General features: G+C 40.2%; 184 protein-coding genes and 2 pseudogenes (2 of these 186 running past the window's edge). 148 read left to right on the plus strand and 38 right to left on the minus strand.

Features of this window, described 5'->3' with window-relative positions; genetic code table 11:
• From ACFSMW_RS16945 to speB, 34 genes are all read left to right on the plus strand, one after another.
• On the plus strand, positions 1 to 1,242 hold the final stretch of the coding sequence (locus tag ACFSMW_RS16945) for a sigma 54-interacting transcriptional regulator (RefSeq protein ID WP_390357478.1). 1,533 nt of this gene lie to the left of the window's left edge; 1,242 of the gene's 2,775 nt are visible here — the last part of the coding sequence; its start codon lies beyond the left edge, outside the window; it ends in the stop codon at positions 1,240 to 1,242.
• A 156-nt stretch (positions 1,243 to 1,398) separates the two neighbouring features.
• Complete coding sequence (locus tag ACFSMW_RS16950) at positions 1,399 to 1,818, plus strand: PTS sugar transporter subunit IIA (protein ID WP_390357479.1); 420 nt, start codon at positions 1,399 to 1,401, stop codon at positions 1,816 to 1,818.
• 16 nt (positions 1,819 to 1,834) lie between these two features.
• Positions 1,835 to 2,308 (plus strand): PTS sugar transporter subunit IIB, encoded by a 474-nt coding sequence (locus tag ACFSMW_RS16955; protein WP_390357480.1) that lies wholly within the window; start codon positions 1,835 to 1,837, stop codon positions 2,306 to 2,308.
• A gap of 19 nt (positions 2,309 to 2,327) precedes the next feature.
• Positions 2,328 to 3,113, plus strand: coding sequence for a PTS mannose/fructose/sorbose/N-acetylgalactosamine transporter subunit IIC (locus tag ACFSMW_RS16960; RefSeq protein ID WP_390357481.1), 786 nt, complete (start codon positions 2,328 to 2,330; stop codon positions 3,111 to 3,113).
• On the plus strand, positions 3,097 to 3,933 hold the full coding sequence (locus tag ACFSMW_RS16965) for a PTS system mannose/fructose/sorbose family transporter subunit IID (RefSeq protein ID WP_390357482.1): 837 nt from the start codon (positions 3,097 to 3,099) through the stop codon (positions 3,931 to 3,933). The genes ACFSMW_RS16960 and ACFSMW_RS16965 overlap by 17 nt, the downstream gene beginning before the upstream one ends.
• 22 nt (positions 3,934 to 3,955) lie before the next feature.
• Positions 3,956 to 5,029: an SIS domain-containing protein gene (locus tag ACFSMW_RS16970; RefSeq protein WP_390357483.1), complete on the plus strand. Its 1,074-nt coding sequence runs from the start codon at positions 3,956 to 3,958 to the stop codon at positions 5,027 to 5,029.
• A 22-nt stretch (positions 5,030 to 5,051) separates the two neighbouring features.
• Positions 5,052 to 5,612 (plus strand): HAD family hydrolase, encoded by a 561-nt coding sequence (locus ACFSMW_RS16975; protein WP_390357484.1) that lies wholly within the window; start codon positions 5,052 to 5,054, stop codon positions 5,610 to 5,612.
• 841 nt (positions 5,613 to 6,453) lie between these two features.
• Positions 6,454 to 8,118 carry an amidohydrolase gene (locus tag ACFSMW_RS16980; protein ID WP_390357485.1) on the plus strand — a complete coding sequence of 555 codons (1,665 nt, stop codon included), beginning with the start codon at positions 6,454 to 6,456 and terminating at the stop codon, positions 8,116 to 8,118.
• A 32-nt stretch (positions 8,119 to 8,150) separates the two neighbouring features.
• A complete protein-coding gene (locus tag ACFSMW_RS16985) occupies positions 8,151 to 8,384 on the plus strand; it encodes a DUF3311 domain-containing protein (RefSeq protein ID WP_390357486.1) in 234 nt (77 codons plus the stop codon).
• A complete protein-coding gene (locus ACFSMW_RS16990) occupies positions 8,384 to 9,811 on the plus strand; it encodes a sodium:solute symporter family protein (protein ID WP_390357487.1) in 1,428 nt (475 codons plus the stop codon). Before ACFSMW_RS16985 ends, ACFSMW_RS16990 begins: the two co-directional genes overlap by 1 nt.
• Positions 9,812 to 10,406: 595 nt before the next feature.
• Complete coding sequence (locus tag ACFSMW_RS16995; RefSeq protein ID WP_390357488.1) at positions 10,407 to 12,599, plus strand: Xaa-Pro dipeptidyl-peptidase; 2,193 nt, start codon at positions 10,407 to 10,409, stop codon at positions 12,597 to 12,599.
• A gap of 187 nt (positions 12,600 to 12,786) precedes the next feature.
• The gene (locus ACFSMW_RS17000; RefSeq protein ID WP_390357489.1) at positions 12,787 to 15,060 is read left to right on the plus strand and encodes an FIMAH domain-containing protein; all 2,274 of its coding nucleotides are present in this window, start codon (positions 12,787 to 12,789) and stop codon (positions 15,058 to 15,060) included.
• Between the two features lie 96 nt (positions 15,061 to 15,156).
• Positions 15,157 to 17,820: a gamma-glutamyltransferase gene (gene ggt / locus ACFSMW_RS17005; protein WP_390357490.1), complete on the plus strand. Its 2,664-nt coding sequence runs from the start codon at positions 15,157 to 15,159 to the stop codon at positions 17,818 to 17,820.
• A gap of 6 nt (positions 17,821 to 17,826) precedes the next feature.
• Complete coding sequence (locus ACFSMW_RS17010) at positions 17,827 to 18,108, plus strand: TasA family protein (RefSeq protein ID WP_390357491.1); 282 nt, start codon at positions 17,827 to 17,829, stop codon at positions 18,106 to 18,108.
• A gap of 92 nt (positions 18,109 to 18,200) precedes the next feature.
• Complete coding sequence (locus tag ACFSMW_RS17015) at positions 18,201 to 18,959, plus strand: peptidylprolyl isomerase (RefSeq protein WP_390357492.1); 759 nt, start codon at positions 18,201 to 18,203, stop codon at positions 18,957 to 18,959.
• Positions 18,934 to 19,098, plus strand: coding sequence for a hypothetical protein (locus ACFSMW_RS17020; protein ID WP_390357493.1), 165 nt, complete (start codon positions 18,934 to 18,936; stop codon positions 19,096 to 19,098). Before ACFSMW_RS17015 ends, ACFSMW_RS17020 begins: the two co-directional genes overlap by 26 nt.
• Before the next feature lie 752 nt (positions 19,099 to 19,850).
• The gene (locus tag ACFSMW_RS17025; RefSeq protein ID WP_390357494.1) at positions 19,851 to 20,435 is read left to right on the plus strand and encodes a TasA family protein; all 585 of its coding nucleotides are present in this window, start codon (positions 19,851 to 19,853) and stop codon (positions 20,433 to 20,435) included.
• Between the two features lie 121 nt (positions 20,436 to 20,556).
• A complete protein-coding gene (locus tag ACFSMW_RS17030; protein ID WP_390357495.1) occupies positions 20,557 to 22,137 on the plus strand; it encodes a M14 family metallopeptidase in 1,581 nt (526 codons plus the stop codon).
• A gap of 86 nt (positions 22,138 to 22,223) precedes the next feature.
• Positions 22,224 to 22,817, plus strand: coding sequence for a TasA family protein (locus tag ACFSMW_RS17035; RefSeq protein WP_390357496.1), 594 nt, complete (start codon positions 22,224 to 22,226; stop codon positions 22,815 to 22,817).
• 28 nt (positions 22,818 to 22,845) lie between these two features.
• Entirely contained in the window at positions 22,846 to 24,441 is a 1,596-nt protein-coding gene (locus ACFSMW_RS17040; protein ID WP_390357497.1) for a M4 family metallopeptidase, read from the plus strand.
• Between the two features lie 233 nt (positions 24,442 to 24,674).
• The gene (gene tapA, locus ACFSMW_RS17045; RefSeq protein WP_390357498.1) at positions 24,675 to 25,517 is read left to right on the plus strand and encodes an amyloid fiber anchoring/assembly protein TapA; all 843 of its coding nucleotides are present in this window, start codon (positions 24,675 to 24,677) and stop codon (positions 25,515 to 25,517) included.
• On the plus strand, positions 25,480 to 26,055 hold the full coding sequence (sipW, locus tag ACFSMW_RS17050; RefSeq protein WP_390357499.1) for a signal peptidase I SipW: 576 nt from the start codon (positions 25,480 to 25,482) through the stop codon (positions 26,053 to 26,055). Before tapA ends, sipW begins: the two co-directional genes overlap by 38 nt.
• 348 nt (positions 26,056 to 26,403) lie before the next feature.
• A complete protein-coding gene (locus ACFSMW_RS17055) occupies positions 26,404 to 27,684 on the plus strand; it encodes an ABC transporter substrate-binding protein (protein ID WP_390357500.1) in 1,281 nt (426 codons plus the stop codon).
• A 134-nt stretch (positions 27,685 to 27,818) separates the two neighbouring features.
• Entirely contained in the window at positions 27,819 to 28,742 is a 924-nt protein-coding gene (locus ACFSMW_RS17060; protein WP_390357501.1) for a carbohydrate ABC transporter permease, read from the plus strand.
• Positions 28,739 to 29,563: a carbohydrate ABC transporter permease gene (locus ACFSMW_RS17065; protein ID WP_390357502.1), complete on the plus strand. Its 825-nt coding sequence runs from the start codon at positions 28,739 to 28,741 to the stop codon at positions 29,561 to 29,563. The genes ACFSMW_RS17060 and ACFSMW_RS17065 overlap by 4 nt, the downstream gene beginning before the upstream one ends.
• Before the next feature lie 32 nt (positions 29,564 to 29,595).
• Entirely contained in the window at positions 29,596 to 30,636 is a 1,041-nt protein-coding gene (locus ACFSMW_RS17070; protein ID WP_390357503.1) for a LacI family DNA-binding transcriptional regulator, read from the plus strand.
• 72 nt (positions 30,637 to 30,708) lie between these two features.
• Positions 30,709 to 31,605 (plus strand): ROK family protein, encoded by an 897-nt coding sequence (locus tag ACFSMW_RS17075; protein ID WP_390357504.1) that lies wholly within the window; start codon positions 30,709 to 30,711, stop codon positions 31,603 to 31,605.
• A 19-nt stretch (positions 31,606 to 31,624) separates the two neighbouring features.
• Positions 31,625 to 33,070 (plus strand): glycoside hydrolase family 1 protein, encoded by a 1,446-nt coding sequence (locus ACFSMW_RS17080; protein ID WP_390357505.1) that lies wholly within the window; start codon positions 31,625 to 31,627, stop codon positions 33,068 to 33,070.
• Between the two features lie 459 nt (positions 33,071 to 33,529).
• Positions 33,530 to 33,874 (plus strand): TIGR04076 family protein, encoded by a 345-nt coding sequence (locus ACFSMW_RS17085; protein WP_390357506.1) that lies wholly within the window; start codon positions 33,530 to 33,532, stop codon positions 33,872 to 33,874.
• The gene (locus tag ACFSMW_RS17090; RefSeq protein WP_390357507.1) at positions 33,874 to 34,923 is read left to right on the plus strand and encodes an aldo/keto reductase; all 1,050 of its coding nucleotides are present in this window, start codon (positions 33,874 to 33,876) and stop codon (positions 34,921 to 34,923) included. The genes ACFSMW_RS17085 and ACFSMW_RS17090 overlap by 1 nt, the downstream gene beginning before the upstream one ends.
• Before the next feature lie 87 nt (positions 34,924 to 35,010).
• Complete coding sequence (locus tag ACFSMW_RS17095) at positions 35,011 to 36,438, plus strand: Na+/H+ antiporter NhaC family protein (protein WP_390357508.1); 1,428 nt, start codon at positions 35,011 to 35,013, stop codon at positions 36,436 to 36,438.
• A 181-nt stretch (positions 36,439 to 36,619) separates the two neighbouring features.
• Positions 36,620 to 37,990, plus strand: a complete 1,371-nt coding sequence (locus tag ACFSMW_RS17100) for a sigma-54 interaction domain-containing protein (RefSeq protein WP_390357509.1) — start codon at positions 36,620 to 36,622, stop codon at positions 37,988 to 37,990.
• Positions 37,991 to 38,782: 792 nt separating this feature from the next.
• Positions 38,783 to 40,213, plus strand: a complete 1,431-nt coding sequence (locus tag ACFSMW_RS17105) for an MFS transporter (protein WP_390357510.1) — start codon at positions 38,783 to 38,785, stop codon at positions 40,211 to 40,213.
• Between the two features lie 96 nt (positions 40,214 to 40,309).
• Positions 40,310 to 41,299 (plus strand): agmatinase, encoded by a 990-nt coding sequence (gene speB / locus ACFSMW_RS17110; RefSeq protein WP_390357511.1) that lies wholly within the window; start codon positions 40,310 to 40,312, stop codon positions 41,297 to 41,299.
• Positions 41,300 to 41,612: 313 nt separating this feature from the next.
• On the opposite strand, the gene ACFSMW_RS17115 is transcribed toward speB, so the two are convergent.
• From ACFSMW_RS17115 to ACFSMW_RS17145, 7 genes are read right to left on the minus strand one after another with little or no spacing between them, the layout of a single operon-like run.
• Complete coding sequence (locus ACFSMW_RS17115) at positions 41,613 to 42,452, minus strand: PP2C family serine/threonine-protein phosphatase (protein WP_390357512.1); 840 nt, start codon at positions 42,450 to 42,452, stop codon at positions 41,613 to 41,615.
• A gap of 33 nt (positions 42,453 to 42,485) precedes the next feature.
• Positions 42,486 to 43,295: a MurR/RpiR family transcriptional regulator gene (locus tag ACFSMW_RS17120; protein ID WP_390357513.1), complete on the minus strand. Its 810-nt coding sequence runs from the start codon at positions 43,293 to 43,295 to the stop codon at positions 42,486 to 42,488.
• Positions 43,296 to 43,310: 15 nt separating this feature from the next.
• Complete coding sequence (locus ACFSMW_RS17125; RefSeq protein WP_390357514.1) at positions 43,311 to 44,846, minus strand: DUF4127 family protein; 1,536 nt, start codon at positions 44,844 to 44,846, stop codon at positions 43,311 to 43,313.
• Between the two features lie 23 nt (positions 44,847 to 44,869).
• On the minus strand, positions 44,870 to 45,646 hold the full coding sequence (locus tag ACFSMW_RS17130) for a Cof-type HAD-IIB family hydrolase (RefSeq protein ID WP_390357515.1): 777 nt from the start codon (positions 45,644 to 45,646) through the stop codon (positions 44,870 to 44,872).
• Between the two features lie 38 nt (positions 45,647 to 45,684).
• A complete protein-coding gene (locus tag ACFSMW_RS17135; RefSeq protein WP_390357516.1) occupies positions 45,685 to 46,998 on the minus strand; it encodes a PTS sugar transporter subunit IIC in 1,314 nt (437 codons plus the stop codon).
• 30 nt (positions 46,999 to 47,028) lie between these two features.
• On the minus strand, positions 47,029 to 47,346 hold the full coding sequence (locus ACFSMW_RS17140; RefSeq protein WP_390357517.1) for a PTS sugar transporter subunit IIB: 318 nt from the start codon (positions 47,344 to 47,346) through the stop codon (positions 47,029 to 47,031).
• Between the two features lie 18 nt (positions 47,347 to 47,364).
• Positions 47,365 to 47,676 (minus strand): PTS sugar transporter subunit IIA, encoded by a 312-nt coding sequence (locus ACFSMW_RS17145; RefSeq protein ID WP_390357518.1) that lies wholly within the window; start codon positions 47,674 to 47,676, stop codon positions 47,365 to 47,367.
• Between the two features lie 557 nt (positions 47,677 to 48,233).
• Here ACFSMW_RS17145 and ACFSMW_RS17150 point away from each other — a divergent pair.
• The 21 genes and pseudogenes from ACFSMW_RS17150 to ACFSMW_RS17250 all read left to right on the plus strand — a co-directional run bounded on the left by ACFSMW_RS17150 (position 48,234) and on the right by ACFSMW_RS17250 (position 76,607).
• Positions 48,234 to 49,409 (plus strand): ROK family transcriptional regulator, encoded by a 1,176-nt coding sequence (locus tag ACFSMW_RS17150; RefSeq protein WP_390357519.1) that lies wholly within the window; start codon positions 48,234 to 48,236, stop codon positions 49,407 to 49,409.
• 324 nt (positions 49,410 to 49,733) lie between these two features.
• On the plus strand, positions 49,734 to 51,413 hold the full coding sequence (locus ACFSMW_RS17155) for an alpha-L-fucosidase (protein ID WP_390357520.1): 1,680 nt from the start codon (positions 49,734 to 49,736) through the stop codon (positions 51,411 to 51,413).
• A gap of 247 nt (positions 51,414 to 51,660) precedes the next feature.
• Positions 51,661 to 53,229 (plus strand): ABC transporter substrate-binding protein, encoded by a 1,569-nt coding sequence (locus tag ACFSMW_RS17160; RefSeq protein ID WP_390357521.1) that lies wholly within the window; start codon positions 51,661 to 51,663, stop codon positions 53,227 to 53,229.
• A 140-nt stretch (positions 53,230 to 53,369) separates the two neighbouring features.
• On the plus strand, positions 53,370 to 54,290 hold the full coding sequence (locus tag ACFSMW_RS17165; protein ID WP_390357522.1) for an ABC transporter permease subunit: 921 nt from the start codon (positions 53,370 to 53,372) through the stop codon (positions 54,288 to 54,290).
• Between the two features lie 135 nt (positions 54,291 to 54,425).
• On the plus strand, positions 54,426 to 55,319 hold the full coding sequence (locus ACFSMW_RS17170) for an ABC transporter permease (protein ID WP_390357523.1): 894 nt from the start codon (positions 54,426 to 54,428) through the stop codon (positions 55,317 to 55,319).
• A 14-nt stretch (positions 55,320 to 55,333) separates the two neighbouring features.
• Complete coding sequence (locus tag ACFSMW_RS17175) at positions 55,334 to 56,347, plus strand: ABC transporter ATP-binding protein (protein WP_390357524.1); 1,014 nt, start codon at positions 55,334 to 55,336, stop codon at positions 56,345 to 56,347.
• Positions 56,337 to 57,305, plus strand: a complete 969-nt coding sequence (locus tag ACFSMW_RS17180) for an ABC transporter ATP-binding protein (RefSeq protein WP_390357525.1) — start codon at positions 56,337 to 56,339, stop codon at positions 57,303 to 57,305. Before ACFSMW_RS17175 ends, ACFSMW_RS17180 begins: the two co-directional genes overlap by 11 nt.
• 115 nt (positions 57,306 to 57,420) lie before the next feature.
• Positions 57,421 to 58,869 carry a sulfatase family protein gene (locus tag ACFSMW_RS17185; protein WP_390357526.1) on the plus strand — a complete coding sequence of 483 codons (1,449 nt, stop codon included), beginning with the start codon at positions 57,421 to 57,423 and terminating at the stop codon, positions 58,867 to 58,869.
• Positions 58,870 to 58,917: 48 nt separating this feature from the next.
• Entirely contained in the window at positions 58,918 to 60,387 is a 1,470-nt protein-coding gene (locus ACFSMW_RS17190; RefSeq protein WP_390357527.1) for a M81 family metallopeptidase, read from the plus strand.
• Positions 60,388 to 60,799: 412 nt separating this feature from the next.
• The gene (locus ACFSMW_RS17195; RefSeq protein WP_390357528.1) at positions 60,800 to 61,444 is read left to right on the plus strand and encodes a class II aldolase/adducin family protein; all 645 of its coding nucleotides are present in this window, start codon (positions 60,800 to 60,802) and stop codon (positions 61,442 to 61,444) included.
• Between the two features lie 40 nt (positions 61,445 to 61,484).
• Entirely contained in the window at positions 61,485 to 62,969 is a 1,485-nt protein-coding gene (locus ACFSMW_RS17200) for a rhamnulokinase (RefSeq protein WP_390357529.1), read from the plus strand.
• Position 62,970: 1 nt separating this feature from the next.
• Positions 62,971 to 63,408: pseudogene (locus tag ACFSMW_RS17205) on the plus strand (RbsD/FucU family protein).
• Positions 63,409 to 63,504: 96 nt separating this feature from the next.
• A complete protein-coding gene (locus ACFSMW_RS17210; protein WP_390357530.1) occupies positions 63,505 to 64,755 on the plus strand; it encodes an ABC transporter substrate-binding protein in 1,251 nt (416 codons plus the stop codon).
• A gap of 169 nt (positions 64,756 to 64,924) precedes the next feature.
• Positions 64,925 to 65,860 (plus strand): carbohydrate ABC transporter permease, encoded by a 936-nt coding sequence (locus ACFSMW_RS17215; RefSeq protein ID WP_390357531.1) that lies wholly within the window; start codon positions 64,925 to 64,927, stop codon positions 65,858 to 65,860.
• Positions 65,861 to 65,863: 3 nt separating this feature from the next.
• Positions 65,864 to 66,682, plus strand: a complete 819-nt coding sequence (locus ACFSMW_RS17220) for a carbohydrate ABC transporter permease (protein ID WP_390357532.1) — start codon at positions 65,864 to 65,866, stop codon at positions 66,680 to 66,682.
• 67 nt (positions 66,683 to 66,749) lie between these two features.
• Positions 66,750 to 68,066: a M20 family metallopeptidase gene (locus tag ACFSMW_RS17225; protein ID WP_390357533.1), complete on the plus strand. Its 1,317-nt coding sequence runs from the start codon at positions 66,750 to 66,752 to the stop codon at positions 68,064 to 68,066.
• A 35-nt stretch (positions 68,067 to 68,101) separates the two neighbouring features.
• A complete protein-coding gene (locus ACFSMW_RS17230) occupies positions 68,102 to 69,979 on the plus strand; it encodes an aldehyde ferredoxin oxidoreductase family protein (RefSeq protein WP_390357534.1) in 1,878 nt (625 codons plus the stop codon).
• Positions 69,980 to 70,102: 123 nt separating this feature from the next.
• The gene (locus tag ACFSMW_RS17235; protein ID WP_390357535.1) at positions 70,103 to 71,866 is read left to right on the plus strand and encodes an L-fucose isomerase; all 1,764 of its coding nucleotides are present in this window, start codon (positions 70,103 to 70,105) and stop codon (positions 71,864 to 71,866) included.
• Positions 71,867 to 71,943: 77 nt separating this feature from the next.
• Positions 71,944 to 73,629: a ribulokinase gene (locus ACFSMW_RS17240; RefSeq protein ID WP_390357536.1), complete on the plus strand. Its 1,686-nt coding sequence runs from the start codon at positions 71,944 to 71,946 to the stop codon at positions 73,627 to 73,629.
• Positions 73,630 to 73,707: 78 nt separating this feature from the next.
• Positions 73,708 to 75,774: a bifunctional aldolase/short-chain dehydrogenase gene (locus ACFSMW_RS17245; RefSeq protein ID WP_390357537.1), complete on the plus strand. Its 2,067-nt coding sequence runs from the start codon at positions 73,708 to 73,710 to the stop codon at positions 75,772 to 75,774.
• 71 nt (positions 75,775 to 75,845) lie between these two features.
• Positions 75,846 to 76,607 (plus strand): DeoR/GlpR family DNA-binding transcription regulator, encoded by a 762-nt coding sequence (locus ACFSMW_RS17250; protein WP_390357538.1) that lies wholly within the window; start codon positions 75,846 to 75,848, stop codon positions 76,605 to 76,607.
• 393 nt (positions 76,608 to 77,000) lie between these two features.
• On the opposite strand, the gene ACFSMW_RS17255 is transcribed toward ACFSMW_RS17250, so the two are convergent.
• Genes ACFSMW_RS17255 through ACFSMW_RS17265 form a run of 3 tightly spaced genes read right to left on the minus strand, consistent with a single transcriptional unit; the run spans position 77,001 to position 79,560 of the window.
• Complete coding sequence (locus tag ACFSMW_RS17255; protein WP_390357539.1) at positions 77,001 to 77,486, minus strand: hypothetical protein; 486 nt, start codon at positions 77,484 to 77,486, stop codon at positions 77,001 to 77,003.
• A complete protein-coding gene (locus ACFSMW_RS17260; RefSeq protein ID WP_390357540.1) occupies positions 77,483 to 78,274 on the minus strand; it encodes a DUF3100 domain-containing protein in 792 nt (263 codons plus the stop codon). Before ACFSMW_RS17260 ends, ACFSMW_RS17255 begins: the two co-directional genes overlap by 4 nt.
• Before the next feature lie 26 nt (positions 78,275 to 78,300).
• Positions 78,301 to 79,560: a M20/M25/M40 family metallo-hydrolase gene (locus ACFSMW_RS17265; protein ID WP_390357541.1), complete on the minus strand. Its 1,260-nt coding sequence runs from the start codon at positions 79,558 to 79,560 to the stop codon at positions 78,301 to 78,303.
• A 352-nt stretch (positions 79,561 to 79,912) separates the two neighbouring features.
• Here ACFSMW_RS17265 and ACFSMW_RS17270 point away from each other — a divergent pair, with 352 nt between their 5' ends.
• Both ACFSMW_RS17270 and solA read left to right on the plus strand, forming a co-directional pair.
• Positions 79,913 to 81,235, plus strand: a complete 1,323-nt coding sequence (locus ACFSMW_RS17270) for an MFS transporter (RefSeq protein ID WP_390357542.1) — start codon at positions 79,913 to 79,915, stop codon at positions 81,233 to 81,235.
• A gap of 27 nt (positions 81,236 to 81,262) precedes the next feature.
• Complete coding sequence (solA, locus tag ACFSMW_RS17275) at positions 81,263 to 82,405, plus strand: N-methyl-L-tryptophan oxidase (RefSeq protein WP_390357543.1); 1,143 nt, start codon at positions 81,263 to 81,265, stop codon at positions 82,403 to 82,405.
• 71 nt (positions 82,406 to 82,476) lie between these two features.
• On the opposite strand, the gene ACFSMW_RS17280 is transcribed toward solA, so the two are convergent.
• A complete protein-coding gene (locus ACFSMW_RS17280; RefSeq protein WP_390357544.1) occupies positions 82,477 to 83,118 on the minus strand; it encodes a TetR/AcrR family transcriptional regulator in 642 nt (213 codons plus the stop codon).
• A gap of 551 nt (positions 83,119 to 83,669) precedes the next feature.
• On the opposite strand from ACFSMW_RS17280, the gene ACFSMW_RS17285 reads away from it, so the two are divergent.
• The 5 genes and pseudogenes from ACFSMW_RS17285 to ACFSMW_RS17305 form a co-directional block, all read left to right on the plus strand.
• On the plus strand, positions 83,670 to 85,580 hold the full coding sequence (locus ACFSMW_RS17285; protein ID WP_390357545.1) for a glucose PTS transporter subunit IIA: 1,911 nt from the start codon (positions 83,670 to 83,672) through the stop codon (positions 85,578 to 85,580).
• Between the two features lie 69 nt (positions 85,581 to 85,649).
• Complete coding sequence (locus ACFSMW_RS17290; protein WP_390357546.1) at positions 85,650 to 86,471, plus strand: protein phosphatase 2C domain-containing protein; 822 nt, start codon at positions 85,650 to 85,652, stop codon at positions 86,469 to 86,471.
• Between the two features lie 81 nt (positions 86,472 to 86,552).
• Positions 86,553 to 87,416, plus strand: a complete 864-nt coding sequence (locus ACFSMW_RS17295) for a MurR/RpiR family transcriptional regulator (protein WP_390357547.1) — start codon at positions 86,553 to 86,555, stop codon at positions 87,414 to 87,416.
• A gap of 106 nt (positions 87,417 to 87,522) precedes the next feature.
• Positions 87,523 to 89,376: a BglG family transcription antiterminator gene (locus ACFSMW_RS17300; RefSeq protein ID WP_390357548.1), complete on the plus strand. Its 1,854-nt coding sequence runs from the start codon at positions 87,523 to 87,525 to the stop codon at positions 89,374 to 89,376.
• Positions 89,377 to 89,467: 91 nt separating this feature from the next.
• Positions 89,468 to 89,728, plus strand: a pseudogene (locus ACFSMW_RS17305) (hypothetical protein); the annotation flags it as partial.
• A gap of 57 nt (positions 89,729 to 89,785) precedes the next feature.
• Here the strand turns inward: ACFSMW_RS17305 and ACFSMW_RS17310 are convergent.
• Positions 89,786 to 89,839 (minus strand): hypothetical protein, encoded by a 54-nt coding sequence (locus tag ACFSMW_RS17310; protein ID WP_390357676.1) that lies wholly within the window; start codon positions 89,837 to 89,839, stop codon positions 89,786 to 89,788.
• 47 nt (positions 89,840 to 89,886) lie between these two features.
• Between ACFSMW_RS17310 and ACFSMW_RS17315 the strand changes: the two genes are divergently transcribed.
• The 4 genes from ACFSMW_RS17315 to ACFSMW_RS17330 all read left to right on the plus strand — a co-directional run bounded on the left by ACFSMW_RS17315 (position 89,887) and on the right by ACFSMW_RS17330 (position 93,230).
• Positions 89,887 to 90,135 (plus strand): PTS lactose/cellobiose transporter subunit IIA, encoded by a 249-nt coding sequence (locus ACFSMW_RS17315; protein ID WP_390357549.1) that lies wholly within the window; start codon positions 89,887 to 89,889, stop codon positions 90,133 to 90,135.
• A gap of 12 nt (positions 90,136 to 90,147) precedes the next feature.
• A complete protein-coding gene (locus ACFSMW_RS17320) occupies positions 90,148 to 90,453 on the plus strand; it encodes a PTS sugar transporter subunit IIB (RefSeq protein ID WP_390357550.1) in 306 nt (101 codons plus the stop codon).
• A gap of 37 nt (positions 90,454 to 90,490) precedes the next feature.
• Positions 90,491 to 91,825, plus strand: a complete 1,335-nt coding sequence (celB, locus tag ACFSMW_RS17325; protein ID WP_390357551.1) for a PTS cellobiose transporter subunit IIC — start codon at positions 90,491 to 90,493, stop codon at positions 91,823 to 91,825.
• Between the two features lie 88 nt (positions 91,826 to 91,913).
• Complete coding sequence (locus tag ACFSMW_RS17330; RefSeq protein WP_390357552.1) at positions 91,914 to 93,230, plus strand: 6-phospho-beta-glucosidase; 1,317 nt, start codon at positions 91,914 to 91,916, stop codon at positions 93,228 to 93,230.
• Positions 93,231 to 93,570: 340 nt separating this feature from the next.
• Here the strand turns inward: ACFSMW_RS17330 and ACFSMW_RS17335 are convergent, their stop codons facing one another.
• A complete protein-coding gene (locus tag ACFSMW_RS17335; protein WP_390357553.1) occupies positions 93,571 to 95,082 on the minus strand; it encodes an AbgT family transporter in 1,512 nt (503 codons plus the stop codon).
• Between the two features lie 361 nt (positions 95,083 to 95,443).
• On the opposite strand from ACFSMW_RS17335, the gene ACFSMW_RS17340 reads away from it, so the two are divergent.
• The gene (locus ACFSMW_RS17340) at positions 95,444 to 96,745 is read left to right on the plus strand and encodes an acetamidase/formamidase family protein (protein WP_390357554.1); all 1,302 of its coding nucleotides are present in this window, start codon (positions 95,444 to 95,446) and stop codon (positions 96,743 to 96,745) included.
• A gap of 176 nt (positions 96,746 to 96,921) precedes the next feature.
• On the opposite strand, the gene ACFSMW_RS17345 is transcribed toward ACFSMW_RS17340, so the two are convergent.
• The 5 genes from ACFSMW_RS17345 to ACFSMW_RS17365 form a co-directional block, all read right to left on the minus strand.
• Complete coding sequence (locus ACFSMW_RS17345; RefSeq protein ID WP_390357555.1) at positions 96,922 to 98,232, minus strand: MFS transporter; 1,311 nt, start codon at positions 98,230 to 98,232, stop codon at positions 96,922 to 96,924.
• 100 nt (positions 98,233 to 98,332) lie between these two features.
• Complete coding sequence (gene sucD / locus ACFSMW_RS17350) at positions 98,333 to 99,226, minus strand: succinate--CoA ligase subunit alpha (RefSeq protein ID WP_390357556.1); 894 nt, start codon at positions 99,224 to 99,226, stop codon at positions 98,333 to 98,335.
• The gene (locus tag ACFSMW_RS17355; protein WP_390357557.1) at positions 99,223 to 100,350 is read right to left on the minus strand and encodes an ATP-grasp domain-containing protein; all 1,128 of its coding nucleotides are present in this window, start codon (positions 100,348 to 100,350) and stop codon (positions 99,223 to 99,225) included. Before ACFSMW_RS17355 ends, sucD begins: the two co-directional genes overlap by 4 nt.
• A 12-nt stretch (positions 100,351 to 100,362) precedes the next feature.
• Positions 100,363 to 101,796 (minus strand): acylating sulfoacetaldehyde dehydrogenase, encoded by a 1,434-nt coding sequence (gene sauS / locus ACFSMW_RS17360; RefSeq protein WP_390357558.1) that lies wholly within the window; start codon positions 101,794 to 101,796, stop codon positions 100,363 to 100,365.
• 308 nt (positions 101,797 to 102,104) lie between these two features.
• Positions 102,105 to 103,019 (minus strand): selenium metabolism-associated LysR family transcriptional regulator, encoded by a 915-nt coding sequence (locus tag ACFSMW_RS17365; protein WP_390357559.1) that lies wholly within the window; start codon positions 103,017 to 103,019, stop codon positions 102,105 to 102,107.
• Positions 103,020 to 103,459: 440 nt separating this feature from the next.
• On the opposite strand from ACFSMW_RS17365, the gene nhaC (ACFSMW_RS17370) reads away from it, so the two are divergent.
• The 10 genes from nhaC (ACFSMW_RS17370) to ACFSMW_RS17415 all read left to right on the plus strand — a co-directional run bounded on the left by nhaC (ACFSMW_RS17370) (position 103,460) and on the right by ACFSMW_RS17415 (position 116,016).
• On the plus strand, positions 103,460 to 104,875 hold the full coding sequence (nhaC, locus tag ACFSMW_RS17370) for a Na+/H+ antiporter NhaC (RefSeq protein ID WP_390357560.1): 1,416 nt from the start codon (positions 103,460 to 103,462) through the stop codon (positions 104,873 to 104,875).
• 1 nt (position 104,876) lies between these two features.
• Positions 104,877 to 105,743: an MBL fold metallo-hydrolase gene (locus ACFSMW_RS17375; protein WP_390357561.1), complete on the plus strand. Its 867-nt coding sequence runs from the start codon at positions 104,877 to 104,879 to the stop codon at positions 105,741 to 105,743.
• 300 nt (positions 105,744 to 106,043) lie between these two features.
• Positions 106,044 to 106,799, plus strand: a complete 756-nt coding sequence (locus ACFSMW_RS17380) for an IclR family transcriptional regulator (protein ID WP_390357562.1) — start codon at positions 106,044 to 106,046, stop codon at positions 106,797 to 106,799.
• 453 nt (positions 106,800 to 107,252) lie between these two features.
• Positions 107,253 to 108,902: a mannitol dehydrogenase family protein gene (locus tag ACFSMW_RS17385; RefSeq protein WP_390357563.1), complete on the plus strand. Its 1,650-nt coding sequence runs from the start codon at positions 107,253 to 107,255 to the stop codon at positions 108,900 to 108,902.
• Positions 108,903 to 108,927: 25 nt separating this feature from the next.
• On the plus strand, positions 108,928 to 110,001 hold the full coding sequence (uxuA, locus tag ACFSMW_RS17390; protein ID WP_390357564.1) for a mannonate dehydratase: 1,074 nt from the start codon (positions 108,928 to 108,930) through the stop codon (positions 109,999 to 110,001).
• A 65-nt stretch (positions 110,002 to 110,066) separates the two neighbouring features.
• Positions 110,067 to 111,482: a glucuronate isomerase gene (uxaC, locus tag ACFSMW_RS17395; protein WP_390357565.1), complete on the plus strand. Its 1,416-nt coding sequence runs from the start codon at positions 110,067 to 110,069 to the stop codon at positions 111,480 to 111,482.
• 118 nt (positions 111,483 to 111,600) lie between these two features.
• Positions 111,601 to 113,145: an MFS transporter gene (locus ACFSMW_RS17400; RefSeq protein WP_390357566.1), complete on the plus strand. Its 1,545-nt coding sequence runs from the start codon at positions 111,601 to 111,603 to the stop codon at positions 113,143 to 113,145.
• A gap of 91 nt (positions 113,146 to 113,236) precedes the next feature.
• Positions 113,237 to 113,905 carry a bifunctional 4-hydroxy-2-oxoglutarate aldolase/2-dehydro-3-deoxy-phosphogluconate aldolase gene (locus ACFSMW_RS17405; RefSeq protein ID WP_390357567.1) on the plus strand — a complete coding sequence of 223 codons (669 nt, stop codon included), beginning with the start codon at positions 113,237 to 113,239 and terminating at the stop codon, positions 113,903 to 113,905.
• Positions 113,898 to 114,899 carry a PfkB family carbohydrate kinase gene (locus ACFSMW_RS17410; RefSeq protein ID WP_390357568.1) on the plus strand — a complete coding sequence of 334 codons (1,002 nt, stop codon included), beginning with the start codon at positions 113,898 to 113,900 and terminating at the stop codon, positions 114,897 to 114,899. Before ACFSMW_RS17405 ends, ACFSMW_RS17410 begins: the two co-directional genes overlap by 8 nt.
• A 640-nt stretch (positions 114,900 to 115,539) precedes the next feature.
• Positions 115,540 to 116,016, plus strand: coding sequence for a GNAT family N-acetyltransferase (locus tag ACFSMW_RS17415; protein WP_390357569.1), 477 nt, complete (start codon positions 115,540 to 115,542; stop codon positions 116,014 to 116,016).
• A 194-nt stretch (positions 116,017 to 116,210) separates the two neighbouring features.
• On the opposite strand, the gene ACFSMW_RS17420 is transcribed toward ACFSMW_RS17415, so the two are convergent.
• The 6 genes from ACFSMW_RS17420 to ACFSMW_RS17445 all read right to left on the minus strand — a co-directional run bounded on the left by ACFSMW_RS17420 (position 116,211) and on the right by ACFSMW_RS17445 (position 122,227).
• A complete protein-coding gene (locus tag ACFSMW_RS17420; protein WP_390357570.1) occupies positions 116,211 to 116,660 on the minus strand; it encodes a PTS sugar transporter subunit IIA in 450 nt (149 codons plus the stop codon).
• 20 nt (positions 116,661 to 116,680) lie between these two features.
• Positions 116,681 to 117,331 carry an HAD family hydrolase gene (locus ACFSMW_RS17425; RefSeq protein WP_390357571.1) on the minus strand — a complete coding sequence of 217 codons (651 nt, stop codon included), beginning with the start codon at positions 117,329 to 117,331 and terminating at the stop codon, positions 116,681 to 116,683.
• A gap of 67 nt (positions 117,332 to 117,398) precedes the next feature.
• Positions 117,399 to 118,808 carry a PTS mannitol transporter subunit IIBC gene (locus ACFSMW_RS17430; RefSeq protein ID WP_390357572.1) on the minus strand — a complete coding sequence of 470 codons (1,410 nt, stop codon included), beginning with the start codon at positions 118,806 to 118,808 and terminating at the stop codon, positions 117,399 to 117,401.
• Positions 118,809 to 118,841: 33 nt separating this feature from the next.
• Positions 118,842 to 119,843 carry a Gfo/Idh/MocA family protein gene (locus ACFSMW_RS17435; protein ID WP_390357573.1) on the minus strand — a complete coding sequence of 334 codons (1,002 nt, stop codon included), beginning with the start codon at positions 119,841 to 119,843 and terminating at the stop codon, positions 118,842 to 118,844.
• A 347-nt stretch (positions 119,844 to 120,190) separates the two neighbouring features.
• Positions 120,191 to 121,006: a MurR/RpiR family transcriptional regulator gene (locus ACFSMW_RS17440; RefSeq protein ID WP_390357574.1), complete on the minus strand. Its 816-nt coding sequence runs from the start codon at positions 121,004 to 121,006 to the stop codon at positions 120,191 to 120,193.
• 366 nt (positions 121,007 to 121,372) lie between these two features.
• The gene (locus ACFSMW_RS17445; RefSeq protein WP_390357575.1) at positions 121,373 to 122,227 is read right to left on the minus strand and encodes an AraC family transcriptional regulator; all 855 of its coding nucleotides are present in this window, start codon (positions 122,225 to 122,227) and stop codon (positions 121,373 to 121,375) included.
• A 182-nt stretch (positions 122,228 to 122,409) separates the two neighbouring features.
• Between ACFSMW_RS17445 and ACFSMW_RS17450 the strand changes: the two genes are divergently transcribed.
• From ACFSMW_RS17450 to ygjK, 3 genes are read left to right on the plus strand one after another with little or no spacing between them, the layout of a single operon-like run.
• Positions 122,410 to 123,900, plus strand: a complete 1,491-nt coding sequence (locus ACFSMW_RS17450; RefSeq protein WP_390357576.1) for an amino acid permease — start codon at positions 122,410 to 122,412, stop codon at positions 123,898 to 123,900.
• Positions 123,872 to 126,928 (plus strand): beta-galactosidase subunit alpha, encoded by a 3,057-nt coding sequence (gene ebgA / locus ACFSMW_RS17455; RefSeq protein ID WP_390357577.1) that lies wholly within the window; start codon positions 123,872 to 123,874, stop codon positions 126,926 to 126,928. Before ACFSMW_RS17450 ends, ebgA begins: the two co-directional genes overlap by 29 nt.
• An 18-nt stretch (positions 126,929 to 126,946) precedes the next feature.
• Positions 126,947 to 129,334 (plus strand): alpha-glucosidase, encoded by a 2,388-nt coding sequence (ygjK, locus tag ACFSMW_RS17460; protein ID WP_390357578.1) that lies wholly within the window; start codon positions 126,947 to 126,949, stop codon positions 129,332 to 129,334.
• Positions 129,335 to 129,751: 417 nt separating this feature from the next.
• Here the strand turns inward: ygjK and ACFSMW_RS17465 are convergent, their stop codons facing one another.
• The gene (locus tag ACFSMW_RS17465) at positions 129,752 to 130,201 is read right to left on the minus strand and encodes an Lrp/AsnC family transcriptional regulator (RefSeq protein ID WP_390357579.1); all 450 of its coding nucleotides are present in this window, start codon (positions 130,199 to 130,201) and stop codon (positions 129,752 to 129,754) included.
• 310 nt (positions 130,202 to 130,511) lie between these two features.
• On the opposite strand from ACFSMW_RS17465, the gene nikB reads away from it, so the two are divergent.
• The 12 genes from nikB to nhaC (ACFSMW_RS17525) all read left to right on the plus strand — a co-directional run bounded on the left by nikB (position 130,512) and on the right by nhaC (ACFSMW_RS17525) (position 145,073).
• A complete protein-coding gene (nikB, locus tag ACFSMW_RS17470) occupies positions 130,512 to 131,453 on the plus strand; it encodes a nickel ABC transporter permease (protein ID WP_390357580.1) in 942 nt (313 codons plus the stop codon).
• A 12-nt stretch (positions 131,454 to 131,465) separates the two neighbouring features.
• On the plus strand, positions 131,466 to 132,362 hold the full coding sequence (locus ACFSMW_RS17475; protein WP_390357581.1) for an ABC transporter permease: 897 nt from the start codon (positions 131,466 to 131,468) through the stop codon (positions 132,360 to 132,362).
• A gap of 21 nt (positions 132,363 to 132,383) precedes the next feature.
• Positions 132,384 to 133,913: a glutathione ABC transporter substrate-binding protein gene (locus tag ACFSMW_RS17480; RefSeq protein WP_390357582.1), complete on the plus strand. Its 1,530-nt coding sequence runs from the start codon at positions 132,384 to 132,386 to the stop codon at positions 133,911 to 133,913.
• 8 nt (positions 133,914 to 133,921) lie between these two features.
• A complete protein-coding gene (locus ACFSMW_RS17485) occupies positions 133,922 to 134,917 on the plus strand; it encodes an ABC transporter ATP-binding protein (protein ID WP_390357583.1) in 996 nt (331 codons plus the stop codon).
• Positions 134,892 to 135,863: an ABC transporter ATP-binding protein gene (locus ACFSMW_RS17490; protein ID WP_390357584.1), complete on the plus strand. Its 972-nt coding sequence runs from the start codon at positions 134,892 to 134,894 to the stop codon at positions 135,861 to 135,863. Before ACFSMW_RS17485 ends, ACFSMW_RS17490 begins: the two co-directional genes overlap by 26 nt.
• 210 nt (positions 135,864 to 136,073) lie before the next feature.
• The gene (locus tag ACFSMW_RS17495; RefSeq protein ID WP_390357585.1) at positions 136,074 to 137,687 is read left to right on the plus strand and encodes a gamma-glutamyltransferase family protein; all 1,614 of its coding nucleotides are present in this window, start codon (positions 136,074 to 136,076) and stop codon (positions 137,685 to 137,687) included.
• A gap of 314 nt (positions 137,688 to 138,001) precedes the next feature.
• Positions 138,002 to 138,571 carry a chromate transporter gene (locus ACFSMW_RS17500; RefSeq protein WP_390357586.1) on the plus strand — a complete coding sequence of 190 codons (570 nt, stop codon included), beginning with the start codon at positions 138,002 to 138,004 and terminating at the stop codon, positions 138,569 to 138,571.
• Entirely contained in the window at positions 138,571 to 139,104 is a 534-nt protein-coding gene (locus tag ACFSMW_RS17505; protein WP_390357587.1) for a chromate transporter, read from the plus strand. The genes ACFSMW_RS17500 and ACFSMW_RS17505 overlap by 1 nt, the downstream gene beginning before the upstream one ends.
• Before the next feature lie 490 nt (positions 139,105 to 139,594).
• Entirely contained in the window at positions 139,595 to 140,857 is a 1,263-nt protein-coding gene (locus ACFSMW_RS17510; RefSeq protein WP_390357588.1) for an SGNH/GDSL hydrolase family protein, read from the plus strand.
• Between the two features lie 107 nt (positions 140,858 to 140,964).
• Positions 140,965 to 142,161 carry a CdaR family transcriptional regulator gene (locus tag ACFSMW_RS17515; protein ID WP_390357589.1) on the plus strand — a complete coding sequence of 399 codons (1,197 nt, stop codon included), beginning with the start codon at positions 140,965 to 140,967 and terminating at the stop codon, positions 142,159 to 142,161.
• Between the two features lie 159 nt (positions 142,162 to 142,320).
• Positions 142,321 to 143,568, plus strand: coding sequence for an NAD(P)/FAD-dependent oxidoreductase (locus tag ACFSMW_RS17520; RefSeq protein WP_390357590.1), 1,248 nt, complete (start codon positions 142,321 to 142,323; stop codon positions 143,566 to 143,568).
• 92 nt (positions 143,569 to 143,660) lie between these two features.
• Positions 143,661 to 145,073 (plus strand): Na+/H+ antiporter NhaC, encoded by a 1,413-nt coding sequence (nhaC, locus tag ACFSMW_RS17525; RefSeq protein WP_390357591.1) that lies wholly within the window; start codon positions 143,661 to 143,663, stop codon positions 145,071 to 145,073.
• Positions 145,074 to 145,223: 150 nt separating this feature from the next.
• On the opposite strand, the gene ACFSMW_RS17530 is transcribed toward nhaC (ACFSMW_RS17525), so the two are convergent.
• Positions 145,224 to 146,042, minus strand: a complete 819-nt coding sequence (locus ACFSMW_RS17530) for a C40 family peptidase (RefSeq protein WP_390357592.1) — start codon at positions 146,040 to 146,042, stop codon at positions 145,224 to 145,226.
• Between the two features lie 314 nt (positions 146,043 to 146,356).
• Between ACFSMW_RS17530 and ACFSMW_RS17535 the strand changes: the two genes are divergently transcribed.
• The 5 genes from ACFSMW_RS17535 to ACFSMW_RS17555 all read left to right on the plus strand — a co-directional run bounded on the left by ACFSMW_RS17535 (position 146,357) and on the right by ACFSMW_RS17555 (position 152,336).
• Positions 146,357 to 146,956: a class I SAM-dependent methyltransferase gene (locus tag ACFSMW_RS17535; protein ID WP_390357593.1), complete on the plus strand. Its 600-nt coding sequence runs from the start codon at positions 146,357 to 146,359 to the stop codon at positions 146,954 to 146,956.
• Between the two features lie 281 nt (positions 146,957 to 147,237).
• Positions 147,238 to 149,250 (plus strand): BglG family transcription antiterminator, encoded by a 2,013-nt coding sequence (locus ACFSMW_RS17540; RefSeq protein WP_390357594.1) that lies wholly within the window; start codon positions 147,238 to 147,240, stop codon positions 149,248 to 149,250.
• Positions 149,251 to 149,252: 2 nt separating this feature from the next.
• Complete coding sequence (locus ACFSMW_RS17545; RefSeq protein WP_390357595.1) at positions 149,253 to 149,693, plus strand: PTS sugar transporter subunit IIA; 441 nt, start codon at positions 149,253 to 149,255, stop codon at positions 149,691 to 149,693.
• Between the two features lie 31 nt (positions 149,694 to 149,724).
• On the plus strand, positions 149,725 to 151,161 hold the full coding sequence (locus ACFSMW_RS17550) for a fructose-specific PTS transporter subunit EIIC (protein WP_390357596.1): 1,437 nt from the start codon (positions 149,725 to 149,727) through the stop codon (positions 151,159 to 151,161).
• Positions 151,158 to 152,336, plus strand: coding sequence for a MalY/PatB family protein (locus tag ACFSMW_RS17555; RefSeq protein WP_390357597.1), 1,179 nt, complete (start codon positions 151,158 to 151,160; stop codon positions 152,334 to 152,336). The genes ACFSMW_RS17550 and ACFSMW_RS17555 overlap by 4 nt, the downstream gene beginning before the upstream one ends.
• Positions 152,337 to 152,551: 215 nt before the next feature.
• Here ACFSMW_RS17555 and ACFSMW_RS17560 read toward each other — a convergent pair whose 3' ends face one another.
• Positions 152,552 to 153,160, minus strand: a complete 609-nt coding sequence (locus tag ACFSMW_RS17560) for a hypothetical protein (protein ID WP_390357598.1) — start codon at positions 153,158 to 153,160, stop codon at positions 152,552 to 152,554.
• A 268-nt stretch (positions 153,161 to 153,428) separates the two neighbouring features.
• Between ACFSMW_RS17560 and ACFSMW_RS17565 the strand changes: the two genes are divergently transcribed.
• From ACFSMW_RS17565 to ACFSMW_RS17580, 4 genes are all read left to right on the plus strand, one after another.
• Positions 153,429 to 154,976: a PucR family transcriptional regulator gene (locus ACFSMW_RS17565; protein ID WP_390357599.1), complete on the plus strand. Its 1,548-nt coding sequence runs from the start codon at positions 153,429 to 153,431 to the stop codon at positions 154,974 to 154,976.
• A gap of 265 nt (positions 154,977 to 155,241) precedes the next feature.
• On the plus strand, positions 155,242 to 156,375 hold the full coding sequence (locus tag ACFSMW_RS17570; RefSeq protein ID WP_390357600.1) for a M24 family metallopeptidase: 1,134 nt from the start codon (positions 155,242 to 155,244) through the stop codon (positions 156,373 to 156,375).
• Between the two features lie 41 nt (positions 156,376 to 156,416).
• Positions 156,417 to 157,838: a sodium:solute symporter family protein gene (locus ACFSMW_RS17575; RefSeq protein WP_390357601.1), complete on the plus strand. Its 1,422-nt coding sequence runs from the start codon at positions 156,417 to 156,419 to the stop codon at positions 157,836 to 157,838.
• Between the two features lie 187 nt (positions 157,839 to 158,025).
• On the plus strand, positions 158,026 to 159,198 hold the full coding sequence (locus ACFSMW_RS17580) for a metal-dependent hydrolase family protein (protein ID WP_390357602.1): 1,173 nt from the start codon (positions 158,026 to 158,028) through the stop codon (positions 159,196 to 159,198).
• Between the two features lie 104 nt (positions 159,199 to 159,302).
• On the opposite strand, the gene ACFSMW_RS17585 is transcribed toward ACFSMW_RS17580, so the two are convergent.
• Entirely contained in the window at positions 159,303 to 159,497 is a 195-nt protein-coding gene (locus tag ACFSMW_RS17585) for a CsbD family protein (protein WP_390357603.1), read from the minus strand.
• 371 nt (positions 159,498 to 159,868) lie between these two features.
• Between ACFSMW_RS17585 and ACFSMW_RS17590 the strand changes: the two genes are divergently transcribed.
• Positions 159,869 to 161,056 (plus strand): hypothetical protein, encoded by a 1,188-nt coding sequence (locus ACFSMW_RS17590; protein ID WP_390357604.1) that lies wholly within the window; start codon positions 159,869 to 159,871, stop codon positions 161,054 to 161,056.
• A 164-nt stretch (positions 161,057 to 161,220) separates the two neighbouring features.
• Here ACFSMW_RS17590 and ACFSMW_RS17595 read toward each other — a convergent pair whose 3' ends face one another.
• From ACFSMW_RS17595 to ACFSMW_RS17610, 4 genes are all read right to left on the minus strand, one after another.
• Positions 161,221 to 162,525, minus strand: a complete 1,305-nt coding sequence (locus tag ACFSMW_RS17595; RefSeq protein WP_390357605.1) for an MFS transporter — start codon at positions 162,523 to 162,525, stop codon at positions 161,221 to 161,223.
• 33 nt (positions 162,526 to 162,558) lie between these two features.
• Positions 162,559 to 164,118 (minus strand): AMP-binding protein, encoded by a 1,560-nt coding sequence (locus ACFSMW_RS17600; RefSeq protein ID WP_390357606.1) that lies wholly within the window; start codon positions 164,116 to 164,118, stop codon positions 162,559 to 162,561.
• A gap of 376 nt (positions 164,119 to 164,494) precedes the next feature.
• Entirely contained in the window at positions 164,495 to 165,028 is a 534-nt protein-coding gene (locus ACFSMW_RS17605) for a ribonuclease H-like YkuK family protein (RefSeq protein WP_390357607.1), read from the minus strand.
• 309 nt (positions 165,029 to 165,337) lie between these two features.
• Positions 165,338 to 165,691 (minus strand): SpoIIAA family protein, encoded by a 354-nt coding sequence (locus ACFSMW_RS17610; RefSeq protein ID WP_390357608.1) that lies wholly within the window; start codon positions 165,689 to 165,691, stop codon positions 165,338 to 165,340.
• Positions 165,692 to 165,947: 256 nt separating this feature from the next.
• On the opposite strand from ACFSMW_RS17610, the gene ACFSMW_RS17615 reads away from it, so the two are divergent.
• The 11 genes from ACFSMW_RS17615 to ACFSMW_RS17665 all read left to right on the plus strand — a co-directional run bounded on the left by ACFSMW_RS17615 (position 165,948) and on the right by ACFSMW_RS17665 (position 179,004).
• Entirely contained in the window at positions 165,948 to 167,099 is a 1,152-nt protein-coding gene (locus tag ACFSMW_RS17615) for a M20 family metallopeptidase (protein ID WP_390357609.1), read from the plus strand.
• Between the two features lie 121 nt (positions 167,100 to 167,220).
• Positions 167,221 to 168,642: a YfcC family protein gene (locus ACFSMW_RS17620; protein ID WP_390357610.1), complete on the plus strand. Its 1,422-nt coding sequence runs from the start codon at positions 167,221 to 167,223 to the stop codon at positions 168,640 to 168,642.
• Positions 168,643 to 168,957: 315 nt separating this feature from the next.
• Complete coding sequence (locus ACFSMW_RS17625; RefSeq protein ID WP_390357611.1) at positions 168,958 to 169,962, plus strand: LacI family DNA-binding transcriptional regulator; 1,005 nt, start codon at positions 168,958 to 168,960, stop codon at positions 169,960 to 169,962.
• A gap of 191 nt (positions 169,963 to 170,153) precedes the next feature.
• A complete protein-coding gene (gene allB / locus ACFSMW_RS17630) occupies positions 170,154 to 171,527 on the plus strand; it encodes an allantoinase AllB (protein WP_390357612.1) in 1,374 nt (457 codons plus the stop codon).
• A 109-nt stretch (positions 171,528 to 171,636) separates the two neighbouring features.
• Entirely contained in the window at positions 171,637 to 173,118 is a 1,482-nt protein-coding gene (locus ACFSMW_RS17635; protein ID WP_390357613.1) for an NCS1 family nucleobase:cation symporter-1, read from the plus strand.
• Positions 173,119 to 173,161: 43 nt separating this feature from the next.
• Positions 173,162 to 174,070, plus strand: coding sequence for an NAD-dependent epimerase/dehydratase family protein (locus ACFSMW_RS17640; RefSeq protein ID WP_390357614.1), 909 nt, complete (start codon positions 173,162 to 173,164; stop codon positions 174,068 to 174,070).
• Between the two features lie 48 nt (positions 174,071 to 174,118).
• Positions 174,119 to 175,735, plus strand: a complete 1,617-nt coding sequence (locus ACFSMW_RS17645; RefSeq protein ID WP_390357615.1) for a sodium:solute symporter family protein — start codon at positions 174,119 to 174,121, stop codon at positions 175,733 to 175,735.
• Between the two features lie 99 nt (positions 175,736 to 175,834).
• The gene (locus tag ACFSMW_RS17650) at positions 175,835 to 176,086 is read left to right on the plus strand and encodes a hypothetical protein (protein ID WP_390357616.1); all 252 of its coding nucleotides are present in this window, start codon (positions 175,835 to 175,837) and stop codon (positions 176,084 to 176,086) included.
• A 40-nt stretch (positions 176,087 to 176,126) separates the two neighbouring features.
• The gene (locus ACFSMW_RS17655; protein ID WP_390357617.1) at positions 176,127 to 177,080 is read left to right on the plus strand and encodes a sugar kinase; all 954 of its coding nucleotides are present in this window, start codon (positions 176,127 to 176,129) and stop codon (positions 177,078 to 177,080) included.
• An 11-nt stretch (positions 177,081 to 177,091) separates the two neighbouring features.
• Positions 177,092 to 177,724: a bifunctional 4-hydroxy-2-oxoglutarate aldolase/2-dehydro-3-deoxy-phosphogluconate aldolase gene (locus ACFSMW_RS17660; RefSeq protein WP_390357618.1), complete on the plus strand. Its 633-nt coding sequence runs from the start codon at positions 177,092 to 177,094 to the stop codon at positions 177,722 to 177,724.
• A gap of 125 nt (positions 177,725 to 177,849) precedes the next feature.
• Positions 177,850 to 179,004 (plus strand): sialidase family protein, encoded by a 1,155-nt coding sequence (locus ACFSMW_RS17665; RefSeq protein ID WP_390357619.1) that lies wholly within the window; start codon positions 177,850 to 177,852, stop codon positions 179,002 to 179,004.
• 108 nt (positions 179,005 to 179,112) lie between these two features.
• On the opposite strand, the gene ACFSMW_RS17670 is transcribed toward ACFSMW_RS17665, so the two are convergent.
• Positions 179,113 to 179,502, minus strand: a complete 390-nt coding sequence (locus ACFSMW_RS17670; RefSeq protein WP_390357620.1) for a hypothetical protein — start codon at positions 179,500 to 179,502, stop codon at positions 179,113 to 179,115.
• 250 nt (positions 179,503 to 179,752) lie between these two features.
• On the opposite strand from ACFSMW_RS17670, the gene ACFSMW_RS17675 reads away from it, so the two are divergent.
• Positions 179,753 to 180,673, plus strand: a complete 921-nt coding sequence (locus tag ACFSMW_RS17675) for a S66 peptidase family protein (protein ID WP_390357621.1) — start codon at positions 179,753 to 179,755, stop codon at positions 180,671 to 180,673.
• A gap of 41 nt (positions 180,674 to 180,714) precedes the next feature.
• Here ACFSMW_RS17675 and ACFSMW_RS17680 read toward each other — a convergent pair whose 3' ends face one another.
• Positions 180,715 to 182,046, minus strand: coding sequence for a replication-associated recombination protein A (locus ACFSMW_RS17680; protein WP_390357622.1), 1,332 nt, complete (start codon positions 182,044 to 182,046; stop codon positions 180,715 to 180,717).
• A 622-nt stretch (positions 182,047 to 182,668) separates the two neighbouring features.
• Positions 182,669 to 183,538, minus strand: a complete 870-nt coding sequence (locus ACFSMW_RS17685; RefSeq protein WP_390357623.1) for a LysR family transcriptional regulator — start codon at positions 183,536 to 183,538, stop codon at positions 182,669 to 182,671.
• A 148-nt stretch (positions 183,539 to 183,686) separates the two neighbouring features.
• On the opposite strand from ACFSMW_RS17685, the gene ACFSMW_RS17690 reads away from it, so the two are divergent.
• The 12 genes from ACFSMW_RS17690 to ACFSMW_RS17745 all read left to right on the plus strand — a co-directional run bounded on the left by ACFSMW_RS17690 (position 183,687) and on the right by ACFSMW_RS17745 (position 196,795).
• Positions 183,687 to 184,724, plus strand: a complete 1,038-nt coding sequence (locus ACFSMW_RS17690; RefSeq protein ID WP_390357624.1) for a DctP family TRAP transporter solute-binding subunit — start codon at positions 183,687 to 183,689, stop codon at positions 184,722 to 184,724.
• 118 nt (positions 184,725 to 184,842) lie between these two features.
• Positions 184,843 to 185,367, plus strand: coding sequence for a TRAP transporter small permease (locus tag ACFSMW_RS17695; protein WP_390357625.1), 525 nt, complete (start codon positions 184,843 to 184,845; stop codon positions 185,365 to 185,367).
• Positions 185,358 to 186,647 (plus strand): TRAP transporter large permease, encoded by a 1,290-nt coding sequence (locus tag ACFSMW_RS17700; RefSeq protein ID WP_390357626.1) that lies wholly within the window; start codon positions 185,358 to 185,360, stop codon positions 186,645 to 186,647. The genes ACFSMW_RS17695 and ACFSMW_RS17700 overlap by 10 nt, the downstream gene beginning before the upstream one ends.
• Before the next feature lie 35 nt (positions 186,648 to 186,682).
• A complete protein-coding gene (locus tag ACFSMW_RS17705) occupies positions 186,683 to 187,744 on the plus strand; it encodes an isocitrate/isopropylmalate dehydrogenase family protein (RefSeq protein WP_390357627.1) in 1,062 nt (353 codons plus the stop codon).
• Complete coding sequence (locus tag ACFSMW_RS17710; protein WP_390357628.1) at positions 187,738 to 188,871, plus strand: 2-methylaconitate cis-trans isomerase PrpF family protein; 1,134 nt, start codon at positions 187,738 to 187,740, stop codon at positions 188,869 to 188,871. The genes ACFSMW_RS17705 and ACFSMW_RS17710 overlap by 7 nt, the downstream gene beginning before the upstream one ends.
• Before the next feature lie 119 nt (positions 188,872 to 188,990).
• Positions 188,991 to 190,496 (plus strand): FAD-dependent tricarballylate dehydrogenase TcuA, encoded by a 1,506-nt coding sequence (gene tcuA / locus ACFSMW_RS17715; RefSeq protein WP_390357629.1) that lies wholly within the window; start codon positions 188,991 to 188,993, stop codon positions 190,494 to 190,496.
• Positions 190,497 to 190,883: 387 nt separating this feature from the next.
• Complete coding sequence (locus ACFSMW_RS17720) at positions 190,884 to 191,615, plus strand: IclR family transcriptional regulator (protein ID WP_390357630.1); 732 nt, start codon at positions 190,884 to 190,886, stop codon at positions 191,613 to 191,615.
• An 18-nt stretch (positions 191,616 to 191,633) separates the two neighbouring features.
• Positions 191,634 to 192,998, plus strand: a complete 1,365-nt coding sequence (locus ACFSMW_RS17725) for a dihydroorotase (protein ID WP_390357631.1) — start codon at positions 191,634 to 191,636, stop codon at positions 192,996 to 192,998.
• A gap of 130 nt (positions 192,999 to 193,128) precedes the next feature.
• Positions 193,129 to 193,326: a DUF3311 domain-containing protein gene (locus ACFSMW_RS17730; RefSeq protein WP_390357632.1), complete on the plus strand. Its 198-nt coding sequence runs from the start codon at positions 193,129 to 193,131 to the stop codon at positions 193,324 to 193,326.
• Entirely contained in the window at positions 193,323 to 194,801 is a 1,479-nt protein-coding gene (locus ACFSMW_RS17735; protein WP_390357633.1) for a sodium:solute symporter family protein, read from the plus strand. The genes ACFSMW_RS17730 and ACFSMW_RS17735 overlap by 4 nt, the downstream gene beginning before the upstream one ends.
• A 29-nt stretch (positions 194,802 to 194,830) precedes the next feature.
• Positions 194,831 to 195,508 (plus strand): AroM family protein, encoded by a 678-nt coding sequence (locus ACFSMW_RS17740; protein ID WP_390357634.1) that lies wholly within the window; start codon positions 194,831 to 194,833, stop codon positions 195,506 to 195,508.
• A gap of 48 nt (positions 195,509 to 195,556) precedes the next feature.
• Complete coding sequence (locus tag ACFSMW_RS17745; RefSeq protein WP_390357635.1) at positions 195,557 to 196,795, plus strand: Zn-dependent hydrolase; 1,239 nt, start codon at positions 195,557 to 195,559, stop codon at positions 196,793 to 196,795.
• 350 nt (positions 196,796 to 197,145) lie between these two features.
• Here the strand turns inward: ACFSMW_RS17745 and sstT are convergent, their stop codons facing one another.
• Both sstT and ACFSMW_RS17755 read right to left on the minus strand, forming a co-directional pair.
• A complete protein-coding gene (sstT, locus tag ACFSMW_RS17750) occupies positions 197,146 to 198,384 on the minus strand; it encodes a serine/threonine transporter SstT (RefSeq protein WP_390357636.1) in 1,239 nt (412 codons plus the stop codon).
• A gap of 309 nt (positions 198,385 to 198,693) precedes the next feature.
• Positions 198,694 to 199,779 carry a GntR family transcriptional regulator gene (locus ACFSMW_RS17755; protein WP_390357637.1) on the minus strand — a complete coding sequence of 362 codons (1,086 nt, stop codon included), beginning with the start codon at positions 199,777 to 199,779 and terminating at the stop codon, positions 198,694 to 198,696.
• Positions 199,780 to 200,082: 303 nt separating this feature from the next.
• On the opposite strand from ACFSMW_RS17755, the gene ACFSMW_RS17760 reads away from it, so the two are divergent.
• From ACFSMW_RS17760 to ACFSMW_RS17800, 9 genes are all read left to right on the plus strand, one after another.
• On the plus strand, positions 200,083 to 201,669 hold the full coding sequence (locus ACFSMW_RS17760) for a xylulokinase (RefSeq protein WP_390357677.1): 1,587 nt from the start codon (positions 200,083 to 200,085) through the stop codon (positions 201,667 to 201,669).
• Positions 201,670 to 201,694: 25 nt separating this feature from the next.
• Positions 201,695 to 202,390 carry an L-ribulose-5-phosphate 4-epimerase gene (locus ACFSMW_RS17765; RefSeq protein WP_390357638.1) on the plus strand — a complete coding sequence of 232 codons (696 nt, stop codon included), beginning with the start codon at positions 201,695 to 201,697 and terminating at the stop codon, positions 202,388 to 202,390.
• Positions 202,391 to 202,423: 33 nt separating this feature from the next.
• Complete coding sequence (gene araA / locus ACFSMW_RS17770) at positions 202,424 to 203,848, plus strand: L-arabinose isomerase (RefSeq protein ID WP_390357639.1); 1,425 nt, start codon at positions 202,424 to 202,426, stop codon at positions 203,846 to 203,848.
• Positions 203,849 to 204,207: 359 nt separating this feature from the next.
• Entirely contained in the window at positions 204,208 to 204,927 is a 720-nt protein-coding gene (locus ACFSMW_RS17775; protein WP_390357640.1) for a GntR family transcriptional regulator, read from the plus strand.
• Positions 204,928 to 205,129: 202 nt separating this feature from the next.
• Positions 205,130 to 206,233: an amidohydrolase/deacetylase family metallohydrolase gene (locus tag ACFSMW_RS17780; protein ID WP_390357641.1), complete on the plus strand. Its 1,104-nt coding sequence runs from the start codon at positions 205,130 to 205,132 to the stop codon at positions 206,231 to 206,233.
• On the plus strand, positions 206,211 to 207,320 hold the full coding sequence (locus ACFSMW_RS17785) for a DgaE family pyridoxal phosphate-dependent ammonia lyase (RefSeq protein ID WP_390357642.1): 1,110 nt from the start codon (positions 206,211 to 206,213) through the stop codon (positions 207,318 to 207,320). Before ACFSMW_RS17780 ends, ACFSMW_RS17785 begins: the two co-directional genes overlap by 23 nt.
• A complete protein-coding gene (gene dagF / locus ACFSMW_RS17790) occupies positions 207,317 to 208,069 on the plus strand; it encodes a 2-dehydro-3-deoxy-phosphogluconate aldolase (RefSeq protein ID WP_390357643.1) in 753 nt (250 codons plus the stop codon). Before ACFSMW_RS17785 ends, dagF begins: the two co-directional genes overlap by 4 nt.
• The gene (locus ACFSMW_RS17795) at positions 208,062 to 209,075 is read left to right on the plus strand and encodes a sugar kinase (protein WP_390357644.1); all 1,014 of its coding nucleotides are present in this window, start codon (positions 208,062 to 208,064) and stop codon (positions 209,073 to 209,075) included. The genes dagF and ACFSMW_RS17795 overlap by 8 nt, the downstream gene beginning before the upstream one ends.
• A gap of 196 nt (positions 209,076 to 209,271) precedes the next feature.
• Complete coding sequence (locus ACFSMW_RS17800) at positions 209,272 to 210,597, plus strand: GntT/GntP/DsdX family permease (protein WP_390357645.1); 1,326 nt, start codon at positions 209,272 to 209,274, stop codon at positions 210,595 to 210,597.
• A 170-nt stretch (positions 210,598 to 210,767) separates the two neighbouring features.
• Here the strand turns inward: ACFSMW_RS17800 and ACFSMW_RS17805 are convergent, their stop codons facing one another.
• Positions 210,768 to 211,937 carry an ROK family transcriptional regulator gene (locus tag ACFSMW_RS17805; protein WP_390357646.1) on the minus strand — a complete coding sequence of 390 codons (1,170 nt, stop codon included), beginning with the start codon at positions 211,935 to 211,937 and terminating at the stop codon, positions 210,768 to 210,770.
• Between the two features lie 242 nt (positions 211,938 to 212,179).
• On the opposite strand from ACFSMW_RS17805, the gene xylA reads away from it, so the two are divergent.
• The 13 genes from xylA to ACFSMW_RS17870 form a co-directional block, all read left to right on the plus strand.
• Positions 212,180 to 213,505, plus strand: a complete 1,326-nt coding sequence (gene xylA / locus ACFSMW_RS17810) for a xylose isomerase (protein ID WP_390357647.1) — start codon at positions 212,180 to 212,182, stop codon at positions 213,503 to 213,505.
• 24 nt (positions 213,506 to 213,529) lie between these two features.
• Positions 213,530 to 215,035 (plus strand): xylulokinase, encoded by a 1,506-nt coding sequence (gene xylB, locus ACFSMW_RS17815; protein ID WP_390357648.1) that lies wholly within the window; start codon positions 213,530 to 213,532, stop codon positions 215,033 to 215,035.
• Between the two features lie 393 nt (positions 215,036 to 215,428).
• A complete protein-coding gene (locus ACFSMW_RS17820; protein ID WP_390357649.1) occupies positions 215,429 to 216,811 on the plus strand; it encodes an MFS transporter in 1,383 nt (460 codons plus the stop codon).
• Between the two features lie 61 nt (positions 216,812 to 216,872).
• On the plus strand, positions 216,873 to 218,315 hold the full coding sequence (locus ACFSMW_RS17825) for a M81 family metallopeptidase (RefSeq protein WP_390357650.1): 1,443 nt from the start codon (positions 216,873 to 216,875) through the stop codon (positions 218,313 to 218,315).
• Between the two features lie 72 nt (positions 218,316 to 218,387).
• A complete protein-coding gene (locus ACFSMW_RS17830) occupies positions 218,388 to 219,740 on the plus strand; it encodes a hypothetical protein (RefSeq protein WP_390357651.1) in 1,353 nt (450 codons plus the stop codon).
• Positions 219,741 to 220,001: 261 nt separating this feature from the next.
• Positions 220,002 to 220,598: a class I SAM-dependent methyltransferase gene (locus ACFSMW_RS17835; RefSeq protein WP_390357652.1), complete on the plus strand. Its 597-nt coding sequence runs from the start codon at positions 220,002 to 220,004 to the stop codon at positions 220,596 to 220,598.
• Positions 220,599 to 220,773: 175 nt separating this feature from the next.
• On the plus strand, positions 220,774 to 221,994 hold the full coding sequence (locus ACFSMW_RS17840) for an amidohydrolase family protein (protein WP_390357678.1): 1,221 nt from the start codon (positions 220,774 to 220,776) through the stop codon (positions 221,992 to 221,994).
• 123 nt (positions 221,995 to 222,117) lie between these two features.
• A complete protein-coding gene (locus ACFSMW_RS17845; RefSeq protein WP_390357653.1) occupies positions 222,118 to 223,101 on the plus strand; it encodes a formamidase in 984 nt (327 codons plus the stop codon).
• 230 nt (positions 223,102 to 223,331) lie between these two features.
• Positions 223,332 to 224,525, plus strand: coding sequence for an ROK family protein (locus ACFSMW_RS17850; RefSeq protein WP_390357654.1), 1,194 nt, complete (start codon positions 223,332 to 223,334; stop codon positions 224,523 to 224,525).
• A gap of 216 nt (positions 224,526 to 224,741) precedes the next feature.
• Positions 224,742 to 229,847 carry a GH92 family glycosyl hydrolase gene (locus ACFSMW_RS17855; protein ID WP_390357655.1) on the plus strand — a complete coding sequence of 1,702 codons (5,106 nt, stop codon included), beginning with the start codon at positions 224,742 to 224,744 and terminating at the stop codon, positions 229,845 to 229,847.
• Between the two features lie 2 nt (positions 229,848 to 229,849).
• Positions 229,850 to 229,996, plus strand: a complete 147-nt coding sequence (locus ACFSMW_RS17860; protein WP_390357656.1) for a hypothetical protein — start codon at positions 229,850 to 229,852, stop codon at positions 229,994 to 229,996.
• 157 nt (positions 229,997 to 230,153) lie between these two features.
• Entirely contained in the window at positions 230,154 to 230,402 is a 249-nt protein-coding gene (locus ACFSMW_RS17865; protein WP_390357657.1) for a hypothetical protein, read from the plus strand.
• Positions 230,399 to 230,686, plus strand: the 5' portion of a protein-coding gene (locus ACFSMW_RS17870) for a sodium:solute symporter family protein (RefSeq protein ID WP_390357658.1). Its footprint extends 1,200 nt past the window's final position; 288 of the gene's 1,488 nt are visible here — the first part of the coding sequence; it begins with the start codon at positions 230,399 to 230,401; the stop codon falls past the right edge of the window. The genes ACFSMW_RS17865 and ACFSMW_RS17870 overlap by 4 nt, the downstream gene beginning before the upstream one ends.

Consider the following 230,686-nt stretch of genomic DNA (forward strand, 5'->3'; position numbering starts at 1 on the left):
GTTGTCGAAAATTACCAGGCAGAAAATCAATTAGTGAAACAACTTGCTGAACTTTTAAATAATAAGCTGGATGTTAGCATGAGTACGATGGATGAATTACTATTGACATTTTACTTAGGAAGCCAATCTATTGCATGGAACAATGACAACTTCCCAAGAGCAATAATCGTTGCCCATGGGTACGCAACTGCGAGCAGTATTGCGAATGTAGCCAATCGTATGCTTCACAAAAATATTTTCGAGGCTTTCGATATGCCACTTGATACATCTATAGAGGATATTGCAAAAAACGTAAATCAGTATATTGAATACACAGATATAAAAAATGGGTTAGTTATTTTAGTGGATATGGGATCATTGAAGGAAATTTATTCTAAATTCACCAAGTACATGAAAGGACCAGTGGCTATAATTAATAATGTTTCAACGCAGATGGCTATATTCGTTGGGAATATGTTGGAAAGAGGAATGTATCTAGAACAAATTGTTGAGAAAATCAAGGGATCCAATCATACAGAATACAACATAATATATCCGGAAGACCATAAAGAAAAAGCCATCTTGACTTGTTGTTTTACAGGTATGGGAACTGCGATACAGCTTCAAAAATTATTGGAAAATAGTATTCCAAGCGAAATGGAGATAAAAGTCATTCCCTACGATTATCAGCAGCTAGAAGAATTCAGTTTTTCAGATACTTTATTTAAACTTTTTGATGTCCTGGCAATAGTAGGGACTGCAAATCCAGGTGTAAAAGAGATCGAATATATTTCTATTGAAGATTTGATTTCTGGTCATGGTGAAGAAAAAATACGCAAAGTCTTTCAAAAAGAATTAAGCAACCAGGAGATTGAAACTATAAACGATAATATCTTACGTAATTTCTCGCTTGATCGCGTAATTGAATCCGTTACCATACTTGATAAAGAAAAAATTCTTAAGCATGTTGAAGAATTCTTAAATAGATTAGAGTACCTCATGAATAAAAGACTTACGAATGATAAAAAGGTTGCTCTATACGTTCACACAAGTTGTCTTGTGGAGCGGTTAATCCGACAAGAACCGATAGAAAATTATCATCATATAGATGAATTTAAGAAGTGTCAAAAAAATATAATTGAAACTATAAAAGAAGCATTTAGTGTCATTGAAGCGGTTTATAGTGTCAAAATAAACCTTGCCGAAATTGGATATATATTTGATTATTTAATAGCAGAACCTCATGTAGAAGAACATTTCTAGACAAAAGAACACAATTCAGTTTAAGCGTGCCACTTATTTGGCACGCTTTTTGCATATGTAGTATTGAAAAAGAATTTAAAATGAGGGAGGCAAGCGGATTGAAGTTTCAGCAAGACGAAAAAACTTTTTATTTTCTAACAGAAGGAGAGTAACAATTTGAGGTATCTATTACTCGCATCCCATGGGAATCTTGCGGAAGGTATGTTGGATTCCTTGGAAATGATCACAGGTCATCATGATAATATTTTTGTCATCAGTGCTTATAAAAATGACGAAAGTGATTTTAAGTCACAATTGAAATCAGTTCTTGCCCAAATCAGTATAAGTGATGAGTTGATTATTATCACAGATATTTTTGGAGGCAGTGTTAATAATGAAAGCTTAAAAATAATGAACGATAAGAGAGTTCATTTAATTGCGGGGCTAAACTTGGCATTGGTTATTGAACTTGTTACAAGAATGAATAGCAATATATTCACTGATGAACTAATCGAATCATCATTAAAAAATGCTAAGGATACAATGATATATTGTAATCTGATTAGCCAAAAAAAGACAAAAGACGAGGATTTTTAAGAGAGGAAGAATAATTATGATAAAACTACTTCGCGTTGATCACCGTTTACTTCACGGACAAGTTGCTGTTTCCTGGTCAAAAAACCTGGATATCGATAGTCTATTGATAGCAAATGACGATGTACCAGTTAATGAATTAAGGAAAAGTATGATAAAAATGGCTAAGCCACAGGGGATCAAATTAGTCATTAAGAGTATTGAGGATTCTGTCAAAGCTATTAATAGTGGCGTAACTGATAAGTATAAGTTGTTTATTGTAGTGGAAAGCGTAGAAGACGCCTATCAATTAGCAATGGGGACAGAAGGTATTCATCAAATTAATTTAGGTAATTTAAAGAAAACGGAAGAAACAAAACAATTATCAAAGTTGGTTAATATAACTGATGAAGATGAAAGTATGTTAAAAGAATTAGTTGGCAAAGGGATAGAGGTCGAAGCAAGGGCGGTTCCGGGTGATAAGAAATTGAAAATCCAGGATGTGTTGAAATAATTAAAGGGGAGTTAGTCATATGACAGCATTGTTGTTATTTATTGCAGCATTAGCAATGGGTATTTTCGATTTATTAGTAGGAAGGAATATGTTCAATCGTCCAATTTTGACTGGCTGGGTTGTAGGGTTGATTTTAGGAGACATGACTCAAGGGATAATAATTGGTGCCACTCTCGAGTTGGCATTTATTGGATTGTTTGCAGTTGGAGCAGCTGTTCCTCCGGAAATACTGACAGGAGGTATGCTTGGAACAGCTTTCGCTATAGCGTCTGGGACGGGAACTTCAACAGCATTGTTGTTAGCGTTCCCAATAGCCTCCCTGGCACTTATTCTCAAGAACCTTTATATGATTTTGGTTGCCCCTGCTTTATTACATAAGGCAGACAGCTACGCTGAAAGAGGGTCATTACGTGGTGTCGAATTAATGCATTTAACTATTGGAACAGGTTTGTCACTTCTATTGGCCCTGATTGTAGGAGGTTCCTTTGCTATCGGTAGTAATACGGTGAAAAATCTATTAAATATGATTCCAGAATTTGTACAGAATGGCTTGCAAGTTGCAACACTAATTTTACCAGCTCTTGGATTTGCATTACTGGGAAGAATGTTGATCAATAAAAAGGTTGTTCCATACTTTTTTATTGGCTTTGCATTGGTAGCCTATTTGAAATTGCCAGTTATTGCAATTGCTGTGTTAGGTGCGATGGTGGCTCTAATCATGACTAATATCAGTGGTCCACGTCCAAATTTAGCTGGAACAGAGAATCAGGCAATAGAGGGGGAAGATGATGATGAAGACTTCTAAGGACAAAAAAGAGAAGCAGAGTCTATTGAATAAGATTTTTCTGCGGTCATTAACACTCGAATACTCTTTTAATTATGAACGTCAGCAAGCGTTAGGGTTTGCTTTTACGATGATCCCAGCCCTCAAAAAATTGTATAAACATGAAGAAGAAATGGCCAAAGCACTAAAGCGTCATCTGGAATTTTTTAACACCACCCCTTATATTTCGAACTTTATCTTCGGAATAACGGTGGCAATGGAAGAGGAAAATGCGCGTTCGAAGGACTTTGATACAAGTACAATCAATAGCGTTAAGGCAAGTTTGATGGGGTCACTTTCCGGAATTGGCGACTCCTTGTATTGGGGAACGATTAGATTGATTGCAACTGGTATAGGGACATCACTTGCCTTGAAAGGTAATTTTTTAGGGGTAATTCTCTTTTTCCTTATTTTCAACGTGCCGACGGTTATTCTTTCTTATACGTATCTACAAATAGGGTACCGTGTAGGAACTAGTTTTTTAAGTAAATTATCCTCCTCCGGCTTGATGGAAAAACTGACGTATGGAGCTTCTATCCTTGGTCTTCTGGTGATAGGCGGGATGAGCGCCACAATGATTAAAACTTATGTACCGTTAAAAATAGGAGTCGGGGATTCTGCAACGAAGGTTCAAAGCATTCTTGATCAGATTATGCCTGGCCTTATTCCATTAGGGATTTTTTGGGTAATCTATTGGCTGTTAGGAAAAGGATATAAAACAACTACGTTATTACTGGGAATTTTTGTCATAGGAATTCTGTTCACATGGGTTGGAGTCTTTGGCGTTGAACCAACAAAATAAAAAATAGAGGAGAGAAATTTTAATGAACACGATGATGGATTACATTAATGAACAGGAACTAGTATTGAAATCTATTCTTTCCAACCGGGAAATAAACTTAGGCAACTGGCAAAAAGTAATTAAGAATAAAAAGATAAAAAGAATTTTATTTTTAGCTACTGGTTCTTCATTTAATTCTGTTCTTTCAGCAAAATTATATATAGAAGAGATTGCAAATGTTCATATTGATATTGAGGAACCCTACAATTTCAACGAATATGGTAAGGTTCCAAATGACGTGGATATGATTGTTGCGGTGTCACAAAGAGGTACAAGCACATCTACAATAAATGCTGTTAAGAAGGCGAAGTACAGCGATAAACCTGTTATCGTATTGACTTCCATTATGGACAGCCCCATTACAAAACTGGTAGACAATTCATTAGACATGGGGTGCGGCATTGAAACAGTAGGATATTCCACAAAAGGTGTTTCGGCTACAATCTTGTCTTTAATGATTATGGGAATCGACTTGGCAGTTGAATCAGGTCATGTTTCAAGAGATATTGCAAACAGAGAGATGGAAAAATTAGAGGAGATTGTAAATAAAATACCAGACATTATTCTTAAAACCAAAGCTTTTTATCAGAACCACAAGATGCAATTTGATGGGGCGAGTCGCATATCTCCGTTAGGTTACGGGCCGAATGTCGGTACTGTACGTGAAGCAGAAACAAAATTTACAGAAACAGTTCGAGTTCCTACGCAAGGATTGGAAATTGAAGCATACATGCACGGTCCAATATTTGAGCTTCATAAAAATTATATGGTGATTTTTACAGAAATAGAGAATTCGGGACCATATGATCGTTCTAGAAAACTAAATGATTTTGTAAGCCAACATTGCCATAATGTATATACAATTACCAATGGGTCCTCCAATAACGAGGATATTTTAGGACTCCATATAGATGTAGATGAGTTAATGTCACCACTGGCATTAGTGGTTCCATACCAAGTATTGTCATATCTTATCTGTGAAGGCAATGGCGTTGATTTGTCCATACCAGTTTATTCAGATTTCAAAGAAGTAATGGGCAGTAAAGTTACTTGGTAATATATATGTTAGGGGGCTAGCCATGATCTCATGCATTATTTGGGACCTGGGGGAGACTATCACCACACCACCGCCGGGAGGTACGGATTATAAACCATTAGATCAATATAACAATATAGAATTAAGACCTAACGTGGTCAAAACGCTGAAAAAGATAGAGAGTTTAGGGTTAAAAAATGTGATTTTGAGTAATACTGCAAGCAGTGATAGTGCAACAGTAATAAGGATGTTAGATCGATTAGGAGTTCTTGAAATGTTTGAGTATGTATACGCTACTCAGTCAGAATTGGATCCTGACATTCCGCAAAAACCTGATGAAATTGTATTCAATAAAGTATTGCAAAAAATAGGTGTTAAGCCAAAGGACTGTATCATGGTAGGTAATACTTGGGATACAGATATAGTAGGGGCGAATCGTGCAGGTATGCACGCTGTTTGGTTACAAAATCCACTAGTGTCTGTCAGAAAAAACTGTGAGGTAACAGTAAACACGCCCCCGTGGATTTTGCCCGTTTGGGATGTCGATTCAGTACCAAAAGCTATAGAGCTTATTATTGAATCGAAAAATCATTTTGCAGACTAAATTGAAGTGAGCTGGCCAGAATGTACTGGCCAGCTCACTTTCTGCATTTTTTCGACTGTAGGGAGGTGAAAACTAATACAAGTGAAGCGGTTTCAAGACATTCAGATGGAAACGTCACAAGGCCATTTAAGATAAGGAGTTTCATTTCCTTAACGAACTTACCCAAAATCTGTCATGAACGTTTTATAAAAAATAACTATATATTATATAGTACAAAACAATAATTTGAACTATTTAAAAATATTGACAGATCAATCAGCCAATGTTTAAATTATAATACCTTTTTGCGAGGGTCTTCACCAATGGAACGATTTGTAAAAATACATCCCGCTGGACTCTCGTAATTAGAAATTGGAGGTGGAAATTTGATTTGTAAGAAGAAAATCTTATACCTTAATAAGTTGCAATGATTATCCTACATGTTTGGTCTGACCATAGAGGATTGCCATTTAATGTATTATGTCCTTAAGACTGCTAAGGTGGCCGATGTAGGATTGGGAACTGTTCCGTGGAATGGTATTAAGTTTTCACATATTTGATCAGCAGAAAATGACAAAAAATAGGATGAAATTGCTTTATAATATTTGAATTTTTGGACGCCATAATGATTCAGAAATATTATCAATAACATAATATGGTACCTTTCACAAACTAGACCACTGCTTCATTTTACATTGGTTCGGACATCATGATGAAGGGATTGGTGTTACTTGACCTCCCCTTCCACTTTACTCACTTCATTTTTTCAAACATCACTTAAATTTACCTACTTTTCTATCAAGCAAAGCATTCTTTCCATATTTTTTTGAAAAAAACCAATATTAATACAGGAGGTTTTATTTTGGTACATGCTGATTTGTTAATTACAAATGCTAATGTTCTAACCTTGGATGAGAAAGGGCAACGTGCGGGTTCTGTTGCCGTAGAGAATGGACGAATTGTTGGAATATGGCCGGGGACAAGGCCGGAAAAGGATAATATTACAATTTCCTCTTCCACACAAGTCATTGATCTGAAAGGGGCCACACTAATCCCAGGATTTATTGATACACACAATCACTTACCCATGTATGCGCAAACAAAAGGTCAGGTAAATTGCAGTTCTCCCCTCAATCAAACGATTTCAGACATTAAGAAGAATATCAGCAAAAAATTAGAACAAACACCAGAAACAGAATGGATTCTAGGTTATGGATATGACGATACCCTTCTGGAAGAAAAAAGACATCCTACTCGTGAAGATTTGGATGCCATTGCGCCAAACCATCCAGTTTGTATAAAGCATATTAGTGCACACCTGGCAGTCGCTAACTCGAAAGCACTGCAGTTGGCAGGAGTCGACGATTACCAGCCAGATCCCGCAATTGGCTATTTCGGACGGGATGATTCGGGGAGAATTAATGGGGTCCTATACGAATTTGATGCAATAGAATCGGTCTATTCTAAAATTCCTGATAAGTCAGTGGACGAACAAACGGCACTATTAAAGGCAGCTATAAAGGATTATCTCGCTCAAGGGATTACGATGAACACGGACGCTGGTGTCGGCCTTGATAAAGGAATAAATGATTTGGAGTTCCATCTTAAAGCGATTGAAAAGCATGCAAATCCGCTGCGGATGCAACTCATGGTTATGCATGATCTCATGCGACCGAACGGACCGTTTGCAGAATACACTGCAAGTGAACTAAATGAGGAAATTCAAAACCGCACAAATGGAATGGCAAGCCTTGATAGTGCAAAAATGTTTCAGGATGGATCTATTCAAGGATTGACGGGTGCTTTAAGGAAACCATATGAATGCGATGCTACGTTACACGGGGATTTATGTCATGATCAAGAGGCATTTAATGAAGAAATATATGACTTGCATAAAAGAGGGTTTCGAATTGCTATACATGGAAATGGGGACCGTGCAATTGGTTCCATATTAGATGCATTTGAATATGCCTTAAAACGATCACCACGCAAAGATCATCGCCATCGCATTGAGCATGTACAAACCGCAACTTTAGAGGATTTAGATCGGATGGAGAGACTTGGTGTAGCGGGATCATTTTTTATCAATCATGTTTATTTCTGGGGTGAACGGCATGAAAAGGTCTTTTTAGGACATGAACGTGCAAAAAGAATCAGCCCATTGGCAGATGCTATCGAGCGCAATTTATTGTTTACTTTACATTCGGATTGTCCTGTTACCCCTATTTCCCCTTTGTTTTCTGTGTGGGCGGCGGTTAACCGTTTGACGAGAGAAGGAAACGTGTTAGGGGCTGATCAGCGAATTGATGTCGAAACCGCGTTACGTTCTATGACTATATATGGGGCAAAATTGAATTTTGATAAACAGCATACAGGAAGCATAGAAATAGGTAAAAAAGCTGATTTTGCTGTTCTTCAGAAGGACCCTACCAAGATAAACCAAATTGAAATTAAGGATATTCCTGTTTTGATGACTATTATAGACGGAAATGTTGTGTATGAAAAAGGGGTTTTGGTATCTCATTAAACATAATTATCGATTGGGAAGGTTGGGATATAATGTTATCACGACAGTTCGCAAGTTTGTTGATAGGACTTGTCATACCCTTCGCCGGTGTTTTAGGAGGCATCTTTTTCACTAGCAAAATGGATACGACTATATTAGGTTTCCCAATCCTTTATTTTTGGGTGTTTCTTTGGTTTCCACTAACAACAGTGTGTCTTTGTATTTCATGGCACTTTTTTGACCGCAAAGTTTATGAGGACGGTATTGAAGAAGGAGGGGGGGAATAATGACAACCGTTGTGTTTGTAGGAGTTATTCTTTTAACCCTCATCATTGCTGTCCTTTCCCGCAGTGGAAAAGATGCAACGAATGTTGAAGACTACCTGGTAGGTGGCAGATCATTTAGTGGGATAATCCTTTTTTTCCTGGCTGTTGGTGAGGTTTATAGTATTGGTACAATGATAGGATTTCCAGGTGGTATTTATGCTATGGGTCCAAGTTATGGTATTTGGTTCTTAGCTTATATTCTGCTTGCCTATCCTGTAGGATATTATATTGCACCATTAATATGGCGAGCTGGTAAAAAGTATGGTGCTATGACCTTACCAGATATTTTTAAGGGACACTACTCCCATAGAGGGTTAGAACTGACCGTCACCCTTGCCTTTTTGATTTTCCTTATTCCATGGGCACAGCTGCAATTTCAGGGTCTCATTGTAGCACTTAGTGCCTTAGGATTTAATCTTTCCCCTCTAATTGCTGTGTTAATTTCCGGGGCTCTGGCTTATACTTATATTTCCTTTTCAGGTGTAAAAGCTCCAGCGCTTATTTCTATTATTAAAGATATTTTAATGTTTGGCGCTATCGTTGTGGTTGGTATTATCGTCATTGTAAAAGTTGGAAGTGTTTCGGATCTATTTGCGCTTGTGAAAGAAAAGGGCGCTCCTGTAACCATTGGAAGTACGAATGAAATTGTTTATACAGTCACTACTTCTTTTGTGCAAGCGATTGCTTTTAACTTTGCACTTATCGTTGCCGCGGTCATGACTGCTAAATCAGAAGTAACAGTGAAGAAAACCCAGCGGTTTATGCCTTTGTATATGCTCATGTATCCTTTCTTAGTGGTGACTGCTTATTATGCTTTAGTAGCAATTCCAGATTTAGACCAGCCCAATAATGCGTTTATCGCTTCTGCGCTCGCCCTTTTGCCGCCATGGGTAGTTGGCTTGGTTGCTGCTGGTGCAGCGTTATCTGGTATCCTGGTGCTAGCTGTTATTGGCTTAAGTCTCGGTGGGGTGGTTACCAGAAATTTAGTACACAAAATACCGGAAAAATCTCAGCGGAAATGGGTACAAATCTTTGTGTTATTTTATCTGGTCATTTCAATGTTCATAACGGTCTATGTTCCGCAGTTAATGCTAAACATTATTGAAATGGCATATTATGGATTTGCCCAATTTGTGCCGGGATTATTAGCAGTCTTTTTCTTCCGGAAAATTACACCAGCCGGAATTATTTCAGGAATCATTGCTGGTACAGCAACTGCTGTTGTGATGCATTTTAATGATATCAACTTATTCAGTATTAATATCGGTTTAGTTTCTCTTGCCGTCAATTTTATTGTGATGTATGCGGTAAGTATGTTATTTAAGAACGCTAACCAGTCGGTTATTCCGACCGCAATAAGACGTGAGAAGAAGGAAAAGGTGGTGTAAACTACAAGCTGTCTTGCGCCTGCTACAAAAGTTTTGAAATAGATTTTTAATCTGTTTACTTTAAGGGAGCTTCTTATTAGGAGGGCTCCTTTTTTTGTTCCTGCTCTATACAGCAATTACTATGCGTGGCTTTGCCTTGATCACAAAGTGTGAGACTCGACTATGATTTTTTGTCTGCACTTAATGATATCTGGGTAAGCGGCCATTGCTTGAAATGTTTCGACAAATATTTAATACTGTTTACCTCTTATCTAATTCCTCAAAGCTTTGACCAGATGAAATGCCCCATTTCGACGCAAATCGGCATAATCAGCGGAAAGCTGGAAAGAAAAACATCCAAAATAGGCCATAAAACGGCTTAAATAACCACTAACTTTCCCAATACACGAGTTTATTCATATGTAGTACCATTAAATTGTAGGAAATTATTAAAAATTGCGAAGATAAAGGAGATGATTGAATAAGGGTTTTCCATCATTTGCGTTTTTTTGATTGAATAGTGACGGTAAGGCGAAATTGTATTCTCTATGCCGCATTTCCAACTGCGGGGATACTCCTAAACTACCAAAAAACATTACTGGGAGGTTGATCTCTATTGAACTTATTTAAAAAGGGAATGGTGGTTTTCACTGCAGTGCCACTTTTGATGTCCTCTTCGATGGCCTTTGCGCAGGACAACGGGCAGGAACAATCGAATAACATATCGGACCAGTATCGTACAAGCATCGATGCATATCGCATCAACATGAATGAAAACAAGGAAAGCCAAGAAAGTGACAGTATAGCAGATCTACAAAAAGTAATCAAACAGTTGGCTGAAGCTGGTGAAATTGATGAGGATGGTGCCGCAAATGCACTGCTGCTCCATTTAAACGCGGTTAACCGGTACGCAAAGCTAGGCCAGGTAAAAAAAGTTGTCAAGCATATGAAGGGTTTTGAAGTGTTGTTGAAAGAGCAGTTAAAGAAAAAAGTCATTTCCCAAAAGGCTTACAACAATCTTTATGAAAACAGCACAGTAATTATTGATAAATATGCCGTAACACAGCCTGTTTTCTCGTACGAGAATGCCATTCGTGAAAAGGTTTATGTCGAAACGAATATGGACAGCGATATGGATGGAAAGCCGGATAAGGTGGCAGTGGATATCATTCGTCCACGTGAAACCGGTAACCAGATAAAAGTGCCGGTCATCATGGATGCAAGTCCATATTACGAAAGTCTTGGCAGAGGGAATGAAAGTGAACTGAAGGAATGGGATAAGGATGGAAAGCCGATTAAATTTCCTCTCTACTATGACAACTATTTTGTGCCAAGAGGGTATGCAGTGGTGTTGGCCGACATGATAGGTACGAGTCAATCAGATGGGTGTCCGACAACTGGCGGAATCGAAGATATTAATAGTATCAAAGCGGTTGTAGATTGGCTTAACGGACGTGCCAAGGCAAAAACATCCGATGGAAAAGAAGTAATCGCCGATTGGACGAATGGAAAAGTCGGCATGATCGGAAAGTCATACGATGGCACACTTGCAAATGGTGTAGCGGCAACGGGTGTCGAGGGCTTGGAAACAATTGTGCCGATTTCCGCAATCAGCAGCTGGTATGACTATTATCGGTACAGCGGCATCCCTTATTACCGGGGAGGGCCGGCTGGTCTGGCAAATACTGTTGTCAGTTCCAAAAGCAGAAACATCTGCAAACCGGTTCGCGATCGTTTGACTGCAGAATCAGACGATAACACCGGCAATTACAATCATTTTTGGGATAAACGCAATTATTACAAAGACGCAAGCAAGGTGAAGGCAAGTGTATTCGCCATACATGGGCTAAATGACTACAACGTAAAAACGAACCATTTTTCACAGTGGTGGGATGAACTGGAAGAAAATGATGTGCCAAAAAAGCTGTGGCTTTCCAGAACAGGACATGTCGATCCATTTGATTTTCGCAGAGAGGAATGGGTGGACACGCTTCATTTATGGTTTGACTACTGGCTGCAGGATATCGATAACAGCGTGATGGATCAGCCAAGCGTTGATGTTCAAAGAAACGACCTGAATTGGGAGACGCATGACAGCTGGCCAGATAAGAAGACAGAATATGTCGACATGCATTTCAATCCATCCTCTGATGGTGACTCAGCAGGTCCGGGGGTTTTAACTGCGGATCCCGTCGAAGGAAAGCATACACAAAGTTTTACAGACGACCCCAAACAAAGTGAAAAGCAAATGGTAGAAAATGAGATGGATAAAAAAGACCATCGGCTGGTATTTCTGACCCCAAAACTGGAGAAGTCAGTCAGAATCAGCGGGACACCGAAAATTAATTTAAAAGCCAATGTCGATAAGCCTGACACAAACTTTACCGCCTTGCTTGTTGACTATGGAACTGGCGCTCATGTTGCTGAGGATGTCAAAACGCTTGATATGAAAGATTGCTGGGGCGATAGCAGTGCAAATGACAGCGCTTGTTATAGGCGCACAGAAATGGTCACTAGTACAGATCCATATGAAATAGTCACGCGCAGCTGGATGAGTGCAAAAAATTGGAAATCCATGACCGAGAGCAACCCTTTGACGCCAAATAAAAATTATTGGTTCCGCTGGGATGTTCTGTCGGAAGACTATGTGTTTGAAAAAGGACATCGGATCGGCGTCGTTATTGCAGCAAGTGACAGCAGCTGGACAATACCGGCACAAACCCAGGCAACCATTGAAACCATCCTTGGAGATAGCAATATGGTACTGCCTGTTGTAGGGGGTAAAAATTCACTCGATTTTAAAGACTAGCGTCCATGATCGAACAAGAAAAATATTTTAATCGTGTAACACGGTTAACTGTTGCGCACTCCTAGAAAAACACTTTATCCGTTGGGAAAGGGGGTGAGCATCGTTTAAACGGAAAAGAAACGTGATGATAAGAAGGTGCATTTGCCGGGGTTAAAACAATCTGTTTTTAAAAAGGAGGAAGGTTAATTTGAAAGTACGGAACAAAATCGCCTCATTTTCAACTGGTATCCTGCTTGTAATGTCCTCATCCATCGTTTATGCCGAGGAGCCGGGGAAAGATAAACTGCCCGCACCGGTAGATCCCCAATCATGGGTTGTTCCGGAGGATATGACATGGAATGACTATAAACAGGTCCCTGGGATCGACTGGGCTACTGCGGATATTAAACCGAAGACGGAACTGAAAGGGGCATTGATTTTAGTCGATTTTCCTGATCGGGATTTTATATTGAGCGAACCAAAGGGATCTGATCCGGCGGGTAATCCGCAAATCGACCCCATTCCCCGAGAAGACCTGGCAGATTTTTGGCAGAACTATCTGAATGTACCCAGTGAGATGAACAACCATCAAACAATCGATGGTTTTTGGAAAGAGAATTCTTACGGGAATTGGGGTGTAACCCTTGATGCTTATGGTCCTTACCGCCTGGATAAAAACGAATTTCAATACGGACTTAGTGATGGCATGAACGCAGGCTTCCTGCCCAAAGAATATGAAGGCGGAAACCTGTTTAGCGACTCCGTTTCCATTGCAAAGGATGACTTAAACGCATCTGGCACAGATTATGACTTTGCATTTGTCGTCCATGCCGGCTACGATGAATCAACTGTATGGCAGGAGCTCGGCGAAATGAAATTTGCGGATCAGAACGCTGTGACTGATGCATTTGGCCCGCCGGATTTACCTGGTTTTGAGGACATGCCGAATTGGGCCAAGACACGCTACGTGCCATGGACATCTTGGCTTGCAGCAAAGAGTATCTGGTCTGCGGCATCCAGTGCAAAAATCAATGATAAAACGATTCGTGTTTCTATTCAGGGAGAAAGCGATGGCATGTCCACCTTTGCCCATGAATTTGGCCATCTGCGCGGACTTGGGGATAACTATAATAATGCTGCCCTCGACCCTCGCAGTTATTCAGGGTACTGGGAAACGATGAGTCGCGGCGCATTCAATGGTCCCGGCGGAACCCATACCCGCTGGATGATTCCGGCCACGCTTGGTTCTTCTCTGGCGGCACCGCATACGCTGCGTAATAAGATGAAACAAGGATTTCTGGCTGATGATGAGGTGCTGAAATTAAACCGTGATGAACTGAAGGAGACTGGACCAGTATTTGCGGATGTGACGGCACGTCAGGTACCGATTGGCAGTGAATTCGGGCGAACCGGGATCCATGGTATTAACATCAGCATGGATGATTTAACACCGAAGGATTATCTTGGCGACGACTGGCGAAATGATATGCTGGGTGGTCAAGGCTACAATAACTACACCCTGGAGGTGATAGATCGAATAGGTGCGGACTCCTTTGCAACCGATTCCGGTGTATTGATTTCCAAAACAAAAAATGCGGAGAGTGCCCCGAATGTGTGGGTGGTTGATTCGCATCCGGAAGATATTAATTTGGCAGATTTCACAAAACCGGACGGTACAACGGCAATGGTTACTAAAGGTGATCCGAGACAGCTGGCCGATGCATTGTTCCATGCAGGTAACGGAGAGCGTCTTGTCAGTGGAGATTTGAAGGATATCAATGAAGCAGATATTGTCAGTGAATACGAAGACCCATACAATCGCCTCCATTTTTATATTTTGGGAAAACATAAAGATAAAGATGGCGTGCTGAAATACCGGACTGCAGTACGACATACGGATGGTGCGGGTGCGTACAAGCGGGGAATATCTGCCGAAACAGGTGCTGTAGAACCAGCAATCCCCGGAAAAGTGGCGGTCTATCATTTTAAAGTAACAAATACTGGAGAAGCAGCGGATCTTGTCCGGATCAAAGCAAAAACAGATGACGATTGGGAGCTTCAGCTCGACCATAATGTAATTGAAGCAGAAGCAGGAAAAACTGTCGATGTGCCAGTATACGTCGATGTCCCGGCAGGTAAGAAGGCCCCGGCGACGCTTAGTTTTACAGCTTCTTCGGAGACTGATGCTGATCAAACTGCCACGGAAGAAAACATGTTGCTGAACAATATCAGTGCGGCTGATATGGCTGCCCTTGTTGAAAGCTTTGATCATGACAAAGCATTTAAGAATGGCGCAGCACATGCATTAAAAATGCATCTGGATTCTGTAGCTCATTATGAAAAACAAAAGCAAACAGATAAAGTTATCAAACATATGGAAGGGTTTAAAAAGCTATTGGAAAATCAAAAAGACAACATGACAAAAAAGGCGTATGACAACTTAAAAGCTGAAGCGGACGCGTTGATTAAGATTTGGAAATAATTTTTTGAGATTAATAGTTCAAGGTAATCCATCTGTGCTGGAGCACATCTGGCACAGGTGGAGCGGATAACAGAAAGTGCCAAAGGGAGGGGTATCATGAAAAAACATAGTGTCAAGCTTTTGTCCATTGTGCTCGGGTTGTTTCTGCTATTTGGAATCAGCGGTCCATTTGCCCAAGCTCTAGGCAGCGATGATAATACAGGATATGAACCGGAAAATCCCGGTGTGAAGCCAGAGCAGATGGCTACAGGTGATCAAGGTATGGTAGTGTCTGCGCATCCGCTGGCATCGAAAGTCGGTGCAGATGTATTGGACCGAGGCGGAAATGCTGTTGACGCCGCAGTGGCAATGCAATTTGCGTTGAATGTTGCAGAACCAATGATGTCAGGCATCGGCGGTGGCGGGTTCATGATGGTGTACGATGCGGAGGAAAAAGATGTATCTATCATCGACAGCAGAGAACGCGCGCCAAGTGGGGCCACACCAGATATGTTCATGGATAAGACAAATACTGTACAAGAACCAGGAAAATTTTTGTTAAGTGCAATCGAGAGCAACCATGACGGTCAGGGGCAATTTCATGTTGCAGATGTAAAGGTGGACGACCTTGACCAACCTGGTAATCACACTTTTTCCTACGATTTTAAAGGAGAAAATGGAGAACCCTGGGATGCGAAAAAATTCGATCTGTTTGAACGCGGGACAACCTTACGAATTGATGAGCATGGCGGGCAAATCAAATTTGGCCCGACTGTGAATGGAAATAAAACATCTTTTGCCCGCTCGACTGCAGAAATGGAAAAACTGAAAAACAGCGAGCTGTATATGAGGTTTCGCACTGATGACCCGGGTAACGACCGCCGGTTGAGGATATGGCTTCGCGCAGACGGCTATCGTTCCGGTAGTACATTTGCCAAAAACGGGTATGGCGTTGAGATTGATTCCCATACGCACGAAGTGAAATTGATCCAATCGAAAGACTCCCAAAGTTCATATTTGAAAACGCTTCAATATGATACATCTACTGATTGGCAATCATTAAAATTCCGTGTCGAGGACGATAACCTTAAGGTGAAGCTATGGAAGGATGGAACCGAAGAGCCTGACGCTTGGAATATCGAAACAGAAACAGGAAGTGTCATTCCTTTTTCCGAACGTGTACAAATGGGGCAGGCAGTTGGTGTTCCGGGCACACTTAAAGGATTGGAAACTGCACTTGGCAAGTGGGGCACACTTTCGTTGAACGACCTTATTCAGCCGGCAGTCAAAATGGCTGATCAAGGTGTGAAGGTTAATTGGGTATTGGCGGACGCCATTGAAAGTAATTCAGAGAAACTCTCGCGCAGTGCCGCCAAAGACGTCTTTCTGCCTGAGGGCAAACCTTTAAAAGAGGGTGACCTTCTTGTCCAAAAAGACCTGGCCGATACATTCAGATTGATTGGAGAGAAAGGTAGCGATGCCTACTATGACGGTGAAATCGGATCAGCCCTTGCGCAAGTTGTTCAAGAATTTGGCGGAAGCATGACAGCGGCCGATTTGAAAAAATTTGATGTGACCGAAGATGAACCTTTATGGGGCAGTTACCAAGGTTACGATATTGCATCTATGCCGCCACCCAGTTCTGGGGGGCTTACTGTACTGCAGTTGTTGCAGATGTTTGAAGAGCTTGATCTTACACAATACAACGTCCGTTCATCGGAAAAATATCATTACATGGCCGAAGCGATGCATCTTGCTTATGCGGATCGGGCGGCATATATGGGGGATCCGGAATATGTCGATGTACCGATGAAAGGTTTGCTGGACCCCAACTATATTAAACAACGTGCGGCGTCCATCGATCCAGATAAGGCCAATCCGGATGCCGGCCCAGGTAACCCTTGGGATTATCAAGATGGCAAGCCTGCAAAAGTAGTCGAACAGGATGATCATAAGGTCGATGGGGAAACCACCCATTTTTCCGTTGCGGACAAATGGGGAAATATGGTCTCTTACACCACGACAAATGAGCAATTGTTCGGGACAGGCATCATGGTTCCGGGTTATGGCATCATACTGAACAATGAACTGACCGATTTTGACGCTATTCCGGGCGGATCCAATGAGGTTCAGCCGAATAAGCGTCCGTTGAGCAGTATGTCACCATCGATGGTCTTTAAAGACGATAAGCCGTATATGACCGTTGGCTCGCCGGGGGGAACGACTATTATTTCTTCTGTCGCCCAAACCATTTTAAATACCATCGGCTATGGGATGGAACTAAAAGATGGGATTGAAGAACCCCGTATCTACAGCAATCAATATCCGGAAATTCGCTGGGAACACGGTGTCCCGGACGATGTGCGGCGACAAATGAAACTGATGGGTCATGAATGGGAGGCCGAACCAAAGGAAATCGGCAATGTAAACAGCATCATGATCGATCAGGAGCTTGGTTTATATCATGGTGCGGCGGATTCTACAAGGGAAGGAATGGCTATCGGGATCGAGGAGCTGAGTGTCACTTACATGAAAACGTTTGTTGAACGCCTGCAAAGCGAAGGAGAAATTTCCGATGATGCAGCCAATAAGCTGAATATGCACTTAACAGCCATCGAACATTTCGTGCATCAAGAATCGACAACAAAAGCGATTAAGCATATGGAAAGCTTCAAACTGCTTCTGGCACACCACCAAAAAGATAATCAATCGATTTCCAAGAGAGCGTACAACCTTTTAAGGGAAGACGCTGACCAGATGATAGAAAAATGGCAGGAGTAGAACGTTGTGTGGTCTGCAATTTTTTTAAAAGGATCCATACTCTCAGAACGATCAAAAAAGAACCCTCCAGGGGAAGACAAATTAAAGGATATGAGTCCCAAGTCCGTGACGGATAAGGTATTCGATGACGTTTTAGAGAATGGCGGTCTTGAGGTGGACGAGTCGCAAGATATGGTTGTCGAATTTGAATTTGTTGACAGCGGCGAAGACCAGAACCAATTCCAAGGAGACAGCCTGAAACTCGAATGGACCTTTTATGCAAAACAAATGTCAGGCAAAGAACTTTAAGGGAAATATCGAAAGAAGCGGGTTTCTGTTTCTTCAAAAGCACATCAAAACGTGTTTGGGGGATGGAATAATGAATAGGAGAGGTGAACAGCATGAAGAAATGGCTATCAGTTTTGATATCGGTTTTATTCATAGCAGTGCTTGCCGCTTGTTCCACCAGCAGCACCAGCGGTAGCGGCAAAGTAATTGTGAAAACTGGTGCAGGGGATATTACGGAAGAAGATTTATACAAGGAATTAAAAAAATCTGATCAAGGAAAACAAATGCTCCAACAATTGGCTTATATGAAAATATTAAAGAAGAAGTATAAGGTCACAGATAAAGAGCTAAATCAAAGACTGGAGGAACTAAAGAAGCAAGCTGGCGGTGAGCAGGAATTTGCCATGTTTATGCAGCAGCAGGGCATAAATGATGAAAACGAAATGAAGGATCAGCTCGAACAATCCCTATATCTTTTGAAGGCAACGACGGATGGGGTGAAAGTTTCCGAGGATCAAATAAAAGATTACTATAAAAAAAATAAAGAGGCATTCACTAAGGTTAAAACGAGCCACATTCTTGTGAAAAAAGAGTCGACGGCTAAAGAGATAGAAAAGCAGCTGAAAACTGCTGCTGATTTTTCAGCATTGGCAAAAAAGAAATCCGATGATAAGGCTTCAGCAAAAGAAGGCGGCAATCTTGGCTACCTGTCCCAAAAAAGCCAGGAAATCGATCCAACATTTCTTTTAGCAGCTATGAAATTAAATAAAGGGGAAGTTAGCAAACCGATCAAAACACAATTTGGATATCATATCATCAAGGCAACGGATAAAAAGGTGGAACCTATTGCAAAAAGCGAAAAATCAAATTAAGCAAACCCTGCTCCAGCAACAAGCGAAACCGGCAGAGGAAGTGTTAAATAAGCTTAATAAAAAAATTGAAGTCAAGGACAAGGCGTTTAAAGAGGTATTTAAAGTGGATGAGCAATCTGAGGGAAACAATAATCAATAGAGATGGATGCTGATGATGTCGTTCCTATTTCCCACATGATCATATAAAGAGGTATTTCCCAGCAAAACGGTTTTTCGGGTCTTAAGGTGCTTTTTAGCTGTGCTCGTTAAAAATGGATTTGGTCTGGTTGTAGTCAAACCAATCATGACGGCATTACAGAAAGCAGATGCGGCTTAACCGTTATAAAGCCGGGACGGCATTTTTGGAGGGAAAGAGAGCGCAATAAGCGATTTTAATCAACGCTTATTGCTTTTTTTTTTGGAGAACTTGGGTTTTTGCCAATCTTTAAGTCTGATGTTATCTCCTAGTCATGGAGGTGTGAATCAAAATAAATCTCGTTCATTAACCAATACATTCATTGAACTTTCCATTTCTGGGAAAGTCGGTGATAAAACGACAATATTCGTGGATAGAAACATATCGAATGTTGTCGTAACAATGTAATTTTTCCCAATACAAAATATTTTTGACTGTGATAAGCTTATTTTAATAGAAAAACTAGAAATGCATAGAAAAATATGAAATATAGAGGTTGACTTAAGGTCTTTCGGTTTTTTAGTCAGCAAATGTAGAATATGGCGGCTGATTTAATTCAACTAAATACAGTTAACTGCTGTTCCAAAATTCGCTGGCATTTTGATAGATAGGTTTTAGATAGGATTAGCAGAAAAACTATCCGTTTGTATCGGCTTATAAAAAAAACTTATAGGCCGTTCAAAAATAAAAACCTTTAAAAGGAGGAGCAGAACAGTATGGGGTTGAAAAAACAGCTTGGCGCAGGTGTGGTTGCGGCAGCACTTGGTTTAGCATTGGTGGGAGGGGGGACGTATGCTTATTTTAGTGACAGTGAGGAAGCGCATGGAACCTTTGCAGCTGGAACATTAGACTTAGCGGCTCAGCCATCGACTATCATTGATATTGACAATATGAAGCCGGGAGACTCGGTGGAACATGACTTTGAACTTCAGAATAAGGGCACGCTCGATATCAAAAGTGTCACGTTGAAGACAGATTATAATGTTGCTGATGCAAAAGGGGATAACAGAGAGGATTTTGGCAAATATATCGAGGTAGAATTTCTGTATAATGCCGATCAGCTCAATCAAGTCGTTTACAAAACAACACTGGATAAGTTGAAAAGTATGAGTCCTGCGGCTATAAAGGAGAAGGTGTTCGATGAACTGATGGAAGATGGCCTCAAAGCAGGTGAAGAAGACGATATGCTTGTGAAATTCAACTTCCTTGACAGTGGGGAAAACCAAAACCAGTTTCAAGGGGACAGGCTCGAACTGAACTGGACATTCAACGCCGAGCAAGGTAAAGATGAAGATTTATAGCATTACGATGGATTTGATTTACCATCATTTGAAAGCGTTTACTCATCAGTTGTATCTATCCACAAAAGTATAACAAGAAAACACGGTAAGTCAGCTTTTCAAAAAACTGAAGGAGGAGATTATGGTGAAAGGTCTTTTACAACGAAAGTTCCTGCATGTAGTGGTGATTCTGACCATGGTTTTGGCTATAGGTCCGATGTCAGCAATGGCGGAACAAAGTAAAGACCATAAAGCTGATGCAACAGTGCAACAGGCAAAAGCAGCCCAGAATGTGCCAAAAACAGGGTTTGAAAAGCGAGATGGTGATGGGTGGACAACTACCGAAGAGGAATCCCAATTCCTGAAAGAGGTAGCCTCAAAATCTGATCGTGTCACTTATTCCGTTGTGGGGACATCCAATGAGCATCGCCCTTTGAACCTGGTGAAGGTTGGATTTCCAAAGGCGCCATCTGATGCTGATATTGCAGCCGGACACAATATTCTAATCATGGGGACTCCGCATGGTAATGAACCATCGGGGCATGAGGCATCTCTAATGTTGTTACGGGATCTGGCATTCACCGATGATCCGGATCTACTAGAAACGCTTAAAGATGCGACCATACTGTTCATTCCCGAGCCTAATCCGGATGGCCGGGAAGCCAATACGCGGGGAAATGCGGATGGCATCGATAACAACCGTGATCATTTAAAGCTTGAAACGCCTGAAATCCAGGCCGTGGAAAGTGTCATCAATAAATTCCAGCCGGATATTGTCGTCGATGCACATGAGCGCCCAAGTGCCAAAGGTAATCCTGATTTAGAAGTATTGTGGGCCCGTAACTTCAATGTTGATAAACCGCTGTATGAAATCAGCAAGGAAATGGTCCAGGACTACGTGCGTCCGGATGTGGAAAATGCGGGTTTTACAACAGGACTGTATGGCAACCCACCAGGTTCGGGAAGTGGTTCGGAACAGATCTTGCGTAATATGTCCGGTTTGCGTCACAGTATTGGGCTGTTGACTGAAGCTCCTGGCCAGCAAGAACCAAAAAGAAGAGTCGAAATGCAAAGAGCAGCCATGGATTCCGTGTTAAATTTCTATCATGAGCGGTTCGATGAGGTTACGGGAATTACGGAACAGTCGAAGGTAAATAAGGAGGAAGATGGAGCAAATCAAAAACCTTTTTATCTTTCGGGCACACGTGATTGGGATCAAACGGAGTATCCGCCGACCATACTTGATCCAGCCCCTAAAGGCTATTTGATCACTGATTCACAAGCTGAGGATATTAACCGGCACATTCATTTATTCTCTTTGAAGACAGAAAAGGTTGGAAACAATGGGATATACGTTTCCATGAAGCAGCCGATGATGACTATTGTTCCGCTTCTTATGGATCATGGGGCTGACTTCAACGAGGTTGACGGGATTCCAATATATGATACGGATAACCCTGGTACTGCTGGTAATGCAAAATCACTTGCCGATTTTTATCAGGAGCAGGGTGAATTTAAAAATGACCAAGCGGCTGCGAAAGTTATTGCTCATTTGACTGTCATACATCATGCGGAACAACTTGGTCAAAGTAATAAGGTTGTAAAGCACTTGAAGGGATTTAAAGTACTGGTTGGTCAGCAAGAACAAAATGAAAATATTTCGGATAGGGCAGCTCATATGCTGAACAATTATGCTGATTATCTGCTTGAAAAATGGCAATAGATTTCAAATCGGACTCATGAAAACGCGTTTATTATGATGAGTCACAAAAGGAAAGCCAATTTGTCACAAATGGGGAGGAATTGAAAATGGGTTTAAAGAAAAAAATCGGGATGGGGCTTGCAACTGCAACATTAGGCGCTTCATTAATTGCCGGAGGCTCATTTGCATATTTTAGTGATCAGGCAGAATCACAAAGTACTTTTACTGCGGGGACATTGGACCTGTCTATGAATCCTGAAGTAATCGTTGATCTGGATGGACTGAAACCGGGTGATCGTATTGTTCGCGATTTCGAGTTAAGCAATAGTGGAAATTTGGATATTGCAAAAATCAATCTTGGTACCAGCTACAATGTGACTGATGTGGCGGGCGATAATGATGAGGATCTTGGAAAGTATATCAGGGTGAATTTCCTGTGGAATTGGGATAAGGAAAAAGAACCGATTTTTGAGACCACATTGGATCAATTGAGAGATATGTCACCGGATGTTGTAGAGAAGAATTTGCAGCCTTTAATAAAAGGCGGGCTGGAACCAGGTGAGACGAATGACCTCTGGGTGGAATTCGAATTCGTCGATAATGGCGAAGATCAAAATAATTTCCAGGGTGACGGCCTTAAACTGAAATGGCAATTCAACGCCACTCAAGGAGATGGAACGGCGTACGACGGCACGAATTAATGCCAAATAGCCATGAAAGGGTGAGATGATGAAGGTCAAATTAAAGGTAAATAGAAAAGTCTATTCTTCCATTCTCGCTTTATCAATAGGATTCGGCGGGGTTGTCTTTAGCAGCGATACCGTACATGCTGCTGGTAAAACCAAAATCCAGTTTGATAAAGCATACCACACTCCTTCTTACATTATTGAAAATTGGGAGGCGCCTAAAGGATTGAGCAAGCACGAAATGGTGCAGGCTTATATGCACGAGAAATTAGGTGAATCCAAAGGATCTTTTAAAATAGTAGCACAGGAAGCAGATGAAAAAACGGGATCGTACCATTTTAAGCTTCGGCAGCAATATAAAGGAATCCCGGTATTCGGAGCCGATCAAACATTGGCATTGAATGAAAATAATGAGATTACCTCTTATTTTGGGACGGTAGTTCCGCACCTGGATAACAAAAAAATCAATACGGACGCCGTTGTTTCAAAAGAACAAGTAATGGACAGGGCAAAACAAGCCATTGAACAGAAAATCGGCAAAGTAAAAGAATATGATGGGGAGGTGGAAGCTAAACCATATATATATGAATATGATGGCGAATTTTACCACACCTATCTTGTAACTGCTTCAACTACGGAGCCGGAAATTGGATTTTGGCATTACTTTATTGATCCGGCAAATGGCAAAGTGATAGATCATTTCAACGCTGCAGAACAGGTTACTGCTTTTGGAACAGGGGTGTATGGAACAAAGCAAAAGTTTGAAGCCACAAAAATAGACAGTAATTATGCGCTTCAAGATACAACGCGGGGCCAGGGAGTAATGACATTTGATGCCAGCAATGATATGGCGCTTGTCACCAGTCCGAGCAAAATGTTCCGTGATGGAGCATCCATCGATGCGCATGCCAATGCGCAGAAGACTTATGATTACTATAAAAAGACATTCGATCGAAACTCTGTCGATGATAATGGCCAGTCATTGTTATCCCGTGTACATGTTGGCGTCGATTGGAACAATGCTTCATGGAATGGGGTATATATGTCTTACGGTGATGGAGATGGAAAACGATTCAATAATTTAGCTGGCGGGCTGGATGTCGCTGCTCATGAGATGTCACATGGAATGGTGCAGCATACAGCCAATTTAATTTATCGTGGCGAACCTGGTGCGTTAAATGAATCTTATGCAGATATATTCGGTACCATGGTTGAACGCGAAAACTGGTTGATGGGAGAAGATATTATGGCGGATGGTACGCCTGCATTGCGTTCTTTAGAGGATCCGCCATCCCTGATCGATCAAAATTATTCGAAAGAACCATATCCTGATCACTATAGCAAGCTATATACCGGCAGTCTTGATAACGGCGGCGTGCATGTCAACAGCAGCATCAATAATAAAGCAGCCTATCTGGTTTCCGAAGGCGGTGACCATTATGGTGTACACATCGATGGCGTTGGAAGAGAAGCGACGGAACAAATCTATTACCGTGCCATCAGCAACTATATGACATCAAACGCTGACTTTAGCATGATGAGACAAGCTGCTATCCAAGCTGCAATCGATTTGTACGGTGAAAAATCTGCACAGGAAAAAGCGGTAGAGCAGGCATATAATGCTGTAGGCGTCCATTAAGGAATTGGGAGAAAATCTGGCTATCTATCTTATTGTTGGATAGCCAGATTAGATTTTCGTTGGCGGTAGGTTCTGCTAGTTTTGCCCAGTGCAGGGGCTGCCCGGAGCCAAAGTGGGCTGTTTGCCCATCAAAGTTGTTTGCAATGCGATGAATAATATTTTAATTGATATTTGCAGAGGGGTGTCATTGGACGCCGTTCCTTTCTTGGATAATCTCTCTAGGTGGTGGTTTCTTGCAAAATAATCGAAAAAAATCCTACAGAACAAAACATCGTAAGCTTATAGTTGCTTGGAAGATTTTTGCTATTTGTTACACCTTTCTTTTTACGGCATCTTACTTATCATCTAATACTTCAGCCTATTTCAACACTCAAACAGTAGCTTCATCAACGATTGCTGCAGGGGTTTGGGATAAGGAAGTGGAAAAAGCGTCGCTGTCTTTCAAAAACGCCAGCAATCAAAATAGTAAGACCTGTCCAGGTATGATTCACGTCAGTCTGGAAAATACCGGAGATAAGAATATGCAGAAAGCAGGCACATACACCATATATTACGCTGAGAAAGATGATCCCAAAAACGGCAAGGAACTGAAAAAGGCGCCTATACGTGTGTTGACTCCAGGAGATACGATGGAGCTGGACTACGAAGCAACCAAACCAGGTACATACATTTTCAAGGCAGCTCAATCCGATGAGGATAGTATCTGGAGCAAGCAGTTTAAGCTGACCTGTAGCAATGAGACGAATGAAAAGGCGGGGAAAGCAGGATCATCCAAACCTGAATCTGGCGAAAATAAGAAAGACAAACAGCATGCACAAAAAAGCAGTGACAAGTCTTATCAGGCTAAGAAAGAAAACAATGAAACTGTAAAAACGAAAGCAGATAAGACTGATGCACCTGATGATAGCCAAACAAGTAGTAACGAAAATACAGAATCCAAGTCTGATAACAGGAATGAAAGTACGGAAATTCATTCAAAACAAAAGAAACATGAATCTTTGGAGAAACAAAAAACCACAAATGCAAAGAAGGGAGATTATGATGAAGAAGAGAAAAGCGGTAAGATGGATAAATAACACTGTTTCCCTATTTCTTGCTGCGTTGCTAATCCTTGTTGCAAGTATTGTCATTATTTCTAAAGCAAGCGGTGGCGAACCACAAGCATTTGGCTATCAGATTAAAACAGTTTTATCCGGATCAATGGAACCAGACATCAAGACAGGTTCTATCATTGCTGTCAAACCTGGCGGGGATATGACCCGTTTCAAGAAAAACGATGTAATTACATTTACAAGTGATGAAAATATCTTGATTACACACCGCATCGTAAAAGTCATGCCCAGTGGCAACAATGTTCGCTATCAGACAAAAGGGGACAATAATGATGGACCGGATATGAACCCAGTAATGTCCCAAAATGTTGTAGCTGAATATACAGGATTCACTGTCCCTTATGTGGGATATGCACTGCATTTCCTGCAATCCAAAAATGGTGCCTGGCTCATGCTGATACCAGGATTTTTATTGATGATCTATTCAGGAGTGACAGTTTGGAGGGCGTTATCGGAAGTGGAAAAAGAAGCACCAAACAAGGGTACTGAAAACGCAGGGTAACGTACATTTGAGGGGTTTAGCATGGAAGGTATGAGAGATACAAGAACCGTAGTTTACGCTGGCGGCGGGAAACTTTAGCTAAAAGCATTTAATAAAAACCTAAGGCAGGAAACCAGTTTCCTGCCTTTTAAACATTGTTTTTAAAAAACAGTTGAAATTCTAAAAATCTAATCATATACTTAACAAAAGAAAGCGGTTTCCTGTTTTGAGGCCCTTCATTTTTTATCGATTATGGAAACCGGTTTCCTAATAAGTCAAACAAACAACGGAGGTGGTACGTTTTATTTGAAACAATCGCAAAGAGGACGAATTACTTTTTCCAACAGTAAAAGCACAGGGGGGATTCAAATGAAAAAAGGCAAGTTTTTATTAATTAGCGGATTGGTAATGGTACTTATTTTCATGCTGGCGGCATGCAGCAAAGATTCAAATGCTGATGGCAAGAACGAGGAAGTCACACTTAAATTCTGGGTATTCGGTGCAACAAACTACGATGAATTGGCTAAGGAATATGAAAAAGAAAACCCGGGAGTCAAAGTGAAAGTGAAGACTTCAGAAAACGATGATCACCATAATGGTCTGTTCACAGCTTTATCAGCGGGACACGGTGCCCCGGATCTTGCAATGATTGAAATTGACCAGCTTGACCGATTTAAAGAAGCAAAGGATAGATTCGTAAACTTGTATGATGTGGGTGCAGATAAAGTCAAAGATAAATACCTGGACTGGAAATGGGAGATTGGCGAAAGCGAAGATGGTGATTTCTTATACGGACTGCCAACGGATATCGGTCCGAAAGCAATGTTCTTCCGTACTGACTTGTTCGAAAAAGCTGGGTTGCCAACAGACCCTGATAAGGTGCAAGAGATGATCCAGTCAAAAGATGATTTAATCCAAGCAGGGGAGAAAATCAAAGAAAAAACTGGCAAACCATTGGTAGATAGTATGGAAATGGCTTATCGTGCGGTAATCGATGGTGCGACAGAAAGCTTTTATGATGAAAAAGGAAATCTTTTAGTTGAAAATGATGGAAACGCTGTTAAAAAAGCTTACGATTTGGCCGTGGAATTCAATGATCACGGACTGGTTGGAGACTATGATATGTGGACACCGGAATGGGGAAATGCAGTGAACAATGGCGATTTCGCGATTGAAATGGGTGCTGCCTGGCTGAAAGGCTGGATGAAAGATAATGCGCCGGATGCTTCGGAAAAATTCCGCGTTGCGACACTGCCAAAGGAATTGGCTGGCAACTGGGGCGGGTCTTATATTGCGATCCCTAAGGAAACAAAACATGAGAAAGAAGCTTACAAGTTTGCGAAATGGCTGACATCTCCTGATAATCAGCTGAAGTCTTTCAAAAGCGATGCAGGATTGTTCCCATCTTCACCGGAAGTTTTTGATATGGAGGATTTCAAGAATATAGAAGATGAGTTCTTTGGCGGGCAAAAAACATCACAGTATTTTGCTGATGCAGCAAAGGATATCAATTTTGTATATAAAGGCAGCAAGTACAAGCCCACACAGGATGAAGTTCTCAATGCGCTGAAAAATGTCCGTGAAGGTGCTGATCCTGATAAAGAATGGAAAGAAGCTGTAAAACGTATGAAAAAATTACAAGATAGATAAAAAAGCTTTCACCCTTATGGATGTTTGCTGAATGGCTGTTTTTATTGATAAAAGGAGTCTGCGTCAGGATATGCTGCATTGATATGGCAGTCAGCTGCCATATCGATGTCTTTTTCAAGGGAAGGGGGAAAGACATGGCTTTTAAACGGAAACACCGTTCAGAGGAAACAAAAGATAAAATCAGCGCTTACCTGTATATTTCGCCTTTCTTTATTATTTTCGCCATTATCGGGCTGTATCCAGCTATATTCAGTATTTACCTGGCTTTTCAAAAGTGGAATGGGTTCAGTGAAATGGAATATGTCGGCCTGCATAATTTCAGTGTGGTTCTGCATGATCCTTTATTTTGGAAGTCTCTGTACAATACGGTCATCATGGGCATCCTGGGGACAGCGCCGCAACTTATTGTTGGAATTATACTGGCGTTTATCCTCAATCAGGCATTTCTAAAATTCAAGAATGCCTTCAGGGCGATGATTTTTTTGCCATATATTACCTCTATGGTAGCAGTCGCACTGGTATTCGGTGTGTTTTTCAGCAGCAATGACACCGCGCTGGCAAATTATACTTTGGATGTATTCGGGTTGGATCCAGTATCTTGGAAAACCAGCGAGTGGGGTGCTAAAATCGCTATTTCCATCATGGTGTTTTGGCGTTGGATTGGGTATAACACGATTATTTATCTGGCAGGTCTGCAAAGTATACCAAAAGATTTATATGAAGCAGCACGTATTGATGGCGCTAGTGTTTTTCAGCAATTACGCTATATTACGATTCCATTGTTAAAGCCGTTTGTCATGTTGACAGTGTTCTTTTCTACAGTAGGAGCGCTGCAGTTGTTCACGGAACCGACAGTATTCCTTGGTTCTGCTGCCTTCAGCAGGACTGAAGCGATGACGGTCGTGATGTATTTATACCGTGATGCATTTAGTTTACAGTCATTCGGAACTGGTTCGGCGACTGCTGTTATCTTGCTTGGGATTATCGTTATTGCTTCGGCAATTAATACGTACCTGTCATCAGGAATCCGCAAAAGGAAGAAGGGGATGAAGCTATGAAAAAAATGACGGTTGGAAGATTTTTCGTATATGTATGCTTAATCATAGCTTCCTTCTTATCCATCTTTCCTTTTTACTGGATGTTTGTAATGGCCACCAGGCCAAGTGCGGCGTACAACGCCATACCCCCTACAATGACACCCGGCCATCAATTGGTGGAGAATTTCCAGAAGGTGCTGGATAAAATTCCATTTTACGGTGCCATGCTTAACACACTGATCGTTTGTTTGGTTGTCACTGCAGTTGTGCTCTTGATCAGTTCCTTGGCGGGATTTGCCTTTGCTAAATTCAAATTCCCGGGAAAGAATATTTTTTTCATTTCCATCTTGTTGACGATGGTTATTCCACCGCAGCTTGGACTGATTCCACAGTATTTCCTTATATCCAAGTTTGGATTGCTGGATACCTTATTAGGTGCGATGGTTATTTTCTTTCTGAATCCGCTGGGGATCTTCTTGATGCGCCAGTACATTTCCCAGTCTGTACCTGATGAGCTGGTAGAAGCAGCCAAGTTAGATGGTTGCTCCAATTTCCGTATTTTTTACCGGATTGTGCTGCCGATAATTTTACCTGCGTTTGCGACATTGGGAATTATCGTATTTACAGCAACATGGGGAGAGTTTTTATGGCAATTCACTGTTCTTAGGGACCCGGATATGTATACAATACAGGTAGCCTTATCTTCCATGAATACGACGAGCAATGTTGATTTTGGAATGCTGATGTCTGGTGTTTTCTGGGCGACCATACCGCTTGTCATTGTGTTCCTGATGTTCAATAAACTGTTCATTTCCAGTATTACGGAAGGATCAGTGAAGTAGGGCGCGAGATTATACAGACTTGAGGTTGAAAGATGAAACTGACAATAAAAGATATCGCGAAAATGGCTAATGTGTCCAGAGGAACCGTTTCAAAAGTGATCAATGGTTCAGGAAGTCTCAGCCAGCAAACAATAGATAAAGTGAATAAGATTATTGAAGAGACCGGTTATCAGCCGACATTTTCTGCCAAGTTGCTCGCAACAAAAAAGTCCAACCTGATCGGATTGATTTTTGCCGGGGATATCAATGCAGAGATGAACCACCCGGTATTCAACGATATTGTCAATTCGTTTAAAAATGTTGTCGGTAATCTTGGTTATGATATACTGCTTTTTTCGAATAAATCATTTAGCAATGGCGGACAGGATTATTTGAAGAGGTGTGTTCATTTCCAGCTTGATGGATGCCTGGTCATTGCGGGGGATGAAATTGAAGAAGCAACCAGGGAACTGGACCGCAGTAATATTCCATGTGTCGGGATCGACATTGAACTGACAGGCCCGAACTCCAGTTATGTCACGACAGATAACGAAAAAGTTTCCGAATCAGTCGTGACCCATCTGTATTTAAACAGCATCCGGGAAGTGGCTTTTATCGGCGGGCCGGAAAATTCGTTTGTTTCGGGAATACGCAAGGACAGCTTCTTGAAACATATGGCGTCATTCGGTATGCAGGTGGAAGAAGATTGGATCCAGCATGGAGATTATTTTGAAGAGAGCGGCTACCACGCTATGAAAAATATATTGCGTGCTAAACAGAAACCACAGGCAGTATATGCTGTTTCCGATATGATGGCGCTTGGTGCATTGCGGGCAATGAAAGAAGCAGAGGTGCGTGTGCCAGAAGATATGAAACTGATCGGCTGTGATGATATCGAAGCTTGTCGTTACAGTGATCCTACACTGGCGACGGTAAAGCAGGATAAAGAAAAAATGGGCAGGCTGGCAGCTGTGATGCTTCATGATCTAATTAATGAAACAGCACAGCCCCATGCGATGAAAGTTGATCCTGAGTTGATTGTGCGCGCATCGTGCGCTTTTGATACGGCACAGGTTGATAAAGAAGAAAAATGATGTGTACTGCAGCTGGTGATTTTGTGAAACAAAAAGACAACAAGACATGAGAGGGAATATGAGGTGCAGGCAATGAAAAACTTTTTGGCTGTTGATATCGGTGGAACGTATATCAAAACTGCTGTGATTGATGAAGCGGGATCCATCATGAAAATAAGCAAGATAAAAACGCCAAAATCACTGGCAGGACTAATGGATTTAATAGCGGATTTGAATCAGGTTCATCCGGGGACGCAGGGGATTGCTGTCAGCTGTCCTGGTGCCGTTTCTGAAAAAGGCGTTGTACATGGTACCAGCGCTTTGCCTTACCTTCACGGACCAAACATCAAACAAATGATGGCAGAGCACACTGGGCAGCAGATATTCATGGAAAACGATGCGAACTGTGCTGCCTATGCGGAGCTCTGGAAGGGCAAAGCAAAAACAAAGCATGATGTACTTGTCATCGTGATTGGCACCGGGATCGGCGGAGCCATCATTAAAAATGGAGAAGTGCATAAAGGCGCCAATCTGCACGGCGGTGAGTTTGGATATATGCTGATTCCGACTCATTCTGAAAACGGTTTCGATACATGGAGTGATACAGGGGCAACAGGCGCTTTGATCCGAAAGGTTGCATGGTTGAAGCAGCGGAAAGCCGATCAATTGACGGGAGAAGAAATTTTTAACCTAGCCACCGCAGGCGACCCGGTGTGCAAGCGTGAAGTTGCGGCATTTTATCGGTACCTAGCGCTTGGCATATACAATTTGCAATACATTTATGATCCAGAACTGATTTTAATTGGCGGTGGAATCAGTGCAAGGCCAGATTTAATTCAACAAATCAATACCAGCATCTCGGAAATCTTGCGGCGATTGCCGGGTTCAACAATCAAACCGGTTGTCGACACCTGTGAATTCCGTCAGCATGCAAACCTGCTTGGCGCAGTTTATGGATTGATGCAATTAGAGAAAGAGGCATTACATTAGTATAAAGGAGCTGAATGGGATGTATTACGAAAAAATGGACGCTTTTCCGAAGGGCTTCTTATGGGGTTCTGCTTCAGCCGCATATCAAATAGAGGGAGCCTGGAATGAAGACGGTAAAGGTGCATCCGTATGGGATCATTTCACGAAAATCCCTGGTAAGACATACAAAGGGACAAGCGGAGATGTCGCAGTAGATCATTATCATCGTTACAAGGAAGATGTGGCATTAATGAAGGAAATGGGATTGAAGGCATATCGGTTTTCCATTGCCTGGAGCCGGATTTTCCCTCATGGCAAAGGAGAAATGAATGAGAAGGGCCTGCAATTTTACGAAGCCCTGATTGACGAGCTCTTATATCATGAGATTGAACCAATTGTCACATTGTATCACTGGGACCTGCCCCAAGCTCTGCAGGATGCATATGGCGGGTGGGAATCACGACAAATCATCGATGATTTCAACCATTACTGTGTGACATTGTTTCATAGATTGAAAGGGAAAGTGAAGTACTGGGTCACTTTAAATGAGCAGAATGTATTTATCACACACGGGTATGAACAGGCGAAACATCCACCTGGTGTAACAGATCGCAAACGGATGTATGAAGCCAATCACATCGCCAACCTGGCGAATGCAAAAGCGATTGCATCCTTTCGGAAAATCATTCCCGAGGGCAAGATCGGTCCTAGTTTCGCTTATGGACCAGCATACCCTTATTCCAGTCATCCAATGGATGTGCTGGCTGCTGAAAATGCGGATGAATTCAATAATTATTGGTGGCTGGATGTGTATTGCCGCGGTGAGTACCCTGCTTCGGTATGGAAGTATCTGCAGGAACGTGGTCTTGAGCCTACCATGAAGGAAGGTGACGAAGCTGTGTTGAAAGCAGGTAGACCTGATTTCATGGGAGTGAATTTCTACCAAACAGCTACCTTTACTGCCAGCCCGCTTGATGAAAATTTTACTGGCGCGGTGAATGACAATCATGATGGCAAAAAAGGGAATTTTGTAGAAGGCGGTATACCTGGTGTATTCAAACGGAAGAGAAATGCGTCACTGGAAACAACTGACTGGGATTGGGAAATTGATCCTGTTGGATTAAGAATTGGATTAAGAAGAATGACAAGCCGTTATGGCTTGCCTGTGCTGGTGACGGAAAACGGGCTTGGTGCTTTTGATCATGTGGAGGAAAGTGGTGTGATCCATGACGATTATCGGATTGATTACCTCCGTAAGCACATTGTGCAATTGCAGGGAGCAATTACAGACGGTGTGGACTTGATGGGGTACTGCACCTGGTCCTTTACTGACTTACTCAGTTGGCTAAATGGCTATCAAAAGCGCTACGGATTCGTTTATATCAATCAGGATGAATCAGAAAATAAAGATATGAAACGGATGAAAAAGAAAAGCTTTGACTGGTATAAAACAGTGATTGAAACGAATGGTGAGGAATTGAATTAGGTGGGTTAGCAAGAATGATGACAGGCGGGAGATGGTGATACAGCACGCAATTTCCGTGGGCAGAAAAAGCCATATTTATATTACATTACCTGTACTTTGTCTATATAAAAAATTGCCATATTATTCTTGACATTGGTAAACAACGATGCTAACATTTCTGTAAACTGTTGAAGAGGGAGTAAAACTGTTAAAGGTCTCTTAGCGAATCCGGGATGGTGTAAGCCGGACAGAAACCGTAACAGTAAATGGGCCTCCGAGGGCGAAGCGAAAGAATTTTTTTAGTAGCTTAGACGCAGAGCCAGCGTTAAAAGGCTAAGGGTGTGTGACGCACTCTATGGAGATGGTATGTAGATACATATCAAACAAGGTGGTACCGCGAGTTAACACTTGTCCTTGAATTATTATTTAAGGATAAGTGTTTTTTTATTATTTCTGGGTCTTTGGAAAGGAGCATGTATCGTGGATGATAGCTTTACACTATATAATCTAAAAGTGCAGGTTGTGGGGACAGATAAACCAATGGTGTGCGGCCATAAAGAAGGTGACTATTTCTTAGTTACAGGTGAAGACATTGTTTTCCCTGAAAATAATTCATTCTCCCTGTATGCTTTAAGTGCTATTTTGCCTTTACTGCCTGCAAAGCAGCGGGTATTACAGGCTAATGACTGGATGTTGTCCGACAGTTTGATTGCCTGCCCCGATCCGAACTGTGGTGCAGTATTTAAAATAACCCGGATAGGAACGAAAGCATTCAGTCATGCCGAATGCACAATAGAACCTCTACATAAAGGAGATGGACAATAATGGCAGAACGATTTGAATTAGCAAAGGATTACACAATCAGCAGAGTGATCAATGGATGCTGGCAACTGTCAGAGGGGCATAGTTTAGAAAATAGTGTAGACAAAAATGATGTTATGAACGCTTTCCATATGCTTGTCGAAAAAGGATTTACAACCTTTGATTGTGCAGATATCTATACAGGGACTGAGGAATTTCTTGGTGAATTCCAGGAGCAGCTGAAGCACGGAAGCACGATTTCACCAAATGATATTCAGATCCATACCAAGTACGTCCCTGATATCGATATCCTGAGCAGTGTGGATTTTCAATATACCGAAAAGATAATTGACAGAAGCCTTAAGCGCCTGAATCGTGACGTATTGGATCTGGTACAGTTTCATTGGTGGGATTACGATGTGCCCGGCTGTATGGAAACTGCGGGTTACCTGCATGAACTAAAACAAAAAGGTAAAATACGCCATATCGGCGTTACAAACTTCGATACCGATCATTTGGCTGAAATCGTTGATGCTGGTATACCTGTCGTATCTTGCCAAACACAGTACTCTGTTTTTGACAGACGTCCAGAAAAAAAATTGTTGGATTATTGTAAAGATAAAGGTATTTCACTCCTATGTTATGGTACCTTATCGGGAGGATTGCTAGCAGAAAAATGGATTGGCAATGATGCATCTGTTCAACCAGCTACGCGTTCACACGTGAAATACCTTCAAGTAATTGAAGATACATTGGGATTTGATGGCTATCAAGATTTTCTGTTATTACTGGACAAAATTGCCAAAAAGCATTCCGTTAAGATCGCCCATATCGCTACAAAATATATTTTGAGCCAACCAAGTGTGGGAGCTAGCATTGTGGGTGTCAGAAATAGCAGCCATGTTGAATCAAATGAATGTATATTCTCTTTCGAACTTGATGATAAGGATATAGAGGAAATAGAACAGTTTTTGGATAGGTATCCTATATTGAATGGTGAACCTTTCGAATTAGAGCGTACCGTGGGAAACAAGTTCCGTAACATTATGAAGATGAATTTAAATGAAGCATAAATCCGTTTGAAGATGCCGCTATTGCGGGATATTTTAAAGATGAATCAGCAGTGAATTTTAAATTGGCAGGTGAAAGGGAGCTCTTGTATGAATGAAAAACTTGAATTGAGGGGTGGCTGGGGCGCCGCCTTCATCCCAGTCGTTATCTTCCTATTTTTCTGTGTATTGTATTTTATCGTTTTTAAAGCATTTGAAATGCATGCACTTGCAATGGGGGCATTTGTCGCACTTTTGGTGGGTTCTATGTTTACGAAAAAAGGATATTATGAACGTTTCTGGGATTTCGTCTATGAAGGCGCAAAAGAAGCTGTCCCGATCGGCATTCTGTTGTTCATTATTGGGATGTTCTCGGCGCTGATTAGAACTACTGATATTTCGGCAGGTTTTGTGTGGCTTGCCAGTTCACTGGGCGTAGGCGGCGGGTTTTTCACTGCGTTTACATTCTTGGCAGTTTGCGTTATTTCTACTGCTACAGGATCATCCATCGGCGTAATGTTTACCTGCTTCCCTATCTTCTATCCGGCTGGGGTGCTATTGGGCTGTGACCCTGCCATTCTTGCAGGCGCAATAGTCAGTGCGTCTATTTTTGGTGATAACCTGGCGCCCATTTCAGATACCACCATTATTTCAGCTGGTACACAGGAATATACAAAAAAACAAGGCTTCGCTGAAATTGGAGGCTGTGTTGCCAGCCGGCTGAAATATTCCCTGGTCGCGGGTATGATCTCGTTTGTTTTATTTTGGATTTTGGGAGGAGGCGGTACGGCAGGTACGGGCGCTTCGGATGTCCTCGCAAAGAATAGGAACCCAACCGCATTGGTCATGCTTGTACCGGTAACCGTCATGTTAATTACCGCGGTTAAAACTCGCAATATCTATAAAGCTATTACGATAGGTATTGTTTTGGGTACAATTACTGGTCTACTGTTTAACCTTTTAACTTTCCAAAATATAATTTCTGTTAAGGATGGGGCTCCCGCAGGATTTTTGACAGACGGTATCAGCAGTATGATGGCAACTGTTACATTGGTTATTTCAGTGTATGGCATAATGGGTGTACTTAATGGCGCCGGCGTGCTGGACAAAGTCACAAACGGTATTCTTCACAGTAAAATGGGAAGGACAGTCCGTGGTACGGAGATTGCTATGATGTTAGGTATCTCGTTTACTACTTTAATTTTTGGCGGCGTGACCAGTGCGTCAATGACGACATTTGGCAAAGTGCAGAATGAAATTGGCAAACGAGTTGGTTTGCACCCCTACCGTCGTTCCAATTTACTTGATGGATTTGCTAATTCGATTGTGCTTGTCATACCGTTTTTAAGTGTTTTTGTTTTCATCGGTGCTTTATTATCAGAAGGCTATGATTTTGTTGAACCACTGTCACTAACGCAAATCAGCAGCGGAATGATTTATTGCATGGTACTGTTCCTGGTCCTGTTGTTCTCTGTTATTACAGGTTGGGGCCGCCAATATGAAGGTGCAGAAGGGAAGGCGCTCAGCAATTCCCGATAAGATGCAAAAATGAAGTTGGTTGTCTTACAGTTGATAATTCATTGCATGAAACAAAGTTAAAATATAAACAAACTTCACTTTTAATTTCCTTTGTTATCATATTATCCGTATCTTTCCATTTGATTGAACACTTAGTCATCTTTGGGTAATATATAATTAATTATGACTAGGAGGAATTAAGGTGAATTTAAATGAGCATGCATACATTATTTTGAAGTATATATTAGATTTTTCGTTTGATGAAATTTTTATTACGGATGCTAAAGGGAATATCATTTATACGAGAAAATCGGAGGAAAAGTTATTCGGTATACCTCATGATAAAATATTAAATCAAAATGTTTTTGATTTAGAAAACGAAGGTATTTTCGTTCCTTCTATCATTGCCAAAGTTTTAAAAGCTGGAAAAGAAAAGACACTTGTCCAGGAAACAAGAAATAAAAGAAAGCTGATTATCTCTGGATATCCGATATCGGATGAAAACAATACATTAATTGGAGCAATTAGTTTTTCAAGAGATATTACAGAGGTTGAAACCCTAAAAAAAGAAAACGAGCACGTAGCGGCTGCAATTGAACGATATAGACAGGAAATAGTAGCATTAAAAAGTCAGCCATGGATGCAATTGCAAAGAAAAAACAGCAAAATGGACAAGGTACTGGAAGTTGCTTATAAAGTAGCCGATTTGGATGTTACTGTCCTGATTGATGGTGAGTCTGGAGTAGGTAAAAATTACTTGGCCAGAGAACTACATGAAATCTCCTCAAAAAGAGATATGCCTTTTATTGAGGTGAACTGTGGGGCTATTGCAGAAACCTTGATCGAATCTGAGTTGTTTGGTTATGAAGAAGGAGCATTTACGGGAGCGAAAAAAGGAGGTAAAAAAGGCTATTTCGAAGCTGCCAGTGAAGGAACTCTTTTTCTCGATGAAATTGGGGAACTACCGATGAATCTCCAAGTAAAGTTTTTATCCGTATTGCAAGATCAGTTTTTCATGAGGGTGGGAGGAAATAAAAAAATTGAAAAGCAATGTAGAATTATTTGTGCAACGAATCAAAACCTGGAAGATATGATTCATCAAAAGCGATTTAGAGAAGATTTGTATTATCGAATTAATGTAATGAAATTGACTGTGCCTCCCCTGAGAGAACGCAGGGAGGAATTGGCTTGCCTTGTTCATGAAATTACTGAAGAATTTAATGCAAAATACAATATGAAAAAATATTTTTTACCGGAGCTGGTTGCTTGGATCAAGAAACAAAAATGGCCAGGTAACATCCGGGAATTGAGAAATTTCATTGAAAAAGCGATGATTATTTCAGATACAGATGAAATTACACTTGGGATAGTCGGGATAATTAAAAATAAGGAATCAATCAATTTTCATGAGGATATGACACTTCATGAATATATCGAGGGCATGGAAAGAGAGTTTATTGTTCAAATGTACAATAAATACCCATCGAGCATTCAACTAGGGAAAAAACTTGGAATCAGTCAATCAACTGCAAATAGAAAGATTCAAAAATACATAGGCTGTAGTCAAAAATGACTAAAAACAACTGGTTTATGTATGAAAAAATGATAATTCTTTTCCCTGACAAATTTTATTATTTCCCGTCCTCCTGCCCTGTTAAATTTTCAAATTGACTGAGAAGTACCCGCGTGAAGCCAATTTATTAATTTAGATTAAGCAGTTTGGTAGTTGTTTTACCAGATTGCTTTTTAAATTTTTGCTCTTTTATAAATATGGCACGTTTTTTGCAAGTATAAGAGTGTACCATATAAGTCAGTTCAAAAAGGCTTTTATAGACCTAGTGAAGTTCCCTATATGGGAAGCAAGATATTGCATATTGATTAGAAGGAATGTGATATTGCAGATGGATTGTGTTATCCATTACGAAACACGAGCCATCGTTTACAAACTTAGCGTCATTATTAGTACAATTGCTTCCAAGTATAGAATCAGAGGCCATAGCAGGCAGCTCGCCATTTATTGTAAAACTCATTTTCTGGAAGGAAAAGGGGACCACCAGTGTATGCTCAAAAGTGGTTTGCCCTGTTAATATTTTTGGGCGTGTGTACCTTAAGCATTATTTATTTCTACCGGTGATTATTTCAGAACATGAACAAAGGTTTAGTCAATGGGAGTAAGTCAAGCATGGCGAGGAAAAATGTTGATGGATTTCCTTCCAAATGCGGGCAGGTTCCAATGGGCAATCTCAAAAATGAGTGCGCGTATAATGTTACCGCATGAAAATGGTGCTGCAATGTCCATAAGCACATCTTGTCTCCCCAGGATTGAAATGTATTTATGAATACAAAACCATAGAGGAGGAAAAGGATGGGAGAGTCTGGTCAAGGTACGAATAAATTTATAGTTGGTATTGTGCTCGCAGTTCTTACCTTTTGGTTGTTTGCGCAATCAATGACCAATATTATTCCGGTAATGCAAAAAGATTTGGGGGTTTCGCTCGGAACCCTAAATATTTCTACAAGTCTTACGGCACTATTTTCCGGTCTCTTTATCGTTGTTGCTGGGGGGATTTCTGATCGTTCCGGCAGGAAGAAACTAACCTATGTTGGCCTTTTGCTGAGCATTGTTGGAAGCCTGATGCTTATTGCCTCCAGTAGTGCAACGGTATTGATTACGGCACGCGCAATCCAAGGAATATCGGCTGCTTGTATTATGCCGGCGACCCTTTCACTTATCAGGTCTAATTTTGATGGGAAGGGCAGACAACGTGCACTCAGTTTTTGGTCCTTTGGATCATGGGGAGGTGGCGGCTTAACCGCGATTGTTGGCGGAGCCGTTGCTACTTACATGGGCTGGAGATGGATTTTTATCATATCTATTGCGATTACATTGTTATCCATGTTCCTGATCAAAGATATAAAAGAAAAGAAGATAGAAAACATAAGGAAGGAAAAATTTGATTTCCCTGGTTTCATTATATTTACGATTGCAATTCTGATAGTTAATATTATTGTGACGCAAGGACAGGATTTCGGCTGGGACAGCATGTTAACGATTACCTTAATTGCAGGAGCTATTGCAACAACAATCATATTTTTTATTGTTGAAAGAAAAAAGGAAAACCAATTTATTGACTTTTCAATTTTTAAAATAGGAGCGTATACGGGATCCGTTGTATCGAACTTTTTTCAAAACGGGATCTTCGCTACGGTTGTTGTTACAAATACTTATGGACAAATGGCAAGGGGATTTACATCTTTTCAGACAGGGCTGCTGACCTTGGGAAATGTTTTTGCCATATTGGTTATGATACGTGTCGGGGAAAAGATGCTCCAAAAAATGGGTGCAAAAAAGCCGATGCTTATGGGAATTGTCATCGCGACGATAGGAATGAGCATGACAGCAATGACATTTCTGCCCAATTTAGCCTATATTATTGTTGCATTTACTGGCTTTTTAACTGCCGGGGTTGGTATCGGGATGTATGCTACACCTTCTATTGATACGGCGATCGCAAATATTCCGCATGATAAAGTAGGAATTGCCTCAGGAATTTATAAAATGGCAAGTTCTTTAGGATATGGTTTTGGTCTTTCCATCACAACGGCAGTATTTGGTGTGCTGCTTGCGAGTAATATTCATCTCGCAGCTTCGATTGGAGTTTTGGTAAATATTGTTTTTGCTGTAATGGCACTTATCTTCATTGCAAAATTTGTCCATCGAAATGAAGGTTTGGAGGGAGAAAGTTATACAAAAACAAAAGAAGCGAGTAAAAGTTTAGCTGCAAGTCAGAATTAACGTTCTTACCGTGTAAGGGGGGATGCACCAAGCGGATAAGGTCACACTGAGCCAATAGTTACCTGAATGTTCATTCGATAAATAGGAGGAATAATAATGGTCAAACCTGAAGAAAAGCAAATTCTAAATTTACCTTTTACTGGAATTTCCACGTATGGAAAATACCCAATTTGTGCCGATCTTGATGAATTAGATGCTGATGTCGCTGTGATTGGAGTACCCAACGATATGGGAACACAGTGGAAATCCGGAGCAAGAATGGGACCACGTGGAATTAGAGAAGGGTCCACATTGTACAGTTTCGGACTGGATGGTGCCTATGATATTGAAAATGACGTCATGTATCTGGGACCGGATTGGAAAGTGGTAGATTGCGGTGATGTCGATATTGTTCACGGGGACCTGATGCAATCACATGAAAACACCGAAGCATCTATTCGAAAGATTGTTTCCAAGGGAGCCATGCCAGTTATCTTGGGTGGCGACCATTCGATTACGGCTGCAGTTGGCAAAGGATTAGAGGAATTAGGGCCATTTCATGTAATTCAAATTGATGCACACCTCGATTGGGCTGACCATCGTTCAGGGCAGCGATATGGACATGGCAGCTGTATTCGCCGCTTGTCAGAGATGGATCATGTGAAAGACATCTTTCAATTTGGTATCCGTGGCATTTCGAGTAGTTTGAAAGAGGATGTAGAGGCTGCCAGGGACTATGGATGCACAATCTTATCACCGCGTCAAATTAGAAAAAAGGGAATAGAAGAGGTGATTGCCCAAATCCCCAAAGGAGAAAAATATTATGTAACCATTGATATTGATGGTGTTGACCCTTCAATTGCTCCAGGAACGGGGACACCATCACCAGGCGGCTTTCTTTATGATGAAGTAAATGAATTATTAGAAGGGATAGCGGCAAGGGGCGAAGTTGTAGCTTTCGATATAGTAGAGGTTGCCCCGCCTTATGATCCAACAGGAATAACCGGACAAACCGCCGCTCGTATTTCGCTGGATTTACTAAGCTACACATTAAAACAAAAAGAACGAAAGAGTAAGAAGGAAAAGGAGTTTGCTTCTCAGCAATGATATAAATGGTTGTACTTACAAAGTGTGGCCGACAGGAATTTTTGGCTTTGTAAAGTTGTAGCTAGGAAATCCCCATCTGTTCAATCAGGTGGGGATTTTTGAAGTTTAAGTTGTAAAGATAAAATATTTATTCTATATGAATGAATTTCTTAATTACTAGTTCTCTCTGACTATAATTCTTAAGCTATGAAAAACGATTATATACTGATTCAGAATGTTGTTGCATTTAATTCGGTACACTAACTGAAAAATGAATCGTATATAGTAAATAAAAGTTGGATGTCAACGGACGCAATCCATTATTTACACAATATTAATGAAAAGTCAGTAAGACTGCAGTTTTATCATCCGAATGGCTGTTAGACTGTTCTTCTTTGAGAGACAATTTTTGAACGAAATTTTCCAGCCCATTGTTATGTATCTCCCAGTAAACTTCACGAAGGTCATCTTTGGCATCAAACAATCCATCTGACATGATCAACGCCTGCTTGAGGTCTTTCACAGGTAACATACCATGTTGGATGTAATACTTCACTTCATCCATACCATTTGCAACAGCGTATCCATTTGGCATATTAGCCATTTCCCGGTGATAGCTTATCTTGTTTCGTTCATTATTAAAATAGGTCTCCTTAGGTATTTCTTTACCATTGTCACGTGCTAGTTCTCTATTCATTCTCGCACGTACACTGATGTTTTTTACTGTATTTACTGTTAGTACATTAATTTCATCTTGGTTATTACAAATTAAAATCATAGTGTCTCCCAAGCTTGCATATTTCAGCATATTATCCGTGATTCTTACTACCGATACGCATGTTGACCACAAACTTGGTTTAACCGCTTGATCTACCCCATGACTTTCCATTGCCTGCTTCAACAATCGATTAGCTTGTAACACCTCGTGATGAAGGTGGGATGCTGCTTGCAATGATTCGAAGTAATTTTTAAAAATATTGGCAGCTAAATAAGCGCCATTGTGACCAGCTTCGTCTTTGAAATGATCGACTGGTGTTGCACCGTCCATTACCCCGTATATCCCAAGATGATCATTGATTACAAAACTGTCTTCGCATTCTCTCTTGCATGGACTTTTTTTCTGAACAAATTGTATTTCTTGGATACTTTCTTGCTGTGATGTGCGTATTGCCAATACTATTCACCTCCGTTGGAAGATTTCTCGTGCTTAATCTATTGATTTTGAAATTTTATTTTTCATCCGATCTATATTGTCTTTATCTGCTTCATACAAATGTTTGCAAATCTCTTCGATGATATATAACTGCGACATTTCTGTTATCAATGTACTTCCTTCTTGGGCGATCTCCTTACCTGCTGTATAAATGCTGGTATCAGCTATCTTAGTAATATCAGAGTTCGAATGGTTGGTAATAGCCACAGTCTTAGCCCCGTTTTGCTTTGCTACTTTCAGCCAATCGATTGTTGAGATTGTATCACCGGTAATACTGAAAGCCATGGCCAAGTCTTTCTCAGTAATTAAGTGTGAGGAGACTAACTGTGCGTGAGGGTCGGAAAAAACGAAGGACTTATAGCCTAGCCTCATGAAACGAATTTGGGCTCCTTGTGCAGCTAGTCCGGAAAATCCAATGCCAAACAAATATACAGATTGGCTGTTTATAATATTTTCCGTTACCAAGGTCAATGTATTTTCATCTATCAGACGATGTGTATCGTCAAGCATCTGGACAATATTTTGATAAGTACAACCGAATTCAGGTTCCGAATTGTTTTCATTTGGGTGGCGCAGCTGCTTTGCCATGCTGACCTTAAACTCTTGGTAGCCTGAAAAACCTAGCTTTTTAAAAAAACGAAATACGGTTGCTTCGCCGACCCCGCATTCTTTGGCAAACTCTCCTAAAGAAGTGAAAACAAGTTCCGACTGGTTACTAGAAATAAATTTTGCAACCTCCTTTTCACGTTTAGTTAGTGAAGGATAAATGCTTTTTATTTGAGTTAAAAAATCGGATACATTCAAAATTACACCTTCTGTCTATTCATATTGTTTCTGAATAATTTCCAAATCAATATTGATTTCAAACATACGGCTCCACGGACAGGAGATTTTTAGCTTTGAAAGAGCTATGTCCCGAAAACTGTTTAAAATATTGTTATTAAATACAGTTAATAACTGCTCCTTAATCTTACCTTCTACTACAGCATCTTTATTATTCAAATTGAAATAATTAGCATTCAACGTAGGCAACAGTTCTTTCGTTATTTTATTTCTTATTTTCGATTGATAAAAAACATCGTCAAACAAATGATAAATTAAATTCTTCTTTAATACTAGCGAGTTTCGGCTATCAAAACCATATGTTCCTGCGGCAATGGAGGATCCCAATGTATTACAATTTGTATTCCACCCCTTATATGAATGGATCTTGTCCAACAAATGATAGTCATCCAAATACTGGATAAGCTCCTGGTCACCTCCGTTTGCAAACGCACTATCTGCAATCACTACAGGTATGCTTGACTGAATGAAACGTTGAATTTTTTCTACAAAAAATTGAAGTTGTCGAAAACTGCTATAAGATATATCTTGATTTGGCTGATTGGCTGCTTCTTCCATCGTATGACCAGGTGTGTTAATGGCTAACGCGAAATCCGCATTCTCGGGAGTATGTGCCGAGTGACATCTCGCCGCTGAAAGATGTGCTTTGACACTCTCATTTATGGGGCGATCTTCATAAAGAGGGACAATGGATGGTCCCAATGTAGTACTATAAAAATAATAAACAGATAGTTTTCTATCCAATAACTGATTCAACATTCTTGCAAGTAATGTACAGCCTGCCTCATCTGCCCCTGGGTAAACCATGATTTTTTCTTGCAAACGTTTTGAAGCAATTTGATGATAGACTATTCTTTGATCTTGTGCAGTGTATCCGAAAACAGAGGAATCATCCTGGGGGATAGATAAAAAATCGATTATCCCGTCCTCTACCAATTGAAGTAATTGCAGATTTATATTCACATTGAAAGAGCGTCTGGATTCATAGTCATGTATATATGATTTCGGAATCTCTGCTTCTAACTCTGCAAGTTCTTTTTCTTCCTGCAATGTGACGTTTTCGGCACGTGTTTGCCTATCTTGTAAGTAAGCTCTTCGAAAAATTCTACTACCATAATCTGCATAATAGCTGGGTTCTTCATCTGCGGAATCATATTTGGGTGTCCGCATAATCAAGCTGGATACATAAATTGGTGTTTGTAGAGCTTTACCCCGGAGTTGTCGGATTTTTTTCAGCCTGTTTTTTCCGTTCTCCGCTGATAGATGGTGAAGTCTTGACGGAAGCAGGCCGCCATATATGAGCATTTCTGAAGAGAGCACCATGCCGTCAACATGCGGAGCGTTTGAATTGACATATTCCCATAGTTTCTTAATATCTGCTGATTCTTTTTTGTTCCCAAGAATTTCCCTGGGGGGTATCAGCAGCTCTACATCATTTCTTGTTTTAGCTAGATTGATTGGGTAGTTGTAGTTACATGGGCGCTCGTCTAATGGCACATACAATATCTTCATTACATTATCACCTCAAGATTTGTTTATTTTTTTATAAAAGCATTTATACAATCGCCAACAGTTGGATATAATTCATCCGCTTTATCCTTGGCACATACTGAAGCCTTAGGGACAGAGAATGCATAATCTGCAATTTCAAACATAGAAATATCGTTTGCCGAATCACCAATTGCACATACTGAAGTATCGAATTGCAGTTCTTGCAAGATTCTTGTAACTGCTGCTCCTTTTGACACCCCTTTGGCCAGGATTTCCAGTGTTCTTGAGCTGGTTTCAATGGTATCCACATGTTGCCCGAAATTTTTGTTTATGAATGGTACAAGGCGCCTGAAAATATCTTCAGAACCAAAAGTCATGATGACAGAAGGAAGGATTGTTTTACCGATCTTTTGCAAGTAGCATGGATCAACAATAGCACAATCGACAAATTCAACTGCACCCCCCAATCCCCTCGGAGAAGGGAAGTATCTTTGTTTTATATCAGAAACCTCCACCCGCAGCTTTTTTTTTCGAAGAAATTTTACGATTCTTGAAGCAGCATTTGGATCCATTTTCCTGTTCCAAATGACATCGTTAAATTGGTTCTTAATGACAGCTCCGTTTTGACTGACGCGATATTTCCCCTGAATTCCCAATTTTTCTTCTATATATACAATGTCATGATCCAAGCGACCGGTAGCAATAATGAAGATGCCTCCGATTTTATGAAAATGTTGTACCATTTTAATTGTATCAGGTGATACTTTTCCATTCGATTCCAATAAAGTGCCATCAAGATCACAGATAATTACTTTTTGCATGATAATATTTCAACTGCCTTTTCATTCTAATTTTTCCTTTACTGTACCTTCTTTTCTATCTCTGCCATTCTGTTTGTAGCCATTACAAATGGCAGATAAATGATTACAGAGATGACAATTAACAAAACTGCGAGCAAAGCAGCCCGCCAATCTCCCGCTGTTGCCAAAAATGCGGATAGAACGGGAGGGGTCGTCCAGGGGATGTAAGCAACTGTTTTTGAAACCAATCCAAGAGAGGTTGCTAGATAGGCGATATTTAAGTTAATGATTGGCACAAGGATCAAAGGTATTGCAAGAACAGGGTTCAAAATGACTGGCAGTCCAAACATCAATGGTTCGTTAATATTAAATAAACCTGGTACTGTAGCAAATTTGGTGACTTCGCGATAGTCACTTCTCTTAGAAGCTATAAATATAGCAATGATCAAACCAATCGTAAATCCTCCACCGCCGAGCATAGCAAAACTATCAATAAATGGTTTAGTCACGATGTTAGGTATTTCCTGACCAGCCTGAAGCGCATTAATATTTTCCTGAATAGCAGATAACAAGGAAGGGTCTTTGATTGGACCAAGCACAAATGTACCATGTATGCCGACAGACCATAGTAAATTCTGAAAGAACATAATGATGTTGATTCCAAATCTACTCTGGACTACCAAATCAAGCGGTGCCTGAATTGCTTTGGTTACTAATTCTTGTAACCCAAATCCAAACACGATATTTGTCAGAAACACCAATGCTGCAAATAGTGTTAGCGTAAGAAAAGCTGGAATCAGTGCACTGAATGATTTGCCAACTTCGGGAGGAACAGTGTCAGGGAGTTTAATTCGTAATTTTCTTTTCTTTTTCAGCCGCAAAAAAACTTCCGTACCTAACAATGCGGAAAGGATAGCAAATAATAGGCCGGTGGCTGATGTTTGATTTTGGCTGAAAACACCGGTAACTTTTACAGTTTCATCACTGCCAATGGGAACTATATTGGTTACAGTCGGTAACATTGTTATAAACACAGCCACGGCCATAACACCTGGAATGATGCCATCCTCATCATAACTTACTGCCAATTTATAGGAGATGGTAAATGTGATCAGAATAGATAAAATTCCAAGTGTACCATTATTGATTTGATCACCAATCTCTTTATATTTGCTCAAATCGACAATGTGTCCGAGTATTCCATTTTCCGGGTCTAAAATAACGTTGTTTATCAAGATGAAGAAAGAGGCAACAATGACTAATGGTATCACTGTAATGAATCCTTCTCGAATTGCCCCTAGATGACGTTGATTGGAAAACTTTGTTGCTACTGGCATTAACCATTGTGCAATTTTATTTGCGATATTGTTCATCTTACTTTCTCCCCTTTGCTTAAAGCATAGCTACTTTTGCCCTTCTATTGATTGGATGATATCTTGCAATACGTTGTCAGCACGCATCATACCGTAATCTTTCTGATTAATAATCTTCACAGGAAAACGATCTCCTGCTGCCTTGCTCAGTTCTTCTTTCATAAAAGCGACTTGTGGACCTAATAATAACAAATCGTAATCATGCTTTTTAACTCGTATTTTCCCTTCATTCATAGAGACCGCTTCAATGGTTAAATCAATTCCTTGTTCTGCTGCCGTCTTTGCCACTTTTTGAACCAACATACTGGTTGACATTCCAGCGCTGCATGTTACTAATACGTTATACATTTGTATACCTCCGACTTTTTATTTGTTCATGTTAGTATTACGCAAATCTATTATTTCCTCTGCCAAATCTCTCGCCAGCATTGCTGTCATAAGATGATCCTGGGCGTGGATAAAAAGGAGAGAACTTTCTACTTTTTCTCCACTAGCTTCGTTTTTTAGAATGTCTGATTGGATTTGATGCGCTTTAGTTAATTCCTTGTCTGCTTTTTGAAGCATGGATTGCGCCTGTTCGATTTGTTGACCGCGAGCAACTTTTAGCGCCTCCATCACCTGGCTGCGCGCGTTCCCACCATGAAGAATAATTTTGAATGCGGTTTCATTTATATCCATTGCCTGCCTCCTTTCATTGTGTTAATTATTAGAATAACAAAAACTCAATTTAATGTAAAATATATTTCAATTTTATTTTATTTTTGGAGTAAACGCTCCGTTTGTGGGAAGCAGTAATTTATGCAACAATTATTTTTACCTTTAAAAGAGTAATACATTGTTTTACATTAACAGCAGTATATAAATTCAAAGATCTGTATGGACGATACCAAAATATTTAATTTCACAGCTATGGGAATCTAGTGAATGATGAAAGAGAAAGTGATGCAGTCATAAATTCAGCAAAAGCATAAAGCAACAACTGCCCGAAACATCCCGAAAATGGTATTCTCACGCTTCTTTCTAAACTAATGAACTATTATTATATTAATTCCTGCAAATTTTAAAAATCTATTGACTAAAATATGTGATTATTTTATAATTACAACTAATTTATTACTTCATTGGAGAAATAAATTCAAAAACCATTAATTTTATCCGAACTTGGCATAGATTTTTTTGTTTTTTGTTCTTTTCTTAATAAATTACTAACACCATGTTATAAACGAGGGGATAAGTTGATTAAAAATCAAGATTTTTTAAAGAAAGAAAATCAAATTTTAGTTCTGAAGCTAATTATTGATAAGGGACCTATATCACGAGCGGAAATTGCCAAAAAAACAAAGATGAGCCCTACTTCTGCTTCCAGAATAGTTGCTGTACTGGTGCAGCACGAACTGATACGGGAGATAGAGGCAAAAACAGATACTGTTGGTAGAAAAGCGACATATTTTGTTCCAAATGAAAGCGCCGTTATTTCTGCAGGTATAGAAATTAATAAAGAGGTAGTTCGAATTGGTTTTTTAAATTTTGTCGGGGAACTGATTGCTATAAAAAGTTATCATTTTGTTCCGGAAGATCCTTCCGTGACAGCAGAATTTGTGAAGTGTAAGTTATTTGAAATGATGAAACACAAAAACATACACCGTGCCAGACTTGCTGGTATCTGTGTCGGATTGCCCGGACTTATTGACCATAAAAAAGGAAATGTGAAACTTTCGGCGCAATTTAACTGGAAAGATATCCCTTTCTTGGAGCTATTGCGTTCAAAAATAGACCTTCCTTTGTACATTGACAATGAACTGAAATTGCAAGCATTGGCTGAATATAACAGAGGTGGCAATTCTAAACAGGAGAACATGGTCGTGATCAGTTTTGGAAGCGGGGTGGGTTCGGCATTAATTAGCAAAGGCGAGATTTATCGAGGTGAGGATAATTTTGCAGGTGAAATTGGACACACAATAGTTGATCCCCTAGGCGCTTATTGCCCGTGCGGTAATTTTGGGTGTTTGCAGACTTATATTGCTGAACAGTTTTTGCTGGATGAGGCATCCAAAACTAAAAAATTGAACAGTATTGATGACTTGATATCTGTGGCTAAAGAAGGTGAAAAATGGGCAAGTAATATCCTTGATAAGGCAACAACATATGCTGCATTGACTGTTAACAACGTGATTTGTCTTAATAATCCAGATGTAGTTGTATTAACAGGCAGTTTAGTTGTAAACCATCCGGAAATCAGAGAAGAAGTGCTGAGAAAATGTAAGGATCAAATATGGTCTGCAGCAGCAGAAACATTTCGTTTGGATACAACGGAAATGGGGTCAGAAGGGGTTGTAGTTGGAGCTGCACTTAGTGTCCAACGAAAATACCTAAAAGAAATTAATTTGGACCATGAGGAATTTTCTGTATGACAAGCTAGTCATGCAGAAGAACGTATATACAGGCAATTCAAAAATTTAAAAGATGCGAGTGATACACATCAGGAAATCATTGCATAAATGACAGTGCGCAAGTTGTTTATTATTTGTAACTGATAAAATAAATATCGCGATTAAAGGTAAGTGGTTTAGAATTGGATCGACAGCTGCTAGCGGAAACTAGGGGGAAAATTAACCTACGACAATTCAGACATCATTTACTAGGTATTCGTTCCAAAAAAATTAAGAATGATGATGTCAAAATAATAAAACCCAAATTACATTGTGGATCTGATGTGTATATTTTAGGGAAAGGAAATGGATATGAAAGTACAAAAAAACCAACCAGAATTATGGGAATTCAGTGGCATGCCTGGAGAAATATCAGAACAAACAAGCGAACCAATAGCTGGGTGGAAAGATTTACAGTACGGTATGTTTATCCACTGGGGTCTTTTTTCCAAATTTGGGGGGGAGGTGGATGGCAATCCGGTTGAAAAAGGATATAGTGAACAAATTCAGATGTGGGCAAATTTATCTGAAACAGACTATTTACAAGCGGCTAAGGTATTCTATGGAGATGCATTCGACCCCGAGGCCATTTGCACACTTGCAAAAAACGCAGGCATGAGTTATATCGTCATCACCAGCAAACATCATGATGGGTTCTGCATGTTTGATACGGAAACAACTGATTATAATATTGTCAAACAAACGCCTTTTGGCAAGGATTCATTGAAGCTACTATCCGAGGAATGCAAAAGGCAAGGGTTGAAATTTGGTGTATATTTTTCACTAGTGGATTGGCATCAAGGGCATATTTTTGATGAAAATAATAATAATTCAATTCCTATAGAGATGGAACCGGTCATTGAACGCCAGTTACACGAATTAATGACAAACTACGGGGCAATTGTAGAGGTATGGTTTGATATGGGAAAGCCAACGCTAATTCAAAGCGAAAAATTTAAAAAGATTGTTATGGACCTTCAGCCAAATGCAGCAGTAAATTCTAGAATTTGGAACAATCTTGGAGATTTCCGAACGCTTGGTGATAATCAAATTCCGAAATATACTTTAGACAATCCTTGGCAAACACCGGCTTCTATCTACCACGAAACATGGGGTTACCGAAATTGGCAAGCTAGAGAAGATATGACTGGGAAGGTGAAAAATCTCATAAAAGGATTAACGAGTGTTCGAGCACGTGGAGGTAATTATTTATTGAATATTGGACCTAAGGGGGACGGTTCAATCGTTCTTTTTGAAAAAGTAGTTTTACAAGAAATTGGAAACTGGCTGAAACAGCATAAACAAGCGGTCTTGGATGCTTCACCAACTCGTTTTGGAGGACAATCATGGGGGGAAGTGACGGTATATCAGAATCAATTATTCTTGCATTTGTTCGATATCCCTTCCATTGGAAAAATAACTTTAAATGGATTGATAAGCAGCGTGCAAGATGTCTGTATAGATGGCACAAATAACCATTTGGAATGGACACATGAGAATGGTCTCCTTGAAGTGAATTGTAACCGCTTAACATCTGATGATATGGCTCCAACAGTTTTACGTGTTAGCTTAGCTGAAGAACTCAGAATCATTCCTGAACAAGCAGTAATGTGGGATGGAGAAAAGCCGCTTGCTGTTAGAAGCAACTGTTTTGATACAGGCTACGGGTTTTCGGATGAAGGTTGTTATACTTCGTTAAATCAGACTGTCATCCGTCAAACGATTTATTTTATTTCAAAAGTTGATCGAGAGATAACTTTCAACTTGCAGGGAGAAATTCAAGATCAAAAAGAAACATTTGTCATTACACTCAATGGGGAAGAACAGCTTTTTATTGGAGAACGCTTGCTCCAGAATGAAATTGGACCTTTTTCCATCAAAGCTAATGAACTCAATATATTTAGCGTTGCACTAGCTGAACCGTCATATAAAGAAAAAGATATACATATGGCTCTGGATGTTATTGAAATAAATAGTAGAAGTTAATGTAGAACAGTGAACTAAAATGCCTTAGCTACTGTCGGATCATAATGTTGTTGATGTCATTCAATTAATTAATGCTCGGGGGGTGAGTGGAAATATAAGCCTGATTTGGACAACATATTTCATTTACTAATGGTAAAGGAGGAATTATTAGGTTATCTAGGATGGAATGGTTGTTAACAGGACCAAATTGTCATGGATCGGAAAGTTAGTAATTTCATAGTTTGTATACTTAAGGAGGGTGCATGTGATGAAAAAAAAGAAGATATTTACAAATTTTAGCTTTTTATTGTTATTGATGATGCTCTTTTTATCCGCTTGTGCGACAGGGAATCCAGATTCAAGTAAAAACACAGATGATAACAAGAAAGGAGTAACGGTTTCATTTGATGAAAATATTCAAACGCTTGACCCTCATAACGGAAGTTCCGGAAATGATATAAGTGTTACGAATACAATGTATGAGTCAATGTATACACCGGATCAAGAAGGAGAATTGCAGCCTTTATTGGCCAATGATTATGAAAAAGATGAAGATGGGTTGAATTACACTTTCAAGCTTAGGGACGATGTGAAGTTTACTGATGGCACAGTCTTCAATGCGGAGGCTGTTAAAACAAATTTAGACCGTATTTTAGAATCAGAAGGATCACTTAATAGTTATAAAAGTCTAAGAGACGTTGATAAAGTTGATGTTGCTGACGACTATGAAATAAGTATCACTTTAAAAAACCCAAACAGTCAATTTTTGCAAAAAATAGGTAATTTACGGATGATCAGTCCAAAGGCATTGAAAGATGATGACTGGGACTTTGGTAAGAAATCAGCCGGGACAGGACAATACGTATTGAAAAAATGGAACCATGGTGAGTCAATTGTTGTGGAAAAGAACAAAGATTATTGGGAGAAAGGCCATCCAAAAGTCAACAAGATAACATTTAGACCTGTGCCAGAAGATGGATCACGAGTTGCCTCTTTGAAAACAGGGGAATCGGACCTTATTTATCCAGTACCGGTAAATAATGTTGATTCTTTAAAAAAGGAAGATAATCTAGATGTTGATGTTGAAGAATCGACATACGTAAATTACGCTACACTCAACACTAGTAAAAAGCCATTTGATGATAAAAAAGTAAGACAGGCTATGAATTATGCTATTAATCAAGATGAATATATTAAAGTAGTGAAAAATGGTTATGCAAAAAAATTGGATTCGATCCTCCCAACAACAAATGTGTTTTATTCGAAACAAACAACCTATGATTATGATCTTGAAAAAGCGAAACAATTAATGAAAGAAGCAGGATATGAAGACGGATTTTCAACTGAGATATGGGGAAGCGATTCTAGCAAGGATAAGTTAGGTATGCAATTTATACAACAGCAATTGAAGAAAATCAATATTGATGTGGATGTCAAACAGATGGAGCGAGGCACGTTATCGGATCAAATCAATAATCCTAAATCGGCAAAAGATTCAAAAGTACAGATGTGGTATGTAGGATGGTCTTCCACCATTGGTGATACAGATAATGCCATAAATCCATTGTTCAGCAGCACATCGTTCCCTCCTAATGGATCGAATACTGCGTATTACAGCAACAAGAAAGTAGATACTTTAATTGAAGGCGCGCTGCACGCAACAACAGAGAAGGAAGCAGGAGAAAAATACGATGAAATACAAAAAATTGTATTTGATGAAGCTCCTTGGTTGTTTATGGGGACAGACGAACAAGGAACAGCTAAAAATAAAAATTTGAAAGGTGCCTGGAGATCTGCTGACGGTAACCTTTATTTAAGAGATATGGAATGGAAGTAAAATTATCCCATGTATAACATCATGTGAGATACGCCGTATGAATAAACGGCGTATCTCACATGAATCAATGTAGAGGTTCAAAGGATAGGTATTTGAATAAAAGTGTCAAAAAATTAACGTCGTAAAGGAGGTTTGTCACTATGGCAAGTTACCTAATTAAAAGAATACTTGGCCTTATCCCGTTATTGATAGCTGTTTCATTTTTGATTTTTATGTTTATCCATCTTATACCGGGTGATCCAGCACGGTTGATGGCGGGAAAAGATGCCACAAATTCCGAGGTTGAAGCACTCCGCTCTCATCTTGGATTGGATAAGCCCTTGATAGAGCAATATCTTTTGTATCTGAAAGACACGGTCCAAGGGGATTTGGGTCATTCATTGCGATCGAATGCCCCAGTCACACAGTTATTTGGTGAACGATTTTTACCTTCTTTGGAACTATCGTTATTAAGCATTGGCTGGGCTTCTATTTTTGGTGTGTTACTGGGAATCGTTTCTGCTGTATTCAGAGGAAGATGGCCGGATTCTTTGGGAACTGTTACCGCTATATCTGGGATATCTGTTCCAAACTTTTGGCTTGGTTTGGTTATGATTCAATTGTTTGCAGTAAGCTTTCATATCTTTCCAGCTGGCGGAATAGAGACCTGGAAAGGATATATTTTACCTTCCATAGCACTTGGAGCCGGAATTATGGCGATGATTACAAGGTTTACACGTTCCTCGCTTGTGCAAACCCTCCAAGAAGATTTTATTAGGACTGCTAGATCGCGAGGATTGAGTGAGAAGGCAGTTATATTCGGGCATGCCCTTAAGAGATCTTTGGTCACGGTCCTTACAATAGCTGGTCTGCAATTCGGTTTCTTATTGGGCGGCTCCATTGTGGTAGAAACTGTTTTTTCTTTCCCCGGTATGGGCAGGCTGCTCATTGATTCCATTCAATTCAGGGATTACCCGGTTGTTCAGTCACTACTTCTAATCTTTTCCTTGGAATTTATTCTGGTGAATTTAATGGTGGATGTCTTATATGGTTTCTTAAATCCTAAAATAAGATACAACTGATTACCTTTACTTATATCTCTATCAAAACTCTATTTATCTATAGAAAGGACACTTCCAAATGGAAGGATCAGCGAATATTCAATTTGGATATGGGTGTGAAGAAATAGCAAATCAAATATCCAGGGGGTGGCTCAAATGTCAGATGCAACAATAAACAGCAGTCAGGCACAGCATGTTGAAAAAGCCAGAAATTCTAACTTTCGAGTATTATTTCGGGCATTTAAGAAAAGAAAAATAGCGTTATATTCTTTCTTTTTTCTATGTTTTTTGTTTCTTATTGCGATTTTAGGTCCCTGGATTGTCCCATATGATCCGCAAGAAGGGGATTACGCGAATTTGCTACAATCTCCTTCACTCAGTCATTTAGCAGGAACTGATGAATTTGGCAGGGATGTTTTAAGCCGTTTAATCGCAGGAGCAAGATTGTCATTGGGTGTTGGCGTATCAGCAGTGTTACTTGGCGCGTTGGCTGGAACTATTCTGGGACTGATCAGCGGTTTTTTTGGAAAATGGGTAGACAGAATTATTATGAGGGCGTGCGATATTTTATTTGCATTTCCTGATCTTATTCTGGCCATTGGTATGGTTGCGATTTTAGGCCCTGGTTTGAAAAATGTGGTGATAGCCATTGCTTTCTTTTCAACACCCTCTTTTGCCAGAATCGTACGTGGTGAAACTTTGGAAATTAAAGAGAGATTATTTATAGAAGCGGAAAGGTCTATTGGAGCAAGCAAAGGCAGAATTATTTATAAACATGTTTTTCCGCAAACAATTTCAACCATTATTGTCTACATTACAATGAATGTTGGTGGTGCAATTATATCGGCTGCCAGCTTGAGTTTCCTAGGTTTGGGTGGATCTCCTTCCTCACCTGAATGGGGGGCAATGTTAAGTGGCTCAAGAGATTATATCGGGCAAGCCTTTCATCTCATATTTTTCCCTGGATTCTGTGTGTTTCTAACGGTACTGGCTTTAAACTTATTCGGTGATGGATTAAGAGATGTGTTAGATCCAAAAACAAGAGATTGAAGGAAGGGTTTATTATGTCAGATTTGTTAGATGTTAAAAATCTAAAAACGGCGTTTATTTCAGATGATGAAGTGGTGCAAGTAGTTCGGGGTGTAAGTTTTGGTGTTAACAAAGGTGAGATTGTCGGGATTGTCGGGGAATCAGGCTGTGGGAAAAGTGTAACCTCTCTTTCTATCATGCGCCTTCTTCACAGTACATCCGGCAGAATCCAGGATGGGGAAGTATTGTTTCATCAAGAAAACTTACTTGATTTGTCGGAACAAAAAATGCGCAAAATTCGCGGAAAAAGTATTGCAATGATTTTTCAGGACCCGATGACCTCACTAAACCCTGTTTTAAAAATCGGTAAACAGCTGGTGCAAGGTATCATGCTCCATTTGAAATTATCTAAAGAAGAGGCAAAGCGGTATGCTATAAAAACACTGGAATCGGTTGGAATTCCCAGGGCACAAAACATTATGCATGAATACCCGCATCAATTATCAGGGGGGATGAATCAACGGGTAATGATTGCGATGGCGATGTCCTGTAATCCGGAGTTATTGATAGCTGATGAACCGACCACTGCTTTGGATGTGACCATTCAAGCGCAGATTTTAGAATTGATGAAGAAATTACGGGATGAAAAGAATACGACAATACTATTTATCACCCATGATTTGGGTGTTGTGTCCGAAATTTGCGATCGGGTGATTGTTATGTATGCCGGAGTAGTCGTAGAAGAAGGGAAAACGCAAGAAATTTTTAATCATCCCAAACATCCTTATACAAAGGGGTTGATCAAGTCAATGCCCAAAATTGGTGAGAAAAGAAAACGTTTAAATGCCATTCCGGGACAAGTGCCAAGTCCTTCGGGAATGCCTAAGGGATGCAAGTTTGCACCACGTTGTCCGCACGCTATGGATATATGCCATCGTCAGGAGCCCGTGCTTAAGATGGAGCCGAACTACAGAAAACATAGATGCTGGTTGTTTCAAGATCACAAGAAGGAGGATTCAAAGAAGGAGGGTTCCGAAGTTGACGCTTGATACAGTGTTAGATATACAGAATCTTAAAAAATACTTTTCTATCTCGAATGGTTTATTTGCAAAAAAAACGTTTGTGAAAGCTATTGATGATGTTTCTTTTTCCGTAAAAAAGGGTGAAACCTTAAGCCTGGTTGGTGAATCAGGATGTGGCAAATCCACTTTAGCCAAACTAGTCAATGGACTAATCCAGGCGGACAATGGAAAAATTATCTTTAAAGATAGGGATTTGACGCATGAAAGTGAAAGGGGATGGAGGCCATATAGACAACCGATGCAGATGATATTTCAGGATCCTTATGCTTCATTGAGCCCTAAAATGAAAGTGAAAGAAATTGTCGCCGAACCTTTAAAAATTCATCATCCTAATATGACAAAAATGGAAAGAGAAAAATTGGTACAAGAAACTCTGTACACGTGCGGTATTGGTTATCACCATCTGGATAAGCATCCGCATGAATTTAGCGGCGGCCAAAGACAAAGAATCGGAATTGCCAGAGCGTTGGTGTTGAGACCAGAATTGCTTGTTTTGGATGAGCCTGTTTCGGCACTGGATGTCTCGGTACAGGCCCAAATATTAAATTTATTAAAAGACCTACAAGAAGAATTTAACCTTACTTATCTATTCATATCACATGATCTAAGTGTTGTTGAACATATAAGCAATAACATTGCAGTCATGTATTTGGGAGACATTGTTGAGATTGCTGCGAAAAAAAATCTGTTTGAAGATCCCAAACACCCGTATACACAGGCTTTGCTTTCATCAGTTCCGAATATAGATCCAAAAGTGAAACGGGAGAGGATCATCCTTAGTGGTGAAATTCCGAATGCTGCGTCCCCCCCTGAGGGATGCAAATTTCATACCCGTTGTCCCTTGGCAATGGATATATGCAAAAAGGTAAGGCCCCATATGCAGACATTAGGAGATGGAGGGCAAGTTTCATGCCATTTATATTGAGTATTTTGTATATTTGCCTAATAAAGATGGAGAAATGAAACTCTTCTTTGGAACTTGATAATTATAAATGCAGTACAGGATAAAAAGGTCAGTTTTATGCTGAGGAGTGAATGACATGAGGACAAAGCAACCCAATATTATTTATATTCTTGCGGATGACATGGGCTATGGTGATTTGTCTTGTTTAAATGAAGCATCAAAAATTAATACTGTTAATTTAGACGGGGTAGCGAAAGAGGGAATGGCTTTTACAGATGCCCATGCTTCATCTGCTGTATGTACCCCCTCACGATATAGCATCTTAACTGGCAGATATAACTGGAGGTCTTCCTTAAAACGAGGTGTGCTGGGAGGATATTCAGAGCCTTTAATAGAAGACGGGCGTCTGACAGTTGCATCTATGTTAAAAACAAAAGATTATCGGACAGCTTGTGTTGGCAAATGGCATTTGGGCTTAGATTGGCGAGCTAAAAGTCAGGATCCTACAGATGTGGATTACAGTAAACCTATCGCAGATGGTCCGCTGCAACATGGTTTTGACTACTTTTATGGTATCAGTGCTTCCTTGGATATGCCGCCTTATGTTTATATCGAAAACGACCAAGTAACCCAAATCCCTGCAAGTACAAGTAAAAGTCGAGAAGGAAAAGGCTGGTGGCGGGAAGGTCCCATTGCACCTGATTTTAAACATGAAGAAGTGCTTCCACGCCTAAATGACAAGGTGCTGGATACGATCGAACTGTGGAAGGATGATCCTTTCTTTCTTTATTATGCCCTCCCCGCCCCGCATACACCGATACTTCCTTTAGAACAGTACAGAGGCAAAACGGGGTTGAATGAATACGGGGATTTTGTTTATATGTGTGATGATTTGATTGGGGATATTATGAATAAGTTGATTGAACTAGGGCTGTATGAAAATACAATTCTGGTTTTCACTAGCGATAACGGCTGTTCTCCGGAAGCGGATTTTGGTGAACTATCTTATCTGGGGCATCATCCAAGTTACCATTTTCGTGGTCATAAGGCGGATATATATGAGGGCGGCCATCGCGTTCCACTATTGATCCGCTGGCCGGAATATATCAAACCGAATATGCTCACAGAAGAACCTGTGTGTTTGGTGGATCTAATGGCCACATTGGCTGACATAGTGGATTTTCAATTGCCGGATGATGCCGGTGAGGACAGCATCAGTAATTTGCCATTGTGGTCGGGACAAAAACTGGATCGATCATTAAGGGAAGCCACCGTTCATCATTCCATAGATGGTTCTTTTTCAATAAGGCAAGGAAAATGGAAACTGGAACTTTGTCCAGGTTCAGGTGGTTGGAGCTATCCCAAGCCTGGTGAAGAATCATCCTTCATGCCTCCGTTTCAATTATATGATCTTCATTCAGATATCGGGGAAAAGGTAAATGTTGCTTTAGATTATCCTGATAAGGTAGAACATCTGCGTGAACTATTAAGGGAGTATGTTTTGAATGGCCGGAGTACACCTGGCAAAAAACAGAAAAATACAGGGGCACCATACTGGGAAGAATTACACTGGATGCAGGAATAGACATTCATGTTTGCGTATTTATATTAATAGAATGGGAGAGGAACGTTTATGAAGGTATTAGTAGGTCATTTTAATTCGGAGTCGAATGAATTTTCATATCAAAATATGGGCTTTGATAATTTTGTTTTCAGATATGGGATCGACTCCATCGATGTCATGCAGGTACGGGACATTTTTGAAGAGAAAGAAATAGAACTTATACCGAGCATTTACGCTAATGGCCATCCTGGTGGGCTAGTGACAAAAGATGCATTTGATTTTATCCTGCATCGCATGCTTACAGCAGTAAAAGAGAATTTGGCAGAGATTGATGGTATTTATCTATACCTGCATGGCGCCAGTAAAGTAGTGGATTTGGAAGGTGGATCAGCTGAACATATGATACTTTCCGAAATTCGCAGAATAACAGGACCTTATCTTCCGATTGCAGTAACGATGGATCCACACGGCAATCTGTCTCAAAATCTGGCAGATAATGCAACCATTATTCGTACCTATCGACATTCCCCACATACGGATGCCGTGGAAACTCGCCGAATTGTTGCCGGGATGCTAGTTGATTTGCTGCAAAACAGAAGGAGCATCACACCCGTTTACCGTAAAGTTCCAATCATGATTGGCGGGGAGCGTGCTGTGTCCACGGACGAACCAATGGTTTCCATTAATAAGTATTTAGATGAGGTAGAATCAGATCCGCGTATATTGTCAGCTTCTTTCCATATCGGTTATTTGGAGCATGACGGAGATAAACTGGGATGCTCTGTTATTGTCGTGCCGGACAATGATACACATGCCGGCTATGCCAATGAGATGGCTGATAAAATCTATGACTTTGTGTTAGCCAGACGCTACCAATTTCATTATCATGGAATCGTTGATTTTCCCGAGAATGCTTTGAAGCGCGCCATCGAATATGATGGGAAGCCGGTATTTATAACGGATTCCGGTGATAACTGTGGTGCTGGCGGGGATGGATACAGCAACTTCATCTTACGGCAGCTAATGGAACTGAAAGATTATAATCAAAAGAACATCCTTGTAGCCGGAATCATTGATAAGCATAGCTATGCACATCTTTACGACAAAAAAGTAGGGGAACAAGTAGATTTCGACCTGGGTATGGGGTTGGATCATCTATGTGAACCGGTCCATATTAAAGGTTCCATTACGGCACGCGGTGTTGTAAACAGTAGGTTTGCAATCAATACGGATATGGTTGATGCGATTACGGTCAAAATAGACGATAAACCAATCAGTGTTGTGGTGGAAGGGGAATCTTTAAGCTACACAGATTTATCGCAATTCAGGGATTCCAATATCAATGTAGAAGATTATGATTTGTTCGTTGTAAAGCAGGGCTATATCTCACCAGATTTTAAGGAGATTTCTCCATTTTGTATTATGTCGTTGACGGAAGGGCCGACCAATCAGGAGTTGGAACAAACGCGTTCCTATAAACGCATCATGAGACCGATGTTTCCATACGATAAACTGGATTATCGCGTGGAAGAAAACTAAAAAGTATGTGAGAAGCTACACGGACTTTAAAGGTGAATACTGTCTGTATTATCAATTTCAAACAATTGAACTTCTGCTTTATAAAAGCCTGAGGCCTATTTTTATAGGTCTTGGGCTTTTTGGTGTGTTTTTTTGAACGCTGGGTTTAAAAAGAGAGAGAGTGGTATTGCTAAAAATATACGATTTATAATTAACTTATGCCCGAGAAATCAGTAAAATTGTTATTTTCCCCTTCATAAAAAAATTAAAGTTACACTTTACAATTTGTTTTTATGTGATATACTTACCTGTAACAAAATTAAACAAACATAAACAAAAGAAAAACAAAGATATTATTGGATAATAAGAGTATATCACTGAGGTTTTACTGGATTAACATTTTGAAAGCGTTTAAACAAAAGGAGAATGGCATATGAAAGAAGTTTTAGAAGAACTAACAAAATACGCTAAAAAACTTGTTGATAGTGGATTAGTTGTAGGCGCAGGTGGGAATTTGAGCGCACGTAGTGATGATTATATGTATATTTCACCAAGTGGTTTTGATTTAAAGGAAGTTACCGAACAAGAGTGGGTTAAAGTTGAGATTGCATCTGGAAAGGTACTGAGTGATTTAAAACCTTCTTCTGAATTAGAAATGCACTTGGAATGTTTTAGAAAAGATTCAACTATTAAAGCTGTGCTTCATGCCCATCCTACATATTCCGTTGCAGTATCATCCACTGGAAAGGAAATCCCTCCTATGTTCCCAGATTTTCCTGCAATGGTAAAAAAAGTATCATATATTGATTATGTCATTCCAACAACAAATTTGATTGCTGAGGCAGTAGGAGAGGTTATTGCAGACAGCCAGTCTGTTGTGATGCGGAATCATGGTGTTTTAACCGTCGGCACGACTGTGAAAGAAGCGTATTTTTACATGCAGCTAACGGAAGAAGCGGCAAAAGTATATGCAATTTCATCCGCAGTAGGGAATCCAAGAATCCTTACAGAAAAAGAATGTGATGATTTGCGGAACTTATCGGCTGAAACGTATCGTTCAAGTCTTCTGAAAAAATGATAGATCAATAGAATGCCCATAAACGAGGGGGAATATGTTGATGAAAAACGTTTTATCATTTGATTTTGGAGCATCAAGCGGGCGTGCAATATTAGGTAATTATGATGGATTTGCTCTCCATCTAAAGGAAATTTGCAGATTCGAAAATGAACCAATAATCGTCGATGGTACGCTTTATTGGGATATTGATGTACTTTTTGGCGTCGTAAAAAAAGTACTAAAAAACATCGGTAATAAAATGAAAATTGATAGTATAGGTATCGATACGTGGGGGGTGGATTTCGGCCTACTTGATAAGGATGGCAGGCTGCTGGATCACCCTGTACATTATCGTGATCAAAGAACGGAAGGGCTGCTTGAAGAAGTAGAGAAGTTAATCCCAAAGGAAAAGTTGTATGAATTAACGGGAAATCAAATCATCTTCTTTAACACGATTTATCAGTTAGCATATTTGAAGAAATATAAGGAAGATGAATTGAAGAATGCAAGGTCACTATTATTAATGCCTGACTTATTCAATTATTTGCTGACTGGCGAACAATACTCGGAAATGACGATTGCTTCAACTACTCAGCTATTTGATCCTTATAAAAAAGAGTGGCATGGAGACATCATCAAAATACTTGGTTTACCTATAGAAATTTTTAATGCAGTCGTAGATCCGGGAAAAGTGATTGGCACTATTTCCGAAGGGCTTGCAAAGGAATTGGGGATACCGCAAATTCCTGTTGTCGCAACCACATCACATGATACCGCAAGTGCTGTGGTAAGTGTGCCAGCATCTGAAAAAGATTTTTTATTTGTTTCTTGCGGAACATGGTCCTTGATTGGTACGGAATTGGAAGAACCAATCATCAATGCCAAATCTGCTTCTTATAACATCACAAATGAAAGCGGAATCAATGGCACCACACGCTTTTTGAAAAACGTTACCGGTTTATGGATGTTGGAGGAAACAAAGAAACAATTGGAAAAAGAAGGCAGAGTGTATTCATATGATGAAATAACCGAATTGGCTGAAAGGTCACAGCCGTTCAGCTGTTATGTCAACACGGATCACCCTGATTTCCAATTGCCGGGAAATATGCCTGCAAAAATAAAAGATTACGCAAAAATGACATACCAGCGAGTTCCCGAAACGGACGGAGAAATTTTTAGGGTCATATATGAAAGTTTGGCACTGAAATACCGTGATGTATTTGAAGAAATTATGGCGTGTACAGGGAAAAGATATTCGCAAGTGCATATCGTTGGCGGCGGTTCGCAGGCAGGTATTTTATGTCAAATGGTGGCTAACGCAAGCGAGATAGAAGTAGTGGCGGGTCCCGTCGAGGCGACAGTTATTGGCAACAGTATTGTTCAATTGCTTTCTCAAAATACAATTGCGAATTTAGCTGAGGCCAGAAAGGTTGTCAGACGGTCATTTGAGACAAAGACATATTACTCGGTTCAGCACGAGAAATGGGATGTTGCGTTCAGACATTTCAAAGACATACTGCGCGAAGATGTGAAGGGGGAAGTGTGAAATGCTGAAGAAAATACCACAATCATTGTCCCCTGATTTACTGAAGGTTTTGATGGAAATGGGGCATGGTGATGAAATTGTCATCGGAGACGGAAACTTCCCAGGGGCGTCGCACGCAAAACAACTTGTGCGCTGCGACGGCTTATAGGCCAAAATATTGCTGAAAAGTATACTGGAATTATTTCCTCTTGTTACTTACACAAAATATCCTGTTTCGCTGATGGAAGTTGTCAAGGGAGATAGTTTTAAACCAGAAATTTGGGGAACATATGAGAAAATTTTAAAAGAATCCAGGGAGGAAAATACAGCGATTGAATATTTAGATCGGGATAGTTTTTACGAAAAAAGTAAACGAGCATACGCCATTGTAATGACCAGTGAACAGTCACTGTATGCCAACATCATTTTGAAAAAGGGCGTTATTCAACAAACAATTTAAAGTAGGTAGGTCTTTGGGAGGTGAAGTGATTTAAGGGAATTGCCGAATAATGGTAATACTTCGTTGTATCTTAAAATGAAATAGGAGGGTATGTAAATGAGGAAATTAAGCCTATTAACAGCTGTTTTTCTTTTATCAATACTTATTATCTCAGGGTGTTCCAAAAATGCGGAAGGCAATAATTCTGGAAATGATAAAGTGGTATTGAATGTTATAGATCCATTTGGTACCGAACCACAGGATAGTCAACTTACTGATATCTTAAAACAATATGAAGATAGTCATCCAAATGTCACGATTAAGCGTCAATCAGTTCCAGCAGAAAATTTGATATCTAAAGTTATTCAACAAGCAAGTTCTGGATCAGCTCCTGATGTTATTTTTTCCGATGCTCAAATGACACCGAAGTTAGCATCTTCGGGTGCAATTACGCCATTGGATAAATATATGGACAAATTTCTCGGCGATGATGATCTTACTTCTGTCTATGAGAAAAGTATTACAGAAATAATGAAATATAACAATAAAATATATGGCGTACCAGTAGGAAATAATACTGAAGTGTATTTTTATAATAAGGATGTGTTTGAAAAAGATGGTATAACCCCGCCTAAGACTTGGGATGAGTTAAATAATGTTGTGGGAAAGCTAAAAGAAAATAACGAATACAGTTTTGGCTACTCAGCAATTGCCAGTGAATTTGCTTCTTGGTCTTTTCTGCCATACGCGTGGATGAAAGGGAAAGACTTAAAACATTTTAATACCTCAGAAACAATTGAAGCTTTAAATTTTTGGACGGATTTTGTCAAAGATGGGTATACCCCCAAATCTGTGCTTAATTGGACTGAAAATGATGTTGCTACACAATTTATAAATGGAAAATTTCCGATGTTTCAGGGTGGTTCTTGGATTATTCCAATTATGGAAAAAGAAGACATAAACTATGACATTATTCCACTACCAACTCCTGAAAAAGGCGGAGATTCAATGGGGCCTATCGGAGGGGAAGTGATGGTAATTGGTAAGAATTCTAAGAATGAGAAAGCAGCATGGGATTTCATCGCTTGGACTCAAGATGAAGAAGTTTTAAATCCAATTAATGAAACATTTGGTTATTTGCCGGCATATCTTCCTGCACAGGAGAAATATTTAAAAGAACATCCAAAATTTGAATCTGTTGCAGAAACATTGAAGCATGGAAAAAGCCGGACTGCAGTTGTTGGAATAGATTATCCTGAAATTTCCAAAGAGTTATGGAAAGGAATTCAAAATGTAATAACAGGTGAAAATACATCTGATGAGATTGTAAAACAAATTCAAGATAAAGTAGACAATTTATCAGATTAATAGATTCTGCTTAGGAAACAATTCAGTTTGGTTGACATGAGCAAAACGATTTTTACTTTTGCTCATGTCAACCCTCTAAAAGTACTTACATTTATTTTCACTTCTTAAGTATAATGAAAACTTTAAGTTAGCTAAGAAAAACTTGTTATTTTAAAGGTGGAAAAAATATATGGAGTCTGCGGATTTACAAAAAAAGAAAAAAAGTAATCTAAATGTTTTTAGAGGAAATAGTAGAAACCAAACTATTGTAAGATTTTTATTTGTTGTTCCTACCATCATTTATATCCTAATGTTTTTTGGTTTTCCACTCGCATATAACATCATTATTAGTTTTAAAGATTTTACTGCGGAATCTATGTTGAATGGTAATTCTGAGTTTGTAGGCTTTAAAAATTATATAAATGTATTCAAAGACACTTTAATGATAAAAGCCACTTTTAATACAATAATTTTTACGATTACTTCCATCGCATTACAATTTATTTTGGGAATGATGTTAGCATTGTTTTTTAATAAAACATTTCCTCTAAGTCAAACTTTAAGATCCATGCTGTTGTTACCATGGCTTTTACCTTTAGTTGTTTCGGCAACTTCATGGAAATGGATGATGGAACATGCATATGGAATTATCAATCATGTTTTACTTAATACGAATATAATCTCTGAGCCAATTGGATGGACAATTGATCCAAACCTCTCACTTTACTCAGTTATTATCGTAAACATATGGGTTGGAATACCCTTTAACTTAGTTCTTTTATACACGGGCCTGCAATCAATACCTGTGAGTATTTATGAAGCTGCTAAAATCGATGGGGCAGGTAAATGGGAAACTTTTCGATACATCACTTTACCAATGTTACGGCCTGTAATAAGTATAATTTTAATGCTTGGATTTATTTATACCATTAAACAATTCGATTTGTTTCAAGCATTAACCGGGGGAGGGCCAGGAAATTCCTCACAAGTATATTCTACTTGGCTGTACCAATTGTCATTTGGTGAATTGAAATTTGGATTAGGTGCTGCGGTTGGTAATGTGATGTTATTTCTAGCCTTAATATTTGCGTTCGCTTATATTTGGGCAATTAGAAAGGAAGAGTAAGTTATGAAAAAAAAGTTATCCAAATTTATTCTTTTTTTAATAGGCATAACCATCGTGGCGATCTTATTATTTCCAGTTTATTGGATTATTGTAACATCACTAAAAAGTAATAACGAAATATTTGGCAATCCCACTATTATACCGATGGAGCCTACAATTGAAGCATATAAAATAACCTTTATTGAACAATTGTCACATATAAAAACCAGTCTCATAATTTCGTTTGGTACAGTGATTTTTTCGTTAATTATTGCCTTGCCTACAGCTTACGCTTTAGCAAAATTCCGATTTAAATTTATTAATTTAATTTTGCTTCTAATATTAATCACTCAAATGGTACCGAATATTATGATGACAACACCTTTATATTTGATGTTTAGTAAAATCCATTTACTTAATACTCACATTGGTTTGATTTTGGCTGATTCAACTTATGCTGTTCCTTTTATAGTTCTGATTTTAAGGACTGTTTTTATGAATATTCCGAGTGAATTACTAGAGGCTTCCTATATAGATGGAGCGGGTGAATTGAAAACATTTATTAGAGTTGTTCTTCCTGTATCTTATTCTGGAATTATTACAGGAGCACTCTTCGCATTTCTTTTCTCATGGGGAGATTTTATTTATGCGCTAACTTTAACAACCGATGAATCAATTCGACCAATTACTCTTGGGATTTATAATTTTATTGGCCAATACACAGAAAACTGGAATCAGTTAATGGCAGCTTCAGTAATTGCAATTGCTCCAGTAACTATTTTATTAATTATGTTCCAGAAATATATTACAGCGGGATTAACAGAGGGTTCTACAAAAGGATAATAATATGGAGGATATTAATTTTTCGTTTATTAGTTTTATATAAAATCATTTAAAGTAGGTGTCAAGAATGTATGAAAATGTAAAGAAGTTAGAAGAAGCAATAAACAATGCAGTAGACGTGCAATCGGAAGAAATTTATAATTTTTTATCAAAATATGTAAGCTTTAAAACAATTAACCCGAAATTAACTAACCAAGTTGCAATATCTATTCAAGAGACAAGGGATTGTCATGAGTGGGTTAAAAAAAAGTTGAATGAATTTGGGTGCTTCGATGAAATTAGTATGCCAGCAGTAGACCAAAACTTACCGAATATTGTTGCAAAACGAAATGGAAGTAGAGAGGGAAAGGGTCTGTTTTTTAATGGGCATACAGATGTTGTGCCGGTATCTGAAAAACAGGAAAAAGAATGGCGAAAAATGAAACCATGGTCAGGGGAAATTGCTGAAAATAAAATTTGGGGTCGTGGTGCTTCTGACATGAAAGGTGGAAACACTGCTTTTATTTGGGCTATAAAAATACTACATGACCTTGGGATAAAATTAAAAGGTGACTGTATTGCCACATTAGTTGTAGGTGAAGAAACTGCAGATAAAAAGATTGGAATAGATGCTGTAATGCAATCAACAAAACTACCAAAAACGGGAATTATTGCCGAAGCTACAGATTTACAAATTTGTCCAGCTACAATGGGAGAATTTTATTTTTCAATAAAAATATTTGGTAAAAGTTGCAATTTAGCTTTAAGGCATAAGACTATTTATCCTTCAGTATATGGAGAGGATATTCCAGGGGTAAATGCAATAGATTTAATGAGGAAAATTCAAAATCGCCTAGTAGAATTGGAGCACCAATGGGGTTTGTATCGGAAGCATCCTTTAATGGAGCCTGGAAATATGTCTATTAGTATTACAAAAATTCAGGGAGGGGATACATATTCAGCAATTGCTGAAAATTGCGAGATGATAGGTGGTGTAATCTACGCACCAGATTTAAAGTATGAGGAGGTAAAAAATGAATTCTTGGAAGCAATAGATCAAGTTGTCAAAAGTGATTATTGGTTGAGAGAGAATCCGCCTGAAATCACAATTCCTTATTTTATACCAAATAAGCCGGCAAACAATTTATCGGTAAATCATCCATTAACCAAGGTTTTTGAGAGGGCAAGAAGAAATGTGATGGGTGGTGAACCAGCTTTTTCAACCCCTACATCAAATACGAATGATGGAAATTATATGGTTGAAAAGGGTTATGAAACTATAACGTTTGGTTTGAGAGAAAATAATAATCATGGTACAAATGAATTTATTTATTGCGAGGATTTGCTTAACATGATAAAGGTTTATGCCCTGGGAATCCTTGAGTGGTGTGAATGGGATAATTAAGTATACAACCAATTATAGTAGAAAGGAAGATTTTATTGAGTAACACGTATGGTTATCATAAGAAAATACTCCATATTGATTTAACAAAACAAGAAATTGAGGTAGAAGAACCTAATGATGTATTTTACCGCAAGTACATTGGCAGCGGGATTATGGCAGCGTATTATTTATTAAAAAATACGAAACCGAAAATGGATCCGTTTTCACCTAAAAATTTATTAATGTTCATGTCAAGTGTAGTTGCAGGATATGAAGCACCGGGTCTTGCTCAATTTGTTGTATCCGGGAAATCACCACTTACTGAGGGTATTGGAGAAGCTAGGTCAGAAGGAGCGTTTGGTATAGCTTTAAAAAAATCTGGATATGACGGGATTATCATATCAGGAAAAAGTGAAACTCCTTCCATTATCGTCATTGATGATGGAAAAGTATCCATTAAGGAAACTCCACATTTATGGGGAATGCATGTAGACGAAGTTACTGATGAATTAAAAAAGGAGTATTACGATGCTTCGGTTGCTACTATTGGTATAGCAGGAGAAAATTTAGTGAGATTTTCCAATATTGTATCTGAAAAGAATCATTCTGCATCCAGAGCCGGAATGGGTGCTTTAATGGGATCAAAAAATCTAAAAGCGCTAGTTTTAAGGGGGGGAAGCAGCCCTAAAGTAGCAGATTTTAAAAAATTAAGTAATCTATACAACTGGTTTGATGAAAAAATGAGATCTAATGAACTGGCTATGTGGCAGCATAATGCTCCTGGGTTTGGTGTTTGGATACATACACACGGAATTGATGCTTCTTTATGTGTTAATAATTACCAAACATCTAAATTTCCATCAACAAATAAATATGATACCAAAAATTTCATGAAATATTATAGAGGTGAAGCAAATATTCCAGGTTGTCCAATGAATATTATTAAAAAATTTTCAGTATCAGAAGAAAATGAAGATATAGGTGGTATTCATCAAGAAGCAGCAGGCGCACTTGGTCCTAATTTAGGCATAACTGATATTACAAAAATAATAAAAGCTAATGTATTGTGTAATAAATATGGATTAGACCCCAATTCCCTTGGCTATACTATTTCTTTTATTCAAGAGTGTGCGGCAAAAGGAATTTATAATAATGCAGAAAATATTAATTTAGATTTTAATGATAATCTAGATCTTTTAAGTTTAATTGAAATGATTTCTGAAAGAACAGGGGTGGGTGATCTGTTAGCAGAAGGAAGTGCGAGGGCAGCAAAAGAAATAGGTAATTCATCCTCTAAATATGCTTTAACAGTAAAAAATAATGAAATGGTGCCATTTGAACCAAGAAGTCAAACTAATCTGGCTTTAGGTTATGCAACATCTCCGACAGGTCCCAGATACGATATATGTGAACACGATTGGGATTATGACGTGAATTATGGCTGGGAACATACATTGGATTACAGTAGAACTGTAGGGATTTTGGAAAGAATTCCTATGGAGTATGTTGGGAGGAAAAAGGTAAGGAACTACAAAGCTTTAAATACGATTTGGTCAGCCGCAGATGGGTTAAGTATAAGCTTGTTTTCTACTGCACCCACGAGAGTATATAGTTTGGAAGATATGGCCAAATTAATCCGAATAGTAACTGGTTGGGAAACGTCATCTTACGAAGTGATGAGGATTGGAGAATTAAGAAATCAGATTTATAGATTTTATAATTATAGAGAAGGGTTTACTAGTAAAGATGATTATTTGCCAGAAAGATTTTTTAATTTAGAGATTGATTCAGGGCCACAAAAAGGAGTAAAAATAGACAAGACGGAATTTATAGATAGTATAAATTTCTATTATCAAATGATGGGCTGGGATGAAGAGGGAAGCCCATTACCTGCTACTTTATATGATTATGGGTTAGATTGGCTATTTGAATAGAAAAATATAGCTATATTGTCAGCTAAAACGTTTATATTCACAATGCAACGAATGATTACTGTGAAAGCGCTCTAGTAGAATGTGTCGACGCAGAATAAAAAACAATAACAGGAGTGGATTAATATGACAATGCCTAAGATTGGCATCAGACCAACAATCGATGGAAGAAGACTTGGAGTTAGAGAATCATTGGAAGAGCAGACAATGAATATGGCAAAGAATGTCTCACAATTAATTTATAACACATTAAAATATCCCGATGGTTCCCCTGTTGCATGTGTGATAGCCAACTCTACAATTGGCGGCGTGAAAGAGGCGACAGCGTGTAAAGAAAAGTTTCATCAAGAAAATGTCGGATTAACGATAACGGTTACACCTTGCTGGTGCTATGGCACGGAAACAATGGATTTAGATAATAAGGTGCCGCATGCAGTATGGGGGTTTAATGGTACCGAACGTCCTGGAGCTGTTTACCTTGCCGCTGTTCTAGCTGCTTATGCTCAAAAAGGCGTTCCGGCATTTGGGATTTATGGTGAACATGTACAGGAAGCTGACGATGAAAGGATTCCTGAAGATGTAGCCGAAAGATTGCTTCAATTTGCCAGATCCGGATTAACTGTAGCAATGATGAAAGGCAAGTCTTATTTGTCCATGGGAAATGTGTCCATGGGAATTGCAGGCTCCATTGTTAAAGACGATTTTTTCCAGGAATACCTTGGAATGCGGAATGAATATGTTGATATGACTGAATTTGTTCGACGTATGAATGAGGAAATATATGATAAAGAAGAATTTGAGATAGCAATGAACTGGACAAAAGAAAATGTGAAAGTAGGGTTTGATAATAATCCAGAAGATTTGAAGTTCACAGAAGAAGAGTATGAAAAGAACTGGGAAACAGCAGTTAAAATGGTTATGATCGGCCGTGATCTAATGGTTGGAAATGAAAAGTTGGCGGAACTTGGATATGAAGAGGAAGCACTTGGACATGATGCTATTCTTTCCGGGTTCCAGGGGCAACGCCAATGGACAGATCATTTTCCAAATGGGGATTACATGGAAACAATGCTAAATACTTCCTTTGACTGGAATGGTAAACGTGCACCGTATGTTATGGCAACGGAAAATGACAACAATAACGGGGTCTCCATGCTGTTTAACTACCTGCTGACGAATACACCCCAAATATTTGCTGACGTCCGCACTTATTGGAGTCCCGAAGCCGTTAAACGAGTCACTGGTTATGAACTTACTGGTAAAGCAGCAAACGGAATTATTCATTTGAAGAATTCCGGTGCTTCCGCCCTAGATGGAACGGGTCAGCAAATGAGGGATGGAAAACCAGTAATTAAACCATTTTGGGAAATAACAGATGGGGAAGTAGATGCAATGTTGAAAAATACTACATTCCATCCAGCCAACAAGCAATATTTTCGAGGAGGTGGTTTTTCAACACGCTACAAAACTAAAGGTGAAATGCCATTAACAATGACGCGTTTAAATATAGTAAAAGGGCTTGGGCCTGTCTTGCAAATAGCAGAAGGATATTCTGTTGAACTGCCAGAAAAAGTGCATGAAACAATCGACCAGAGAACCGATCCAACATGGCCAACAACATGGTTTGCACCAATCCTCACCGGTGAAGGGGCCTTCAAAAATGCGTACAATGTAATGGATTATTGGGGATCCAATCACGGTGCCATCTCCTATGGACATATCGGTGCGGATATTTTAACGCTGGCTTCGATGTTGAGAATCCCTGTAAACATGCATAATGTCGATGAGTCACGAGTTTTTCGTCCGCACGTTTGGTCTATGTTTGGCACACAGAATATCGAGTCTGCGGATTTTCGTGCATGTCATAATTTTGGCCCTTTATACAAATAACTTGTGAATAAAGGCTGTCGTTGTTTATCTGACGGCAGCCTTTTATTTTTCAAGTTACATCATAAGGAGATGATTTTGTGAAAGAGACCTTTGCAATAGGAGTTGATTATGGAACAGAATCTGGTAGGGCGGTGCTCGTTTCACTTCAAAATGGAATAGAAATCGCTGATCATGTTGTTCTGTACCCCCATGGCGTTATTGATGAATATTTACCGGACTCGAATATTCGTCTTGAACCTGGTTGGGCATTGCAACATCCGGCCGATTATGTCTATGTTTTGGAAATCGCCCTCCCTGAAATAATCAAAATCTCCGGCATAGATCCAAGTCAAATTATTGGTATTGGTGTCGACTTTACTTCTTGTACTATGCTTCCTGTTGATGAAAGAGGCGTACCCCTATGTTACCAGGCTGAGTTGAGGGAAAAACCCCATAGTTGGGTGAAACTTTGGAAGCATCATGCTGCACAATATAAAGCGACAAGATTGAATGAAGTAGCGGTAAAACGGGGAGAAGAATTTTTAAAACGATACGGGGGTAAGATTTCCTCAGAATGGATGCTCCCTAAAATATGGCAAACCTACGATGAAGCACCTGATATTTTTAATAAAGCAAATCGTTTTGTGGAGGCTGGAGACTGGATTGTCTTCCAGTTGACGAATAATTTGCTTAAAAACAGCTGTGCTGCAGGTTATAAATCAATCTGGCATAAACAGGAAGGTTATCCTGATAAAGAATTTTTCAAAGAACTTGATCCAGGGCTGGAAAACCTGATAGAAACAAAACTCTGGGGTGGAGTGTATCCTCTTGGGACAAAAGCAGGTGAGTTAACTGAACAAATGGCACAGCTTACAGGTTTGGAACCAGGTACGGCTGTGGCTGTTGGAATTATTGACGCTCATGCATCTGTACCGGCCATGGGAGTGGTCGAACCGGGCAAAATGGTTTTGGCAATGGGTACCTCCATTTGTCATATGCTGCTTGACAGCAAGGAAGTACATGTGGATGGCATCAGTGGTGTTGTCGAGGATGGCATTATTGAAGGCTTATACGGATATGAAGCAGGCCAGCCCGCTGCAGGCGACATTTTTGCATGGTATGTGGACCAAGCTGTCCCAACATATGTTCAGGAGGCAGCAAATGAAGCGGGTGTTTCTGTATATCATTGGCTGGAAATGAGGGCGTCTGAATTAAAGCCTGGGGAATCCGGCCTGCTAGCTTTGGATTGGTGGAATGGCAATCGGTCCACATTGGTAGATGCTGATTTGAGCGGACTTTTGCTGGGTGTCACGCTTCAAACAAAACCACAGGAAATCTATCGGGCACTTTTAGAGTCTACTGCGTTTGGAACAAGAAAAGTGATCGACACCTTTCAAAATAGTGGTGTGATGGTGGATGAATTATATGCATGTGGAGGACTTTCCAACAAGAATAAATTATTAATGCAAATTTATGCGGATGTAAACAACCGTATGATTAAAATTGCTGATTCAAACCATACACCGGCTATTGGTGCAGCAATGTTCGGTGCAGTGGCAGCCGGTAAAGCTAATGGAGGATTTGAAAATATCATAGATGCCGCAAAGAAAATGTCCCGGATAAAAAAAGAAGTAATAAAACCAGATCCCGCTAATGTTCAAGTTTATGAGAAATTATACAAAGAGTATAACAAGTTATACTACTATTTTGGCAGAGAAAATAAATTGATGAAAAATTTGCGGGAAATTCAATCATCACAAATATCGCAGTTGAACCAAAAGTAAACAATAATAATAATAACTATTCAAAAATAAACAAACATGTGATAAGATGAAACTATCTATTACATAGGAGGCTTATAAATGGTAAGAAACCTTTGGGATGATAATAATGGTAACTTTAGGACAGGATTGAAAGCGCTTGTACACCGCTCGAATTTATTAGGTCAGGATCGTTCAGTAGCCAATTGGGGTGGAGGCAATACTTCTGTAAAAACAACAGAAACGGACTTTAAAGGGAACGAAATTGAAGTTATGTGGGTGAAAGGCAGCGGATCCGATCTTGCAACAATGGAGGCTGAGAATTTTACGGGTTTAAAGCTTGATGATATTAAACCACTTTTCAAGAAAGAAAGTATGACTGATGAGGAAATGGTTAATTATTTGGAACACTGTATGATTGATTCAAGGCATCCTCGTTCTTCGATTGAGACCCTTTTGCATGCGTTTTTGCCTTTTAAACATATTGATCATACTCATCCTGATGCTATTATCAGTATCGCTTGTGCTGATAATGGGCAAGAAGTAGCTAAGCAAATATATGGTGACCGCTTTGTATGGGTCCCATATGTGAGGCCGGGATTTAAGCTTTCTAAAATGATTGCTGAAGGTGTACAAAAAAATCCAAATGCCGACCTTATGATTATGGAGAAGCACGGACTTGTGACTTGGGGGGGGACATCCAAGGAATGTTATAACAAAACAATTTCTATTATTCAAGAGGCTGAGGATTATATTGAAGCAAAAGCAAACGAAAAACCACTATTCGGGGGCAAAAAATACGAATCACTAAATAAAGATGAACGAGATACAGTTCTTGCACAAATTCTGCCGGTGATCCGCGGCCAGGTTAGTGAAAATAAAAAAATGATCGTAACTAACGATACCAGTGAAGCAATTTTGGAATTTGTAAATAGTCATGGTGCAAAGGAATTATCGCAAATCGGCGCCGCGTGTCCTGATCATCTTGTACATACTAAAAGGGTTCCATTATATGTGGACTGGGATCCAGCAAGTAAAGATGTGGATCGTTTAATACAGAATGTAAAAAACGGTATTTCTGCTTTCAAAGAAGAATATGTTGCTTATTTCGAACGTAATAAATCAGAAGGTGACAGCATTGTCGAGGCAGTCCCGCGGGTCTTGCTAATTCCTGGGGTCGGCATGGTTAATACAGGCAAAAGCTGGTCCGCAGCAAATGTGAGTGAATCATTATATCACCGTGCTGTTTCGGTGATGAGAGGTTCAACTATCATTGGAAACTTTGAATCTCTTGATGAAGCTGAATCATTTGCAATCGAATATTGGCCACTGGAGCTTTATAAGTTAAGCCTTGCCCCGCCAGAAGCAGAATTCTCCCGTCACATTGCATTTGTAACAGGAGGAGCAGGAGGAATTGGTGGTGCAACTTGTAAACGTTTATTATCTGAAGGCTCACATGTAGTCGTTGCTGATATCAATTTGGAGGGGGCACAAGAACTCGCTTCTGAAATCAATCGGCGTTATGGAGAAAATCGTGCATTGGCAGTTAAAATGGATGTGACAAAAGAAGAAGAGGTAAAAGCTGCTATCCAAAAAACGATTCTAAAATATGGAGGACTTGACATTGTTGTTAATAACGCCGGGCTTGCAAGTTCCAGCGCGTTTGAAGAAACCACAATAGAAAAATGGAACTTGAATATCAATGTACTGGTAACAGGGTACTTTCTGGTTGCACGGGAAGCATTCAAGTTAATGAAAAATCAGGAAATCGGTGGTAACATGGTGTTTGTCGGATCCAAAAACTCTATCTATGCAGGTAAAAATGTTGCTGCATATAGCACAGCTAAAGCCGCTGAAGTGCATCTTGCCAGAACCGTTGCTGCTGATGGTGGTGCTCATGGCATTAGAGTCAATTCTGTATTGCCTGATGCTGTCATACGAGGATCTAAAATCTGGGATTCGAACTGGAAAAAAGAACGTGCTTCTTCCTATGGTATTGAAGCGGAAGAATTAGAGGAGCACTATCGCAAACGGACGATATTGCATGTCAATATTTTGCCAGAAGACATTGCAGAGTCTATTGCATTTTTAGCTTCTTCAAAGTCAGCAAAAACAACTGGTTGTATGGTTACAGTTGACGGCGGTGTCGCCGCTGCTTTTACCAGATAAGTGTATCAATAGATCCTTTGTTTCGTGACAGAAGATCTATACTAAATTGAAACTGGAAAGAAGGTTGGGCAATGCTTGTTGCCGAAAGACAACAGAAAATTGTTGGCTTGGTAAATGAACGTAAAAGTATTCGAGTTACAGAACTTAGTCAAATCTTTGGAGTTACTGAAGAAACAGTCCGTAGGGATTTAGAAAAATTAGAAAAAGAAAATAAGTTGACACGCAGCCATGGGGGTGCCATAAGTACTGATCCCGCCGATTCAATGGAAATTCCTTATTTTCAAAGAGAAGTAATAAATATAAAGGAAAAAAAGGATATAGCTTTTGAAGCGGTTAGGCAGGTCAAGGAGGAAGATAAAATAATCCTGGATGCAAGTTCTACGGCCTGGTATATGGCAAAAGCATTACCGGACATTCCGATAACTGTGTTGACAAATTCGATAAGGGTTGCTACAGAATTAAGTACAAAAAACCAAATCACGGTGATATCTACGGGTGGATCTTTGCTGTCCAAGTCATTATCATTTGTTGGTCCACTTGCCGAAGCTTCATTAGATTCGTATCACGTTAATAAAGCATTTATTTCTTGCAAAGGAATTCATTTAAAAAATGGTATAAGTGATTCAAATGAACAACAAGCTCAAATAAAAAGAAAAATGATCGAATGCGCTGATACTGTTTACATTATGATTGATCACAGTAAATTTGGAGTGCAAGCTTTTTCTCATATAAATAATTTAGAGATAATAGATTACATTATAACAGATAGCCGGGTAGATGATGAAATTCTCCAACAAATTGAGGATAAATCTATTCATTTAGTCAGTATTTAAAGTGATTCCCTCGCACAGCACAAACCGAAAATAGAGAGTGGTAAATTGCGTTGGGAACATAAGAACGTTTGAGGGATAGAAAGACGGATACGATTCAAGGTTATGATTGCTTTCATTTTTTGAAAGCTTAGGAGATGGAATACGATAGCAATTAATCAAGATACAGATTAATAAGAGAAGAAAAAAGCATAGTTGTACTGCACCCTCAAAGCAAGAGTGAAAATCTGACCTGAGGGTGTTTATTTATACAAGAATGCAGTAAGCGGTGCAAGATAGCTTTGAACCTATTTCAAACATAGTTGTTTATCTATGAAGACATTCTCCCTACTGGAGAGAATGTCTTCAATGTATAATAGTTTAACAGAGTCACGAACAATCAATTTAACGTAATGATTATCTTCCCGTAACAAGCAATCCCAGCTGTGCCAGCAGTGCACTTCCAATATACGTTCCGGAAAAAACAAACACCGCAACAATGGCGACTTTCCAGGATGTTTTTCTTAAATCAGTCAGCCGGTTCGCTACCGAGATTCCGGCAAAAGTAAGGATTGGTGTTGTAATCGCCAGGAAATCGACTGCCTGGATGACATTAACAAAGAAGTCGGATAATAGGCAAAAAACGAGTGATGTGATGGATACCCATCCCAGAATTGGGAAGTCACGAATGGCTTTCACTTTTACTTTTTTAAACAGGTCCGAAACGAAAATACCAATCATGGAGAATACCCACAGGCTGGCAAGGCCATAAAATGTCTCGACTGTGATCGGTGTCGATTTAGGGTTTTTTAGTAATTTAAGCTCTTGCGTAAACAAGATCAGTCCAATACTCAGTAATAATACCAAGCCGTATTTTATATATTTTTTACTATCCAAAGTCATTGTTTTTGTCTCCCTGTCATCAATTTATACATGAATCGCTGTAATGGCACAGCTAGAAAGATCATCGTAAATGTCCCCAAGAAACTGGTTAGCAGCTGGCTTGCCGATGCATAGGCAAGAATCGTACTTTGTAAATCGGGCATAGAAGCCACCAGTGAGGCTGATGCGGCACTCATCATGCTTCCGGATCCGACCCCAGAGGCCATAGCGAGCGCCTCAACTCGGATGCCGGCAGCAAGTAGAACCGGTGCGAAAACACTAAAGAATACCGCTCCGAACAGTGTTCCGATAATATAAAGTGAGATTACGCCGCGACCCTCATCAGAATCAAGTGTGTATTTTTCCGAGATATAAGCCAGTTCACCTTCCCGGCCAATTCCAAGCGTAGCCCCGATTGCTTCCCGCCTTAGACCAATGAGGATAGCAACCGGCAATCCGAGAAGAACGGTACCGAGATTACCAAGCTCCTGGATGATAAAAACCCAGCCGATAGAAAGGATTTCGCGTATATGCGGAGCCACATCAGCACCATATCTGGCCATGAGCGGCAGCATGATAAACAGCAGGTATTTACTGGAAAAGTTGATATTCGATTCACTGTAGATTTTTTTCCAGAAGCCTTTTCGGAAAACTTTTAACCCCAATGCCATCGTAATTAGCACTGCAAATACGAGTGGCAGAATGCCGATGGAGATACTGCCAAGTTGTACAGACTGTACACCAATCATTTCAGCAGTAAAGATGATAACGAGTACGAAAATAAGTAAATACAAAAAGTTACGTTTCAATTTTTTTATCCTCCTGAATGGCCTGTCTAGTCGACGATTGAATGGATCAGCTCCATATAGTCTTGATAGGTACGCTTATATAATTTACTTCGGTCTATATTGCCGCTTAATTCATCCAGCACAACTGCCAGAAACCTTGGAAAAATTTCATAGATGAATGCAGGGTCGACATCAATGAAGTCGTCTCCGTGGATTGTCCCGGTAAATCCACTGTATCCAATCTGAATGCAAGGCATCATGTAGGACAGATCCCCGATATCGCCAGCCGCGCTGATAGGATCGTCATCAAGCAAGACATCAATACCTTCAGAACGTTTAAATGCTTCTTGTACGAAAGATGACAAATAGCGATCCTGGACGAACGGCAAGTATCCCATCTGTGTCTTCACGTCTACCTCGCCTCTAAGTGATATTGCGCTTCCTTTTGCAGCATCATCCAGCCTTTCTGCCACTTCTTTCAGGTACGCCACGTTTTTCGTACGCAAATCGGTCCCGACTGTGATTTGGTTTGGAATCACGTTTGTCGACATGTCTGATGCCATGACAATTGGATTGACACGTACCATTTCCGAATCCTTGAATTGCTGCCTCATTAGGCCGGTTGCAACGTTGAAAAGGGTGGACATATTGTATGCATTCGTTCCGGAAAAAGGATCGAATCCTGCATGTGTCGCTTTTCCTCTGAAAGCATATTTTTTATATAAAAATCCGGCCAAGTCACTATTCACATTCACCGTACGCTTGTCGAATTCTCCGCCAATGGCATGGACACAAAGTGCCGCGTCCATATCATCAAAAACGCCCAGTTTCATGGCTTCCGGTTTACCGCCATAATGGGAAATCTTATCTTGTGCGATCAACTCATCTCTATAATCCAGGTCAAGGTACTCCTCTGCAGGAACAAAAACAAATGATAATGTATAATCCAGATTTTTATATGCTTCGGTTTTCACCAAATATGTATAAAGTGCCAGTGCAATTCCTACCTGGGTGTAATGTCCGCAGTTATGTGCCGCCCCTGAATTTTTATCCGCATACATATGTGTCGGTGCGTATACCGCATCGAGTTCAGCGATAAAACCGATATGTAAATCTTTTTTCTCTTCGCCAAGCGTCGTTTTGAACCCAGTCAGGCTGAACTCATCCATTTTTATGGCTGGATTAACTGTTTTCAAATAATCCATGATCGTTTGCTTCGTACGTTTTTCTTTATATCCAAGCTCGGGATGATAATAAATGTCTTCCGCAATTTGTTTGATTTCCTCATACTGTTGTTGAAATTGCATCATGATTCCTCCTATTTTTTGTTTGCCATGTTTCTCATAAGCGCGCAAATCATTTAATGTAATATGGAATGTTTCGAATAATATAGCGCTTGTTTATTTTCGTAGCAATGGATTACTCATTCTATAAGAGTACGATTAGATAAAATCAATTGTCAAATGTTTTAAAAAGTTGTGGAATGGTTTTTGGTGTGTTGTGAGAATCAACATGTTTAAAAGACAAACTTACACTTGAAATAGTTAGACTCTTCGGTTTATAATGAAAAGAACAAAAGAGTGAACGACCACTCTCTTAGAGGGGAGGCGAAGTCTAACATTAAGAAATGAAAAGATGCTGACAGAAGGGGTGAAGAAGATGGATCGAACAGTTTCGATGGATGATATACCTTTGAATAAGTTTCATATTAAAGTAGCAATCTATACAACCGGGGGGAAGTTTTGTGATGGGTATATTTTAGGGGTGATTGCAATTGCTCTTTCATTGCTTGGCCCACAACTTGAACTGAGCGCTTTTTGGTACGGCCTTATTGGAAGCTCAGCTTTAATCGGTCTCTTTTTGGGAAGTTTCTTTTTCGGTTGGTTAACAGATAAAATTGGCAGAAAACCTATCTACATGGCGACGATAGCATTGTTTGTATTAATTTCAGTATTGCAATATTTTGTGTCTACGCAAGAACAACTTTTCATATTACGGCTTTTGTTGGGGTTTACGATTAGCGCTGAATATGCGACTGGAGCTACTTTATTGTCGGAATTAATCCCTAGGAAAAATCGTGGAACGATTTTGGCTTGTCTAAACGCAATGTGGACAGTAGGCTTTGTTGTATCCGTGGTAGCAGGCTATACGATGCTCCATTTTGGCGGGGATGAGATTTGGCGTTGGATTTTGGTATCTAGTGCGGTACCTGCCTTCATATTACTGATTTTACGGTTAGGCTCTGCTGAGTCGCCAAGATGGCTAATGAGTAAAGGTAAAGTTGAAAAAGCTAAGAAGGTTGTTGACAAACATTTTGGTAGGCATGTTAGAGTTGATGATTTGGTGATAGAAGAGCGTAAAAAAACGGAAATAAAAGAGATTTTCAATAAAAAATACAGGACTCGTACAGCATTTGCAGGATTATTTTGGTGTTTACATGTACTGCCTTATTTTGGAATGATGACATTTTTGCCGGTCGTGTTCGATAGTCTGAAAATAGAAGATGAATTCCTAAGCACGTTGATTTCTAACTTATTCCAGTTAGCAGGTGCGGTTGCCGGAGTGGTGATTATGGATAAAATTTCGCGAAGAAATTTCGTGATTTATTCCTTTTTGATTTTGGCAGTTTCTCTTGGGTTACTGGTCCTTATTCCGAATCCAACATCGGCAGTTATCATAGCATGTTTTTCTATTTATGTCTTTATAGCTTCTGGATCAGGAAATCTACAAACCGTTTACCCCAGCGAAATGTTTCCAACGCATGTTCGCTCAACTGCAGTTGGTTTTGCAACAATGATTAGCAGAATAGGAGCGGCTTTGGGAACATTTTTATTGCCTATCAGTTTGGATGCTTTAGGGATCCAAATCACAATGGGGATACTAACAGGAATTTTACTTCTGGCTTTATTTATATCCATTAAATGGGCACCAGAAACAAGGAATGTGTCGCTTGAAAAAGCTGCAAATGTGAATGCTTCATAAGGAGATATGGAAAAGGGAGGAATTGAAATGTCAAATACAAGTGTTGGGGTTGTAGGTGTTGGATCCATTGGTAGTATGGTGTTATGGCAGTTGGCGAAAAAGGGGTATGATGTCACTGGTTTTGAGCAATTTGGTCTTGCACACGATCGATCGGCTGCAGGTGGGGAATCTCGTATGTTTCGTACTGCGTATATGGAAGGCCCGGAATATGTACCGCTGCTGAAAAAATCAAAGTTGCTTTGGAAAGAATTGGAGGACGAAACGGGTTTTGATTTATTGACATTAAATGGTGGACTGATGATTGGCCCGAAAAGCACCACAAGGATAGATAATGTTATCCAAAGTATTAAAGATTTTGATATAGATGCGGAAATATTGGACGCTCAACAGGGGAAAATTCGGTATCCACAGCATCAGCTTAATCCGGAAGATGTGATGATTCTGGATAAAGAGGCGGGGTACATTCGTCCAGAGTTAGCAGTGTTTGCAGCTGCTGAGCGCGCTGTTGCTCTTGGTGCCCACTTATACCTCCATACAATGGTGGATGGTATCGAGGAGGTAAGTGATAAAGTAAGGGTTACTGCGAATGGCAAAACATTTGAATTTGATCAAGTTATTGTGACTGCAGGCCCTTGGACAACAAAAATTTTTCCTGAACTTCAGGAAAATCTTAAACCTAGAAAAATTGTCATGACTTGGTATCCTACTCATCATTTAGCGAACTATAAACCAGATGTTTTTCCAGTATTTGCAAGGACAACAGATGAAATTCAGTTTTTTGGCATACCTACGTTAGAAGGGTCAATGATAAAGATAGGAAGTGTTGATACGTTTGGCGAGGTGGATCCTGATACCATTCACCGGGATGTTCATCTTTCGAAGTTAGCCAAAATAAATGATGCGGTGAAAAATTACTTTCCAGAATTAAAATCTGACCCAACTAGAATCAGTGTCCATATGGACGGATACACAACTGATGAACATGCAGTTGTTGGTGCTGTTCCAGGTTTGAAAAATACATTTATCATGGGTGGGTATTCAGGTCACGGATTTAAACTTGCACCAGTGATGGGACAAATAGGTTCAGAACTTATTGACAAAGGCGGGGCTTCTTTTGATATCTCCCATTTGAATCCAGGGCGTTTTATGGGGATGAATAAGACTATTTAGCCATCAATAGAAATAATCAAGCTTGTCGAGGACCGGTTATGATCCCGACAAGTTTTTTGTTTTGTGAGGTTTTACCGTTGATGCATGAATATTTCGATGGCGTCCAAAATAAAGTTAATCTTTTTTTTACTGGTTAGTGCTTCATTTTCTTTAATTCTCAGGAATGAGCGAAACCTTTTTTCGTGATAATCGGAGACTAGGGAGTATAGGAATAATATAAAATAGTTATCTAGTAAAAATGCGAGCACGTTATCGTCAATATGTTGTGGAATTTCATTTCGCTGTTTCGCTTCTGAGACCATGCTAATCACATATGACCCCGATTTCATAAAGTCATCGTGCATTTTTTGCGAAAACAACTCCATATTATTGGAGCCTAAATTAGCATAGATTCGAATATAGTTGGGATACTTTTTATGCAGTGTTTCAATTTGTTCCAAATACATTCGGACGGTAGTTTTGAAAGAGTGATTTAGTTGTGTATGTCTTTCATATAGCTGCTGAACCAGAATGTCTTGGCATTTTTTTAATATTACGAAGTATAATTCTTCTTTATTTCTAAAGTACTTGTACAATGCACCATTTGAAATATCTGCCCTTTGGCAAATCTCTTTTATACTTGCACCAAAATAACCTTTCTCAGCAAAACTTTCTGTTGCTGCATCCAAAATATGTACTTGCTTTTTTTGAGGTAATTTTGCAAAGGCATTCAACTTATGTCACCTCCCGCTATTAAATATATCATAGAAGAGGTTAGGGCCATAGTTAAAATTTTTATTGAGCAACGGTTTTTTAGGGTGGAGTGATGCATGGATAGATTTCCATTTTTATTTGATCTTAGCTAATTCTTTTTTGATTGCTTTTATTGTAAAAGACTTGAGACTTTGTTGCTTGTATTATTTCTGGAAGCACATTATGAAATGAAAATTCTATATTCTATTATCTTTTTAATTATTATTGAAATTATATTTCATATGATGTAAACTGTATCAAACAAAATTATTAGATCTTTCAATTTTATGATGAAATAACAAGTTTAGTACTTGGAAGGGAGGAATCGTTGTACATAACCATCGTGTTTTATATTTATTCGATCTATTTTTGAAAGCGCATACAATGGTGGTATACGGATTCAATTGTGCGACATGTACAGCAGCCGCTGCCAACTTTTTAGAAAACTACCATTCTCAAAAACTATAGACCAAAAATACTTATAAGTTTTTGGTCTGTTAACTTATCATCAAAATTATAGGGGCTGATTAATGTGGACGACCATGATCTCGCCAAAAAAATATTGGTTGAACTAGGTGGAAAAGAAAATATAGCTCATTTTACAAACTGCGTAACAAGATTGCGCGTCACAGTTAAAAACCGCACTGAGATGGACATTGACAATATCAAGCAACTGGATGGTGTCTTAAGTGTTATTGACCGTGATTCAATTCAAATCGTTCTGGGAGTGGGAAAGGTAACTAAGGTTGCAAAAGAATTTGAAACAATAACAGGAATTCATGCTGATTCTTTTGAAACAGATCAACAAGATGAATTTAATCTGGCCAAAGACACGCATAAATCCTATAAAGAAAAACAAACAACTAAAATTCAGCAGATTTTACAACATATTGGTAATATATTTATTCCATTGATTCCAGGCTTTGCTTCATCGGGGCTAATACTGGGTATCGCTAACATTTTATCCAGTTTGGCAGATGCAGGTTGGATCAGCCAAGCGGTCGTGAACTCGAATTGGTTTGAGCTGTTTCATATGATTGGTGGACTGTTATATGGATCATTGGCCGTATTTGTTGGTATTAATACTTCGCGTGAATTTAAAGGAACGCCGGTTCTTGGTGGGATTGCAGGACTTTTATTATACGCACCAGAACTGAGTGATATAGGCAGTTTGAATTTGATTGGTTTACATCTAAGCCTGCAATCCTCATTGGGCGGCTTGCTAGGTGTCATTATAGCTTCTTATTTATTTGCAAAAATAGAAAAGCAAGTGAGAAAAATAATACCTGACATATTCGATTTGCTGCTGACGCCTTTGATAACACTCGCACTAGGTTCTATTGTAACAATCGTCGTGATACAGCCTATAGCAGGGATACTGATGGATGGAGTAACATGGGTTTTGGTAGATGTAATGTTAAAAACAGCAGGAGCTTTAGGTGGGTTCGTATTATCCAGCACATATCTGCCAGTAGTAACGCTAGGAGTTCATCATGGATTAATTCCTGTCCATCTCGACTTAATCGAGAAAACTGGTCAAACAAGTTTATTGCCGATTTTATCCATGGCTGGAGCAGGCCAAGTAGGGGCTGCATTTGCCATATATTTTAAAACAAAAGATAAACGTATGCGTAAAACAGTGGCTTCTGCATTGCCTATCGGGATTTTGGGGATAGGTGAGCCGCTTATTTATGGAGTAATGCTTCCACTGGGTCGCCCCTTTATCACTGCCTGTTTAGGAGCCGGGTTTGGTGGAGCTTTCTTAACTATATTTGATGTTGGTGCCATCTCCTATGGCCCATCTGGTATATCGGAAATTCCTTTAATTGGGGGTAATAAACATTTCCTCTATATCCTGGGATTGCTCATTGCTTATACCGCTGGAGGGATTTTAACTTACTTTTTTGGGTTTAAACCAGAAATGGTAGATAAACTGTACAATACAGAGAAAAAATCAGCAAGTAATGGGTTAAACAAATCAGATCATAAAAGCATGACTACTGTCACTAGTCCTTTAACTGGTGCATTAATTCCATTAAAAGATGTAAAAGATAACGTGTTTGCTGCGGAGTCAATAGGGAAAGGTATTGCGATCATACCGACCAGCAGCTATGTATATGCACCGGTGAACGGAGAGGTCACTACCGTTTTCCCCACGAAACACGCATTGGGTATTATAGCTGATTCCGGCGTGGAAATCATGATTCATATTGGACTCGATACAGTGAATTTAAAGGGAGAATATTTTGATGTGAAAGTGAGAGAAGGCGATAAAGTGAAACAAGGCCAGCTTATAGCTGAATTTGATCCGGAAAAGATAGCCGATAGAGGTTATGATTTAACCTCACCCATAATCATTACGAATTCTGCTCAATACGCATCGATATCCACTGTCGCTACCGAAAATATCAGTAAAAATGATCTTTTACTGACTGTACAATGAATTGTGCATCGTTTTACCTAAAAAAGTTTTTATCAAGATATACATTGCAGATAGAGAGAGGGAGCAAAATTGGCAAAAAGTATAGTGAAAAGAATGGAAAAAATAAAGAAAACAAGTCTTCATAAAAAAGAATCCGAAGACGCATATATTATCAATAAGGAGCTTGATATTTATGGCGTGTTGGATGGAGCAACCCCCATGGACAATTTTAAAGATGAAAACGGACATAATGGAGCCTATTTAGCTGCCAATTTGTTTAAAGATTATTTTGAATCACTTCAAAGGCCTGCCTTTATCCATGAAGAGGTAATCCGTGCGAATAATCTGCTTAAGTCAAAAATGAAACATTATCAAATAGACCTTTCAAAAAAAGACCGTCTTTGGTGTACATGCGTTTCCGTAATCCAAATAATCGATGACTTGCTAGTATACGCTAGCTTGGGAGACACAATGATCATTGCTTGCGATGACCAAGGCCAATATAACGTTTTGACAATAAATACGGTTAAAAATATTAACTGCAGAGCAGATTTTAATAGGAAAATCAATCGCTATAAGGGAGAAAACATACCAGATGAAACGTTTTTTACCAATAAACAAAATAAAATAAGATATAATCGCTTCATGGCAAATAAACCGAATGGTTATTCTGTAGCAAATGGCATGGAGGAGGTTAAAAACACAATTCAATATGGTATGCTTGACACGAAAAATTTGAAATATGTATTAATCATGTCGGACGGTCTGTTTGATTTAGAAGAAGATATTAAAACGTTATTTCATGAAGTGATAAATAAAGGTTTGGCAGCTTACGTAGAGCAATTAACTGCATGGGAACAAGAACAGGGATTATCATCTGATGACAAGACTGCCGTTTTGCTTCATTTTTAAGAAAAGTATTTTTGTAAATGTATGACACAGAACCTTCGCGTATTTAATATAGTAATAAAAAGATTAGGGCAGGGGACAAACGTGGAAGAAAATATCATTTTACTAATCAAATCAAAACTAAATGACCTTTCAAAAGCAGAAAAAAAGATTGGTGAATATATTCTCAAGCACTCACACTCTGCTGAGACGGTAAATTATAATACAGCCGAACTAGCAAAAAAAGCAGACGTCAGTTCTGCAACAGTTGTCCGTTTCTGCCGTTCAATTGGATTGTCGGGTTTTTCTCAATTAAAAGTCCGTCTTTATGCAGATGCGTCAGGTGTGAATGAAGATCTGTATACCGATATCACTCCAGATGAGGATGCAGGATTGATTGCAGAAAAATTGGCTTTACGATTCAATCAATCTATTAATCAAACAGTGAAACACTTAGACACAAACAGAATAGAAGAGGTTGCAAAGATCGTGAAGGAATGCACAACCATTTATGTTTATGGACTTGGCGCTTCACACATTGTTGCAGAAGATTTCACGCAGAAGTTTACCAGAATAGGAAAGTCTGTGGTTAATACAGTCGATCACCATCTGATGGCCTCTGCTATGATTAATGCTAGTGGACCGTGTATGTTTGTTGCGATATCCAATTCTGGAGAAACCAAGGAAGTGCTAAAACTGGCTCAAATTGCTAAACAAAAAAAGTATCCTACGATTGGGATTACGCAATATAGTAGTAATGTGCTGGCTAAAATGGTGAACTATCCGCTCATCCACCATGGGGGAGAAGCGGTTATGTTGAGAAGTGCAGCGACAACGTCACTGATGGCACAATTATTTACGATTGATGTGCTGTACTATGCATATGTAAATAAAAACGCTGATGAAATCCTTGATATGTTAAAAGAGTCGAAACGGAATGTACAGGCACTTTTTCGGAAAGAAATTTAAGCTTGTAGTATGTGTACATGCAATTGAAGGATAAATTCTAATAGTTTTTCAGTTATATCAAAAATTTCCCGGTGTCATTCACTGGATTCACAAACAAGGTGATTTTATGGATCGAAGGAAATTATCTATTTTAAAGCGCTTAAGAGGCTTGGATATATCGATTAGTGGAAACCAGTTGGCAAAAGAACTGAATGTCTCTTCAAGGACAATACGCAATGATATAAAAACAATAAATCTTTTCCTCGAATACGATGAAGTAAATGCCTGCATTAAAGCTACTCGTGGGAAGGGTTATCGATTATACACGGAAGATGCTTCGGCTGTAGAAAAATTTATAAAAAAGCATCGGACTGATGGAATCGTTGAACAGTCAGAGAGGCAAAGATGGCTTGTAGAATATCTTTTTTATTCCAATAAATTTTTAAAAATAGAGGACGCATTGGTGCATCTTTTTACTAGTCGTTCCACGCTATCTCATGATATCAAGCAGTTGAAAAACATCCTGGATAAATGGCATGTCACACTCGAATCAAAGCCGAACTATGGTCTATATTTGCAAGGTGAGGAATTTTATTTACGTTCTTTGATATTGAACGAATTTCCTAGACTGGCATCTTCAGATGATGAAAAAGAGCTTCAGCAAACGATTACGAGACTCGCCAAACAGTTTCATTTCACATTACATATTGGCGCCGCGAAAGAAATAAGCCATTATATTTATATTGCTTCTAATAGAGAAAAGCGTGGCTATCATCTAAAACAGGTTCCCTATGATACAGGTCAGTTATGTAATGAAAGGGAATACCAACCTAGTGCGAAACTTAGAAAGTTATTGATCAAGCGCGGGCTTAAACTATCATCGACTGATGTATTATTCATCACATTGCTGTTTGTGAAATTTCGTGTCACGAGTGTGCAAAATAACATACTTACTGAAAAGGAAGCGAATCTATTTTCTTTTATTGCAGATTTAACAAATCATTTACTTTCTTATTTATCGCTATATGCAACAGATGAATGGAAACAAAATTTCACGCAACATATGCTTCCATCACTGAAACGCGCCCGATATGGACTTATCCCCCAAAATGAATTACTGGAGGAAATCAAAAAACAATATCCAGAATCATTCGATTTGGCATTGCGAGCTATGATATATTTGGGGGAGGAATTAGGGGTAACATTTTCAGAGGAAGAAGCTGGATTCTTAACTTTGCATTTTCAACAATTACCCCAGTCCTCACCATCAGAAAAGATATCAGTCGTCATCGCCTGCAGATCGGGAATAGGGTCCGCACAGATTTTAAAGAAGAAAGTGGACCAGTTATTTGGTGACAAACTAAACATTATCGGTGTCTTCGATGCTGCGCATATGCAAGAACATGTAATTGAACCTCCATGCCAATTGGTGCTCTCGACAATTCCATTGACGGTGAAGAAGAACTGTCCCGTGATGACGGTTAATCCACTCTTGCCATTGAAAGATCAGGAAAAGCTGCAAACATTTATAAAAAATCATCAAACGTCGATTCTGAAATCCTCTCTGTACTTCCCAAAAATGACACTGACAACGGATCAAACAGTTATTCGCTTTTTGGCAGATGCGATCATACAACAGGGATATGCGCCACAGAAATTATTGCGGCTTACTTATGAAAGAGAGGAAGTTTCCGGTACATCATTTGGGAGCGCGGTCGCATTCCCTCACCCTATTACACCGTGCGGATACGAAAATGTGATGGCAGTTGCTTCACTAAAAAAACCGATTCCTTGGGGACATGCTGCTGAAAAAGTACAAATTGTTTTTCTGTTATCACTTAGACATGATAACGATCAGAATCTGTCATATTTATATGATAGAGTCATGCAGATGATGGAAAATCCCGTCTTGCAAAAGCAGTTATTAGAACAACACACCTTTGAAGGATTTCATTCCTTCTGGGATGAAGTTCATTTCTGATGGAAAATTTCCGTTGAATAGCGGAAGTTTTTTTGTATCGAACTTATGAAAGCGCTATTTTATAATGTTTTTAGAAAAGGAGGCAATAGCAATGGTACAGGTTATACTCAGCTGTTCATCTGGTATGTCAAGTAGTTTACTTGCAAAACGTACGCAGGAAGCTGCAGTTGAAACCTCACAGATTATAACAATCACTGCGATGGATATAGCTTTAGTGGAACGCCACCTTGATGAAGCAGATCTCGTATTGCTTGGTCCTCATCTGAAATATAAATTGGAAGAACTTCAACTGAAATGTCAGCAGACACAAATGGATCTTGTTTCAAAAGAAATATATCAATCATTCAATGGCAGGGAGCTTTTGAAACAGATTCAGGGTTACCAATTCATTGGAATGAAAGGTAATGAATCAGTCGAAGAAAATAAAGAAAAAAGCGAGGATGAAAAAAAATGGACGAGTCAGTTGCCTTTCAAATCATTCTTTACGCCGGAAACGCTCGAAGTAATGCGATGGAAGCGTTAAACCTGGCACGTAGTAATGATTTTGAAATGGCTAAACAAAAAATAGTGGAAAGTGGTCAGGAACTTTTGAAAGCGCACCACTTCCAAACAGATTTAATTCAATCTGAAGCGAAAGGAAAGCTTGAGGGCAAGATTTCCATTTTGCTTATTCATGCGCAGGATCATTTGATGAATGCTATGACAGTTAAAGAAATGGCTGAAGAGATCATTGCTTTAAGAAAGGATATTTCAAAATAGGGAGAGATTAGGATGAAAAAAATTATGTTATGCTGCGCAGCTGGTATGTCTACGAGCCTTCTCGTGACAAAAATGGAACAAAGTGCAAAGGACCAACAAATTGAGGCAGAAATTTGGGCTGTGCCAGTAGAGGAAGCGAAAGATAAGGCGATTGAGGCGGATGTCATTTTACTTGGACCGCAAATCCGTTATATGGTGAATCAAGTGAAAAAGGTGGCAAGCGAGCATGGTATTCAGGCAGAGGTTATTAATGCAATGGATTATGGCATGATCAATGGTGAAGCTGTATTAAAACAGGCCTTGAAACTAATTAGATAAGAGGGGGGAGTCGTCGTCTCAGGCGGCGATGTAAACAATGAATAAAATCATGAATTTCCTTGAGCAGCATATTACACCTTTTGCTGCAAGAATTGGTAATCAAAGACACTTGATTTCTGTACGAGACGGTATCATCTTAGCAATGCCTTTAATTATTGTCGGCTCTTTGTTTTTGATTATTGGGAACTTACCAATCCCTGGTTATACAGATTTTATGGCTAATATTTTCGGTTCACATTGGCAGGAGAAGCTAGCTTATCCGGTCGGCGCGACGTTTGACATACTAGGTCTCGTTATCAGTTTTGGAATAGCATACAGGCTGGCGGAAAGATATAAAGTCGAACCATTATCCGCTGGTGTGATCTCACTTGCCGCTTTTATTTTGACAACCCCACATCAGACGTTATTTACAACTGATGCGGGCAAATCGATTTTGGTAGGAGATGTATTGCCGACCAGCTTACTTGGAAGCCAAGGGATATTTATTGCAATGATTTTTGCATTGATATCCACCGAAATATATCGGATTATTATTCAAAAAAATATCACGATTAAAATGCCATCTTCCGTACCGCCTGCGGTCTCCAAATCATTTTCTGCTCTGATTCCGGCGTTTGCCGTAATCGTACTAGTTTGGATCATTCGTTTGCTGGTAGAAATGACACCTTGGAATGATATTCCGAATATGATTTCCACATGGATTGGCATGCCGCTGAAACATCTTGGCGGCAGTCTCGCAGGTACGCTTGTCATTGTATTCTGTATGTCGCTATTCTGGATGATTGGTCTGCATGGAGATAATATCGTTGGGGCTGTCATGAGTTCAATTTGGTTGGCATTAATGGACGAGAACCGATTAGCTTATCAGGCTGGTGAACCGTTACCCCATGTTGTCACCCAGCAATTCATTGATAACTTTCTAAACTTGGGCGGAACGGGAGCTACATTGGCACTGGTACTGCTAATGGTTTTCATGGCACGAAGCAAGCAAATGAAACAGTTAGGTAAGCTATCCATTGGCGGTAGTGTATTCAACATCAGTGAGCCAGTCGTTTTTGGTACACCTGTCGTATTGAATCCGTTTTTCATGTTGCCATTTATTTTGGTCCCACTTGTTTTAACAATCATTAATTACGTGACCATGTCAATTGGGCTTGTGGCTGCGCCAAGCGGTGTTGCGGTCCCTTGGACTATGCCGATTATCATCAGCGGATTTCTGGCCACTGGTCATATATCCGGCTCTGTGATACAAATCGTTGATTTAATTGCTGCATTGCTTATTTACTATCCGTTTTTCCGCATGTGGGATAAGCAGCGCCTTAGGGAAGAAAAGAAAAATGAAAATAAAGATTCTGTATCAGAAATAGTTTGAATTCAGTTTATTGTGGGCATGTATGTTTTTTCCCATAGGAAGGACATGTAGCATACGACAATTCGTTTAGTTAAAGGAGAGGTTCTACATGCTTAAAATTGTAACAATAGGTGGGGGTTCAAGTTATACACCTGAATTGATTGAAGGATTCATTAAACGGTATGATACACTTCCAGTGACAGACATTTGGCTTGTCGATATTGAAGATGGAAAGGAAAAACTGGAGATTGTTGGTGCGTTGGCGAAACGCATGGTAGAAAAATCTGGTCTTCCTATCCATATTCATTTGACATTGGACCGTCGTGAAGCTCTAAAAGACGCTAATTTTGTGACTACACAGATTCGTGTGGGTATGTTGGATGCTAGGGTAAAGGATGAACGTATTCCGTTACAGCACGGTGTCATCGGGCAAGAGACAAATGGTCCTGGTGGATTATTCAAGGCGTTGCGGACTATCCCGGTCATACTGGATATCTGCAAAGACATGGAAGAACTTTGCCCGGAGGCATGGCTGATCAATTTCAGTAATCCCGCTGGCATTGTTACGGAAGCAGTGTTACGGCACGGCACGATAAAAAAAGTGGTAGGACTTTGTAATTTACCAATCCATACTAAAATCAATATTGCTAAAATGCTTGGCGTCGAACGTAATCGCGTACAGGTCTCATTCGCCGGCCTGAATCATATGGTTTTTGGACTAGAAATATATTTGGATGGTCAAAAGATTACGAAGAAAGTCATTGACATGATTACTGGTGATGAAAAGGGCGGAATTGATATGAACAATGTTCCGGATTTGCATTGGGATCCATCGTTTCTCCGAGCATTGGGTGTGTTGCCTTGTTCATACCACCGCTATTATTACCAAACGCAAAAAATATTGGATGAGGAACTGGAAGCCTTTGAAAACCATGGTGTGCGTGCTGAAGTGGTTAAAAAATTGGAAGCTGATCTTTTTGAGCTCTATAAAAAACCTGATTTAGATATCAAACCCCCTCAATTGGAAAAAAGGGGTGGGGCTTATTATAGCGATGCGGCTTGCAGCCTGATTGATTCTATTTATAACGATCGTGGTGATATCCAAACTGTTAATACGCGAAATAATGGCGCTATTAAAGGTCTTCCAGATGAATCCGCCATAGAAGCTAATTGTGTGATAACGAAGGAGGGGGCGATACCGTTGGCAGTCGGTGATTTACCAGTGGCTGTCAATGGTTTGGTTCAGCAAATCAAGTCTTTTGAAAGAGTCACTGTCGAAGCAGCGGTAACTGGTGACTATGACAAAGCATTGCTAGCCATGACAATCAATCCTTTGGTTCCTTCTGATACAGTTGCAAAGGAAATTTTGGATGAATTGCTTGAGGCACATAAGGAATACCTGCCGCAATTTAAACATAGCAACTGAATGTAACACTGCACATAAGACACTTCCAATGAGTTGAACAGGCAGGTAATCTTTTCGCGGTCTCGCAGGGGATTTGGAAAGTGAATGTTTGTGATAAGCCGGTGTCCAGGTGCTGGCTTCTGGCTTCAAAAATACTAGACAAGGCCCGTAATAAGGCTATGCCTTTGTTTGGCTAAGATAATTGGATCTCTTTTGTAATTTACAAAAGAGGTCCAATTGGAATTAGCTTTTATATAGTTTAGTAATTTAGCATCTACATCTTTAAATCTCGTTGACCGTATATGGTCAATCAACCCGCCTGACTGTTGTATAAAAAGCCTCCGTACATCATTAGTTCCTTCTATAAATGCGGATGGATTCCAGGACCATAAGGAATACCTGTATAGTAAAATACCAATAGTAAGATGATCCAAGTGAGCAGGAAAGCAATCGAATATGGCAGCATCAGTGAAATATATGTCCCGATACTTGCTTTCTTATCGTACTTTTGCATGAACGAAAGAACGATAATCATATATGGATAAAGCGGTGTGATTACGTTTGTTGAAGAATCAGCAATGCGATACGCTGCCTGGCTGAATGCCGGGTGGTATCCAAGTTGCATAAACATTGGTACGAAAATGGGGGCTTCAATTGCCCATTTGGCTGATCCAGATGTAATTAAAAAATTCAACAGTGCTGAGAAAAGGACATACGCTAAAATCAGCCCTATTCCAGTAAAATGAATACTTGTGAGGAACTCTGCACCATGTACTGCTACCCATGTCCCAAGATTGGACCAGCTAAAGTATGCAGTAAACTGCGCGATTGCGAAAACGAGCACAATATAACTGGACATATCCTTGATGGATTCACCCATATACTTGCTGATATCCTTGCTGGATCTGATTTTCCCTGCGGTAAGACCGAAAGTGATCCCAACAACAAGGAAAAAGAAAAATATAATCGGTACAATGCCGCTAAGAAAAGGCGAAGGGACGATTTTGCCATCCTCACTTCGAAGTGGGCTATTTGGAAGAAAAATGGTGATCGCAATAATAGCAATGAAAATGCCCCCAGCAATGAGCGCGTTGATAAAGGCCTTCTTGGCATTCGGAAGCTCTTCTGCCTTATCCTCTTCAACTGCCTCTCCTTCATATTTTCCCAGTCTAGGTTCAACAAATTTTGTCGTGACAAGCCCTCCGACGACCGTCAATACCAATGTAGATACGATATTGAAGTACCAGTTGTCAGCCGGAGTGACCATAATCGTTTTATCTAAAATGGCTGCTGCCTCTGTTGAAAGCCCTGCCAGCAAGTTATCCATTCCAGAGATCATCAGGTTTGCTGTAAAACCTGCGCCTGCACCGGCAAACCCTGCTGCCAGTCCGGCAAGCGGATGGCGGCCGACTTTATAAAACACTAATGCAGTTAACGGCGGGATCAACACATTGGCAGCATCGGATGCCAGGTTTCCCATGATACCGACAAACACGACTGTATACGTCAGCAGAAATGGTGGTGATTTTAAAATGGTTTTTCTTATTGCATAATCCAGAAAGCCGACCTTGTCCGTGAGGCCAATGCCAAGCATCATAACCAGCACAATCCCCAGCGGTGCAAACCCTGTGAAATTGTCTATCATGGAATTCAAAATAAACTGAAGCCCTTCCCCGGAAATCAGGCTTTTGACTTCCAACGTCTTGCCTGTTCCTGGATGGACAACACTGGCATGAAACAAGTTGAATACCCAGGAAACGATGATCATCATCACGGCAAGTCCAATAAACAATAGGAAAGGGTCAGGCAGTTTATTTCCAACCCTCTCGACAACATCCAGAAATCTTTGGAAAAACCCCTTTTTTTCTTTCATTGTTTTTCTTTCACCTCTTTGCTAATGGAGTGACAGTTTTCACCTTTGGTAATTCCTTCTTCTTTGTATGGAAAGTATAGATGTAATCCTACTAAAAGCGCTGTTTTATTTCAGTGCAGCTCAGGTGAGTGTGACCTAGTAATAAATTGTCTTTTCCCTTGCTGTTAGCAGTACACTCCCTACTTTAATCCATCAATGTAATTCCCCAATATTACTAGAATATTTTAAAAAAGTCTATCATTTTTGCCTGAAATGCAATGAGAGTCCAGATTCTACAAAACTATCAGATTTTTAGTATAATAATGGTATATTGCCTCTTTATATTTTCTTGAAGTCAAAAATTACTTAGGGGGAGAATAAAATGAATGCCAAACAAACAGTTTATGTCAGTGGTTTCACTGATGGTATTCTTGATCCGAACAAAGAGATGGAATACGTTGTAAAGGATGGCGGAAATATTATTGCCAATACGACACCGGGTTGTTGGGGACCGATGATTACACCTGCTTTAAAAGGAGGACATGAGGTTACCAAGCCTGTCTATGTAGAAGGTGCGGAAATTGGGGATGCCATAGCCATTCACATTCAATCTATTGAAGTTACTTCCATTGTTACCGCATCTGGAAATGATGCACCTGTCGAAGGACGGTTTAATGGCGATCCATTTGTAGCAGCCAAGTGTCCTAAATGTGGAACTGTTAACCCTGAAACTGTGATAAAGGGCATTGGTGAAAAAGCTGTTCACTGCAAGAAATGTGATGCAGATATTACTCCCTTTGTTTTTACACATGCCTATTCCATTGCTTTTAATGACAAAAAATCTGTCGGTTTGACGTTAAACAAGTCTGCAGCGGAAAAGGCAGCAGCAAACGCGAAAGATTACATGTGTACCCCGGAAGAATCTATTCAGAATCCAATCGTCACTTTCGCACCTCATGATATGCCGGGCACTATGGTAAGGCTGCGGCCTTTTTTGGGACAATTGGGCACAACACCTGCCAGGGCACTACCGGATTCCCATAACGCCGGTGACTTTGGACAATTTCTCATTGATGCCCCACATGATTATGGCCTTACCAAAGAACAGTTGGAAGACAGGACAGATGGACATATGGATGTTAATAGAGTTAGGACGGGCGCGGTTTTAATATGTCCTGTAAAGGTAAAAGGCGGCGGTGTTTATTTAGGTGACATGCATGCGATGCAGGGAGATGGAGAGATTGCCGGACACACGACAGACGTTTCTGGGATTGTAAGTTTGAAAGTAAGTGTATTAAAAAACTTGTCCATAGAAGGGCCGATCCTGCTGCCTGTTTATGAAGATTTACCTTATTTGGCAAAACCTTTCACTAAAGAGGAGAAAAGGCAGGCCACGGAATTGGGTAAAGGGTGGGGGCTTTCTAAAATAGTAGAGATGTACCCAATCTCATTTATCGGTACTGGGGCGAATCTTAACGAAGCAACAACGAACGGAATGGAAAGGGCAGCACGGTTGTTTGAAATTACGGTGCCAGAAGTGATGAACCGTGCCACAATTAACGGCTCAATCGAAATTGGCCGGCATCCAGGTGTAGTTACAGTAACTTTTCTTGCTCCTGAAAGTTACTTAAGAGAGAAGGGATTATTGCATTCTGTCAAAGAACAATACGGTCACTTTTATTAATGGAGAAGCATGATAAAGAAAAATAAGTAAAACCCGTCATGCATGGCGGGTTTTATTAGTTTAATGCACCGTTCGCTATCATCCTAACGGCATTACCTGATCGCTATAAGGATGGGAAAAAGCCTATGAAAATGCCAACAGCGCCATGCATGCTTAATCCTATATCCAGTCATTCTTCACTTCACAGCTGTCGTGTCCATACTTTCCACAGGAACATCATCAGGCGGATCTGATTCATCCAGTTCTTTGGAGGGGTCGATCATCATGGTTACGATAATACCCACGAGCAATAGAACGACAGATGCGATAAATGGCACTTGCCAGCTGCCGGTCAAGTCAATTAAAAAACCAAAGAGAAGGGGAGAGACCATCCCAGCTACTCCAAATCCGGTGTTCATCATCCCGCTGGCCGTACCTGCATGATCTGGTGCGATATCCATGGGAATCGCCCATAGATTGGCGTTACATAATTCCAGGAAGAAGAAGGCAAGACTGAGCGTGATGGCGATTAACATAAGATTATGGACAAATAAAGCGGGTAAAAGGAAGATGAACGATCCCGCTAACCCTGTGATGAGAATGGATTTTCGGGCAAATTTCAAGTTGCCTGTTTTCTTGTATACTTTGTCAGAAAAACTGCCGCCCAACGTATCACCTATCACACCTGCAAACAAAATACCGGCGGTAAATAACGCTGATTTCTCAATATCTATTTTGTATGCGGTATATAAAAAGGATGGGAGCCATGTTAAATATACCCATAAGGACCATCCATAACAAAAATCGATGAGTGTTATGGGTAAAATTCGTTTACTCAATTTTTTCCAGGGGATGCTCTTTTTTTCTTTTTGTTCTTTGCTGTGTGAATAAGGTGGCAGTGTTGCTAATTCATCTTTGGTCATTTTAGGATGGTGTTTAGGATTGTCACGAAAATACCAGAGCCACACAAATACCCAAAAGATGCTGATCACACCCATGATGATAAAAGATGCGCGCCATCCCATTGCAACGATAATGACAGCAATCAATGGCGGGGTGATCGCATTACCTAATCGGGAAGAGGAATGGACAGCACCTTGGGCAAAGCCCCATTTTTCCTTGGGGAGCCATTTTGACATAGCTTTGGTAGCTGTTGGAAAAGCAGCTCCTTCACCCAACCCAAGACCTAAACGTGCAAGCATGATTGTAAAGATTCCTGAAACCATACCGGTAAAGGCCGTCGTGGCAGCAAGAAGAATCCCTGCAAAGGATAGCATTTTCCGCGGACCAAGTTTGTCGCTGGCCCATCCGCCTGCAATTTGCAAAAAGCAATAGGGATATGCAAAGGCAGATAAAATAAATCCCATCTGTGTCGAAGAAAAACTTAGATCAGACTGCATGAATGGTGCAGCGGTTGCGATGTTGACGCGATCTACATAGGCGATGAAGTATAAGCCGCATAACAGCAGCAGAATTTTATTACCTATCGTTACTTTTTTTCTTCTCATCTTATGCCCCCTAGGCTAAGAACAGTTTTTAAAGCGCTTACATTTTATTGGTAACATTCAACTACTTACTTGCCTAAAGGAGCTTATGAGCTCCTTTAGGTTATACGTTTTGTTTGGCCAAAAAATCTTTTAATTGTTCTCCAACCATACTTGGCCTTTTGGCGACATATGCACCTGCCGCTTGAAGCGCAGCAATTTTATCTTCTACAGTTCCTTTACCTCCTGTTATAATGGCACCTGCATGGCCCATCTTCCGTCCTTTGGGTGCAGTCCTTCCGCCAAGAAAAGAAACCAAAGGCTTGGTGAAAATTCCATTTTCCATTGCTTTGGCTACTTCCTCTTCCATCGTTCCGCCCAGTTCACCAATGATCACCACTGCATCCGTTTCAGGGTCGTTTTCGAATAATGGCAGTACTTCGACAAAACGTGTTAGTGGCACAGGATCTCCGCCAATCCCAATCAAGGAAGATGCACCAAAACCCGCTTTGACCAATTCAGCGGTTACTTCGTTTGTCAGTGACCCGCTCCTGGTCATAATCCCAATTCTTCCTGGTCTATACACACGGTCCAGCCAATAAGGGAAAAATCCCATCATTGCTTTTCCCATGGAAATAATACCGGACGTATTCCCGCCAATCACCAGTGCTCCTGCTGCTTTAGCGGCGCTCCTCATTTGCAATGTGTCATGTAACGGAATACCGTCACATAAAACAACAATCGTTTTGATGTCAGCATCCAATGCCTCCATGACGGCATCTTTTGCAAGACGGGGCGGAACGAAGAGTAAAGAAGCGTCCACTGGCATAGCGGCAGTTACCCGTTTTACCGTATCAAAGACCGGGACGCCCGCTGTTGATTGTCCGCCTTTGCCTGGTGTTACGCCAGCGACGACATTGGTGCCATAATCAATCATGTGTTTCGTCCAAAAACGTCCTTCTTTTCCTGTAATCCCTTGAACGACTATGCGTGTTTTTTCATTCAATATAATACTCATAGGACTGGGACACCTCCTGCTAGCTTGATTGCTTGTTTCACTGCTTCTTCCGTGTCGGAAAGCGGGTCAAGTCCAGCGTTTTTCAAAATATCATTTGCCGCTTCTTCCCCCGTTCCCCGTATCGCCGTAACAATGGGAAATTCTGGTTTATGTTCATTTATAGCGTCCACCAGTCCCTGCGCCATGACATCTGCTCTGGCAATCGTTCCAAACGTCACTACAAGCAAGACGCTTATTTTTTTCTGCATGATCAGCTCCATTGCTTTGACCGCTTTATGATAGTTCGGACCGCCAAATTCTAAGTAACTGGCAACACTCCCGCCATAATCGTTCACCAAATCGTACACGGTATTTGTCAATCCGGCCCCAGCGCACATTAAACCGATATCACCTGAAAACTGCAGGTATGGAATGCCTTCGATTGCAGCCGCGTACTGTACGTCATCCTCAAAATGTTCTCTTGTTATGGAAAAATTCGGATGTCGATAAAGGGCATTATCATCGAGACTGACCTTTCCATCGCCGGCTACAAATTTTCCGTCTGCCGTTACCATTAATGGATTTATTTCAACCAACTCGGCGTCATGCTTCAGATAAACTTGATATAGGTTGATCAGCAGTTTTGCACCCTGGCCGATCATTGCCTGATCAATCCCTAAGTCATATAAAAAAGCACGGGCCTGAAACGGCATCAATCCTTGATTGATATCGATATAACTTCTGATTATTTTTTCCGGCATGGTTTTCGCAACTTCTTCAATATCAATGCCTCCCTCGGCACTTCCCATCATCATGATGTTCCCGGTTACCGGATCTGCTGTAATGGAAACATAGAATTCTTTCGCAATGTTAATGGCCTCTTCCACTAACAGAGAAGGCATATTTTCTGCACGGGTGATGATTTCAGCTGTTTTTTTCTTTGCATCTTCTTTTTTCTCCGCAAGTTGTATGAGTCCCCTTTTCCCTCTGCCGCCATGTAATACCTGTGCTTTGATCACACACGGCAGGCCAACTTTCGTGACCGCATGATCAAGTTCTGCACTGTCTTTGATAAGGCATCGTTCTGGAACAGGTATCTGGAAGCTTTCGAATAATTCCTTGGCTTGGTATTCAAATAATTTCATGGTTTCATCTCCTTAGTGACGGCCATATTTTTTCCAGTACGATCCCCACAGTTCTTCCTCTGGGGGCACCACTTCCGGAATGAGTCTTGCAACCTTGGTAATATTTAGGAAGTGTTTGTAAGATAAATTATCACACGTATTATTTCCAGCCCATGTGCCGCCGCCCATGGAAAGCGTGAAATTCAATCCGTTATCAAAACTTCCACCATTGCCTGCAACCTGGACCTGGTTAATAAGCAGGCGACAGACATCCATTTCCAAGCCGATTTGTTCAATATGCTTCTCTGTTGATGTATGCAAACCGCAAGAATGACCGCGACCGTGATAGCTAAGGATTCCTTTTGTGATCTGAATAGCATCATTGAAATCTTTAGCTTTATAAATCGTTAAAACAACTGCCAGTTTTTCACCTGAGAATGGATACTGCTCACCGACGCCAGTTTCTTCCACCATGAAAAATGATGCTTTTTCAGCTTGGGGGTTCTGCAGGCTTGCCGCCTCGGCAATCACTGCCGGGTCCTTGGCGACCGTTTCCGGGTTGCGTTTTCCATTCATCCAAAGCGCATCTTGCAGCTGTTCTTTCTCGATTTGGTTGCAAAGATAGCCTCCTTGTTTTTGTAATGCGTGCATCATTTCGTCATAAACGGCTGCTTCAATCACAACGGAATTATCATTGGAACAGCTCGTTGCATTATCAAAAATTTTACTTAGAAAAATTTTTCGGGCTGCACTTTGTATATCAGCAGAGGCGTCCACTATGGAGACAACATTTCCTTCACTGACACAAATGTTGGGGGTACCGCTTGTCTGGCCAAGTCTGACGTTATTTCTGGAACCTGTAACAGTAAGAAAGTCCACCTGTTTCATCAGTTCGATTGTTTTGGCTTTATTGACTGGCGCGGGCAAAACTTGAACGAGGTCAAGCGGCGCACCAAGCTTTTCGAGTTCTTCATGAATGTATGTCAGAAGCAAATTACTGGTGGAGAGACCTTTGGGTGATGGTGCAATAATAATGGCGTTCCGGCCTTTTAAAGCCATCATCGCAATATTCGCCGGGGTGGCACCTGGATTGGTGGAAGGCACTACTGCCCCAACGACACCAACTGGTTTAGCAATTTCGGTGATTCCTGAAGCTTCATCATTGCGAATGACACCTACCGATTTTTCACCGGTCAGATCATGCAGCGTCCCCATGGTTTTCCGTCTTTTTTTCGTTACTTTGTCCGCATAGTTACCGAGACCGGTATCTTGCACAGCCATTTGCGCCAGTGCTTCTGCATTTCCGGGTTTGTAAATGGCCCATGCTACTGCTTGAACAAGTTCATCTACTTGTTCCTGGCTGTAATCATATATCTGATCCATCGCAGTTCGCGCTTTTTCAACCAATGTGCTAATAGTTGTTTCAACAGCTTCCTCATTCGTTTGCATACGTTCGCCGGTTTGCACGTTATTTTCCTCCTCTTAATCTGTCACTCACGTGGATTTAATTCGTAAAGGTCCTTTTATTCTATTTGGTCACCGTATAAGTAATATGTTTACCTCCTAACAATGTATTCGCTTTCATAAATGCAGCAGGATGCTAGCGCTAAATCATCACTTTGAACACAACCTAATTTAAGCATTAGGAAAAGTTATAGTCAATATATTTTAATAATTTATTATATTCTAATCTCTCATGCGACTTATTCAACTTAGGAATAAGTAACTTTTTACATAAAAATGAAAAACCCCCTTGATTCGGGAGGTTAAGTCAATTATGACGATTTTTGTTGATAATAATGATGAATAAATGAGAGAAAAGAACTGCTCGGTAATGATAGATTCTGCTCATCATAAACAGAATAAAATTTTCTTTTTAAATGCATTCCCTTAATGGATAATTTACGAAGGGTGTTCAAACGAAGCTCTTTTCGCACAGAAGCTTTAGAAATAATGGAAATACCCAGACCGGATTCCACGGCGGCTTTTATTGACTCCGTGTTCTCCAGTTCAAGTACGACATTTATTTTGTGAGGATCAAGATGGTTATTACGTAATTGTTCTTCAATAACCTGTCTCGTGCCTGATCCTTGTTCGCGGATTATCATTGGCATAGCTAAAAGCATTTCGGCGCTAATATATTCACTCACACAATCAAACTCTGGATAAATAAAATGTTGAGGTGCGATAATCACCAGTTCATCCTCTAAAAAAAGTTGTTGTGTAAATTTTCGATAACGAGAAGTTGATTGAATAAATGCAAGGTGGATTTGTTGGTTTTCCAGTTTCTCCATAATGTGTTCCGAGTTGCCTACCTTCATATCCAAATGGACATTCGGATATTGCTTTTGATATTTACCAAGTATATACGGCAATATATGTTCACCCAGAGTTAAGCTGGCACCGATGGTCAAATCACCATGGACTGTTTTGGAAAGTGATGCCAACTTATTTTTGGCGAAATTTATTTCTTTTAATATTTTTTCAGCGGATTCCAACAAAATCTTGCCTTGCGGTGTCAATTGAACTTTTTTAGTGGTCCTGTCGAAAAGTTTTGTGTCTAGTTCTTCTTCCAGTTGGCGAATTTGCTTGCTTACACTTGATTGCGACATATGTAGAACTTTCGAGGTGTTTGAAAAACTGTTATGCTTCGCCAGTATGTGAAATACTTTTAAATGATCTATATTCAATCCCACCACTCCAAGCCATGGAAGTTCCAATTTATGAATCGGTTGTATTTTATACTATCACAATAGTCTTGAAATTAGAAAGCTATTTGGCCTCTTGGTTTCATCTCTGAATAAAGTACTTGATGCCGTCTCCAAAGAAAATATCATTGACTTATGAATTTATTCTCAATTATGATTGTTTTATACTTCATTCAAAAGTCAAAAGATACTGACCTGCTGGATGATGCGAAACAGGCGACTGCAAAGATGAAATACGGCGGATCAGGTGAAATACGATTTTTATACTGATTACTTTGGATGTTGCCATGTATATCAGGGGTCACATTCTGGAAAGCCTCCTGTCCCTTTTGGGGTGGGGGCCTTCTTTTATAGGAAAAGAATGTAAAGCATCCTGCAACAAAAACGAGCTCAGTAAATTATCAGAAGGGGGTAAGGTGTACATGAAAAAGGATTTATCTGTTGGGATGTCGTTACTCCCCATTATTGTATTAATAGGAGCTGCCGCATTATCGATTTTTGTATGGGATGCAGGTATGCATATTCCGTTAATGATTGGTGTCGTTACAGCAGCAGTCGTTTCTTGTATAGCCGGCTGGAGTTGGGAAGAGGTCCAAAATATGATGGTGAAAGGGGTGGGGCGAGGCTTACCTGCTGTATTTATTTTACTTATTATCGGAATCATTATTGGCACCTGGATTGCGGGTGGGGTCATTCCGACTATGATTTACTACGGCCTTTCCATGATTGCCCCCGCCATGTTCGTTCCAATCGTCGCATTTGTAACTGGAATTATTTCCATTACGTTAGGAAGCTCGTTCACATCTATTGCAACAATTGGTATTGCCTTTATGGCAATAGGCCAAGGACTTGGTTTTTCTCCAGGTCTTGTAGCGGGAGCCGTCATTTCAGGTGCTTTTTTTGGTGACAAATTATCTCCGCTTTCTGATACAACAAATATCGCACCAGCAATGGCTGAGACAGATCTATTCAGTCATGTGAAGCATATGCTTTGGGACACGATCCCGGCATTCGTGATTTCCCTCATTTTATATTGGTTGGTCAGCAAGACCTCTTCAGCTAATGGAGGTTCAGATGCCAATGTCATTGAAGCAATGAAAACAGGACTGGATCACGTCTTTGTCATACATCCTTTGTTATTATTGATGCCTGTGTTTACCATTATATTAATGATCAAACGTGCTCCTGCGATCCCGGCTTTAATGGGGGTTAGCATGTTGGGTGGCTTACTGGCCATTTTGGTACAGGGGACGTCCGTTACATCTGTCATCCATGTGATGACAGACGGCTTCCACGTTGCGTCTGGTGTAAAAGAAGTGGATGCCTTATTAAATCGTGGGGGATTGATGTCCATGCTTGGGACAGTCGCTTTGCTAATGCTGGCGACGGCGCTTGGCGGTATTTTAGAGGAGACGGGGTCCTTTGAGGTGTTGACCAAAAAAATGATGTCCAAAGTTCATACGACCGGATCCTTGATCAGTGCTACCATCTTTTCCACCTTTATTGTGGCATTTGCCAGCGGCGCACAATTTTTGGCCATTATTTTACCGGCAAGAACCTTTGTAGGAAATTATAAAGAAATGGGAATTGATACGAAGAATTTGTCAAGATGTGTAGAGGCAGCGGGTACGGTAGGCATCAATTTGGTCCCATGGGGGGTACCTGCTATATTTGCTGCGGCAACCCTTGGTGTCAGTCCGGGTGAATTTATTCCGTATATCTTTTTTGCGTTTCTTGTTCCGTTGATGAACATCATATTTGGTTTTACGGGCTGGACGATTACAAAGAAGAATTATGACGATGAAACCAGTAACCAGGAGATAAAGGAAGTGTATTAACATGAGTGAGGTTATTTTACATGTATTGGGAACTGCCCAGGATGCGGGCCTGCCGCATCCGAATTGCTTTTGCAAAAACTGCAGCCGAGCGATGGTTGATCCTCAGTTCCGCAGAAGTGCTGCGTCATTGGCAGTTGTCTTACCTGATGAAAAGCAGTGGCATTTGATTGATGCGACTCCTGATTTGAAAGAGCAAATGGCAAGGTTGCAAATAAAATATGGCATGAAAGCGAAATTGATGGAGAGCATCTTTTTAACACATGCCCACCTTGGACATTATCCGGGACTTTTATTTCTTGGCAGAGAGGCTGTCGGCGCGAATGGCATGCCAGTGATGGCAGGAGGGAAGATGAAAAGATTATTGGAAGAACAAGCCCCGTGGAGCCAATTGACGCAACTTGGCAATATCGATGTACAGGAAATAGCGGACGAACAAGCTATTCGCATTTCTCCACATGTGACGGTGACACCTGTTGATGTACCACATCGCAATGAGTTCTCTGAGACCTTTGCTTTCTGGATTAAGGGGCCACATAAGCAGGTGTTTTATGTTCCGGACATTGATCGCTGGGATGATTGGGGTGAGGATGTTCGCAGCATTTGCAGGCAAGCAGATATTTGTTTGGTGGATGGGACGTTTTATTCAGTCAAAGATCTGTCGGATATCGGACGGGATTATCGAGAAATTCCTCATCCGCTGATGTTGGATACAATGGAGCGGCTGCAAGACTTTACCAATCAGACAGATATTTATTTTACACACCTGAATCATTCCAACCCGGCAATTGACCCGGATCAATCGATTCGCCGGGAAATGGAAGCAAAAGGATTCCACATTGCCGAAGAGGGGATGGAGATTATATTGTAAAGGGACTTTCGCTTACTAATTTTGTTAGTTTTAAAACTTTGTTCTCTTGTCCGCTTCTAGAGGTGATGCTATGATTGTTGTATATTATCGTCGAGGAATGCTTTTGAGGCGTAGAATGGATGATTTATTTCACCCCATTAAATAGTAACTGGACAGATAAGGGATCTTGACATAAAAACTGTAGGTTTAGATACTGCCGGAAAATGACAGGCTGATTTCTAATGAATCCACTAATTGAGGAAACTGACATTTTCTTCAGAAAAAGTTTGCAGGTGGCTTTGTGAGTATAGGGGGATAATTGTGTCGGAAAAAAAGAAATATGGTAAAGTTCTATATAAATCGATAGAAATTATGAACTATCTACGTGATATTGAAACACCTATCACTCTAACGGAGCTCTGTAAGGCACTTGATATGAATAAAGGGACGCTTTCCAAAACTTTAAATTCCATGCTGGAATTGGGCTTAGTTACTAGAGATGAGATGACTAATCGATTTACACTTGGAAGCCGATTAATTGGGTATGGAGCAGCAGCAGTCCGTCAATTCAAAATTGAAACAATCGCTGCGCCATTTATGGATAGTCTTCATTCGAAAATTGGAGAAACGTTACATTTGGGCATAGAAGAAAACAAACAAATAATGTATCTAAAAAAATATGAAGCAGTCGCGACAGTCAATTTACGTTCTCGTGTCGGACAGGCTGTCCCGTTATATGCTTCAGCAATGGGAAAAGCAACACTTGCTGCAAAGTCGGACAAAGCCATTCATGATTACTACCATTCCAGTGATATTATTCAGTTTACGAATAATACATTAACAAACTTTGATGATTTTATGGCTGATATTCAACATATTCGTGCAAGGGGATATGCAGTTGACTTTGAAGAATATGAATTGGGTGTTCAAAGTGTGGGGGTAGCTTTTACCAAACTAGGCAAAATATACGGAGCTATGAGTATTAGTATACCTAAATACAGATTAACAGAATCACTAAGTCAAAAAATATATCCTGCTATTATGGAGACAAAAGAAAAAATTGAAGAAAAACTATGATCAAATGAGGAGGCTGGCCCTAAAAGTTGTTGTTGCATAACAACTTTGTAGGGACGTCTCTTTTTTTATAAAGTTTTGAACATCATCACACTTCATGGTGTTGTAAACAGCTCTTTATAGAAAACCGAAGCGGAACCCACCACTTTTTTGCAGAAGGCAATGTAAGGGGTATGGGTTTTTTTAATGAATGCTATGTTTCTAAGATTATGCTCCTCTTAAAACGATAGAAAGAATGTTCCTCTTTCTTATGCTTAAGATGCCTCAAGTATTTATTTCAGAAAACGCTTGCAAAATAGTTTACATAGGAATATAATTAACACCAAATAAGAAACATTGTTTCCTATTTGGAAACAAGGTAATATCCTAAAACAAATTTTACATAGATTTTGTTGGTTTTATCAATTGCAAACACCTCTCCATATATAAGAAAAAACTGGGAAAAGGAGAATAGAGATGAAAATTACCGAAAACTATCTTTCTAACCGTTCGCTATTTGATGAAATGAAAATAAACGTTCCCAAATTCGATCAAAAGGTAGTTCGCAAGAATACAAAGATAAATCCAGAGTGGGTCCATTTTGGCGGCGGAAATTTTTACCGTTGTTTTCATGCAAAGGTCGCACAAGATTTAATCAATGCAGGTGAATGGAATACGGGCATTATCGTTGTGAAAACATCAGGGGAAAGTTCAATTCAGGATTTTTATCATCACCTTGATTATCGATCACTTACAGTAACCATGAAAGATGATGGCGGTTTTGATAAAGAGCTGATTGCTTCCACTGCAGAGGCTTTATATTTCCATCCATCAAATAGACATGATGCGCAGAGATTAGTAAACGTTTTCAAGGATGAAAGCCTTAAATTGGTTACTTTAACAATTACCGAGAAAGGATATGCCACAAAAGATTCAACTGGGAATTTACTTAAAGAAGTTGTGCAGGACATTCAATCTGGTCCTGACTTTGCCAAACTTCAAACCACAATAACGAAGCTGGCTTATCTTTTGGTAGAACGCTTTAATGCTGGTGCTTTTCCGCTTGCCGTTGTATCTACTGATAATTTTTCACATAATGGCGATCGATTAAAGGAAGCTGTACTAGAAATTGCATATGGATGGTTAAAACAGGGCTTTGTTACAAATCAATTCATTACTTATTTAGACAATGGAAATCGGGTGACCTTTCCATGTACGATGGTTGACCGTATTACACCACTTCCTAGCATCGATATTGCAAAAAAATTGGAAGAAGAAGGTATTGAAGACATGATGCCGTATACGATAGGAGAGCATGGAAAGGAGCTATCGGCTTTTGTCAATACAGAAGAAATTCATTATCTTGTCATTGAAGATGATTTTCCGAATGGCCGTCCAGCTTTTGAAAAAGCCGATGGCGTTTTGATGGGGAGTCGAGAGACTGTGAACAATGCTGATCTTATGAAGGTGTGTACCTGTTTGAATCCACTTCATACTACACTTGCTATTTTTGGATGTTTGTTGGGATTTGACCGTATTTACAAAGAAGTACAAGATGAAGACTTATTAAAATTAATCGAGCAGATCGGTTTTATAGAAGGACTTCCTGTCGTAAAGGATCCGGGAATCATCAATCCGCGCACCTTTATCAAAGAAGTTATCTATAAAAGATTGATGAACCCTAATATCCCTGACACACCCCAGCGTATTGCGTCAGATACGTCGCAAAAAGTGGGCATTCGTTTTGGTGAGACTTTAAAAGCTTACGTATCCGCTAAAGACAAGGGGGTGGAAAAACTGCATTTCATTCCCTTAACGATTGCCGCGTGGTGCCGATACTTAATGGCAATCAACGATAATGGAGAGCCGTTTTTGCCAAGTCCGGATCCACTTTATGAGGAACTGCATGCGTATGTTTCTACATTTACATTAGAAGAAAACGTGGATGTTCATTCAGTGCTTCACCCGATTTTAAGCAATAAAGAAATTTTTTCAGTGAATCTGGAGGAAATAGGATTGAGTGAAAAGATTGAGCGATATTTTGCACGGATGATCACTGGACCACACGCAGTGCGGCAAGTCCTTCGGGAGGAATTGGCCGCTCATGCAATGGAAGTGGATAAATAATAGTCAAATGAGGAGTTCAACAACAATGAAAATGACAATGCGCTATTATGGAAAAAAAGATGATTATGTAAGATTGGAGTATATCCGTCAAGTGCCAGGGATTACTGGGGCAGTTGGTGCGCTATATGATGTTCCAGTTGGTGATGTGTGGCCAATGCATAAAATTGAAGAAATGAAAAAAGAAGTTACAGAACACGGACTGGAGTTGGAAGTCATTGAGTCCGTAAATATTCATGAGGATATTAAATTAGGATTGCCTACTCGGGATAAATATATTGAAAACTATATAGAGACTATTCGTCGCTTAGCTAAAATTGGTGTGAAAGTGATCTGTTACAATTTTATGCCTGTATTTGATTGGATGAAAACAGAAATGGCCTACCCATTGGAGGATGGATCAACTACGATGGCCTTTTTTAAAGCTGGAGTTGAAAAATCTCCGGAAGAGCTTGCACAGGATGTTCTTTCAAAAAATAAGGGAACGGTGTTGCCTGGTTGGGAACCAGAGCGTTTAGCCCACGTTACGCAATTGATAAAACAATACCAGACAGTGGCAGAAAGTGACCTGCGTGAAAACTTAAAATATTTCTTAGAAAAAGTCATTCCAGTATGCGAAGAAGTAGATATAAAAATGGGGATTCACCCTGACGATCCGCCATACTCTATTTTCGGCCTGCCACGTATTGTAAAAAATCGTGACGATTTAGACTTTATCTGTAAAACAGTTGATTCTCCGTATAATGGCATTACATTTTGTACGGGGTCAATCGGCGAAGATCCTGATAATAATCTAGTAGATACTGTTGCAGAGTTTGCCAAGCGGGATCGGATTCCATTTGCACATATTCGTAATGTCAAGTTCATCCAAAATGGAAAGGATTGCTATGAATCCGCGCATTACACGCCGTACGGATCACATGATATGTTCCGTATTATGGAAGCGCTCTATGACAATGGATTTGATGGCTATATTCGCCCTGATCATGGACGAATGATTTGGGGGGAAACTGGGCGCCCGGGATATGGTCTATACGATCGTGCATTAGGTGCCATGTATTTAACTGGTATCTGGGAATCCTTAGAAAAACGAGGAAAATAACCTTCATTTGAAAGCGTTGTCCATCTGGATTTTTCCAAAAATAACAAAGAATGGGGAGATAAACCTTGTTATTAGAAACTGATTTTTTATTGCAAAGCCGATGGGGAAAAAAGTTGTTTCACAATCACGCAAAAAAGATGCCTATCATTGACTATCATTGCCATTTAGAACCAAAAGAAATTTACGAAAATGAAAACTATCGTAATTTAACGAGGATCTGGCTGTCCGACAACGGTATTGGTGATCATTATAAATGGCGATTATTGCGTGCCAATGGAACAGAAGAGAAGTTTATTACTGGGGATGGTGATGATTATACAAAGTTTTTAGCATTTGTTGAAACTATTGAAAGGGCAATTGGTAATCCCATCTATGAGTGGAGTCACCTTGAATTGAAACGTTATTTTGGCATTGACCTGCCAATTAATAAAAAGAACGCAAAGACCATTTGGGATACAGCGAATGCAATGCTTTCGAAAAAAGAGTTTCAACCGCGTCAGCTTATTCAAAAAATGAATGTGCATTTGGTGGCAACAACGGATGATCCAATCAGCAATCTTGACTACCATAAATTATTAAAAAATGAAGAAGATAAAAATGGATTCAAGGTCCTTCCTACGTTTCGTCCTGATAAGGTAATGGATATTATGAACACAGACTTTTTAACCTATATGGAACAATTGGGGGAAGTTTCCGGCCTTGTCATTGGAAGTTATGAAGATTTAGAAAGGGCTTTAAAACAACGTGTACAGTATTTCCATGAAATTGGCGGTCGTTTAAGTGATCATGGGTTAAATACTTTCTATTTCCAAAAAGCTACACATAAAGAAATTGAAAAAATCTTTAACAATAGATTAAGTAATCATCCCTTGACACAGGAAGATATAGTGAAATATCAATCTGCAATACAGATTTATTTGATGGAACTCTATGTGAAATATAGCTGGACCATGCAATTACACATGAACGTATTTCGTAATGGAAGTGAAAAAGGCCTGAAAGAAATTGGTGTCAATGCCGGATTTGACTCAATGGGGGATCAATCAACACTTGCTCGTGAAGCAGTCAAACTGTTCAGTGAGGCAGAATTACAAAATGTTATTCCCCAAACGATTCTTTATTCCTTAAATCCAAATGATTGGCTAACATTATCCACACTCATGGGTTCATTTCAGGGAGGGATGGCACAAAAAATTCATCTAGGATGTGCTTGGTGGTTTAATGATACGCGTGAGGGAGTGGAAAACCAGCTTACAACTTATGCTCAGCAAAGTTTGCTTGCCAATTTTGTGGGTATGTTGACGGACTCCCGAAGTTTCTTGAGTTATCCACGTCATGAATATTTTCGAAGAGTGTTATGCGATTTGATCGGCGAATGGGTAGAGCGGGGACAAATACCAGAGGATGAAGAATATCTTGGCCAGATTGTCGAGGATATTTGTTACAACAATGCATATGAGTATTTCGGATTCTTTGAATAGCTTTAACAATTAAGTTGTGTAAACCAGCTTATCAAGCTTGATGTGTCAATCTTGACTACTATTTTAAGAAAAGCAAAGCCGTTAAATCTACAAAAAAACAGAAAGAAGGGAATAGAAAATGTCTAGAGAAAACAATTGGGTTTATCGGAAAAAGCCTATTACTGTTGCTCGCGGAGTTGGATACGGTTTAACAGATTTAATGGGAGGCGGATGGAATAATATTGTTTCTGGTGTCATTTTTGCTTTTGTACTAAGTCAAGGGATCAGTCCTGCTTTTGCAGGGGCAATCACAGGTATTGGCCGGATTATTGATGCTATTTTTTCATTGTTCTTTGGTGCAATTACAGATGGTTTCTATAGGACAAAGCTTGGACAACGCTTCGGCCGCCGCCATTTCTTTATGTTATTAGGGGCAATTCTATTTGCAATATTGTTTCCCTTGTTTTGGGTACCATCTGATGATTGGCGATATTACTTAATCATTTATGTGGCAATTGAGTTGGTTATCGCGATGATATTGATCCCGTGGGAAACACTGCCAAACGAAATGACGGAAGATTATACCCTTCGAACAGTCTTATCTGGTTCAAGAATGTTTATATCCGCTACAGGAACATCACTTGTTTTTATAGTTTTAGCAGTATTGCAGCATTTGCAGAACCCTAATGCATACCTGATAACTGGAATTATTTGGACGGTTATATTTGTTGTATCCATATTTATTTCTTATAGAACCACTTGGGAAAAACCGTTGACAAAAGAATTTATTGAGGAATTAGAATCAAGGCCGAAACTAGGTTTAATAGAATTTATTAAAAAAACGATAAAAGATTACCTTTCTACTTTCAAAAACAAAGCCTTCCGCAAACATCTGGCAATATATCTTTTATCTTTTACTGGCAAAGACTTTTACTCAACTATGCTACCTACCTTTATTATTTGTTGTATATATGGTGTAAAGGCAGATTTTCCCTGGACGCTTCAAGCACTTTCTATTTTTGGTATTGTGGTGACACTGATTGCAGCTAAACTGATGATCACCCATGGTCCAAAATTTCTGTTTTCGCTCAGCTACATTACAATTATCCTCACAATGGTTGGGTACTTTGCGACATGGGCTTTACATATTCAAAACCCATTGTGGATATTGATTACCATTTCTGTATTTTATCAAGCGGGTCGTGCCATTTTGGAATTCACACCTTGGAACGTTTTTCCGTTTATTCCGGATGTCGATCGTATGATGACTCGTGAAAGCAGGGCTGGAATTTATGCATCTGTGATGACTTTTTTTAGAAAGTCAACAGGCGCTCTTGCTTCCTGGGTGGCCGGGCTCCTATTGGCGGGAATCGGGTTCAATTCCGAAACGATGACAAATGTATCTAATGTTCCGCATTCTGTTCAAACAGGAATAGCTTTGATCTTTTTTGTGGGACCAGTGGTACTTATTGTTTCGGCCCTATTCTTTTCTTGGACATTTAATCTGAATAAACATACGCACAATTTGCTTAAACAGGAATTAGACCGTTTAGAAGCAGGCGGGTTAAAGTCCGGGGTGAAAGAAGAAACGCGGAAGGCGGTAGAAGATTTAACGGGACAACCATACAACACCCTTTGGCCGGAAAGCCCAGGTACGAATAAAAAAATGACGAGTAATGAGTAATAGTGAAGTTTATGAAGAAGTAATCCTTTTGTTGGGAGCTTATGTTGTAACATGTATGACAAAATATCTTTCGAAGGAGAAATCAGACAACATGAAAAAACAAGAGATTTTGAATAAATTGGTGGAAAAACCTGTTGTCGCAGTAGTGCGTGGGGATTCAAAGAAGGATGCAATCAAAGGAGCAGAAGCTGTTATTGCTGGTGGAATAACAGGAATCGAGTTGACGTTTACTATTCCCAAAGCAGAACAAGTAATCGTTGAGCTTGCATCAAAATACGAGGATGTTCCAGGAATAGTCGTTGGCGCAGGAACAGTGTTGGATGCTGTGACAGCACGTATCGCCATTATGGCAGGGGCGCAATTTATTGTAAGTCCTACGTTTGATGCGGAAACAGCTAATATTTGCAATCTCTATCATATACCGTATATGCCAGGTTGTATGACCATTACAGAAATCATTACGGCAACAAAAGCGGGTGCAGATATTATTAAATTATTCCCGGGTAACGCATTTGGCTCCTCCATCGTAAAAGCCTTTAAAGCGCCACTGCCGCATCTGAATATTATGCCTACTGGTGGTGTAAGTTTAGAAAATATGGAAGAATGGTTTGAAGCCGGAGTAGTTGCTATTGGCGTTGGTGGCAACCTGATGGCCCCCGCTGCAAGAGGCGACTTTGCAGGTACTACAGAAATGGCAGAGAAATATATAGCGAGATATGAAGAAATAAAATCGAATAGGAATGGTCAGAGAAATGAGTAGCATCATTACACTTGGAGAAATAATGGCTCGTTTTTCAACAGATAAAGGTACCCCTCTATCTCAAGCGAATCAATTGCTTGTGCATTACGGGGGCAGTGAAGCGAACGTAGCAGTGAGTCTGGCTAACTTTGGTCATGATGTGTCCTTTGCGAGCTTCCTGCCCGAAAATCCACTTGGATTAGGGGCAAAGAGATATATAGAAAGCTTTGGTGTATCTACTCGTATGGTTACTTTTAGAGGGGAACGTTTAGGAACTTATTATCTAGAAACCGGCGCCGGAGTACGTAAGCCAAATGTTGTCTATGATCGTGCACACTCGAGCTTTTCCACAGCTAAAGAACTGCCTTGGAGTTTTGATGAGTTATTTGAAGGAAGAGATTTATTTCACATTACCGGTATTACAACTGCGCTATCGCAAAATTGGCTTTCTTTGGTTGTTACTCTCTTAGAAGAAGCAAAAAAAAGGAATGTTACAACGAGTTTTGATATCAATTACCGTACAAAACTCTGGTCACAAGAAGAATGTGGAAATGCTTTGAAAAAAATCTTGCCTTATATTGATATTTTGTCTGCAGGAATTTTAGATGCAAAATATCTAATGGGGATTGAATTACAAGAATACACCTTGGAAAATGTCTACGCCGAGATATTAAAAGGGTATCCGAATATAGAGGTCATTTATTCGACAAATCGCACAGTATACACATCTGAACATAATAGTTTGGTTGGAAACATATATCGAAAAGGAAGATTAACCACTTCAAAACTATTCGATATACCTAATATTATTGATCGCGTTGGTGGTGGTGATGCATTTACGGCTGGGGTGTTGCACAAATATGTAACTGCTCAGGATGAGGATGATATTGAACTCATCAATTTTGCAACTGCTGCAAGCGTTTTAAAGCATACAATAAGTGGGGATATGAGTTTGTTTTCCTTCCGTGAAGTAGAAGAATTCGTAAAACATACTTCAAATGAAATTTCACGATGAAGCAGGTAAAACAGTTCTTTATAAGCAGGCGCATGAATTATTCATGCGCCCCTTTCGTATTTGGACGGGGACAATGATAGCCCCCTCCTTGGTCATCCCTTTCACTATCGCCGCCTCGGCTTGTTAGGGGGAAGGACGGCATGCTGTTTCTCCATCTGAAAAACAGTGCATAGATTGATCATTTTTACAGGGATTAAAACTTATAACGTTTGCGTAAAGCCTTGGGGTTGTGAAAAGCTTTATTACACATTGTGCACAGGCACATGTGAAAATTGCCCCCTTGAGAACGGTAGGAACGTGAAATCTTGGAAACTTGCCTATGGTTTGGAAAAATTTCGCAAGGAAATAGTGAAAAAAACGTTTTGGCGTACCTTGGTTAAAGCATTTTCAATGATGCACAATAAATATGCAAAGCGCGGAACTTACTGCTACGATATACCCACCATATGTCCGAATAAAGGCTATATCGTAAATTGAGATGAAGAAAGGCTTCAAAAAGTCGTAAGCTTATCATTATTAGTGATATCCTAGACTAAAAGCTGTTGAAAAGGAGCTGATCATGTTGAAACGAATACCACTTAAAATGGTAAGAAAAAGTCTTTTGGATATACCTGAATATGTCTTGCCAGCAGGGTTTAGAATGAGGTTGTTTGAAATTGGGGATGAAAAAAATTGGGCTAGGGTGGAAACAAGCGTAGATGAGTTTAAAAATGAAAAAGCTGCTCTAGAGCACTTTCAACAGGAGTTTGGTTCTTACATCAATGATATGGTCAACCGGTGTATTTTTATTGAGAAAGAGGAAGGGGAAGTGCTAGGAACGGCAACAGCTTGGTATGGTGATCTAAATGGCGATGGGAAGACAGCTGGAAGAATCCACTGGGTGGGCATTTCTCCGCAATATCAAGGAAAAAAGCTTTCCAAGCCTTTACTCAGTGCGGCAATGAATATTTTATCAGATTATCATACGGAAGCTTATCTTACCTCGCAAACGACAAGCTATCAGGCTGTGAACATGTACTTAAACTTCGGATTTGAACCGTATATCAACGAAAAGAGTGATCATGAGGCCTGGACTTTGCTGGAAGGTGTATTAAACCGCAGGATAGTGGTGCAGTAAGTGAAATGGTTGCCAACAAGGAAATGGGATTCCTGTTGATTGACAGAATCCCATTTAACATAACCGTAAAAGAATATTTTTCTTTGTAACTGTCAGCTCTTCTGCACTTGAAATATTGGTATTACGGCAGTTGATGCTGGATGAACTGACATCCAAACGTAACTTCATCCCAATGCCTGATCACTATCCAACGTTTAGTTCAATCCTTCTAGCAGCTGCTCGTAAAATATTTCTTTTGTTGGAGCGTCGAATAGTTTTTCCATGATCCCGGTATCGCTTAGAATAGTTGCCAATTCAGAAATCAGCATAAGATGGGAATCTGAATCTGTTGCGGAAAAAGTAATAATCAACTTAATTGGATCAAAGTGTTTAGCCCCAAATGGAACTGGTGGGTTTAGTGTAGAAAAGCTTAAGCCGAGTTCATTCGCACCGAATTCTGGCCTTGTGTGTGCAAGGGCAATATGATTCCCTAATACAATATATGGTCCGTTTTCGTTCAAAACTTTAATCATGGAATCCACATATGTTGTTTCAATTGCCCCTTTTTCCAATAAACGCTCGGATGACTTGCGAATCGCCTCTTCCCAATTATCAGCTTTTATACCAATTTCTATATCATCTACGGTAACTAATTCTCTTAACATAATGTCTACTCCTTTATTGGTTAATTGAAAGTATCGATCAGATTGGAAACACTTACTTCTTTCAAAGAATCTGCTTTTTTGTAATATGGATCAAAATCACTGTACTGCGTAATTTTATTCGGAACAACAATAGTTTTTATGCCAGCTCTATTGGCTGCAATTAATCCGTTATTTGAATCTTCAATAACAACAGCTGACGCGTTATCTACTTTAAGTTCAGTGATTGCCTTTTGAAATAAGTCGGGAAAGGGTTTGATGCGCTCTACATCATCGGCTGTGATTAGACAGTCAAAATAATCTATTAATCCCAATCTTGTCAGGTGTTTTATCGGTTTTTGCTTTTTAGCAGATGTGGCTAAGGACAGCTTTAAACCATGATTTTTTATTTCCTTAATAAAATCTATTGTCCCTTCTTTGGCAGGTAGTTTGTCACTGCGGTCTAGAAATATTTCCATAGTATCTTCGAAAAACTTGTCATGATTAATGTAAATACCCTTTTCTTCTAATGCATGAAATAGGCTTTTATAATTCGAACCTACACAAAGCAGGAATTCTTCAATTTTCAAATCATATTCCTTTTCTCTTTTCAGCCACTGGGCATATACGTCATACCAAACTTCCTCAGTATCAATCACGACACCGTCAAAATCCATGATAACTGCTTTTAACATATTGTCTCTCCTTGCTGTGAACGATGTTTCAGGTGAGAAAGGTGGGATGCCCATTCCTCACCTTTTTCTAATCCTCTTTTTTGGCATTTTGCAAATCATTGATTAGCTCTTCATACTGTGGTGCGTTGAGATAATCTGTAATAGCAATATGATAAACATTTGACTGCTTTTCCTTTACTCTATCCATCAATGACTCATGCGTAATAATCATATCGCATTCTACAGGTAAATCACTTACAGATACGTGAAACACCTGTATATTTTCCATTTCCGCTTTATTTAGTTTCTTTTGTAAAATGGTCGCCCCCATTGCACTGGATCCTAAGCCAGCATCGCATGCATAGGCAATCTTTTCCACTTTTGAGAAATCAAAGGCGGTGGTATCCTGCTTTTCGCTTTCAAACATAGAAGAAATTCTGCTTTTCTTACCTTTTAATTGTTCCATTTGATCTGCTGCATTTTTTAGTTCATCATCTGTTGTTGACTTTTTCATAAATGGGATAGCCACTAAGAAAGTCACAATACATGATGCTAAAATTCCAGCATAAATAGGTAAGTGATCTCCGATAGCGGTCATCAGTGAAATTGAAATTATACTGCCGGGCGAAGCAATTCCTACCAAACCAACGTGAAATATTGAAAAAATGAATGTCCCCGTCATTCCGCCTAAAATGAGAGGTAAAATTAGCATTGGTCGCATGAGTACAAATGGAAAGTATATTTCGTGGATACCCCCAAATAGGTGGATCACACTTGCACCATATGCCGTTCCTTTTGTATTTCCTTTACCAAAAAACATGTAGGCTAACAGTATTCCTAGCCCTGGTCCTGGGTTGGACTCAAGCAAGAATAAAACAGATTTTCCTAAATCAGATACCTGTGTGATTCCAAGTGGCGTTAATACGCCTTGGCCGATCGCGTTGTTTAAAAATAATATTTTTGCCGGTTCAATGAATATGGCGGTTATTGGCAGAAGACTGTGCGCCATTAGGAAGTCGACACACGCTGCTAAAACCTTGGTTAATCCAACAATTACCGGGACAAGTGTTACGTGACCAATTACTGCCAGCACAGCACCTATAAACGCCGATGATAAGTTGTTGATTAGTAATTCAAATCCTGTTGGAATCTTTTTTTCTATTAGGCTATCAAATTTTTTCAGTATCCAGGCCGATAGTGGACCCATAATCATCGCACCGATAAACATGGTGATATCCGTTCCAATAATCAGCCCCATGGTGACCACCGCACCAATCACTGAACCTCTATAACCGTGCACCATTTTTCCACCAGCAATTGCAATCAATAATGGTAAAAGATATGTCAGCATTGGTGTGATAAAGCTTTGTAACATATCATTTCCCAATGCAACTGCTACAGCGGTTATAATTCCCCAAGCCATAAATGCTCCCAGATTTGGAAGCACCATGTTACTTAATTTACTCCCGAATGTTTGCGCTTTTGATTTAAATGACATTGTCCCAGCTCCTTTTACAGAGGATACTCTTTTTTAAAGTTCTACTTCTTTTCCCTCGTCGAGTGATCTTTCAATTGCATCAACTACTCGTAAAGAATCATAAGATTCTTTTGGTGTAATGATTGACTTTGTCCCATGGATAATATTATTAATAAACGCCATTAGCTCCTCTGATAAGTCACCGGAAACCTGTCCATTTGTATAATACCAGTGTCTTGAATCGGGATTTTGAATACGTTTATCAGTGATGAAACGAACTCCATTATCGCTGGAATCTATATACGCTACGCCTTTTGTACCGACAAGTTCCAATTTATCGTCAATACTAGTAGGGGAGTTTTCTGGTAACACCCAACAAGCTTCTAAACATGCAATTGCCCCGTTTTCATAGGTTACAAGAGCATAAATGACATCTTGCATGCCATGCTCTTTCAATAATACGCTCCGGGCTTTTGCAAATACTTTTACTGGCTGGCATCCCATATACCAATTAATGTAATCAACATCATGAATCATTACATGCATACTTAAATCAGAAGCACCGATATACCGTCTTGGACCGGTGATCGGGCTGTTTCTTCTGCAATATAAATGAATGATGTCGCCTAATTCTCCATCATCTATTGCTTGTTTAACCATATTAAATCGTGGATCAAATCGCAGTAAGAACCCGACAGTGAAAACTTTGTCATAATTTTCGGTGATGTCATACAGTGCTTTGCCATCTTCTAATGTTTTGGCGAGTGGTTTTTCTAATAAAATATGTTTGTCATGCTGCACCGCGATTTCGACTGCTTCTCTATGGATATTATCTGGAAGCACGATACTTACTGCGTCAATCTCAGGGTTTGCTAACATTCGTTTATAATCTTTGTAAACTTGGCATCTGAATTCTGTTTGTACTTCTTCGCGTCTCTTGTCATTGTATTCACAGACGGCGACTAATTCTACTAATGGCAGTTTTTGATAGATCTGTGCGTGGTATGTACCCATTTGTCCCATTCCGATTACGCCAACTTTAATACTCATGATCATCATCCTTTTTCTAGTTATTAAATGATATAAAAAACTTTTCCATTCATAGATTGCTCATATTACGGGATATAAATAGATTTGTTTAATTATCATGTTGAAGCGCTTTCAAATAGTACCTAATTTTAATTTATTTAGTTAGCTTTGATATCCTCCTTTTGCACTTATTGAAGTTATACTCCGGAAATAAAATTAAATTTAGGAGTTTTGTTACATTGATATATTATAGCACCTTTTTCAGATTAATCAATCGCGGAAAAATATTTTTTAGACCAACAAAAAAAGCATCAACGGAAAATGATTGTTGATACTGTTCAAGAAGTATATATTAATTTGAGAGATGGGGGCTATTAATCCATAGTTTTGCTCAGAATTGATTTGGCAGTAATTTGCTTTAATTCACTGGATTTTTCTTTATTTCTGAGTGCATAACCTGTGGTTAAAATATCAATCACTAGAAGCTGCGATACTTTTGCAGAAAGCGACCCGCCATCTACAACGGACTCCCCCATGGATGTGTTTAATGTGATATCAGCCTTTTGGGCAATTGGTGACAGAATAAAGTTTGTAATCACGATAATGGTAGCTTTATTATTTTTGGCAATTGTCGCAGATTCGTATATATCCTTTGTTCTTCCGGAGAGGCTTAACACAATCACCACATCTTCTTTGGTGAAGGTAGTGGCCTCCATAGCTTGAAAATGTGAATCAATAATCGCTTTTGCAGATCTTCCAACCCGCAAAAAACTTACCTGCGCTTCTTGCGCTGCTAATCCACTAGCGCCAATTCCAAAAATAAAGATTCTCTTTGATTGTTCGATTGCTGTAATTGCTCTATCCAAAACTTCCTTATCGATCAGTGAAATTGTACGATCAATCACTTGACCAAAATTATTTTGGATTCTATCGATATAGGAATCGATGGAAGGGGACTGCTCTGATAGGTCTTCCATAGCAATTTGTAATTTTAAATCTTGGAATCCTTCAAAACCAATTTTTTTACAAAAGCGGATAATAGTGGCGTCTCCCACCCCTATAATTTTGGTTACTTCTTGAATAGATTTGTAAATGATTTCTTTGCCGGCCTTTTTAATATAATCGGCTATCTTTTTTTCGGACTTCGTGAGATCTGAATAACATGATTCTATAATACTTAGGTACTTCAAGGTATCTACTCCTATCTGTTAAGAATGAAGTTGGCTTTATGTTTAATAGTTTATATTAACGAAGTAATATCTGCCACTTCTGTTGTGTATGGAACCTGTAAGGAACTATCTTAAACGGAATGTTTTCAGACTTATAAGCTTATTGAAGGAAAATGCTTTCTTCTAAATTCGCCAACTACAGTATCGCGTTTGCATAATATTTGTTGCGTATTAAATAGGCGGCTCGTATATTTGAATTTGATTACAACCAATTCAAGCAGCAATCGTTTATCGCAAAGTTACCTCCGTGTTCTATTATCTTTTCTCCAAACTGCCATGTGTTTTTACTTATGGAGTCATTCGTCAAAAAATTGGAAAGATATAGTATTACTTCCGATCTGCGAAAAATCTCGAGCGGTACGCAGACGGGGACATACCCTTATTTTTGGAAAACTGTCTCGAAAAGTGAGAAGCACTAATAAACCCGACAAGGTAGGCAATCTCTTCTATAGCGTTACTGCTTTTCCTCAGAAGTTCAGTGGATTTATTTAGTCGAGTCTGAACCAAGTATGTTTTCGGACTGATGTTCAAATGTTTTTTAAAGAGCCTGAACAAATAAGAACGTTCAATTTGAACTTTTTCCGCCAGAAATTCAACGGAGAAAGCAGGATTTTGATAATTGGCGTGAATCAATTTGACGGCATGTTGCACATATTTTTCAGCATCAGTTAATCGATGACGCAATTCCTCCTGATGCTGCTTGCTTAATAAATTTAGAATATGGAATGCCTCGCCGAGAGCGGCAAAATGCTGTCCGCTGTCCGAATAGTAATATACATTTGCGAATAGTTCATCCATTTTATCTTTATCATGGAAAGTGTATATGTAATTGGCAGTACCTGCTGAGGGAGCAGTAAGGAATCCGCACTGCTGGAAAAATTGCTGGGATAACGTTCCATTGAATCCAATCCATCTGTAGCTCCACGGATTACCAGCTAATGGATAATAATTATTTTTCGTATGAGGGGGAATGATAAACCCCTCTTTCTCTTTCAGGTGATGCACTTCATCCTCGATGAAAAAAAGGCCCTCTCCTTTCGTGATATAGTGTATTAGGTAATAATCGATCGGCTCATATTGATACGGTTCACGGGGCTGCACATCCTCATATCCGCACTCAAATATGTAAAATTCATCATTCCACTTTTCTTTCATTTGAAATGTGCCTATGGACTTAAACAATATAAACTCCTCCATGCAACATAATGTCAAATAGTAACAACGTATGGTTATGTTAGAAACATGTTTCTTTCTACTATAATGAAAGCGCACCCATTCATAATGAAGCGTGTAAACATTATACCAGAAATGACGAAATTCAAGTAATATCGTTGTTTACGGGAACTGAAAGGAGTTGTTTTGTAATGAATGAAAACAGAAGGAGAATCAGTTCTGTATCTTTCCTGCTGATGACTTTTACGGCAGTATTCGCATTTAATAACATCATAAATGCAACGGCAAGTATCGGACTTTCAGCGGTTCCGACTTTTTTATTCGCAACTGTATTTTATTTTTTTCCGTTTGCTTTGATGATAGGCGAATTTTCCTCCGCCAATACAGATGCAGAGTCGGGTGTGTACAGTTGGATTAGAACGTCGTTAGGTGATAAATGGGCTTTTCTTGGTTCATGGTCGTATTTTTTTGTCAACTTGTTTTTCTTTGTGTCCTTATTGCCCCAGACGTTAATTTATGCTTCCTATACATTTGTTGGCCATAACGTTTTTAGCGGCGTCCATGGAACGATCACTATTTCTCTCCTATCTATTATCCTTTTTTGGTTAACCACATTCGTGTCGGTAAAAGGGGTGTCATGGATTTCTAAAGTTACAGATGTATCTGGAATCGCAAGAATATTGATGGGGGTAGGCTTCATTATACTTGCATTGGCAGTATACTTTTTGCTTAGGGAACCATCAGCGCAAGAATTTTCCGGCGAGTCAGTCCTACCTGGCGCGAACTGGAATTATTTAATGACGCTGGCCTGGATATTGCAAGCGGTAGGCGGTGCTGAAGCAGTGGGCGTTTATGTGAAAGACATTAAGGGCGGAAACAAGACCTTTGTTAAAACGCTCATTATCTCAGCGATATCCATTGGTGTGATTTACGCTTTAGGCGCTGCAGCAGTCGGCCTGGTTTTGCCTGCTGAACAGCTGCAAGGAAATTATTCCAATGCGTTATTCGATGCATTTGCTGTTTTAGGCAATCACTTTGGGATTAGCAGTGGCATTATGACGCGGATTGTCGGATTGATTATGCTTTTAAGTGCTGCGGGTTCTCTGGTGATTTGGACGGCGGCACCGGTGAAAATTTTATTCTCGGAAATCCCAAGCGGTATTTTTGGAAAATGGGTCTCGAGGACAAATGAAGAAGGAAACCCTACAAATGCCCTTATCCTGCAAGCTGTCGTGGTTACCGTACTGATGATTATCCCTGCACTGGGAATAGGATCTATTGATACGTTGTTGAAAACACTTATCAATATGACGGCGGCAACTTCATTGATACCTGTATTGTTTTTACTTGTATCATACATTGTACTGCGAACAAAGAAAGACCACTTGCCCAGGGGCTTTCAGATGGGCAGCAGAAAAACCGGAATTGGGGTTGGAGTGCTATTGCTGGTGTTTTTTACCTTCGCATTTTTTGTCTCCACCTTTCCATCACCAGCTGCATTATTGGCGTATTTCAAGACGGGGACATTTGCAGAAGGAACAGCAAATCCTTTATTCAGCCTTCTATATAATGTGTTAGGTATCGTGGTATTCGTTGGATTTGCCTATGCTTGCTATAAGAGGTATGAAAATAAACAATCAGGGGGAGTCAAACATGATCGAAAAGAAAAGATGGGAAAATAACCAGATTGATGGTATTGGCAGGTTGGAGCCGCGTGCGCATTTTGATAGTTACCCGACAAGGTCAGCAGCCATTGAAAGAGATGTATCCGCTTCTCATTTTCACTTGAGTCTGAACGGAATGTGGTCTTTTCTTTTCCTGGATGCCCCGGAATACAGCCCCGATGGCTTTTATGAAACAGCGTTTGACTGTTCGTCATGGGACAAAGTGGAAGTACCAGGCAATTGGCAGCTCCAGGGATACGGAAAAATGCATTATTCGGATCTATGGTATAACTTTCCAATTAATCCGCCATATGTACCTACCGAAAATCCGACAGGCATCTACCGTCGGACAATACAAATAGAAGAAATCAAAGCAGATTTCCAGTATATCCTCAACTTCCAAGGAGTGGATTCTGCATTTGAGCTGTTTATAAATGATGTGTTTGTTGGATACAGCAAAGGGGCCCGAATCCAGAGTGAATTCGATGTGTCAAACATACTTCGCGTCGGTTCCAATATCGTTACGGTCCGTGTATTTCAGTGGTCGGACGGCACCTATCTGGAGGATCAGGATATGTGGTGGCTAAGCGGCATTTTCCGTGATGTGACACTTTATGCCAGGCCGGTTATGGGGTTATATGATTTTACGGTGAAAACGTATTTCGACCAAAACTACCAACACGCAACATTACTTGTTCATCCTGTTTTGAAAGTGCGGGGACAAATGATTGCTTATGAACTGTTGGATTCGACGGGTAAATCGATTTTGAATCAAACACTTCCGGCGAAGCAGAGTCTTGTAGCAGAAGTGAATTCTCCAGAAAAATGGTCCGCAGAAGTGCCAAATTTGTATACACTGCTGATCACGGTGTATCAGGGGGATCATATTGTAGAAGTCATCAGGCAGTCTGTCGGGTTCCGGCAAATTGCGCTTGCAGGCAATACGTTTTTGGTAAACGGCAAGGCGATTAAACTGAAGGGTGTCAACAGACACGATTACAGCCCGGTTCACGGCAGGGTGACCACGAAAGCAAACGTAGAGGCTGATATCCAGCTGATGAAACAGCATAATATCAATGCGGTGAGAACTGCCCATTACCCGAACGCACCATACTTATATGATTTATGTGATGAATATGGGCTTTACGTGATTGATGAAACGGATCTGGAATGCCATGGTTTTGAATTGACGGGTGATTATAAATGGCTAGCTGACAATCCGGAGTGGGAAATGGCTTTTGTAAACAGATTGAAGCGCATGCTGCAGCGGGATAAAAATCATCCATCTATCTTGATGTGGTCCCTCGGAAATGAATCGGCATTCGGACAAAACTTCCGTAAAATGGCTGCGTATGCCAAGGCTGCTGATCCGACTCGTCTTGTGCATTATGAAGGAGATTTTGAAGCAGAAGTAAGTGATGTGTATTCTACCATGTATACATGGCTGGAGCGGGAAAATGGATTAACGATGGATCAAATTGTCGCAAATACACAAAAGCCTCATATATTATGCGAATATGGCCACGCCATGGGAAACGGACCAGGGAATCTGAAGGAGTATCAGGATATTTTTTATGCGCACGAACATATGCAGGGCGGTTTTATATGGGAATGGTTTGATCATGGCATTGAAACGAAAGCGCCGGATGGAACAACGTATTACAAATACGGCGGGGACTTCGGTGATGACCCGAATAACAGCAACTTCTGTATAGATGGGTTGCTAATGCCTGACCGGACGCCTTCCACGGCTTTAACGGAATTTAAAAAAGTCATTGAACCGGTTGAAATGACTGCAATAGATTTACAAGCAGGTATGTTCAGGTTAACCAATCGCCAGGATTTCTGTGGATTGGATGCATTTCAATTAATATGTCGTTATTACGAAGATGATCGGTTAATTGAGGAAAATGAAATGGATATCCCTGAAACAGCCGGCGGACAAGTATCTGAGCTGAAAATAACATACCCTGAAATTAGCCAAAAACAACCTGGAGCTCAGTATACGGTCCATTTTATTTATCAACTCAGGCAACAGGAAAAATGGGCAGATGCCGGATTCGAAGTGACACGCAGTGTATTTGTTTACCATAAGGAGGAGCGTATATCAGAACCAGCTATCAATCATCCTGCAAACCTTCAAGTGCAGGAAAAGGAAAGTTGTATACTGGTAACTGGAAAAGATTTCACAGTAGCTTTTGATAAAGTGAGGGGTAGACTTGACCAAATGATCCACCAGGGACAGGAGATCATTCAACAGGGCCCTCGACTGAATTTCTGGCGGGCGCCGATTGATAACGATATGTATATACTGGAAGATTATCGAAATAAATACTTCATGCACCTCGGTCATGAATCAGTTCGTGATGTGACATGGAAGGTGGAAGCGAGTGAATTTATATGGGAAGTCCACTCTTTCTTTGGTACGACAAACAGCTCCTGGTACTATGATATTACTAGCAGATACACTGTTTCATCTGATGGCAAAATACATGTTGAAATTGCCGGGATTGCTGCAGGCAGAAAGGAAAATGCGCCGCCAATGCTGCCGCGTATCGGTGTTGACATGAAGATTGATAAGCAATGGAATCAAGTATCTTGGCGCGGTCTCGGGCCGCATGAAAACTATGCGGATTCCTGCCAATCATCCTATCCGGGTGTTTTTACAAAATCGGTAGATGAATTGTTTGTCAACTACGTGGTGCCCCAAGAGAATGGCAACCATATGAAATGCGATTGGGTGAGCATGAACAATGCAACAGGCGATTCCCTGCTGTGCAGAGCGGATGAAGAAGTGGCATTCAGTGCCTCCTATTATGAAGACAGTGATGTAGAAAAGGCCGCTCATACGATAGATTTGGAAAAACGGAACTACATTGTTTGGCATATAGATAGACGGCAAAATGGCCTTGGAAGCAATTCCTGCGGACAAAATCAACTGGATCGCTATCGGTGTAAGTTCGAAGATTTCTCTCTAGGCTTTACCCTGTCCTTGGAAGATATTTCGAAAAAGTCTATTGTAGAGATTGCAAGGGAAAATGGTTGATTCAGGGAGGGGACTTTGATGGAAAAATGGAGACATAATGGAAGACTGTTTGTAATGCTATGTGTTTTGGTATCGGTTTTTATTATTTCAGGATGTGAAAGCAAGGAGCACAGTACAGGTAATCATGCAAACCGGAGCAGTGATGATAAAAATATGAAAGTGGCACGAACAAAGGTGGATCAGTTCGCAAACGTATTGGACTTATCAGCGAATCCGACGGAAGAAGTGAATGGTGTATATGACACGAACAAGTTCAATCATTTCTCGGATCTAGGTGCTTGGCACGGATACTATCAGCCCGCTAAAGATAATAAAAGATTACTTGGAGGTTTTGCCGGACCTTTGATTGTTGGTGAAGAATATCCGGTCAACCTTTCTGATTCCATTCATCGTATTCAAATGACAAATAAAGGAACAAACGAACGATATGACCTTAGTAAAAGTAAGTATATAGATTTTTCTTCGTATCCGGGCAGGTTAGAGCAAACGTATGCGTTAGATGATCTCACGCTCCATTTATCACTGATTTTTGTTAGTAATCGTACCGCTTTGATACAGACAGATATTGAAAATACCGGCGAAAAATCCCTGGAATTGGAGATTGCATGGAAAGGTTCCGTATTTGATAGCATTGTTGACGGGGAGGATAAAATCGATATCGGTACAAGTCTGGAAAAAGACGGAAACGCGATTCAGGTTCATTTCAGCAAGGTACGGAAGCAGTGGGAATATTTGGCCACTGATGAAGTAAAATATACTATTTTTCACGCTAAAAATATCGATACGAAAATAAACGGCCTGAATTATACTTCTTCGCTGAAGGATTCTATCAATATAGCCCCCGGTGAGAAATTTGACACTTTCTCGACAGAATCCTATACATTTACAAAAGATGAATTTTCAAAGGAAAAAGCAAGGTTATCTGATTATATCGCCGGCCACAAAAACTATTTTAAAGAAAACAAAAAGAGATGGCAAGAATATCTCGATAAGACGTTTGCTGGGAAAAAAGTAAAAGATTTTCCGGAATATCAAAATGCAGCAGTGAAATCGATTGAAACATTGATCAAGAATTGGCAAAGCCCTGCTGGTGCCATCAAGCATGACGGGATTGTCCCTTCAATGTCCTATAAATGGTTTATGGGCATGTGGGGCTGGGACTCATGGAAAGCAGATGTCGCATTAGCTGATTTTCATCCGGATCTGGCGAAAAACAATTTGCGTGCCTTGTTTGATTATCAGATTGACTCTGATGATGACGTCAGACCTCAGGATAAAGGGGCGATTATTGACGCTATTTTCTATAATCAGGATAGCTCGCGAGGTGGGGAAGGCGGCAATTGGAACGAACGGAATTCCAAGCCACCATTGTCGGCTTGGGCAGTCTGGGAAATTTACAAGGAAACAAATGATAAGAAGTTTTTAAAAGAGATGTATCCTAAATTGATGGATTACCATCGTTGGTGGTATGCAAACCGTGACCATGACAATAATGGTGTTGCTGAATATGGAAGCATGGTCAGTGATGCCAACTGGAAAACGGATGAATCGGGTAAAGTCATCAAGGATGGAAATAAAAATCCTAAACTTGATGAAGAGGCAGTGATTGAAGCGGCTGCCTGGGAAAGCGGCATGGATAATGCTACTCGCTTTGATAAAGAAGGCAGCGGTAAAAATGATGTTGGTGTAAAAGTCTTTGAAAACAAAAGGGATGGAGAAGTAGTCGGTTACTCCATTAATCAAGAGTCCGTCGACCTGAACTCCTATCTCTATGCGGAAAAGGGTTTTCTGAAACTGATGGCAGCTGAACTAGGAAAGAATGAAGACGAGAAGAAACTAACTGATGATGCAAGCAAGCTGAAGAAATATATTCAAGAAAACATGTATGACAAGAGAACTGGATACTTTTACGATTTACAAATCAATGATGATGGTTCTAAAACAAAATTGTTAGTGAACAGGGGAAAGGGCACGGAAGGTTGGCTCCCACTTTGGGCAAATGTCGCTACAGACAAGCAGGCAAAAAGTGTAAAGGATCATATGATGGACGAGGGTAAATTTAATACGTATTTGCCTTTTCCAACCGCATCAAAAGATAATGAAAAATTCAATCCGGACACCTATTGGCGCGGCCCGGTTTGGCTGGACCAAGCTTTGTTTGGTGTAGAAGCACTGCAAAATTATGGTTTTGACAGAGAAGCAACAGAAGCAACCAAAAAGCTATTTAACCATGCAGAAGGTTTAATGGGGAATGGTGCAATCCATGAGAATTACAACCCATTAAATGGCAAAGGACGCAGTACGAAAAATTTCAGCTGGTCGGCTGCATCTTATTACTTGTTGTATAAGAACAGTCTTCTGAGTAAGCGTCCGACAACACAACATGCATTTAGGGGAGAAGAGTGATTAAAATAAAGTTGGAGCAAAAGGTTCCATTAAGAAATTCTGATTGGATCGTATGGCAGGATGTCATTGCGATATTCTAGCCTAGAAAAGGTTCCGGTTATCTGTTGTTGATAATCGGAACTATTTTTAATGGTGGGTGCTTATGAACTATATAAAAGATCTATTTCAAGCCAGATGTCTGTACAGACCTTTTAATTACATTCCATTGGGGCGAAGGTAGTGATTTTTACCCTTCATATATAAAAAGGAGAGAAAATGGAAGTCTATGGAATTAATTACAATGCTTGGCCTTGCAAAGGATTCAAAGATTTTAAATAGGGGTGCGTATATTGGCCGGAGGTGAGAACCGGCCACTCATTCATCACTGCAGGGATGAATTTCGGAAAAAAATTGAAATAAACCTTCACATATGAAAGCTTAAAGTTTGTAACCTGATCTGCTTTTAAAGCGCTTTAATAAAATACTGCTCTCCACTCTCGTAATACCTTGAACAGAATATAATTCGTCATTAATGAATTCCTCTAATTTCTTGAAATCCTCTACCAAAACGTGCATATGTAATGTACTTGGCCCAGTCATTTGATAGATACTGGCCACATTTCGATTGTCCGCAAGATTTTGTGCCACCAGTTGAAGCTGTTTGGGCTCCACGTCCACTTCAAAAAAAGCGGAGACCTGCTTGCCGAATTTCTCGGAGTTTACCGTAATGGTGAATTTCTCGATGACTCCTTCAGCTTTTAAGGCTTGTATTCTTTCCTTCACCGCAACTCTTGAAATCCCGACTTTTTCGGCTAATTCCACATAAGAAATTCTGCCATCTTCAATCAATTCGTTAATTAGTTTTTTGTCAATTTTATCATACTTCATAGAGCAACTCCTCGAACAAATGATATATCTATTTTATCATGATTCAATATATATTTATCCATGTATTCTAACAATATAAAAGCAAAACTGGCTACTATGGCAAAAATACCATTATATTGGTTGAGTTTAAAGCATACCACTTAACAAATCGAAAGTAAAATTTAAAAATAATAAACAAATTGTAAACGTTTCACTTATATCACTTAATTTTTGTATTGACATCCTATTTTCCATTTTGTATTATATTTATAAACTTATAGTCTATATAGAAGTTTTAAATAATTTAAACATTACAGGAAGGAGGAGAAAAATGATAAGCCTGATTATCAGAAGGTTTTTTCAGTTGTTTTTACTATTATTTGGTATCTCTTTCATTGTGTTCATCAGTATGTTTATCGCTCCTGGAGATCCCGCTGCAATCGTAGCTGGTCCTACAGCATCCGCATCTGATTTGGAGGCAGTGCGGGCAAGTATGGGATTGGATAAACCGGTGTTAGTCCAGTATTTTGATTATCTTGCCGGTGTTTTTCATGGAGATTTTGGCTATTCATATCAAACGGGTCAGTCTGTTTCCGATGCTATCATAAGCAGATTTCCTAACACATTCAAATTGGGAATTGCAAGTATGATTGTGGCAATCGTTATTGGTGTAATCACTGGAATTCTTTCTGCTATTAAACACAATTCCTGGATTGATTTGTCAAGTACTACCGTTGCTTTACTAGGGGTGTCTATCCCGAACTTCTGGCTGGGGGCGATGCTCATCCTGGTATTCGGTGTAAATCTTCAGCTGCTGCCAGTAGGCGGGTTGAGTTATTCTGTTTTCAGCGCGGAGGGAATCAAGGAATTGATTTTACCAGCAATAACATTAGGCACAGCATCTGCTGCCTTAATTGCAAGAATGAGCCGTTCGTCAATGCTGGAAGTGATTAAATCCGACTACATTCGTACCGCAAGAGCGAAGGGAGTGAAGAGGCGTTCTGTCGTATGGGTGCATGCATTACGCAATGCAATGATTCCAGTAATAACGATTATAGGTATTGACTTTGGAGCGTTATTAGGTGGGACCGTCATTACTGAACAGGTGTTTGCCATAAATGGCATAGGCAGACTGATGATTGATGCAATAGCGGCCAGAGATTTTCCAATCATACAGGGGACTGTTTTACTCGTTGCTGCTATTTTTGTTGTCGTTAATCTTGTGGTGGATATTATCTACGCCCTGATTGATCCAAGAATAAGTTATGAATAGGAGGTGTAATGAATGGAAAATAGTGCGGCAGCCCAAATAGATACTCCTAATGAGAAAAAGGAAGAGAAAGTAATTGTTCAGACTGCCAAGCGGCTTATGAAAAATAAATTGGCCGTCATAGGGTTGGCAGTCGTTTTCTTACAAGTTACTTTCGCAATTTTCGCTCCGCTGCTTGTCAGTTATGGACCGAATACACAAAACCTTTCGGAGACTAATTTGGGGATAGGTTCTCCCCACCATTATCTTGGGACGGACAACTATGGAAGAGATATTTGGTCTCGAGTAGTTTATGGGGCAAGAATTTCTTTAATTGTCGGTTTATCAGCAGTTTCACTAGGGTTAATAGGCGGACTTACGTTGGGACTGCTAGGAGGTTATTATCGCAGAGTTGACGGAATAGTCATGAGAATTGTTGACTTGTTATTTGCGTTTCCAGGAATTTTATTAGCCATGCTGGTTATTGCCATTCTAGGGACTAGTTTGGTTAATGTCGTGATTGCGATCAGTATATGGTCCATTCCAGGCTGTGCCAGGATCGTTCGTGGAAGTGTTTTATCTATTAAAAGGCAAGAATACATCATGGCAATGAAATCGCTGGGGGCAAGCGACACCCGCATTCTTTTTAAACATATTTTACCTAACTGCACTGCACCAATTATTGTTTTTGCAACCATGCGAATGGCGACAGCGATCTTGTCCACTTCCGCTTTGAGTTTTTTGGGACTTGGTGCCCAACCGCCAACGCCTGAATGGGGGGCAATGATTGCAGCTGGACAGGATTTTATGTGGGAAGCGCCACATATGTCAATAGTCCCCGGGATCGCCATTATGCTGACAGTTTTTGCTTTCAATGTTGTGGGAGATGGATTAAGAGACGCACTTGATCCAAATATGGAAATCGATATGTAACCAAAAGGGGGAAATGAATCTATGAAAAAATCAATTTTTATATCGATGCTTTTATTGTTATCAATGTGTTTGTTAGCAGCATGTGGAGATAGCAACGCCAAGAAAAGTAATGGCAATGTTTCTCAAGAAATTACATATGCATCTACTTCTGATGCTGCCGGGCTTTCGCCTATCGACACAAATGATTCTGTTTCATCCAATGTCACCGCACAAGTGTATGAGACGTTGTTCATTCAAGACGCTGAAACAATGGAAGTAAAACCACTTTTAGCAGAAAGTTATGAAACCCCGGATGATAATACGTGGGAAATAAAACTGCGGAAGGGGATTAAGTTCCATGATGGGTCGCCATTTAATGCGGAAGCTGTCAAATATACTTTTGAACAGATGAAGGATCCTAAAAGAGCTGCACCAAGAGCTTCTTTATTGGCACCGATCAGTTCAATAGAAGTCAAGGATGATTATACAGTTATCTTAAAAACGAAAAAGCCATATGGGCCAATGTTGGCTGCATTAAGCCATACTAATGCTGCCATTGTCAGTCCCAAAGCAGACAAAGAAGGAGACATTAACAAAAAACCCGTTGGAACAGGTCCGTTTGTATTTGAAGAGTGGGTTGAAGGGGACCATATTACCCTAAAAAAGAATAAAGATTATTGGGGCGACCCCGCTAAATTAAAGAAGGTAACGTTCAAGGTAGTGCCTGAAACGTCGACTGCAATATCCATGCTGCAAACAAACAAGGTGCAATTTATTGACAATTTGCCTTCAGATCAGCTGTCGAGAATCGAATCATTAAAGAATGTAAAAGTATATAAAGGTAAGGGGACTAGAGTTTCCTATTTAGGTTTCAATGTGGAAAAGGAACCATTTAATGACCTTAAATTTAGACAAGCAGTCGCTTATGGGGTTGACCAAGAAGCATATGTAAATCAGCTTCATGGGCTTGGCATTTTAAATAAAAGTATCATTGGTCCTAAAATATTCGGATATGATGAGAAAGCGAAAGAGGAAGGCTACCCTTACGATCAAGAGAAAGCCAAGCAACTTATTGAAGAGAATGGCTATAAAGGTAAAAAAATCACCTTGTTAGCAGCAAACCGCGATAATTATATGAAAATGGCAGAAATTGTTCAATCCCAGCTAAATGACATTGGATTGAATGCGAAGATTGAATCAATGGAATGGGGTACATTTCTGGAAACAACAAGAAAAGGGAATTATGAAATGACTTTCTTGGGCTGGGCTAACAGTACGGCGGATGGCAGTGAATTGTTATACCCGAATTTACACTCAGACAATATTGATGCCTCAAATTACAGTCGGTATAACAATCCGGAATTTGATAAATTGGTCGATAAATCCCGTGAAAGTGTGGACCAGGATGAGCGGGCCAAGGAACTTCAAGAAGCGAATTTGATGGTCATGAAGGATGCTCCTTGGATTGTGATGGAACATGGGACGGTAACTGCAGCATATGACGAATCTGTAAAAGGATTGGTGGTCAGTCCAAACGGGCAATGGTACTTAAACAATGTTAGCAGAGAGTAGGGATAGCAATGGATAGTTTACTAGAAGTAGAAAATCTGGAAGTTCATTTTCGTACAAAAAAAGAAAGATTAAGAGCGGTGCGGGGAATTTCCTTCTCTCTCAAAAAAGGCGAAACTTTGTGTATTGTAGGAGAATCAGGTTGTGGAAAAAGTATTACCTCATTATCAGTAATCGGATTATTACCTTCGAATGGAGAAATTGCCGGCGGTTCTATCAAACTTGCAGGCAAGGAAATGCTAGGCAAGACAGAAAATGAGATGGAGAAAATCAGGGGAAATGACATTTCAATGATTTTTCAAGAACCCATGACAGCATTAAACCCGACATTCACGATTGGATTTCAATTAAGGGAGCCATTAATGATCCATAAAAGAATGTCTAAGAAAACAGCCATCAAAAAAAGTATTGAATTATTGGATAAAGTGGGCATACCAAATCCCGTAGAGAAATTGAAGCAGTTTCCACACGAACTTAGCGGCGGAATGCGCCAACGGGTGATGATTGCCATGGCTCTGGCCTGTGAACCATCTTTATTATTAGCCGATGAACCAACAACAGCTTTGGATGTTACCATACAGGCCCAAATTCTGGAATTGATCGATGATTTAAAAAGGCAAATGGGAATGGGCGTAGTATTTGTTACGCACGATATGGGCGTAGTTGCTGAAATTGCCGACCGGGTTATGGTGATGTATGCGGGAGAGGTAGTTGAAACAGGAGATGTGGATAGTATTTTTAATGCCCCGCAGCACCCCTACACAAAAGGGCTGCTAGGGGCAGTGCCTAATGTAGACGATGAAGAGCACCATTTAAATATAATCCCTGGTTCCATGCCGAATCTAAGCGACGAGATTTCCGGGTGCCGTTTTCACCCAAGATGCCCTTTCGCAATGGATATATGTCGTGGAAAAAATCCAACTACATTCGAGGTGTCCGGCAGTCATTACAGTAAATGCTGGCTTCAGGAGGTGAAAGAGGTTGACAAACTCCACACTACTTCTTGAAACAGATGAACTAAAGAAATATTACCCTATCAAAGGTGGCTTGTTTAAGAAGACAATAGGAAATGTCAAAGCAGTGCAAAATGTGAGCTTGAAAATTTATGAAGGTGAAACTCTTGGAGTCGTTGGGGAATCAGGATGTGGGAAATCCACGCTTGGAAGAACTATCCTCGGTCTGGAAAAGAGTACAGGCGGCTCCATCTCATTTCGCGGAGAAGTACTCAACGATTTATCAGAACGCAAGCTGAAAAAATTTAAAAAAGATATGCAAATGGTTTTTCAAGACCCATTTGCTTCCTTGAATCCCAGGCAACGAATTGGGCATGCACTGGAAGAAGTATTCGTTATTCATACTGACCTTGATAAGAATGAGAGAAAACAGCGTGTGCTGCAGCTTTTAAGGGAAGTAGGGTTAAAAGAAGAACATTATGGGAGGTATCCGCATGAGTTCAGCGGCGGACAGCGGCAAAGGATTGGCATTGCCAGGGCAATTGCTTTGAATCCCTCCCTGATAGTATGCGATGAAGCTGTTTCAGCCTTGGATGTTTCTGTTCAGGCACAGGTAATCAAACTGTTAAAAGATCTTCAGGAAAAATATAAGTTAACATATATGTTTATTTCGCATGATCTTGGAGTAGTTAAGCATATGTGTGACAGGGTTTTGGTCATGTATCTGGGAACGATGGTCGAATTGGGGAGTTCAAAACAAATATATCATAACCCGCAGCACCCCTATATGAAAGCCTTGTTGTCTGCTATTCCACGACCTGTTCCAGGAAGGAAAAAAATGCGGGTTAGGCTGCAAGGGGATATTCCGAGTGCTTCCAATTATCCTGCAGGCTGTCCTTTTCACACACGTTGTCCCATGGCCCAAGCCCATTGCAGGACGAAGGTTCCTGAATGGCGGGAAGTGGAAGAAGGTCATTTCGTAGCTTGCCATGAGATTTGAATAATAAGTATATATTAAATTGCTATCGTATTTTAATGACAAGATTTAATATCAAAAAATTATTGATCTGAAACTGACAGCAGCCAGCGGAAGAAAAATGTTTGTCTCCTATGCAGACATCCTGGTGAACGGCTGCTCCGATTTGTTTTACTGCGAGCCATGCAGACAAATGGCATGTTGGTTTTTAACTTTAGATCGGGAGTGTTGTCCATGTTTTCATTTAATCATCAAAGAAACCCATATCCGATAACGAGAAATGCTACTTTTGCCAAAAACGGGATGGTAGCTACTTCACAGCCGCTTGCCGCTCAGGCTGGCCTGGATATTTTAAAAAAAGGCGGCAATGCAATTGATGCAGCGATTGCAACTGCTGCATGTCTGACTGTAGTGGAGCCGACCTCAAATGGGATAGGGGGAGATGCATTTGCCATTGTATGGGTGAAAGACAAATTATATGGTTTGAACGGAAGCGGGAGATCACCCAAATCGATTTCACTTGAAACAATTCATAAAATGGGATACGAGGAAATCCCAAAGTTTGGCTGGATTCCGGTCACAGTTCCAGGAGCGCCAGGTTTATGGGCAGACCTATCGAAAAAGTTCGGTAATCTCCCTTTAACAGAGGTACTGCAGCCAGCAATTACATATGCCAGTGAAGGTTTTCCGTTATCGCCGACGCTGGGGAGATACTGGAATATTGCATTCAAAAAGTTCAGCGAATTAAACGGCGGGCCTGAATTTCAAGCATGGTTTGATACTTTCGCCCCGAAAGGAAGGGCTCCCCAAGTAGGAGAGATTTGGTCCTCTATGGATCATGCTGACACCTTGAGTGAGATAGCAAAGACAGATGCAGCGTCCTTTTATCATGGCAGTCTCGCACAAAAAATAGATGCATTTGCAAGACAAACTGGCGGATTTCTGCGTTCGGAGGACCTGGCGTCTCATGAGACAGAGTATGTTGAACCGCTAAACGTCCATTATCGTGGTTATGATGTATGGGAATTGCCGCCAAACAGCCAGGGAATTGTTGCCTTACAAGCATTAAATATTTTAAATGGCTTCGATTTCTCTGAAAGGGACCATGTAGATACATTGCATAAACAAATTGAAGCATTAAAAGCGGCTTTTGCCGATGGTTTTAATTATGTTACTGACGATGACTATATGAACATTGACCCGCGTGAGCTGATTAGTAAATCGTATGGAGAACTGCGCAGAAACCAAATCACCGATAGAGCCGCGAAGCCAGAGGCAGGAGAGCCTGCCATGAGTGGTACTGTCTACTTAGCTGCTGCTGATTCTGAAGGGAATATGGTTTCATTCATTCAAAGTAATTATATGGGGTTCGGCTCTGGATTGGTAGTACCTGGAACAGGTATTTCCTTACAAAATAGGGGCCACAACTTCTCTAATGACCCAAACCACGTAAATGCGCTGGAAGGTGGAAAACGTACGCTTCATACGATCATTCCTGGATTTATAACAAGAAAAGGTCAGGCAATTGGGCCATTTGGTGTAATGGGCGGATTTATGATGCCACAAGGCCATGTTCAGCTTCTTATGAACACGATCGATTTTGGCTTAAATCCGCAGGCAGCACTTGATGCACCGCGTTTTCAATGGTTAAGGGATAAAACCGTAGAGGTAGAACCTCGCTTTGCACACCATTTGGCTGTGGAACTGGCGGAAAGAGGGCACGATATACGTATTGCCTTGGAGCCGAATAGCTTCGGACGTGGACAAATGATTTGGCGTGACCCGGAGACAGGAGTAATGTGCGGAGGGACGGAGTCCAGAACGGACGGTTCAATTGCCTCTTGGTAAACAAAAGAAAATGTTTTTCATCAAAAGCATGTTTTAGGATGATTAAAAAGATAAATAGCCGTAATATTTCTGTACGGCTATTTGTTTTTTGAAGAGATAAGAAAGTATAAAATTTTAGGCTTTATTTTGTTCCTTGGCAGAAACAGCCATGTCCAGCTCCAGCGCCCAGCAACTAGTAAAGTCTTCGATGGGAAGAGTAATCACAGTCCCCGGAAGCTCTCCAGTTTGTACGTTGCTGAACATGTGCTGGCGCTTTTCTTAGGCTTTTTCGGTCTGCTATTTCAATTCTGACGTGGTAAAGGTAGTGGTTTAGCATGCATAAAGATTTATTTATCGCTTTTTTTCGAGCAGGGATGTTGGGATATGGGGGAGGGCTGTCAGCAATACCGCTGATGCATAAGGAAGTCGTTCAGAATTATAAATGGATGGATGATGATGAATTCGGTGATATTTTGGCTCTGGCTAATACATTGCCAGGTCCAATCAATACGAAACTTTCCGGATATATTGGCTGGAGAATCGCTGGTTTTTGGGGACTGATGACCAGTCTTATTGCAACTGTACTGCCCACTATAGTTCTCATGATTTTATTGCTGACAGCCCTTCATGCGTATAAGGATCGGCCGTGGGTACAAGGAATGGCAAAAGGAGTCATTCCGATCGCAGGGGTTATGATTGGCGTTTTAGCTTGGGATTTCCTTAAAAAATCCCAAAATTCCCTTGGTTGGCTTCGTACAATCGTATTTACCACGATTAGTATAATCGTTATTCCACTTTTGGGCGTTCATCCGGCCATCCTTGTTGCCTCACTTATATTGTACGCCTTCATTTTGCCAGGCAGAGAAAAAGAAATGAAGAAAGAGAAAAAGCGGGTGAGTGGCTGATGATCTTTTGGCAAATTTTTATGGCAAACTTTATGGCAAACCTGCTTGGATACGGTGGGGGCCCCGCGACTATTCCGCTGCTTGAACATGAAGTGGTTGCGCGTTATGGCTGGTTCACTACCTCCCAATATAGTGAAATGGTCGCCCTTGGAAATGGATTGCCGGGTCCAATCGCGACCAAATTGGCTGGTTATATAGGTTACGCACAAGGGGGAATACTGGGTTCAGTCATTGCAGTTTTTGCTTCTGTCGCTCCCTCGCTGATAATGCTTATTGCACTATTAGGATTATTATTTAAATATAAGAATTCTCCGCGTGTGAAAAAAATGACAAAAATCATCCGCCCAACGATAGCTGTTCTGCTTGGCGTGATGACGTACGAATTCTTTTTTGATTCCTATTCACAGGCCGGCTGGATTCATACAGTAATTCTCATTATTTGTGGATATATCTTATTGGAAAGAACAAAAACAGGTCCGGTTTGGGTTGTGTTAGGAGCCCTTGTTTACGGTGCAGTGTTCTTGGGAGGATAGGTGCAAGGTGCAGAAAAGGAATAGGAGCGGCGGTTGTGAGGCACGCACGTCGGAAAACGATAGATTTGCCGTTTGGATTTTATGAGCAGGAAACAGACGCCGTCCATTTCCTTTGAATTTTAAACTGTAACCTCTTCAAATCCATGTAGTAGCATGTTAAAATGAATTTCACGCATCTCCTTTTTGAGCTGGTTTGTTGGTCTAAATTCAGTCACAAACAAGGAGCTTGCGTGCTTTTTATTTTAGCAGCTTCGCTTATCTCTTCATAAATATTGTAGTACTGAAAAAAACAGCCGCCTTCGTATCAGCCAGTGAGCGCTGCTGATTTCAGAATTAACCCGATCTCTGAGAGTACGTATTTTGATTTATCATCAAAATCATCAAATCGTACAAAATAACTGAGGGTATAACCACCATTCTCTTTTCATGAAATACGAAAGAATATATTATGGAAAGTATATTTTTTGAAAGCAGGAAAGGCGAGAAATGAATGAAACAATTCCTATACACCATTGGTTTGACCGCAATTATTATTTCTATTATCATCATGGGCGCAAAGGGATTGGATCCCATAAAGGAAGAGTCGGCAGAAGTAAAGCCTGAAGTAAAAGCCGAAGATATAGCCAAACCCAAGGAAAAGAATTGGGTAGCTGCATGGACAGCGAGTCTTCAAGCACCCTTTGAAGACGGTGTTTCCTCTGAAGGATTTCAAGATCAGACGCTGCGTTTTATCGTTAAACCACATACTGATGGGAAAGAAATACGTATTCGTCTATCAAATATATTTGGTTCCCAATCACTTCAACTTGACGATGTGCATGTGGCCATTTCAAAAGATGGTGCTGAAAACGTATCTGGGACGGAGAAACAAGTTACCTTTGACGGAGACAAAAAAGTGACCATACCAAAGGGCAAACGATTCTTTAGCGACCCGATTGATATGGAGGTAAGCAGTAAAGATAAGCTTGCTGTGAGTATATATGTCAAAGAGCCAACTGGTCCGGCTTCATGGCACCCGCGTTCCGTACAAACAAGCTATATAGCAACGGGTAACCATGCCTCTGCAGCAAATGCTTCTCGTTTTGATGAAGGAGAAGAAGCATGGTTTTGGCTGGATGGGGTTGATGTGAAGCCTAAGTCCTCAGTAGACGGAGCGCTTGCAGTAGTTGGGAGTTCGATTGCGAACGGAAATCACTCTACATTGAACAAGGACCATCGCTGGCCGGACTATCTGGCAAAACGACTTAATGAAGAAGATTCAAAAGTCCATTTGTCAGTATTGAATGCAGGTATTACTGCCAATCAATTACTCAACAGTCCACCTGAGAAGGGGGAGAATGTGCTGGCAAGGCTTGATCGTGACGTTCTCAGCCAATCAGGAATAAAAGCTGTCATCTTGCATATCGGCCTCAATGATATACGACATCATCCTGGTTATCCTGCTGAAAAAATCATTGCGCGAATGCAGGAAGTGATTGATGTTGCACATAAAAAAGGGATTCAGATTTATGGCGCGACACTAACGCCTTACAAGGATTCCGATATGTATACAACAGAAGGAGAGCAGACCAGACAGAAGGTGAATGAATGGATACGTTCAAATGATGAATTTGATGGGATGATTGACTTTGATAAAGCATTGCGAGACCCCGATGAACCGGAACGGATTTTGCCTGAAAATGACTCAGGAGACCATTTACATCCGAACGATCAGGGATATGAGAAAATGGCCGAGGCGGTCGATCTGTTTTGATAAGCATATCACTAGGATAGCCAGGAGCTAAGGCCTCCTGGCTTTTTTCAATTCAAAAGATGATATAATTGTCTTATGAATCGGAATATTAAAGGTGGTATGTTTTTATGTTGCAGGATATTTCCCAGAATCTCGCTGAGAGCATTGGCGCCATTATAAATAAAGAAATCATTATAACGGATGAGCATGCAGTGATTATCGGGGCATCAGATGAAACGAGGATAGGAAGCTTGCACGAAGCCTCCATTCGAATTATGCAAACAGGAAAACCCAATAGGGATAATAATGATATCGCAAAACTATCCGGAACACGGGAAGGTTTTTGTTTGCCTGTGAAGCTGCAATCAAAGACTATTGGGTCAGTAGGAGTCACTGGCAAACGTGAAGAAGTAAAGTACTATTGTTATTTGATTAAAGAATATCTTGAAAATCTGCTATATCAGGAAATCTACTTAAAGTCTGTACAGATGCGTGACCAGCATATTACGGACCTGGTGATCGATATTGCCAGCTTCAATCAAACAATCATGGAAGAATCCATACTTTTATCCAGGGCAGAGGAAATGGGATATAATCTCACCTTGCCTCATTACGCTGTTATCGTGGCATGTGGTAATGCAAAGCAACATATTTCATCCAGAAACAAGCTGCCGGAAAAAACGTTGGACATATCGATGGAATTAAAAATACAAACTTTGCATATTAAACTTCAGTTCATTTTAGCGGATTATTTCAGTCATCCCAATACGATTATCGCATCGTTATCGGATAATAAATTTGTCATTTTCCATCCAGTAGAAGTACTTCAATATCAATTGCACCAGGATAGCCTGGCAGAACTGAAGGAAAAATGCAAAGGCGTCATGAATGAATTCTCTAAACTGGATATCACTACTTATATTGGGGTAGGTGGTGAAGGGAGTAATGCTGAAGGATTAAAACAGACCTACGAAGAAGCGAATAAGGCACTGAAGCTGGGCGATGAGTCCGCAGACAACATTTACTTTTATGATGATTTTCTGCTGGAAGATGCTATTGACAGGCTCCCCCCGGATTTTACGAAACGGTATGCCGAATCTCACCTATCCCGCCTGGCACAGCTTAATCATGCAGATGAATTGTACAGAACGATCATTGCATGGTGTGAATCTGGTTTTAACCGTAGTAAAGCCGCAGAAAAATTGTTTATCCATCAAAATACGCTTGATTATAGGATTAAAAAGATAGTTGACGTTTTAGATATGGATACACATGATTATAAAAAATTCATCCGCTTGTACGTGGCAATATTAATGAAGAAATAATTTCATTCATATTGCTTTTTTGTATGGTTCTCACAAATAGTTGATGATGAAAAACTGATTAATTGTATGGAGACTACATTGTTATAGGGTAATGCAAAAAGTATAATTGAAAGAGTAATCTAAACATTTAAATATATGTAAAGGAGCCAGTGATGAAAAATGTCCCAACAAGTGACCATAATAGGCGGTGGAATGATCGGCTTGGTTACCGCCTATTATTTAACAAAAGAAAACTATGAAGTAACCCTAATCGATAAAAGTGAATTTGGAATGGGATGTTCAAAAGGGAATCAGGGTTGGATTTGTCCAGCTATTCATGAGCCTGTTCCTACCCCGGGATTAATCAGTTCTTCTATTAAAATGATGTTAAAAAAGGACAGCCCCCTTTATATCAACCCTGGCAAAGTGATCCAATTGGCTCCATGGCTGTGGAGATTCATGCGTTATTGCAACAAGAAAGATTTTTTTAAAGGGGAAGAATCTTTGCTGACCTTAAGTCAATCTACATTGCAGCTTTTTGATGATTTGGAAAAAGAAGTCAATTTTGAGTTGCATAAAGAGGGATTTTTGTTTGTTTTTCTCCAACAAAAGTCTTTGAATGCCAAATTTGAACGGTTGCTTCGCGGTGCAAAAGCATATGGCCATGATCGGCCGATTGAACTGACCAAAGATGAGGTGTTAGAAAGAGAACCAGCATTGTCCGCTAACATCATTGGCGGCATTTACTTGAAAAATCAATATCATATCAGACCCGAGAGTCTGACGATGGGCCTAGTGGCATATTTAAAAAAGCACAATGTCAAACTGGTTTCTGGGACAGAAATCACAAAAATAGAACAACAAAAGGGGAAGATTACGGCTGTTTGCTCGGAAAAAGAAGTATTTCATTCAGATATATTCCTATTAGCAAATGGTGTACACAGCAATTTACTTGCGAAACAGTTAGGTTATGATTTTCCAATGACTGCGGGTAAAGGATACTCTATGACTTATAATCAACCGGCTTTCACATTTAAACAGCCGGTATATCTAGGGGATGACAGCGGAGGTATTACGCCATTTAGCGATGCCCTTAGAATCGGTGGGACAATGGAACTGTCCGGGCTCAATACAAGGCTGGATAAGAAAAGAATTCAAGGCATTCATCTTGCAGCAAAAAAATACTTTAAAGAAGAACTTACTGCAGGTTCGATAGATGAATGGGTGGGAATGAGACCAATGACGCCTGATGGCATGCCGATTGCTGGAAAAATACCTGGTATCTCAAACGGGTTCATTGCTACTGGTCACGGAATGGTTGGCATGGCAATGGGGCCTATCACGGGCAGGATCATTTCTGACATGATGGTAAAGGGCCGAACCCATGTTAATACACAGTCTATTAGTCCGGAAAGGTTTAAGAAATAAAGAAAGATATATGAAATGCTAGACACACCTAGTGAATGGGCGCCATACCGCCTTGTAAGGATTACAAGTTTGATGAAGGGAAGGAGTATGATATGAAGAGAAAACCAACTTTTTTGGAAGCGTTTTCCCCTTTTATAGTTTTAACCGTTGTTGTTGGCATCGGGTTTGCTTATTTAGAGATACCGATTCAACCTTTGCTGATTTTATCTGCAGCCTATGCAGCAATTATTGCAGTTCGAGTCGGTTTAAGTTGGAAGGATATGGAAGATGGTATCATTGAACGTTTAAAAACAGCGATGCCTGCAGTATTCATTTTGTTCGCAGTAGGAGTCATTATTGGGACTTGGGTTTTTTCAGGGACTGTACCGATGCTGATTTATTACGGGCTGAAGATTATTAACCCGACTTATTTTTTGATGACAGCTTTTGCAATCGTCGCCGTCGTTTCGGTTGCGACCGGGACAGCTTGGGGCTCAACGGCCACAGCAGGTGTAGCACTGATCACGATTGCATCCCAACTCAATATTCCGCTTGGAATTGCTGCGGGTGCTATCATTTCTGGAGGTGTTTTCGGAGATAAATTATCCCCTTTATCAGATACAACTAATCTTGCTCCTCTCGTGGTGGAAATAGATATCTATGATCATATCAAACATATGCTGTATACGACCATCCCGGCTTCCTTAGTGGGGGTCATGGTTTGGGGCATTGCCGGTGTGATGGTTGGCAGCGGTTCAAACCCGAATGAAGGCGGTGTAAAGGTCATGCTGGAGCAGCTCGACACGATCTATCATTGGAATGTGTTTATGCTCTTGCCGTTCATCATCGTTCTTTGGGGAGCTGTTCGCAAAAAGCCTACTGTTCCGATCATGCTATTTTCCTCTCTTGTAGCAGTGTTTGTCGGAGTGCTTTCAAATGGATTCAGTTTGGTAGATGGAATGATCTCCATGGCTAATGGTTTCGATATGTCGATGATTACCAGTCCACAATTCAATTCGGACAATATTGATAATGCGGTGTCCAGTTTGATTAATCGCGGGGGGATTTTCTCCATGACAACGATTGTCGTGACCATTTTCTGCGGATATGCATTTGCTGGAATAGTTGAAGTATCGGGATGTCTGGATGTGTTACTGGATAAGTTATTTGGCAAGGTGAAAACACCTGTACAATTGATTGGGGTGACAATCATTGCCAGTACAGTGATCGTGTTTACTTCCGGTGTTGCTTCCATTTCCATTATCATGGTAGGCGTATTATTAAAGGATGTATATAAGGATCTTGGATTGCAAGCCAAGAATCTATCGAGGACGCTGGAAGATGCGGGAACTATGCTATTGCCACTTGTTCCTTGGGGTGTTTCAGGTGTGTATTACCATGAAGTACTGGGTGTCAGTGTTGGAGCATACTGGTTGTGGTCTGTACCATGCTATTTGTGTATTGTATTCGCTATGATTTATGCGAAAACAGGTTTTGGCATAGCAAAAATGCAAGAAGAGAAGTAGGGGGGCCTCCTCGCTTTGGTGGTAAAAGAAGGGAATGAATCGGAAAGTCAAGATCCAAAAAAAGAATTCCCATGGATCATGGGAATTCCGTGTCTTCTATCCAATTTCCAGTGAAGGAATCTGCGAATTTATTGTCAAGCGTGACGACAATTAGAATCTTTTTGCGCCGACATAGTGGTTAGCCCAATAGTATTGCCATTGCTCAGGCGTGGTAATTTCAACACCTGTTTCTTCCGTTCCGGCATGGATCATCTGATGATTCCCGATATAAATCCCGCTGTGGGAAATGCCATCTTGACCTTCATAGGTTCCTGAGAAGAAAACAACATCTCCTGGTTCTGGGTTGGCAACTTCTACACCATCATTTGCCCACATTTCAGCGTGCGTCCGGCTTAGTTGAATGTCTTGTTCAGCAAACACTGCATTAATAAAGCCGCTGCTGTCCAAACCGACATTAGGGTCTGTTCCTCCCCATACATAAGGGGTGCCTATCATGCTTTCTGCAATAGAAATAGTGTCATTGCTATTCGTGCTGGAAGCACTAATGTTATGGGACATTACTTGTGGCTGACTTGATTCGGCAATTTTTATTTGATTACTATCGTCTTTGTTCGCTAATGTTTGAGCATTCAACGCGTTTAGTGTTGGTGTATCAACAACGCCGTCTGCATCCCATCCTTGATCATACTGGAAATCTATTATTTTTTTTTCTGTTTCCGGGCCATAAATACCATCTGGATTCACATCATAACCGAGATTTTGCAGTTTCTGCTGCAAATCTTTTACTTCCTGACTCTGCTCCCCTTGTGAAAGTACTGCTACACCAGTACCTGTACTTTCGTCTGAAGAAACATCTACATCCGGAGCTCCATGAGCAAAAACGCTTCCCGCCATAACCGGACTGATTGCGACTGAGGTCGCCAGTAATGCAGATACAGTATACTTTCTTACTGAATTCCTCTTACTCATTAAGTTGTCCTCCTTCTATGTAATCCGTAAAATGATCCTGACCAAACTGAACATTATGCTATGATTGGACATCATCTTACGTTGAAAATACATCTTAACATACAGACATTTCAATGAGACTGCCATTTCTTTACATTTCTATAAAAATACGAGAAGTAGTATGAAGTGAAGAGCACTAAAACGTATTCCAATCAATTACCTAAGCTATTTGCGGATAAGATTCTTTTAAGCAAAATTCTCATACCTTTCAAGGGATATATGATACAGTGCCTATATACAAGGGTATCAAGATATTTATAAAGGAGATTATGAACATGTCCAAAGAACATTGGGACAACAGTTTCTCTGATGCAGATTATGTTTATGGAGAAACTGCAAATGTCTTTATTCAAGATAAAAGCGAGCTTATTCCTAATAATGCAACGATTGGTTGCTTTGCGGAAGGAGAAGGCAGAAATGCCGTCTATCTGGCAAAACTTGGCTATCATGTAACAGCATTTGACCAATCTGCTGTTGGGTTGGAAAAAACAAAGGCGTTAGCAGCAAAAAATCAGGTGGATGTTCAGACTGCTCAGTTTGATTTGACCAGGGAAAAGGTGCCGAAAAATCAATTTGATGCAGCCATCATGGTGTTTGGCCATGTTTCCAGACAAGATCAGCCCTTTTTTATACGGAACATATTGGATGCAGTGAAGCCCGATGGATATGTCATCTTTGAAGTTTACTCTGAGGACCAGCTGGACTATGGAACAGGTGGGCCATCAGTAAAAGAGATGCTGTATGACCCAAAGGACATCCTTCAATGGATTGAAGATCACAAATGTCTTCATTTCTATTACGGAGAAGCATATCGGCAGGAAGGGAAAAAGCATAGCGGAGCCTGCCATCTGATTCAGGTTGTGATCAAGAAATAATTACGAAGCGAAGCAGCATAGGAGTGGCAACTGTACAACTGCTTCTATTTTGAGGTGATCTGGTGTTGCGTGTCCAATCCAAAGAAAATCCTTGGTACCATCCAATCCCCATCTTTTTACAGGTGGGGATTATTTGATATCGTGGAAAGTCCAAACAGTCATTTTTGATTGTTTACTTTTTGCAGTAGCAATACTGCAATGGTTTGTTATAGTAACCGCTGTATATAGCAACTATAATGATACTAATCACACCGTAGTATACTCGAATCGAGGTCATGATCATGAATGCAAGGCAAAAACAGCTGCTTATTTTGTTATTAAATGAATCCGATTACAAAAGTACATCCGATTTTGCTGCGCAGTTACAATGTTCGATACGGACCGCATACCATGATTTTCATGAAATTGAACAGTATCTGCAAACGTTCGGATTCCGCCTGGACAAGAAACAAGGATTAGGGATAAGACTGGCTATCGGCCGCAAGGAAAGGATGGATATTTTAAGTAAAGTAGATGGCCATGCTTCCCTCATGGACCGATATTCTATTAAAAATAGACAGAAATGGATTGCGCTAAAATTGCTTCATCAAGAGGGGTACATGTCCATGCAGCAATTTGCAGATGCGTGCTTTGTAAGTAAAACAGCGATTGCACATGATATTGATGAGATTGAACAATGGCTTGAAGCTGCCGGTATAAAGATGGAGCGGAACCACTATGGAATCATGATCCGTGGGAAAGAAGAAGATATAAGGAGTCTCATCTCGGAACTGGTTTCTACGCCAGTGGTCAAAGAGAAGCATGACAGGTTTCGCCAAACAAACCGCCGTCTCGACGAAACTTCATATAACCACCTGATTGAATGGTTTTCCCCGGAAATGGTCGGTCAAGTAGAGAAGGTGATTGAGCGACTGGAAAAACTGAACCGTATGACAATCAGTGACTTGTATTATATTAATGTGCTGACTCATATTCTGATATTAATCAAACGTACGCAGCAAGGTCATTATTCGAATATATCCGTTCAAACATCCGGAAAAAGGGCCAAACCAATTTTGAAGAGATGGACAGTGCAAATTGTCCAGTTGTTAAAAGATTATGCGGCTATAACGGTACCGGTAAATGAAGCAGGTTATATAGCATTTTATATTTTTCATTGTACCATGAGACAGCCAGATGACTTGTTATTAGACCATGAGAGGGAAACGGCACTGGACGGATCCATTCAGAAAATGATTGAAATGTTTTCCAGAATCCTGGCTATTGACATCCGATATGATAAGCAGCTTGAAAATGGCTTGAAACTCCACATTGAACCCATGCTGGAAAGGATGCAATATCATTTAAAGTTGAAAAATCCCATGCTGCCGCATATAAAATCACGTTATCATTCTATATTTGGCATGACGTGGCTAATTATGTCTTATTTAGAAAATCAGTTCCATATCCAGCTGAATGATGATGAAGTGGGATACATTACCATTCATTTCCTTGCGGCTTTGGAAAGACGCAACCGAAAGAAAGGAAAACGTGTTGTCATTGTTTGCTATGGTGGGGTGGGAACATCCCAGTTTCTCGCAAACCGCATTCAAAATACGATTCCTGAAATGGACATAATTGATGTGGTGCCCTCTTACAAATTGTCTCAAATTGACTTGGATACGTTTGATTTCGTCATTGCAACAGAATCGATTTCATTTAGCGGGAAACCAGTTGTGGAAGTTTCACCGATTTTGGATGAGCAGGACGTGAGGATCATCAATCAATATATCTTTGAGGACAACCATAGTGGTGGAAAGACACGAAAAACTGATGAACGTGAACCTTCGCGGGATAGTAGTCTTATATTTGGCCGGCTCATAGATACAGAGTCTATTTTTATAAGGCAAAAAGTACGTAACAAACAAGAAGCGATTCACTTTCTATGTGATGCGGCACACCGGCAAGGTTATGTAGACCACAAATTTAAAAAAACAGTTTTGAAAAGGGAAGCTCGATCCCCTACATCTGTCGGTAACGGTATCGCGATCCCGCATGGAGATGAGCTGCATATCAAATCGTCGCAAATTCTCATGTTTGCCAGTGAGCGGCCAATCGACTGGGGAACAGAAAATGTATCGTTGCTATTTTTAATAGCTATTAAAACATCAGATGGTAATCAATTTCAACAAGCTCTGCGCGAATTGTACGGAGTACTGAAGGATGATTTCCTGATAAAGCAATTGAAGCAGACAACAACATCCAGAGAAGCTTATCGCTTGCTGACAAGTTTTATCAACGAGAGGAGCCACTAATCATGGAAATAACCGAGCAACATATATTTTTTGATGTTTCTGCCCGCCATAAAAAACAAGCATTAAAAAAGATAGCCGCGTATGCCGAACAAATTCAAGTAGTAACTGATCAAAAAAAGTTTTTTAAGGGCTTGCGCAAACGAGAGGAAGAAGTGACCACCGGCTTTGGAAATGGGGTGGCAATCCCCCACGCCAAATTGAAAGAAGTAATCAAGCCATCTGTGATGATTATCAAATTTTCCGAGGAGGTGGAGTGGGATTCCCTGGATAATCAACCTGTCCGGCTGGCAATTGTACTTGCAGTTCCGGATACAGATGCAGCTACAGAGCATTTGAAGTTATTATCACAGATTTCCCGCCAGCTTATGCACGAGGAATTTCGGGAAGGCATCGTAAACAGTTCTTCCAAAGAAGAAATAATTAAATTGTTCGAATCTGTTTAACCCATAGTTTTAAACAAAGGGGAGAATTTATATGGAAAAAAAATTAGCGGCAGTAACGAATTGTCCTGCCGGTATTGCCCACACTTATATGTCTGCAGAAGCGCTGCAAAGAGAAGCCGAAAAACGCGGGGATACAATGAAGGTAGAGACGCAAGGTTCTGTGGGGGTGGAGAACGAACTGACATCAGAAAATATTGCACAGGCGGATTATATCATTATTGCAGCAGGGCGGGGAATGTCCGATGATGAATTGCGCCGGTTTAACGGCAAGAAAGTCCTGTTTGTCGATGTTTCTGATGTGTTGCGGGATGTATCGTCCACCATGGATCGTCTGGAGAGGGAAGCAAGAACATATTATGCCCAAGACGAAGGAAATGATGACCAGCCTACAGGGACAAGTGCTGCATCCCGCCATAAAAGAGGTGTTGCAGGTGTATTTCAACATTTGATGAATGGTGTATCGTTCATGATTCCTTTTGTAACAGCTGGGGGTATTTTGCTTGCCATATCTGCTGCACTTGTCGGAGGAGGCAAGACAGTAGAAGGATCTTTTGCCTATCTGCTGGAACAGGTTGGAGTGATCGGTTTTGATTTAATGATACCAATCCTGGCTGGTTACACTGCTTATTCCATAGCTGATAAACCTGCTCTAGCACCGGCAATGATAGGTGCATGGCTGGCTAACCAGGCAGATATTCTTGGTACGAAAGGTGGGGCCGGATTTTTAGGCGCGATATTGGTCGGACTGCTTGTAGGCTACTTTGTGAGATGGTTCAAGAAGTTTAAATTACCAAAATCACTGACTCCGTTGATGTCATTTTTAATTATTCCGACGGTTTCAACGTTATTGATTGCGGTTGTTGTATTTTATTTCATTGGTCCGGTCATAGCTGGAATCATGCTGGCGCTGACTACCTTTTTAAGTTCTATGTCATCATCCAGTCTGGCCATCATCTGTGCGATTATTGGTATGATGATAGCTTTCGATATGGGCGGTCCTATCAACAAGACTGCTTATCTATTTTCCTTAGGCATGGTTGCACAGGGAAATGCCTACTTTTTTGGGACAGTTGCTTTGATCACAGTTATTCCACCGGCTGCTTTGGGACTGGCGACAATGATCAGGCCAAATTTGTTTAAAAAAGAAGAAATTGCCAATGGAAAATCAGCTGGTATCGTCGGGCTCTTTGGTATTACAGAGCCAGCCATACCATATGCGGTGAATGATCCGGTTCCTGTCATTGGTGCCCAGCTTATTGCTGCTGGTATTACTGGCATGCTTGGTGCCATTTTTCATATTACGAGAATCGCCCCCGGCGCAGGTATTATAGATCCGATCATTGGTATCGCCAAACCGCCTTTTATCTTTTATTTCGTATTAATCATCGGTATTGCACTGAATACGGTATTGGTTATTTTGTTTAAACAAGCGTTTAAAAAACGCAGAGAAAAGAGGCTTAAGGCATGAACTATCATTTTGATGAAATAATAGAGCGCAGGGGTACATTGGCACGCAAATGGTCAAAGGAAAACCTGGTAAAAGAATTCCAAACGGATGATGTTCTGCCCATGTGGATAGCGGATATGGATATTGCATGTCCCCCGCCAGTTGTGGCGGCCATGAAAAAGGTGGCCAGTCAGCGAATATATGGATATACTTTTGTGCCTGATTCTTATTATCAAGCGGTTATCGATTGGAATGAGCGCCGCCATCATTGGCGTATCAGGAAAAATTGGATTACGCTGACGCATGGTACTGTGAGTACATTGCATTATATTGTCCAAGCATTTTGTCAACAAGGTGATAAAGTGATCACGCAGACACCGGGATATCAGCCATTTCAGCGGGCTGTAGAACACCATGAATGCGAGCTGTTGTGCAATCCGTTAATCTATCAGGACGGTTCCTATGAGCTGGATTTGGATGATTTGGAAGAAAAAGCGAAGGATCCGCGAGCTAAAATGCTGATTTTCTGTAATCCGCATAATCCAACAGGCCGTGTTTGGACTGCAGCAGAATTAAAAAGTGTGGCACAGATTTGCTTGAAGCACAATGTATTGCTTGTATCAGATGAGATACATAAAGATATCGGCCTATATGGCAATTCCCCCGTTTCATTAGCAAGCGTATCTGCAGACATTGCGGATCACTGTATTATCTGTGTTTCACCTAATAAGGCTTTTAACTTCGGCGGTTTAAAGTCTTCTTATACCGTCATTCCAAATGAAGCAATCCGTATCAGGCTGCAGGAACAGTTGGCTGTCAACTCTGTTACCTCTCCAAATGTATTTGCAGTACCTGCATTGATCGCTGCATATACAGAGTGTGATGAATGGCTTGACCAGTTAACGGCATACATTGAAAAAAACGTAGATACGGTCAGAACATTTTTGGCGGAGCGGCTGCCTGAATTCCGAATGGTCGAACCTGAATCTACCTATTTGATTTGGCTGGATGTTAGCAGACTGGGGATAACAAACAGCGAGTTAATGAATGTGCTTCTTTTCAAAGGGAAAGTCGCCTTTGAAGATGGCAATGATTTCATCTCGGATGGAGAAGGGTTCCTAAGGATAAATGTAGGCTGTCCTCATGCTACAGTTTTAGAGGCATTGAACCGTATGGCTGGATGTTTTACCACGTAAAAGAAGAGAGATGCAGGATGAACTGCACTTCCATGCGAGCATTTAACCTCGGGCATGGAAGTGCAGTTTTTTTGGATGCCGAATTGGAGCTTTTATACTCTTCCAAAATACGCGATTCAGATTTTAGCAAAAAGTGTCATAAAATCTGTTAAACTAGCAAACAAAGTATGCTATTAAAAATACAGTACGAATAAAAAAGACCATCTAGGTCTTTTTTAGTTGTTGAAAAAGTCAGGGTCGGCAGTGACATCAATGATTTTTCCGTTATGTATATCTGCCGCATAACGTCCATTCGTAGAAGAATGTCCCGTCACTAAGGTAGAATACCTAATAATAATGTAACCCTTTAACTCACCATCATATTCTAAGAAGTGATCTCCATCTTCTGTCCATTCGTCTTGATCACGCAAATAGTCTTTGACTAAAGCGATAGCCTTTTCTTGATCTTTCTTATTCGTGTCCGTTTGAATGTTTGTATCTTGCATATCGTTTTGCGTGACAGCGGGATCCTCACTTTTTGAAGCTTTATTTTTATCCCTTTCAATTTCTTCCTCGGAAATATTGGTGTTCGTCTCTTTATCAGATATATCACTATCATTGTGACTGTTACTCGTTGATGCATTGGGCTTTCTATGATTTGTCTTTTCTTGAGAATCATCCGCTGCAGTTTTTTCAGATCCTGTTGTCGGTTCTGATACGGAGTTGGAATCCTGGTTTGAAGGAGTCTTCGTTGTTTCCTCAGGTTCGTTCGTACAGGAAGCAAGCAATAAAATAAATATAAGCAGGATTATATTGCAATAAATGTGTGTTGTCATCTTCTTCATGAAATCATTCCTTTTATGCTGTCACAATATTTCACTTACTCATATTAAATCATTTTAAAGAAATTGTAAAATTTACCAAAGTAAAATGGGACTATGAAAAAACTGATAGGTCATAGCTGCTATAAATAGAATGAGAAAAACCATTTTGTATATTGTATCTTAGCTTTTGGTGCTAATAATAAAAAAGCATAGTTAAATAGGTTGGCATTGTGGTACTTCATGTTTATGATGATAAATAATAATAAATCTGCGGATTATGAAAGCCGAGGTGTCAAAAATTATTACAGTTCGTCACTTATTGAAAAAGATAGAACGCTACGGCGTGAAACTTATATCTGGAGAAGCAGGAATCGACAACCCTGTCGATTACATTAATATACAGGAATTTGCGCTGAAAAGTGAGCGTATAAAAGAAAACGGCATTCTTTTAACTACATTTAAATCATTACTTGAATCAAATGACATTATCAGCCACTTAAGATGGCTGAAAAAACAAAAAATCAATGCTATTGGAATTCACACTGTCTTTGTAAAACATGTACCGCAAAGAATCATTGATTTTTCTAATGAAAATGATTTTCCGATATTCCTGATTCCTGAAGAAGTGTCCTATCAGGAAATTATGCAGGATTATAATGAGTTGTTAATGATGGATGCTAATAATGAGCGCCTGAAGGCAGAACAAGTAAACATAAATATGTTAGAAGCAGTTGCGTTAGATAAGGATGCGCAGTTCATAGTGTCTGCTATGGGAAAGCAGTTGAAATTACCGGTGCTATATGTCAGTAAGTCGTTCGCTGTTGAATGTTTTAAGTACAATACTGATTTGGGAACTTCTCATCTCCAGCAGATTGCAGGGGAAGTAATGGAGCAGCTGGAAACTTTAAACGAAGATGTATTGCGGTATCAGTTTGGCAATCATACTTTTAAATTATTTCCTATTGTTGATAGCAAAAATTTTCATGGAATATTATTGATAGGTTTGGAAAAAGAATTTAATGTAACGGATTGGTCTATTATAAATTATGGAAAGACTGCTCTCTTGCTTGAAGCAGTGAAGAAGCGTTCTGTAGAAAAATATGTAAAAAATCGCGATATGAAAATCATAGAGTCAATGCTAAAAACACCCCGGCAAGAGAAAGCCAATTTTGAGGACTTATCCTCATACCTTAAAGATGCGAACTATCTGTATTTGATTGAATCAGATGACTTGATGACACTAAATAATATTTTTGATGAGTTTCATATTAATATAACTAAGTTAGAGCCTGCCTCATTATTGTGGATATATGAGAACCAAGTTATCTGTTTAATAGATGCCAAGATACCTACTAATATTTTGAATAAGATTTTTAACCAAAGGGATATATACTGCGGGGTTAGCGAAAAATCAAAAAATAACAGCATAAATAGTATTCAAGAGAAATACGAACAGGCCAGAATAGGCATTGAAATAGGAAGACAAAAAAGAAATTTAATTAATAGTTGGGATGAGCTGGGCTTTGATAAGTTTCTTTTTACGTTAAAAAAGAGTAACGTTCTGAAAAATTCTATTCAAGCGTTATTAGCCCCTTTAATAACCCATGATGAGACATTCGGATCCGTACTAATAAAAACGCTACATGTTTATTTAAATAACTACTTTAGCTTGAAAAAAAGTGCAGAGACGCTATTTGTCCATAAAAATACGATAAAATATAGGATTGCTAAAATCAAGACATTGTATCCTGGTGTGAATTTTGAAGACACAGAAACCTATTTACTATTTGAGATAGCTTTAAGATTATATGAAACGGAATATAAAAAGACATGGTAGAAACACAGACAACTAATATTCAGGACAAAAATTTACACGATTTTTGTCTTTCCAGACCAATGAAAAAAGTTCAGCAACATCATAAAATGAAGTAACAGGATGACAGATTATTCAGTTTATATTGTTGACACTAGAGCAATCTAGTTTGTTCCCCAGAGGAACATCATCAATAATCTACTTGAAAATAATTAATCAGAAATGACAACGCTGCCAACAAATGTCTGTATTCTGTTTTATAAAAACTTTACTGGAGGAGTTGCATAGGATGGACACAACAAAAAGGGTAGGCAAGTTGAGAGAAATAATGGACGATAAGAAAATTGATTTAGCTGTTATCATGCATTTTGAGAATCAATTTTATTTTTCTGGTTTAAAGGCGATTACTTATTCACGGCCAATTGTGTTAACAGTTGATTCGGATAAGCTAAGCTTAATCGTTCCCTCTCTGGAAGAAAATCATGCAAAAACGATGACAAAGGCCGATAAGTTATATGTTTATCATGAAACCTTCATGAGCAGCAGCAAGGGCGGGTCCCACATAGAACATTTAAAAACATTGATATCTTCCTATCCAACAGGCACAAGGGTAGGGGTTGAATTTTCTTCGCTGCCAATACAATTAGGAAATATGATGAGGGAAGCCGGGCTTGAACTGGTTAACTTGGATAACGATATTCAAAAGATGAGATATATCAAGGACGAGGAAGAGATTGAGTTAATTACTGAATCTGGAAGACTTGTAAGCTTGGCATTAAAAGAATCACTCGAGAATGCAAAGGCAGGGTTAACTGAAATGGAAGTGGACCAATTTGGAAACCAGGCGCTTTTTGCAGAAGTTGCACGCAAACATCCGAATGCTACGTTGGATTTCTTTGTAATGACCCCCTCAGGGATAGATAGAAGTATCTTGCCGCATGTTTTCTCGAATACGAGGAAATTTGATGAAAATGATATTTCTATTCATAGTCGTCAGGTTGGGCTGAATGGATACCGTGCCGAGTGTGAGAGAACTTTTTTCATTAGTGTGCCAACGGATAGACAAAAGGAATTGTTCAAAATAGCACACGAAGCACAGTTGGCTGCTTTGGATACCATTAAAGTCGGAATCACGGCAAAAGAAGTGAACGAGGTTGCCCGCCAAATATTTAAAAAACACGATGTAGAAGAATACAGTATTCACAGAACCGGTCACGGGATAGGAATTGGTCTGCATGAGGAGCCATCCTTAAGATATGATAACGATCTTATTTTGCAGGAGGGAATGGTTTACTGTGTCGAGCCGGGGTTATACGTTCCCGGTGTCGGGGGATTCCGTCATTCTGATACAGTCGTGCTCAGAAAGAATGGCTCACATCAAGTCACTGAATATGCAAAAGAATTGGATGAACTAACATTTTAATTCGTATATAACAATGTTTGGAATAAGGGGGGGGATGGATAGTGAATGTATATCTTGTCGGAGTTGTTATCTATTTATTTGTGATGGCACTAGTGGGTGTATATTTTGGGAAAAAATCGATTCATAATAATGAGGATTTTATGGCTGCAGGCCGATCGTTACCATTATGGGTAGTGAGTGGAACACTTCTGGCAACTTTTGTGGGGTCCGGGACAGTGGTCGGAGGAGCAAGTTTTATCTACCAGTACGGGCCCTTCGCTGCGGTTTTTAACTTATCGGGCGGGATAGTTGGTACAATCATACTGTATTTTCTCGCGGGAAAAATAAGAACTGGGGAAGCATATACTGTTCCGGAAATGATTGAAAAAAGATTTGGGACAACTGCTAGACTAATATCGTCCATTATTATTTTACTTGCCTTTATCGGTATAACTGCATATCAGTTCACTGGGGGAGCCTACGTATTACAAATTACAACTGGTTTGCCAATCGGAACAGGGTCGATTATTATAGGTCTTTTGGTAATCTTTTTAACAGTAAGCGGCGGGTTATTTTCAGTCGCTTATACAGATGCAATTAGTGCCATCTTAATCGTAGCCGGGTTTCTCTTGGGCTTGCCTTTTGTTCTGCACTCAGTCGATGGCTTCTCTGGACTGTCCATTTCTTTGCCTAGCGAAACAAAAACCTGGAATGGCGGCCTGAGTATCCCGCAGTTAATAGGGTTCTTTTTACCATTATTTTTACTTGTCTTAGGTGATCAAAACATGTATCAACGTTTTGGTGCTGCGAAAAACCCAACTGTTGCTAGAAGATCTACAATTGGATTTTTTATTGGGAGTTGTTTGGTAATCAGTTTGACGATAACGATTGCCACTTCCGCTATTGTGTTATTTCCAGATATTGCACCAGACACTGCAGTTTTGAATATGGCAATAAACGGTTTGCCCTTAGCAGTAGGATTGATTGTTTTGTGTTCAGCGGTAGCATTTATCATTACTACAGCAACCTCCTACCTGCTATCAGCCTCTGGAAATATTATTTATGATTTATTAAGAAGGTTTAGCAGTAAAGGTATCAGCGACACGAAGTTGTTAAAATATAACCGTATCACAGTGGTTGCGGTCGGAATATTGGCTTATATTCTGGGAATGTATTTTCCAACGGTATTAGAGCTGCAAATGTATTCATATACGATGTATGGGGCAGCGCTAACGCCAGCTATTTTAGCTACTGTTATGTGGAAAAAAGCTACCAAAGCTGGAATTATGAGCTCGATGATTGCTGGAGCAGCAGGTACCGTTTTATGGGAAGTAGTCTTAAATAAACCATTTGATTGGAATAGCGTTTTATTTGCCTTACCACTTTCAGTACTGGCTCTAATTGTTGTTAGTTTATTGACAAACAAAAAAAGCGCAATAGAAAGCAATGCAAATGTATCTTTTGTAAAAAATCAACTGAAATGAAAATATATGTGGAAAGTAAGGTTTGAAACCAGTAACGGAAATAACGTTTTCTTTTAACAAAACGGGCGGAAGGGCAGTTTACTTTGAGAGAGAAACGGTTTTTTCTCTTTTAGGTCAAGGGCTATCACTAAAGGTGGGTATTGTGTAAATACTCACCTTTAAAATTATAAAGGAGAGGACAATTTTTATGGAATATATCATGGATAATATTCAAATGCTATTTGGTGCCAATTTGGAAGTGAAAACCGAACATGGGGTCTGGGTTCAAAACGGGGAAATTTATAAAGTACTGCACAAACAAGATTATCCCAGTCATGTTGAACACATTGACGGAGAAGGAAACTACCTCATACCGGGATTAATAGATTTGCATGTTCATATGATGTGGGACGGTTCCAAAGATCCTGTGGCTACTTTACAAGAAGAGGGATATGAACAAATGTTATTTCGTGCAGTATCATACTGCCAAGACTATATTGAAGCTGGAATTACAACGATCCGGGACGTTGGCTCCGTAGATGATATTGCCCTTCATGTTGCCAAAGGTATAAAAAGAGGCCTTATCAACGGTCCAAATATAATTGCCAGTGGTAAGACATTAACTATGACAGGCGGTCATGATCCATTCTGGGCAAGGTTTGTGGATGGCCCGGATGAAGCATTAAAAGGAGTCAGAGAGCAGATTTTTAAAGGAGCAGAAGTTATTAAATTGAGTGCAACAGGTGGCGTGTACGGAAGGCATGAGGGAGAATCTGCTGGTAATTCGGAGTTAAGCATGGAGGAACAAAGAGTAATTTGTAATGAAGCACATAAATTTGGTCTGAAGGTTGCCTCACATGCCATTGGAAGAGAAGGAATCTTCAATTCTATACAGGCTGGGGTTGATACAATTGAGCATGGTCATTATTTAGACGAGGAACTTATTGCAATGATGGAAGAAAAAGGGACGGCATGGAATCCAACACTTTTTGTATATCAAACAATCGCATCACTAGAAGAAATACCAGCCTATGCAAAACAAAAGGCACTGGAAATTGTGGAGAGACACGAAAAAGCCTTCAAAAAATTTTTCGACCGCAACATAATAATTGGTGCGGGATCTGATGCTGGTTCACCATGCACCCCTCATACCGCATTACTTGATGAATTAACCACGATGTACACCTTTGTTCCAAAGATAAAAGAGATCTTAAAAACGGCAACAACTAATGCTGGTATCATTCTAGGAAGAAAAACTGGCCAGATTCAGGAAGGTTATGATGCTGATTTTGTTTTATTGAAAGATAACCCTTTGGAAGCGCTAAACAACTTACGTTCTGTCGCTCAAGTGTATATTGCCGGGCAGAAAGTCTATTCATGAGTAGAGAAAGTGGGCACTTCTACCTTATTGTTTGTGCTCTGAGTCAACTACTTTAACCCAAAAACAAGCTGCCTTTTTAAAAGGCAGCTTGTTTATCTGCTCTATTATCGTTCATTTTCTTCTTCATTTGCTTGCTCCTGAGCTTCACCGTATTTCTGCTTTAGCTCACCTTTGGCTTTATCTTTTTTGCCAGAAGCTTGTTTTTTCTTATCATCTGTCAATTTACCAAATTGGTCTTTGACTTCGCCTTTTACTTTGTCGAAGGCGCCTTTTGCTTGATTCTCTTTACCTTCAGTCATATTGCTTCCTCCTTTAGGTACGGTTAGAAAACTGTACCCTTGCCGGTGTTTTGCTAAACTTTTCTATTGCAGCAACAGTATTAAAAAATTGTCCGCCTTGCAAGCACCAGTTCCCGAGAATACGAGAAAGACCGTATGTCAGCCAAGCACTTCTATCTTATTCGTGTTTTTCTATCTGTGCAATTGCTTGTTCCACGCTAATGAACGAGGGGATGTTGCTTAAACCGTTGTAACCTTGGGAGCCGGACATGGCGATCTTGGGTGTAAACCCTGATATGGCCTAATTGATTGGCAATGATACAGGCTGGTTTGGGCAGGGGCAGTCTGGGGAAAAGCTGGTTATCTGACATGATAAAAAGGTGGAGGACAGATTGAAGAAAATAACCGTTGGTATTGTTCCTGCACCAGAACTTCCAACAACAATCGCCTATAAATTAAGCGGCAATTTGGAAGATGCCTTGAATGAACAAATTCCCGGTGAAATAAAATGGGTGGTAGAAGTAGAGACCAATCGTTTGCCGGGAGCCGCTGAAAAAATAAAGGATATTATGGATGAAGCACTGCATCTAAAACAGGAGAATAATTGGAATTACGTGATTTCTCTAACGGATATTCCTGCCTTTTATCGCAAATCTGTAGTCATTGCTGATGCAGACATAGAAGGTAATATTGCACAAGTGTCCCTGCCGGCTTTCGGACTGATACCTACTCCCAATAAAGTGAAGAAAACATTGCTTCAGATGGTGAAAGAGCTTTATTATCGGCATGGCCATAGCGGTAAAAAAGTAGCGTTCGTGAAAAAAAGCATTGGCATCAAAGAAAAGACGAATGATAAAAGGTTTTACGGAAAACTCATGGAGGCCTTCCGCTTTTCAACCATCAATAGATTGGAGTTCTCTGAAAAGTACGATGGCGTTTCCATCAGATTTGTTCTTGTTCCGAAATGGAACGGAATGGTGAAAGTGTTAGCTGGAATGACGATTTCCAACCGGCCGTGGGCTATCATGCCATCGTTTAAAAAAGTTGTAGGACTTGCATTCGCCACTGGGTCTTTCATGTTGGTTTTTACCACCCTTTGGCGAATGAGTGCTTTGTATGGTTTATTTCGCCTCATCGGACTTATGATACTTGCGACGACTGGCATGGTCATCTGGATTGTCTTTGCGCAAAATTTGTGGGAGAAGAAATCTAATTCATTTAGTTCAGCAAAACTTCGTTGGATGTATAATGCTTCTACGGTTTCCACGCTCAGTTTTGCTGTCATGTTGTTTTATATGGGTATGTTTTTTCTTTTTCTGGTAGCGGTTTTTGTATTTGTTCCGCCAGATATCTTCCAGGATACCATTAAGGAGGATGTAGGTCCCGTTGATTATTTGAAGCTAGCTTGGCTTGCAGCATCAGCTGCTACTGTGGCCGGGGCAATCGGAGCTGGACTGGAGAAAGCGGAGGTAGTCAGGACAAGCACATATGGCTACAGGCAGCGGCAGTATGTGCGTTCTAAAGCTTTTCAGGAAAAAGAAGAGGCGGAAGAGGAGGAGAAAGAAGGGGGAGAGCAGTAGTTTAGATGTATTTTCAGGAGGTCCTCATATTTCCAAATACGACTGTATATTTCAATGGATCAAGACGTCTTTGAGGGGGATTAGTCAGCAGCTTCTGCTATTAAAGCAAATCAAAAGGCCGGGCAGGTATTTATCCGCCCGGCCATGCTCTCCAATGAATCATGTCACTCAGCCCGTGCTGATTGATCAATTGTATCAGCAATATCGTTGTATTGGGTGACTTTTCTCGTGTCAGGCACGAAAATGCTCAACACGAGAGACAAGAATACAAAGGCTATCATAAAACCGCCAAATACCCATGGTGATGGGCCATAAGATTTTGCCATTGCTGTCCAAGCCATCGGTCCAAAACCAACAATAGCCGCCGCGATTTGATAAGAAAAGGATAATCCTGTGTAACGAACTTTTGCCGGAAATAGCTCAGAGAACAAGGTACCCTGTGTAGCGAATATGATTGCCCAAATGATACCAAGCATAACTGCTTGCATTAGATACAACCAAGTGGCACTGTTATCGATCAGCATAAAGTAAGGTACGGATAATAAGAACATGAGCACCAGACCAAAAATGTAAATCGATTTTCTACCTATGAAATCAGATAGATAGCCAACTATTGGAATGGTAATGATCATGGTGGCACAACCTACTGTAAGTGCAGTCAATGCAGTTTCTTTTGAGTAACCTAAATATACTGTGGCAAAAGTCAATATGAAGGACATGATGAACACATTGAAAAAGCCATCCCCTAGTTTTAGACCAATTGCATGGACCACGTTCTTCCAATGATTTTTTAGAGTATCAACGATGGGAAATTCAGCAAGCTGTCCGCTTTCTTTTTGTTCTTTAAATTCAGGTGTTTCTTCAATGCCGCCGCGAATCCAAAGGGCTAATACAATAAGCACAACACTGAATAGGAAAGGAATTCGCCATCCCCACGCTAAAAATTGTGCATCCGTTGTAAAGTAACTGATAAAGGTGAGGCTTAAAGATCCTAGAACGAGGCCAAACGGAACGCCCATTTGCGGTATGGAGCCGTAAAGTCCACGAAGTCCTTTTGGTGCATATTCTGTTGCTAATAATACTGCACCGCCCCATTCACCGCCAAGCGCAATCCCTTGAACGAGCCTTAAAACGACTAATATGAGAGGGGCTGCTAATCCAATGCTTTCATATGTAGGCAGTAAACCTATAAAGAAAGAACTGCCGCCCATCCCGATTAATGTCAGCATTAATGCTGTTTTTCTCCCAATCTTGTCGCCAAAATGACCGAATATGATACTGCCAATTGGCCTGGCGGCATAACCAACTCCAAATGTCGCAAATGAAAGGAGTATGCCGATAGAAGGATCGTGACTTGGAAAAAATAAGGTGGAAAATACTAAGCCTGTAGCAGTTCCGTACAAATAGAAATCATACCATTCAATGACAGAGCCTGACAGACTTGCTAAAAGGACGCGACTTTTTTTCAATGCATACACCCTTTCCGGATACAGTTTTAATCATCATAAATGAATGTTTTCCTTTAACTTATGTTTCTGGATTTTACCAACTGAGGTTCTAGGGAAATCATCTACAAACGTAATAGAATCAGGGATTTTAAATTTTGCCAGTCGCGCACGACAATGGGCTATTAACTCTTCTTCGGATAGCAGATAACCCTGTTTTACAATAACAAAAGCTTTGATAGCTTCATCACGTATCGCGTCTGGAACACCGACCACCGCGGTTTCATAAACATGAGGGTGCTCCATGATCGCATTTTCCACTTCAATCGCAGCCACATTTTCTCCGGAACGTTTCATCATATCTTTCTTTCTATCAACAAAATAGAAGAGATCATTTTCTGCGACCAATGCATTATCACCTGTATGGAGCCACCCGTTTTGAATAGTTTGATTTGTGGCCATTTCATTTTTAAAATAGCCTTTCATGATGGTACGCCCTGGAATACCTTTGACAAGAATTTGACCGGGCTGATTCTTCGGTACTTCATTGCCTGCTTCATCTATCACTTTCACGTCTGCACTTATAATGGGTTTTCCAATGCTGGTATTGTCTCTCAGCTCATCCAACGGGTTCATCAAAGGTGGAGCAACTGTTTCTGTCATGCCATATAGTTGCAGCAGCGGTACAGCATATCTCTGTTCAAATTCTGAGAGTTGATTTTGCGTTACTGATTGTGCAAAAATGATTAAACGCAACAGGTTCTCCTTGTCTGCTATATCGTAATTTTGAGCTAATATCATACGGATAGGTGCTGCGAACAAAGAGCCCACCGTAGCTTTTAGTCTCTTTGTTTGCTTCATATATTGCGATGCGCTAAATCGCTCTGTGATTGCTACGCTTCCGCCAACTGTCAATGCAGGCATGAAGAGGTAATATTGTCCGTTCCCATGAAATAGCGGCAATACAATTAGTGCCCTGTCCTCTGGTGAAAAGCGGACGGTTTTAGAGACGGCTTCCCCCGTATAAATATAATTCGTGTGGGTAATCATGCACCCCTTCGGTTTGGAGGTCGTTCCGGAAGTGTACATAATCGAAACCACATCATCCCCTCTTATTGACACATAGGGAGCGTGCTCTTCTACCGCTTGTTCAATTAGGTGGTCGACACTTATACTTTGAAGTTGGCTATTTGTACAACGTGTAATCAATGTATGCTGCAGATTTGGCAAATTACTTTTAATATCTTGAAACTTATCAAGATATTCCTCCTCTGTTATCAGTAATATAGATTCCGAATGTGCCATGAAATATTCCATTTCTGCAGCAGTGGACAAGACATTTGTTGGTACCATGATTGCTCCTATTTTAGCCAGCGCGAACCAGGAGACAATAAAATCAGCGCAATTGGGGAGATGCAATGTCACTTTGTCTCCCTTTTTAACACCGAAATGATAAAGAACATGACTAAGTTTATCGACCCGGTTCAAAAATCCATGATATGTGTACTTGACCACTTTTTTATGGTTATCTTCAAACAAAAGAAAAGGTTTATCGCCATACATTCTGCACTTTTCTTGAAGCAAATCAATAATCGTTCTGTTTGCCATAAGATCCATCAATTCGCCCCCTTTCGATTGTCCGACATAAGAGAATATGATCTGTTTTGTACCGCCATTCCTTATCAATGACAAACCCTGTTTTTACAATTATTTCCTTCCAATTAATCTGTGAAGGGTGGTGCCACATTTTTGTAAGGAATCAAATAAAATAATTGTGGCAGTAGTTAAATTTTTCTAATTGTATCACAACATTTTAACATTTCCAATAATAATTCTACTCTTCTTATTTGTGATTATGTTCATGAAATGGCCTATTGAGGAGGTAAGAAGATCTGCGGGATCAGAAGGGAAAAACAGCCAACTAAATGTTTTCTTATCCCATTTAGTTGGCTGTTAGCCACCCATATAATAAAAAATTTAAGCTTAAGCATAGTCACTTTGTATAACGATTCGCATAACTTGAGGCAACAAAAGCATTTGGTTTAATTTTCGGTTCGACGCCGGCAGCTTCCATCCGATGCACCATTTCTTGAACGAATTTTCGTGTTTTACTTTTCTTACCACTGCCAATATCGATATGTCCTTCCATGGTAAACGAGGCACCTTGATAAAGATGGGGAAGAACAACATTGATGAGCTGTGCTTTTTTATCCTCCGTAAATAAAGAAACAATTTCTTCGGATAAAGACGTTTCATAAGAAATTCGCTCATGTAAATGCAACATTTTTCGTGGAATGGCTACTTTTCGTATGCATGCCCATACGCCTTTACCTTTATTGCGAATGACAATTCCAGTGATGAATAGCGTTTGTTGCGGATGAACCTGTGAATCAGTACCAACCATCAGAGAATAGTTGCCTGCAGGGCGGCAACGCATAAACCGCAATATATGTGAAAAGACCTGTTGAAATGTCATATCGTTTTCCTGCAGATTTTGAAACTGGTAAGGGTGATTTTCTTTTTGCATATTTGCATATCCCACTTTCTGAGTCAGGGATCTGGTTCTAGGTCTATTTTATGATGGGCATTGACATATGGTGAAAATGATTGTGACTTAACGCTGATTTGACCCGAGTTACTTACGAAGGAGAAAACAAGCGTAAACATGTTTGCGAGTAAACATGATCAGCTGCTGCTTCATATTTTGGCTTATTATTTTATGGGGAACAGGAGATGAGGGGGGACGCCATGACCAGCAAACCGTGAAGGATATGTAAATGGTGTAAGAATGCTGACTTTCCTGCTTACACCATTTGGCCGAGCTTGTTCATTTAGCTCATACTTGAAGCCACTCTCTTGCTTTGTCGATTTCTTCCAAGGGATATTGCGCGACTTCCACCCCAGGGATAAGATTTGCAATGGTGGCATCAATTTTTGTAAAGGTGTTATCTGACACGATAGCGCCTTTTTTAATGCTTTTCATATAAGAAAATGTTTTCATGTCTTCTATTAGTGCTTTAGGGGTGACACCTTCTATGTTTTTAAAAATGAATAAGATGTTGAGCGGCTCCTCCTGCAGTGTTTTCGCCTGTAAAGCTTCTTTGAACTTTTGTAAATCCTCCTTGGTAGCTGTTCCTTGTGTGATAAACTCCAACAAAGCTCCCTTTTCTTGTCCTTTCACTTCCAACATATTTTTCATCCTTTCTTTTTCTTTCCTTGGTTACTGATTCCTCTCCAGACAATAGTTAAAACCTGCGGCCATCCGTTATGATGCTTCACGGGGAGGTAACAATAAAAGTATGGAAAAATCTCGAAGAAAAGATACATTGTATTGCATCTTTCATACAACTTTTTCTGTCTATTGAAAGGCAAAGTTTTTTCACATATTTTGACAAATTATGATATACTTCGTAAATATAACTATTAAGAATATTGGAGGAGTAATGGTGTCACTTCAAAAAGATTTCGATCAGATTAAGAATGATTTAGTAGGAATCAGTAACCAACTATATGAGAACCCGGAGCTTGGCGATGAAGAATATGAGTCTATGAAGCTGTTAGTCGACTATCTCCGTGCTCAGGATTTCAAAGTGGAAACGGGGATAGTCGACCGGGACACAGCTTTTAGAGCGGAATATTCCAGTGATAAACCAGGGCCAACGATTGCTTATTTAGCGGAGTATGATGCGCTGCCAGGAATCGGCCATGGGTGCGGACATAATTTGATAGCTACGATGGCAGTCGGAGCCGGTGTAGTTCTTCGAAAGCATGTACAAGAAATAGGCGGGAAGGTCGTCGTGCTTGGCACACCAGCAGAAGAAACAAACGGTGCCAAAGTACCGATGAGTGAGCAGGGAGTTTTTGATGATATTGACGTAGCTATGATGGTGCATCCGGCAGATGTTTCCTCAGAAAGCGGCCCTATGCTTGCGATGGATGCGATTCAATTCTCTTATACCGGTAAAGCCTCTCACGCTGCTGCCTCCCCTGAAGAAGGCATCAATGCACTGGATGGTGTGATTCAACTATTTAATGGCATTAACGCCCTGCGTGAACACGTTCCATCGGATGTCAGAATGCACGGGATTATTACGAATGGCGGAGAAGCAGCGAATATTGTCCCGGAAAAAGCTGTCGCCCAATTTTATGTGCGTGCTGATAAGCGAGAAGTGTTGGACGATGTGGTTGCAAAGGTGAAAAATATTGCACATGGTGCTGCTTCCATGACGGGAGCGACAGTTGATATATCTAATTACGAATTGAGTTACGACAACATGATCACAAACCATGCATTATCTGATGCATTTACCCAAAATTTAAAAACATATAGCAAACATCCTGTTTCCCCTGCTGTCAAAGCAACAGGTTCTGCAGATATGGGTAATGTCAGCCAGGTTGTGCCAGCGATCCATCCCTATGTAGGATTAAATGAGCCTGGGCTCGTATTTCATACGAAAGCATTCGCTGATAAGACAATCACAAAAGATGGCGAGACGGCTATGGCAGATGCTGTGCTTGCACTGGCTCAAACAGGTTACGATGTAATAACGAAGAAAGATTTGCTGTCGGCTATCAAAAAGGAGTTTGAAAATCAGTAAGTCGACGTTTATCAAAACAGGTGATGCACCTCATCGCATGAAGCGGAAGCTTCTGCGGTGAGCTTGCCCGCGCTTGTAACATATTTTGAATCATAAAAAGTTACAGAAGGAGAGATTGCCTATGAGTCAAGTGGCGGTTGAGATGGAAAACAAACCGGAAAAACCGAGAAAAAAATTTCAATTCCCTCATGTTTTCGCGTTGTTATTTATATTAATTGTGCTTACAGCTGTACTGACTTATGTGATTCCGGCAGGAGAGTATGAACGAGAAGTAAATGGAGCAGGAGAAACAGTGGTAGTCGATGGAACCTACCATGAGGTGGCATCACATCCAACTGGTATTTTTGGAATCTTCAAATCAGTACATAAAGGAATGGTCGAAGGGGCTAGCATCATATTTTTTATTTTTATTGTAGGTGGCGCCTTTGGCATTTTGAATGCTACCAAGGCGATTGAAGCTGGGCTTGCCAGTGTTTCTGCTAAAATGGCTGGCAAGGAAATTTTTCTGATTCCTGTGGTGATGGTTTTATTTGCACTGGGCGGCGGCACATTCGGCATGTCCGAGGAAACAATCCCATTTATTTTGATCTTGGTGCCGCTAGCAATGAAAATGGGTTTCGATTCCCTAGTTGGCGCAGGGATGGTCATTATCGGTTCTTGTGCGGGCTTTACTGCAGCATTTTTGAATCCTTTCACCGTAGGAGTGGCCCAGGGAATTGCGGAATTACCACTTTTCTCCGGAATGGGGTTCAGGTTCATTGTATGGCTCATCTTTGTAGGTTTTAGTATTGCTTATGTCATGATATATGCTAATAAGGTAAAAAAGAATCCGGAAAAAAGTATGATGTACCATGCTGACCAGCAAAGAGACCTGGAAATGACTGCGCAACAGTCATCAACGATTGACATAAGGCAGCTAATCATTATTGGGCTGCTGATTTTGACAATCATCGGATTAGCGATCGGTGTGACTGTCTTTGACTGGTATATTACGGAAATAGCTGCATTATTTCTGATCATGGGGATTCTTGCCGGACTTGTGGCAAAATTCCGCATTAATGAAATTGCAGAGGCATTTGTTAAAGGCTGTGGTGAGCTGGTTGTTGGCGGTTTAGTTGTCGGGATGGCATATGGAATCCTGGTTGTACTAAAGGATAGTCATACGATCGATACGATTTTGTTTTCTGTTTCCAATTTAATCGGACAACTGCCAACCTCATTCTCTGCCATGGGGATGTATATCATGCAAAGTTTTTTGAATTATCTTGTACCATCAGGTAGTGGACAGGCTGCTTTAACCATGCCGATTATGACACCATTATCTGATTTGACAGGTGTCAGCAGACAAACCGCTGTATTTGCTTTTCAATTGGGAGATGGTATTTCGAATGCCATCACACCGACATCAGGTGTATTGATGGCCTCTTTGGCAATTGCCAAAATCCCTTGGATCAAGTGGCTCAAATGGACATGGCCTTTGATGTTGATTTCATACTTGGTCGGAGCGGTATTGGTGACCATTGCGCATTTGTTTGTTTGGTGAGTGGATTGCTTGTAAGAAGACTGTCCCTTTAATGCAATGATTGGATAGAATGTGTTTATCAAACAATAATTAAGACAATAAACAAAAGACGATTCCTGTGAATTTGGGGAGAGGCGTACAATAGAAATTAAAACATCATAGCAAGAGAAGACAGTATAAGAGTGAAGGAAATAAAGACTCTTTTACTGTCTTTTCCCATTTGAACTTCAAATGGAAACTCTCACTAAATTTTGAAAAAATACTTGAAAATATGCTCATAGTAATTTATAATCACATTAAAACGGTTTACTAAACCGGTTTAGGGAGAAGAACCAGTTGAAAAGAGTTACTATTTCAGATGTGGCGAAACATGCTGGTGTATCTAAAAGTACTGTTTCACAATTTTTAAACAAGCGATATGATTATATGGCTCTTGAAACAAAAGATAAAATTGAGAAGGCAATTGAAGAGCTGAAGTATCACCCCAATATGATGGCTAGAAGCTTGAAGGTGAAATCAACTAAGACGGTTGGTGTAATAGTCGCAAATATTTTACATGAGTTTACCACGCAAATTATACGAGCAATCGAAGATGTCTGCCAACAAGTAGATTTCCATATCATTGTTTGTAATGCCGATGATGATCCAATGAAGGAAGAAAAGTATATTACAATGCTTTATGGCAAACAGGTTGACGGGATAATTATCTTTCCTACAGGTGGAAATATTGAGTTATATAAAAGATTGCAAGATTATAATTTCCCAATTGTTTTTATGGATAGATTTATTCCCGAAATTGGAATTGATTCGGTTCTGCTTGATAATGAGATGGCGTCTGCAATGGCCATTGAAGAATTTGTGAATAGGGGTTATCAATCAGCAGGCATTATTACAACATCAGTCATAAAGAATGTGACGCCAAGACTGGAGCGGATAAGTGGTTATAAAAAAGCAATTGCGAAATATGACTTACCCCTTGTTCCCGGCTATATAAAAAGTGTAAAACGAGCGTGCATTCAACCGGAATTAGAAAAGATGTTTCATTTACCCAAACGTCCGGAAGCAATTCTAGCTGGTAATGACTTGTCTTTAATCGAGATTCTAAAATTTGCAAAAAGCAATAACCTTTCCATTCCAGGCGACATTGCCATAATTGGAGTTGATGATGTTTCATTTGCTGATTTATTTAACCCGCCATTAACGACCATTAAACAACCAACATTTGAAATGGGAAAAATGGCTGCAGAACTTTTGTTAGATAAGATTAACGGAGTGGGGAAGGATTCAAAAGAATATATTAATAGATTTCAGCCTGAGTTGATGAGAAGATCATCCTGTTAGACCAAAAGGCTGGTTTAACAGGGGATTTCTTATATAAAAATGAAAGCGTTATTAGGGGTGATAATGTGATTTAAGTTGTGTAACAGGGGTAACATTTGTATTTTACTAAATCGGTTTAGTAAATGGAGAGATGGTTATTTACGCAACTGTCTCAATTGAAATTTAGTGGATAAGAGAAAGGGGCAGTATATATGGACACAGTATATGATACCGCAATAATCAATGGTACGATCGTTTTGGAAAATCAGGTAATGGAGGGCACTATTGCTATACAGGACGGCAAGATTGCAGGGATCTTGAATAAAAATAATTCGGTTAAAAGCAAAAATCAAATAGATGCGTCTGGGAAGATAATTTTACCAGGGGTAATCGATCCTCATGTGCATTTATGGGAACCTGGTCCTCAAAAGTATCGGGAAGATTTCAATCATGGTTCTAAAACTGCAGCCTCTGGCGGCGTAACAACTTTAATCGAGATGCCCTTAAGTGTACCTCCAGTTATAGACAAAGAGTCATTTCATATTAAAAAGGAAATTGCAGACAGAAATTCTCTTATAGATTTTGCTTTGTGGGGAGGATTGATACCTAAGTCTGTAGACAATCTTCAAGAGATGCATGGATTAGGATGTGTTGGATATAAAGCCTTTATCTCCTATGCAAATAAGAATTATCCACACGCATCAGACGATGTTTTGCTAAAAGGTATGAAGAATGCAGCTGAATTCAATGGACTTATTGGAGTGCATGCTGAAAACGCAGATATTGTAGAAACGACAAGTAAGGAGATGGAGCAAGAAGGAAATATGGATCCTGAATCATACCCCGATGGCAGACCAGCTCTTGCGGAATTGGAAGCGATGGAAAGGGCAATCTTATTCGCGGAAAAAACGGGCTGCCGATTATACATTGTTCATATGACAGTAGCCGAGGGTGGAGAGATGGTTCGTCAAGCAAAAAGGAGAGGAATACAGGTCTCGAATGAAACTTGCCCCCACTACCTATTATTTGATAAATCAGTTCTGAAGGAAAAAGGCGTGTTTGCTAAATGTAATCCGCCAATCAGGTCATATGAAAACAAAGAGGCACTTTGGGATCAATTATTAAAGGGGAATATTGATTGTATTGGTTCAGACCATGGCCCCTACACAGACGAAGAAAAATTAGAATTTGGGAATAACATCTGGAAGGCACCCGCAGGTTTCTCTGGAATTGATGTATTGCTTCCCACTATGCTTAGTGAAGGAGTAAATAACAGGGGACTTGATTTAGTCACTTTAGCTAAATTAGTTTCAACAAATGCAGCAAAAACATTTGAATTATATCCAAAAAAAGGAACAATATCGGTTGGCTCTGATGCCGATTTGGTATTCGTCGATTTGAATAAAGAGTGGGTTTATAAAGGTGAAAATTCGTTTTCAAAAACGAAAAGTTCGCAGGGAATTTATGAGGGGTATCAGTTCAAAGGCAAGGTTATGGGAACCATGGTACGCGGACATGTAGTGTATGAAGATGACGAAATTAAGGGAGATTCCAGTTACGGTCAATATGTACCCAAACAATTATAAACTCTCCTGTTCCACTCTATTTGACTAATGATCAGAATGAATAGCTTCAGAGGGCACCTTAGATCTTGCATAAATTAAAAATCCGCATGGATTCTAAGGAGGGTGCAGTTTGGAGAATAAAACGAATACGGTGATTGGGGAGAAGCGGACCTTAGATCAGAGCCTGTATAACTCTGATCTAGCCCCGACTCCCGAAGAGAAAAGAAACTGGGGCTGGTGGAGTTATACGACTTTATGGATGGGGATCGTTACAAATTTAGTAGCCTGGGAAGTAGCGGCCAATCTAATAAGAATAGGTATGAATTTTTGGGAGGCTTTTGGATGTATAGGCGTCTCCTATGGTTTGGTTTTCATCGTTATATTGCTGAATGGTCATTCGGGGGCAAAATACGGAATACCATTTCCTGTTATTGCTAGATCCATTTTTGGGTACAAAGGCGCTCAAATCACAGTAGTCATGCGAACCATCTTATCGATTTTTTGGTTTGGAGTCATGATGTATATAGGCAGTAAGGCCGTTAATAGCATATTGAGCGTCTCATTTGGGTGGTGGGCTGGTTTAGAAAATACACATATTATCGGGATGGAGTTAAATATGTTCATTGCATATTTGATAACATGGCTGATGCATGCGTATTTAGCACTGCATGGCGTTGAAAAAATAAGGAGATTTGAATTATGGGCGGGGCCCATCATTCTGTTTTTGGGTATTGGACTTGTTATATGGGCCATTAAAGCAGCAAATGGGATCAAACCGCTCGTATCCATGTCATCCACCATACCAGATGGCGAATTTTGGGGTTCCTTTCTTATATCAATGACCGCTTTAATTGGCACGATGTCTGCCTTGATGTTAAATATACCAGATTTGACGCGTTTTTCACGAAGCCAAAAGGATCAAACTATCGGTCAAGCAATCGGGTTACCCATCATGTTTGGCATATTTTCTTTAATGGCTATCTTCGTAACGACTGGTACTGTTTATGCGTTTGGTTCTCCAATTACTGATCCGATTGAGCTATTAAAAAGATTTGACAATCCATTTATAGCTATTTTAGGCGCACTAGCAGTGTTAATTGCAACAACTTCCACTAGTGTAGCAACAAATCTGGTTTCTGCAGGTTTTGACTTAACAAATTTGTTTCCATCAAAATTAAACTACAAAAAATCTGGGTTAATTGCAATTGTAGTTGCAGTTGTTTCTGTACCTTGGTTATGGTTTGATGACGCGGAACTCATTGAGAAAATAATGGGTGGTGTAGCAGCTGCGTTAGGACCAGCGATTGGAATTATGATTGTAGATTATCACTTGATTAGAAAGCGCTATCTTCATGTAGAAGATTTATATGTGAAGTTTGGACAGTATGCTTACAGAAAAGGGTGGAATGTACAGGCGTTATTTGCAATGTGTATAGGGATAATAATTGCCATTATTGGGCTTTTCATACCTGCTTTAGAAAATCTGTATACCTATAATTGGTTTCTTGGAGTAGGGACTGGAGGGTTGATCTATCTTATATTGATGTGGAAAAAACGCAATAAAAAGATTGGAAGAAGCGTTGAGGAGACTAGGAATTTTTTAATAAAGTAGTTTGTATATTCTTTCATTATCAGGAAGGGGAATCAGATTAAAGATGAATGTTCTGGTTACGGGAAGTGCAGGTTTAGTAGGTTCGACTGTTATGGCGTTTTTACAAAACGAGGGACATACAGTGGTTGGTTTTGACCAAAAGAAGACAACGATTACTGAAAAATTTAATGTGGAAACTGGTGATCTATGCGATTTTCCAAGATTGGCGTCAATCATTGATAAGTATGGCATTAATGCAATCGTTCATTCGGGAGGAATTTCCCACCCCCATGCTGGCGAGGTTTCCCCTTATCAAACAGTAAGAACTAACATTTTAGGAACCTCTACCATTTTCGAGATTGCAAGATTATTCCATATAAAAAATATTGTCTATTTAAGTTCCGGAGCTGTCTACGGTAATAATTTTTCCGACAAAACTACTGTAAAAAGCGAGGTGAATCCAGAGAATACGTATGCAGTAACTAAATTAACGGGAGAGCAGTTAGGGGAGGTTTATAACAAAAAATATGGCATGAATATTATATCCCTTCGTCTTGCATTTGTTTATGGCCCCAACCGACTTATGCCAGATCCAATAAAATCTCTCTTGGAGAGGGCTGTAAGCGGTACTGATATCCACGACGAAACGGGAGCGGATCAACAATTGGAATTTATTTATGTAAGGGATGTTGCCCTCGCCGTATATAAGGCATTAAGCACTGAAAATAATTCTTCTAGCATCTTTAATATTGGAACTGGTGTGAATACAACTATTAGGGAAGTTGGCAGAATGATACAGGAGCTTTATCCGGATGTAAAGATTGAAGTAGGAGAAGGGGACCTGGGGTATGACTTTATCGGTGCATTTGATTGTCATGAAGCCGAAAAGGAACTAGGTTTTAGAGCCCTATATGATATTGAAAAAGGGATAAAAGATTACGCTTTGTTTTTAGAAAAAAATATAACTAAATAAGTATTTTGTAAATATGGGTTATTAAATAAAATTGGCAGGTGAAGAAGTATGGACAAGGCCTTATTTTCGGCGGCACCAATTGATTATTTCATTATCATTAGTTACTTCGTGTTTGTTATAGTTGTTGGATTGATTGTTCGTAAGCTTATTAAAACCAATAAAGATTTTTTTCTCGCTGGCAGATCTCTTCCTGCATGGATTACAGGGATTGCATACTTAGCTGCAAATTTAGGCGCATTAGAATTATTGGGTATGGCTGCAAGTGGAGCACAATACGGCATGGCAACGATGCATTATTACTGGATTGGTGCAATACCCGCTATGCTATTTGTGGGATTATATATGTATCCATTCTTCTATGCATCGAAGGCAAGGTCAATTCCAGAGTTTTTAAAATTTAGGTTTAATGAAGCCACGCGGGGCTTAAATGCCATTACCTTTTTTGTACTTACAATTCTCTTCTCTGGTATCAGTTTATATGCGATGGGGTTGATCTTTAGTGTGTTATTGGGCTGGTCCATGACGTTTAGCATCATTGTTGCGGCAGTAGTGGTCCTGCTATACGTATCCCTGGGTGGACTGACATCGTCCATTTACAATGAGGTCATTCAGTTTTTCCTTATTTGGATTGGTTTGTTGCCTATTGCCCTCATAGGAATGTATAAGTTTGGAGGATTCCAAGGTATCATGGACAATATGCCGGAATCCTTTACACACCTTTGGCAGAACCTTGGAAGTACTGCAGATAATCCAATGGGGATTAGCTGGTTTGGAGTTATTGTAGGGCTAAGTTTTGTTCTATCATTTGGTTATTGGATGACAGACTTTTTGGTCGCCCAAAGGGCGTTTGCAGCAAAGGATGTAAGAGCTGCACAAAATACACCGATTTATGCAACTTTTTTTAGAATAATTGTGCCAATAGTAGTAATTGTCCCAGGTTTCATTGCAATTCCGCTTTTCCCTGAAATTGGTCAAAATCCTGATATGCCATATAACCTTGCATTACCTCTTACGTTAGCAAAGTTATACCCTGAAGGTTTGTTCGGACTTGGGATCACCGCCCTCCTTGCTGCATTTATGAGTGGAATGGCTGGAAATATAACTGCTTTTACTACTGTGTGGACTTATGATATCTATCAAGCCTATATAAAAAAAGAAGCAAGTGATCAACATTATCTCCGAGTTGGGCGTTTAATGGTAGTTATTGGTACCATATTTGCAGTATTTGCAGCATTTATCGCGGCGCAGTTTCCAAACATTATGGATTATATACAAATGTTATTTTCCTTTTTCAACGCTCCGCTATTTGCAACCTTCTTTTTAGGAGTATTTTGGAAAAGAGCTACAGGTTGGGGAGCATTCTGGGGATTGCTTATCGGGGTTATTAGTTCGTTTCTTATGAAAATTTTTATCCCGAACGATTTTTATAGCACAATGGCAGAAGGCAATTTTTCAAGAGCACTTTGGGCCTGGATTGTGACCATGGCAATTACAATCCTTGTAAGTCTATTCACTAAACCAAAGCCCGATAGTGAGTTAAAAGGATTAGTGCGTAGTGTAAGCGAGAAAATTTCTTACAAAAACTTGCCGTGGTATAAACGCCCTGGTTATCTATCCATCATTTCTATCATTATTATGGTGATTATTAATATTTACTTCTGGTAAATCAAGCATTTTTGACCTGCTGGATAACTTACCAAAACCGGTCGCAAATGTAAAGACTAGTATAAATAGGGCAGCAAACAATAAAGAAAGGGTGAGCTTATGAAAAAGATAGTCTTTGACCTGAAGTTTCTTACTGGAATCATTTTTTGTTACTTGGGTTTAGTTCTTTTCGTATACGGACTATTCACAGACAAAAAAGCAGATTTTCCTTTTCCGATAAATGTGAATTTATGGTGGGGTATTGTTACATTTTTATTCGGTTTAGCTTTTTTTATCGTTGCATTCGTCACACATAAAAAAGCGGATACTGCCGAAGAAATAAAAAATGAGAAAAAGATAAAAGCAAACTAGTTTATTACAGTTTAATAATAGCAGATGTAGAGGAGATAAAATGGATATTATCACGCTTGGAGAGACAATGGTTTTATTTACTCCAAATAAGGCTGGGATGTTGCGATATATGGATCAATATTCCGCACAAATAGGAGGATCGGAATCTAATGTAGCTATCGGGCTGACCAGACTAGGACACAAAGTGGGCTGGATAAGCAGGTTAGGTAGTGATGAATTTGGATATAAAATTTTACAGTTCCTTCGTGGTGAAGGAGTAGATTTAAATGAAGTGAAATTCGATCATGAAAATCCTACAGGTATTTACTTTAAGGAAATGTTGAATAGCGAAGAGGTAAGGGTGCAGTATTTTAGAAAAAATTCCGCAGCTTCTTATATGAAGCCTGACGACCTTAACGAAGAATATATAGCTTCGGCAAAAATTTTGCACATTTCAGGAATAACACCAGTACTTAGTAAAGGGTGTTATGAAACAATCTTAAAAGCGATAGAAATTGCCAAAAATAATGGTTTAAAAGTGGTTTTTGATCCAAACCTACGAAAGACGCTGTGTTCTGAACAAAAGTCTAAAGATATTCTTTTAGAAATTAGCTCCTTGGCAGATATCGTTTTGCCAGGTAAAGGGGAAGGACAATTCTTAACAGGCGAAGCTAAACCTGAACGTATTGCGAATGCTTTACATGAGTATGGCTCTTCCGGTGTTGTTATTAAATTAGGTGAAGAGGGAGCATATTTTTCTTTTGAAGGAAATGATGGCTATGTTCCAGCACATCCTGTAAAGCAGGTGGTCGATCCCGTAGGTGCTGGCGATGGGTTTGCAACAGGTGTGTTATCAGGACTTTTAGATGGGTTGAATATCAAAAGCGCAGTGAGGCGCGGAACAGTAATTGGAAGTTTGGTTACTATGGTTCAAGGCGATATCGAGGGATTGCCTGACAGAAAGCGCTTAGAAGGTATTACAAATTATTTAAAACACGAGGATGTAGCCAGATAGGAGGGATATGTATGCAAGCTTTACAAGCAATAAAAGAGAATAAGTTGGTCGCAGTTATTCGGAATATGAAAGAAGATGACGCTATCCCAATTGGAGAAGCGTTATTAGAAGGTGGAGTTAAAATATTTGAGATTACTGCCGAATCACCAGATTTTTTAACCTCCATTAAACGTATTAAAAAGAACTTTGGAGAGGAGGTTACTGTTGGCGCGGGGACAATCCTGGATCCTGAAACTGCAAAATCCGCAATCCATGCAGGTTCTGAATTTATTTTTTCTCCGACGATCAATACAGAAACAATTAGATTAACTAAGCGTTATGGAGCTATTAGTATTCCTGGAGCAATGACCCCTACTGAAATTCTAACCGCTTATGAGCATGGGGCAGATTTAATAAAAGTATTCCCGGCAAATATTGTGGGGCCGGGATTTATAAAAGATGTTCATGGACCGCTGCCTCACATTCCGCTTATGCCGACAGGTGGGGTTGATTTGGGCAATATACAGGAATTTTTGAATCATGGAGCAATTGCGGTCGGTTTAGGGAGTTCGCTTGTCAATACGAAAGTCAATATTGATAAGGAAGAATTGAACCGTATCAGTGAAAGAGCAAAGCAGTTTGTAGAAAAGGCAAATTACCTGTAGTAAACAGGAATCTATTAGATCTCTGGGGGCAAAGTAGATTTGCAAACCTGATAATGTGATAGTGACAGAGATGAATATTAGCAAAGCAATTATTAAAAATCTTATACAAAGGGGATTAGATAGCAATGAATGCTTCATTAAAGCCAGCTAACATTTTTATAGAACCTTCTCAGAAGAGATTTAAAGATAACTTTCGGCGTTGGCAAGGGATTCCGTCCATAGAAGTAACAGACAGTGGAAGAATATTTATTAACTTTTACTCGGGTCAAGATGCAGAAGTCGGTGGGAATGTCATGGTTCTGTGTATGAGTGATGATAATGGGAAGACCTTCCAGTCAGCTGTTACGGTGGTAGAACATCCTGACCAAGAATGCCGCATTTATGACCCGAATTTATGGATGGACCCTTTTAAAAGATTGTGGATGACATGGACACAAACACGTGGATTTAACGATGGAAGAATGGGGGTATGGGTTGCGATTTGTGAAGATCCTGATGCCGAAAAGCTTAAATGGTCTGAACCGAGAAGAATTGCGAATGGAATAATGATGAACAAACCAATTGTCACCTCAAAACAAGAATGGCTATTCCCATGCGCTATATGGAGCAACACAAGCGGAAGTACGCCAAGTGAAGACCATGGCTTGCATAATGAACAATTTTCCAATGTATATGCTTCGACAGATCATGGCAAAACCTTTCATTTAAGAGGCCATGCAGAAGTGCCGAACAGGCAATTTGATGAACATATGATTGTAGAGAAAGAAGATGGCGCGTTGTGGATGCTTGTGAGAACATTTGATGGAATCGGGGAAAGTTTTTCACAGGATGGTGGCAGAACCTGGTCCCCTGGCAGAAAAAGCCATATAGACGGTCCCTGTTCCCGTTTTCATATTCGACGCTTAAAATCAGGAAGGCTGTTAATGATCAATCATCATAACTTTGAAGAAAGAATAGATGTGGACGATATTATGAATCAAGGTAACGTAAAAAAATGGAAAGGCAGAAGTCATTTGACTGCCTTGTTAAGTGAAGATGATGGCAAGACCTGGCCATACTCTTTATTACTTGATGAGAGAAATGAAGTCTCTTATCCAGATGCCACAGAGGCGTCTGACGGGTATCTTTACGTAACTTATGACAGAGAACGTGTAAAACAACGCGAAATTTTAATGGCACGTTTTACAGAAGAGGATATCCTTCAAGGAGAATGTACTTCTGAGAAATCAGTTTTTAAAAAGATTGTAAATAAAGCAACTGGACAGCCGGACATAGAGTGAATGGGTCTTTCTTGATCAATAAGCTTAATTTGTCAAACCCCTTAAATAACCTGCAGCGTAATAAAAAATACGCTGCAGGCTATTTTTAACAGAAAGAGCATGAACAGCTCAGTATTCTGATTTATAGGTTCCGTCTTGATAAACCTTGTAGATATCTACTGTACCTGTTCCGCCATTATTCTGCATTGATTTAGAGGTTAGTTTTATCTCATAGTATGACCCTTTGTTATCTTTTTTCTGGCCACCCATGTCACTAAAAACGATATCTTCGTTTGTGTCCATATTTAGTTGGTGTCTAAGATATATTTTGGCTGCAGTTCCATTTTCAATCATCTTTTCCTTGGCGTTTATACTCACTTTATGAGGATTCGTGTGGAAAACGGTATCCGTTTTGGACATTGCATGCGCACCTGCCGGTGATAATGCACCCATCCCCACTACAGAACCAGTCAGCAGTGTAGCCACAACCGCCCTCGTAAAAGATTTTTTGGAAACCATTATAATCTCCTTTCCTTTTTGTATTCCTCTTTATGAGGTGAGGTATTACTTATATACCCTGTGTTCTTGTCATAATAACTTTATATTCGTCAAAGTCTACATTTATATCTATTGAAAATGAATGCTCAGTATTCTGGAATTTATGTGCGCAGAATGGCAGAAGCTTAATGTATTCTGAACACGTAACATAGTCGGTCGAAACTGAATACGATACAATGACTTTATTCTATGATTGTTGGAGGTATCCCAGATGGCAATAAGCCCCCCGATGTTGCTACCCGGTGACACGATTGGTATCGTGACTTTGGGAAGCCCTCTTTCTGCCGATGAAATCAATGACAGGATTGACACAATAAAAGGTATGGGCTTTAAGGTAGTGGTTGGCCAGCATGCCTATGCCCAAAATGGCTTTCTTGCAGGTACGGCTCAAGAGCGTGCTTCAGATTTAATGGAAATGTTCGCAAATGATACTGTCAAAATGATCCTGCCGTCAAGAGGGGGCGTTGGAGTAGCTGGCATTCTTCCATATCTTGATTTAATGTTCATACAAAAACATCCGAAATTGATATCTGGATACAGTGATATTACAATACTGCTGAATGTGTTGGCACAATACGCAAACCTGATTACGCTTCATAGTCTTATGCTAATTGATTTCAATACGGGGACCCCAGCATATAATTTTGACCAATTTTTTGCAGCTACTTCTGTTATGACTGCGCAAAGGCAAATTCAAAATCCGCCCGGTATCCAACAAATAAGCAGGATTGCGGGAAATGTGACAGGACCAATGGTTGGTGGAAATCTTACATCGTTTGTTGATACACTTGGCACACCTTATGAAATCGATACAAAAGGTAAAATATTGCTGCTGGAAGATGTCCATGAAACAATGAATACAGTGTACAGATATATAATGGAGTTGCAGTTGGCTGGTAAACTGGACGACTGCATAGGTATTGTAATGGGCATGTGTACAGACTGCCTAAACTCCCATGGAGAGTCTTACGAAGACCTGATCAATAATTTTATCGTTCCATTGAATAAACCATTGATGACCAATGTAGCGACAGGGCATGGCACCTTTAAAGCTGCACTGCCAATTGGCGCGACAGTTAATTTGGATACAGTAAATAATGTATTGACTGTAATGGAAACCACCGTTAGTTAATAGGTCTGGTACATTTTCCACTTTCGTTTTGGTAAAAGGGGTTAATGATGATTTTTATTTTGTTTGCGCCAATCCGAAATTTGGTTTAATCTTTCTTTGATTTTTACTTCTGAACCTTGCGTTGTCGGAAAGTAATATTCGTGTCCCTCTAAAGCATCAGGCAAGGTCTGCATGTCCGTTAATTTTTCATTTGTGTCATGGGCATATTGATATCCTTTTCCATAATTCAACTCTTTCATCAGTTTTGTTGGTGCATTACGTAACTGTAGGGGAACGGGTTCATTCATAGATCCATGAGCATCTTTTTTAGCTCTTGAATAGGCCGCATAAGCTGCATTCGACTTTGGCGCCATTGCCAGATAAATGACGGCTTGTGTAAGATGCACATCGCATTCCGGCATGCCTAGAAATTGGCAGGATTGAAATACAGCAACTGCTATTTCGAGAGCTCTGTTATCTGCCAGACCAATATCTTCGCTTGCAAACCTGACTAGTCTTCTTGCAATATACAAGGGATCTTCTCCGGATTCCAGCATTCGGGACAACCAGTAAATCGACGCGTTCACATCACTATTTCGCATCGATTTATGCAATGCAGATATGATGTTATAATGTTCCTCTCCACTCTTGTCGTATAATAGTGATTTCCTTTGAATGATTTGGGTTAAATCTTCTTTACTAATTGAAATGGACTCATCCTGTTTTTTTCCATTTAATACCGCCATTTCTAGCGTATTTAAGGCAATTCTGCCATCACCATCAGAAAACGCAGCTATTGCTTCCAGCACCCCAGGCCCCAATTGAATATCTTGATCCCCTAGGCCTTTTGGGTCAGCAATTGCTTTTTGCAATAATTCAACGATGTCGTTATTTGATAAAGGATATAGCACAAAAACCTTACTGCGTGACAACAAAGCTGCATTTACTTCAAAGGATGGATTCTCAGTGGTTGCGCCGATAAGGATGATACTTCCATCCTCGACATAGGGTAAAAAGGCATCCTGCTGTGCCTTGTTGAACCGATGAATTTCATCAATAAATAGTATGTATTGATCACCTGATTCTCTGTTTTCCTCAGCCTCTTTCATCACCTTGCGAATATCCTTAATACCAGTCGAGACGGCACTAAAAGGAATGAATGTTGATTTTGTATGATTCGCAATGATTCTGGCCAGCGTCGTTTTCCCGACGCCTGGAGGGCCCCAGAAAATAATTGACGTGACTTGATCATTTTCAATCATTTCTCGTAGAACCTTTCCTTTGCCCAATAAGTGCTTCTGCCCAACAAAATCTTTTAAATATTGGGGACGAACCCTGTTAGCTAAAGGCCGGTGTTTATCATTTTCATTTTCAAATAAACTGCCTTGTTTCAAGGTGTTTCCTCCTAACCTGCTCTTTTTATGTTCGAATTTCAATGGGGGTTAAAGAAAAATATATTACAATCATATATTTCCACATGGAGCCAGCTACTAAACGGATATGGGCGTTAATGTTAACTTTTACTTGGTGGAGCGTAAGCACGGTCATCATAACGCTAAAAAAGGGTACAGCTTGCCACATTTAACCATGGGGATATGAAGGAAGGCAATTAGTATGTGAAACTTGAAAAAGTTCCTGGAGTTGCCAGCCCGCACTGCCTATTATGCTTTTTTTAAAGTTCGGAGATATATTAAAAGATATAGCGACTGCGGTGTATGAGTCGATTGGTGAATAAGATGTATTATTGATAAAAAATAAGGGGAAAGCCGGCACCTGTGCTTCCCTTCAGTTTCTTATCAGATTAGATACTAATCATCTGAAACAATTGAAATTTTTATAGAGACGATAATCCGCTAAAAACCGACTCGTTTTCAGAAGATTATTTGTGTACCTAAAAAAACAATCTATTCTCAGCTTATGCCAATCGTTGTATGTTTTTTTAATAATAGTCCCGCAGTACTTCAAATTTTAAAAACAATGATAAAAGGTGACATTTAAAGCTTCATGTAACAATAATCAGTATACAGTTGAATGATAGTTCTTAAAAAAATCGAAAAAAGCTTTAACGGGTGCGAACTGCATGGCACTATCCCTACTATAAATCCATGTTTTTCTTTCAACTTGTTTTCCATTGCTGTAGAGAAGGGGTTCGACAAATAGTTTCTTTTCGTTTTGTAAACATATGCCGGGAAGTATGGCATAACCTAGGCCTATCTTTACCATTTCCTTGCATGTTTCGAGGTTATCAACAGCCATTGTAATGTTGCTTCGGGCATTAAATGTCTCTGTCCACCAATTGTCAATGAGATCCTTTAGGGAAGAATCTGTTTTATAGTATATTCGATTAAGTACGGGAAGCTCGTCAATGTTTATTTTATAATTAGATGCAATAAGTAAAGGTTCTGTTTTTAATAACATCTTTCTTTCTATCCAGTGGTGTTTTCCTCGAGTGATGGCTATGTGCACGTCCGATGATTCTAATGAAGGTTCAATTTCCGAACTAAAGCCGGTAATAACGTTAACCTCTACGTCTGGATAACAATTTAAAAAATCCCTTAGCATTTTGGGCAGCATATATCTCCCAATAGTGGAGGATACCCCGAGTTTTAAGGTGCCTTTGACTTCTTTGTCCATTGATTGAATGGTTTCTTTTGTTCCTTGCAATTCACTCATCATTCTTTTTGCAAACTTTACAAGAAAATCTCCTTGAGGAGTGAAATACAATCCTTTACGGTTACGGATAAAAAGTTTACTCTTGAATTCTTCTTCCAGTTTGTTAATGCGGTAGGATAAGGCTGGTTGAGAAATAAACAAGCGCTCCGCGGTTTTGGTAATATTATGTTCTTCGTTTAAAGTGACCAGTAATAACCAATCTTTTTCATTCATTTTTACCCTCCAAATAAAATATTTTTATGATTCTTAATAAAAATTATATATTTGATTTATCTAAATGTATATTATAGTCTATTAATAAAATATCATTTGATTATTCAAAAATTAATTTTGGATGCGTTTACATTAAAGGAGGATGGAAATGAAAAAGGGAAAAAGTAGTACATTACTGGCGGCGATGTGTTTGTTTGTATTATCACTTATAATTTCGGGGTGTGGTAAAAATACTGCTTCCACGGAAGCCAGTTCCAATGGATATCCGAAGATGACAATCAAATTTGCTCATGTGGTTGCAGAAGATGATCCAAAAGGGCAAATGGCAGAAAAGTTTAAAGAAGTTGTAGAAGATAAAAGTGATGGAAATATCACTGTAAAAGTTTATCCTAATGGCCAGCTTTATGGGGATGATAATGAACTTCAGGCGCTGCAGTCAAATAATGTACAAATTATTGCACCGCAAACAACCAAACTGGCTGGTTTTGATGAATCAATGGAACTGTTTGACATTCCATTCTTATTCAAGGATGAGGATAATCTGTATGAGTTTGAGGATAGTGAAATTGGTAAGGATTTATTAAAAAAGTTAGAAGGCGATGGAATAAAGGGCTTAGCTTTTTGGCCTAATGGTTTCAAACACATTACAAACAGCGAACGTGAAATAAAAGAACCTAGTGATCTTAAGGGACTTAAAATTCGTACGCATGGTGGAGAGATATTGAATGATTCATATAAACAGTTTGGAGCAGCTTCTACTAAGATTGCATTTAATGATGTTTATCAGGCTTTACAGTTAGGAACAATAGATGGTCAAGAAAATAACCTTACGAATATTAAATCACAAAGTTATGACGAAGTGCAGGGCTATCTGTCACTTACCAATCATACAAGAACTGAATATGGATTGGTTGCAAATAAGGGTTGGTGGGACGATTTGAATGACCAGACCAAAAAGTTGTTAAGCGACGCTGTAGATGAGGCTACCAAAAAGGGAAGGGAATTGGCTAAAAAAGAATCAGAAGAAGCACTTAAAGAAATTGAAGCAGCGGGAAAAATGAAAGTACACAAAATGACTGAAGAGGAACATGATAAATTTGTTCAAATTTTACAACCAGTGATTGATAAATGGAGTAAGAAAATGGATCCAGAAATCATTGAAAATATTTTAGATATGCAAAAATAAGTGACGCAAAAGAGCTTCATGTTTGAGAGATATAAATGAGAGGCGATGTACTAAAGGTTATAGTAGAAATTAGTCATGTCGCTTCTCACTATTAACTCAGAGAAAGAAGGTCGATAAGATGAGAATAGCATGGAAAATATTTGGCTGGTTTGAGGATATATCAACTATATTATGCTTTGTAATGGGTATGGGCTTGATGCTATATGAAGTTATTATGCGTTATATTTTCAGCAACCCAACTACTTGGATAAATGAAATTTCCACAAGTCTTGTAGTATGGGGGGTTTTTTTAGGACTCTCCCTTGCGTTGCGGGATGAACATCACGTCAGCGCAGATATTTTATATGCAGTTTTACCTGTAAAATTGCGTAGATTACTGGATTACTTTGCGAACACAGTTGGAATTATATTCTGCGCTTTCTTTGTTTATTATTCCACTTCCTTGGTCTATAGTTTATTGAACTCAAGACAGATTTCAATTGAAACTGGACTTCCAATGTGGATTTTTGTAGCAATTTTACCGTTATCAGGTACTCTGTTCGGAATTCGTTTCATCGAGAGGATATGGATCACATATCGATCAGATTATAAAAGCGGCGGGAATAATAATGATTCTGTTGAGGTGGAAGAAAAATGTATATGACTATCTTATTTGGTTTATTTTTGTTGTTAATCATTTTAAGAGTTCCCATAGCGGTTGCTCTTGCCATTTCCACGATTATTGTATTTTTATTAACAGGCGATTTTGATTTATCGACGGTGCCTCAGACAATGTTCACAGCATTGGATTCTACTACATTGATTGCTATTCCCGGCTTTGTGTTTGCTGGAACGATTATGGCCAGAGGTGGAATAGCAAAATATTTAATTTCTGCCATGAAAGCCTGGGTCGGACATGTGTCCGGTGGGTTATCAGTTGTCACTGTGTTAGCTTGTGCTTTTTTTGCCGCTATTAGCGGATCAAGCCCGGCAACTGCTGCGGCTATCGGTTCCATTATGATTCCGTCCATGGTAGAGGCTGGGTACAATAAAAGATATGCTATGGGGTTGGTTGCGGCTTCGGGTTCTTTGGGAATTTTAATCCCTCCCAGTATTCCCTTAATTGTGTACGGGGTTGTATCCTCCCAATCTATTGGTCGTTTATTTATGGCAGGGTTAATCCCTGGAATCTTCCTTACAGCAATATTAATTTTTTATGCAATTATCTATGCAAGAGTGAAAGGATATGGCAGATTGGAAAAGGCAAGCTGGAAACACAGATGGATGACTCTCAGAAAAGCTGTATGGGGCGGGATTCTACCCATTTTGATATTGGGGTCTATCTATTCTGGAGCTGCAACACCAACAGAATCATCTATCATTGCCAGTGCGTATGCCATTGTAGTTTCACTATTTGTTTATAAAGAAACCTCCCTCAAACTATGGCACAAAATATTTAGGGAAACAATTGGCGTTACGGCAATGATTATGTTAATTATTGCATCCGCAATGCTCTTTTCACTTTATTTGACACAAGAACAGATTCCACAGCAGCTTGCTACGGCAATGTTATCAATGCCATCTTTAAATGTAGTGCTATTTTTTGTTTTAACTGCAGTGTTATTTCTTGTTTTAGGAACATTCTTGGAGTCATCTTCCATTATATTAATAACATTGCCTTTATTGATGCCAATCATGTTGTCTTTGGATGTGAATCCGATACATTTCGCTGTTGTAATGATCGTCAACATGGAAATTGCTCAAGTAACACCCCCGGTAGGCTTAAATTTATTCGTTATTAGCGGTATTACAAAAGAAAAGCTAGGTACAGTATTTTATGGGGCGGTACCATTTACAATTGTCATGGCGCTTTGCATGATAATCATTATGATCTGGCCTGGTTTGGCCTTGTGGCTGCCAGATACTTTATTCGGTAAAAGTTAAAGAGAGGTGATAGTATGGTTTACAGGATTGGAATAATGGAAGGTGACGGTATTGGTCCAGAAATAGTGGCCAGCACACTTAAAGTATTAATGGCGGCAGAACAACGGGTAGGTAAGAAAAGCTTTGAATTCGTTTCTCTTCCCATCGGGTTGAAAGCATATGAAATGTACGGTTCGACTTTTCCTGTGATTTCCGGATCAGAACTATATGCATGCGATGGTGCAATACTTGGACCAGTTTCAACACATCTCTATGATCCAAAAGAAAATATGCCAAATCCTAGTGCAATTATAAGAACCAAATATCGTTTGTATGCTAATATTCGCCCCATACGTTCTACACCAAGGAGTAAATTTAAAGGAGTAGACTTGGTAATTGTAAGAGAAGGAACAGAAGGGATGTATGCGGATCGCAATATGTTTAACGGTTCAGGTGAAATGATGCCTAATGAAGATACAGTTTTGTCATTTCGAAAAGTTTCGAGGGAAGCCTCCAGAAAAATTGCTGAAGTTGCACTTGAGATAGCTAATGATAGAGAAAAATATATAACTATCGTCCACAAGGCGAATGTTTTGAGAAATGGGTGCGGACTTTTTTTAGAAGAAGTACGAAATGTTGCTAAAAATTACAAGGATATTTTTGTAGATGATTATCATATAGATGCTTTTGCAATGTATTTGATTCAACACCCTGAAAAATATGATGTTATTGTAACAACTAATATGTTCGGAGATATATTATCTGATGAGGCCGCGGGACTTGTCGGAGGATTAGGTTTTGCTCCAGGTCTGAACATTGGTGAAGATTTTGCGATTGCACAGGCAGCTCACGGATCCGCTCCTTCCATAGCAGGAAAAAACATGGCAAACCCAATAGCGGAAATTCTCTCTGCCAGTCTAATGACCAATTGGCTGGCAAAAAAGAGTAGAGACGCCTCCCTAAACGAACTAGCCGCCACAGTTCACAAAGCTGTCTGGGCCACTATTGAGAAAAATATCATTCATCCATTCGATGTTGGAGGTTCATCCGCCACGACAGAAATATGTGAAACGATAGTTAATGAAATTATGGAAGGGAGAGCCATACAATCATGTTAATCAAAGTTCCTTGCACAGTGATGAGAGGCGGCACAAGTAAAGGATTGTTTTTCAAGAAAGATGATTTGCCTATAGATGGGTATCTTAGGGAGAAAGTTATTCTGAAGGCATTTGGAAGCCCTGATCCATACGAAAGACAAATTGATGGTTTAGGGGGAGCTACCTCCACCACAAGTAAACTTGCTATAGTTGAAAAGCGAGATGATGCAATAAATAGTGTTAATTATACTTTTGGCCAGGTTGATATAAAAACGTCTTTCATTGATATGAAAGGGAATTGCGGAAACTTGTCTTCAGCTGTAGGCCCGTTTGCAATTGATAATCGAATGGTTGATCAGATTGAAGAGCCGTATACAAAAATTAATATACACAATACCAATACGGGAAAAAATATCGTTACCTTTGTTCCCGTAAAAGATGGTCACACACAATACGAAGGGACATTTTACATATCGGGCATTTCAAATCCCGGCAGTAAAATTCGACTTGACTTTATAGAGCCGGGAGGGGCAGTCACAGGTGATTTGTTACCAACTGGTAAATCGAAAGATTTGCTGCAAACAAAATCAACTGGTGAAATTGAAGTTTCAATGGTTGATGCTGCGAATCCACTAGTTTTTGTTAAGGCTGATGATGTAGGATTGAATGGAACTGAATTGCCTGGAAATGTAGATAAAAACAAAAAATTATTAGATACATTACTAGAAATACGTGCTGCAGCTGCTGTGAAATTAAAACTGGCAAAAAACTTTAAAGAGGCAAATACTAAATCGCCAGCAGTCCCAAAATTGTGTTTTGTCAGTGAGGCTCAAGACTATCTTACTACAGAAAATAAGCGCATCAAAAAAGAAGATATAAATATTGTAGCTAGGATGCTGTCAATGGGCAAACTTCATCCAACCTTTGCAATAGGTGGCGGAATATGCCTAGCTATAGCTGCAAAAATAGAGGGGAGCGTTGTCAAAGATCAATTAGAGCAAATGTATATGGATGAGATTAAAATTGGGCATTGCGGCGGCATCATGGAAGTTGGCGCAGAGTTTGCTGATAAAAAAATCGCACTTCGTGGAACCGTATTTCGTACAGCACGTTGTTTGATGACTGGTTATACCTATGTTTCTGTATAAAAGTTCCATAAATATTTTTTATGAATAACGAATAAAAATAACTATTTTATTTATAAATAAATATTCCCTATACTTAAAATAAGAAAAATTTAAAATCAATTTAGTTGGGAGGAATATTTATGAGAAATTCCAAAAATGTATTTGATCTTGTGGTTATCGGTACAGGAAATGCAGCACTTTGTGCAGCAATCGCTGCAAAAGAGAATGGAGCTAACGTTTTGATGGTGGAAAAAGGAACAAAACATAAGCGTGGAGGAAATTCATTTTTTACAGATGGCGCTATCCGTTTTGCCTATAATGATATGACAGGTATCCAAAAGATATTGACAGATTTAAACAAGGAAGAAGTACAACATATTGTAATGCCTATTTATACAGAAGATGATTATTACGCAGATATCATGCGGGTAACCAAAAATAAAAGCGAACCAGAGTTAGCCAGGCAACTTGTATCCAATTCTTTTGAAACAATTCAATGGATGAAGGAGCAGGGCGTACAATTTGAACTTAATGAAAACCAATCTTTTGAAAAGGACGGAAAGCTTCAGTTTTGGGGAGGGTTGCCAATCAAAACACGCCGCAAAGGAATAGGACTCATTGAAACATTAATTGCAAGGGCAGAGGAAATGGGTGTGGAGATAATATACGAAACAAGAGCAGTAAAACTTAAAAAAGCGGAAGGGAAAATAAGCGGACTTATTGTTATTCAAAATGGGGCTAAAAAGATTATCCATGCAAAAACTGTTGTTTTGGCATGTGGTGGATTTGAAGCTGATAAGGAGAAGAGGAAGAAGTACTTAGGTAAAGAATGGGGAAATGCCTTAGTAAGAGGAAGTGAATATAACACTGGAGATGGTCTTGAAATGGCTTTAGAAATCGGTGCACAGCCATATGGTGATTGGGGGAGTTGTCACGCTCACACGACTGATTTTAATGCTCCAAAAGTTGGAGATTACAGTAAACCTGGAGATATTTATAAAAAGTCATCCTATCCACTTGGTATTATTGTAAACAAGCAAGGCAAAAGATTTGTAGATGAAGGGGCAGATTTTAGAAATTATACTTATGCAAAATATGGAAAAGAAACATTAAAGCAACAGGGGCAAAAAGCATTTCAGTTATTTGATCAGCAAGTGTACCCTATGTTAAGGAAAGAATATATGTTAGAAGAAGCTACTTGCATAAAGGCGAATTCTATTGAAGAACTGGCTGACGAGATGGAGATTGATAGAGTTAATCTTGTTTCAACAATAAATGAATATAATCTTGCTGTAAAAAATGGAGATTATAACCCAAGTATTAAGGATAAAAAAGGTACGAAAGGAATTACCCCGCCAAAGAGCAATTGGGCGTTACGTCTAGAAAAAAGTCCTTATTATGCATACCCGATTACTTGTGGCATTACTTTTACATTTGGCGGAATTCGTACAAACAAAAATGGAGAGGTATTAGATAGTGAAGGGTTACCAATTCCTGGATTATTTGCAGCGGGTGAAATGATTGGAGGTATTTTTTATCATAATTATCCAGGAGGTTCTGGTCTGATGTCAGGTGCCACATTCGGAAAATTAGCAGGTGAGTCCGCATCAAGTTATCTTTCTAATAAGTTGAAAGTAACGAAGTGATTCATTTATCCCGCGTATCATATCTTTTGGTAAATGCTAATTCATACAAAAAACCAAGTATTAAGAATAATGAATTCTTTGGATTGAAAGGTTAATCTGTTACAAAATAGCTGATACAAAATAGTGAACCAGGAGACAAGAATAATGATATAACAGCTTAGTTTTAATATGCGATCGTCAAAAAACAATCACGAATTACAATATGTGATTGTTTTTTGTTGTTCCTGATTTTTTGCATTAATGTATGACATGTTCGTTTTTTCAGTATGAAAAGAAACATAAAAAAAGCGCTTGCATAAATAAAAAAATTACTGTATATTATCATTATTAAATAATCCATTATCTAATAATGATAATATTTCGCTAAAAGAGGTGGAATTAGAGAACGTGAGTGCAATCAAGACATTGGAAATTTTAGAGCAATTTGACTTTGAAACAAGAACACTTTCCGTTCCGGAATTGGCTTCGATGTTACAACAACCTCAAAGCTCTGTGTACCGGCATTTAAGGCTATTGAAGGAAAAAGGGTATTTAATTGAAAATTCTCCAGGGTTGTATAGTTTGGGATATATTTTTTTAAAACTAGCTAAAATAGTGAAAATGGATATGGATCTTCCCTCTTTGTCTCAAAAAGCGATGAAGGAATTGACCAGAATAACTGGGGAGACATCGATTTTACTAGTGCATTCCCAATTCCAGGCTGTTTGCTTGGCAGCAGTTCCTTCCGGGCACCCTATTAAAGTATCATCTGAGCAGGGGAACATCGTTCCAATTTATGGTGGGGCCTCCTCCAAAGCTTTATTAGCTTATTTGGGGGAGGAGACAGTGAAGGAAATTTATAAAAAAGATATTGTCAAAAAACATACGGAACATACTATCTTGGATGTTAATGAGATGTTAGACCATTTGAAGGAAGTTCGGCAAAATGGCTACGCATATTCAGACAGTGAAATTGATGATGGTGTTGTATCTTATGGTATCCCAATATTTGAGAGTCCCGGAAAGATAGTTGCTTCATTAAGTATTGCTGGACCGAAAGAAAGAATGTTGAAAAAGGACAAGTCCGAAATCATTCAAGCGATTGAAACAGCGAAGAAAATGATAGAAAGCCAATTATAAAAAAAGGAGTAGACTATGATGACAGAAATCGACACGGTATTAAAGGGTAATATTGTTTTGAAAGACAAAGTGGTAAAAGGCGCAGTAAGCATATCTGAAGGTAAGATCATCCATATCCATGAAGATACAGAAGACATTCAATCAAATGAAATCAAGGATTACGGGGATGCCTACATTTTTCCAGGGTTGATAGATGTACATGTTCATTGCTTTAGTAACCCGAATGAAGGTTTTGTCACGACAAGTTCGTCTGCAGCTGCAGGGGGGATTACGACGTTCCTTGACATGCCTTATGATCTTCCAAATCCAATTAATAATTTGGAACAATTCAAAAGGAAAGTAAAGCAATTGGAACAGGAGGCAGTAGTGGATATTTGCTTGTGGGCGACCATTTCGAAAAGAGGCGGAACCGATCAGATTATTCCGCTGGCTGAAGAGGGGGCTATCGCTTTTAAAATGTCCACTTTTGAAACAGATGAATATCGCTTCCCAAGGATTCCAGATTCGGAGATATTAAAAGCCATGAAGCTGATCGAAAAAGCAGGGCTTAGAGCAGCATTTCATTCGGAAAATGATGAAATTATAGTGGATATGATTGACCAGTATAAAAAGCAAGGAAAAGTTTATCCGAAAGCACACAATGAAACACGACCACCAGTAACGGAAACCAGTGCTGTATTAAAACTGATGGAATTTGCATACTGGACGGACGTCAAGCTGCATATTGTCCACGTCAGTCATCCTAGAACAATAGATTTGATCAAGTTGTTTCAGAGACAAGGAGTTAAAGTGACTTGCGAAACGTGTTATCCTTATTTGCTAATGGATGTCGATGACTTGGAGAAATTTGGACCTGTGGCTAAAAATAACCCCCCATTACGTGAAAAAGAGGAAGTACAGGGTCTATGGAAACACCTCGAGGAAAAGCACATTGATTTGATTTCTTCAGACCATGCTCCTTGGGGAAAGGAGGAAAAGACAAGAGGGGATGATAATATATTTAATGCAGCTTCCGGATTGCCTGGTGTAGAAATCATGGCTCCTTTGATGTTTAACAGTACTGTGGCGAGCGGTAGGTTTTCCCCGAATGATTTTGCAAACATGATGTCGACAAATCCGGCAGAAGTGTTTTCTATTCCAGGAAAAGGGCAAATAGCTGTCGGTTTCGATGCAGATTTCACCATAATTGATCCAAAACAAGAAACGCAGGTAGATCAGACCACATTTAAATCGTATTCCAGACTGACTCCTTTTGATGGTCAAAAACTAAATGGTAAAGTAATTTCCACCATTGTACGTGGCAGGGAAGTTTTTGACGGAGAAAAGGTAACTGCTAGCCCCGGTTATGGTAAATTCGTAGCTGGTTCAGCAGCCAAAAGATAGAGGATGCTTGAAAGCAAATATTGCAAGGGTAAATGCTTTTGAACAGGTATTGTTGTTTATTCGTCAGGCATGTTTTCCATTGATACATGCCTGACTCTTCATCTATTCCTACTGTAAAGGATGTGTAAAAATGAAAGCGTATTACTTGTTGGCAGTCATACCTTTTATTGCCATATTAGGAGGAGCCGCATTTGTAAATAAAATAGAGCCATATGTACTTGGCCTGCCTTTTTTCCTCTTTTGGATCATTTTATGGTCTATTTTATGCTCTGTTATTATGTTTGTGATTTATCGCTTGGATCCGTTAAATAAGGGGGATGAAGAATGAATATCGCGTTACTGATTATCTCACTATTTCTCATACTGAGTATCGTACTGGGGCTCATGGCAAAACGTGGCAAAGATATGAGCATGGAGCAGTGGGCTATTGGCGGCAGGGGATTCGGCGGTCTGTTTGTGTTTCTGCTCTTAGCGGGAGAAACGTATTCAGTTTTTACGTTGCTGGGAACAAGCGGCTTGGCTTTTAATAATGGAGCGGCAGCTTTTTATTTGTTATCCTTCACAGCCTTGGGCACCATGACTTCTTATTGGATTTTACCGCCGATATGGAAATATGCAAAGCAGCATCATATCGTATCGCAATCCCAATTTTTTTCGAAGAAGTACAACAGTAAGAATCTTGGTGTATTTGTTGCAATAGTAGGCGTGGTTGCCCTTATACCATATATAACCATATTGTTTAAATCGATGGGATTGTTGGTAGAAGCTACATCATACGGTGCTATTTCATCAAGTGCTGCAGTATGGATCGGCATGGTATCCTTGCTGATCTATGTGATGGTCTCCGGCATCCATGGATCAGCATGGACCGCTGTTGCCAAAGATATTCTGATCTTTTTCGTCATTTTATTTCTGGGTATCTATTTGCCTATCCATTATCATGGCAGTTTCAGCGGGTTATTTCATGCAGTGCAAGAATTTAAACCACAGGCTTTGGTTCTCCCAGACAAAGGTCTGAGTGTATCATGGTTCGTTTCCACTGTTATGATCAGTTCCTTTGCTTACTTTATGTGGCCGCACAATGCACCAACCATTTACGCATCTAAAAATGCAAAGTCTTTCAGGTTCAACGCAGTAGTACTCCCGGTTTATGCACTGATGATTTTATTTGTTTATTTTGTTGGATTTTCGGCCATTGTGGAAATACCTGGTCTGAAAAACGGTGATCTAGCTTTACTGGAACTTTCCATGAAGACGTTTGATCCTTGGTTTGTCGGTATTATTGGGGCTACGGGTCTTTTAGCGACACTTGTTCCGGGTTCCATGATGCTGATGTCGACTGCTACAATGATTACAACAAATATCATTGAGCCCCTAATGACTGAAATTTCGGACAAGAGCAAAACATACTGGGCTAAGAGCTTTGTGATTTTAATTTCTGTTGTATGTGCATTTCTGTCTATGAGTGACAGTAATACGCTGGCAACCTTATATTTAACTTCATTCAGTTTGATCACCCAAATGGCACCGTCACTTTATCTAAGTTTAAGAAAGCAAAACAACATTAACAAGTATGGATCAGGTATAGGGATGTTTATAGGAGTAGGCATAGTTATTTATGTAACTTTCACTGATATGACAATGGCCGAGTTATTTCCGGCGCTTCCAAGTGAAATACAGGATTTGAACATCGGCATTATAGCGCTTGTGGCAAATGTAGTTGTCATGTACCTGGTGAGTTATTTTACAGATTATCTATCTAAAGCAAGGGAGAACAGTGTGCAAGCTAAAAAATCATCATGATCCCGGAAGTCTTATACGGAGGTGAAAAGATGGCAGCGTCTTTTTGTCAAAAAACATTATTGATTACAATCGGCCAAACACCACGAAACGATTTGATGGATGCTTTTGAATCAGCCAATTTAAACAACATTCAAATGCTAGGGGCCTTGGACGCATTATCTGAAGAAAAACTAGAGGCTCTCAAGCAGGCATCAAGCGGTAAGGCTGAGAAACTATTCGTCGTATTGAAAAATGGCACGGCCAATATTGCGCATCAGTTTATTGAAGAACAGATACGGAAGCTGGTTGAACAACATTATGATCAGGCTTCATTGATTGTAATTCTATGCATGAGTGATTTTGAGGCTGTCGAATTGCCAAAGGTAGTCAGCCCGATCCAATTAATGATGGAAAAAGCAAAGCAAATAAAATCAGGTGAGACCGTCCTTATTTGCGTACCTATTCAAGAGCAGTTAGAAACAGCAAAGAAGAAATGGAAAAATGTGAATGGCGATAAATATTTCGCCGTCGTTAATCCGAAAGAGGAACAAGTATCCGAACAAATGATGCAACAGTTGGCAGTATACCAGCCAAAACACCTCATCATGGATTGCTATGGGTACGACTATGAAATAGGGAAGGAAATTGAGAAGCGTTACCCATGTACAGTATATAATGGGCAAAGTTTGATCATAGATAAAATCTGCAATAACGATGTACTTTATTGAAAATGCATAGTACCTGTTTTATAGAAAAGGAGAAAGGAGAAAATAACATTGATCAATGGGGAAAGGTTATGGCGAAACATTCATGAGTTAGCGGCTATTTCAGAGGAGGATAAACCTTGGACAAGAAGATCCTTCACCGCAAAGTATAATGAAGGCAGAAAATGGTTGGTTAAACAAATGGAAGAAATCGGACTGGAAGTGCAAATTGACGAGGCGGCAAATGTGACCGGGAAAAGGAGTGGGACAAACCCTGAACTCCCTCCCATTGTCATCGGTTCACATACAGACACAGTTCCAGATGGGGGAAGATTTGACGGTATCGCTGGTGTGCTCGCTGGGTTAGAGGTATTAAGGACTTTGAAGGAACAAGATATACAACTGCCTTATACCATCCTCCTGACAGATTTTACAGCTGAGGAGCCATCAGAATATGGTTTATCCACTGTAGGAAGCCGTGCATGGGCGGGGAATCTGACAAGCGACATGCTGCAATATAAAAACGCTGAAGATAAAAGCTTATCAGAGGCTATTGCTTTTGCTGGAGGGGATCCAGAAAATATTGCAATGTGTAGAAAAGCAAAACAAGCAGTGGCGTTGTATCTGGAATTGCATATCGAGCAAGGACCGGTTTTATTACATCATCATGCACAACTGGGTGTTGTAACAGGAATAGTGGGGATTCAACGCTATAAAATAACTGTTGATGGCCAGCCAAACCATGCTGGCACCACGCCAATGAATATGAGGATGGACGCATTGACTGCTGCTTCTGAAATAGTGTTGGCTTTAGAGAAAGAAGCAAAGAAAAAATACGACAACCAGGTTGTGGGCACCATCGGGACAATCAATAACTACCCGAATGCTTCTAATGTTGTACCTGGAAAAGTAGAGATGGCAGTTGAAATCCGCAGCGTTTCTGATCCTGTCATCGATCAGCTCGGTTCCAACTTTAAAAAAGAGGTTGCATCCATTTCAGAAAAGAGAAAGATAACAATCGCTGTTGATGACATTTCCCGTTCTAAGCCGATTGTAGTAAAGGAAAAGGTTCGTGATTTATTGACAAAAGCATGTGAGGATGTTGCAGATAATATAGTAGCGTTACCAAGTGGGGCGGGACATGATGCTAATCAGATGTCGCTATTGGGGCCAGCCGGAATGCTATTTATTCCTTGCAAAGACGGAAGGAGCCATTGTCCAGAGGAATGGGCAGAAAAAGAAGACGTATGTTTAGGTGCGGAAGCTATGCTGAGAGCGGTATTACATTTTTGCGAAATGGAGGCAACATAATTTTACAATCGGAAATAAGTCTTTTAGAGGTACCTGAAAATCCAGAAAAAAGGTTTGATTGAGTATAGTGTTCGTTAAGATGTATTAAATGAAGATAAAAATAAAGCCGCAAATCATTCCGGACACCTCCTCCCAAATGATTTGCGGTTATTTGCTACTTGCGGCTCATGTAGGAGGATTGAACATTTCCCAATATATTTTTTCAAAAGATAACTATAGCTGATTATCAAAATGAATTGCAGAGCTGTCAGAACACATATGGAAAAATCTAAAGGGGACGAAAAACCCCCCGTGGTATCAGATTCAGAGTGAACTGATACCATGGGGGGGTTACCCTTCACCTTTACACTTCATCCAACTTTATGAATATCGATTTTTTGCCCTTTTTTACGTCGTTCCCTGAATTCAGCAGCTGCAGTGAAGAGCGCATCCGTAGACGAGTTGAGTGCTGTTTCACAAGAATCCTGCAAAACGCCAACGATGAATCCCACTCCAACAACCTTCATTGCCATGTCATCCGGAATACCAAAGAGGCTGCATGCCAAGGGGATCAATAATAAAGAACCACCAGCAACGCCAGATGCTCCGCAAGCACATACTGCCGCTACGACACTGAGGATGAAGGCGGTAGGAATGTCCACTGGAATATCCAGTGTATGCACCGCTGCCAGTGTCAAAACAGAAATCGTAACTGCTGCCCCAGCCATATTAATGGTTGCACCTAATGGGATGGAGACAGCATAAGTATCTTTATTCAATCCCAGTTTTTCACACAGGTTCATATTAACTGGGATGTTCGCCGCGGAACTGCGGGTGAAGAACGCCGTAATACCACTTTCCCTTAAACATCTGAATACTAGTGGATAAGGATTTTGCCGTGTGCATACGAATACGATGATTGGATTGACAACCAAAGCGACGAAAATCATACAGCCCAATAAAACAGCGAGTAATTTTCCGTAACCAAGCAACGTATCCAGCCCGCTTGTCGTAATAGATTCGATTACCAGTCCCATGATGCCGAATGGGGCAAGTTTGATGACCCATGTGACGATTTTGGTCACAGCATCCGAAACATTCGAGATCATTGTTTTAGTCGTATCTGGTGCACTTTTCAGCGCTAAACCAAGCACGATAGCCCAGGCTAATATACCGATATAGTTCGCATTGTATATGGCCGACACCGGATTATCCACGATGTTCGTCAGCAATGTTTTCAAAACTTCTGCAATACCGCCAGGGGCCGTTAAATCATCCGAGGCCGTGGCTAATGTCAAACTGACAGGAAACATGAAACTTGCAATCACTGCAACAAGACCAGCTAAAAATGTACCAAAAAGATAAAGGACAAGAATAGATTTCATATTTGTTTTGTGGCCACTTTTATGTTGGGCGATAGCTGCCATCACTAAGAAAAATACCAATACAGGAGCGACTGCTTTCAAAGCTCCTACAAATAAGGTGCCTAGTATGGTTAGAGTTTTTGCTACGCTTGGTACAGCCAGGGCTAAAATGATGCCGATTACCAAACCAATGCATATTTGCTTGACAAGGCTTAAACGATTCCACGCATGCCACACTTTTCTCATGAAGTTCCCCCTTACATGCAACATTCCAGCGCTCATGAGAAACGAACATTGGAATTTGAATGCCATTATTTTTTAACAATTTATTTTTATAAAGAATATTATAATTAATGGCGTTTGTCAATCGGAGCAGTGTTAGCATGCAAAGTAATATATGGTGTTCTGCTGAAAGCTTGTGAGGAATTGGTTTAGAGTGATTGCATTTGTCAGAATCCAGCAAAAAATAGTGCAGTATCAAAGTTTTAAAAATGCCTGTCCCTAATGATACATCAAGGGGACAGGCTTAAAAACCTTATACATGGGTTAATTATTTTAATCAATTTTTTTTACGGTTTCTCCCTCCACGAACAAGGGTTGATAATAGGTCTCGTTAGGCAGGTTCTTCTTTCCTTGTAATTTTTTAATGATCCAATCCGCCGCATCCCTTCCCATTTGTTCTTGTGGATGTGTCAACGTCGTTAGTTTGATGTTCGCATTTTTAGCCATGTATGAATTGTCCTGACCAATGATCGATAATTCATCCGGTATAGAAATATCAAGGTGTTTGCATACCTTTGTTACTTCAAGCCCAACCTGATCGTTATAACATACTAAGCCAGTCAATTCCTCTCTGTTTTCCATCAGGAATGACTTCAGATTCGTATAAAGGTCAGGCTTTGATTCCGTGCTGAAAGAAAACACCTGTCCTGGCTGAAAACGTAATTTGGCTTCTCCGAGTGCCTTGATATATCCTTTCATTCGATATTTCCCTTGCAAATCATCCGTTTTTGTAAGGAGGCCTATTTGCTTGTGCCCCTTTGAAATCAATTCTTTTGTTGCTAAATAGCCAGACTGCACATCATCGAGACAAAAGAAGGGTACCTCTAACTCTTCATAATAAGCATTGATCATGGTGAATGGCACATTCTGTTCTTTGAACGACAGGTAGTAGGCGATGTTCGGATTGTACAAGTTGCTTTTGGTTGGCTCAATAATCAAACCATCTACTCCATATGAAAGCATCGTTTCCAATGCTTTTTTTTCCTGATCGACGTCATTGTTCGTACTGGCTAATAGTAACGAATAGTTATTTGCATTTAACCTGCTTTCGATTCCGCGAATGATAGAGGGGAATATGTAGTCAGATATATAGGTGGTAATGACACCAATTGTTTTCTTATTGGCTGTTCCACTGGATTTTGCCTGATATTGGCTGCTGACATAAGTGCCGGATCCTTTTTCGCTCCTTAGAAATCCCTCGCTCGCCAGTTGTGCAATAGCTCTGCGAACGGTGTGTCTGCTGACTTCATATTGTTCAAGCATGGCGGTTTCGGTTGGAATACGATCTCCTTCATTATAATTTCCGGAAAGGATATTACTTTTTATATCATCAATAATGACTTGATATTTTGGTTTCAATTCTCTCACTGCTTTCATAGGTCATTTCATTTTATTTGATTCATATCAATATTTATACGTACATATTTTACCATTGTTATGAACGGATGAAAAGATTTCCTTTTAAACCAGTATTCAGTATTGGGAAGACTATTGTACAGTTTAATTTAGCCTTATTAAAACGTCAAATATATATGTATATATTTGAATATAATTGACAAATATACGTACAAAAATTATACTGTAACCGATGAGAAAGCGCCTTCTTTTGATTATGAATTGGTATCAGAAAGGGGATTTTATGTGAAAGCAGATCAAGCGAGCATGAAACAGGCAATCGTCAGTGGAGATACTTCCCTTGGAATCGAGCTTGGATCGACCCGCATCAAGGCTGTGCTGATTGACAATCATTTTGAAACGATCGCCACTGGAAGCTATGAATGGGAAAATATCTTAGAAAATGGCTTTTGGACGTACAACTTGGCAGATATTATTACTGGTCTGCAGACGGCTTATAGCGAAATGAAACAGCAAGTGGAAAGAAGTCATGGGGTCACTATCCGGACAATTGGTTCTATAGGGATTTCTGCAATGATGCATGGGTATCTGGCTTTTGACCACACCGGGGAATTGCTTGTCCCGTTTCGTACTTGGCGCAACGCGACAACTGGTACGGCAGCAAAAACATTGACGGATCAGTTCCAATTCAATATCCCGGAACGGTGGAGTGTTGCACACCTTTATCAGGCAATACTTAATGAAGAAAAACACTTGCCACGTATTGATTTTATGACAACATTATCAGGGTTCATGCACTGGCTGCTGACAGGCAAAAAAATACTTGGTATCGGGGATGCTTCAGGCATGTTTCCGATTGATGAAACAACACAGGATTATCATGAGACAATGCTGAGACAGTTTGATGAATTGATTGCTGCCAAAGGTTTTCCATGGAAGCTGGAGGATATTCTTCCTGAAGTTTGTATTTCAGGTAAACAAGCTGGCGAACTTACCAAGATCGGTGTAAAAATACTGGACAGATCACAAAATTTACAACCCGGTATCCCGCTCTGTCCACCAGAGGGAGATGCAGGAACAGGCATGGTTGCGACAAACAGTGTGAGACAACGTACGGGAAACATCTCGGTCGGGACTTCTATTTTTGCCATGATCGTGCTGGAGGAAAAACTTTCTAACGTATACCCCGAAATAGATTTAGTAGCCACACCAAACGGAAGTCCAGTCGCAATGGTACACGCGAATAACTGTTCAAGTGACATCAACGCCTGGCTAGGCCTGTTCCGTGAATTTTCGGAAGCGATGGGCCAAGCAGTAGAAACAGATACATTATTTGATGTGATGTTGACGAAAGCATTAGAGGCTGATCAGGATGGCGGCGGTTTGCTGAGCTATGGTTACTACTCAGGCGAGAATATCACTCGATTGGAGAAAGGGCGGCCATTATTCGTTCGCTCTCCCGAAAGCAATTTTAATTTGGCAAACTTCATGCGGACGCATCTTTTCACTGCCTTCGGGGCTTTGAAAATCGGTATGGATATTTTGAAAAAGAAAGAAAATGTTGCAATTGACAGCATTCTGGCCCATGGCGGCCTATTCAAAACCCCTGTTGTTGGTCAGAAAATGATTGCGGCTGCAATTAATGCACCAGTCTCGGTGATGGGAACAGCTGGAGATGGAGGAGCCTGGGGGATCGCTATTCTTGCATCTTATATGAAGAATAAAGAACGAAATGAGAGATTAGAAGATTTTCTTGATGAAAAAGTGTACCGAACTTCAAATAGGACGGAAATACATCCGGATCAATCGGATGTGAAAGGCTTCGAAGAATTTATCGAACGATACAAGAAAGGTCTGGTAATCGAGCGGGCAGCTGTAGACCACTTTATGTGATAAGCAGCAATTTGGAGGTGACGCTATGTTAGAGCAACTGAAAAAAGAAGTATTTCAAGCAAATCTGGATTTACCGAAACAAGGACTTGTGAAATATACTTGGGGAAATGTAAGTGCCATTGATCGTAAGAGCGGTCTGTTTGTAATCAAGCCCAGTGGTGTGGACTATGAAACAATGAGAGAAAATGATATGGTGGTCGTCGATTTGGACGGAAATATCGTTGAAGGGAAATTGAATCCGTCATCCGATACAGATACCCACGCTGTGCTTTATAGATACTACACGGAAATCGGCGGCATCGCACACACCCATTCCACTTGGGCGACTATTTGGGCACAAGCAGGCCTCGATGTGCCGGCAATGGGAACCACACATGCTGATACTTTCTATGGGTCTGTACCCTGTGCGCGTTTTTTGACAGAAGAGGAAATCGACCGTGGTTATGAAACGGAAACCGGCAACGTGATCATTGAAACATTTGAAGAACGCGATTTGGACATTTTAGCGGTGCCAGGGATTTTGCTGCATGGACACGGCCCGTTTACATGGGGAAAGGACGCAAAGTCAGCAGTCATGAACAGTGTGGTGCTGGATGAAGTTGCAAAAACGAATTTATTTGCTCGGGGTTTGAATCATTTTGCAGAGGAATTGCCACAGCGTATTTTAGATAAGCATTATTTGCGAAAACATGGAGAAAACGCTTATTACGGGCAAGAATAATGCAAAAATTTTGATTGATGGAGGGGAATCTGTATGTCTGCAATGGAGAAAAAACAGTTTTGGTTTATCGTCGGTTCACAACATTTGTATGGTGAAGAAGCCTTGGCAGAAGTAAAAGCACATGCGCAAACAATGACGGATGCCCTAAATGAAAGCGATATTTTGCCTTACCCGATTGTATTGCAAGATCTAGCCGTCAGCGCAGACAAAATCACTAATATGATGAAGGAAGCTAATTATCGTGATGAAGTTGCTGGTGTCATTACCTGGATGCATACATTTTCACCAGCGAAAATGTGGATTCGCGGCACAAAATTATTACAAAAGCCCTTGCTTCATTTGGCAACACAATTCAATGAACGTATTCCATGGGAAACGATTGATATGGATTTCATGAACCTCAATCAATCGGCCCATGGTGATCGGGAATACGGCTTTATCAATGCGCGTTTACAAAAACGTAATAAAGTAGTCGCAGGCCATTGGAGACATACCGAGGTACAACAACAAATCGCGGATTGGATGGACGTGGCGGTTGCTTATCATGAAAGCTTCGATATCAAAGTAGCCCGCTTTGGGGATAACATGCGAAACGTTGGCGTAACAGAAGGAGACAAGATTGAAGCTCAGATCCAATTTGGGTGGACAGTGGATTATTTTGGGATTGGGGATCTTGTGCAGTATGTGGAAGCTGTAAAGGTGGACGAAGTGGATGCTTTATTTGCAGAATATGAAAAGCGCTATGAATTCGATTACGGAACATATAGCAAGGAAGAGTGGGAGGCTAGTGTGAAAGTACAGGCAAGCTATGAAATAGCCATTAAACGTTTCCTTGATGATGGCGGTTATCGTGCCTTTACGACTAACTTCGAAGATTTATATGGTATGGAGCAGCTTCCTGGTCTTGCGGTCCAGCGTTTGATGGAACAAGGCTATGGTTTTGCAGGTGAAGGGGACTGGAAAACTGCAGCATTAGATCGCTTACTCAAAGTAATGAGTCATCATCAAGCGACGGGTTTTATGGAGGACTATACCTATGAATTGACTCCGGGACAGGAATCAGTGCTTCAATCTCATATGCTTGAGGTTGATCCGACCTTGGCTGGCAATAAACCGCGAATTGTTGTATCTCCCTTAAGCATGGGGGAGCGCAAAGATCCGGCACGATTGGTTTTTGATGGTAAAGCAGGGGACGGGGTAGTCGTTTCAATGGCTGACTTCGGCACGCACTTTAAACTATTGATCAATGAAATTTCTGCATTCGAGCCGACTGCGCCAGCGCCGAGACTTCCGGTGGCTCGTGTGCTTTGGGAAATCAAGCCTGATTTCCAACATGGTGTGAAGACTTGGATTGAAAATGGGGGCGGCCATCATACCGTTGTATCATTGCATTTGACAACGGATCAGATCATAACTTATGCAAAACTGGTTAACTTGGAATATACCGTCATTAACTAATGAGCTTGTGAGAGCGCTGCTTTCTTACAGGCAAAATATAAGAACGGATGCTGGCACATGCATCCAAAAATAAGGAGCTATGGACCTTTTTATCATTACTGGCAATAATATCCCTTGGGTTGTTATTGCCTCTTTTCTTAAAGACAAAAGACTTCTCCTTCCAACTGCTAAAATATGCCAAATTGGCAAAACGCTTGTTACTTATCGTACAATAACAAAGACGTTATACGTTTCTCAGGGCGTTTGAGTGTATAATCAAAGCATGTGCTAGTCAAATTTTTTCAGTTCTCTGACTGCATTGGCCGAGAACTGCCCTCTAAAGGGAATGAATGTAAGCAAGCGAGATACTGGTTAGGAGGATGAACATGCGTGTATCACGAAAAAAAGGACCATTGTACTCACAAATCAGAGATATTGTTCGGGATCGTATTTTACACGGGGTTTATGCAATAGGAGAGAATATTCCCCCTGAACCTGAGTTGGAAAGAGAATTCAATGTCAGTAAAATTACCGTTCGCAATGCGATCAAGGAACTGGTTCAGGAGGGTTATCTGGAGACTAGAAGCGGTAAAGGAACAAAAGTGATACGGAATATAACCGCCTCCAAACTTTCCAGGGGCAAACGGTTTACCGAAACATTGGTGGAACAGGGGCATAAAGTTCAAAAGCAAATTCTGAATGTCAACGAACTGGAAAATCAACCAGGTACAGAAAAATATCATTTATTCGGAAAATATTGCTTCAGTATAGAGCGCCTTTACTTTCTTGATGATCGTCCGTATATCCATTATATGCATTATGTTTCCAGTCAACTGATGAACAGAGAGACTGCGGTTTATCAGGATCAATCGTTATATAAGCTGATCGAGGACAAGAATATCGACTTGAAAACCTTTCGAGATCAGTTTGATGTGGTCGATGTACCTGCAAATGTTGCCAAGAAATTAGAAATGGATGATGATCGTATGATTTTGAAGCGGGAACGATATGCTTATGACGAAAACGATCAGCTAATTGAATATAGTGTGGGATATTATAATACTTCCATGCAAAAGTACTTGATTCACTATGATGTGTAGTCTGGAAAGACATGGTATCTATTGTCGCCAAACCGTGGTTTTGCATGGATGTTTTATCCGCGGTTTTTTATTCATTATTTTTTTACCTCATAAACATTATAATGTTATATTGATTTATCGATTGAAAAGTGGTAGGCTGGTGAAGAAAGAGAATGATAACCGCTTACACTAATACAGCATCAGAGATAAAAGGGATGATTACATGAAGAACAGTTTTATTTTGCGGAATGTAAAACGTATCGATGGCAACAGCGCAGATATAGCAATCACAGATGGAAAGATTAGCAACATATCTCCTGCTGGAGGTGAATCAGAAGAGCATATCATTGATTTTCAAAATAAAGTCTATGTATCTAGCGGTTGGATTGATATGCATGTACATGCTTTTCCGGAATTTGATCCATATGGGGATGACATGGACGAAATCGGATATAAATCAGGAGTCACTACTATTGTAGATGCTGGCAGTACTGGGGCTGACCGGATCAATGATTTGATGAGCAACGCTAAAGACGCCAAGACAAATTTGTTAGCTTTCTTGAATATTTCTCGAATCGGACTGAAACAAGTTGATGAATTGGCTAACCTTAGTTGGCTGGATGAAGGGAAATTGCTGCAGGCAATCGAAAACTATGGTGATGCCATTGTCGGCTTAAAAGCGAGAATCAGCAAAAGTGTTGTTGGGCCAAATGGGGTAGAGCCTCTAAAAATCGCACGAAAGTTTTCTGATGATACGAGTCTGCCACTCATGGTGCATATCGGGTCTGGCCCCCCGGAAATTAAAGAAGTGCTGCAGTTACTGAAAAAAAACGATGTGATCACCCATTTTTTGAATGGAAAAGCCAACAATGTATTCGATACAGGAGGCAATCCGCTGCCTGAACTTCTGGATGCAATCAAACGTGGTATTCACCTTGATATTGGACACGGCAATGCCAGTTTTTCCTTCCATACAGCAGAACAGGCGAGGGCAAGTAATGTCCATTTCAACACGATCAGCACAGATATTTATCGGAAAAATCGGCTTGAGGGTCCAGTATACAGCATGGCAAATGTGCTAACCAAGTTTCTGTATTTGGGATACTCGCTAAAAGAAATCATAGATGGTGTTACTGTGAACGCAGCAAACTGGTTGCGGCGGCCGGAACTTGGGAAAATGCGAAATGGTCAAACCGCCAATCTCACTTTGTTTTCAGTCGAGGATAGACCTGTAACTTTGTTCGATTCGGAAGGAGAAAGCAGAAAAGCTGAACAGCAAATTGTTGTAAAAGGAGTTGTAATCAATGGAGAATACATTGCATGCTAAATATGGTTTGAAAAGAGTCATCAACGCAAGCGGACGTATGAGTATTTTAGGTGTATCCGCGCCTAGTGATACGGTGATGGATGCAATGAAAACTGGCGGTCAGAATTATGTGGAAATCTCCGATCTGGTGGATAAAGCCGGACAGCATATTGCCGATGTGATCGAATCTGAAGCGGCAGTGGTAGTCAACTCAGCATCAAGCGGTATCGCGCTTTCCGTTGCTGCGATGGTTACACAAGGGGAACGACACAAGAGCGAAAAGCTGCACCAGGAAATCCTGCCGAAAAATGAAATCATCATGTTGAAGGGCCATAATGTGCAATATGGCGCTCCGATGGAAACAATGATATACCTTGGCGGCGGTAAATTGGTGGAGGCAGGGTATGCCAATGAAGGAAAAGTGGAACATATTGCTGATGCTATCAACCAACAGACTGCAGCTATTTTATATGTGAAATCCCATCATGCGGTTCAAAAGAATATGATTTCCGCAGAAGAAGCATGGGAAATTGCACAGGCTAACAATGTACCAATGATTATTGATGCTGCTGCCGAAGAAGATGTGAAAAGATATGTGCAAATATCCGACTTGGCGATATACAGTGGTTCCAAAGCCATTGAAGGGCCGACATCCGGAATTGTTGCTGGCAAGCAACGATATGTGGATTGGGTCAAACTTCAGCAGCATTATATAGGGAGAAGTATGAAAGTAGGTAAAGAAACGACGTTCGGGCTGCTCCAAGCGCTGGATGAGTATATGGAAAAAGAAGATAACAGCGAACAAGAAAAGGCCAGCCTGCAAATGCTAACTTCACTCTCGGCCATCAATGGTGTGAAAGTGACAATTGTTCAAGATGAAGCGGGGCGTGCTATTTTCCGTGCAAGAATTCAAATCGATCCTTCAGTCGCCAGCATCACAGCCAAGGAAGTGAATGACCGATTAAGGAATGGCGACATTGCTATTTATACACGTGATTATGGTGTCAGCCAAGGATTTTTTGATATCGATCCACGACCGCTCCAATTGGACGACATGAAAGTCATCAAGCAAAAATTGGAAAATATTCTGGGAGGGAAATTAATATGATGAAAATGGAGGAGAGATTTTATCGCGGCCGGGTTGCATTGAATGTACTTGCTAATAGTGTGGAAAACGCGAAAGAAGTTTTTGAATCTGCTGAAGGGCATGTGCTGGTAGGGGTGCTTTCCAAGGATTACCCAACCGTGGATGCAGCAGCAGAAGCGATGAAAGCATATGGAGAAGCGATAGATGATGCAGTTTCCATCGGATTAGGCGCCGGAGATAATAAGCAAGCGGCAGTAGTCGCCGAAATTGCCAAGTATTATCCTGGCAGTCATATCAATCAGGTATTCCCTTCCGTGGGAGCTACCCGGATGAACCTGGCTGGAAAAGATAGCTGGATCAATGCGCTTGTCTCACCGACAGGGAAAACTGGCTATGTGAATATTTCCACGGGTCCTGTCAGTGCAGAATCACAACATGCCATTGTACCGATTAAAGCAGCTATCGCGCTTGTTCGTGATATGGGTGGAAACGCATTAAAATATTTTCCCATGAAAGGTCTGACCCATAAAGATGAATTCTGTGCTGTAGCTAAAGCCTGTGGTGAAGAAGCGTTCGCTTTAGAGCCGACTGGTGGTATCGATTTGCAAAACTTTGAAGAGATACTGGACTTGGCATTGGAAGCAAGGGTCCCGAAAGTAATTCCGCACGTATATTCCTCCATTGTAGACAAGAAAACTGGAAAAACCAACGTGGAAGATGTCATAAGTCTGCTAGCCGTCGTTAAAAAGCAGGTTGATAGATATGCCTAAAAAAATAGTGACATTTGGGGAAGTCATGATGCGTTTGCAGGTGCCAGGTCATGAATTACTGGCGCAGGCAAATACATTGCAGTACACCTTTTCGGGGACGGGAGTGAATGTTGCTGCTGCAATGGGAAAGCTTGGACACGAAGGATATCTTGTTAGCAGAATACCGAGGAACCCTTTGGGTGAGGCAGCATTGTCATTTTTGCAGCGATTAGGGATTAGAGATACATATATTTCTTGGGGTGGAAAATATATGGGCATGTACTTTCTGGAAAATGGTTTTGGACAGCGGGCGAGTCGTGTGACCTATACGAATAGGTTGGAAAGCAGCTTCAACACAGCTGGATCATTTGATTATGATTTGGATTCAATTGCTGAATTTGCAGATGTTGTGCATTTTTGTGGCATCGCATTGGCGATGACAGATAAGGTTCGCGAAACAATGAAAACGCTTGCCAGAAGAGTCAAAGAAAAAGGCGGAATAGTATGTTTTGACTGTAACTACCGGCCTTCTTTGTGGAAAGGGGGATATGACGAGGCAAAACCACATTATGAGGAAATGCTCGCTTTGGCAGACATTGTCATGATGAATGAAAAGGATGCCATGTATATTTTAGGAATGAAAACGGAGAAGACGACGAAGGTAGGGCAGCTGAAAGAGTTGATCCCAAGCGTTGCAAAAATGTTCCACATCAGAACCATTGCGGGGACACATCGGGAAGTCAAACAAGATAATATCCATTCGCTTAAAGGATTTATATATCAAAATATGACTTTTTCATTCTCGGAAAATATGTCATTTTCCGTTTTTGACAGAATTGGTGCCGGAGATGCTTATACAAGCGGCATTCTACACGGAGAATTGAAGGGGCTTTCGCCAGAAGAAACCGTCCGGTTTGCTGCAGCTTCGGGTATACTCGCTTGTACAATCGCCGGGGATACGCCCATGGCGACCGAAGAGGAAATACGCTCAGCCATGTCAGGGGTCATGGAAGATGTGAAAAGATAATCAGACATATGTGTGAATAGGGTATGGACCTTCTCCAGTATACAAAAGAAAGCTGGCAGAAGGTTCCGATTCGAGTGGATTTATGACAACCACAACAATGTCCACCCTGAAAGCTTTTCAGGAAATAAGAAATAGCAAGGACCCTTCAAAAGGGTGATTATGAAAACGATTTCTTGGCAAAGGATAGGTGGTATATATGAATTTATATCTGCTGGTCATAACGATTGTAGCGATTGTTATCGTGATATTAGGAGTTTCATGGTGGAAATGGCATGCATTTATCAGTTTAACTGTAGCTAGTCTGTTTTTGGCTCTTTTCGCAGGTCTGTCCATGGATAAGATCGTGGATGCTTATGAAACTGGTGTGGGATCAGTCCTTGGGCACCTGGTTGGCATATTAGCGCTTGGAACAATTTTGGGGAAAATGATGTCCGATTCAGGTGCAGGTAAAAAAGTGGCCGATTTTTTTATTGAGAAGTTCGGAAAGAAAAAGTTACCATGGGCTATGTTGCTCTCGGGATTTATTATTGGAATTCCCGTATTTTTTGAAGTAGGGCTAGTTATTTTACTTCCGTTAGTGATATCTATCCGCAAATCGACCAAGCAAAATATTTTACTGATAGGTATCCCTGTTTTAGCGGGTTTGTCAATTGTTCATGGATTGGTTCCGCCGCACCCTGGTGCCATGACAGCTATTGGTATCTATGATGCCAATATGGGGCACGTTCTTCTTTATTCATTGATCATTGCTTTTCCGACTGCAATAGTTGCCGGACCTTTATTTGCCAAGTGGGTTCACAAACGTGTGGTTCCAGTAGGAGAGCCGGAATTATTTCAAGAAGAAAGAAAACTGGCGGAATTGCCAGGTACAGGTATTTCATTCTTTACGATATTGCTGCCTGTCTTGCTTATGTTGCTTACTGTTATTGTTCCTTATATCTCTCTTCCAACGGTGATTGCAAAGTTTCTGATGTTTATCGGCAGTCCTGTCATCGCCTTATTGCTTGCCTGTTTCGCAGCATACTATTTCTTGGGATACCGCCAGGGGATGGAAGGAAAATTAATTAAAAAGTTGACAGATGACTGTTTGCTTCCCTTAGCTTCGATTATTTTGATCATTGGAGCTGGCGGAGGATTTAAGCAAATTTTGATAGATAGTGGTGTTGGGGATGCCATTGCGACCATGGCGGAGCAAATTTCTTTGTCGCCGATTGTTTTGGCATTCTTGGTGGCGGGGTTAGTGCGGGTTGCAACTGGATCTGCTACTGTCGCACTAACAACAGCTGCTGGAATTGTTGCTCCGGTAGTGGCCCACATGACAGATGTGAATTTGGAATTGTTGGTTATTGCGACAGGGGCCGGTTCATTGATGCTATCACATGTCAATGACGCGGGTTTTTGGTTGGTGAAAGAGTATATGGGGCTGACAGTGAAAGAAACATTCAAGACCTGGACAGTGATGGAAACCATTCTTTCTTTTGTGGCTTTTGCTTTTGTGCTTGTTTTAAATGCTATCATTTAAAGCAGTAAGTGTGAGAAAGGCGGGATTTTTCTACTAAAGAATCTCCACCTCTTCTATAAGAAGTTTGACATGTTGATGGGAAACAGGATAGCTGTTTTGAGTGCTATCCTGTTTTTGGTTGCCGGGTGCTTTTTTATACTGCATAGAGGAAACGAGTATTGTTGCATTACCTACATGTTCTGTCTCTGGAAGAACTCAGCTATCGCAAAAGAGTTTACGCCGAGGGCGACTGAATCGTTTCCGAGAACGGAAAAACGGATTTCCGTGTTTTTCTTATGATAGACAGAAAGCCTTTCTGCGAGGACCCGTTCAATCGGGTTGGCAATCCAGTTTTCGAATTGTGCTATCCGGTTCCCGATGATGACAGCTCCGGGATTGAAAGTATTAATGATATTGACGAGCCCGACTCCGATATTTTCCCCCAGCGTATGTAATAGTTGTAAAACCACTGGATTGGCTTTCTTTGCTTCCGTAAGCAAAAATTCCAAATCCACGTTTTCAGCTATTTTTGCTTTGTGGGCAGCTGCTAAAAGCGCGCCTTCTGAAGCATATAATTCCCAGCAACCGCGACTTCCGCATGAACATTTCCTGCCGTTCGCATCTATGGTGAAATGCCCCATTTCTCCAGATATACCTGATGTCCCTTTATAAAGCTGTTGATTGATGATGATCCCTGTCCCGATGCCTATCCCTATACTGATATAAACTTGATTGCTGATGTTTTTTCCTGCACCATACAGCTGCTCACCATGAGCCCCTGCGTTCGCTTCATTCTCTAACTTCGTTGGGATTTGGAATGTGTCTTCGATTATTTTTTTCAGGTTTACATCCGACCATTTTAAATTTGGTGCGAACAATATCTTATCCTCCTGGTCCACCTGGCCGGGGACGCCAATGCCGATACCGACGATTCCGTAGGGGCTTTCAGGCGCTTTTTCAATCAGAGATTCGATCATGATATGTATTTGTTCCAATACATCATCCAGTTGTGGTGATGGTAGGTCCATTAATGTTTTTTCGACCTTGTTGCCGGCTAAATCTGTAAGAATGCCTAAAATATAATTAACACCTAAGTCTATTCCGATTGAATAACCGGCATGTTGATTAAAATAAAGCATGACGGGTTTTCTGCCGCCGCTCGATTTTCCCTCTCCGATTTCATGAACAAAGGAAGCATCCAGCAGTTCGGAGACCATCGTAGATACCGTTGCCTTGTTTAATCCTGTTTCTTTAGAAATTTGTGCCCGCGACACAGGGCCATTATTTTTGATTGCTTCAAATACGATGGATTTATTTATTTGTTTCACAAGATTGTGACTGGCTATTTGCGTTGTCTTCATACGTCGACTCCTTATATCTGAATCATTCTATATCCATTCTATCATACAAATTTTCTGGATAAAGCTTTATTGTTATAGTTTGTTTAATGTGTGCACAAAGAAACTAATTTATATAGTAATTAAAAATAAAACATCCATATAACATGCTTATATTACAAACTTATCATTGACAGCGATTTCATAATATATTAAACTTGGTTTAATCATTAAACAAAGTGTTGAAAAAGAGGAGGAAGTTACATATGCGTTACTTTGCGAATATAGACCATATCAAATATGAGGGACCTGCATCTACAAACCCTTTGGCTTTCAAATTTTACAATCCCGAAGAGAAAATCGGCAATAGGACAATGGAAGAGATACTGCGATTCGGTGTTGCCTATTGGCATACTTTCACTGAAAATTTAAAAGATCCTTTCGGAACAGGAACAGCAATCCGGCCTTGGGACAAATTTTCCGGGATGGATTTAGCAAAAGCAAGAGTGGAAGCTGCTTTTGAGTTTTTTGAAAAACTGAACGTTCCTTATTTCTGTTTCCATGATGTGGATATTGCCCCGGAAGGAGAGACACTGCGGGAGTCCAATCAAAATCTGGATGTCATCGTCGCAATGATAAAAGACTATATGAAAAATAGCAAAACGAAGTTACTCTGGAATACAGTAAACAACTTCAGCCATCCTCGTTTTGTACATGGTGCCGGGTCTTCGAACAATGCTGATGTCTTTGCTTATGCCGCCGCAAAAGTAAAAAAAGGATTGGAAGTAGGCAAGGAATTGGGTGCGGAAAATTATGTGTTCTGGGGTGGACGTGAAGGTTATGAAACACTTCTGAATACAGATATGAAACTGGAAATGGACAATTTGGGACGTTTTTTCCACATGGCCGCCGCTTATGCGAAAGAGATCGGTTTTGATGCGCAATTCTTGATTGAACCGAAGCCTAAGGAGCCAACTTCCCACCAATACGATTTCGATGTGGCGAGTGGATACGCCTTCCTGCAAAACTATGGTTTACAGGATATTTTCAAATTCAATATCGAAGCGAACCATGCGACTTTGGCGGGACACACATTTGAGCACGAATTAAGATACGCTCGAATTCATGATATGCTTGGTTCTGTGGATGCGAATCAGGGACATCCTTTATTAGGATGGGATACAGATGAATTTCCATCAGATTTATATGCCACAACGCTTGCCATGTACGAAATTTTGAAAAATGGCGGTTTAGGCCGGGGAGGGCTTAACTTTGATGCTAAAGTCCGCCGTGGATCATTTGAACCGGAAGACTTATTCCACGCGCATATCGCTGGCATGGACAGCTTTGCGGTCGGGTTGAAGGTAGCACAAAAAATGATGGATGATCATGTATTGGAAAATGTCGTTCATAACCGCTACAGCAGCTATACGGAGGGTATCGGCAAGGAAATCGTCGATGGAAAAGCTGACTTCCATAAGCTGGAGGAATATGCGTTTGGACTGTCTGATATCAAGAATGAATCCGGAAAGCTGGAAAGAATCAAGGCTACGATAAATCAGTATCTGTTAACCGCATATACAGGTAAATGATTGGAAAATAAGCGGGGGATCGCAATGAAATATATGATTGGAATCGATTTAGGCACAAGCGCTGTGAAACTGTTGCTCGTCAATCAAAAAGGAGAAGTAATCAAAGAAATATCAAAATCCTATCCCTTAATACAAGAAAAACCTGGTCACAGCGAACAAGAACCGGAAGCGTGGGTAGATCAGACAATTGCGGGAGTGGCTGACCTGGTTCGTCAATTCGACGGAAATCCAGCAGATATCCAAGGAATCGGATTTTCCGGACAAATGCACGGCTTGGTACTATTGGATGAGCATCATCAGCTGCTGAAAAATGCTATCCTGTGGAATGACACGCGTACAACAGAAGAATGCCATGAAATATATTCACGGGTCGGCAGAGAGCGTTTGCTTGCTATCACAAAAAACGAGGCCCTTGAAGGGTTCACATTGCCAAAAATACTTTGGGTGAAAAATAATGAGCCGCATATTTTCGAACGGGTAAAGACGTTTCTCTTGCCGAAAGACTATCTACGCTATCGCCTCACGGGAAATCTGCATACAGATTATTCGGATGCTGCGGGCACACTTCTTTTGGATGTCCATAAAAAAAGCTGGAGCAAAGAGATATGTGATCTACTTGATTTGGATATTGCCATATGCCCGCCATTGGTGGAATCACATGAACGTGTGGGGGCAATCACTGCGGAAATTGCAAAAGCGACAGGGCTGTCCACTGATACTATTGTTTTTGCGGGCGGGGCAGATAACGCTTGTGGCGCAATTGGCGCCGGCATACTTGAGGAAGGCATGACGATGGCGAGTATCGGTACATCAGGCGTTCTTTTGACATATGAAGGAAACGGGGACAAAGATTTCCAAGGGAAGGTGCATTTTTTTAATCATGGTGTACAGGATGCATTTTATTCCATGGGGGTGACACTGGCAGCTGGGCATAGCCTGACTTGGTTTAAGGATAAGTTCGCGCAGGATGAGAATTTTAATGATTTGCTGGCTGAGACAGCAGATGTCCCCATCGGAGCGCAGGGACTGCTATTTACGCCGTATATTGTCGGAGAGAGGACACCGCATGTGGATGCAGCAATACGGGGAAGTTTTATTGGAATGGATCGTTCGCATGAGAGAAAGCATTTCGCACGCGCAGTTATAGAAGGTATCACATTTTCTTTAAATGAATCGCTGGAAATATTCAGGGATCATGGTAAGCGGATAGACACTATCATCTCGATTGGCGGTGGGGCCAAGAATGAAACCTGGCTGCAAATGCAAGCTGACGTTTTTGATGCGAAGGTTGTGAAGCTGCAAAGTGAGCAGGGCCCAGGAATGGGAGCTGCCATGCTGGCTGCCTATGGCGCCGGATGGTTCTCTTCATTAAAACAATGCGCTGATACATTCGAATCTCTTCAGGTGCAAAAAATATACTTCCCGATGAAAGAACATGTGGATAGTTATAAAAAATTATTCCGTTTGTACAAGCAAATATATACAGCGACACGGTCACTTAATCAGGAACTTGCGGCATTTCGGAAGTAGTTGGCGGGCTGGGTAACAAGTTATTGTATTGAAGTTGAAAGGGAAATTCCTCTATGACGCAAGCAATCGATGAATTTCCCTTTCTCAAAATCTTAGGTGATTATACGGTTATTTCCTCAATAAGAAATATTAAAATTATTGACAACGGTTTCATAATCCACTACACTTTGTTTATAGTTTAAACAAAGATAGTGTTTATATTCTGCTTTAAAAAGGAGTGGTAACACAAAAATAGATTAGTAATTACACATTTTGAAGCGAATTCACACTCGATAAGGAGGCGGTTTCATACATTTGTGTATATCTATTAAACAAAGGTGTGGTAAAGGATTTTTAACAACCAGATACTCTCGTGATTAAAATTTATACTAAAGCAGAAGAGGGATAAATACGATGAGCGAAATGTTAAATCCAAGTGAAGAGATTGCCGGTGGTTCAGAAAAGCTGAGTATCAAAGAAAAGTTAAGCTATGGTGTAGGGGATATCGCTTCCAATTTTGTATGGGGAATCGTCACAAGTTACCTGCTTTTTTTCTACACGGATATTTTCGGGATCACGGCAGCAGCAGCAGGCACGCTTTTTTTGATCACCAGGTTGTGGGATGCGATTAACGATCCGATTATGGGCGTTATCATAGATAAAACGAAAAGTAAGCACGGGAAGACAAGACCTTACTTATTGTATCTCTCTGTTCCTTTAGCAATCATAGGTGTGCTGACATTCATCACACCCGATTTTTCAGCAACAGGGAAATTGATATATGCCTACGTGACATATACCCTTCTAGGAATGGTGTATACAGCAATTAACTTGCCGTATGGTGCATTAATGACAAGAATGACCAGAGATTCAGGAGAAAAAGGCGAGTTGAACAGTTATCGTGGGATGGGACGAACAATTGGGGCGATTATTGTTTCCGCTTGCACATTGCCATTGGCGAACTATCTAGGCAATGGCAACCAACAAATCGGGTTTCCCATCACTATGGGAATATATTCATTAATAGCGGTAGTATTGTTCATGGTGACGTTTAAAAATTGTCAGGAACGGGTTGCGCCAAGCATCACGCCAAAACAGCAGTCTCCTGTAAGAAAATCTGCGTTGGATATGCTTAAAAACAAGTACTGGGTGATCATCGCAATAAGCACCATCCTATGGTTTCTAAGGATGGGAATGATGAATGCCGCCTTGATTTATTATGTGAATTATTACCTTGAACGGCCAGGAACCATTCCCCTGTACTTAACATTATTGAATTTAGCTAATTTCGTGGGCGCTATTCTTGCCTTGTTTGCCCTCAAAAAATGGGGCAGCAGGAATACTAGTATTATCATGTATACCCTGGCAACAATCATTTTTGTTTTCCTTTTCATGCTAGGCGGGGAATCGACCATTCTTTTTGCAACATTGTTTTTCATTGCAAATATTTTTACAGGGTTTGGCGATCCAGCCAACTTAACCATGCTAGGGGATTCCATCGACTATCACGAGTGGAAATTTGGCGACAGAGTGGAAGGTCTGCTTTTCTCAGGGTACAGCTTTGCTTTGAAATTCGGTGTTGCCATTGGCTCAGCGTTGGTAGCTTATGTATTAGGCTGGGTAGGCTATGACCCGGATGCGGTAACCGAACAAGCTAAAAATGTGATGCGGATTTTGACATTTGGTGTCCCAATTTTTTTAACTCTGCTGCAAGCGATTACACTCATTTTTTATAAATTGGATAAGTTCCATCCAAAAATCATTGAAGAACTGGAAGCAAGAAAGATGGTTGAATGAGTTGCTGCAGACAGTGAAATACACATCATGAGCAATACAAAAAAATATTTGAGGTGAGAAAATGAAAATCATTGTTGGTGGATTATATCATGAATCAAATACATTCAATCCCTTTGTCACAAACAAAGAAGATTTTGTTCTTGTGGAAGGGGAAAAAATATTGGACAGGGTGGCCAGTACACAGGTATTTCGTGAAGCGAACGTCGATATCGTTCCAAGTATTCATGCATTCGGGTTATCCTCTGGCATAGTAACGAAAGATGCTTATAGATATTTTGCAGATAAAATGCTGCACGTTATCAAGAATGAAACGGATATCGATGGTATTTGGCTTCATCTTCATGGCTCGATGACAGTGGAAGGAATTGGGTCTGGCGAGTTGCAGCTGCTAAAAGAAATAAGAGAGATAGTCGGGAAAGAGATACCTATCTCTTTGGCACTGGATATTCATGGAAATAATGCAAAGGATCTAACAAACTATGTAAATATCATACGTGCTTACCGGACGGTACCGCATGTGGATCAGCCAGAAACAGAGATTATAACAGCACGGCTGCTATTGGAAATGCTGGAAAAGAACACGAAGGTGAAACCTGCCTTTTTGAGATTGCCAATGATCATAGGCGGGGAAACAGCGTTGGGTGCTGTGGATCCCTTAAAATCAATTTTCAACAAATTAGATGAAATGGAACAACTGGAAGGAATTGCTACAGCTTCTTTTTTTATCGGATTTTCATGGGCCGATACAGAAAATTTAGCTGCCTCGGTGGTAGTAGTGCCAGCAAGCGAGCAATATGCGGATTTGGCTGAAGAGAAAGCCCGGGAACTAGCGGAATTCGTTTATGATAAAAGACATGAATTCGATTTTGATGCGGAAGCATTAGAACCAGACGAGGCTATCCAGACAGCCTTATCATCGGAATTACGCCCTGTTTTCATTTCTGACTCTGGTGATAATACAACCGGTGGAGCAGTCGGGGTAAACACAGTATTATTGGAAATGTTGTTAGATGATAATCCACGCGACAAAAAGGTATGTATTGCTGCGATCTACGACAAAGATGCCTTTGAAAAATGCAAAGAACAGCAAGTAGGAGATCAAATCGATTTAAAAGTTGGCGCCGAGCACGACGAACATAGTAAGGGTGTCCCTATCCATGGTGTTGTGAAAGCAAAAGGCGACTTGATGGGATACTTAGGTGCCACAACTGACAAGGTTGGCGAAGTTTGCACGATATCCATCGGCAATATTGATCTTGTCATAGCCAATAGCGGTGAATCTTTCATTACAATCGGACATTTCGAAGCTGCAGGTTTGGATATCAGCGAATATGACATCGTCGTCGTCAAACAAGGCTATCTATTTGATGAATTGAGTGCTATGTCCGAACTTGACATCCTGGCATTAACTCCGGGTGCGACATATCAATTGATTGAGGAGTTAGAGTTTAAACATATACCTCGTCCTTCTTATCCTTTTGAAAAGGAAACAATGCTTAAATAAACGTGTTATGTAGCGTCTCAGGGAAATTTTAAAGAGGAACACCTATAACAATGCATAGAGGAGAGCAGACAGATGAAATTAGAACTTAGAGATATCGAGATACCGGATTTTGGGATACCGCAAGACGTCCCGGTGATACCATCAAGCGTATATGAAGAACGATGTAATAAAGCTTACGAAGCCGCAGCCGCTAAGTGGCTGATTGTATATGGAGACAGAGAGCATTTCGGGAATTTGTTTTATTTAAGCGGTTTTGACCCAAGGTTTGAAGAAGCGCTTCTTATTATGGGCCCGAATAAAGTCAAATATTTATTAGTGGGTAATGAAGGTTATGATTACAGTGCCCGCGCGAAAATAAACACGGAAGTATTATTATGCCAGTCATTTAGTTTAATGGGACAGGACCGCAGCCAGGCTCCAAGGTTGGATCATATACTCAAAGATATCGGGTTGGAGAAGAACGATCAAGTAGGTATCTGTGGATGGAAATATCTTGAAGAAAATGAAAAAATAACTGGTTCATCCACGATCTTCGTTCCAGCAATGATAGTGGAATGTATCCGCAGTGTAGTAGAATGTCCAACAAGTGATGTCACAGAGATACTCATGCATCCTTCCAAGGGTATAAGAGCCTACAATGAAGTGGAAGAGATAGTAAGTCTGGAGTTTGGCGCTTCTCGTTCCTCCTTGGCAGTCATGAAGATCATTGAAGGTCTAAAAACAGGTATGACCGAATTTCAAGCTGTTTCCAATATGGGCTATGCAGGAGAGCCGCTGACTGCGCATGTGATGTTTTCAGCTGGCAAAGATACGATCATTGGTCTGTCAAGTCCTACCTCAAAGAAGATTGCACTGGGTGATGGAGTGACTACAGCAGTTGGTTATTGGGGAGGATTAAGCTGTAGAGCTGGCTTAGTCGCTGAAGAGGACGAAGCTTTTCTGAAGAACTTAGCTAAACCGTACTTTAAAGGAGTGAGTACTTGGTATGAGAACGCAGCCATCGGCATGTCAGGTGGCACACTATTTGAAAAGGTGTCGAATGTTCTTGCTGAAGGAGGGTTAAGGCCTGCTCTCAATCCGGGCCATCTTACAAGCACAGATGAGTGGATGCATACGCTGGTCCGGCCAAATAGTGAAGAGGAGATCCAGTCAGGAATGGGTATGCAGCTGGATATTATCCCCGCCCCCTTATCTGTTGGCAAGGCAGTAAACTGTGAAGACAGCGTGGTCTTTGCTGACAAAGCATTACAGGACCAATTGAAGGCAACATATCCAGAAGTTTGGGAGCGTATCAGACAGAGAAGGCTATTCCTAAAGAATGAAATCGGGCTCGCCATAGATGATAGTTTATTGCCACTATCTTCAAATCCAGGCTGTTTTCAACCATTCTGGCTGTCCCCTGATAAAATGCTGACGCAAAAGTAGCGGCATGACGGATATAGGTTATAGAAGCTCACTTATTTTATAGTGGGCTTTTTCGCTTATATTCACGTATCTGCTGGAATGGTATGGATACCATGTTAAAAATAAGAGGGAGCAACGGCCGTTTCTTTTTTGCTCTATACTTCTCATTGTTGATATACTTTAAAAAAACAGTTAAATCAGTTTTCAACAGTACAGCTAAATGATAGAGGCATTAACTTAATCCTTCTATTTATTTTGATACCTTTGAGGCAGGTGTATTAAATGGGTTACTGGTTTCCGAGATTTTATGACCTGGCAATGCTGCCGCTTGAACGAACCAAATTTAAAAGGATCAGGTCAGCGCTAGTGGGAAAAGCATCTGGCAGAGTTCTCGAAATCGGTTCTGGTACAGGAGTCAACTTTCCTTTTTATACGCGTGCAACACAGGTCGATGCAATTGAACCTGACCCCGGGATGCACATAAGATTACATAAACGGATAGACGGCTCGGCAGTTCCGATTAAATCCTATGCAGCACAAGCAGAGAAACTCCCGTTTGCTGACGATACATTTGATGCCATCGTAGCGACACTTGTTTTTTGTACCATTCCTGAACCTGAGAAAGCATTGCAAGAAATCAAACGGGTTGCTAAGCCAGAAGCTGACATCTTCCTTTTTGAGCATGTCAGAATGAAACACAATTTACTGGGAAAAATGCAGGATTTACTCACTCCGTTTTGGAAAAAAATTTGTGATGGGTGTCATTTGAATCGTGATACATTAGACATGGTAAAAAAGGCGGGCATGTCCATTCAGAAAGTGGAACAGCATTTTAAAGGCCTTTTTTTAACGATAATATGTATCAATGAAAAGAACTGATCTAGGTCATTACAACATTGGTGATCTTTAGTAGAAAATGTTTTGCTGCCTTGTCTTGTCATAATGGGGGAAGCTTCAGTGAAGTTTATATCTTGAGCCATATTTTTCCGAGCAGATTGCTGGCGTAAAATCAAAAAACACTCAATAAAGAAGAAAAGAGGCATTGGATGTGGATATGCTGATTAAGCAGGCAAGACTAAAGGATGGCGAACCATTAAAAGATATAGCGATTGAAAATGGGAAAATTATAGCGATTGAAGAGGAGATCAAAAAAGAGGCTGAGCAGGTGATAGAAGCCAACGGCAATGTATTGATTCCAGGGCTGGTGGAAAGTCACATTCATCTGGATAAGGCGCTGATTGCTGATCGCGAACCGAATAAATCAGGTACGTTGCAGGAGGCGATCCAAGTGACTGCCAAATTGAAACCTACTTTTACAAAAGAAGATATCATGAGGCGGGCTGAAAAAACGTTGGAAATGCTTATCAAACATGGTATCACGCATATCCGTACACATGCAGAATTCGACCCTGAGCAAGGTTTTACAGGCTTTGATACCATTATGGAATTGAAAGAAAAATATCGTGATTTGGTGGACATACAGATAGTAGCTTTTCCTCAAGAGGGTATACTTCAAAAGCCTGGGACGGAAAAAATGATGTATGAGGCGTTGGAGAAGGGGGCAGATGTGGTAGGTGGCATTCCATACAATGACAGTTTGCCTAAGGAACATATCAACATTGTTTTCGAACTGGCGAAAACATATGGTAAGCCGATTGACCTTCATCAGGATTTTAACGATGAAGCGGACAGTATGACGATTTCTTATCTGTGCGAAAAAACCATTGCTGAAGGGTTGGAAGGATGTGTGTCAGTCGGTCATCTGACTACTTTGGCAGCACTCCCCCCCAAGCAGCTGCAGCCAATCATTGAACAAATAGCCCGCGCGGGTATCAGCGTCATGAGTCTGCCTGCGACTGATTTGCATCTCGGCGGACGGCAAGACGAACATACAGTAAGACGTGCAGTGACGCCCATCCGGCAATTACGTGATGGAGGCGTCAACATGTGTATTGCTACGAATAACATCCGTAATGCTTTCACGCCATACGGGACAGGCGATATCATGCAAACCGCCATGCTTGCCATTCCCACAGCGCATTTAGGTGGAGCAGACGATCTGCCGACTGTGCTGCCGATGATCACGAGCAACCCAGCACGTGCGCTTGGCATCCGGAATTATGGCATCGCGCCTGGAAATCCAGCCGATGTTGTGCTCCTTGATACCAAATCTGTCACAGAGGCTGTCATAGATCTGCCAACAAGATTGGTTGTCATCAAAAATGGCGTGGTGACTGTGGAAACGACCAAAGAAGTGAAAGTTTATGGCGAATAGGGCTAAAGGAAATACTTATCTGTAAGCTAAGCTGCAACTCTGAAAGTGAGCAGCGATGTGTTTATTCCTGTCGTAAAAGTGGAAATGAAGATGGATAGAATGTTAACGGGGAGGATGGATTGTATGAGCGGATTGGGCGGATTGAATAAGTCACCGAATGGCGTTGGGCTTGGATTAGTCCAATTGCAGCTGCCGGTAGTAGAAACAAAAGATGATTTACTGAAACAAACGGAAAAAGTTTGTGACATGGTGCGAAAGGCGAAACGTTTTGCTGCACCAATAGATCTGGTTGTTTTTCCTGAATACATGCTGCACGGGCTTTCTATGGACATGAATGAAGAAATCATGTGCCGGATGGATGGACCGGAAGTCGAACAGCTGCAAACAGTTTGTGCGGAAAATAATATATGGGGTTGTTTCTCCATCATGGAATATAATCCTGATGGAAATCCATATAATACCGGATTAATTATCAATCATACCGGAAAAATCACCTTGAAATATCGTAAATTGCATCCCTGGGTTCCGGTGGAGCCATGGGAACCAGGTGACATGGGGCTGCCGGTCTGTGAAGGCCCGAATGGCAGCACACTTGGACTGGCGATATGCCACGATGGCATGTTTCCTGAAGTGAGTCGAGAATTGGCATACAAAGGAGCAGATATCATTTTGCGGACGGCGGGATATACCCGGCCAATCCGACACTCTTGGCGGATAACGAATCAGGCTAACGCTTTTTGCAATCTGGCGTATACAGCTTCCGTCGCTATGTGCGGCAGTGATGGCACGAATGATTCGATGGGAGAAGGCATGATTGTCGGATTTGATGGTGTACCCTTGGTAGAAGGAAGTGACCGTCCTGATGATCTTATCACTGGAGAAGTAAGGCCTGACCTTGTCTTAGAAGCTAGAAGGAACTGGGCTGTGGAAAATAACATTTATCAGCTTGGACACCGGGGGTATGTCGCTGTGAAGGGCGGGATAACCGATGCACCCTATACCTATATGCAAGACCTCCAAAGTGGCAGCTATCACCTTCCATGGGAAAATGAAATAGTCCATAAGGACGGCCAAGCATATGGATATGATGCCCCGCGGAAAAAATGAATGAAGTGCAAGGAAAAGTCTGGTTGGTGGAAAATCAAAATAGCTGATTACAATTTATATAGTGTGGCAAGGGGTGCGGCACAGTTCCCTTGCCACACTATTTTAATGCAGGAACATATTTTAAACTTTATCGAAAAAATTCATCTATTTAGTTAATTTCATATTGAAATAAAGTAGCTTCTGGCTTAAAATATACATAATTCGAAATTAATGGAAATAGGTGGAAGATATTGGGCATTAGCTATCAAAATAATACAAACATAAAAAAAGTAGTTCAATTTGTTAGGGAAAAGGGGCCAAGCTCACGAGTGGACATTTCCAATCACATGGCTATTCCGCAACCGACAATGACACGCATTATAGAAAAGCTGATAAGCGCAAATATTTTACACGAACAAGGTTTGGGTACGTCAACCGGCGGAAGACGCCCCATTCTGCTCACCTTTAATGAGAGTTGTTCCTATGCAGTTGGTGTTGAGATTGGCAGATCGGATATCAAAGTCGCCTTAACGAATATGAATGGAGATCTCCTTTCATTTACAACGAAAGAAACAAGGTCCGATGAAGCCATTGATGAAATTGTTCTTAAAGTGAAAAAGACTGTAGATAAGGTTTTGGCAGATACCGGTATAGAACGTTCTCTTATTCTTGGAGTTGGCATAGGTGTGCCTGGACCGCTGAATGAATTGGAAGATGGGCGGATTTCTCCTCCCAATTTTTATGGGGAGACAGACATCCCAATGAAGGAAATGTTGGAAGAACAATTAGATTTTCCGGTTACGATAGACAATGACGCAAATGTTGCAGCACTTGCGGAGAAATGGTTCGGACAAGGAAAAGGGATTGCCAACTTTGCTTATGTACATGCCGATGTTGGTGTGGGGAGCGGGTTGATTATCAATAATGACATTTATAGAGGGAGGTATGGAGAAGCAGGGGAAATCGGACATTCTACCATTGATGTCTTTGGAAAAAGATGTGCTTGTGGAAATTATGGCTGCCTGGAAAATTTTGTCTCCATTCCAGCTATCATAGACAAGTTTCAAAACAGTCTAAGACACTTGCCCACAGATAACCAGCATCCTTTTACGAAACGCATCGAGCACTTGAATTTCGAGGATGTACTGCAGGCAGTTGATGAAGGCTTTGGCCTGGCTCAACAAGTACTAAAAGAAACGGGGCAATTGTTTGGGGCTGGCATAGCGAATCTTATTAATTTATTTGCCCCAAATGTAGTCATTCTTGGAGGAAAAGTAGGTACATCTCACCCGCTGTTTCACAAAGAAGTAACCGAGACCATGAAAACGCGTGTACTGGGTTCAAAAGGGAAGGATGTGAAAGTTGTGGTAACCGATTTGAATAGCGGAGTGGTCTCGGGTGCGGCAGCGTTGGTAATCCATCGTTTTTTTATAAAAGACCTTTAAAGTAATGCGGCTAGGAAAAGAGATTGGTTATAAATGAAAGCGGATTCAATTAAACGAAATGAAATTTGTGGTAATCAGGTAAAATCAGTAAAAGCAAAATTTCAGGATAGGAGAGCTTCTACAGACGATAAGTGGGAAAGATGTCTATGAAATCATCAGGATAACACATCAATCTTGCTAAACGTAATGGCATGAAATTATAAAGGGGTGCAGCTCATGAAAATGTCACGTATATATGTGTTGTCAAGCATTGTTTGTCTTGTACTTGGCTTGGTTTCGATGCCTTCTGTACCTGAAAACAGAGCATCAGCAGCAGCCAAAACAAATGAAGATTCCTTTCACACGGATTTTTTTACGTCTTTTGAAAAAGATGATTTACAACCGACATGGGAGGATGCAGTAGAAACCGCACCTGATGGGGAGGAGAAAGCCTCGGGAGTAGATGGGAATATCGCCTACGACACCATTCAGGGAGATATCACGGATCAAGTAGAAACGATTCATGCAGATGAGAATAACCCTCCAAATGAAATCGATTCTAATTTGATTGATAGAAATGATCAGACCAAATGGCTTTCGCATAAAAATACAGCTGTGATTACCATGAAGATGTCAAAGCCTGAGGCTGTAGTAAAATATGCTTTTACTTCCGCCAATGATTCACAAGGGAGAGATCCGGCAGATTGGACGTTTTACGGGTCGAATGATGGTGAAAATTGGACAAAATTGGATACGCGGAGTAGTGTACAGTTTGAAAAACGATTTCAAAGAAAAACGTTTGCATTCAAAAATGATAAGAAATTTACTTACTATCGATTTGATATTACGAAAAACGCCGGTGAAAAGTTGACCCAGCTAGCGGAGATCGCGCTATCAAACGGTGTAGACGTCCCGCCGCCGCCTCCTTCACCAATGAAATCTCACGCTGGAAATGGTCCGACGAGCAGCTACACTGCAAAAACACATGTCGGCTGGACAGGGAAAAAGGCATTGACGTATCAAGGAACACATCTAAAAAAAGATAGGGCATATTCCTACAATAAACTGTATGATGTCGACATCGATGTGACTGCAGATACGAAGCTGTCGTATTATATCCATCCGGAGTTTGCGGATAAGGATGAGACGGGTTATGCCAGTACCTACGTATCTATTGATTTAGCATTTAGTGACGGCACTTATTTAAGTGACCTTCATGCAAAAGATCAACATAGGATGGAATTGACTCCAAAGGCACAAGGAGAATCCAATACATTATATCCTAATCAATGGAACTATCGTATATCTGATATTGGAAAGGTTGCAGCAGGTAAGAAGATCAAAAGAATTTTGATTGCGTATGATAATCCGAAAGGACCTGGTCAGTTTAGGGGCAGCATTGATGACATCAAAATAGATGACAAGCAGAAACCTAAAAAGTACGCTAGTGAAGTCGACTACGTGAATACGCTCAGAGGGACAAACGCCAATGGCACCTTTTCAAGAGGGAACAATATCCCAGCAGTTGCAGTACCGCATGGATTCAATTTCTGGACGCCTGCAACGGATGCAGGTTCAAATTGGCTTTATAGTTACCAGCAGGGAAACAATGCAGACAACCTTCCGGAAATTCAGGCTTTTTCACTTAGCCATGAACCGAGTCCCTGGATGGGAGACCGGCAAACGTTCCAGGTGATGCCATCTGGCTCAGATAACCCCTCCCAAAATCGGGAGAAACGTGCATTATCTTTCAAACATTCGAATGAGGTTGCAAAACCTGATTATTACAGGGTAACCTTTGAGAACGGTATAAAAACGGAAATTACACCAACCAATCATGCGGCTATGTTCCGCTTCACTTTTACTGAGGATCAATCCAGCTTGATTTTTGATAATGTCAACAATGATGGCGGTTTGACACTCAATCCGGATAAGCAAAGCATACAAGGATATACCGATGTGAAAAGTGGTTTATCTACTGGAGCTACAAGGATGTTTGTCTATGCTACCTTTGATAAACCCGTGGCGGATAGTGGAGAGTTAACTGGTGAGGGTCGCGATAATGTCGGCGGTTACTTCGGTTTCCAAACCTCCAAGGGGGACAGAACCGTTACGATGAAAATTGCGACATCATTGATCGGTATGGAACAAGCTAAGAAAAATTTGAAACAGGAAATCCATGCGAAAGATACGTTTGCATCTGTCAAGGATAGGGCCCAAGAAGAATGGAAGCGCAAATTGAGAAAAATTGAGGTGGAGGGAGCAACTGAAGATGAGCTTGTAACGCTGTATTCCAACATGTACCGTCTCCATCTTTACCCAAATAAGATGTATGAAAATGTTGGAACAACCGAAGAGCCGGATTACAGATATGCAAGTGCCTTTTCGGAGGCTGAAGGAAAATCAACTGCAACTCAAACAGGTGCAAAGATTGTCAAAGGCAAGCCTTATGTCAACAATGGATTTTGGGATACGTACCGGACAGCTTGGCCGGCATACACGCTTTTGTCACCTAAAGAGGCTGGAGAAATGATTGATGGCTTTGTGCAACAATACAGGGATGGCGGCTGGATTTCCAGATGGTCTTCGCCAGGTTACGCTGATTTAATGACTGGCACAAGTGCGGACGTTGCCTTTGCGGATGCTTATTTGAAAGGTGTAACAAACTTCGATGTCCAAAGCTTTTACAAAGCGGCTATTAAAGATGCTTCTGTGGTAAGTCCGGATTCGGGAACAGGAAGAAAAGGCCTTTCCACCTCTATTTTTGATGGTTATACTAATACAGATACAGGCCAAGGGATGTCCTGGGCTATGGCAGGTTACCTCAATGATTTTGCGATAGCTAATATTTCTAAAAAATTAGCAGAAGAAACCGGCGAGGATGATACGAACCAAAAACAATACAACGACAATTACAAGTACTATATTAACCGGGCACAGGACTATGTGAATATGTTCAATCCCGAAGTAGATTTCTTCATGGGCAGAAAGTCTTCCGGAGAATGGCGTGAAACCCCTGATAAATATGATCCGCGAGACTGGGGCGGGGACTACACTGAAACGAATGCCTGGGGAATGGCTTTCGATGCTCCACATGATGGTCAGGGATTGGCCAACCTTTATGGAGGAAGAAAAGCATTAGCTGAAAAATTGGACAAATTTTTCTCCACTCCGGAAACTGCTAAACATCCTGAAGGGTATTTGATTCATGAAATGCGTGAGGCCAGAGATGTACGAATGGGGATGTATGCTCATAGTAATCAGCCTGTCCATCATGTTGCTTACATGTATGATTATGCTGGGCAACCATGGAAAACACAGGATAAGATCCGCGAAGTTTTGTCACGGCTTTATATTGGAAGTGAAATCGGTCAGGGTTATGCAGGGGATGAAGATAACGGAGAAATGTCTGCGTGGTATATTTTCAGTGCAGCAGGTTTTTATCCCCTCCGAATGGGGACTCCCTCTTACGCAATTGGAGCACCTTATTTCGAAAAAATGACGATTCATTTAGAGAACGGCAAAGATATTGTGATCAAGGCACCTCATGTCAGTGACAAAAACAAATATATTCAAAGTATGAAGCTGAATGGTAAACCGTATGACAAGTTGACCCTTGATCATCAGGATATTGCCGATGGCGCAACCTTGGAATTCGAAATGGGCCCCAAGCCTTCCAAATGGGGAACTGGCAAGGATGCATTGCCACAGTCAATAACCCCAAGCTCGGAAGATGGAGCCGCATCTGTACCGGAACCATTGAAAGATTTGACCGATCATTTAATAAAGGAAGACAAGGGGATTGCGAAGGACAGTGAAGAAGGAGATGCAAAACAATTATTTGATAACACATCGAAAAGTCGCTGGAGTGTAAAGAGTCGAACGCCCTCTATTCAATATCAATTTAAGGAAGGAAAGCAAAAGGTACAGATGTACACGTTGACGTCCTCACAAGACGGTCCAGCGTCTGATCCAAAAAGCTGGGTCTTAAAAGGCTCCGATGACGGGAAGAAGTGGTCAGTGTTGGATAAGAGAACTGACGAGACATTTAAGTGGCGTAATTATACCAGGCCATTTCATATTGAGAATCCTGACAAATACGCCTATTATAAATTGGAAATTACCGATAATGGCGGATCTTCCGCTACTTCATTGGCAGAAATGGAATTGCTGGGCCATCAATATGAAACAGCCCCAATCATTGGTTTTGTACCAGAGCAAAGGATCGTTGTACAGCCTGGAAGCGACACAACCTTTACATGGGGTGTGAAAAATACAACCGATAAGCAGAAGGAGGTCAAATGGAGTGTGTCCACTCCTAAGGGACTGAGTGTGTCGCCTGAAACAGGAACATTAACCGTGGACGGAGGAAAATCCGAAACAGCTACACTTCATTTAAAGGCATCCCGAGATATGGCAGAAGGTATGTATACTGTTCCGGTTCAATTGACAAGTGGTACGGAAAAATGGCCGGATATGCAATTGAGAATTGATGTTGCTAAACCGGGTAATCTCCTCCCGTTTTTTAATAACAGTGGAATCAGTAAGGATACGAATCCAAACGCAAACTTTGATTTGGTTGGCTATAGCTACTCCAATCAGGCATTGAAGGAGGCTGAAATCATACCAGGGGGTACTGTGTCCCATGGCGGAGTGGATTTCAAATGGCCAAATGTGCAACCAAACACTCCTGACAATGTGTTGGCTAGTGGTCAAACCATCGCTTTAATGGGCAATGGCCCGATACTAAGTTTCCTGGGTGCGGCTTCACATGGCCCTTCCAAAGGAACAGGAACCATTCAATATATTGACGGGACGGTTCAGAAGTTCCAGCTCGGTTTTAGTGATTGGACCCTGAATGGAGATGCAAAAAACCCGGAGAAGGATAACGAAATTGTTGCATCTATGCCGTATCGAAATAGTCAATCTGGCCAGAATAATACGAAGAACTATTTGTTTTACACTTCTGTTCCATTGGAAGCCGATAAAATGGTAGAGAGTATCACACTTCCGGATGCAGATACAATCGATCAAGGAGAGATTCATATTTTTTCCATGTCCGTGAAATATTCTTCACCTGAAGATATTGCCGACATGAAAATACTAATCGATCGTTTCGAGAATGAAGGTGCTTTCTCCAATCATGGAGCAGCGCAAGCTCTGAATATGCATCTGGTGGCTGTGGAACGTTTCGCTAAGAAGGGCGAAGTGGAAAAAGTCATCAAGCATTTAAAGGGATTCCATGTGTTGCTGGATCAGCAGGAAAAAAATGAGTTAATTACTAAAGAGGCATACAATGCTTTAAAAGCGAATACAGATTATTTGATTTGGAAATGGCAATAAAAATGGCAGATAGCATAGCCCCTGATGAATTTAATTCACAGGGGCTATTTGGTGTGATCGCTAAATTGACATATAGCAAAATAGATGTAATCGAACCAGATATGATCGTGTTAAAAAAATATCAAATTAATCCAGAAAAACAGTCATAAGGCAATTGGGTATATTTTATGTGAAATTGGCAGTTTTTGGATTGACATGAAGGATGAATTTTAATAAAGTAGTCTTTAAATTATATTTGAAATATCTTAATTATGGGAAGGTTTATTCCATTCACTTCCGGAATGCCACTACTAGAGGAGGTATAAAATGAAACAGAAGAAAGAACCAATAAAAAATTGGAAAATTTGGGTAGTTTTAGTTGGGCTTTTTGTTTTGAGTGTCCCATGGTATTTACCAACCGGATCTTATGAGCCGCTTATATTTGGGGTTCCTTATTGGGCATGGATCATTATCGGTATCTCCTTGATCATATCCGCTGCTTTAAGTTATATTTTGAGAAACTGCTGGCATATGACGGATGAGGACGAGATGTGGGAGGAGGGAGAAGAACAGTGAAAGAACTGGCTTTTTCAGGAACCTCCGGCATTATCATCATGCTCATTTATGGTTTTTTGATGCTGGTCATCGGTTTTGTCACCTATTGGAAAAATAAAGGGCTTCATCAATCTAATAAAGAATTTTATCTTGGTGGCGGAAGCCTAAGCGTATTTGTGCTTTTCTTCACTTTTTTTGCTACCCAATACAGTGGGAACACAGTAGTCGGCTACGCCCCCACAGCTTATCGGATGGGTTTTTTCTGGCTTCAATCCGTTACATTTTTCATTTTGATCGTCATGGGT

This window comes from Tigheibacillus halophilus (assembly GCF_042683165.1).
In the GTDB taxonomy this organism is placed as follows: Bacteria; Bacillota; Bacilli; order Bacillales; family Amphibacillaceae; genus Tigheibacillus; species Tigheibacillus halophilus.

What these genes read in the sequence shown, in the direction of transcription:
- ACFSMW_RS16955 (WP_390357480.1), top strand. Translation starts at nt 1,835, where the DNA reads ATGATAAAACTACTTCGCGTTGATCACCGTTTACTTCACGGACAAGTT.
- ACFSMW_RS16960 (WP_390357481.1), top strand. Translation starts at nt 2,328, where the DNA reads ATGACAGCATTGTTGTTATTTATTGCAGCATTAGCAATGGGTATTTTC.
- ACFSMW_RS16965 (WP_390357482.1), top strand. Translation starts at nt 3,097, where the DNA reads ATGATGAAGACTTCTAAGGACAAAAAAGAGAAGCAGAGTCTATTGAAT.
- ACFSMW_RS16970 (WP_390357483.1), top strand. Translation starts at nt 3,956, where the DNA reads ATGAACACGATGATGGATTACATTAATGAACAGGAACTAGTATTGAAA.
- ACFSMW_RS16975 (WP_390357484.1), top strand. Translation starts at nt 5,052, where the DNA reads ATGATCTCATGCATTATTTGGGACCTGGGGGAGACTATCACCACACCA.
- ACFSMW_RS16985 (WP_390357486.1), top strand. Translation starts at nt 8,151, where the DNA reads ATGTTATCACGACAGTTCGCAAGTTTGTTGATAGGACTTGTCATACCC.
- ACFSMW_RS16990 (WP_390357487.1), top strand. Translation starts at nt 8,384, where the DNA reads ATGACAACCGTTGTGTTTGTAGGAGTTATTCTTTTAACCCTCATCATT.
- ggt (WP_390357490.1), top strand. Translation starts at nt 15,157, where the DNA reads ATGAAAAAACATAGTGTCAAGCTTTTGTCCATTGTGCTCGGGTTGTTT.
- ACFSMW_RS17015 (WP_390357492.1), top strand. Translation starts at nt 18,201, where the DNA reads ATGAAGAAATGGCTATCAGTTTTGATATCGGTTTTATTCATAGCAGTG.
- ACFSMW_RS17025 (WP_390357494.1), top strand. Translation starts at nt 19,851, where the DNA reads ATGGGGTTGAAAAAACAGCTTGGCGCAGGTGTGGTTGCGGCAGCACTT.
- ACFSMW_RS17030 (WP_390357495.1), top strand. Translation starts at nt 20,557, where the DNA reads ATGGTGAAAGGTCTTTTACAACGAAAGTTCCTGCATGTAGTGGTGATT.
- ACFSMW_RS17035 (WP_390357496.1), top strand. Translation starts at nt 22,224, where the DNA reads ATGGGTTTAAAGAAAAAAATCGGGATGGGGCTTGCAACTGCAACATTA.
- ACFSMW_RS17040 (WP_390357497.1), top strand. Translation starts at nt 22,846, where the DNA reads ATGAAGGTCAAATTAAAGGTAAATAGAAAAGTCTATTCTTCCATTCTC.
- sipW (WP_390357499.1), top strand. Translation starts at nt 25,480, where the DNA reads ATGATGAAGAAGAGAAAAGCGGTAAGATGGATAAATAACACTGTTTCC.
- ACFSMW_RS17055 (WP_390357500.1), top strand. Translation starts at nt 26,404, where the DNA reads ATGAAAAAAGGCAAGTTTTTATTAATTAGCGGATTGGTAATGGTACTT.
- ACFSMW_RS17060 (WP_390357501.1), top strand. Translation starts at nt 27,819, where the DNA reads ATGGCTTTTAAACGGAAACACCGTTCAGAGGAAACAAAAGATAAAATC.
- ACFSMW_RS17065 (WP_390357502.1), top strand. Translation starts at nt 28,739, where the DNA reads ATGAAAAAAATGACGGTTGGAAGATTTTTCGTATATGTATGCTTAATC.
- ACFSMW_RS17070 (WP_390357503.1), top strand. Translation starts at nt 29,596, where the DNA reads ATGAAACTGACAATAAAAGATATCGCGAAAATGGCTAATGTGTCCAGA.
- ACFSMW_RS17075 (WP_390357504.1), top strand. Translation starts at nt 30,709, where the DNA reads ATGAAAAACTTTTTGGCTGTTGATATCGGTGGAACGTATATCAAAACT.
- ACFSMW_RS17080 (WP_390357505.1), top strand. Translation starts at nt 31,625, where the DNA reads ATGTATTACGAAAAAATGGACGCTTTTCCGAAGGGCTTCTTATGGGGT.
- ACFSMW_RS17090 (WP_390357507.1), top strand. Translation starts at nt 33,874, where the DNA reads ATGGCAGAACGATTTGAATTAGCAAAGGATTACACAATCAGCAGAGTG.
- ACFSMW_RS17095 (WP_390357508.1), top strand. Translation starts at nt 35,011, where the DNA reads ATGAATGAAAAACTTGAATTGAGGGGTGGCTGGGGCGCCGCCTTCATC.
- ACFSMW_RS17105 (WP_390357510.1), top strand. Translation starts at nt 38,783, where the DNA reads ATGGGAGAGTCTGGTCAAGGTACGAATAAATTTATAGTTGGTATTGTG.
- speB (WP_390357511.1), top strand. Translation starts at nt 40,310, where the DNA reads ATGGTCAAACCTGAAGAAAAGCAAATTCTAAATTTACCTTTTACTGGA.
- ACFSMW_RS17125 (WP_390357514.1), bottom strand. Translation starts at nt 44,846, where the DNA reads ATGAAGATATTGTATGTGCCATTAGACGAGCGCCCATGTAACTACAAC.
- ACFSMW_RS17130 (WP_390357515.1), bottom strand. Translation starts at nt 45,646, where the DNA reads ATGCAAAAAGTAATTATCTGTGATCTTGATGGCACTTTATTGGAATCG.
- ACFSMW_RS17135 (WP_390357516.1), bottom strand. Translation starts at nt 46,998, where the DNA reads ATGAACAATATCGCAAATAAAATTGCACAATGGTTAATGCCAGTAGCA.
- ACFSMW_RS17140 (WP_390357517.1), bottom strand. Translation starts at nt 47,346, where the DNA reads ATGTATAACGTATTAGTAACATGCAGCGCTGGAATGTCAACCAGTATG.
- ACFSMW_RS17145 (WP_390357518.1), bottom strand. Translation starts at nt 47,676, where the DNA reads ATGGATATAAATGAAACCGCATTCAAAATTATTCTTCATGGTGGGAAC.
- ACFSMW_RS17155 (WP_390357520.1), top strand. Translation starts at nt 49,734, where the DNA reads ATGGATATGAAAGTACAAAAAAACCAACCAGAATTATGGGAATTCAGT.
- ACFSMW_RS17160 (WP_390357521.1), top strand. Translation starts at nt 51,661, where the DNA reads ATGAAAAAAAAGAAGATATTTACAAATTTTAGCTTTTTATTGTTATTG.
- ACFSMW_RS17165 (WP_390357522.1), top strand. Translation starts at nt 53,370, where the DNA reads ATGGCAAGTTACCTAATTAAAAGAATACTTGGCCTTATCCCGTTATTG.
- ACFSMW_RS17170 (WP_390357523.1), top strand. Translation starts at nt 54,426, where the DNA reads ATGTCAGATGCAACAATAAACAGCAGTCAGGCACAGCATGTTGAAAAA.
- ACFSMW_RS17175 (WP_390357524.1), top strand. Translation starts at nt 55,334, where the DNA reads ATGTCAGATTTGTTAGATGTTAAAAATCTAAAAACGGCGTTTATTTCA.
- ACFSMW_RS17185 (WP_390357526.1), top strand. Translation starts at nt 57,421, where the DNA reads ATGAGGACAAAGCAACCCAATATTATTTATATTCTTGCGGATGACATG.
- ACFSMW_RS17190 (WP_390357527.1), top strand. Translation starts at nt 58,918, where the DNA reads ATGAAGGTATTAGTAGGTCATTTTAATTCGGAGTCGAATGAATTTTCA.
- ACFSMW_RS17195 (WP_390357528.1), top strand. Translation starts at nt 60,800, where the DNA reads ATGAAAGAAGTTTTAGAAGAACTAACAAAATACGCTAAAAAACTTGTT.
- ACFSMW_RS17200 (WP_390357529.1), top strand. Translation starts at nt 61,485, where the DNA reads ATGAAAAACGTTTTATCATTTGATTTTGGAGCATCAAGCGGGCGTGCA.
- ACFSMW_RS17210 (WP_390357530.1), top strand. Translation starts at nt 63,505, where the DNA reads ATGAGGAAATTAAGCCTATTAACAGCTGTTTTTCTTTTATCAATACTT.
- ACFSMW_RS17215 (WP_390357531.1), top strand. Translation starts at nt 64,925, where the DNA reads ATGGAGTCTGCGGATTTACAAAAAAAGAAAAAAAGTAATCTAAATGTT.
- ACFSMW_RS17220 (WP_390357532.1), top strand. Translation starts at nt 65,864, where the DNA reads ATGAAAAAAAAGTTATCCAAATTTATTCTTTTTTTAATAGGCATAACC.
- ACFSMW_RS17225 (WP_390357533.1), top strand. Translation starts at nt 66,750, where the DNA reads ATGTATGAAAATGTAAAGAAGTTAGAAGAAGCAATAAACAATGCAGTA.
- ACFSMW_RS17235 (WP_390357535.1), top strand. Translation starts at nt 70,103, where the DNA reads ATGACAATGCCTAAGATTGGCATCAGACCAACAATCGATGGAAGAAGA.
- ACFSMW_RS17245 (WP_390357537.1), top strand. Translation starts at nt 73,708, where the DNA reads ATGGTAAGAAACCTTTGGGATGATAATAATGGTAACTTTAGGACAGGA.
- ACFSMW_RS17250 (WP_390357538.1), top strand. Translation starts at nt 75,846, where the DNA reads ATGCTTGTTGCCGAAAGACAACAGAAAATTGTTGGCTTGGTAAATGAA.
- ACFSMW_RS17255 (WP_390357539.1), bottom strand. Translation starts at nt 77,486, where the DNA reads ATGACTTTGGATAGTAAAAAATATATAAAATACGGCTTGGTATTATTA.
- ACFSMW_RS17265 (WP_390357541.1), bottom strand. Translation starts at nt 79,560, where the DNA reads ATGCAATTTCAACAACAGTATGAGGAAATCAAACAAATTGCGGAAGAC.
- ACFSMW_RS17270 (WP_390357542.1), top strand. Translation starts at nt 79,913, where the DNA reads ATGGATCGAACAGTTTCGATGGATGATATACCTTTGAATAAGTTTCAT.
- solA (WP_390357543.1), top strand. Translation starts at nt 81,263, where the DNA reads ATGTCAAATACAAGTGTTGGGGTTGTAGGTGTTGGATCCATTGGTAGT.
- ACFSMW_RS17300 (WP_390357548.1), top strand. Translation starts at nt 87,523, where the DNA reads ATGGATCGAAGGAAATTATCTATTTTAAAGCGCTTAAGAGGCTTGGAT.
- ACFSMW_RS17315 (WP_390357549.1), top strand. Translation starts at nt 89,887, where the DNA reads ATGGAAGCGTTAAACCTGGCACGTAGTAATGATTTTGAAATGGCTAAA.
- ACFSMW_RS17320 (WP_390357550.1), top strand. Translation starts at nt 90,148, where the DNA reads ATGAAAAAAATTATGTTATGCTGCGCAGCTGGTATGTCTACGAGCCTT.
- celB (WP_390357551.1), top strand. Translation starts at nt 90,491, where the DNA reads ATGAATAAAATCATGAATTTCCTTGAGCAGCATATTACACCTTTTGCT.
- ACFSMW_RS17330 (WP_390357552.1), top strand. Translation starts at nt 91,914, where the DNA reads ATGCTTAAAATTGTAACAATAGGTGGGGGTTCAAGTTATACACCTGAA.
- ACFSMW_RS17335 (WP_390357553.1), bottom strand. Translation starts at nt 95,082, where the DNA reads ATGAAAGAAAAAAAGGGGTTTTTCCAAAGATTTCTGGATGTTGTCGAG.
- ACFSMW_RS17340 (WP_390357554.1), top strand. Translation starts at nt 95,444, where the DNA reads ATGAATGCCAAACAAACAGTTTATGTCAGTGGTTTCACTGATGGTATT.
- ACFSMW_RS17345 (WP_390357555.1), bottom strand. Translation starts at nt 98,232, where the DNA reads ATGAGAAGAAAAAAAGTAACGATAGGTAATAAAATTCTGCTGCTGTTA.
- sucD (WP_390357556.1), bottom strand. Translation starts at nt 99,226, where the DNA reads ATGAGTATTATATTGAATGAAAAAACACGCATAGTCGTTCAAGGGATT.
- ACFSMW_RS17355 (WP_390357557.1), bottom strand. Translation starts at nt 100,350, where the DNA reads ATGAAATTATTTGAATACCAAGCCAAGGAATTATTCGAAAGCTTCCAG.
- nhaC (WP_390357560.1), top strand. Translation starts at nt 103,460, where the DNA reads ATGAAAAAGGATTTATCTGTTGGGATGTCGTTACTCCCCATTATTGTA.
- ACFSMW_RS17375 (WP_390357561.1), top strand. Translation starts at nt 104,877, where the DNA reads ATGAGTGAGGTTATTTTACATGTATTGGGAACTGCCCAGGATGCGGGC.
- ACFSMW_RS17385 (WP_390357563.1), top strand. Translation starts at nt 107,253, where the DNA reads ATGAAAATTACCGAAAACTATCTTTCTAACCGTTCGCTATTTGATGAA.
- uxuA (WP_390357564.1), top strand. Translation starts at nt 108,928, where the DNA reads ATGAAAATGACAATGCGCTATTATGGAAAAAAAGATGATTATGTAAGA.
- ACFSMW_RS17400 (WP_390357566.1), top strand. Translation starts at nt 111,601, where the DNA reads ATGTCTAGAGAAAACAATTGGGTTTATCGGAAAAAGCCTATTACTGTT.
- ACFSMW_RS17405 (WP_390357567.1), top strand. Translation starts at nt 113,237, where the DNA reads ATGAAAAAACAAGAGATTTTGAATAAATTGGTGGAAAAACCTGTTGTC.
- ACFSMW_RS17410 (WP_390357568.1), top strand. Translation starts at nt 113,898, where the DNA reads ATGAGTAGCATCATTACACTTGGAGAAATAATGGCTCGTTTTTCAACA.
- ACFSMW_RS17415 (WP_390357569.1), top strand. Translation starts at nt 115,540, where the DNA reads ATGAGGTTGTTTGAAATTGGGGATGAAAAAAATTGGGCTAGGGTGGAA.
- ACFSMW_RS17420 (WP_390357570.1), bottom strand. Translation starts at nt 116,660, where the DNA reads ATGTTAAGAGAATTAGTTACCGTAGATGATATAGAAATTGGTATAAAA.
- ACFSMW_RS17425 (WP_390357571.1), bottom strand. Translation starts at nt 117,331, where the DNA reads ATGTTAAAAGCAGTTATCATGGATTTTGACGGTGTCGTGATTGATACT.
- ACFSMW_RS17430 (WP_390357572.1), bottom strand. Translation starts at nt 118,808, where the DNA reads ATGTCATTTAAATCAAAAGCGCAAACATTCGGGAGTAAATTAAGTAAC.
- ACFSMW_RS17435 (WP_390357573.1), bottom strand. Translation starts at nt 119,843, where the DNA reads ATGATCATGAGTATTAAAGTTGGCGTAATCGGAATGGGACAAATGGGT.
- ACFSMW_RS17450 (WP_390357576.1), top strand. Translation starts at nt 122,410, where the DNA reads ATGAATGAAAACAGAAGGAGAATCAGTTCTGTATCTTTCCTGCTGATG.
- ebgA (WP_390357577.1), top strand. Translation starts at nt 123,872, where the DNA reads ATGATCGAAAAGAAAAGATGGGAAAATAACCAGATTGATGGTATTGGC.
- ygjK (WP_390357578.1), top strand. Translation starts at nt 126,947, where the DNA reads ATGGAAAAATGGAGACATAATGGAAGACTGTTTGTAATGCTATGTGTT.
- ACFSMW_RS17465 (WP_390357579.1), bottom strand. Translation starts at nt 130,201, where the DNA reads ATGAAGTATGATAAAATTGACAAAAAACTAATTAACGAATTGATTGAA.
- nikB (WP_390357580.1), top strand. Translation starts at nt 130,512, where the DNA reads ATGATAAGCCTGATTATCAGAAGGTTTTTTCAGTTGTTTTTACTATTA.
- ACFSMW_RS17475 (WP_390357581.1), top strand. Translation starts at nt 131,466, where the DNA reads ATGGAAAATAGTGCGGCAGCCCAAATAGATACTCCTAATGAGAAAAAG.
- ACFSMW_RS17480 (WP_390357582.1), top strand. Translation starts at nt 132,384, where the DNA reads ATGAAAAAATCAATTTTTATATCGATGCTTTTATTGTTATCAATGTGT.
- ACFSMW_RS17485 (WP_390357583.1), top strand. Translation starts at nt 133,922, where the DNA reads ATGGATAGTTTACTAGAAGTAGAAAATCTGGAAGTTCATTTTCGTACA.
- ACFSMW_RS17495 (WP_390357585.1), top strand. Translation starts at nt 136,074, where the DNA reads ATGTTTTCATTTAATCATCAAAGAAACCCATATCCGATAACGAGAAAT.
- ACFSMW_RS17500 (WP_390357586.1), top strand. Translation starts at nt 138,002, where the DNA reads ATGCATAAAGATTTATTTATCGCTTTTTTTCGAGCAGGGATGTTGGGA.
- ACFSMW_RS17505 (WP_390357587.1), top strand. Translation starts at nt 138,571, where the DNA reads ATGATCTTTTGGCAAATTTTTATGGCAAACTTTATGGCAAACCTGCTT.
- ACFSMW_RS17510 (WP_390357588.1), top strand. Translation starts at nt 139,595, where the DNA reads ATGAAACAATTCCTATACACCATTGGTTTGACCGCAATTATTATTTCT.
- ACFSMW_RS17515 (WP_390357589.1), top strand. Translation starts at nt 140,965, where the DNA reads ATGTTGCAGGATATTTCCCAGAATCTCGCTGAGAGCATTGGCGCCATT.
- ACFSMW_RS17520 (WP_390357590.1), top strand. Translation starts at nt 142,321, where the DNA reads ATGTCCCAACAAGTGACCATAATAGGCGGTGGAATGATCGGCTTGGTT.
- nhaC (WP_390357591.1), top strand. Translation starts at nt 143,661, where the DNA reads ATGAAGAGAAAACCAACTTTTTTGGAAGCGTTTTCCCCTTTTATAGTT.
- ACFSMW_RS17530 (WP_390357592.1), bottom strand. Translation starts at nt 146,042, where the DNA reads ATGAGTAAGAGGAATTCAGTAAGAAAGTATACTGTATCTGCATTACTG.
- ACFSMW_RS17535 (WP_390357593.1), top strand. Translation starts at nt 146,357, where the DNA reads ATGTCCAAAGAACATTGGGACAACAGTTTCTCTGATGCAGATTATGTT.
- ACFSMW_RS17540 (WP_390357594.1), top strand. Translation starts at nt 147,238, where the DNA reads ATGAATGCAAGGCAAAAACAGCTGCTTATTTTGTTATTAAATGAATCC.
- ACFSMW_RS17545 (WP_390357595.1), top strand. Translation starts at nt 149,253, where the DNA reads ATGGAAATAACCGAGCAACATATATTTTTTGATGTTTCTGCCCGCCAT.
- ACFSMW_RS17550 (WP_390357596.1), top strand. Translation starts at nt 149,725, where the DNA reads ATGGAAAAAAAATTAGCGGCAGTAACGAATTGTCCTGCCGGTATTGCC.
- ACFSMW_RS17555 (WP_390357597.1), top strand. Translation starts at nt 151,158, where the DNA reads ATGAACTATCATTTTGATGAAATAATAGAGCGCAGGGGTACATTGGCA.
- ACFSMW_RS17560 (WP_390357598.1), bottom strand. Translation starts at nt 153,160, where the DNA reads ATGAAGAAGATGACAACACACATTTATTGCAATATAATCCTGCTTATA.
- ACFSMW_RS17570 (WP_390357600.1), top strand. Translation starts at nt 155,242, where the DNA reads ATGGACACAACAAAAAGGGTAGGCAAGTTGAGAGAAATAATGGACGAT.
- ACFSMW_RS17580 (WP_390357602.1), top strand. Translation starts at nt 158,026, where the DNA reads ATGGAATATATCATGGATAATATTCAAATGCTATTTGGTGCCAATTTG.
- ACFSMW_RS17585 (WP_390357603.1), bottom strand. Translation starts at nt 159,497, where the DNA reads ATGACTGAAGGTAAAGAGAATCAAGCAAAAGGCGCCTTCGACAAAGTA.
- ACFSMW_RS17600 (WP_390357606.1), bottom strand. Translation starts at nt 164,118, where the DNA reads ATGGATCTTATGGCAAACAGAACGATTATTGATTTGCTTCAAGAAAAG.
- ACFSMW_RS17605 (WP_390357607.1), bottom strand. Translation starts at nt 165,028, where the DNA reads ATGCAAAAAGAAAATCACCCTTACCAGTTTCAAAATCTGCAGGAAAAC.
- ACFSMW_RS17610 (WP_390357608.1), bottom strand. Translation starts at nt 165,691, where the DNA reads ATGTTGGAAGTGAAAGGACAAGAAAAGGGAGCTTTGTTGGAGTTTATC.
- ACFSMW_RS17620 (WP_390357610.1), top strand. Translation starts at nt 167,221, where the DNA reads ATGAGTCAAGTGGCGGTTGAGATGGAAAACAAACCGGAAAAACCGAGA.
- allB (WP_390357612.1), top strand. Translation starts at nt 170,154, where the DNA reads ATGGACACAGTATATGATACCGCAATAATCAATGGTACGATCGTTTTG.
- ACFSMW_RS17640 (WP_390357614.1), top strand. Translation starts at nt 173,162, where the DNA reads ATGAATGTTCTGGTTACGGGAAGTGCAGGTTTAGTAGGTTCGACTGTT.
- ACFSMW_RS17645 (WP_390357615.1), top strand. Translation starts at nt 174,119, where the DNA reads ATGGACAAGGCCTTATTTTCGGCGGCACCAATTGATTATTTCATTATC.
- ACFSMW_RS17650 (WP_390357616.1), top strand. Translation starts at nt 175,835, where the DNA reads ATGAAAAAGATAGTCTTTGACCTGAAGTTTCTTACTGGAATCATTTTT.
- ACFSMW_RS17655 (WP_390357617.1), top strand. Translation starts at nt 176,127, where the DNA reads ATGGATATTATCACGCTTGGAGAGACAATGGTTTTATTTACTCCAAAT.
- ACFSMW_RS17660 (WP_390357618.1), top strand. Translation starts at nt 177,092, where the DNA reads ATGCAAGCTTTACAAGCAATAAAAGAGAATAAGTTGGTCGCAGTTATT.
- ACFSMW_RS17665 (WP_390357619.1), top strand. Translation starts at nt 177,850, where the DNA reads ATGAATGCTTCATTAAAGCCAGCTAACATTTTTATAGAACCTTCTCAG.
- ACFSMW_RS17670 (WP_390357620.1), bottom strand. Translation starts at nt 179,502, where the DNA reads ATGGTTTCCAAAAAATCTTTTACGAGGGCGGTTGTGGCTACACTGCTG.
- ACFSMW_RS17675 (WP_390357621.1), top strand. Translation starts at nt 179,753, where the DNA reads ATGGCAATAAGCCCCCCGATGTTGCTACCCGGTGACACGATTGGTATC.
- ACFSMW_RS17685 (WP_390357623.1), bottom strand. Translation starts at nt 183,538, where the DNA reads ATGAATGAAAAAGATTGGTTATTACTGGTCACTTTAAACGAAGAACAT.
- ACFSMW_RS17690 (WP_390357624.1), top strand. Translation starts at nt 183,687, where the DNA reads ATGAAAAAGGGAAAAAGTAGTACATTACTGGCGGCGATGTGTTTGTTT.
- ACFSMW_RS17695 (WP_390357625.1), top strand. Translation starts at nt 184,843, where the DNA reads ATGAGAATAGCATGGAAAATATTTGGCTGGTTTGAGGATATATCAACT.
- ACFSMW_RS17700 (WP_390357626.1), top strand. Translation starts at nt 185,358, where the DNA reads ATGTATATGACTATCTTATTTGGTTTATTTTTGTTGTTAATCATTTTA.
- ACFSMW_RS17705 (WP_390357627.1), top strand. Translation starts at nt 186,683, where the DNA reads ATGGAAGGTGACGGTATTGGTCCAGAAATAGTGGCCAGCACACTTAAA.
- ACFSMW_RS17710 (WP_390357628.1), top strand. Translation starts at nt 187,738, where the DNA reads ATGTTAATCAAAGTTCCTTGCACAGTGATGAGAGGCGGCACAAGTAAA.
- tcuA (WP_390357629.1), top strand. Translation starts at nt 188,991, where the DNA reads ATGAGAAATTCCAAAAATGTATTTGATCTTGTGGTTATCGGTACAGGA.
- ACFSMW_RS17725 (WP_390357631.1), top strand. Translation starts at nt 191,634, where the DNA reads ATGACAGAAATCGACACGGTATTAAAGGGTAATATTGTTTTGAAAGAC.
- ACFSMW_RS17730 (WP_390357632.1), top strand. Translation starts at nt 193,129, where the DNA reads ATGAAAGCGTATTACTTGTTGGCAGTCATACCTTTTATTGCCATATTA.
- ACFSMW_RS17735 (WP_390357633.1), top strand. Translation starts at nt 193,323, where the DNA reads ATGAATATCGCGTTACTGATTATCTCACTATTTCTCATACTGAGTATC.
- ACFSMW_RS17740 (WP_390357634.1), top strand. Translation starts at nt 194,831, where the DNA reads ATGGCAGCGTCTTTTTGTCAAAAAACATTATTGATTACAATCGGCCAA.
- sstT (WP_390357636.1), bottom strand. Translation starts at nt 198,384, where the DNA reads ATGAGAAAAGTGTGGCATGCGTGGAATCGTTTAAGCCTTGTCAAGCAA.
- ACFSMW_RS17760 (WP_390357677.1), top strand. Translation starts at nt 200,083, where the DNA reads ATGAAACAGGCAATCGTCAGTGGAGATACTTCCCTTGGAATCGAGCTT.
- ACFSMW_RS17765 (WP_390357638.1), top strand. Translation starts at nt 201,695, where the DNA reads ATGTTAGAGCAACTGAAAAAAGAAGTATTTCAAGCAAATCTGGATTTA.
- araA (WP_390357639.1), top strand. Translation starts at nt 202,424, where the DNA reads ATGTCTGCAATGGAGAAAAAACAGTTTTGGTTTATCGTCGGTTCACAA.
- ACFSMW_RS17775 (WP_390357640.1), top strand. Translation starts at nt 204,208, where the DNA reads ATGAACATGCGTGTATCACGAAAAAAAGGACCATTGTACTCACAAATC.
- ACFSMW_RS17780 (WP_390357641.1), top strand. Translation starts at nt 205,130, where the DNA reads ATGAAGAACAGTTTTATTTTGCGGAATGTAAAACGTATCGATGGCAAC.
- ACFSMW_RS17785 (WP_390357642.1), top strand. Translation starts at nt 206,211, where the DNA reads ATGGAGAATACATTGCATGCTAAATATGGTTTGAAAAGAGTCATCAAC.
- dagF (WP_390357643.1), top strand. Translation starts at nt 207,317, where the DNA reads ATGATGAAAATGGAGGAGAGATTTTATCGCGGCCGGGTTGCATTGAAT.
- ACFSMW_RS17795 (WP_390357644.1), top strand. Translation starts at nt 208,062, where the DNA reads ATGCCTAAAAAAATAGTGACATTTGGGGAAGTCATGATGCGTTTGCAG.
- ACFSMW_RS17800 (WP_390357645.1), top strand. Translation starts at nt 209,272, where the DNA reads ATGAATTTATATCTGCTGGTCATAACGATTGTAGCGATTGTTATCGTG.
- ACFSMW_RS17805 (WP_390357646.1), bottom strand. Translation starts at nt 211,937, where the DNA reads ATGAAGACAACGCAAATAGCCAGTCACAATCTTGTGAAACAAATAAAT.
- xylA (WP_390357647.1), top strand. Translation starts at nt 212,180, where the DNA reads ATGCGTTACTTTGCGAATATAGACCATATCAAATATGAGGGACCTGCA.
- xylB (WP_390357648.1), top strand. Translation starts at nt 213,530, where the DNA reads ATGAAATATATGATTGGAATCGATTTAGGCACAAGCGCTGTGAAACTG.
- ACFSMW_RS17820 (WP_390357649.1), top strand. Translation starts at nt 215,429, where the DNA reads ATGAGCGAAATGTTAAATCCAAGTGAAGAGATTGCCGGTGGTTCAGAA.
- ACFSMW_RS17825 (WP_390357650.1), top strand. Translation starts at nt 216,873, where the DNA reads ATGAAAATCATTGTTGGTGGATTATATCATGAATCAAATACATTCAAT.
- ACFSMW_RS17830 (WP_390357651.1), top strand. Translation starts at nt 218,388, where the DNA reads ATGAAATTAGAACTTAGAGATATCGAGATACCGGATTTTGGGATACCG.
- ACFSMW_RS17835 (WP_390357652.1), top strand. Translation starts at nt 220,002, where the DNA reads ATGGGTTACTGGTTTCCGAGATTTTATGACCTGGCAATGCTGCCGCTT.
- ACFSMW_RS17840 (WP_390357678.1), top strand. Translation starts at nt 220,774, where the DNA reads ATGCTGATTAAGCAGGCAAGACTAAAGGATGGCGAACCATTAAAAGAT.
- ACFSMW_RS17845 (WP_390357653.1), top strand. Translation starts at nt 222,118, where the DNA reads ATGAGCGGATTGGGCGGATTGAATAAGTCACCGAATGGCGTTGGGCTT.
- ACFSMW_RS17855 (WP_390357655.1), top strand. Translation starts at nt 224,742, where the DNA reads ATGAAAATGTCACGTATATATGTGTTGTCAAGCATTGTTTGTCTTGTA.
- ACFSMW_RS17860 (WP_390357656.1), top strand. Translation starts at nt 229,850, where the DNA reads ATGGCAGATAGCATAGCCCCTGATGAATTTAATTCACAGGGGCTATTT.
- ACFSMW_RS17865 (WP_390357657.1), top strand. Translation starts at nt 230,154, where the DNA reads ATGAAACAGAAGAAAGAACCAATAAAAAATTGGAAAATTTGGGTAGTT.